Raw genomic sequence first — 226,806 nt, forward strand, 5'->3', positions numbered from 1 at the left:
CTGAGCATCGCGTTCGAAAAGGATCTCACCGATTTCCGCAGCTTCGCGATGAAGCTTGGCGCGCAGCAGGTGTATGACGCGGAAAACAACGCCAGCACCAAGATCTCGCTGATCGTGGTGGCGGGCCTGCTGAGCGTGCTGCTGGCGGTGCTGGCCTGGTTCGCGCTGCGGGTGATCATTCTGCGCCCGCTGGACGAGTCCATCGCGCAGCTGGAACACATCGCCGGCGGCGATCTGACCCATGAGATCCGCGGTGAGGGCGATACCGAGATGGGCCGCCTGGTGCGGGCGATGCAGCGCATGCAGCAGGCGCTGGCCAGTTCGGTCAGCAAAGTGCGTGACGCCAGCAGCCAGATCGACACCGGTTCACGCGAACTGGCGGCCGGCAACCTGCATCTGGCGCAGCGCACCGAAGAATCGGCCGCGTCGCTGGAAGAGACCGCCGCCAGCATGGAGCAGCTGACCTCGACGGTGAAAATGAACGCCGAGAACTGCGAACAGGCCAACCAACTGGCGCTGAGCGTGTCCGATATCGCCAACCAGGGCAGCGACGTGGTCAGCCAGGTGATGAGCAAGATGCAGGCGATCACCGACAGCTCGCGCCGCATCGCCGACATCATCAGCGTGATGGACGGCATCGCCTTCCAGACCAATATCCTGGCGCTGAACGCGGCGGTAGAGGCGGCGCGTGCCGGCGAACAGGGCCGCGGTTTCGCGGTGGTGGCCGGCGAAGTGCGCAATCTGGCGCAGCGCAGCGCCCAGTCGGCGAAAGAGATCAAAGGGTTGATCGAAGCGTCGCAAAACCGGGTGCAGGAAGGCGAGCAGATGGTGGAGTCGGCGGCGCAGACCATGAGCGGCATCACCGGCGAAGTGGGCCGGGTCACGGCGCTGATGCGTGAGATCTCGGCGGCGACGCGGGAACAAAGCAGCGGCATCGAACAGGTGAACCTGGCGGTGGCGCAGATGGATCAGGTGGCGCAGCAGAATGCGGCGCTGGTGGAAGAGTCGGCGGCGGCGACGCGCTCGCTGGAAGATCAGGCTCAGCTGCTGGCGCAGAGCATGGCGGCGTTCAAGCTGTAAGGCGATAAGGGTTCGGCGCGGCGCCGAACCCTTGCAAAGAACGCGTTACTCGTCCGGGTTTTCGGCGATGAAGCGTTCTGCGTCTTCTACCATCGACTTGGTGCCGACGAAGAATGGCGCGCGCTGGTGCAGTTTCACCGGCGTGATGTCCAGAATGCGGTTTTTGCCGTCGCTGGCCTTACCGCCGGCCTGTTCGGCCAGGAACGCCATCGGGTTGCATTCGTACAGCAGACGCAGCTTGCCTTGCGGGTGGCTGGCGGTGCTTGGGTAGATGTAGATGCCGCCTTTCAGCAGGTTGCGGTGGAAGTCCGCTACCAGAGAACCGATGTAGCGCGAGGTGTAAGGGCGCTGCGTCGCTTCATCCTGCTCCTGGCAGTATTTGATGTATTTCTTCACGCCGAGAGGGAACTTGATGTAGTTGCCTTCGTTGATGGAATACATGTTGCCGCTCGCCGGGAAGCGCACTTTCTCGTGGGAGAGGCAGAATACGCCCAGAGACGGGTCATAAGTAAAGGCGTGGACGCCGTAACCGGTGGTGTACACCAGCATGGTGGACGAACCGTAAACCACATAACCCGCTGCGACCTGGGCGCTGCCCGGCTGCAGGAAGTCTTCTTCGGTCACCGGCGTGCCGACCGGCGTGATGCGACGGTAGATAGAGAAAATCGTACCGACCGAGACGTTGACATCGATGTTGGACGAACCGTCCAACGGATCCATCAAAACGACATACTTGGCATTTTCAGCTCGCTCGCCGTCGAATATCACGATTTCATCTTCTTCTTCGGAAGCGATACCCGCAACTTCACCACGCGCTTTCAACGCCGCTTTCAGTTTTTCGTTCGCGTACAGGTCCAGTTTCATCTGAACTTCGCCCTGTACGTTGGACACCCCGCTGGTTCCCAGAATATCAACCAGGCCGGCCTTGTTGATGTCGCGGTGGATGATTTTGGCGCCCAGTTTAATTGCAGAAAGTAACGCGGTCAGCTCGCCGGTGGCGTGCGAGAAGTCGTGCTGTTTCTCGACGATAAATTCGCCTAACGTTTTCATGACACAATCCCTGAATCTACGGATGGATAGCGGCCTGTTAACAAACCGCCAACGTTTTCGCGTGCAGTGTAGCCCAAAGATGCGCGCCATTCATAGGCAAATCCATTTCTTCTGGACGATTCTGAGCGTTAGAATATGCCGACATTCGATGCACTCACATGAGAAACCTATGCGCATTCACATTCTTGGGATCTGTGGCACCTTTATGGGCGGGTTGGCGATGCTGGCGCGCTCACTGGGGCATGACGTCACCGGTTCGGACGCCAACGTCTATCCGCCGATGAGCACGCTGCTGGAGAACCAGGGGATCGATCTTATTCAGGGTTATGATCCAGCCCAGCTGGATCCGGCGCCGGATCTGGTGATCATCGGCAACGCCATGACGCGCGGCAACCCGTGCGTGGAGGCGGTGCTGGAGCGTGGCATTCCTTACGTTTCCGGCCCGCAGTGGCTGCACGACGCCGTATTGCGCGATCGCTGGGTACTGGCGGTTGCCGGCACCCACGGCAAAACCACCACCGCCGGCATGGCGACCTGGATCCTCGAGGCCTGCGGCTACCAGCCCGGCTTCGTTATCGGCGGCGTGCCCGGCAACTTCGACGTTTCGGCTCGCCTTGGCGGCAGCCCGTTCTTCGTGATCGAGGCCGACGAGTATGACTGCGCGTTCTTCGACAAGCGCTCCAAGTTCGTGCACTACAGCCCGCGCACGCTGATCATGAATAACCTGGAGTTCGATCACGCCGATATCTTCGACGATCTGAAAGCCATCCAGAAACAGTTCCACCACCTGGTGCGTCTGGTGCCGGGCAAAGGCAAGATCATCCTGCCGGACAACGACAGCCACCTGAAGCAGGTGATGGCGATGGGCTGCTGGAGCGAGCAGGAGCTGGTGGGGGAAGAGGGTACCTGGCGCGCGCAGAAGCTGACGCCGGACGCCAGCCATTACGCGGTGTTCCTCGACGGCGAACAGGTCGGCGAAGTGAACTGGGCGCTGGTGGGCGAGCACAACATGCATAACGGCCTGATGGCCATCGCCGCTACCCGCCATGTCGGCGTGCAGCCGGCGGACGCCTGCCGCGCGTTGGGCGATTTCATCAACGCCCGCCGCCGTCTGGAACTGCGTGGCGAAGCCAACGGCGTCACGGTTTACGACGACTTCGCACACCACCCGACGGCGATCCTCGCCACTCTGGCCGCGCTGCGCGGCAAGGTCGGCGGCACGGCGCGCATTCTGGCGGTGCTGGAACCGCGCTCCAACACCATGAAAATGGGCATCAGCAAAAACGATCTGGCGCCTTCGCTCGGCCGCGCCGACGAAGTGTTCCTGTTCCAGCCGCACCACATTCCGTGGCAGGTGGCGGAAGTGGCGGATGCCTGCGTGCAGCCGGCGCACTGGAGCGCGGATCTCGACACGCTGGTGGACATGGTGGTGAAAACCGCACAGCCGGGCGATCACATTCTGGTGATGAGCAACGGCGGCTTCGGCGGCATTCACGATCGCCTGCTGGACGCGCTGGCGAAAAAGCAGGAACCGAAAGTCACCTACTGATCGCTCAGCCGCATCAGACAATCCAAGGGCCGCATTCGCGGCCTTTTTTACGTCCATAAAAAAGCCCTCGCGAGCGAGGGCAACGGGGTTCGTCGGATAGGACGACGAGAGGGTCTCTGGGAAATCGGCGTTTGCGTCAGAACTCGGCAGTGGCAGTGACGAGGGTAATCAGCTCTGCAAAGCCGTTCCCAGAGTTGTTATTTGTAAATCTCGGCGGTGGCGTGGTAGTTGCCTTCATTACGCGCTTCGATCACGCGGTAGGCGGTCGCACCTTTCGCGTCGGCTTTTTCCGACAACGCCTGGCGAATGTCGGTCGGCGCGCCGTCGATGCCGCTGACGGTAATGGTGCCGATAGATTGCAGGTTGGCGGTCTGATCGTTAGTCACCAACTGGGCGGCAGAAGCGCCGAAGGAGATGACAGACAGCAGGCCGAGTGCAGCAACAGTAGTTTTCATGTTCATGATAGCGATCCTTGGTCATAACAGCCTGGAAGGGCTTGGCAGCGATTTTTATTCTTGAAGGCCGTTACGACAGCGTTTGATTCCAGAGATGTATTGCCCGTTGCCGGGTAATGCCGGTACTTATTTGTAGATTTCAGCGGTCGCGTGGAAGTTGCCGTCATTGCGGGCTTCGATCACGCGGTAAGCGGTTGCCCCTTTGGCGTCAGCTTTGTCGGACAGCGCCTGGCGAATGTCGGAAGGCGCTGCGGCAACGCCGCTCACGGTGATCACACCGGCCGGCTGCAGTTTTGCGGCCTGAGTTGCGTCAACAGATTGTGCTGCGAATGCACCAAATGAAAGCATGGACAGAACGCTCAGGGTTGCAACGGTAGTTTTAATTTTCATCATCTCACCTCATCGTATTCTTTTATCAGTTCCAACGAACTGTGATTCAGTTCACGAAAATGAGTATACAGCTAGTAACGCGAAAAATTAATAGTTAGCTAACAGTTGCTAGTGAAACTTTAACCTCATGATCCTTATTTTTTATAACCATAAGGAATAAAAAACGCTCATAAAACGATCTTTTGATGTTAAATTTATGTAATTTCAATGAGGTAAGTGCTTTTGACCAAAAGTGCGGAAGATCACAGTGGGTACTGCTGGTTACATAGAGATGTCATGGAAATGTGTTGCTGAGGGATAAAAAAGCAGTGTTAAACGCGGTTGAAGGCAGGGAAGGTAACGCGGGGGTTAAAGAAGCGCTAACAAAGTGCGGGCTACAGCCGCACTTTGTTAGCGCCAGGTTTCACAGCTCTTGCTCGAACACGCCCAGAATAGCTTCATGCAGTTTCTGAGCGGTAAAGCCGTTGGAGGGGGTGACGAAAATCGTATCGTCGCCGGCAATTGTGCCGAGGATGCCCTGGGATTTACCCAATGAGTCGAGCAGGCGAGCGATCAGCTGCGCGGCGCCCGGGCTGGTGTGGATCACCACGACGGCGTCGTTATGGTCGACGTCCAGCACCAGATTCTTCAATGGGCTGGTGGTGGTCGGCACGCCGAGTTCGGCAGGAAGGCAATACACCATTTCCATTTTGGCATTGCGCGTACGTACCGCGCCGAACTTGGTCAGCATGCGCGATACTTTGGATTGGTTAATGTTTTCGAAGCCTTCTTCTTGCAGCGCCAAAACGATCTCGCCTTGAGAACTGAATTTTTCTTCTTTCAATAACGCTTTGAACGTCTTGATCAGATCTTCCTGTTTTGCGGGATTACGCATTTTGCACCGTGGAATGTTGATAGTGGAAGTCATGATTATGCATATAGATGAATTTTTATGCAACAAAGGCCGACCCAAAGAAAATAAACATGACCGGGCGGCGAGGAAAGGACGGCATTTTAACAAAATCCGGCAGCGATGAATATGCCCTTTTGACGACGGAAAATCGGCCTGCGGTGGTAAATAAAATGTTATTAAAATGATGTTGTTCTGATGTTGCGTAAGGGTGTAATGTAACGGCCGGTTAACTTGCTCGTGAATAACCTCGCACTATTTTTGATTAATGTGCGCTATGCCCTTCATGCGTAAGCGATTTAATCTAAAATGGGCGCGACAGCGGCCGTTTTATTACACCTGCAGGCAAGAATTGGCTAATTTATTGTTTTTAAAGGTGTAATAACTTAAGGTCCGTAACCAACACATTCACGGCGCTTTATATATTTAAGATAATAAAGGAGTATAGGATGAAAGTTGCAGTTCTCGGTGCTGCTGGCGGTATCGGCCAGGCCCTCGCCCTTCTACTCAAAACCCAGCTTCCTTCAGGTTCTGAACTCTCTCTCTACGACATTGCCCCCGTTACCCCAGGCGTTGCCGTCGACTTAAGCCACATCCCAACCGCAGTTAAAATCAAAGGCTTCAGCGGCGAAGACGCGACCCCGGCTCTGCACGGTGCGGACGTGGTGCTGATTTCCGCCGGCGTGGCCCGTAAGCCTGGCATGGATCGCTCTGACCTGTTCAACGTTAACGCCGGCATCGTGCGTAACCTGATTGAGCAAGTGGCGAAAACCTGCCCGAAAGCCTGCATCGGTATCATCACCAACCCGGTTAACACCACGGTCGCCATCGCGGCGGAAGTGCTGAAAAAAGCCGGCGTTTACGACAAGAACAAACTGTTCGGCGTGACTTCGCTGGATATCATCCGTTCCAACACCTTCGTGGCCGAGCTGAAAGGTAAACAGCCGGAAGAGCTGAACGTGCCGGTCATCGGCGGCCACTCTGGCGTGACCATCCTGCCTCTGCTGTCGCAGATCCCAGGCGTGAGCTTCACCGATCAGGAAGTGGCGGATCTGACTAAACGCATTCAGAACGCCGGCACCGAAGTGGTGGAAGCCAAAGCCGGCGGCGGGTCTGCAACGCTGTCCATGGGCCAGGCGGCCGCACGTTTCGGTCTGTCTCTGGTGCGTGCGCTGCAGGGCGAGAAAGGCGTGGTGGAATGCGCTTACGTTGAAGGCGACGGCAAATACGCTCGCTTCTTCGCACAACCGCTGGTACTGGGCAAAAACGGCGTTGAAGAGCGCAAAGATATCGGCACCCTGAGCGCCTTCGAGCAGAAAGCGCTGAACGAGATGCTGGACGTGCTGCACAAAGATATCGAGCTGGGCGAGAAGTTCATCAATAACTGATCGTTGCCGATAGTCAGCCGATAAACGCCGCCGGACGCTGTTCCGGCGGTTTTTTTTGCCCCGCGTTCACGATTTGATGCGTGCCTTGCGATCCAGCAGGCAATCGCTGCGCGGATCGTAATAGCGGCTTGGCCAGATCTCCGAAGGGTGGATGCCTATCGCTTCGGCGATCAGCCACTCCCCCTTTGGCCACGGGCGCGACAGCGCGTTGGCCAGCGTTGATGAGCTTAATCCGGCCTTGCGCGACACTGCCGCCAGCGTGGTGCCCTGCTTGCGGAGCGCCGCGATGATATCTGCCGGATGCCAATCTGGGTTCCTTGAATTCATGTTTACATTCCTTTTCTGATTAGCCAAAGTTGCGTTAGTGGTATAACTAACGGGTCAAGGTTAGGCGTTTGCACAACGTGAATCGCTTATTCAGAAACCAGAATACCATTAAATTTCCAAAAAAATACCCAAGTAATTTCCAAAAATGACGTTGCCCACTATTGCCCAGAGATGATGGCCATGAAAAACGAGTGGTTTGCCGCCAAGGAACTGACAGGCATCGCAGGATTACCTTCCTCACCACAGGGAATTAATCTGATGGCCCGGCGCGAAGGCTGGATCAGCCGCAGGCGTAAAGGCGTGCAGGGAAAAGCGTTGGAGTACCATATCGACAGCCTGCCTTCAAACGTGCGTAACCTGCTGGTGCTGAAGGAGGACGGGGCGGTATATGACGTAGAGCGTCAGGATCCGTTGGCGGTCTGGATCGAGTATTACTACCATTTGACGGAGAGCGAGCGCGAGAAAATGGTGGCTTTCCTGATGCGGGAAGGGATCGGCGGCCTGTTGGCGCGCATCGACGAAGAGAGCAATAGCTAGGCAGGCCCGCGTACGCGGGCCTGATGGTTTTTAAGAAATATTAATTTCTTAAAAGTCGCGTTGCACCGCCAGATGGGCCAGGCCCTCCAGCGCCGTACGGTGCTCCGATGCCGGCAAGACCTGCAGCGCGGCGATCGCCTTGTCGGCTTCTTCTTCGGCGCGTTTGCGGGTGTACTCCAGCGAACCGCATTGTTGCATCGCCTGCAGTACCGGCTCCAACAGATGACGACCGTTACCTTGCTCAATCGCACCGCGGATCATGTCACGCTGCGCGTCGTCGCCGTTGTGCATCGCGTGCAGCAGCGGCAGGGTCGGTTTCCCTTCGTTCAGATCGTCGCCGGTGTTTTTGCCCAGGGTGCTGCCGTCGGCGCTGTAGTCGAGCAGATCGTCGATCAGCTGGAAAGCGGTGCCGAGGTAGCGGCCATAGTCTTGCAGCGCCTGCTCTTGTTCGGCGCTGGCACCGGACAGGATCGCCGACGATTGCGCCGCTGCCTCGAACAGGCGGGCGGTTTTGCTGTAGATCACCCGCATATAGCTTTCTTCGCTGATGTCGGGATCGTGCACGTTCATCAACTGCAGCACTTCGCCTTCGGCGATGACGTTGACCGCCTCCGACATCAGAGCCAGCACGCGCAGGGATTCCAGGCTGGTCATCATCTGGAAGGCGCGGGTATAGATAAAGTCGCCGACCAGCACGCTGGCGGCGTTGCCGAACGCCGCGTTGGCGGTGGCTTTGCCGCGGCGCATGTCCGATTCGTCGACGACGTCGTCATGCAGCAGCGTGGCGGTATGAATGAATTCGATCAGGGCGGCAACGGTGACGTGCTTGTTGCCTTCATAGCCCAACGCCCGCGCCGCCAGGACGGCGATCATCGGCCGGATGCGCTTACCGCCACCGCTGATAATGTAATAGCCAAGCTGATTGATGAGCGTGACATCGGAATTCAGCTGTTCGAGAATTGTTGCGTTCACGGCCGCCATATCTTGCGCGGTTAACTCGGTAATTTGATCTAGGTTCATTGTGTTTTTTTCAGCTGTGTTTCTCTTCACCGCGTTGAGATCGCTGCTCACATCGGTACATGGCGGTAACTGTCCCTATGATTGTACTTGAAAAACGGTTCAGATAAACGCCACGAAAGAAACTGCGCTTTTTTTCTTCTTTTTTCTCCTTCTGGTCTTATTCTGCTCTTGTCATGCGCTGCTTTTTTGCGTAGAATTCGCGCCCTATTGTGAATATTTATAGCGCGCTCTGAACTAACACAGTCGGGCACGCGGAAAGCGGAGTTTTATATGTACGCGGTTTTCCAAAGTGGTGGTAAACAACACCGAGTAAGCGAAGGTCAGACCGTTCGCTTGGAAAAGCTGGACATCGCAACTGGTGAAGCGGTTGAGTTTGACCAGATTCTGATGATCGCTAATGGCGAAGATATCAAAATCGGCGTTCCTTTCGTCGATGGCGGCAAGATCAAAGCTGAAGTCGTTGCTCACGGTCGTGGCGAGAAAATTAAGATTGTTAAGTTTCGTCGTCGTAAGCACCACCGTAAGCAGCAGGGCCACCGTCAGTGGTTCACTGACGTTAAAATCACCGGCATCAGCGCTTAAGTTAGGAGAGCGGATTAATGGCACACAAAAAGGCTGGCGGCTCGACTCGTAACGGTCGCGATTCAGAAGCTAAACGTCTGGGCGTAAAACGCTTTGGCGGCGAAGCAGTACTGGCAGGCAGCATCATCGTTCGTCAGCGCGGCACCAAATTCCACGCTGGTACCAACGTGGGTTGCGGCAAAGACCACACTCTGTTTGCTTTGAAAGACGGTAAAGTCAAATTCGAAGTTAAAGGCCCGAGCAATCGTAAATTCATCAGCATCGAAGCTGAATAATTTTTCGAGCCTTACGAAATAGATGTAAGCCCCGCAATTCGTTGCGGGGCTTTTTACATTTATGGGCTGCCTGGGGGTTGGCCTGTCAGCGTTGGCGAAGGTGATATGGATACGAAGCAGCAGGTCGGCGTTGGTATTTCCCTGGCGTTAACCACGGCGGTTTGCTGGGGTGCGTTGCCGATCGCGATGAAAGAAGTGTTGACGGTGATGGAGCCGTTTACCGTCGTTTGGTATCGCTTTACCATGGCCGCCATCGGTTTGGGCGCGATCCTCGCGGTGCGCGGCAAGCTGCCGCCGCTGACGATGTTCCGCCAGCCGCGCTGGCTGCTGCTGTTGGCGATCGCGACGGCGGGGCTGCTGGGCAACTTTGTGTTCTTCAGCTCCTCGCTGCAATACCTGAGCCCGACGGCGTCGCAGGTGATTGGCCAGCTGTCGCCGGTGGGCATGATGTTCGCCAGCGTGCTGATTTTAAAAGAACGCATGCGTATCACCCAGGTCATTGGCGCCCTGATGCTGATCGGCGGGCTGATGCTGTTTTTCAACGTCAGTCTGATAGAGATCTTCACCCGGCTGACGGACTACACGCTGGGCGTTATGCTGGGCGTGTGTGCGGCGATGGTTTGGGTGAGCTACGGCGTGGCGCAGAAGGTATTGCTGCGCCGGCTGGCTTCGCCGCAGATCCTGGTTATGTTGTACACTTTATGTGCGATAGCGTTGTTCCCTCTGGCCAAACCCGAGGTGATTTTCCAGCTTAGCGGCTGGCAATTGGCGTGCCTGCTGTTTTGCGGCGCCAACACGCTGATCGGCTATGGTGCGTTGGCAGAGGCGATGGCGCGCTGGCAGGCGGCGCAGGTGAGCGCGTTGGTGACGCTGACCCCGCTGTTTACCCTGCTGTTTTCAGATTTATTGGCGTTGGCCTGGCCCCAGGCATTCGCCGCGCCGACGTTGAATGTCGTCGGCTATGTTGGTGCGTTTGTGGTCGTGGCGGGCGCCATGTTTTCCGCAATTGGTCACCGGTGGTGGCCGCGACGGGCAGAACCCCCCCTGGTTGCTCCTTTGAAGCAGCCCGGTGAATGATTTACGGAGACGGTAAATGAAGTTTGTAGATGAAGCAGCGATTCTGGTCGTTGCAGGCGACGGCGGCAACGGATGCGTCAGCTTCCGCCGCGAAAAATATATCCCGAACGGTGGGCCTGACGGCGGTGACGGCGGCGACGGCGGCGACGTCTACCTGCTGGCGGACGAGAACCTCAACACCCTGATCGACTACCGTTTTGAGAAGTCTTTCCGCGCCGAGCGCGGCCAGAATGGCCAGAGCCGCGACTGTACAGGTAAACGCGGGAAAGACGTCATCATCAAGGTGCCGGTCGGCACGCGCGTGAAGGATCAGGGCACCGGCGAGATCCTCGGCGACATGACCCGCCACGAGCAAAAGCTGATGGTCGCCAAGGGCGGCTGGCATGGCTTGGGCAACACCCGTTTCAAATCTTCGGTCAACCGTGCACCGCGTCAGAAGACGCTGGGTACCGCTGGCGAAGCGCGCGACCTGTTGCTGGAACTGTTGCTGCTGGCCGATGTGGGCATGCTGGGCCTGCCGAACGCCGGCAAATCGACCTTCATCCGCGCGGTGTCCGCCGCCAAGCCGAAGGTGGCCGACTATCCGTTTACCACGCTGGTGCCGAGCCTGGGCGTGGTGCGTATGGACCACGAGCAGAGCTTTGTGGTCGCCGACATTCCGGGGCTGATCGAGGGCGCATCCGAAGGCGCGGGCCTGGGCATTCGCTTCCTGAAACACCTGGAGCGTTGCCGCGTGCTGCTGCACCTGGTGGACATCGCGCCGATCGACGAATCCGATCCGGTGGAAAACGCCAAAGTCATCATCAACGAGTTGAACCAATACAGCGAAAATCTGGCGCAGAAGCCACGCTGGCTGGTGTTCAACAAAATTGATGTGATTGGTGAGGAAGAAGCCGCCGAACGCGCCAAGGCGATTGTGGAAGGCATGGGCTGGGAAGGGAAGTACTACATGATCTCCGCCGCCAACCGCGAAGGCGTCAACGCGCTGTGCTGGGACGTAATGAACTTCATCAACACCCAGCCGAAAGCGATGGCGATCGAAGAAAGCGCGCCGGAAAAAGTCGAATTCATGTGGGATGACTACCACCGCGAGCAAATCGCGGAAGTGGAAGCCGAAGCAGAAGATGACTGGGATGACGACTGGGACGAAGACGACGACGAAGGCGTCGAAATCATTTACCAGAAGTAATTCGGTGATAAAGGGCTCAGCAACGCTGGGCCCTTGTTATTTGAGCGCCTTTTCCGGCAGCCAGCACTGGGCGTTCAGGCCGCGGGCATCGCGGCGGTTTTCCAGCGTCAAACGCCCCTGGTGCAACTGCACGATGCGGATCACGATATTCAAGCCCAGCCCGCTGCCGCCGTAGCGTTGATCCATGCGGCGAAACGCCTGCGTCAGCTCCCCGACCATCTCTTCCTTGATCCCCGGGCCATCGTCGATGACCTGCAGCAGATAGCCGCTGTCCTGCGGCGTTAACCGCACCTGTATCGCGCCGCCTTCCGGGCCGTAACGGTGGGCGTTTTCGACCAGGTTGCGCAGCAGCAGCCGCAGCAGCACCGGATCGCCGTTCACCGCAGCGGTGGCCGGCAATTGCCAGTCCAGCGTCTGCGCGCGTTGGGCGGTCATTTCGCCGAGTTCTTCCTGCAGCGGCTGAATCACATCGGCCACCCAATCGAAATGCTGGTAATGACCGCTGGCGAAGTCTTGCCCGGCGCGCGACAGCATCAGCAGTTGCTCAACGGTGTGCATCAGCTGATCGATGCGGGCGATCAGCGCCTGGCTGCCTTTGACGCCCTGTTTCTCCATCAGTTCCAGATGCAGGCGAATGCCGGCCAGCGGCGTGCGCAGCTCGTGGGCCGCATCGGCGGTGAACAGGCGCTCTTGCTGGATGGTGTTGTCCAGCCGCGAGAACAGCTGATTGAGCGCATTGGTGACTGCCACCATTTCCAGGCTGTCGCTGTTGATTGGCAGCGGCGTCAGGTTATCGGCAGAGCGCTTTTCCAGCCGCTGCTGCAATTGGTTGAGCGGGCGGGTGATCCAGCTGATGGCCCAGAATGACGCCAGCAGCGTGACGATCATCATGATCAGCGAAGGCGCCAGCAGCGACGCGATGGCCTCGGCTATCTCGGTATCGACGCGCTCGCTGCGCACTTTGGCGGACAAGGTTTCGTCCACCAGGAAGCTGATCTGTTCCTGGCTTTCGTGCCACAGCCAGAAGGCGCTGATGAGCTGCGTGACCAGCAGGATCAGCGCCAGCATCAGCAGCAGGCGGCGGCGCATGCTGATCATGAAGAAGGTTCCAGACGATAGCCGATGCCGCGCACGGTGCGGATGCGATCCTTGCCCAGCTTGCGGCGCAGGTTGTGGATATGCACTTCCAGCGTGTTGGAGCCCAAGTCGTCTTGCCAGGTGTAGAGATCCTGCTGCAGGAGTTCACGGTTGACCGTTTGGCCGGCACGCATGATAAGACGCGCCAGAATGGCGAACTCTTTCGGCGTAACCTCCACCGGCTGCTGCTGCAGGTAGACCTGCTGGCTGGAGAGGTTCAGCTGCAGGTCATCCACCTGCATCAGATTGTCGCTGTGGCCCTGGTAGCGCCGCAGGAGGGCGCGCACGCGTGCCTGCAGTTCAACCAGCGCGAAGGGTTTGACCAGGTAGTCGTCGGCGCCGGCGTCCAGCCCGTCGACGCGATCTTCCAGGGCGTCGCGGGCGGTCAGGATCAGCACCGGCAGATCGATCTGCTGGCGGCGCCACTGCCGCAGCAGCGCGGCGCCGTCCATGTCCGGCAGGCCGAGATCCAGGATCACCATGCTGTATTGGCTGGTGATGAGCAAGCTGTTGGCCTCCGCCGCCGTGGCGGCGCAGTCGCAGACGTAGCCTTCGCCGGTCAGCGCCAGCGCCAGCCCCTGTTGCAGCAGTTCATCATCCTCAACGACCAACAGCTTCATGACGATCCTCAGTTGTTTTGGTAAATATCCCGATACAGGCGGCTTTCGAAGCGTACCAGCGGTGCGCGGCGCTGTTTCTGATCTTCCGGCGGTACGGCGTAGCCGGAAAGATACTGCACGAAGGCCATGCGCTGGCCGCTGGCGGTGGTGATGAAGCCCGCCAGGTTGTACACGCCCTGCAGCGCGCCGGTCTTGGCCGACACTTTGCCGTCGACGCCGGCTTCGTGCAGGCCGCCGCGGTAGCGCAAGGTGCCGTCATAACCGGACAGCGGCAGCATCGAGATGAAGTTCAGCTCGTTGTCGTGCTGCGCGATGTACTGCAGCGCCTGCATCATGGTCGCCGGCGCCAGCAGGTTGTGGCGTGACAGGCCGGAACCGTCGGCGATGATGGTATTGCCCAGATCGATGCCGGCCTTCTGGCGCAGCACCTGCCGTACCGCATCGGAACCGGCTCGCCAGGTGCCCGGCACGCCGAAGCGTTCGTGGCCGATGGTGCGGAAGACGGTATCGGCGATCATATTGTCCGATTTCTTCAGCATGATCTTTAACAGATCGTGCAGCGGCGCTGACTGGGTTTGCGCGATCACCGTGCCGGTGATGCCAGGGCGCGTCTGGCGTTTCAAATGTCCGTCGATCTGGATGCCGGCCTGCGTCAGCTCGTCTTTCAGGATGGCGCCCGCGTAGCTGGCACCGTCCTGGATGGCGAAGGCCAACGGCAGCGGTTCGCTGCGCTGCGTCAGGCAGCCGGTCAGGGTAAAGCGGTTCAGCTCGCCCGGCACCACGTCCAGTTCGCAGTACTGCGCGTCAGCGGAGCCGCGTGCCAGGGTGCGCACCTGGCTAAACATATTGACCGGATAATAGGAGGCGACGCGGATAAACGCCATGTCGCCCGGGTTCGGCGCGCTGTAGAGCGAGACCGAGAAACAGTTGCGATCGACGATGGCGGCGGCCGGCGGCGCGCTGAAGCACTGCGTCAGATCGTTCCACGGCCAGCCGGGCGCCTTGTCATGGCTGGCGAAGACCGAGGTGTCGACCAGCACGTCGCCGCTGATTTGGCGCACGCCCTGCTTCTTCAGGACGGCCACCATATTGCGCAGGCTCTGGCGTTTGAAAGTCGGATCGCCGCTGAAGCGGGCAATCAGGTTGCCGCGCAGCACGCCGTCGCGAATATCGCCCTGGCTCTCCAGCGTGGTGGTGAAACGGTAATCGGGCCCGAGTTGCAATAGCGCAGCCAGCGCCGTCAGCACTTTTTGGGTACTGGCCGGCAGCGCCATCTGCTGAGAGTGGTAATCGATCGTCGGCGCGCTGGCGCCGATCTTCTGAACGACCAGGGCAAGGTTGGCCCCATCAGGCAGATATTGTGTGTACTCTTCAACCGGGGCCGCATTCGCATTCAGAACAAATGCGCAAGCCAATGCACTGACAATTCGTGAAAAACGCATAATCTCGGGATAACAGCTGGATAACGTGCCGTCATACTACGGTGCAATCAGGGAAAAAGTAAACGATGACCCTCAAGGAACTCTAGGCTAAAATGCGTATCAAAATGCAAAACCGATCTTGGCTTGGGCCCCGTTCCGAGTCAGGTTTCTTTTGTTTGTCGCCTGGAGGCGGGTGGCGGTATGCCAACCGTGTTTTCATACGAATACGTCAGGATGACGGTTATTTGAACAGGAAAGATTTAGAGGTATTTATACGATGAACCAAATTCCGATGACCTTGTTTGGCGCTGAAAAACTGCGCGAAGAGCTCGAATATCTGAAAAGCGTGCGCCGTCCGAAAATCATTGCGGACATCGCGGAAGCGCGCGAACACGGCGATTTGAAAGAGAATGCCGAGTACCACGCCGCCCGCGAACAGCAGGGTTTCTGCGAAGGTCGCATTCAGGAAATCGAAGCCAAGCTGTCCAATGCTCAGGTGATCGATATCACCAAGATGCCGAACACCGGCCGGGTGATCTTCGGCGCCACCGTATCGGTGATGAATCTGGACAGTGAAGAAGAAGTGACTTACCGCATCGTTGGCGACGATGAGGCCGATTTCAAGAAAAATCTGATTTCGGTAAACTCGCCGATGGCGCGCGGCCTGATCGGCAAAGAGCAAGACGATGTGGTGGTGATCAAAACCCCTGGCGGCGACGTCGAGTATGAGATCCTGAAGGTTGAGTATCTCTGATCGAGGCCGTTGGTCATTAATGCGCCAACGTTTTGTAAAGATAGGAAAAAGGCCGCAAGCGGCCTTTTATCTTGGTCAGGCGCATGGCACCTTTTCGTTAACCTGATGGTTATTAACGCGGTAGACTGATCTTGCGCTCTTTCGACGGGCGGTAAAGAATAAGCGTGCTGCCGATAACTTGCACATTGCAGGCGCCCGTTTCACGCACAATAGCGTCGGCGATCAGGGTTTTGGTTTCGCGATCTTCAGCGGCGATTTTCACCTTGATCAGCTCATGATGCTCCAGAGCCTGTTCAATTTCAGCCAGCACCCCTTCGGTAAGACCGTTATTGCCCAGCATCACCACCGGTTTTAACGGATGCGCCAGGCCTTTCAGGTGCTGTTTTTGTTTATTATTCAGATTCATTGTCTTTTTTGCTTAAGTTGGGATTGAAAACGGTACATTCTACCGCCATCTCATGTATATCACCAAATCGGTCTTCACCGGTGTGAGTCTACGTGAGCAGCGACCCTGACATAAGACTCTTTTTATGATAGTTGGAAAACGAGATGGCTAATAAAAAGCGTTCGGCTAGCTCCAGTCGCTGGTTACAAGAACACTTTAGCGATAAATATGTACAGCAGGCACAGAAAAAGGGACTGCGTTCCCGTGCCTGGTTTAAACTTGATGAAATACAGCAGAGCGACAAACTGTTCAAACCGGGCATGACCGTGGTTGACCTGGGTGCCGCACCGGGCGGCTGGTCGCAGTATGTGGTCACCCAAATCGGTGGTACCGGGCGCATCATCGCCTGTGATATTTTGCCAATGGATCCTATCGTTGGCGTCGATTTCCTTCAGGGCGATTTTCGTGATGAACTGGTGCTGAAGGCGCTGTTGGAACGAGTAGGCGAGAGTAAGGTTCAGGTGGTCATGTCCGATATGGCCCCGAATATGAGTGGCACCCCGGCGGTCGATATTCCAAGGTCGATGTATCTGGTGGAGTTGGCGCTGGATATGTGTCGTGATGTCCTCGCACCAGGCGGAAGTTTCCTGGTGAAGGTGTTCCAGGGAGATGGCTTTGACGAGTACCTACGGGAAATTCGCTCCCTGTTTACGAAGGTTAAGATTCGTAAGCCAGACGCTTCCCGCGCCCGTTCGCGCGAAGTGTACATTGTAGCGACAGGGCGCAAACTGTAGTACCCTAACGCTGTTTGTTAACACAGTTGTAAGATGAGGTTAATCCCTTGAGTGACATGGCGAAAAACCTAATTCTCTGGTTAGTCATCGCGGTAGTGTTGATGTCTGTATTCCAGAGCTTTGGGCCCAGCGAGTCGAATGGCCGTAGGGTGGATTACTCTACCTTCATGTCCGAACTGACCCAGGACCAGGTTCGCGAAGCGCGAATCAACGGACGTGAAATTAACGTTACCAAGAAAGACAGTAACAAATACACGACCTACATCCCTGTCAACGATCCTAAGTTGCTGGATACGTTGTTAACGAAGAATGTGAAAGTGGTCGGCGAGCCGCCTGAAGAGCCGAGCCTGCTGGCTTCTATCTTTATCTCCTGGTTCCCGATGCTGTTGCTGATCGGGGTCTGGATCTTCTTTATGCGGCAAATGCAGGGCGGCGGCGGCAAGGGCGCGATGTCCTTCGGCAAGAGCAAGGCCCGCATGCTGACGGAAGACCAGATCAAGACCACTTTCGCCGATGTCGCCGGTTGTGACGAAGCGAAAGAAGAGGTGAGCGAACTGGTGGAATACCTGCGCGAGCCGAGCCGTTTCCAGAAATTGGGCGGCAAGATCCCGAAAGGCGTGCTGATGGTTGGCCCGCCGGGGACCGGTAAAACGCTGCTGGCGAAAGCGATCGCCGGCGAAGCGAAGGTGCCGTTCTTCACCATTTCCGGTTCTGACTTCGTCGAAATGTTCGTCGGTGTGGGTGCATCCCGCGTGCGCGACATGTTCGAACAAGCGAAGAAAGCCGCGCCGTGCATCATCTTCATCGATGAAATCGACGCCGTCGGCCGCCAGCGTGGCGCCGGCCTGGGTGGCGGTCACGATGAGCGCGAGCAGACTCTGAACCAGATGCTGGTTGAGATGGACGGTTTCGAAGGCAACGAAGGCATCATCGTCATCGCGGCCACCAACCGTCCTGACGTGCTTGACCCTGCGCTGCTGCGTCCGGGCCGCTTCGACCGTCAGGTCGTGGTCGGGCTGCCGGATGTGCGTGGCCGTGAGCAGATCCTGAAGGTGCACATGCGCCGCGTGCCGTTGGCTGCCGACATCGACGCCTCCGTCATTGCGCGCGGAACGCCGGGCTTCTCCGGTGCCGACCTGGCTAACCTGGTCAACGAAGCGGCGCTGTTCGCTGCCCGCGGCAACAAGCGCGTGGTGTCGATGGTGGAGTTCGAGAAAGCCAAAGACAAGATCATGATGGGTGCGGAACGTCGCTCCATGGTGATGACCGAAGCGCAGAAAGAGTCGACCGCGTATCACGAAGCGGGCCACGCCATCATTGGCCGCCTGGTTCCTGAACACGATCCGGTACACAAGGTGACGATCATTCCTCGTGGCCGTGCGCTCGGCGTGACCTTCTTCCTGCCGGAAGGGGATGCGATCAGCGCCAGCCGTCAGAAGCTGGAGAGCCAAATCTCCACTCTGTATGGCGGCCGTCTGGCGGAAGAGATCATCTACGGGCCGGAAAAAGTCTCTACCGGTGCGTCGAACGACATCAAAGTGGCGACCTCCATCGCCCGCAACATGGTGACCCAATGGGGCTTCTCCGAGAAGCTGGGGCCGCTGCTGTATGCGGAAGAAGAGGGCGAAGTGTTCCTGGGCCGTTCCGTGGCCAAGGCGAAGCACATGTCGGATGAAACCGCGCGCATCATCGACCAGGAAGTGAAGTCGCTGATCGAGCGTAACTACACGCGTGCTCGCTCGCTGTTGATGGAAAACATGGACATCCTGCACTCGATGAAGGATGCGCTGATGAAGTACGAAACCATCGATGCGCCGCAGATCGACGATCTGATGAACCGCAAAGACGTGCGTCCGCCGGCGGGTTGGGACGATGCGAACAAAGGCAACAGCTCCGACAACGGCGGCACCCCGAAAGCCCCGACGCCGGTAGATGAGCCGCGTACCCCAACGCCGGGCAACACCATGTCCGAACAGCTCGACAAGTAACAGCGGCTGTGTAATAACATCAAACCCCGGTACGCCGGGGTTTTTTTTGCCCGGCGGGCAGTGAACCAGGCAACAGTAAGGTGGACCAACCATGCAGTTAACCGTGCGCGACATGACGCTCAACCTCTCCCATCCGCAGGTGATGGGTATCCTCAACGTGACGCCGGATTCGTTTTCCGACGGCGGCCGCCACAACACCCTGAACCAGGCGCTGCTGCACGCGCATGCGCTGATTTCGGCCGGTGCCACGATGATCGACATCGGCGGTGAATCGACCCGGCCGGGGGCGGCGGAGGTGAGTGAAGAGGAAGAATTGGAACGGGTCGTGCCGGTGGTGGAAGCGCTGGCGCAGCGCTTCGAAGTCTTCATCTCGGTCGATACCTCGAAAGCGGGCGTGATCCGCGAATCGGCGCACGCCGGCGCACACCTGATCAACGACATTCGCTCGCTGCAGGAGCCAGGTGCTCTCGCGGCGGCGGCGGAAAGCGGCCTGCCGGTTTGCCTGATGCACATGCAAGGGCAGCCGCGCACCATGCAGCAGGCGCCGCATTACGACGATCTGATCGCTGACGTTCAGGCGTTTTTCGAGCACCATATTCGGCGCTGCAACGAGGCGGGGATAACAAATCAGAAATTGCTGCTCGACCCAGGCTTCGGTTTCGGTAAAAATTTGGCGCACAACTATCAGCTTCTGGCCCGGTTGTCGGAGTTTCATCGTTTCGGTTTGCCGCTGCTGGTCGGCATGTCGCGCAAATCGATGATAGGACAACTGCTGAACGTGCCGCCGGATCAACGGGTTATCGGCAGCGTGGCCTGCGCGGTGATCGCAGCGATGCAGGGCGCGCAGATTGTCAGAGTGCATGACGTTAAAGAAACCGTCGAGGCGATGCGTGTCGTCGAGGCAACACTTTCAGCTAAGGGACAGTAGAGACATGAGCGAGCGCAAATATTTTGGCACCGACGGCATCCGTGGCAAGGTCGGGGACAGCCCCATCACGCCGGACTTCGTGCTGAAGCTGGGCTGGGCGGCGGGTAAAGTGCTGGCGCGTCACGGTTCGCGCAAAATCATCATCGGTAAGGACACGCGCATCTCCGGCTATATGCTGGAGTCCGCGCTGGAGGCCGGCCTGGCGGCCGCAGGATTGTCCGCCTCCTTCACCGGGCCGATGCCCACCCCGGCGGTGGCTTATCTGACGCGCACCTTCCGCGCCGAAGCCGGCATCGTCATCTCCGCGTCGCATAACCCGTTTTATGACAACGGCATCAAGTTCTTCTCGATCGACGGCGCCAAGCTGCCGGACAACGTCGAAGAAGCGATCGAAGCCGAGATGGAAAAGCCGCTGACCTGCGTGGAGTCCGCCGAGCTGGGTAAAGCCAGCCGCATCATCGACGCCGCCGGCCGCTACATCGAATTTTGCAAAGGCACCTTCCCGAGCGAGCTGAGCCTGAAGGGGCTGAAAATCGTGGTTGACTGCGCCAACGGGGCGACTTACCACATCGCGCCGAGCGTGCTGCGCGAGCTGGGCGCCACGGTGATCGCCATCGGCGTTGAGCCGGACGGCATGAACATCAACGAAAAATGCGGCGCTACCGACGTGCGTCAGCTGCAGGAGCGCGTACTCAAGGAAAAAGCGCACGTGGGCCTGGCGTTCGACGGCGACGGCGATCGCGTGATGATGGTGGACCATCTGGGCAACAAGGTGGACGGCGATCAGATCCTGTACATCATCGCCCGTGAAGGCCTGCGTCAGGGCCAGCTGCGCGGCGGCGCAGTCGGCACCCTGATGAGCAATATGGGACTGGAGCTGGCGCTGAAACAGCTGGGCATTCCGTTCGCTCGCGCCAAAGTGGGTGACCGTTACGTGCTGGAGAAGCTGCAGGAGCTGGGTTGGCGCATCGGTGCGGAAAACTCCGGCCATGTGATCCTGCTGGACAAAACCACCACCGGCGACGGCATCGTGGCCGGGCTGCAGGTGCTGACCGCCATGGTGCGCAACCACATGAGCCTGCATGACCTGTGCAGCGGCATGAAGCTGCTGCCGCAGATCCTGGTCAACGTGCGCTTCGCCGGCGATCACAACCCGCTGGAGTCCGACGCGGTGCGTAAAGTCACCGAGCAGGTGGAAGCCGAACTGGCCGGCCGCGGCCGGGTGCTGCTGCGCAAATCGGGCACCGAACCGCTGATCCGCGTGATGGTGGAAGGCGAGGACGAACAGCAGGTGACCGCGCTGGCGCATCGCATCGCCGACGCGGTGAAATCCGCTGGTTAAAACAGACAGTTAGCCGCCGGGCTCGGCAAAGCTGAGCCCGGAGAGGCGATTGTTGGCGTTTTTTTCCGCAAACGCGCCGGCGGCTGCAAATTGCCCTTGCGCGGGTTGGCGGCTTTGGTTAGTATTCACACCCGCTTCAGTAGGCAGTTTATAAAAACGCCTGCTTGATGAGTGTGAAGCATTTGGCATGCGGTGAGGCCGCAAGGATACGGGTACTACTATGTACGAAGCTCTTCTGGTAATTTTCCTGCTGATCTCAATCGGGCTGGTCGCTCTGATTATGCTGCAGCAAGGTAAAGGCGCTGATATGGGAGCCTCTTTCGGAGCAGGTGCATCAGGCACGTTGTTCGGTTCGAGTGGTTCCGGTAACTTTATGACCCGCATGACTGCTGTGCTGGCGACGCTGTTCTTCGTCATCAGCCTGATTCTGGGCAACCTCAGCAGCAACCAAAGCAAGAAAGGCAGCGAGTGGGAAAACCTGGGTCAGCCAGTGAAAACTGAGCAGACAACCGCGCCGGCAGCACCTGCCAAGCCGAGCAGCGATATCCCGCAGTAAGCCGCAACAAAGTTTGAAAACGGTGGTTGTGAACTCGAAAGAACAACGGCCGTTAGCAGTAAGAATCAGTACCGAGGTGGTGGAATTGGTAGACACGCTACCTTGAGGTGGTAGTGCCCTAACGGGCTTGTGGGTTCGAGTCCCATCCTCGGTACCAAATCCCAGAGATAACTTGCAATTTTGCGATTATCGGCGTAGTATTTGCCACGTTTTCGGACGCGGGGTGGAGCAGCCTGGTAGCTCGTCGGGCTCATAACCCGAAGGTCGTCGGTTCAAATCCGGCCCCCGCAACCACTTTCCTTTAAGTGTTTATTTTCAAATACACTTTTCGATTGAAACCCGCTTTTCTCGATCAACATTTGAAAATGACACTTGCTCGAAAGTTGTACCGAGGCCGCCTAGCGGCAAACAGGGTCCAGTTGCATAAAGCCCCGATTTTTCGGGGTTTTTTGTTATTTGGCAACAGAATCACTGGGCTATTTAGCCCTTTTTTTATGTCTTGGGGGTGGGCTTGTCCACATTAGAGCAACAGTTAACAGAGATGCTTTCGGCACCGGTAGAAGCGTTGGGCTTTGAGCTTGTAGGCATCGAATTCATTCGTGCGCGCCAATCGACGCTCCGCATCTATATTGATAGTGATAACGGCATCAATGTTGATGATTGCGCTGATGTCAGCCACCAGGTCAGCGCTGTATTGGACGTCGAAGATCCAATCACGGTCGCTTACAACTTGGAAGTCTCCTCTCCTGGCCTTGATCGCCCGATGTTCACCGCTGAGCACTATACGCGTTTCCTCGGTGAAGAAGTCAGCCTGGTCCTGCGCATGGCGGTACAAAACCGTCGCAAGTGGCAGGGTATTATCAAGTCTGTCGAAGGCGAGATGATCACGGTTACTGTGGAAGGGAAAGATGAAGTGTTCGCGCTGAGCAACATCCAGAAAGCGAACCTGGTACCCCACTTTTAAAGTTTGGAAGAGGCAACTAGGATGAACAAAGAGATTCTGGCTGTTGTTGAAGCAGTTTCCAATGAAAAATCCCTTCCGCGCGAGAAGATTTTCGAAGCGCTGGAAACTGCATTAGCCACCGCAACCAAGAAAAAATACGAGCAGGAAATCGACGTGCGCGTCAGCATTGACCGCAGAACCGGCGATTTCGATACCTTCCGCCGTTGGGTCGCCGTAGATGAAGTGACTCAGCCAACGCGTGAAATCACGCTGGAAGCCGCTCAGTTTGAAGACCCGAGCATCGAGCTCGGCGGCTACGTCGAAGATCAGATCGAGTCCGTGACCTTCGACCGTATCACCACCCAAACCGCCAAGCAGGTTATCGTGCAGAAAGTGCGCGAAGCCGAGCGTGCGATGGTGGTCGACGCTTTCCGTGAACACGAAGGTGAGATCGTCACCGGCGTGGTGAAGAAAGTGAACCGTGACAGCATCGCGCTGGATCTGGGCAACAACGCCGAAGCGGTGATTGGCCGTGAAGACATGCTGCCGCGCGAAAACTTCCGTCCGGGCGACCGCATTCGCGGCGTACTGTACGCCGTGCGTCCTGAAGCTCGCGGCGCGCAGCTGTTCGTCAGCCGTTCCAGCTCGGAAATGCTGAAAGAACTGTTCCGCATCGAAGTGCCGGAAATCGGCGAAGAAGTGATTGAAATTAAAGCGGCAGCCCGCGATCCTGGCTCCCGCGCGAAAATTGCAGTGAAAACCAACGACAAGCGCATCGACCCGGTCGGCGCCTGCGTAGGTATGCGCGGTGCGCGCGTTCAGGCCGTGTCGAGCGAGCTCGGCGGCGAACGCATCGACATCATCCTGTGGGATGATAACCCAGCGCAATTCGTCATCAACGCCATGGCGCCGGCCGACGTCGCGTCGATCGTGGTAGACGAAGATAACTGCACCATGGATATCGCCGTTGAAGCCAGCAACCTGGCGCAGGCGATCGGCCGTAACGGCCAAAACGTGCGTTTGGCTTCCCAGCTGCTGAAACAACACCGCGGCGACGATCGTTGGGAACTGAACGTGATGACGGCGGACGACCTGCAGGCCAAGCACCAGGCCGAGGCTCATGCCGCTATTGATACCTTCACCAAGTATCTTGATATCGACGAAGATTTCGCCACCGTACTGGTTGAAGAAGGCTTCTCCACGCTGGAAGAGCTGGCCTACGTGCCGATCAAAGAGCTGTTGGAAATCGACGGTCTGGATGAAGATACGGTTGAAGCATTGCGCGAACGCGCCAAAGCTGCATTGACCACGCTGGCCCTGGCACAAGAAGAAAGCCTGGGCGACAACAAACCGGCCGACGATTTGCTCAACCTGCCGGGTCTTGAGCGCAGCATGGCCTTTAAACTGGCCGCGCGTGGGGTTTGTACGCTGGAAGATCTTGCCGAGCAGGGTGTTGACGATCTGGCTGATATTGAAGGGCTTAGCGACGAGCAAGCCGGTGAGCTGATCATGGCTGCACGCAATATCTGTTGGTTTGGCGACAACGCGTAATAACTGTAGCAGGAAGGAACAGCATGACGACAGATGTAACCGTAAAATCGCTGGCAGCAGAGATTCAGACTCCGGTTGATCGCCTGGTACAGCAGTTTGCTGATGCAGGGATCAACAAGTCCGAGTCGGACTCTGTTACCCAGCAAGAAAAAGAAACATTGCTGGCGCACCTGAACCGTGAACACGGCAGCGCGCCGGGTAAACTCACTTTGCAGCGCAAAACGCGCAGCACCTTGAATATCCCGAGCACCGGCGGTAAAAGTAAATCGGTGCAAATTGAGGTCCGCAAGAAACGCACTTATGTAAATCGCGATACGCAGGAAGCCCAGTTGGCTGAAGCGGCAGAGCAGGCACAGCGTGAAGCGGAAGAGCAGGCACGGCGCGAAGCGGAAGAGCTCGCAAAACGCGAAGCGGAAGCGAAGCGCGCTGCCGAAGAGCAAGCCAAACGTGAGGCCGCGGAGATTGCTAAGCGTAATTCAGCGGAAAAAGAAAAAGTGACCAATCAACATACCGACGAAATGACCAAGCCAGCTCAGGCGGAAAAAGCACGCCGTGAAGCCGAAGCCGCTGAACTGAAACGCAAAGCGGAAGAGGAAGTGCGCCGCAAGGTTGAAGAGGAAGCCAAGCGCGTGGCGGAAGAAGCCCGTCGCATGGCCGAAGAGAACGGCGAGAAGTGGGCCCAGGCAGACGCGGCAAGCGCCGCGGTTGAAAGCGCCGACTATCACGTGACCACCTCTCAGCACGCCCGTGCCGCAGAAGACGAGAACGACGCCAAAGTTGAAGGCGATCGTCGCAGCCGCACCCGCGGCGGCAAAGCCACCAAGCAGAAGAAAGGCAACAAGCTGTCCGAGTCCAAAGCGGACCGCGAAGAAGCGCGTGCCGTTACCCGTGGCGGTAAAGGCAAACGCAAGCCTAGCGCTCTGCAGCAGGGCTTCAACAAGCCGGCGCAGGTGGTTAACCGTGACGTGGTGATCGGCGAAACCATCACCGTGGCCGAGCTGGCCAACAAGATGGCGGTAAAAGGTTCTCAGGTCATCAAAGTGATGATGAAGCTGGGCGCCATGGCCACCATCAACCAGGTTATCGATCAGGAAACCGCACAGCTGGTTGCCGAAGAGATGGGCCACAAAGTTATCCTGCGTCGTGAAAACGAGCTGGAAGAAGCGCTGATGAGCGACCGTGATACGGGCGCTGCGGCCGAGCCGCGCGCGCCGGTCGTGACCATCATGGGCCACGTTGACCACGGTAAAACCTCTCTGCTGGACTACATCCGCTCCACCAAAGTGGCGGCGGGCGAAGCCGGCGGCATTACCCAGCACATCGGTGCCTACCACGTAGAAACCGAGAACGGCATGATCACCTTCCTGGATACCCCGGGCCACGCCGCGTTTACCTCGATGCGTGCTCGCGGTGCTCAGGCGACTGACATCGTGGTTCTGGTGGTGGCGGCCGACGACGGCGTGATGCCACAGACCATCGAAGCTATCCAGCACGCGAAAGCGGCGCAGGTGCCGTTGGTGGTTGCGGTGAACAAAATCGACAAGCCGGAAGCCGATCCGGACCGCGTTAAGCAGGAACTGTCTCAGTACGGCGTTATGCCGGAAGAGTGGGGCGGCGAAGCGCAGTTCGTCCACGTGTCCGCGAAAGCCGGTACCGGTATCGACGAGCTGCTGCAGGCTATCCTGCTGCAGGCCGAAGTGCTGGAGCTGAAAGCGGTTCGCAGCGGCATGGCGAGCGGCGTGGTGATCGAGTCCTTCCTGGATAAAGGCCGTGGCCCTGTGGCTACCGTGCTGGTTCAGGAAGGTACGCTGAACAAGGGCGATATCGTCCTGTGCGGCTTCGAATACGGCCGTGTGCGTGCGATGCGCGACGAGCTGGGCCGTGAAGTGACCTCCGCCGGTCCGTCTATCCCTGTGGAAATCCTGGGTCTGTCCAGCGTGCCTGCAGCGGGTGACGAAGCGACCGTGGTGCGTGACGAGAAGAAAGCGCGTGAAGTGGCGCTGTACCGTCAGGGCAAGTTCCGCGAAGTCAAACTGGCGCGTCAGCAGAAGTCCAAGCTGGAAAACATGTTCGCCAACATGACCGACGGCGAAGTGTCCGAGCTGAACATCGTACTGAAGTCCGACGTACAGGGTTCTTGCGAAGCGATCAGCGACTCGCTGCTGAAACTCTCCACCGACGAAGTGAAGGTGAAGATTGTCGGCTCCGGCGTAGGTGGTATCACCGAAACCGACGCGACGCTGGCTGCGGCTTCCAACGCCATCATCCTGGGCTTCAACGTGCGTGCCGACGCTTCTGCGCGCCGCGTAATCGAAGCGGAAAGCCTGGATCTGCGTTACTACTCTGTGATCTATAACTTGATCGACGAAGTGAAGCAGGCGATGAGCGGTATGCTGGCGCCGGAATACAAGCAGCAGATCATCGGCCTGGCCGAAGTGCGCGACGTGTTCAAATCGCCTAAGTTCGGTGCTATCGCCGGCTGTATGGTTACCGAAGGGACCATCAAGCGTCACAACCCAATCCGCGTACTGCGCGACAACGTGGTTATCTATGAAGGCGAGCTGGAATCCCTGCGCCGCTTCAAAGATGACGTTAACGAAGTCCGTAACGGCATGGAATGTGGTATCGGCGTTAAGAACTATAACGACGTGCGCGTCGGCGACATGATCGAAGTGTTCGAAATCATTGAGATCCAACGCACCATCGCTTAACGATTGCACATCTGCTTATATCTGTTTACGGGGGGCCTTTGTGCCCCCCGATTTGTCTGGAGAATCCAAAATGGCAAAAGAATTCAGCCGCGGTCAACGCGTGGCGCAAGAGATGCAGAAAGAGATTGCGATCATTCTGCAGCGTGAAGTGAAAGATCCGCGCGTCGGCATGGCGACCGTTTCCGGCGTGGAAGTGTCCCGCGACCTGGCGTATGCCAAGGTTTACGTCACCTTCCTGAACGTGCTGACCGAGAACCACGATCCGGATCTGGTCACCAACGGCATTAAAGCGTTGCAGGACGCTTCCGGCTACATCCGCACCCTGCTGGGCAAAGCGATGCGCCTGCGCGTGGTGCCGGAGCTGACCTTCGCCTACGACAACTCCCTGGTGGAAGGCATGCGCATGTCCAACCTGGTGACCAACGTGGTGAAGAACGACGCCGAGCGCCGTTCCGCCTCAGGCGATGACAAGGAGGATTAATGAGTCGCCCTCGTCGCCGCGGCCGTGATATCCACGGCGTGCTGTTGCTGGACAAGCCGCAGGGCTTGTCATCCAACGATGCGCTGCAAAAAGTAAAACGCCTGTACAACGCCAACCGAGCGGGCCACACCGGCGCGCTCGATCCGTTGGCGACCGGCATGCTGCCTATCTGCCTGGGCGAAGCGACCAAGTTTTCGCAATACCTGCTCGACTCCGACAAGCGTTATCGGGTGATCGCCAAGCTGGGGCAGCGTACCGATACCTCCGACGCCGACGGCCAGATCGTGCAGGTGCGCCCGGTGAATTTTACCCAGGCGCAGCTCGACGCGGCGCTGGACACCTTCCGCGGCGATATCCAGCAGGTGCCGTCGATGTATTCGGCGCTGAAATACCAGGGCAAGAAACTCTACGAGTATGCGCGCCAGGGGATTGAAGTGCCGCGCGAAGCGCGCAGCATCACGGTGTACGAACTGCAGTTTATCCGCTGGGAAGGGGATGAGCTGGAGCTGGAGATCCACTGCTCGAAAGGCACCTACATCCGCACCATCACCGACGATCTCGGCGAGCTGCTGGGCTGCGGCGCGCACGTGATCTATCTGCGCCGCCTGCAGGTGGCGACTTATCCGATCGCGCGCATGGTGACGCTGGAACAGCTGAACGCTTTGCTGGCGCAGGCGCAGGAACAAGACATCGCGCCCGGCGAACTGCTCGATCCGCTGCTGATGCCGATGGACAGCCCGGTTGAGAACTATCCGGAAGTGAATTTGCTGCCGGTGGTGGCGGGCTACGTCAAGCAGGGGCAACCGGTGCAAGTGGCCGGCGCGCCGGCTTCCGGCCTGGTGCGTATCACCGAGGGTGAAGAGCGGAAATTCATCGGCGTTGGCGACATCGCCGAGGACGGTCGCGTGGCGCCGCGCCGCCTGGTGGTCGAGCATTTCGACTGACGGCGGGGCACTGCGTCGCCTTGCGATCGCACTGCGCTAAGAGTAGAATGGCGCAGCTTATGCATTGGGTTGCTGAATTAGAGATCGGCGCCTGTTTTTATTATCTATAATCTGGAGTATTACAATGTCTCTAAGTGTTGAAGCTAAAGCTCAAATCGTAGCTGATTTCGGTCGTGGTACTAACGACAGCGGTTCTACCGAAGTTCAGGTTGCCCTGCTGACTGCGCAGATCAACCATCTGCAAGGCCACTTCTCCGAGCACAAAAAAGATCACCACAGCCGTCGTGGTCTGCTGCGTATGGTTTCTCAGCGTCGTAAGCTGCTGGACTACCTGAAGCGTAAAGATGTAGCACGTTACACCAGCCTGATCGAGCGTCTGGGTCTGCGTCGCTAATCTAGCAAGTTTCAGTGGAAAGGGGCCTATTTTGGCCCCTTTCTTCTAGGAAGCATAAGCAAATCAGGTTAATGTATTACTGATGTTTCCAAACAGGTTCTTCCGTTACAGAGGTTCGCGCGGCTAATGAGAGGCTTTATCTCCTGCCTGAGATAAGGATTGTCATTAGTCGCGAGGATGTAGTGAGAAGGCAAATCGAGTCACAGGCGTGTCGAGTCGTCAATGCGATTGCGCGCCGCTAATCAAGGATATAATTTTGCTGACACCGATCATTCGCAAATTCCAGTATGGCCAGCATACCGTCACCATCGAAACCGGGATGATGGCTCGTCAAGCCACCGCTGCCGTTATGGTGAGCATGGATGACACCGCCGTCTTCGTTACCGTCGTTGGCCAGAAAAAAGCCAAGCCGGGCCAGAGCTTCTTCCCGCTGACCGTTAACTACCAAGAGCGTACTTACGCCGCCGGCCGTATCCCGGGCAGCTTCTTCCGTCGCGAAGGCCGTCCGAGCGAAGGCGAGACGCTGACTTCCCGTCTGATTGACCGTCCGATCCGCCCACTGTTCCCGGACAGCTTCCTGAACGAAGTTCAGGTGATCGCGACCGTGGTTTCCGTTAACCCGCAGGTGAACCCGGACATCGTTGCGATGATCGGTGCTTCCGCGGCCCTGAGCCTGTCCGGTATTCCGTTCAACGGCCCAATCGGCGCAGCGCGCGTGGGTTACATCAACGACCAGTACGTACTGAACCCAACGACTGACGAACTGAAAGAAAGCCGTCTGGATCTGGTGGTTGCCGGTACTGCGGGTGCGGTGCTGATGGTTGAATCCGAAGCGGACGTGCTGAGCGAAGACCAGATGCTGGGCGCCGTGGTGTTCGGCCACGACCAGCAGCAAGTGGTTATCGAAAACATCAACGCGCTGGTTGCCGAAGCCGGCAAGCCGAAGTGGGATTGGCAGGCGCCTGCGGTCAACGAAGCGCTGCACGCGCGCGTGGCCGAACTGGCCGAAGCTCGCCTGGGCGACGCTTACCACATCACCGAAAAACAAGAGCGCTACGCTCAGGTTGACGCGATCAAAGACAGCGTCGTTGAAACCCTGCTGGCGCAGGACGAGACTCTGGATGCCTCTGAAATTCAAGACATCCTGGGCAACGTCGAGAAAAACGTGGTGCGCAGCCGCGTACTGCGTGGCGAGCCGCGTATCGACGGCCGTGAAAAAGACATGATCCGTGGCCTGGACGTGCGCACCGGCGTACTGCCGCGCACCCACGGTTCCGCGCTGTTCACCCGTGGCGAAACTCAGGCGCTGGTTACCGCGACCCTGGGCACCGCGCGCGACGCACAGAACCTGGACGAGCTGATGGGCGAAAAGACCGACAGCTTCCTGTTCCACTACAACTTCCCTCCGTACTCCGTGGGCGAAACCGGCATGGTCGGTTCACCTAAGCGTCGTGAAATCGGTCACGGTCGCCTGGCGAAACGCGGCGTATTGGCTATGATGCCTAAACCAGAAGATTTCCCGTACACCGTTCGCGTGGTGTCTGAAATCACCGAATCCAACGGTTCTTCTTCCATGGCTTCCGTGTGCGGCGCGTCTCTGGCGCTGATGGACGCTGGCGTGCCAATCAAGGCTGCCGTTGCGGGTATCGCGATGGGCCTGGTGAAAGAAGCCGATAACTTTGTGGTTCTGTCCGACATTCTGGGTGACGAAGATCACCTGGGCGACATGGATTTCAAAGTGGCCGGTAGCCGCGACGGTATCACCGCGCTGCAGATGGACATCAAAATCGAAGGCATCACCCGCGAAATCATGCAGGTGGCTCTGAACCAGGCCAAGGGCGCGCGTCTGCACATCCTGGGCGTGATGGAACAGGCTATCAGCACCCCGCGCGGCGATATCTCCGAATTCGCACCGCGTATTCATACTATCCGCATCAACCCGGATAAAATCAAAGACGTGATCGGTAAGGGCGGTTCCGTTATCCGCGCACTGACCGAAGAGACTGGCACTACCATCGAAATCGAAGATGATGGTACAGTTAAAATCGCTGCGACCGACGGTGAGAAGGCGAAATTCGCTATCCGTCGTATCGAAGAGATCACGGCAGAGATCGAAGTGGGCCGTATCTATCAGGGTAAAGTGACCCGTATCGTTGATTTCGGCGCGTTCGTCGCTATCGGCGGTGGTAAAGAAGGTCTGGTACACATTTCTCAGATCGCCGACAAGCGCGTCGAGAAAGTGACCGACTATCTGCAGATGGGTCAGGAAGTGCCGGTTAAGGTGCTGGAAGTTGACCGTCAGGGCCGCGTGCGTCTGAGCATCAAAGAAGCGATGGCGCCGGAAGCGGGTTCACCTGCGCCTGAAGCAGAATAACTGTATAGATAGTTTTACAGCTCCCCACCATGGGGTTGGGAGCTGTTCGTATCGCGCGGGTAGGATGCCCGCGTTTTAGCAAACGGAGGACAGGACGTTCATCCAATGTTTGTCTTCGGGAGTGGGAAATGAAGCCTTTCTTGCGCTGGTGTTACGTTGCGACAGCACTCATGCTGGCAGGATGCAGCAACCATGATTGGCGTAAAGACGAAGTTTTGGCAATCCCGTTGCAGCCAACGTTGCAGCAGGAAGTGATCCTGGCGCGCATGGAACAAATTCTTGCCAGCCGGGCACTGACGGACGACGAACGCGCACAGCTTTTATATGAGCGCGGTGTGCTGTATGATAGCCTCGGGTTACGTGCATTAGCGCGCAATGATTTCTCGCAGGCGCTGGCGATACGTCCCGACATGCCGGAAGTTTTCAACTACCTGGGCATTTACTTAACGCAGGCAGGCAATTTTGATGCTGCCTATGAAGCGTTTGATTCTGTACTAGAGCTTGATCCAACTTACAATTACGCGCGTTTAAACCGGGGCATCGCACTGTATTATGGCGGCCGCTTCCCGTTGGCGCAGGATGATCTGCAGGCGTTTTATCAAGACGACCCAAACGATCCCTTCCGTTCGTTATGGCTGTATCTGGTGGAGCGAGAAATCGATCCCAAGAAGGCCGAGGTAGCGCTTCAGCAGCGCTATGACAAAGCGGACAGAGGGCAATGGGGATGGAATATTGTCGAATTCTACCTGGGCAAGATCAGCGAAAAAACGCTGATGGAACGCCTCAAGGCAGATGCAACGGATAACACTTCGCTCGCTGAGCATCTCAGTGAAACTGACTTCTATTTGGGTAAACACTACCTGAGTCTGGGGGACAAGGACACCGCTTCGGCGCTGTTCAAACTGACGGTGTCTAACAACGTTCACAACTTTGTTGAGCACCGCTATGCATTGTTGGAATTGGCGCTTTTGGGCCAAGAGCAAGACGACCTATCGGAATCGGACCAGCAATAGCTGACGAACACCTATCAGCCTGATGGACATTGGTTTTTAACCAAAGTTATCGCCTTCACGGGCGAGGGCTTTTTTGTTCGTTTTATAATCTAATTTGAGCCGGTTCACACTTTTCAATGAAAATGACTGAAAATTTTCTCGACGAGTTATGTAGACTGGCTGCCATTATTAATGAGGCACGTGTACATGACGACTGAGTTTGAAACCTCTTTTGCTGATCTGGGGCTGTCTGCTCCAATCATTTCCGCCCTGAACGATCTGGGCTATGAAAAACCATCTCCGATCCAGGCTGAGTGTATTCCTCACCTGTTGAACGGCCGCGACGTGCTGGGCATGGCACAGACCGGTAGTGGTAAAACTGCAGCGTTCTCGCTGCCGCTGCTGCACAACCTGCAGGCAGACCTGAAAGCACCTCAGATCCTGGTGCTGGCACCGACCCGCGAACTGGCGGTTCAGGTTGCTGAAGCGATGACCGATTTCTCCAAACACATGAACGGCGTCAACGTGGTAGCCCTGTACGGCGGCCAGCGTTACGACGTGCAGCTGCGCGCTCTGCGCCAGGGCCCGCAAATCGTTGTGGGTACCCCAGGCCGCCTGCTGGACCACCTGAAGCGCGGCACCCTGAACCTCTCTAACCTGAGCGGTCTGGTGCTGGATGAAGCCGACGAAATGCTGCGCATGGGCTTTATCGAAGACGTAGAAACCATCATGGCTGAGATCCCGGCTGAACATCAGACCGCGCTGTTCTCCGCCACCATGCCGGAAGCGATCCGTCGCATCACCCGCCGCTTCATGAAAGAGCCGCAGGAAGTGCGCATCCAGTCCAGCGTGACCACCCGTCCGGACATCAGCCAGAGCTACTGGTCGGTCTACGGCATGCGTAAAAACGAAGCGCTGGTGCGTTTCCTGGAAGCTGAAGATTTTGACGCGGCGATCATCTTCGTCCGTACCAAGAACGCGACCCTGGAAGTGGCCGAAGCGCTGGAGCGCAGCGGTTACAGCAGCGCCGCGCTGAACGGCGACATGAACCAGGCGCTGCGTGAGCAGACCCTGGAGCGTCTGAAAGACGGTCGTCTGGATATCCTGATCGCGACCGACGTTGCGGCCCGTGGCCTGGACGTTGAGCGCATCAGCCTGGTTGTCAACTATGACATCCCGATGGACTCCGAGTCTTACGTTCACCGTATCGGCCGTACCGGTCGTGCGGGCCGCGCCGGCCGCGCGCTGCTGTTCGTGGAAAACCGCGAACGCCGCCTGCTGCGCAACATTGAACGCACCATGAAGCTGACCATCCCGGAAGTGGAACTGCCGAACGCAGAACTGCTGGGTGAGCGTCGTCTGGCCAAGTTCGCCGCAAAAGTTCAGCAGCAGCTGGAAAGCAGCGATCTGGATCTGTACCGCGCACTGCTGACCAAACTGCAGCCGGAAGAAGAGCTGGATATGGAAACCCTGGCCGCAGCGCTGCTGAAAATGGCACAGGGCGAACGTCCGCTGATCCTGCCGCCGGATCCGGTCTTCAAGCCGCGTCAGCGTCGCGAGTTCAACGACCGTGACGATCGTCGCGGTGATCGTGGCGACCGTCGCGACAGCCGTGACGGCGACCGTCCGCGTCGCGAACGTCGTGACGTTGGCGAAATGCAGCTGTACCGCATCGAAGTGGGCCGTGACGATGGCGTAGAAGTCCGTCACATCGTTGGCGCTATCGCTAACGAAGGCGACATCAGCAGCCGTTACATCGGTAACATCAAGCTGTTCGCTTCCCACTCCACCATCGAGCTGCCAAAAGGCATGCCGGGCGAGATCCTGAATCACTTCACTCGCACCCGCATCCTGAACAAGCCGATGAACATGCAGCTGCTGGGCGATGCACAGCCGTTCGAACGTCGCGAGCGTCGTGACGGTGGCAACGGCGGCGAGCGTCGTGGCAACGGCAACGGTCGTCCGTTCAACGGCGAACGTCGCGAAGGCGGCCCACGTCGTTCCTTCGGCGAACGTCGTGAAGGCGGTAACGGCGGCGAGCGTCGTGGCGGTAACTTCAACCGTGACGGTAAGCCAGCGCCACGCCGTGATGACGCAGCACCTGCCGCACCACGTCGTCGTTTCGGCGACGCGTAATCGCTGATTCACTGTTCGCGGTGAAGCGCTCTGAAAAACCAGCCTGCGGGCTGGTTTTTTTATGCCTGAAAGTTGCCGTCAAACGCCCCTGAATGGCGTATCATTCATAAGGTTTTTTCTTATGGATGATATGCACGGGAGATGCCATGAGTTGGCAGCAGTTCAAATCTCAATACCTGGTGCGCTTTTGGGCACCGCTGCCGGCGGTGATCGCCGCCGGGATCCTTTCTACCTACTACTTCGGCATGACCGGCACCTTCTGGGCGGTGACCGGCGAATTCACGCGCTGGGGCGGCCATGTGCTGCAGTGGTTCGGCCTGCACCCTGAGCAGTGGGGCTATTTCAAGGTTATCGGCCTGCAGGGCACGCCGCTGGAGCGCATCGACGGGCGCATGATCATCGGTATGTTCGCCGGCTGCATCGCCGCCGCGCTGTGGGCCAACAACATCAAACTGCGCCAGCCGCAGCACCGCATTCGCATCGTGCAGGCGCTGCTGGGCGGCATTATCGCCGGCTTCGGCGCGCGCCTGGCGATGGGTTGCAACCTGGCGGCGTTTTTCACCGGTATTCCGCAGTTCTCGCTGCACGCCTGGTTCTTCGCGCTGGCGACCGCCGCGGGTTCGTACTTCGGCGCCAAATTCACGCTGCTGCCGATGTTCCGCATCCCGGTCAAATTGCAAAAGGTGAAGGCCGCCGCGCCGCTGACGCAGAAACCTGAGCAGGCGCGCCGCCGCTTCCGGTTGGGCATGGCGGTCTTCGGCCTGGCGGTGGCCTGGTCGCTGTGGACGCTGTTCGATGCGCCGAAGCTCGGTATCGCCATGCTGTTCGGCATCGGCTTCGGTCTGCTGATCGAACGCGCGCAGATCTGCTTTACCTCGGCGTTCCGCGATCTGTGGATCACCGGCCGCACCCACATGGCGAAAGCCATCATCATCGGCATGGCGGTGAGCGCCATCGGCATCTTCAGCTACGTGCAGCTCGGCGTGGCGCCGAAAATCATGTGGGCCGGCCCGAATGCGGTGCTGGGCGGCTTGCTGTTCGGCTTCGGCATCGTGCTGGCCGGCGGTTGCGAGACCGGCTGGATGTACCGCGCGGTGGAAGGGCAGGTGCACTACTGGTGGGTGGGGCTGGGCAACATCATCGGCGCTACGCTGCTGGCCTATTACTGGGACGATCTGGCGCCGGCGCTGGCGACCGACTACGACAAGATCAACCTGCTCGACACCTTCGGCCCGATCGGCGGCCTGCTGGTGACCTACCTGCTGCTGGCGCTGGCCTTCGCCGCCATGCTGTGGTGGGAGAAACGCTTTTTCCGCGCCCGGCCTGAGGCGCAGGTGGTGAATTTGAGGAGCATACCATGAAAGAGACGACGATAGTGCCGGACTACCGGCTGGACATGCTGGGCGAGCCTTGCCCGTACCCGGCGGTGGCGACGCTGGAGGCGATGCCGCAGCTGAAGCCGGGGGAAATCCTGGAGGTGATCAGCGATTGCCCGCAGTCGATCAACAACATCCCGCTTGATGCGCGCAACCACGGCTACAAGGTGCTGGATATCCAGCAGGACGGGCCGACCATCCGCTATCTGATCCAGCGTTAACGCCGAGGCGGTGGGGTTCCCCACCGCCTTTTCGCGTTTTATCCCTTCACGACGTCGCCTTTCACTCCGGCGACAATCTCGAACGAACGCAGCCGCGCCTGATGATCGAAGATCTGGCCGTTGACCATGATCTCGTCGGCATCGGTTTCACGCAGCAGCGTTTGCAGCCCGTGGCGCACGGTTTTTTCATCGCCGACGATCGACATCCGCAGCGCCTGCTCGACGCCGTATTGCTCACCGGCGGTCCACAGCGCGTGGATGTTATCCACCGGCGGCGGCAGCGGGCCGGGCGAACCGCGGCGCAGGTTGATGAACTGCTGCTGCATCGAGCTGAACAGGAAGCGCGCATCGCTATCGCTGTCGGCGGCGATCACGTTGACGCACACCATGGCGTGCGGCTGCGCCAGCTGTTTGGACGGTTTGAAGTTCTCGCGGTACAGCTGCAGCGCCTGGAACAGCATATCCGGGGCGAAGTGCGAGGCGAAGGCGAACGGCAGGCCGAGCTGCGCCGCCAGCTGCGCGCTATAGAGGCTGGAGCCGAGCAGCCAGAGCGGCACGTGCAGCCCCTGGCCCGGCACCGCCTGCACCGGCTGGCCGGGCTGCGCGTCGCAGAAGTAGTTTTGCAGCTCCTGCACGTCGCGCGGGAAGGTATCCACATCGCCGGACAGGTGGCGACGCAACGCCATCATGGTGCGCTGATCGGTGCCGGGCGCGCGGCCCAGGCCCAGATCGATGCGGCCAGGGTAGAGCGACTCCAGCGTGCCGAACTGTTCGGCGATCACCAGCGGCGCATGGTTCGGCAGCATCACGCCGCCGGAGCCGAGGCGAATGCTTTGGGTGCCGGCGGCCAAATAGCCCAGCAGCACCGAAGTGGCGGCGCTGCCGATGCCGGTCATGTTGTGGTGCTCGGCCAGCCAGTAGCGCCGGTAACCCCAGCGTTCGGCGTGCTGCGCCAGATCCAGCGAACAGTGGAAAGCGTCGCGCGCTTTGGCCCCTTGCGGGATTGGCGATAAATCCAGTACCGACAGCGGTACGGCAGTGTTTTCAGTCATGACATCGTCCATCAGAGAGTGGATCGCTTAAAGGGCGATTGCAGGAGTCTGCATACCAAAAAGCCGAAAGTGATGCTTTTTAGTGTTAAAAGCATAATCCAATTTATAGTTATAAAAGAGGAGATATGTGCTTGTGATATCCTCATGAGAGCAATGGTGTTTTTTGGAGCAATTTGAGATATGGAAATGATGATCCCCGCCCGCCGCTTACCGTTCCGGGAGCCGATATAATGAAAAAAAAGACGTTGTTTACCCTGTTGCTGATGATGGTGGCGATCGCATTGGCGATCCTGTTCCGCGCGCATAATCAGGATCTGTTACTGCAGGGTGAAGTAGACGCCCCCGAAGTGATCGTCGCTTCCAAAGCGAAAGGCCGGGTGGTTGAACGCCTGATCGAACGCGGCGACGACGTGAAAAGCGGCCAGCTGATTATTCAGCTCGACAGCCCCGAACTGATGGCGCAGCTGCGTTCCGCGCAGGCGACGCGCGACGAAGCCAAGGCGCAGCTCGATCAGTCGCTGCACGGCACCCGTGAAGAGAGCATCCGCAACCTGCGAGCCAACCTGGCGCAGGCCGAGGCGCAGTACCGCAACGCGCAAAACGACTACAACCGCAACCTGAGCGTGTCCGGCAAGGGTTATATCTCGAAGTCCGAGCTGGACGCTTCGCGCCGGTCGCGCGATACCGCCTTCCAGCAGGTGCAGGCGGCCAAGGCCAACCTGGACGAAGGTATCAACGGCGACCGCGTCGAGCTGCGGCAACAATACGCGGCGGCGCTGCGGGCGGCGGAAGAGAACCTGCTGCAGATCCAGGCGCAGAGCGACGATCTGCAGGTGAAAGCGCCGGTAGACGGCGAAGTGGGGCCGATCCCGGCCGAAGTGGGCGAATTGCTGAACGCCGGCAGCCCGCTGGTGACGCTGATCCGGGTGCCGGACGCCTACTTCGTGTTTAACCTGCGCGAAGACATCCTGGCCCACGTGCGCAAAGGCGACAAGGTCAAGCTGCGGGTGCCGGCGCTGAAGGACAAAATGATCGACACCGAGGTGCGCTACATCGCGCCGCTGGGGGATTACGCCACCAAACGCGCCACCCGCGCCACCGGCGACTTCGACCTGAAAACCTTCGAAGTGCGCCTGTATCCGTCACAGCCGGTGGACGGCCTGCGTCCGGGGATGAGCACCTTATGGCAATGGAAAGAGTAAGGGCCGGCTGGCGCTGCTTCAGTCACGCGTTCGACAAAGAGTGTCGCGTCGCCTTTCGCAGCCCGGTGGTGCACTGGCTGAGCTGGATCTTTCCGCTGATCCTGTTTGGGCTGATCAGCAGCAACTTCTCCGAAGGCACGCTGCTCGATCTGCCGGTCTCAGTGGTGGACAGCGATCACAGCCCGCTGTCCAAGTCGCTGACGCGGCGGCTGGACGCCGGGTCACACGCCCACGTCGAGGCCTACGGCGGCGGGCTGCCGGAGTCGCTGAACCGCCTGCGCAGCGCGCAGGATTACGCGTTGCTGTACATCCCGCCGGACTTTGAGGCCAACGCGCTGTCGGGCAAGCAGCCGAGCGTGGTGATGTACTACAACGCGTTGTTCTACGGCGCCGGGCTGTACTCCACCCAGGACTTCGGCGGCCTGATGAATGAAATCAACGCCAGCACCCGCAGCATCATCGCCACCGAGATGGGCAAATCGCTGCCGCCGCTGGCGGACGTAACGCTCTCTTACGGCAGCCTGTTCAACGCCAGCGGCAGCTATATCTATTATCAGCAGTTTGCCGCCACCATTCACCTGCTGCAGCTGTTCGTGGTGACCTGCATGATCTACGTGCTGGCGCGCAGCAAATCGCTGCTGCAGGCCAAGCCGTTCAGCCTGGCGCTGCTCGGCAAGCTGGCGCCTTACACGCTGTGTTTCACCACCCTGCTGATGGTGGAGATCGCGGCGCTGGTGGGCATCTTTGACGCCCGCGTCAGCGGCAACCCGCTGTTTATGCTGATGATCGGCCTGTTTTACGTGATGGCGGCGCAGAGCATCGGCCTGTTGCTGTACACCTTTACCGGCAGCACCATCACCGCGTACAGCCTGATCGGTATTTTGGTCAGTATCGCGATGACCTTCTCCGGCATGGCGGTGCCTGAGCTGTCGATGCCGCTGCCGGCGCGCATCATTTCCAACATCGAACCGCTGACCCACGCGCTGTACGCGATGTTCGACGTGTTCCTGCGGCAGGTGCACGCCAGCGCCATCTTCAGCGTGTGTGCGCTGCTGGCGGTCTACCCGCTGGTGGCCGCGCTGCTGGTGCGTAATCGCCTGCCGGCGCGGCTGGAAAAAGAGGGGAACGCTGGATGAAGCTCTATTGGCAAACCTTCGTTAAGGTGCTGCTCGGCATGCTCGAGCGGCCGGTGTGGCTGATGCTGATCCTGTCGCTGTGCATCATGAGCATGGTGTACGCCAACCGCACGGTGTGGGATCTGCCGGTGGGGGTGGTCGATCAGGACCACAGCACCGCCAGCCGGAAGCTGATCCGTCAGCTGGACGCCACCTCCAAGATAGCGATTGAAACCTACGACAGCCTGGAACAGGCGCAGCGCGATCTCGGCTGGCGCAAGCTGTTTGCGGTGATCATCATGCCGGTGGATCTGGAGAAGAAGATCCTCAGCGGGCAGAACATCGTGGTGCCGGTGTACGGCGACGCCACCAACCGCCTGGCCAACGGCCAGATCCAACAGGACGTGGTGGCGGCCTACCAGCAGCTGTTGACGGAGTACAACAACGGGCTGCTGCTGCGCAGCGGCTTCAGCGAACGGCAGGCGCAGATACTGTTGACGCCGATACTGGGACAAACGCTGGACGTGTTTAACCCCGGCATCAGCTTCGCGGCGATCATCTTCCCGGGCCTGCTGGTGATGCTGTTACAGCACTCGCTATTGATCGCCTGTATCCGCGTCAATATCGCCATGAAGAGCATGCCCGGCGGCAAGGCGCCGCTGGCGGCGCACCTCGGTGGGCTGACGGCGCTGCTGCCGATCTGGCTGTTCCTGTCTATCGTGCTGTTCGTGCTGTGGCCGTGGGTATTGGGCTATCGGCAGACGGCGAACATCGCCGAACTGCTGCTGCTGACCTTCCCGTTCCTGCTGGCGGTACTGGGGCTGGGCAAGCTGGTGACCGAGTGCCTACGCAGCGTCGAAATGATCTACCTGACGCTGGCGTTCATCACCACGCCGATCTTCTACCTGTCCGGCACCATCTGGCCGTTGCAGTCGATGCCGGCCTGGGTGCGCGCCATCTCGTACAGCATTCCCTCCACCTGGGGCACCAAGGCGATCGCCGGCGTCAACCAGATGGGGCTGTCGCTGAACGAAGTGTGGGGCGACGTGATGATGATGCTGGTGCTCGGCGTGGTCTACACCCTGCTGGGCTTCGGCGTCGGCTTCTTGCGCAACAGCGTGGCGCTGCGCGGGATGTTCAGGAGGCGGCGGGCGTAGGGGATGTATAGATTCATTTCCCGGTGACCACAAGAGTTAATTAATCCCATGGTTTGTTGCGTTATCCCCGCCGTTGGCGGGGATAACGCAACCTGGCACTCTCCTTTCGGCCCTGCATAAACCTCATCCGCTAACGGCACTCAGCAACATCACCTTGATATTCGATCTGGCTCGCCGAAAATAGCGCCCCCTCAATCAAGCCTGTTTGTAAGGTAGTGTTATGTTCTCTTTTTGATAAGGACATTCCTAATTCTTTCAAACTTATCATCCCTAAAAAATAAGCATTCGACTATTTAGCCAAAAGTGATATTTGCCGGAATAGAACATTGCGTATCCAACTTTAATTGTTATATTTCTATCTCGCGCAGAATGATTAGATTCTCTTAATTATTGATGCGTGTGATGAACTCCTCGGGATTTACGATATGAGCATGCGGAAATCATTAAGCATCGCGTAATTCAAATGATTACTCGCTCATAGCCATGAGATTGGTCTGTAAACGGGATGTTTCAGATAGGTGCCGTTATGTAATAAATATGAAGGATCATGACTTATGACGAGTAAAGTAAGCGTTCAAACGGTGTTGTTTGAATATCATGGGCAAAAATATAAGCTTTTCCTGGCATGGAATAAAAAACACGTTGGGTGTAACGAACTAAATCCGTTGTATTTTTTAGATGCCAACCGACAGTTTGATACCATGATTAAGGAGGATTATCACGGTGATGATATTTCCCCCGTACTTTATATAGGAATAGGCTATCAGGAAGGGATAGATATTAAGGCGGCTCGCACATTTGACTATACGGTAAGCGATGGCAGCGAGCGCTTCAAAGACGGGGGCGGGGCGGAGCAGTTCTATCGGTTTATTCAGGATGTCGTCAAACCCTGGGTCGAATGTCGTTTTAAGATCAATAAGCAAATGCAAACGCTGGCGGGGCATTCGTTCGGCGGGCATTTCACTTTATATGTGGCGTTTAATCATAATACGGCTTTTCAGCGCTATGTTGCCGCCAGCCCTTCCCTCTGGTGGGCGAATGGCGCGGTGCTGCCCGAAGGCGACGTTAAGCTTGCCGCAAGCATTGATTGGTTATCGCTGTTACTAGGCAGCCGCGAAGAGCGGGCGGAGCCAGACAGTACCGATCTTGAGAGGGAAATCTTCCAGCGTATTGAGGATAACCCAAGGTTGAATATCAGGAATCTGGCGTCTCAGTTAGTGAAAGAAGGCGGGCGCTGCAGCTTCGAGTTTCTTCCCGGGCGAAAACACCCGGCGGTCGTAAAAGATTATGCACGCTTAGCGAATTTCGTTGCGAGCCAAAAACCACTGCCAACCGGGCTGTGACAGGAGAGGTTAAATGGATTTTAAAGTGACGAGAGGGTTGCTGCTTTTGGCTGGATTATTTTTCTCTATCACGGTGGTAGCAAAGCCTATTCAAACCGACGAGACCACATCATTGATTAACCAGCGGTTGTCTTACATGAAAGACGTTGCCGGGTATAAGGCAAACAACCATCTGGCCATTGAGGATTTGCCTCAGGAGGCCAACGTGTTGGCCAATTCAGTCCGCGAGGCAGAAACATTGGGATTGGATGGCAAGACGGTGGCTCCCTTTATACAGGCGCAAATGGATGCCGCCAAGGCGATTCAATATCGTTACCGGGCAGACTGGTTGTCGGCACCGGAAAACGGCTGGCAGCCGGAACCGCTGGATAGCGTAAGAGCGAAAATCAGCCGTTTGAATACCCAAATTTTGACCAGCGTCAGCAATAAATTAAAGAAAGGCGAGCGTTTTAACGACAGGTTTGCCTTTATGAAGTCCCTTGAGCAAACCCACCTGGAAGTCGGCGATAAAGAGCGCCTGTGGCAGTCCTTAAAACAAATTGCGTTGAAAAGGTAATCGCCGCCGGCGCAGGCACTGAATACGCCTGATGAGTGATCTCGGGCGTATTTTCCTCGCTGGCGGCCAGCCGGATGATCGTGTCGAAGGGCCGCTCAGGCGAGGAAAAGAATAGCGGTGGCCTCCATCACCCCACCAACTCCAACCCCGCCACGCGGCGCCAGTAGCCGTTGCAGTCGGCGTGATTGGTCAAGGCCAGCGGCTGCTCGCCGCGTTCGTTGGCGCGGAAGGCATCGATTTGCGCCAGCGTCTCGGCGCCCTGCGGCGACAGCCGCACGATGTCCACCAGCCCCTGCATGCTCGGCAGCTCGTTGCCGAGGTTATAGCAGTAGCCGCTCATGGTCTGAATGCCGTTGAGCACGAACACCTGCTGTTGCTCCTGCGAACGCATCATACGGCCCTGCGGATACTTGATGCAGCAGGTTTCGCATTCGTCCTTGCCGCGATTTTCCGAGCGGGCGGTGAAGCAGCGCGCCGAGTAGGCCAGCGGCAGGTGGCCGTAGCTCAACACCTCCACCTCGAAATCGTGGCGGAAGCCCAGCTCGTCGCACTGCGTCAGCAGGTTGGTCAGCCAGTCGCGCGACAGCTCGACCGGCATGCACCAGCGCATCATGCCCTGGCGGCGAAGCAGGCGCAGGGTATAGGCGTTGTAGCAGTTCAGCGCATGGCCGGCGACGAACGGCAGACCGCGCTCCGCCGCCATGTTCACCGCGCCCAGATCGTTGGCTTCAAACAGGAACTCGCCGTTTTCCACATAGCGTTTCAGCTCATTCAGCTCGGACGGCGCCTGCAGCAGCGCCAGCGTGGAGATCACCACCTGCTTGCCGCTGCGGGCGATTTCGCGCGCCAGCGCCAGCCAATCGCCGACCTTCATCTCGCGCCGCTTGGTGCAGACGCTCTCGCCGAGGTAAATGATGTCGGCGCTGCTCTCCGCCGCCTGTTGATAGAACGCCGCGATGTCGTTTTTCGACCAGTAGTAGAGTACCGGCCCCAGTGCGTATTTCATGTTTCCTCCGGCTACTGCCATTTGCGGTGATAGGCGCCCAGCGTGGTCTGGGTGCCCTCGGACATCGCGCCCAGCGTCTCCATCCAGGCGGCGTCGGCGCGGTAGGCGGCCGGATCGGCCTGGCAACGGTCGATCGCCTGGCGCCAGACGCGCGCCACCTGGCTGACGTAAGCCGGGCTGCGCTGGCGGCCTTCGATCTTCACCGAGGCGATGTTGGCGGCCAGCAGCTCCGGCAGCAGCTCCAGCGTATTGAGGCTGGTGGGCTCTTCCAGCGCGTGGTAGCGCACGTCGTCCACCAGATAGCGGCCCTTGCACAGCGTCGGGTAACCGGCGTTTTCATGATCCTGATAGCGGTCGATCAGCACGTCGTTCAGGCGCGACTCCATGCCCTGCGGGGTTTGCTGCCAGCGCACGAAACGCGCCGGCGAACAGGCGCCGACGGTGTTCGGCGACTCGCCGGTCAGGTAGGAAGAGAGGTAGCAACGCCCCTCGGCCATGATGCACAGGCTGCCGAAGGCGAACACTTCCAGCGGCACCGGGCTGGTGCGCGCCAGCTGTTTCACCTGATGCATCGACAGCACGCGCGGCAGCACCACCCGGCCCACCTCGAAGTTGCGCTGGTAGAAACGGATCGCCTCTTCGTTGGTGGCGGAGGCCTGCACCGAAACGTGGCGCTCCAGCTGCGGGTAGCGCTGGGCGGCGTATTCCAGCATCGCCAGATCCGCCAGAATCAGCGCGTCGGCGCCCAGTTGGGCCGCCATATCCACCGCGCGCTGCCAGCGGGCGTAGCCGTCGGGATGGGCGAAGGTGTTGATGGCGATATGCAGCTTGCGGCCGTGGCGATGCACGTAATCGACCGCTTCCTGCAGCTTTTTCTCGGTGAAGTTGAGGCCGGCGAAGTGGCGCGCGTTGGTATCGTCTTTCAGGCCGATGTAAACGGCGTCGGCGCCGTTATCCACCGCGGCCTTCAGGGCCGGCAGGTTGCCGGCGGGACAAAGCAGCTCCATAGATTTATCCTGGCTTAGCCGTGCGCCCGGCCGGGCGCACGCTGTCTTTAAAGGTTGCCGACGGCGGTGTTCCGCCGGCAAACGCGAATCGGGGAGGCCATTTTAGGCAAAGGGGCGCACACAGGTTTTGATTTGGGGCAGCTTATGGCGTATTGATAAACATGGCGGTGAAATGCACTATTTGTTGATATAGACCGCTGAAGCCGCGCGCCAGTGTGGCAAAATAGCGGTAGTCCGTATTGAAAGGAGTGGATGACCGTGTTGGAACAACTACGAGCACGCCTTGTGCGCCAGGGGCCGTCGCTGCTGCGCATCCCGCTGAAATTCACGCCGTTCGCCCTGCAGCGCCAGCTGCTGCAACAGGTGCTGAGCTGGCAGTTCCGCCAGGCGTTGGCGGATGGCGATCTGGAATTTCTCGAATCGCGCTGGTTGAAGATCGAAGTTCGCGATCTGGCGCTACAATGGTTTATGACGGTAGAAAACGACAAACTGGTGGTCAGCCAGCACGCCGAAGCGGACGTCAGCTTCAGCGGCGACGCCAACGATCTGATCCTGATCGCGGCGCGCAAGCAAGATCCGGATACGCTGTTCTTTCAGCGTCGGCTGCAGATTGAAGGGGATACCGAATTGGGCCTGTATGTGAAAAATTTGATGGACGCCATCGAGCTGGAAAGCATGCCCGCGCCGCTGCGCATGGGGCTGTTGCAGTTGGCTGATTTTGTCGAAGCAGGGTTGCAGGAGGGCACGGCGTCGGCTTCCCGTGTGGCGGTATCATGCTGATCCGCGTAGAGATCCCGGTAGACGCGGCGGGCATCGATGCCTTGCTGCGCCGCGCCTTTGGCCGCGACGACGAAGCCGATCTGGTGCAGCAGCTGCGCGAAGACGGCCTGCTGACGCTGGGCGTGGTCGCCACTGACGACGAAGGCGGGGTAGTGGGTTACGCCGCGTTCAGCCCGGTGGACGTGGCCGGCGAAGACCGCCAATGGGTGGCGCTGGCGCCGCTGGCGGTAGACGAAAGCCTGCGCCGCCAGGGGCTGGCTGAAAAGCTGGTGTACGAAGGCTTGGATTCGCTGAACGAATTCAGCTACGCCGCGGTGGTGGTGCTGGGCGATCCGGCCTACTACGGCCGCTTCGGCTTTAAACCGGCCGCCGCCTATGGCCTGCACTGCCGCTGGCCGGACACGGAAAGCGCATTCCAGGTGTATCCGCTGGCGGAAGACGCCCTGAATGGCGTCAGCGGCGAAGTGGCTTTTTCGGCGCCGTTTAATCGCTTTTAACGACCGGCAATAGATACTCCAACGACAGCGGCGGGTGATTCACCAGCCGCTCTTTTTGTATTTTGCTCAGCTGTTTGACGCGGTATTCCAGCTTCAGCGCCGTTGAGCGATCCCCCACCTGGCAGTGAAACGCCAATGTCAGTTCCCCTTTACCGCGCAGCGCCTTGGCGCCTTTGCCGGCCTGATGCTGCGCCAGGCGGCGCGCCACGTCGGTGGTGATGCCGGTATACAGCATGCCGCTCGGTAAACGCAGCATATAGAGGTGCCAGAGAGTGGGGGAAGTGTCGGTCATCGTACGCCGTTTTGGTGGCCAGGGTCGGCGTATGATGGCATGTTCGCCATCACAATCCCATCCCCGGCCGCCGGTGCCTTACCGCTTTACCCCTTTTTTCCCGCCAGCTCGAAGCGCGGCGAGACGATACCGTACAGCGTCCAGCCGAGGAAGGTGGCGATGGCGCCCCACATCATCGCTTCCTCACCGGAGCTGTAGAGCGCATAGAAGCTGTACAGCGCGCCGATGCCGGCGATGATATTGGCGATGCGGGCCTTGTTGTCCGGCACCTTCGCCACTTTCTGAATAATGACCAGCGCCGCCATCGACAGGATGTAAGGGATGATGTTGGTCACCACCGCCAGGTTCACCAGCACGTTGAACTGCTTGTTCAGCGACGGGCTGATGGTCATCAGCGACAGGCCGCTCTGGATGACGACGATGGTCAGCATGCCTTTAACCGGCGCGTCGGCCTTGCTCAGCTTGGAGAAGATTTTCGGGAAGAAGCCGCTGTCGGCGGAGGATTTGAACACCTGAGCGATGGTGAACTGCCAGCCGAGCAGCGAGCCGACGCAGGACATGACCATCAACGCCATGATGATCTTGCCGACCGTCGGATTGAACATGTGCGAGAACGCCAGCCCAAACGGGGCGGTGGAGTTGGCCAGATCCATATTCGGCACGATGCCGGCGATCACGTTGGTCGAAACGATATAGATCACCGCCGCGCTGAGGGTGCCGCCCAGTACGGCGATCGGCACGTTGCGCTCCGGGTTTTCCACCACGTCGGTGTTGGCACAGGCGGATTCCAGCCCCAGGAACGCCCACAGGGTCATTGAGATCGAGGCGCCGATGGCTTCGAAGGTCGGCACCTGATGCGGGTTCCAGGCGGCGACGTAGGCGCTGCCGCTGAACCAGTACCAGCCGACAACCGAGATGCCCACCACCGGGATGATCACGCCCCAGACGGTGATACCGCTGATTTTGCCGGTGATGCGCGCACCGCCGAAGTTGGCGACGGTCGCAAGCCACAGCACGCCGATGGTGGCGATACAGATCCCGAGCGGGCTGAGCGTAGCGCCAAACAGCTCGGTGCCGTAGCCGACGGCGGAAATGGCGATGGCGATGTTGGCGATCAGCAGCGAAACGCCGTAGGTGTAGTTCGCCATAAAGTTGCCTGATTTGCCGAAGGCGTATTCGGCGTAGCCGCCCATGCCGCCGGATTTACGGCTGAACATGCCGCATTTGGCGAACGCGTAGGCCAGTGCCATCGAGCCGACGGCGGTCACCAGCCAGGAAACGATCGAAATCGTGCCCACTTCGGCCAGCTTGGTCGGCAGCATAATTATGCCGGAACCCATCATATTCACGGCGGTCAGGATCGTTAATTGTACGACCCCCATTTTATTATTGGACTTACTCATGATCATTTTCTCTTTTAGGATGCGATCCGGGCGGCGAAAATAATCGCCGCCCCGTAAGGTGATTAATTTTTCATGACGTAGCCGTAAGCGCGGTTCCAGCCGTCCTCATCCTGTTGGATATAAACGCCCTGCAATTCCGGCGCGAATCCTGGCAATAAGTTGATGCCTTCTTCCAATGCCAGGAAATAACGCTGCGCGGCGCCGCCCCAAATTTCACCGGGCACGACGCACAGCACGCCCGGCGGATAAGGCAGGGCGCCTTCGGCGGCGATGCGGCCCTCGGCTTTAGCCAGCGAGACCAATTCCACATTGCCGCGTACGAACTCGGTATTGGCGTCCTGCGGATTCATCACCACGCGCGGGAAATAACTTTTGCGGAACATCTCTTTTTGCAGCTCTTTAACGTCGTAGCTGACGTAAAGGTCGTGCATTTCCTGGCACAGCTGGCGGATGGTGTAGTTTTTGTAGCGCTGCTGGTGGTTTTTATAGACCGCAGGCAGCACCTCGCTGAGCAGGGAGTTCTGCTCGATGTGCTTCTCGAAGCGGGCGATCAGGGCCACCAGATGCTGCATCTTGGCGATGTCTTCCGCCGGCGTCAGCAGGAACAGGATCGAGTTGAGATCGCATTTTTCCGGCACGATGCCGTTTTCGCGCAGGTAGTTGGCCAGAATGGTCGCCGGAATGCCGAACTCGCTGTAGCTGCCGGTGGCGGTATCGATGCCCGGCGTGGTGAGTAGCAGTTTGCACGGATCGACGAAGTACTGCGATTCGGCATAGCCCTCAAAGGCGTGCCATTTTTCGCCGGGCACGAAGTTGAAGAAGCGCAGATCGTTGGCCATCGCCGCGGTGTCATAGGCCTGCCACGGTTTGCCGTCGATCTGATCCGGTACGAACGGTTTGATCATCGTGCAGGTGTCCAGCAGCATTTTGCGCGCTTCGATCCCCACGCGCACACACTCCTGCCACAGGCGCTGGCCGCTTTTGCCCTCGTGCATCTTGGCATTGACGTCCAGCGCGGCGAACAGCGGATAGAACGGGCTGGTGGAGGCGTGCAGCATAAAGGCGTTGTTGAAGCGCTTGTGGTTGCAGTAGCGGCTCTGGCCCTTGATGTGCTTATCTTTTTTGTGGATCTGCGAGGTCTGCGAGAAACCGGCCTGCTGTTTGTGCACCGACTGGGTGACGATGATGCCGGGATCGTTTTCGTTCAGCTCCAGCAGCAGCGGCGAGCAGTCTTTCATCATCGGAATGAACTGCTCATAGCCTACCCAGGCGGAGTCGAACAGGATGTAATCGCACAGGTGGCCAATCTTGTCGACCACCTGGCGGGCGTTGTAGATGGTGCCGTCGTAGGTGCCGAGCTGGATGATCGCCAGGCGGAACGGGCGGGCTTCGTTGGCGCGTTCCGGCGCCACTTCGCGGATCTGTTGGCGCAGGTAGCGTTCGTCGAAGCAGTGCGCGTCGATACCGCCAATAAAGCCGAACGGGTTACGGGCGGTTTCCAGATAAACCGGCGTAGCGCCGGCCTGGATCAACGCGCCGTGGTGGTTGGATTTATGGTTGTTGCGGTCGAACAGCACCAGATCGCCGCGCGTCAGCAGGGCGTTGGTCGCCACCTTGTTCGAGGCCGAGGTGCCGTTGAGCACGAAGTAGGTCTTGTCGGCGTTGAACACCTTGGCGGCGTGCTGCTGCGCGGCGCAAGGCGCGCCTTCGTGGATCAACAGATCGCCCAGTTTGACGTCGGCGTTGCACATGTCGGAGCGAAAAAGCGTTTCGCCGTAGAAGTCGAAGAACTGGCGGCCCGCCGGGTGTTTGCGGAAGAACTCGCCGCCCTGGTGGCCGGGGCAGGCGAAGGTGGCGTTGCCCATTTCTACGTATTGCGTCAGCGTGTTGAAGAACGGTGGCAGCAGCTCGCTCTCATATTTGGCGGCGGCGGCCTCCAGCTGTTTGCCGTAGAACTGGGTATTCTTGCCGCACAGCTCAAACACGCCGTGCAGCGCCGGCAATACGGCGTTATCCAGCTCTTCTTCGCAGCACACGGCGACGAACAGCGGAATGTTCAGGCCGTGCTCTTCGATGCGCGCCACCATGCCTTGCGCGACGTCCTCCACCGACAGCACGATGGCGGCGACGTCATTGAAATCGCTGTGATGCACATCGACGATGTCGCGTTCAGTTTCAAAGCAGCCGAGGGTTTGGGTGTTGGCGGCAATTTTTAATTTTTTCATTTTTCTCATTCTTCAAGCAAAGGCAGTCCGCCGGCAAATAATTCCATTTGCCGTTAACGCCTTCACGAAAATAAAGGTGTGCGAGAACCCAGTGATGCCGAAAGGCATTAACTGTGTTCGCTGTTTTATTTAGCTTGGATGCGCTTGGCCGAAATTAAAAATGAATTGCGTGTCCTTCCCGGTTAGCGAGAAAGAGATATTATCACCGGCGTGCGGAGAATAAATAAAAACGCAATAGCACTCTTATCAACGGCGTAAGAGCGAGGGGGGAGGGTTATCTGTAGTTGAAGAATGCGAAGCTAAAGCAGCTGCGATGAGCCATCATCATAATATGGGTTGTGCGCCTGATATGCGCCATTTTTCGGTTATTGTTTTCCATTTTCTAATCCACCTTGCTGAGTGAAAAGATGGCGCTATTTTAACGCAAGTCGGGCTAAAATTTGTGATTAAAGTCACATAAATGCCGGTGTTTATAAATAACTATTCACCTGTTATGCAATACGCTGCATAAACAGCGTTCAGGCGGGCCAACGGGCATGTAAACGAATTGCTAATCGGTGCCGGGCGGGCGCGCTAAATTTGCGTGTCGTCAGGATAGGAAAAATAAAATCGCGCGATTAACCGGTTGCATAACGATCAAATAAATCCGTCTTGTATTTTTTATGTTATAAATCCGCTTCGGGCTTAAATTAATAAAAATGCATTTATTGTGTTTTTATATTCACTTTGGGATTTTGATGATTATCGTTATTTGTGACTCGCCTCAACAACGCAGGGTAAGATGAAGGGAGTGAACAGGGAGGCGAGCAACCTTGAATACCCCAGAACAACGGCAGCAGATTGCGGATTTCATTGGCAAACAACACGTCTTGACGCTGTGCGCCGGCGACGGCCTCGACATGTGGTGCGCCAACTGTTTTTACGTGTTCGACGCCGCGACGATGGCGCTGTGGCTGATGACCGAACCGCACACCCGCCACGGCGGGCTGATGCTGAACAACGGCCGGGTGGTTGGCACCATCGCGCCGAAGCCGAAAAGCATCGCGCTGATCCGCGGCGTGCAGTATCGCGCCGAGGCGGTGCTGCTGAGCGGCGAAGAAGCCGAGGCGGCGCGCGCGCGTTACTGCAAGCGCTTCCCGATCGCCAGGGCGATGAAGGCCTCGGTTTGGCGGTTGGATCTGCACGAGGTGAAGATGACTGACAACACCCTCGGCTTCGGCAAGAAGCTGCACTGGGCGCGGTCTATACTTTAAGTCGACGTATTGATTACAACGGGAGATTGCATGGCGCGAGCACTGTTAGTCGGCGCAACCGGGTTGGTGGGGCGCGAGTTGCTGCAGCGGTTGCAAAGCGATCCGCAGATAACGGCCATCGTGGCGCCGACGCGCACGCCGCTGCCGCCGCACGGCAAGCTGACCAACCCGGTCGGCGATGCGTTGTTCGAGCTGCTGAGTAGCCTGCAGCAGCCGGTCGATCTGGTGTTCTGCTGTCTGGGCACCACCCGCCGGGCGGCGGGCAGCGCCGATGCCTTCCGCTACGTCGATTATCAACTGGTGGTGGAGAGCGCGCTGACCGGCCGCCGCTTGGGGGCGCAGCACTGTCTGGTGGTGAGCGCGCTGGGCGCCAACGCGGATTCCACCTTCCTGTATAACCGCACCAAAGGCGAGATGGAGCAGGCGCTGCGCGAACAGCACTGGCCGCGCCTGACGCTGGTGCGGCCTTCCATGCTGGTGGGGGATCGCCCCGCGCCGCGCCTGATGGAGCGCCTCACGCTGCCGCTGTTCAGGCTGCTGCCCGGCAAATGGCGCGCCGTCTCCGCCAAAGACGTGGCGCAAACGCTGCTGCAGCAGGCGTTCACGCCGGGCGAAGGGGTCAGGGTGCTGGAGTCGGATCGGCTGCACTGCTACCGAGGCTGACGCTGAGGTGATCGAACGCCAGCTCCAGCCCGGCGGGCAGTTCGTTGTCCAGCAGCCACAGATCGAGATGATGGCTGATGTGCGTCAGCAGCGTGCGTTTGGGCTGCAGCAACCGCTGCGTCTCCTGCGCGCGGGTCAGGTCATTGTGGTTGCGCGGCGCCTGCGGCTGAGGCGGCAGGCTGCAATCGAGCACCAGCAGATCCAGCGCCACGTTTTGCAGATAGTCGGCGGTGGTCGGCGGCAGGCCGACGGTGTCAGTCAGGTAGGCCAGCGAAGCGCCCGCCGCCTGGATCAGATAGCCGTGGGTCAGTTTGGAGTGTTGCAGCGGCAGCGGGGTGATGCGCATGCCGCCCAGCTCGACGGTGGCAAAGGGCGCCAGCGGCGGCTGAAACGCCAGAATGCCGGGGTGTTTGAACAGGTCGTCGCAGCCCTGTTCATCCGGCGGGCCATACACCGGAATGGAATTTCCGCACCCCCAACGCAAAGGAAATAACCCCTGGACGTGATCCATGTGGTAATGTGTCAGTAAAAAACGTTGAATTTGCCCCGCCGAAAATCGCCGCTCCAAAGCCGGCAATCCCGCATCCAATAAGGTCGTTTCCCCCTGATAGTTAAGCATGGCGCTGCACGCTCGCCGCCGAAATGCCGGCTCGCGCCGCGCCCGTTGGCAGATAGGGCAGTCGCAGCCGAACACCGGCACCTGCTGCGCGCCGCCGGTGCCGAGAAAGGTCAGTTGCATCGCTCCCCTCCGTTAAAGGTACTTCTGGGCAAAGCGGTTGATGTCGCGAAAATCCGCCAGCCGCGCCTGCAGCGTGGCATGATCCCAGTGCCACCACTGGCTGCGTTCGATGCGTTCTATCAGCGCGTCGTCAAAGCGCATGCCGATCTTCTTGGCCGCCACGCCGGCGACGATGCTGTAAGGCTCCACGTCCTTGGTGACCACCGCCGCGCTGCCGATCACCGCGCCGTTACCGACGCTGACGCCCGGCATCAGGATGGCGTTATGGCCGATCCACACGTCGTGGCCGACGGTGACGTGGTGCTCGCGCCGCCAGTCGAAGAACGCCGCGTCGTCTTCCCCCAGCCCGTATTCGGAGGCGCGGTAGGTAAAGTGGTGCTGCGCGATGCGCTGGTAGGTTGGGTGGTTGCCGGGATTGATGCGCGCATAGGAGGCGATGGAGACGAACTTGCCGATGGTGGCGTAAAAGATCTGGTTGTGCCCGGCGGTGTAGGAGTAGTCCCCCATCTCCACCTCTTCCAGGATCGCATCGTCGGCCAGATGCACATACTGGCCGAGCCGGGTGCGGTTAAGGGTCACGTTGTCGCCGATTTTCGGCTGGGCAAAGTCGTTCATGGCGTCGCGTCCTGAGCTTGTCGGGTAGGGGTGGGCAGAAGCGCCAGCAGCGCCGCCAGGGTGTCGTCGAGTGGGCCATCGTTGTGCAGCACCCGGCAGCCGGCGGGCAGACTCTGCTGATATTCCGCCGCTCGCGCCAGCCGCTGCTCGATCTGTTCGGCGCTTTCTCGCCCGCGATCCTGCAGGCGTCGGCGCAGGATCGCGGCGCTGACCTGCAGGCACACCGGCAGCAGCTGCGCACCATAGCGCTGCTGCGCCTGCGGCAGGTGGGCGCGCGAACCGTTGACCGCCACGTCGATCCCCTGCAGCAGCCAAAGATCCACCTCGATCCCGAACGCGTAGTGCTGCTGATGCGCCTGCCAGTCGAGCGCGAACAGCCCCTTGGCGCGGCGGCGCAGAAATTCCGGTTCGCTCAGCGCGATGTGATTCTCGCAGCCGGCGTCCGCCGGCCGGGTGATGTAACGGTGCGCCACCAGCGGCGCGCGGTCGGCGTCGGCCCGCAGTGCGGCCAGCAGGCTGTCCTTGCCTGCGCCGGAAGGCCCCATCAGGTAGATGAGCCGCGCCATCAGAACACCTGCCTGCCCTGGCGCCACACGTTCTGCACATAAACGTGCTCGCCGTGCGGCCGCGCCAGCACCAGATCCGCCCGCAGCCCTTCGGCGAGGGTGCCGCGATCCTGCAGATCCAGCGCCCGCGCCGGGTTGCGGGTGATCATGCGCACCGCCTGGGGCAGATCGTAGGCGTTGCGTTCGTCCGCCGCGAGGCGAAACGCCGCATCCAGCAGGCTGGCCGGGTAATAATCGGAAGAGAGAATATCCAGCACCCCCAGCGCCGCCAGATGGTGCGCCGCCACGTTGCCGGAGTGGGAACCGCCGCGCACGATGTTCGGCGCGCCCATCAGCACCTGCAGGCCCTGCTGGTGCGAGGCGCGGGCGGCCGCCTCGGTGGTGGGGAACTCGGCGATGGCACTGCCCAGCGCGCAGGATTCGGCCACGTGCGCGGCGGTGGCGTCGTCATGGCTGGCCAGCGAGATGCGGCGCGCGCGACAGTGGGCGGCGATCGCCTCGCGGTTCGGCGCGGCCCAGCGGGCGGACAGAGCGACCTGCTGCTCCTCGTACTCGCTCATCTGCTGGTCGTTGAGGTGGTATTTGCCCTGATAGTATTCGCGGTATTTTTCGCGCGAGGCGAACTGGCGCTGGCCCGGTGAATGGTCCATCAGCGACACCAGCGACACGCCCGGCTTGTCCATCAGCTGTTCGAACAGCGGCAGGGTGCTCTCGTGCGGCAGCTCGCAGCGCAGGTGCAGCCGGTGCTCGGCGCGGTTCACCCCGGCGCGCTGGCTGTGGATCACCGCGTCGATCATCTTCTGCAGGTTTTCCAGCCGGTGGCCGCCGTCGCGCACGTCGCCGATCGCCACCGCGTCCAGCACCGTGGTGATGCCGTTAGCCACCATCAGCGCATCGTGGCTGCTCATCGCCGAATGGGCCGGCCAGTCGACGTTCGGGCGCGGGGTGAAGAACTTGTCCAGGTTGTCGGTATGCAGCTCGATCAGCCCCGGCAGCAGCCAGCCGCCGTCGCCGTCCAGCGCCTGCGGCAGCCGGCTCGGGCCGTCGGCGAAGCTGCGGATCACGCCGTCCTGCATCTCCAGCGAGCCTTGCACCACCTGGTCATCCAGCACCAGCTTAACGTTATTGACGATCATCAGAGGGCCTCCAGCGCCTGCGGCGCCTGCATGTCATAAAGCCGGTCGGCGACCTGTTGGCGGACGCCTTCATCGTGGAAAATGCCGACGATCGCCGCGCCGCGCGCCTTGGCGCGTTCGATAAGCTGCACCACCGCCGCGCTGTTGCGGCTGTCGAGCGAGGCGGTCGGTTCGTCCAGCAACAGAATGGGGTAATCGACGATAAAGCCGCGCGCGATGTTCACCCGCTGCTGTTCGCCGCCGGAGAAGGTGGACGGCGCCAGCGGCCACAGGCGCTGCGGCACGTTGAGCGCAGTGAGCAGCGCCTCGGCGCGTTCACGGCACTCGGCGCGCTCGACGCCCTGTTCCAGCAGCGGCTGCATCACCACCTCCAGCGCGCTGATGCGTGGGATCACCCGCAGGAACTGGCTGACCCAGCCCAGCGTATGGCGGCGCACCGCCAGAATCTGGCGCGCATCGGCGCTGACCATGTCCAGCCAGTCGCCCTGGTGGTTGATCCAGATATGGCCGCTGTCCGGCAGGTAGTTGGCGTACAGCGAGCGCAGCAGGGTGGATTTGCCGCTGCCGGAGTGGCCGTGCAGCACCACGCATTCGCCGCCGTGGACCGTCAGGTTGGCGTCGTGCAGCACCGGCAGGCGGGTGCCGTACTGCTGGTGCAGCACAAAGGTTTTACTGAGATGTTCAACTCGGATTTGCACAGTCATCTGTTATCGCCTTGGGTTACGACAGCACCGAAGAAACCAGCAGCTGGGTGTAAGGATGGTGCGGATCGTCCAGCACCCGGTCGGTCAGGCCGCTCTCCACCACTTCGCCCTGTTTCATCACCAGCAGACGGTGGGCCAGCAGCCGCGCCACGCCGAGATCGTGGGTGACGATCACCGCCGCCAGCTGCATCTCCACCACCAGGTTGCGCAGCAGATCGAGCAGGCGCGCCTGCACCGACACGTCCAGCCCGCCGGTCGGCTCATCCATAAACACCAGCTTGGGGTGGGTGACCAGGTTGCGGGCGATCTGCAGCCGCTGCTGCATGCCGCCGGAGAAGGTGGTCGGCAGATCGTCGAGGCGCGACAGCGGGATTTCGACGTCTTCCAGCCACTGGCCGGCCTGGCGGCGAATGTCGCCATAGTGGCGCTGGCCGATGGCCATCAGCCGCTCGCCGATGTTGCCGCCGGCGGAGACCTGCGGCCGCAGCCCGTCGAGCGGGTGCTGGTGCACCACGCCCCAGTCGGTGCGCAGCAGGCGGCGGCGATCGCTCTCCGCCATGGCATACAGATCCTGTTCCTGGCCCGCCTGTGGGCGGTAAAGGATCTGCCCGTGCTGCGGCGCCAGCCGCGCCGAGATCGATTTCAGCAGCGTGGTTTTGCCGGAGCCGGATTCGCCGACGATGCCCAGCACTTCACCGGGGTAGATGTCGAACGACACGTCGCTGAAGCCCTTGCCGGGGGCGTACAGGTGGGTGAGCCGGTTCACCGACAGCAGCGGGGTGGTGCTCAAAGGGGTGGAAGTCATCAGTGCTGCGCCTCTTGCGAAGATTGCGCCAGCTGCTGCCGGCAGTAGTCGGTGTCCGAACAGACGAACATGCGGTTGCCCCGATCGTCGAGCACCACCTCGTCCAGGTAGCTGTGGCGCGAGCCGCACAGCGCGCAGGGTTCGTCCCACTGCTGCACGCTGAACGGATGGTCGTCGAAGTCCAGGCTCTCCACCTTGGTGAACGGCGGCAGGGCGTAGATGCGTTTCTCGCGTCCGGCGCCGAACAGCTGCAGCGCCGGCATCATGTGCATTTTCGGGTTGTCGAATTTTGGGATCGGCGACGGATCCATCACGTAGCGATCGTTGACCTTCACCGGATAGGCGTAGGTGGTGGCGATATGGCCGTAGCGCGCGATGTCTTCATACAGCTTCACCTGCATCACGCCGTACTCCTCCAGCGCGTGCATCTTGCGGGTCTCGGTTTCGCGCGGTTCGATAAAGCGCAGCGGCTCCGGGATCGGCACCTGATAGATCAGGATCTGGTCTTCGCGCAGCGCCGTTTCCGGAATGCGGTGACGGGTTTGGATCAGCGTAGCCTCCGGCGTGCGTTCGGTGGTGGCCACCCCGGCGACGCGCTGGAAGAAGCGGCGGATCGACACCGCGTTGGTGGTGTCGTCGGCGCCCTGGTCGATCACCTTCAGCACGTCGGCGCGGCCGATAACGCTGGCGGTGAGCTGAATGCCGCCGGTGCCCCAGCCGTAGGGCATCGGCATCTCGCGGCCGCCGAACGGCACCTGATAGCCGGGGATCGCCACCGCCTTCAGGATAGCGCGGCGGATCATGCGCTTGGTCTGCTCGTCCAGATAGCCGAGGTTATAGCCGGTCAATACTTCACTCATCGCGGGCCTCCTGACGCTCGCTGTATTCCTGTCGCAGCCGCTTGAGCAGCTCCAGTTCGGCCTGGAAGTCGACGTAGTGCGGCAGCTTGAGATGGGAGACGAAGCCGGCGGCCTCGACGTTGTCGGCGTGGGCCAGCACGAACTCTTCGTCCTGCGCCGGGCCGGCGACGCCTTCGCCGTAGTCGGGGCTCTGCAATGCGCGGTCCACCAGCGCCATCGCCATCGCCTTGCGTTCGGCGCGGCCGAACACCAGCCCGTAACCGCGGGTGAAGTGCGGCGGGTGGTCCTTTGGATCGACGAAGCCGTTGACCATTTCGCACTCGGTCAGCAGGATTTCGCCGATATCGATGGCGAAGCCGAGCTCTTCAGGCACGATCTCCACCGAAACGTGGCCGGTGCGGATCTCGCCGGCGAACGGGTGGTTGCGGCCGTAGCCGCGCTGGGTGGCGTAGCCGAGCGCCAGCAGAAAACCTTCATCGCCGCGCACCAGCTGCTGCAGGCGCGCCGAGCGCGAGCAGGGGTAAACCGGCGGGTTGCGGGTAATGTCGTCCGGCGCGCTGCCGTCGTCCTGTTCCTCCCGCGCCAGCTGCTGGCGACACAATAGATCGAACACGTGGCTGCAGTTGTCCGGCAGCGGTTCGTCGGCCTGCGGCGCACGTGGCGCTTCGCCCTCCGCCAGCAGCGCGAAGTCCAGCAGCCGGTGGGTGTAGTCGTAGGTTGGCCCCAGCACCTGCCCGCCGGGCAAGTCCTTGTAAACCGCCGAGATGCGCCGCTCCAGCCGCATGTTTTCGCTGGCCAGCGGCTCGCTGACCGCCAGGCGCGGCAGGGTGGTGCGGTAGGCGCGCAGCAGGAAGATCGCCTCCACCAAATCGCCGCTGGCCTGTTTGATGGCCAGCGCCGCCAGCTCGCGATCGTAGATGCCGCCTTCGGTCATCACCCGATCCACCGCCAGCCCCAGCTGCTGTTCGATGTGTTCCGCGCCGATCGCCGGCAGCGCGTCGTCGCCGCGCCGCAGCTGTTCCTGCAGCTGATGGGCGGCCTCAATGGCTTTTTCGCCCCCTTTTACCGCTACGTACATCAGCACACCTCCACGCGGGTGGTCCGCGGGATCGCCAGCAGGCGATCGCCGCAGGTCAGCAAAATATCCAGCCCCAGCGGGAAGCGCTGCGGACGGTTGACCAAGTAATCGAGCAGCGCCGGCGGCAGGCGCGGCGCAATCAGGCGTTGGCTCTCGATGCCGGGGCCGGTCAGGCGCAGCGCGGCGCCGTTCTCCAGCTCAGCAAGCTGCACCACCACCGTGGCGCCGCATTCCGGCGAGATTTCCGTGCCTTGCGGTAAGGCCTGCAGATCGGCGGCCTGCAGCTGCTCATCGAACAGGGCAAAACAGACCTCCTGCGCCGCGGTGGCCAGCGGCGCGCCGCTGTGAAAACGAATGTTTGTTAGCACTTGCTCACTTTTAAGCGCCGCGCACAGCTGCAGCGGCGTTTCCTGATCGGCCAACGTCAGCAGCGCGGCGGTGCTGGCGGCGTTCAGCGGCGCCCAGGCCGGGCCGGCCGGCAGCGTCACCCGGTGGCCCGGTTCGCTCAAGGCTTTAAGAATCAAACGAAAAGCGTGCTGCGATTGGTCTATCGGTTGTTCAAAACCGGTCAATAAACTCATGGCTTAATCCCCTCGCACCAGCGTAAAGAAGTCCACCCGGCTGGCGGCGATCGCCCGGGCGCGCAGCTGGCGCTGTTCGTGCTGCAGCGCGGCCAGCGGCGCGATCAGCTGTTGTTGCAGGCGTTCGCCGTGCTCCGGCTGTTGCAGCAGCGCATCGGCCAGCGCGCACAGCTCGGCGTGCGCCTTGTCGCGCCCGGCGATATAGCTGTAGCCGTAGCCGCCGTTGTCCAGCTGCACCACCGCGCGGGTGACCGTCATGTCCCCCAATACGAAGCGGCGGCCGGTGGCGCCCATGCGCCCCTGCAGCTGGGCCAGACCGATCTCCGGCGCGCGGATGCTGCGGTAACCCGGGCTGAGGTTCAGCGCCTGCCAGTGGCTGCGCAGCTGCTCGGGCCGGCTGTGCGCCAGCACCGACATCCAGCGTTGTCTCGACTCTAAGGCTTGCATTCAGTGCTCCATCGTCAGTTCAATCATGTCGGCGCGGGCCAGGCTGACGGAGTATTCCGCCACGTCTTCGCCGCCGCTGCGGACGTTAAGGGTGCGCACGCACAGCAGCGGCGCGTGGGTGGCGATCTCCAGCAGCCGGCTCTCTTTGGCCTGCGCGCGGCGCGCGCTGATGCGCGTCTGGCGGCGGGTCAGCGGCTGCTGCAGGTGCTGTTCGATAAACTGGTGCAGCGAACCGCTGTGGAACTGCTGCAGCGCCGGCCACCAGTCCAGATCGGGCAGATAGTGGTCGATGACGCTCATCGGCACGCCGTTGACCCGGCGCAGGGTGCGCAGGTGGATCACCATTTCGCCTTCTTCACGCGAGAGTGCGCTGGCAACATGCCCATTGCACGGGCGCAAGACAGCGAGTAAGCGCTCACTGGTGGGATGGCTGCCCTGCTCGAACAGGTTCTGGCTGAAGCGGGTATTGGCGTGCAGCGGGTAGTCGTAAGGCCGCATCAGCACCAGAATGCCGACGCCGTGGCGGCGCTGCAGCCAGCCGCGCTCCACCAGCTGATCCACCGCGCGGCGCAGGGTGTGGCGATTGACCTGATAACGCTCGGCCAGCTGCTGTTCCGAAGGCAGGTAGTCGCCGCAGCGGTATTGCGTGCGCAGCTCCTGTTCCAGCTGTGCGGCGATCTGCTGATAGCGCGTGGGGTAAGTGGTCGGATGTCTAGATAACTCCATCATAATAAAAACCTCGTCATACCGATGGCTGTGCGATGAAGGCGGAAGCGGTGCGTTTCATCGTGCGTCTACCCTGTGGTTTTCAAGTTGGCATCATGGTGCCGGGCGCAGATGACAATCGCGTTACGCGTCGGTGGCGAACAGATGAACTATTTAGGACAGCCCGGGCGTGCACGGGCGGCGACGGCGCGCTATGCTGGCGCCTCTGTTGACTGACTCTGGCCGCTACTATGCCGCAACCTCTGAACGCCCCTGAACCCGCCCCACGCGCCTGGCCGCTGTGGAAACCGATCCTGTTTCTGCTGGTGGTGGCCGTCGGCCTCTACTACGTCAAATGGCAGCCTTACTACGGCAAGGCGTTCGTGGCGGCGGACAGCCACTCGATCGGCAAATCGATCTTGGCCGACGGCGCCGCGAGCCCCTGGCTGGCAGCCTGGCAGTATGCGCTGGTCTACTTCACCGCGGTATGGAAGGCGGCGCTGCTCGGGGTGCTGTTAGGTTCGCTGGTGCAGGTGCTGATCCCGCGCGACTGGCTGGCGCGCACGCTCGGCCACCGACGTTTTTCCGGCACCGTGCTGGGGGCGCTGATCGCGCTGCCGGGCATGATGTGCACCTGCTGCGCCGCGCCGGTTGCCGCCGGCATGCGCCGCCAGTCGGTGTCCAGCGGCGCCGCGCTGGCCTTTTGGCTCGCCAACCCGGTATTGAACCCGGCGACGCTGGTGTTCATGGGGTTTGTGCTCGGTTGGCCGTTCGCCGCCATCCGCCTGGTGGCGGGCGTGGTGATGGTGCTGGGTATCGCCTGGCTGGTGCAGCGCGTGACCGCCAACGATCCGCAGCCCGCCGCGCCGCAGCCGCCGGTGATGACGGCGCAGAGCGACGAGCGGCCGTTCCTCGCCCGCTGGGGTAAAGCGCTGTGGGCGCTGTTTTGGTCAACCATTCCGATCTACGTGCTGGCGGTGCTGGCGCTGGGGGCGGCGCGGGTCTGGCTGTTCCCGCACGCCGACGGCGCCGTCGACAATAGCCTGCTGTGGATAATCGCGCTGGCGATCGTCGGCTGCCTGTTCGTTATCCCCACCGCGGCGGAAATCCCGATCGTACAGACCATGATGCTGGCAGGCATGGGCACAGGCCCGGCGCTGGCGCTGCTGATGACCCTGCCGGCGGTCAGCCTGCCTTCGCTGCTGATGCTCAACAAAGCCTTCTCCGCCCGGGCGCTGTGCCTGACGGCGGCGCTGGTGGTGCTGTGCGGCGCGGTGACCGGCGTGGTGGGGATGGGGTTGGTGTAACTTACCGCTGCTGCTGAGTGGTTCGGTGCTGTCTCAAGGAGGAGACGGCAATGGCCACGTTTAACAACCGGTAAAGCAGATCAATGGAGTCAGTGAGTTAATGCTTCTCCTGTCGGATATCATGACATGATATCGAATGTACTATTGTGAATTTAAATTCACTATAGTAAATTTGCGTGGACTAATTTTGTGTGTAAATACACCCAGTAATGACCACGGTAAGGTAGAAGAATGTTAAAAATCAGAATGTCACGTCCATCTGAAGCGTCAGAAATTATACAAATCTGGAAAAATTCTGTAGATGCTACGCACGACTTTCTCACTGCGCACGATCGACAAGAGATCGAAAAAGAGGTTGTCGGTTTTTTTTCTGAAACCCCCGTGTGGGTTGCCGCCGATCGGGAAGACCATCCGCTGGGATTTATGTTTTTACACGATGGTCATCTGGAGGCGCTTTTTGTCGATGCTGCAGCTCGCGGACGTGGCGTCGGAAAGCAGTTGATATCACATGCGCTGGCGCTTCATCCTGATTTAAGCGTCGATGTGAATGAACAAAACCAACAGGCCGTCGGGTTTTATCAACATATGGGCTTTGAAGTTTCAGGGCGTTCCGAGTTGGATAATCAAGGCAGGGCCTATCCCCTATTGCACCTAAGCCGATCGGCGGGAGTGTAGCCGTCGTGGCAGTGGCGCCTTATTGATTTTTTTGGCTAAAAGCAACGACGTATGCACAACCCTGCTCACTGTCGGGATTGCTCATTTGGTACTCGCTGGCAAAGGTCAGGGCAAAACAGTCGCCGGCGCGTAAATGATGGGTTTGATTATTGACCCGAAAATCAAGGCTGCCACTCAACACCCACAGCGTTTGGCCGGAAAGATGCTCACTGGCGGAAGCGGGTATCGTAAGTTGACCCAGAGCAGGAATTTCAACTTTGATAAGTTCGGGACATGCGCCCGCTGGGGACAGAGACCAGCGGGTAATGCCCGATTTTTCATCTGTCCAATGCTGCTGCTGATGAGCAAAGAGCACCAGTGAGTTCTGGTGTTGCTCAAGCTCTGCGAAAAGTTTTGATAGCGTGATATTCATCGCGTTGGCTAAACGGCCGAGGATCGTGGCGCTGGGACTGGAGGCCCCTCGTTCAACCTTGCTGATCATGGCCTGACTGACGCCCGACCGTTGGGCAAGCTCTGCTACCGTCCAGTTGCGTGCCTTTCTATGTTTAAGCAATAAACGCGCAATGTCGCTGTCTACTATCTGATTTTTAGATGTTTTATCCATTCTCACCCTCACTTTCGCCAGCCTGATTATGCCATTACCGCAATGAGGCTGAAATCACTGATTTTGCAAGTTTAAAAAATCAGTCGCCCTCTCAGTCAATCATAACCTCTGTAGAACCTACGGCATCATTAGAGCAAGGTTTGCAACCCTAACATCCGCTCTTGGCACAGAGCCGCCTGTCAGATGACTCTATGCTGCCGATGCGTCAGGTCGAGTTTGGATGAATACCTATCGATATGTGTGTTGCGGGCTCAACGCAACCTATGCACCACCTGGTTGCTGCTGCCGCGCCAAATCAGCGCCGGGTCTTTCAAATCCTGCACGAACTTGCCGTCGATCAGCACGTTGATTCTGTCCACCACCTGCATTTGCTGCGCGTCCAGCTCCGCCAGCCGGTAGCCGGTCCACAGCCAGATATCCTTGCCGGGGCATTCGGCGCGCACCCGTTTCACCAACTGCAATATGCTCGGCACGTTGGCCGGGTGCAGCGGATCGCCGCCGGAGAGCGACAGCCCCTGGCGCGGCACGCGCGTATCGTTCAGATCGGCGATGATGCGGTCTTCCAGCGCCGGGGTAAACGGCTGGCCGGAGTTGAGCCGCCAGGTGCTTTTGTTGTAGCAGCCGGGGCATTGGTGCACGCAGCCGGCGACAAACAGCGTGCAGCGGGTGCCGGGGCCGTTGACCACATCGATTGGGTAATACTGGTGATAATTCATGTGAGGTCTGCCCATCAGGCTATTTTACTGGCCATTTTGCCTCCGGGCAGTGCTCCCAATCCTCACGTACTGCGTGTACGCTGCGGTTGGTGCGCGCTGGCCGAAGGCAAACCGGCTGCGACAATCACGCCTGATGAACAGGCTTCTGCATAGGCTGCGTGGCGTTTCTCAGCCGAGCTGCCCGTTGCCGAGGTGTTTCACCCGGCGTTTCACCTCTTCCTGCTTGCCGGCGTTGAACGGCCGGGCATCGGGGCTACCGAGGTAGCCGCACACCCGGCGGGTGACCGAGACTTTGGCCGAGTCGTGGTTGCCGCATTTCGGGCAGGTGAAGCCTTTGCTGGTGCAGGAGAATTCACCGGTGAAGCCGCATTCGTAGCACTCGTCGATCGGCGTGTTGGTGCCGTAGTAAGGCACCCGGCTGTAGCTGTAGTCCCACACGTCTTCCAGCGCCTTCAGGTTGTGCTGCAGGTTCGGGTACTCGCCGTAGCAGATGAAGCCGCCGCTGGCCAACGGCGGGTAGGGCGCTTCGAAGTCCAGCTTGTCGTACGGATTGACCTTCTTCTCCACGTCGAGGTGGAAGCTGTTGGTGTAATAGCCCTTGTCGGTGACGCCCGGCACCACGCCGAAATCGGCGGTGTCCAGCCGGCAGAAGCGATCGCACAGGTTCTCGCTCGGCGTGCTGTAGAGGCTGAAGCCGTAGCCGGTCTCGTCTTTCCAGGCGTCGACGGCGGCGCGCAGGCGCGCGACGATCGCCACCGCTTTGGCGCGCAGCGCTTCGTCGTCATACACGTGGTTTTCGCCGCCGAACAGCGCGTTGATGGTCTCGTGCAGGCCGATGTAGCCCAGCGAAATCGAGGCGCGGCCGTTCTTGAAGATATCGGCGATGTTGTCGTCGGCCTTGAGCCGCACGCCGCAGGCGCCTTCCATGTACAAGATTGGTGCCACCCGCGCCTTGATGCCTTCCAGCCGGGCGATGCGCGTCATCAGGGCCTTTTTCGCCAGCTGCAGGCGCTGATCCAGCAGCGTCCAGAAGCGCGACTCATCGCCCATCGCCTCCAGCGCGATGCGCGGCAGGTTGAGGCTGATGACGCCGATGTTGTTGCGGCCGTCGTGCACCAGTTCGCCGTCCTGCTCGTAGGTGCCGAGGAAGCTGCGGCAGCCCATCGGCGTTTTGAACGAGCCGGTGACCTTCACCACCTGATCGTAGTTGAGGATATCCGGGTACATGCGCTTGCTGGCGCACTCCAGCGCCAGCTGCTTGATGTCGTAGTTCGGATCGCCGTACTGGTGGTTGAGGCCGTCGCGGATGGCGAACACCAGCTTGGGGAACACGGCGGTCTTGCGGTTTTTGCCCAGCCCGGCGATGCGGTTTTTCAGGATCGAGCGCTGGATCAGGCGCGACTCCCAGCTGGTGCCAAGGCCGAAGCCGAAGGTGACGAACGGCGTCTGGCCGTTGGCGGTGTGCAGGGTGTTGACCTCGTACTCCAGCGACTGGAAGGCGTCGTAACACTCTTTCTCGGTGCGCGCCATGGCATAGCCTTTGGCGTCCGGGATCTGCCATTCTTCCGCCACCTGCAGGTGTTTGCGGAAGCTCTCGTCGACGAACGGCGCCAGAATTTCATCGATGCGGTTGATGGTGGTGCCGCCATAAATATGGCTGGCGACCTGGGCGATGATCTGCGCGGTCACGGCGGTGGCGGTGGAGATCGACTTCGGCGGCTCGATTTCGGCGTTGCCCATCTTGAAGCCGTTGGTCAGCATGCCTTTCAGATCGATCAGCATGCAGTTGAACATCGGGAAGAACGGCGAGTAGTCGAGATCGTGATAGTGAATTTCGCCGCGTTCATGGGCCAGCACCACGTCGCGTGGCAGGATGTGCTGCTTGGCGTAGTGTTTGGCGACGATGCCCGCCAGCAGGTCGCGCTGGGTGGGGATCACCTTGCTGTCCTTGTTGGCGTTTTCGTTCAGCAGCGCGCGGTTGCTCTGCTCGACCAGGCCGCGAATTTCCTGGTTCAGGCGGCCGCGCAGCTCGCGCGCCACGTCGCGATCGTGGCGGTATTCGATATAGGCGCGCGCCAGCTGTTTGTACTCGCCGGCCATCAGCTGGTTTTCCACCGCCTGCTGGATCTCGTGGATATCGACGCGCGGCTGCTGCTCCATGCGCTGAGCGACCACGCGGGCGACGGTGGCGCAGTAGTTGGCGTCGACCACGCCCACCGCCAGCGCGGCGCGCTCGATGGCCTGCGCGATGCGCGCTTCGTCAAAAGGTACCTGGCAACCGTCCCGCTTAATCACTACTGGTTTCACGTTGTACTCCTTGTTCCCCGAGGGAGCGTTCATACCCGCCTGGCGTGGCGAGCAACCGTCAAATTTCGCTTATCCACAGGGCAAAGCCGCAGCGCGCAAGGGCTGTGGCGGCGTGTGGATGATTTTGTGGATAACTACTATATATAGGTGTTCGCAATTCTTAATGCACTATATATAGATATTGGCGAGATTCTTTTGATGTAGAACAAGGAAAACGGAAGAGCGTGCGCAAGCTGAACAGTCGTCAATCGTTCACTGGCCGATCGCGAAAATGCGCCAGCAGAAAATCGACCCAGACGCGCACCCGCGGCGGCAGATCCGCCGAAGCGTAATAGAGCCACAGCTGTACCGGGCGCGGCCAGCATTCCGCCAGCACCGGCCGCAGCGTGCCCTGTTCGAAGTGTTTGTCGAGATACCAGCGCGCCAGGTTGACGATGCCCAGCCCGGCCAGCGCCGCATCCAGCAACATCTCCGGGCGGCTGACCACCAGCCGGCCGTTCAGATCCAGCGCCAGGGTTTCACCCTGATGGCGCAGCTGCCATTTGACGTGGCGGCCGTTGGCCGGGTTGCGGTGCAGCAGGCAGTCGTGCCGCAGCAGATCGTGCGGCGTTTGCGGTTCACCGCGCCGCGCCAGATAGTCGGGCGACGCCGCCAGCACCATATGCATCGGGTAGAGCGGGCGGGCCACCAGCCGGCTGTCGGGATCGACCCGGCTGCCGATGCCGACGTCGAAGCCTTCGCCCACCAGATTCACCACCCGGGCGTCCAGCGACAGATCGAGATCGATCTGCGGGTAGCGCGCCAGAAATTGCGGGATCAACGGCATCAGCATCTGGCGGCCGAAGCCGGGGATCATTGTGACGCGCACCACCCCGGCCGGCGCCTGCCGTTCGCCGCCGGCGCTTTCCAGCGTCGCCGCCAATGCCTGCCACAGCGGCGCCACCTGCGCCAGCAGCGCTTTGCCCTCGTCGGTCAGCAGCACGTTGTGGGTGTTGCGCTGAAACAGCCGCAGCGCCAGCTTCTCTTCCAGCGCGCGGATATTTTTGCTGACCGCCGCCGGCGTGACGCCCAGCTGGCGGGCGGCGGCGGAGAAATTTTGCGCCTGCGCGGCGGCGAGGAAGGCCGGCAGCAGGCGGTGCACGTCAAAGGGCAGCGACATAGTGGTTGATACTTTCGGTTGAAATTGAAGTGACCTTGAACAGCCTACACCCGAAGCGGCAGAAATGGAAAAATGCCTCATCTTCTTTACGTTCAAGGAATCCTTTATGTCACGCATTTTAGTGTTAACCGCCCACCGCACCCCCGACGAGTCGCGCATCAACCAGGCGCTGATCGAGGCCGTGCGCCCGCTGCCTAACGTGACCGTGCACGAGCTGATCCGCGCTTACCCGGATTACCGAATCGACGTGGCGCGCGAACAGGAGCTGCTGGAAAGCCACGATGCGGTGGTGATGATGTTCCCGTTTTTCTGGTACAGCTCGCCGGCGATCCTGCGCGAATGGCAGGACGCGGTATTAACTTATGGTTTCGCCTACGGCAGCGAGGGCACCAAACTGCACGGCAAGCCGCTGCAGTTGGTGGTGAGCACCGGCGGCAACGCGCAGGCCTACACGCCGGCAGGCTACAACCGCTATCCGGTGCAGGATCTGCTGCTGCCGTTCCACGCGCTGGCTAACCTGACCGGCATGGATTATCTGCCGCCGCACTTGGTGCAGGGCGTGAGCGACATGAGCGATGAGCAGTTGGCGCAAGCCGCCGCCGGGGTGGTGGCGCTGATGGGGACATTGTAGGGCGCAGCGCTCGCCGCGCCCTGCGGGGTCAGTCTTCGAGCAGCCACCACACCGCTTCGAACGGCCGCAGCGTCAGCGCCTGCGGCTGATCCGCCGAGTCGCTGTAGTTGCTCATCAGCGGGCGCCATTGCGCGGAGGCTTCCACGCCTTCTGCCGCCCAGGCCAGCGGTTCGCGGCTCAGGTTGGCCACCACCAGCAGGCGCTGGCCGTTCCAGCTGCGCTGATAGCACCACAGCGCCGGGTGATCCGGCGCCAGATCCTGATAGTCGCCGTGGGTCAGCAGCGGATACTGCTTGCGCAGGATGATCAGCTGGCGGTAGGCGTAAAACACCGAGTCGAGATCGGCCAGCGCCGCGTCGGCGTTGATCTGCGGGTAGTTCTCGGCGCAGCCGATCCACGGCGTGCCGGTGGTGAAACCGGCGTGCGGCGCGGCGCTCCACTGCATCGGCGTGCGGCCGTTGTCGCGCGATTTGTCCGCCAGGATCGCCAGCAGTTCGGCGTCGCTGCGGCCCTGGGCGCTCAGTTCGGCGTACATGTTCAGGCTTTCCACGTCGCGGTACTGCTCGATGGCGCGGAAGCCGGGGTTGGTCATGCCGATCTCTTCACCCTGGTAGATATAAGGCGTGCCCTGCATGCCGTGCAGCACCATCGCCAGCATTTTGGCGGCCGGCACCCGCAGTGCGCCTTCATCGCCGAAGCGCGACGCGATGCGCGGCTGATCGTGGTTACACCAGAACAGCGCGTTCCAGGCGCGGTTATGCATCCCTTGCTGCCAGTGGCGGAAGATCTGCTTTAACTCCACGTAATCCGGCGCCGCCCGCGTCCATTTTTCGCCGTTGGCGTAGTCCACTTTCAGGTGGTGGAAGTTGAAGGTCATCGACAGCTCTTCGCCGCTCTGCGCCGCGTACTGCTGGCAATGCTCAAGCGTGGTGGAAGACATCTCACCCACCGTCATCAGGCCGCGCGGCTGAAACACCTCGCGGCTCATCTCCTGCAGGAATTCGTGGATGCGTGGGCCGTCGGTATAGAAGCGTCGGCCGTCGCCCTGGCTGTCGGACGGGAAATCCTGCTGTTTGGACACCAGATTGATCACGTCGAGGCGCAGGCCATCGACGCCTTTGTCCGCCCAGAACTGACACACTTTCTTCAGCTCTTCGCGCACCGGTGGGTGTTCCCAGTTGAGATCAGCCTGCTCGGCGGCGAACAGGTGCAGGTAGTACTGGCCGCTGTCGGCGTGCCATTGCCAGGCGTTGCCGCCGAACTTGGAGCGCCAGTTGTTCGGCGGCGTATCGCCTTCGCCGTCGCGCCAGACGTAGAACTGACGATACGGGCTGTGGCGATCCTGCGCGGCCTTGAACCACGGGTGCTCGGTCGAGGTGTGGTTGAACACCATATCCATCACGATGCGGATGCCGCGCCGGTGGGCGGCGGCGACCAGCTGCTCGAAGTCCGCCATGCTGCCGTAAGCCGGATCGATGGCGCAGTAGTCCGCCACGTCATAGCCGTTGTCCACCTGCGGCGATACGTAGACCGGCGTCAGCCAGATGGCGTCGACGCCCAGCTCCTGCAGATAGTCCAGCCGCCGCGTCACGCCGGCCAAATCGCCGTAGCCGTTGCCGGTGCTGTCCTGAAAACTCTTCGGATAAATTTGGTAGATGACGCCGTTCTGCCACCAGGGGGTTGGGTTGCTCATAGTTCAATACCTTTGAATCGTGACAACGGGCCTGTACCCTTCATCTTTCAAACCGCAGCGTTGTTGGCTGCTGGCGCTGCACCCCAGTCACTTACTTGAGTAAGCTCCTGGGGATTTGCACCCTTGCCGCCTAGCTGCAGCTCGAAAGCTATAGGGTATTTCCAGCCCCTACATTCATTTTGCGTCAATTAAACCGGCAGCTCGCCGCGGGCGGCCTTGCGTTTGTAGACCATGATGGTCAGCACCAGCGGGATGACGATCGCCACCAGAATCGCCAGCGAGTAAATCAGCCAGAACTGCGGCTTGATAGACAGGATGCCCGGCAGGCCGCCGACGCCGATGCCGTTGGCCATCACGCCGTCCAGGCCGCAGATAAGGCCTGCGATCGCGGAGCCGATCATCGCGCACAGCATCGGGAAGCGGTATTTGAGGTTGATGCCGTACATCGCCGGTTCGGTCACGCCGAGGTAGGCGGAGATCGCCGCCGGCACCGAAATTTCACGCTCGTTGGCCTTGCGGCTGATGATGATGATGCCGAGCACCGCCGAGGCCTGCGCGATGTTGGACAGCGCAATCAGCGGCCATACCGGGGTGCCGCCCATGCTCTGGATCATCTGCATGTCGATGGCCAGCGTGGTCTGGTGCACGCCGGTGATCACCAGCGGTGCATACAGGAAGCCGAACAGCGCGGCGCCCACCGGGGCGAAGCTGCCGGTCATCACCGCTTTCACCGCCCAGGCGACGCCGTCGCCGATCATGCGGCCGAACGGCCCGATCAGCGCGTGCGCCAGGAACACCGCCAGCAGCAGCGAAACCACCGGCACCACCACCAGATAGAGATAGTCGGGGACGATCTTTTTCAGCCGGGTTTCGATCCAGCCCAGCGCCATGCCTGCCAGGATCGACGGGATCACCTGCGCCTGATAGCCGACTTTCTGGATCACGAACCAGCCGAAGTTCCACACTTCCGGCGTTTGCTGGCCGAGCAGGTAGGAGTTCATTAACTGCGGCGACACCAGAGTGACGCCCAGCACGATACCGAGCACCGGCGTGCCGCCCATCTTTTTCACCGTCGACCAGCAGATGGCCACCGGCAGGAACATGAAGATCGCTTCACCCAGCAGCCACAGGAAGTCGTAAACGGTTTTCCACGCCGGGTGCATCTGCGCCAGCGTTTGGCCGCCGGACATCGGGATGTCGCCGATCACGTTGCGGAAGCCGAGGATCAGACCGCCGCTGATCAGCGCCGGCAGCAGCGGGAAGAAGATCTCGGCGAAGTGAGAGATGGTGCGCTCGGTCCAGGTCATGTTCTGGCGCGCGGCGACCTTGGCCTGTTCTTTGTCGGCTTCGTTGACGCCGGTGCTGGCGATCAGCGCCTGATAGTAGTCGCCGACGTCGGTGCCGATCACCACCTGGAACTGCCCGGCGTTGGTGAAGCACCCTTTGACCATCGGCAGCTCTTCGATTTCTTTGGGGCTGGCCTTGCTGGGGTCATTGAGGACGAAACGCAGCCGGGTAATGCAATGGCTGACGGTGGCGATGTTCTCGCGGCCGCCGACCAAAACAATCAGGCGATCAATATCCTGCTGTTTTACTTTGCTCATTATGGGATACCTGCAGAGGTGTTGACTGAGTAATGATCAAAGCTTAGCCACTCGGCTTTTTGAATGAAATGGGAACGTTCCCGGTTTGGGGCGAGGATCACAAAATGACAAAAAATGGTCAACTTCTAAGCAGATCGTCAGGAAAGTTTGCTGGGCACCACCAGGCGGCGGATCCCCTGTTCGCCGCTGAGCTGCGCCAGCAGCTGCTGCGCCGCCAGCAGGCCGGCGCTGCCGTAGCCGAACTCGACCGACAGGGTATCGGGGAACAGGAAGCTGAGCAGCGGGGTGTTGCCGATGGCGCACACCTGAATGGCGTGCGCCGGCTGCTGCTGCAGGTATTTGATCGCCCCCAGGGCTATGCTGTCGGAGGCGCAGATCAGCGCGCTGGTGTGCGAGTCGATCACCTCGGCGGCGTGCTGGAAACCGCTCTGGTAGCTCAGCTCGCCCAGCGTGGCGCGCGGCGTGAGCTTGAGGCGTTCACAGGCGTCGAGGTAGGCCTGATAGCGGCGCTGGCCGGTGGTGGCATCGCTGAGCTGCACCCCCAGATAGCCGATATGCCGGTGCCCTTGCCGGTGCAGGCGATCCATCAGCAGGTTCACCGCGCCGGCGTCGTCGTAGCAGACGGACGAGAAGCCGTCGTATTCACGCACCATCACCACCATTTTTTCCTGCCACGGTTTGAGCATCGCCGCGGTCAGGCCGGTGAAGCCGAACAGGATCACCCCGTCGACGTTGCGCTGGCGCAGCACGTGCAGGTGCTCCTGCACCAGGCGGGTTTCGAACTGGCTCTCCATCACGATCGGGTCGAAGCCCTGCTGATACAGCAGCGGCAGCATGGTGCGCACCGCCTGGTTTTCCGACGGCGAATCGAGACGGGAAACGATGATGCCTACTACCTTGTCGCTCTGGCCGCGCATGGCGCGCGCCGACTTGGAGGGGGTAAACCCCTGCTGACGGATCACCGCTTCCACCCGTTCGCGGGTTTGCGGGCTCACGCTGCCTTCATTGTTCAGCACGCGTGAGACGGTGGATTTGCCTACGCCGCTCAGGCGTGCGATGTCCTTGATGGTCAGCCGGTTTTGCATGGTTTACTTGTCGTTTAGGTTGTAAGGCGTAAATTGACGGCCAATAATGAATGCCCGTCAGCATAGCTCATTTTCCGACGCGGATCTTGATGCAAAACGGGATTGTGACATTGCGATGAACGGCCGCTCCTGCCGCTCTGTTTTTCCCTTTACCGGAGGTTATTCCCCATATGGACCCCGACCCGACTGCTTTAGACACTCACTCGGTTCTCCGGTAAAACCTCTCCGCCTGGCGCTGCTGTTTTACCGGTGAAGTACATCACGGTAACCGGTGGCGCGCGCTTCGTCGTTCGCTCCTGCTGCTGAAAAAAAGAATAAGGATCTGCATTGGCAGAGGCTTTTTGGCGTGCCCGCCATCCGCCCGGCCGATGACGATCCCCGTTTACCCGCTGCCGTGAGGCACCGGGCGACGAGGTGCGAACCATGAAACTGAAAAAACTCCCCCGTCAGCTGCTGGGCCTGTTCGCCCGCGGCCTTCCGCGCCGTTTGGTGCGCCGCGACAGCCTGCTGGACAGCGTCAGCGGCGCTGCGCGCGATATGCCGGCCGGCCTGGCGCAGCAGCGGCTGGAATGCGCCGCCGCAGAGACGATGCAGCTGTTTGAGCGTTTCCACAGCCACCCGGAAGGCATCACCGCCCATGAGGCGGAGCAGGTGCGCCAGCGCTGCGGCGAGAACGTCATCGACGATCAGCAGAAAGAGGCCTGGTGGCAGCACCTCTGGCACTGCTACCGCAACCCGTTCAACCTGCTGCTGACCGCGCTCGGCATGATTTCTTATGCCACCGAGGATCTCACCGGCGCCTTGGTGATCGCGCTGATGGTGGTGATCTCCACGCTGCTGAACTTCATCCAGGAGGCGCGCTCCAACCGGGCGGCCGACGCGCTGAAGGCCATGGTGAGCAACACCGCCACGGTGATCCGCAGCGATGCGCTCACCGGCAGGAGCGAGCACGTAGAGCTGCCGATCGCGCAGCTGGTGCCGGGCGATATCATCAAGCTGGCGGCCGGCGACATGATCCCGGCGGATCTGCGCGTGCTGTCGGCCAAGGATCTGTTCATCAGCCAGGCGGCGCTGACCGGCGAATCGCTGCCGGTGGAAAAATCCGCGGCGCCGCAGGCGTTGGCGGCCGATCCGCTCGACTGCCAGAACCTGTGCTTCATGGGCACCAATGTGGTCAGCGGCACCGCGCTGGCGATGGTGATCGGCACCGGCGGCAACACCTATTTCGGCCAGCTGGCGCAGCGCGTCACCAGCCAGGATGAGCAGCCGAACGCCTTCCAGAGCGGCATCAGCAAGGTCAGCTGGCTGCTGATCCGCTTTATGCTGGTGATGACGCCGATCGTGCTGCTGATCAACGGCTACACCAAGGGCGACTGGTGGGAGGCGGCGCTGTTCGCGCTGTCGGTGGCGGTCGGGCTGACGCCGGAAATGCTGCCGATGATCGTCACCTCGACGCTGGCCAAAGGGGCGGTGAAACTGTCGCGCCAGAAGGTGATCGTCAAACGCCTGGACGCCATCCAGAACTTCGGCGCCATGGACATTTTGTGCACCGACAAGACCGGCACCCTGACCCAAGACAAGATCGTACTGGAGCGCCATACCGACGTGTTCGGCGCCAGCAGCGAGCGGGTGCTGCGCTACGCCTGGCTGAACAGCTTCTACCAGACCGGGCTGAAAAACCTGCTCGACGTAGCGGTGCTGAGCTGCGCGGAGCAAAATCAGCAGCCGGAAGCGCTGCAGCACTACCGCAAGGTGGATGAAATCCCGTTCGACTTCGTGCGCCGCCGCATGTCGGTGGTGGTGGCCAAAGACAATGAGTATCACGAGCTGGTGTGCAAGGGCGCGCTGGAAGAGATGCTGGCGATTTGCAGCCACGTGCGCCACGAAGACGAGGTGATCCCGCTCAGCGAGGCGCTGCTGGCGCGCATTCGCCGCATCACCGACGATCTCAACCAACAGGGGCTGCGGGTGGTGGCGGTGGCCAACAAGATCCTGCCGGCACAAACCCACGAATACGGCGTGGCGGACGAATCAGACCTGATCCTCGAAGGTTACGTCGCCTTCCTCGATCCGCCGAAGGAGAGCACCGCGCCGGCGCTGGCGGCGCTGAAACAGAACGGCGTCACGGTGAAGATCCTCACCGGCGACAACGAGCTGGTGGCCGCCAAAGTGTGCCGGGACGTCGGGCTGGCGGCCGAGCACCTGCTGCGCGGCAGCGAGATCGAGCAGATGGACGACGAGCAGCTGGCGCAGGCGGCGGCGCGCACCACGGTGTTCGCCAAGCTGACGCCGCTGCACAAAGAGCGCATCGTCAAACTGCTGCGCCGCCAGGGGCACGTGGTGGGCTTTATGGGCGACGGCATCAACGACGCGCCGGCGCTGCGCGCGGCCGATATCGGTATCTCCGTCGATTCGGCGGTGGACATCGCCAAGGAAGCGGCGGACATCATCCTGCTGGAAAAAAGCCTGATGGTGCTGGAGCAGGGGGTGATCGAAGGGCGCCGTACCTTCGCCAACATGCTGAAATACATCAAGATGACCGCCAGCTCCAACTTCGGTAACGTGTTCAGCGTGCTGATCGCCAGCGCCTTCCTGCCGTTCCTGCCGATGTTGCCGCTGCACCTGTTGATTCAGAACCTGATGTACGATATCTCGCAGATCGCCATCCCGTTCGATAACGTCGACGACGATCAGATCACCCAGCCGCAGCGCTGGAACTCCGCCGATCTGGGGCGGTTTATGGTGTTCTTCGGGCCGATCAGCTCGATCTTCGACGTGCTGACCTTCTGCCTGATGTGGTGGGTATTCAAGGCCAACACGCCGGAAATGCAGACGCTGTTCCAGTCCGGCTGGTTCGTGGAAGGGCTGCTGTCGCAAACGCTGATTGTGCACATGATCCGCACGCGCAAAATTCCGTTTATCCAGAGCCGCCCGTCCTGGCCGCTGTGCATCATGACGCTGGCGGTGATCGCCACCGGCATCGGCCTGGTGTTCTCGCCGCTGGCCGGCTTCCTGCAACTGCAGGCGCTGCCTCTCGGCTACTTCCCGTGGCTGGTGCTGATCCTCGCCGGTTACATGGTGCTGACCCAGTGCGTGAAAGGCTGGTTCGTGCGCCGCTACGGCTGGCAATAACCCGTTCGCCCCCTCCGGCCGGGAGGGGGCAACTGTGATCCCGTCCGCTTTTTCACCGTAACGGTTGGACATCTGTTCTGTGCTAAGTCTTTATCTACAGCGTTGGCTGTTTTCCCCTGCGCCTTTCAAACCAACGCGTTGTTGTTTATCGCCTAGCGGTGGTTTGAAATTCATTGGGGATATTTTGTTTTTTTCCTCTGAGGAATTTCCGATGCACAGACCTTTCCGTTATACGCTACTGGCTTCATCGTTATGGTTTTCTTGCGGCGCGCTGGCGCAGCCGGCCGGCGATCTGCCGCTGATGCCCTGGCCGCAGCAGGTGGAAGTGACGCAACCGGCGGGCAAGCTGGTTTTGGATCACCGTTTGTCCCTGACGCTGCAGGGTGACGACTTGGGCGACGCGCTGCCGCGCTGGCGCCGGCGCATCGAACTGCAGACCGGCTGGACGCTGGCGCCGATGGAAGAAGCGAACGGCGCGGCGATCAAGGTGGTGATCAAGGACCGGGTGGCGGCGCAGCCGCTGCCGGGCAGCGACGAAAGTTACCGGCTGGCGGTCACGCCGCAGGGCGCCACGCTGACCGCCAACACTCGCTTCGGCGCGCTGCGCGGCATGGAGACCCTGCTGCAGCTGCTGCAGACCGACGGGCAAAACACCTTCCTGCCGCTGGTGGATATCCGCGATGTGCCGCGCTTCCCGTGGCGCGGCGTCTTGTTGGATTCGGCGCGCCATTTCCTGCCGCTGCCGGACATTATCCGCCAGCTCGACGGCATGGCGGCGGCCAAGCTTAACGTGTTCCACTGGCACCTGACCGACGATCAGGGCTGGCGCTTTGCCTCCGAGCATTATCCCAAACTGCAACAGCAGGCCAGCGACGGCCAGTTCTACACCCGCGAGCAGATGCGGCAGGTGGTGGCTTATGCCACGGCGCGCGGCATTCGCGTGGTGCCGGAGATCGACATGCCGGGGCACGCCTCCAGCATCGCGGTGGCCTATCCCGACCTGATGAGCGCGCCGGGGCCATATCGCATGGAGCGCGAGTGGGGCGTGCATAAGCCGACGCTCGATCCGACCCGCGACGAGGTGTACCAGTTTGTCGACACGATCGTCGGCGAGCTGGCGGCGATCTTCCCCGATCCTTATCTGCACATCGGCGGCGACGAGGTGGACGCCAGCCAGTGGCGGGCGTCGCCGTCGATTCAGGCGTTTATGCAGAAGAACGGGCTGGCGGATACCCATGCGCTGCAGGCCTACTTCAACCAGAAGCTGGAAAAGATCCTCGAGAAACACCAGCGGCAGATGGTCGGCTGGGATGAGATCTACCATCCGTCGCTGCCGCGCTCGATCGTCATTCAGTCCTGGCAGGGGCAAGACTCGCTGGGCACCAGCGCGCAGGACGGCTATCAGGGCATTCTTTCCACCGGTTTCTACCTCGATCAGCCGCAAAGCACTGCCTATCACTACCGCAATGAAATTCTGCCGCAGCCGCTGGGGGTCGAGACGGCGGTGCAACCCGGCGAACAGGCGCAAAGCTGGCGTTTCAGCATGCCGCGCCTGAAGGGCAGCGCGGTGGAGGGCAGCTTCACGCTGATCGAGGGCAAGCAGGGCTGGCGCGGCTTTATCGATTTCAACGGCAAATCGCGCCGCGCGGTGCACGACATCGTCTGGCGCACGCCGCAGCAGGTGACGTTCCGCGTCGATACCTGGATGGGCGACACGCGGCCGGTGTTCACGCTGCAGCAGGACAAGCTCAGCGGCTATACGCTGGTCGGCAACGTGCGTTACCCCACCCGCGGCGACAAGCTGGCGGCGGTGCCGGCGGGCAAGATGCCGGTGGTGCCGGACGAGAAAGGGCAGGCCAACATTCTCGGCGGCGAAGCGGCGCTATGGGCGGAAAACGTGCGCGCGCCGCTGCTCGATCTCAAGCTGTGGCCGCGCGCCTTCGCGGTGGCGGAGCGGCTGTGGTCGGCGCAGGACGTCACCGACGAAAGCAACATGTACCGGCGGCTGGCGGCGATCGACGCCTGGTCGGTGGTGTCGGTCGGCCTGCAGCAGCACGCGGAAACGGCGCGCGAATTCACCCGGCTGAGCAACAGCGTGCAGATCCTGCCGCTGCAGATCCTGGCCGAGGCGGTGGAGCCGGCGCAGTATTACACCCGCCAGCACCTGAAGTTCCAGGCCGGCAACTATCACCAGTTCGAACCGCTGAACCGCTTTGCCGATGCGCTGCCGCCGGAGAGCAGCGCGGTGCGCGACATGCATGCCCAGGTCGCGGCCTTGCTGAAGGATAAGCGCGATAAGGCGGCGGCGCAGGCGCTGCGCGAACGGCTGCAGCGCTGGCAGGCGAACGGCGCGGCATTGCAGACGGCGATCGCGGGCAACCGCACGCTGCGCGATCTGGCGCCGGTGGCGCAGGACGTCGGCGCCTTGGCCTCGCTGGGCTTAACGCTGCTGGATCGCCACCAGCAGGGCAAACCGCTGAGCCGGGCCGAGGCCGAGCAAGCGCAGCGCCGGCTGGATGCGGCGGCGCAGACGCGCGACGAAGTGGTGATTGCGGCGGTGTACCCGCTGGAGGCGCTGCTGCGCGGGCTTAAAACGGAGTGAGGGTGACGGGGCTCGACGAGCTGAGCCCCGGTCTTGTTACGCCCGTAGCGACAGCGGCGCATACCCGATGGCGTGCTGCAGGTAATTCAGCAGCAGCTGGCGGGTGAAGCGCGGCTCATCGATACCGCTGCCCTGCAGGAAGCGTTGCAGGTTGCTGCAGTCCCACCGATAGGTGTCTTGATAGAGTTCCACCGTCGATAGCTCGTCCACCATAGGATCCTTGAACAGGCTGAGCAGCGGGTACAGCGGCGCGTCGCTGTCGTTTTCCCATTGGGCCCGCCACTGTGCGAAGGGCAGAGGGCGAAAGCGATAACCGAACTCGCGCTCCAGCAGGCTGAAAAATTCACGCAGCGTCAGATTATTGTCACCTTGATGGATCAGGTTGAATTTCTGCCCCAGCGCCTGCGGGTTGCGAGAGACGTGGGCGATGGCCCGGGTCATGTAATCCACCGTGGTTAACCCTTCGCGCATCTCCCGTAAATCCGGTACCGTGCCGCTGCTGATGCAGGTTTTCACCAGCCGCCCCCACCATTGGTAATCGGCGTTGACGCCGGTGCGGCTGTGGCAGGTGGCGTAGCCCAGGCGGAAGGTCATCAGCGGCAGGCCCTGCTTCGCCGCCAGATCGGCGATTTTCTCCATCACCCATTTGCTGCGCACGTAGCCGATATCGCGGCTGACCGCCGGCAGGTTTTGGTCGATATCGTCGTTTTCCCGCATCACCCGTTTGCCGGTGTGCAGATGCCCCCAGCTGTAAACGGAGATGGTCGACAGCAACATCAGCGGCTTGGTGCGGCTATGCGCCGCGAAGCGAATGATTTCCCGCAGGCCCTGCACGTTGTCGCGCTTCATGTAGGCGTAAGGCTGGATAAAATTCACCGCGCTGGCCGAATGGTAAACCAGGTCGATATCTCGGCTTAACGCCCTGTAGGCCGCAGGCGTCAGCGAAAAGTCGTGTTCCGCGACGTTGCCAGGCACCATATGAATGCGCGCGTGCTGGCTGGCGTTCAGCGCGATCCGGTAGCGCTGCAGCACCGCCTCCAGCCGCTGTCTCGGCGGCAGTTTGGCGCCGTCGCGCACCAGACAGTACAGCTCGGCATCGGTGGTGCGTAGCAAATCGGCCAACAGATGTGCGCCGACGAAGCCGGTGGCGCCGGTCAGCAAAATGGCACGCGGTGCGCTGATTTGCCGCGTATCGAACGTCGGATCGATGACGAGATCCGGCGGCAAATACACATCATCCTGCAAGGTGCGCGCTTCGCCTTGCCGCTGTGTCGGTTGCCGGTCTTTGCGTTGTGCCAGCGCCTGCGCCAGGGCACCCAGAGTGGGATATTCATAGATGTCGTGCACCGAGGTCTCGACGGCAAACGCCTTGGCCAGTACCGCCATCAGCTTGGCTGCCAACAGCGAATGGCCGCCCAGCGAGAAAAAATCATCGTCGGTTGCGGGCCGTTCCACCTTCAGCAATGAGCGCCATAGATCGGCGACGATGCGCTGGTCGGCGGTCAGCGGCTGCGCAACGCCGGCGCTGACCGGTTGGTAATGCGCCAACAGAGCCGCTTTGTCTATCTTGCCGTTGTTGTTCAGCGGCATGTGTTGCAGTAAACGATAATCGGCGGGCAGAAATGCGCTGGGGAGCGTTTCTTTCAGTTTCTGTCGGACGCGTGCGATCACGCTTTCGCCGTCACTCTCCGCGATCAGAAACGCCACGATTTTCTTGCCCAGCGGATCATCTGCCATCGCCACGGCGGCCACCGCTTTACGAACGCCCGCAACCTGCAACATGGCGTTTTCGATTTCACCCAGTTCAATACGATTGCCGCGGATTTTGACCTGATCGTCGATACGGCCCAGATATTGAATGCGGCCATCCGCCAGCCAACGAGCCCGATCGCCGCTGCGATACAGACGTAACCCGGCGAAGTGAGGCGGGGTGATGAAGCGTTCGGCCGTCAATGCCGGATTGTTCAGGTAGCCGCGTGCCAGGCAACGACCGCTGATATACAGCTCGCCGGGGCGATCGCCGATCACGGGCTGCAGTCGGTCATCGAGGATGAATATTTCGGTATCGCCGATGGGCCGCCCAATGCTGGCGGGCGGATTTTGCGTGGCGCAAGCCACCCGGTTGCAGGTGACGAATATGGTGGCTTCTGTCGGGCCGTAGTAATCGATCAAGGGATAATCGATGCCGCGCAGATCGACCGGATGAAGTTTTTCCCCCGAGCTGAACAGATACCGCAGCGCCAGATTGGCCGGCTGCGGCGCGCCGACCACGTCGGCGACCAGCACTGCGGGCAGGCTGGCGTGAGTGATACCCTGTTCGGCAAAATAGACCAGCAGCACTTCCGGCTGCAGGCGAGCGTCTTCCGGCGGCAGATACAATGTGCCGCCGCTGGTCAGAGGCGACCAGATCTCCCATTGCGCGACGTCGAAACTCAAGCCGGCGATCAGCGTAGAACGACTTTCGGCATCCATAGCGAATTGCTTGTTATGCCAGAGAATTAAATTCAGCAGCGACTGATGTTCGATCAGCACACCTTTCGGTTTGCCGGTGGTGCCTGAAGTGAAAATGAGATAAACGATGGCATCGGGAGGCGGAGAGATTAACGTTATATTTTCCTGTGGCGAAATTGATATATTATCAATATAAATAACGTCTTCGCTGAAATTATCTTCCGATAACGCAATTGTCGCGTTGCTGGCGAGTATTAAAGGGGAACCGCTTTGCGTAACGATATCCTGTATTCTTTTTTCCGGGTAACGCGCATCGATGGGAATATAGCCTGCGCCGGCTTTGACGATCGCCAACATACCGATCAGCATTTCCGGCGTGCGCAGCGTGACGAGCGGCACATAGCTGCCGGGCGCCACGCCCCGTCGTAGCAACAGCGCGCACAGTGCGCTGCTGGCTTCATCCAATTGACGGTAGGTCAGGTGTTTATTATTGCCGACGACGGCAAGTTTTTCCGGATAACGGGAAACTTGTTGGATAAAATAATCCAATACGCTAGGTGCCATGGTTATCTCCTGTCATTATTCACGGGGTGAACGAAATGAAACAGCAATGACCCGGCCGGGTGAAAAACAATTATAGGCGTATTTTTATTGTGGGATTGTAAATGTGAGCGATATTACGCTATCGCTATAAATTAATTGAATTAATAAAATTCTTATCAATAAAAACGGCCAGTCTGCACTGGCCGTGATTCGCGTGAGCGTCGATTAACGACGCACGGCGATGGCTTCGATTTCGATCTTCACGTCTTTCGGCAGACGCGCCACTTCCACGCAGGAGCGGGCCGGGAACGGCGCGCTGTGCTCGGTGAAGAAGGCTTCGTACGCGGCGTTGACGGTGGCGAAGTCGTTCAGGTCTTTCACGAACACCGTGGTTTTCACGATGTCGGCAACGATCAGGCCGGCGGCTTCGACGATCGCTTTGACGTTTTCCAGCGACTGGCGCGCCTGAGCGGCCACGTCGTCGGCAACGGCGCCGGTTTTCGGATCGACCGGGATCTGGCCGGAAGTGATGATCATGCTGCCCAGATCAACGCCCTGCACGTAAGGACCAATGGCTGCCGGGGCGAGTTCAGTGCTGATGTTACGTGACATGTTTTCTCCTGATAGACCCGTTGTCTTTCACGCCGCCGCGCGGTCGGCCGCAGCTTGAAATTCGATGGGTAGCAACGTGGGTAGAGTTATTTTCAGGCATCCATTATAGGGAGTGACGCGCAGATTAACAGCGCCGCTCCCGCTAAAAGGGCAGAATTCAGTCGGCCTGCAACACCACCTGATGCTCGAACTCTTTCTCGCAGTAGCGGCACTTCAGGTGCACTTCGCCGTCGCGCGGTTTCACGCTGAAGCTCGACGCCACCGGCTCGCTGCGGCTGATGCAGTTGCTGTTCGGGCAGGTCAGCACGCCGTCGATGTGATCCGGCAGGCTGAGGGTCAGTTTGCGCACCACTTCATAGTTATCGATGCGGTTTACCGTGGCCTTCGGCGCGTACATCGCCAGCTGGTTGGCCTGCTGCTCGGTCAGGAAGGTGTTTTCGATCTTGATCAGATCCTTGCGGCCCAGCTCGTTGGAGGGCAGGTTCAGGCCGATGGTGATGCGCTGGTCGGTGGCGGTCAGCTTGAACAGCGTCAGCAGTTTGAAACCGATCTGCGCCGGAATGTGGTCGATCACCGTGCCGCATTTGATCGCTTCGACCTGCAGTTTGTTGTCGTGAGTCATGGCGGTTCCCCCTTAAAGAGCCAAATCTGCGTTAAGCACCAGCGCCAGCAGCGCCTGGCGGGCGAAGATGCCGTTGCCCGCCTGCTGGAAGTAGTAAGCGTACGGCGTTTTATCCACGTCGGTGGCGATCTCGTCGATGCGCGGCAGCGGGTGCAGCACCTTGAGGTTGGCGCGCGCGCCGGCCAGATCCGCGGCGCGCAGGACGAACTGCGCCTTCACGTTGGCGTACTCGGAAGGATCGAGGCGCTCTTTCTGTACCCGGGTCATGTAGAGAATATCCAGCTCCGGCACCACTTCTTCAATGCTGCTGTGCAGGCTGTACTCGATGCCTTTCTCTTCCAGCATTTTCAGGATGTAGGCCGGCATCGCCAGCGCGTCCGGGGCGATGAAGTAGAAGCGGTTGCCTTCGAACTTGGCCAGCGCCTGGGTGAGCGAGTGCACGGTGCGGCCGTACTTCAGGTCGCCGACCATGGCGATGCTGAGGTTGCTCAGGCGGCCCTGGGTTTCCTGGATGGTGAACAGATCCAGCAGGGTCTGGGTCGGGTGCTGGTTGGCGCCGTCGCCGGCGTTGAGCACCGGTACGTTGCCGGAGAATTCAGCGGCCATGCGCGCCGCGCCTTCCTGCGGGTGGCGCATCACGATGGCGTCCACGTAGGTGCTGATCACCGAGATGGTGTCGGCCAGGGTTTCGCCTTTCTTGCCGAGCGAGGTGTTGCTGCCGTCGGCGAAGCCCACCACCGAGGCGCCGAGGCGGTGCATCGAGGTTTCGAACGACAGGCGGGTACGGGTCGAGGCTTCGAAGAAGCAGCTGGCGATCACCTTGTGTTTCAACAGTTCCGGCTGCGGGTTGGCTTTCAGACCGGCGGCGGTGCGCAGCACCAGCTCCAGATCCTCGCGGCTGAGATCGTTAATAGAGATGATGTGTTTGTGATACAGCGGGTTGGCCATTTTTCACTCCTCCTCGACGCGTGCCCGTGGCGCGGGACTTTGGGATATTCTCAAGGCAAAAAAAAGCCCCTCAATGAGGGGCTTGAAACGATCGGTTTAGCAACAGGAGAAACAACGGCAGCTGGCCGCCGATAGGCAGTCGGTTTTGTCGATTGTGGCTAACAAAACAAACGTCGTTTTTCATGCTTTCTCCTGGCAAATTGTGGCGCATTATACTCGCGCTTTTCTCTACTGCAAGCGCTAAAACGCCGTTTTTTGCCGCCCCGCAATCGATTGGCCGGCGATGGCCGCCCGCCGGCTATTTGCTGACGCGATCGTAGTAGACCATGTCGGCGTTCAGCCCCTGCTGGTAGCCTTTGACGTTGTCGCGCAGCACCACTTCGGTTTTGGCCTGATCGATAAACACGTAAGGCGAACTGCGCTGCAGCTCCTGCTGCATGGCGGTGTACAGCGCGCGGCGCTTGGCCGGATCGGCTTCGGCCAGCGCCGCCAGCGTCTGCTGGTTCAACTGCGGGATCTGCCAGCCGTTCAGTCCGGCTACCGTGCTGCTTTTGCCGTCGTTATAGGCGAAGGCGCTGGCGTTGGAGTGGGCGTCGAAGTAATCCGGGATCCACAGGCGGATCGCCGCCTGATGCTGCCTGGCGCGCACGCGGGAGTAAACCTGGCTGCCCGCCGCCGGCAGCAGCTCTACCTTCACGCCGGCGGCGGCGAAGCTGCCCTGCAGCGCCTGCGCGATGGTGATGAACGGCGGCTTGTTCTCTACGTCGAGCGTAAAGGCGGCGTGGGTGATGCCCGCCTTGGCCAGGATGGCTTTCGCCTTGGCCGGATCGTAGCTGAACGGGTTGGTCTCCAGCGCGCCCGGCAGCCCGACCGGCAGGAAGCTCTGGTGCACGAAGTATTGGCCCTTCAGCAGATCCTTCGTGATGCCCTGGTAATCCACCAGGTAGCGCGCCGCTTCCCAGAACGCCGGGTTGTTCAGCAGCGGATTGGTGCCGTTGCCGGTGTTGAATACCAGGTAGTTTTGCTCGGCGGACGGGATCTCCAGCACCTTGACGCCCGGCTGGTTTTTCAGCGTGTCGGTCTGATCGGCGCCCAGTTCGCGGGCGATATCGGCGTCGCCCTGCTGGATCAGCAGGCGGCGGGTGGCCGGATCCGGCACGTTTTTAATGATGATATTTTTCAGCTGCGGCTTGTCGCCCGGCGTGGTGGGATTGGCATCCAGCACGATCGCCTGATGTGGCTGATAGACGCGCATCTTGAACGGGCCGCTGCCGGCGGAGTGCATTTTCAGCCAGGCGTTGCCGAAGTCGCCGTCTTTGACGTTGGCCAGCGCCGCCTTGCTGTCGACGATTGAGGCGATCGGCGTCGAGAGGATATTCAGCGCCACCGCCGGGCTGACGTCCGCCGTCCAGCGCAGCTGCACGGTATGTTCGTCAATCTTCTTCAGCTGCGCGTCGATGTTGTCCGGCTGCCAGCCGAGCACGTTGAGGATGAACGCCGGCGACTTGTTCATCTTGACCGCGCGGCTGTAGGAGAAGATCACGTCGTCGGCGGTCAGCGGGTTGCCGGAGGCGAACGCCGCCTGCGGCCGCAGTTTCACCGTCAGCGTTTTGGCCGCCGCATCGCTCTGCCAGCTTTCCGCCAGCACCGGCGCCACCTTGGCCGGATCGTCGCGATCCGCCTGCACCAGCCGCTGATACAGGCTGGGCACCGTCTGGATGCTGGAGAGTTCGTTGGCTTCCGCCGGATCGAGGCTGACGATGTCATCCAGCGATTGCACCACCACCAGCGTATTCGGCGGCGTGGCGGCTAACGCGGCGGCGGGTAGGGCGGCGAGCAGGAACAGCGGCAAGAGTTTGGCTTTCATCGGTGTGTATCCCCTGAAGGCGCCGCCAGGCGGCGCTGAGAACGGTTTGTTATCGTTGGTTTTCACGGCGCGAGCGCCGTCGGCCTGTCACGGTAGAACCTTTGCCCGCGGCGGGCAAAGGTCAATCCGCTATTTGATATTCCAGGAATATATTAGCCGCCCTGGCCGGGGGCGCCAGGGCGGAGGGGAGGACTGTCAGAGGGTTTCGCTCAGCGTGGCGACCAGCACCGCCTTGATGGTGTGCAGCCGGTTTTCCGCCTGATCGAACACCACGCTGTGCGCCGATTCGAACACTTCGTCGGTCACTTCCATGCCGCCGTGCAGATCGTACTGCTGCGCCATCTGCTTGCCGAGCGTGGTTTGATCGTCGTGGAACGCCGGCAGACAGTGCAGGAACTTCACGTTCGGGTTGCCGGTCAGCTTCAGCATCGCCATGTTGACCTGATACGGCCGCAGCAGCGCGATACGCTCCTGCCAGGTCTCTTTCGGTTCGCCCATCGACACCCACACGTCGGTGTAGAGGAAGTCGGCGTCTTGCACCCCTTCGGCGATGTCTTCGGTCAGGGTGAGTTTCGCGCCGGTTTGCTGCGCCAGCGCCTGGCATTCGGCCACCAGCTCCGGCTGCGGCCAGCAGGCCTTCGGCGCCACCAGCCGCAGATCCATGCCCGCCAGCGCGGCGGCTTCCAGCAGCGTGTTGCCCATGTTGTTGCGCGCGTCGCCGATGTACGCCAGTTTCACTTCACTCAGCGCCTTGCCCGGCAGGTGCTCCTGCACGGTGAGCAGATCCGCCAGCAGTTGGGTGGGGTGGAACTCGTCGGTCAGGCCGTTCCATACTGGCACGCCGGCGTATTCCGCCAGGGTTTCCACCAGCGCCTGGCCGTAGCCGCGATACTGAATACCGTCATACAGGCGGCCCAGCACCCGGGCGGTGTCTTTCATCGACTCTTTATGGCCGATCTGGCTGCCGCTCGGGCCGAGGTAAGTGACCTGGGCGCCTTGATCGAATGCGGCAACTTCGAAAGAGCATCGCGTGCGGGTCGAGTCTTTTTCGAAGATGAGCGCAATGTTTTTGCCCTGCAGCCGGCGCTGTTCCTGACCCTGCTTCTTGGCCTGCTTCAGATCGGCCGAAAGCCGCAGCAGCGCCTGCAGCTCGGCGGGGGTGAAATCCATTAACCTCAGAAAGTGACGTTGGTAGAACGCATTGCCGGTGCTCATAGTCCGATTCCCTGATTGTGCAATTGAATTAAAATTCACTTTATATGTATGAATATTCAATTTCAACCCCAGCGAGGAAATCTTTCACGTTTATCGTGGAAGCAATGTCGGCGGTGTGTGAAAATAGAAGGAATGAAGGCCATTTGACTTGAGGATATAGGCATGGCAAACCGCGAATTGCTGGAAGAACAACGTGAAGAGACCCGCCTGATCATCGAAGAACTGCTGGAAGACGGCAGCGATCCGGACGCGCTCTACACCATCGAGCACCATCTGTCCGCCGAGAAATTTGAGGTTCTGGAGCAGGCCGCCGTTGAAGCCTTCAAGCTGGGCTACGAAGTGACCGACGCCGAAGAGCTGGAAGTGGAAGACGGCTCGATGGTGATGTGCTGCGACGTGATCAGCGAAGTCGGCCTGAACGCCGAGCTGATCGACGCTCAGGTCGAGCAGCTGGTGGCGCTGGCGGAACGCTGCGGCGTCAATTACGACGGCTGGGGCACCTACTTCGAAGATCCGAACGGTGAAGACGGTGAGGATGACGAAGACGGCGACTACATCGACGAAGACGACGACGGCAAACGCCACTGATTAACCCCGCTTATTCACATGGGCCGGTTTTCGCCGGCCCCTGATATCCCCGTCGTCTTTCAAGCTGCAGCGTTGTTGGCTGCACTCCCTCACCCCAGTCACTTACCTAAGTAAGCTCCTGGGGATGAGTGAGCTGGCCGCCTAGCTGCAACTTGAAATACATAGGGCAATGACGCCATGACATACCAATCCCTGTTAGCCCCGATTTTAAGCTTCCTGCACTGTGAAACGCCCGACGCCTGGATCGACGCCGCGCGCCGTCCGGAAAACCTGCAGCTGTTGCTGACCGACCACCTGGTGTGCGAGCTGAAGGCCGCGCAGACCGGCATGTGGCTGATCCGCCGCTACGTGGCGGACAAAGAGAGCGGCGACGCGCTGTTGGCGCTGCTGCGCCCTTACGAGGCGTTTCTGCACGAGGCGCAGGGCGCGCCGGACACGCTGTTTCGTCAGGGCCAGTTCACCCGCAAGATCTTGCCGAAAAACGGCTCGGCCTACGGCCAGGATCTGGCGGATCGCATGGTGCTGTTGATCAAGGAAGAGCTGCATCACTTCTCGCAGGTGCTGGAGATCATGCAGGCGCGTGGGATCCCGTATCGCAAGATCACCGCCAGCCGCTACGCCAAGGGCATGATCCGCGAGATCCGCACCCACGATCCGGCGACGCTGATCGACAAACTGATCTGCGGCGCCTACATCGAAGCGCGATCCTGCGAACGCTTCGCCAAACTGGCGCCGCACCTGGACGACGAGCTGAACCGCTTTTACGTCTCGCTGCTGCGATCCGAAGCGCGTCACTATCAGGACTACCTGACGCTGGCGGAACAGATCGCCGGCGGCGACATCAGCGAACGGGTGGCGCATTTCGGCCGTCTCGAAGCTGAGCTGATCCTGTCGCCGGACAGCGAGCTGCGCTTCCACAGCAGCGTGCCCGCCGCCGCCTGACGTTGAGGCGCGCCCTTACTGCGGCGCGCCCAGCAACAGGTCCACTGCCTTTTCCGCCAGCATGATGGTCGGCGCATTGGTGTTGCCGCTGGTGAGCTGCGGCATCACCGAGCAGTCGATCACCCGCAGCCGTTCAAAACCGTGCACCCGCAGCTGCGGATCGGTCACCGCGTCCTGCGGCGACGGCCCCATACGGCAGCTGCCCACCGGGTGATACACCGTCTTGCAGAAGTTGCGCACGAACTCTTCCAGCTGCGCCTCGTCGCGCGTCCACTCCGGCTGCGGCATCAGCAGATCTTTGATCAGCGGCTTCAGCGCCGCAGTTTGCAGGAAGCCCAGGCCGAACTTCACCGCGCGCACGCTGCCGGCCAGATCGTCCGGGTGGCCGAGGTAGTTGGCGTGCAGCTTGACCGGATCGCGCGGGTTGCTGCTGCGCAGCAGCACTTCGCCGCGCGCCTTCGGCTGCAGGTAGCCGACCTTGAGCGTGAAGCCGTGAATGTTCGGCAGCGGCTCGCCGGGCACGTCGTCCCAGCTGTCCAGCAGCGGCAGGAAGTGGATTTGCACGTCCGGCCGGCCGTCGCCCTGGCTGTCGGTGAAGGCGGCGCCTTCCAGCACGTTGGACGAGAGCACGCCGCTGCGAAACGCCAGCCACTGCGCGCCGTGGCTCAGCGCCTGCAGGCCGCGATCGGCGCCGAACAGGCTGATCGGCTCGCGGGTGCTGACGTTGATCGACATGTGCAGGTGGTCGTGGAAGTTTTTACCCACCGGCAGATCCGCCCGCACCTCGATGCCTAGCTGTTGCAGGTGGTCGCGCGGGCCGATGCCGGAGAGCATCAGCAGCTTCGGCGAACCGACCGCGCCGGCGCTGACGATCACCTCTTTGGTGGCGCGCGCGGTGACTTCCGCGCCGCCGTTCTGGCTGTAGACCACGCCGGTGGCGACGTTGCCCTCGAAGGTCAGCCGGTGCGCCAGGGCGTTCAGTTTCACCACCAGCCGCCGTTCGTCGCGCACCGCCTTCAGGTAGGTGCGGGCAGTGCTGGCGCGTTCGCCATTGTGGGTGGTGGTTTGGTAGAAACCGACGCCGTGCTGGCTGTCGCCGTTGAAGTCGTTGCGGTAGGGCAGGTTCAGCTCCTGGCCGGCGCGGATAAACGCCATGCTGAGCGGGTGGCGGTAGCGGTTTTCGCTGACCGGCAGCAGCCCGTCGGTGCCGTGGTAGTCGTCCGACAGGCTTTCGTTGGCCTCGGCGCGTTTGAAGTAGGGCAGCACCTCGCGGTAGCTCCAGCCGGTGCAGCCGTAGCGTTCGGCCCAGTCGTCGTAGTCCTGCGGCTGGCCGCGCAGGTAGATCATGCCGTTGACCGAGCTGCTGCCGCCCAGCACCTTGCCCTGTGCGATCTGCATGCGGCGGTTGTTGGCGTGCGGTTCCGGTTCCGTCTCGTAGGGCCAGCTCTTTTTGGCGATGATCTTGGCCACCCCGGCCGGCATCTTGATGAACAGGTTATTGTCGTCGCCGCCGGCTTCCAGCAGCAGCACCCGCGCCTGGGTGCGGCGGATAAGCTGCGCCGCCAGCACGCAGCCGGCGGAACCGGCGCCGACGATGATGTAATCAAAGGTATTTTCCGACATGACAGCTCTCCGTGCGCGATTGGGATACTGGCAGAGTAACGCGGGGGGAAAAGCGGTCAATTTGCGATCGTTAATTTATTAACGAACTTCACATTAAATTTACATCGTGGTTTTTAACGTCAGTTTATCTGCTTGAAAAACGGCGTTATAGCGAGTTTTACTGATTGATTGCGATATTAATAAAATGGCGCAGCAAGCTACGCCATGATAGAGAGGCGGGGGACGATTACAGCGTTTTCAGCATGGTGACTTCGCAATCGACGTGGCCGGTGGCGCCCATCGCGTGGTCGATGTGTTCGAAGCCCAGGTGTTCGTACAGCGCAACGGCCTGCGTCAGGCTGGCGGTGGTCTCGAGGTAACAACAGCGGAAGCCGTGCTGGCGGGCGAAATCCAGCGCCTGCAGCGCCAGGCGCTTCGCCAATCCCTTGCCGCGCAACACCGGCAGGAAATACATCTTCTGCAATTCGCAAATATCGTCTGCGCCGCCCTGCAGCGGCGCGATGCCGCCGCCGCCGGCGACCTGGCCATCCACCTCGATCACCCAGTAAGCGCTGCGCGGCAGGCTGTAGAGCTGATACAGGGCGTCCAGATTGGGATCGGAGACGGTATAGCCTTTATCCGCCGTCAGGCCGTGCTCGGCAGAGACTTCGCGAATGACGTGAGCAATGGCGGGATTGTCTTCCGCCGTGATGGGGCGCACCAGCAGGCGCGCTGGGGTTGCTGTTGTCATGTTTACACTCGCCATTGAAAGAGACCACGTTCGTTTTTCGTTTTTATCGCAGCACGAAACGCGCCGGGGGTTATTTCCCGGCGGCGTCCCTGCAGCAGTAATATCTTGTAATAACATCTAACCCGGCCCGGATGCAACGGCGATAAAAAAACAGCGGGGAAGACCCCGCTGTTTTTCAGGCGTTGGCGTGAGCCGGTGGATTACAGCGCGGCGATGGTCGCCTGCTGTTCCTGCAGCTTCACTTTGCCTTCTTTGCAGGCCGCCAGACGATCGCGCTCTTTGGCGACCACCGCTTCCGGCGCGCGCGCCACGAAGCCTTCGTTCGCCAGCTTGCCTTCGATCGAAGCGATTTCCGCATCCAGCTTGCCCATCTCTTTCGCCAGACGCGCGATCTCGGCGTCCTTGTCGATGAAACCGGCCATCGGGATCAGCAGCTCGGCGCCGTCCACCAGTTTGGTGACGGAGACCGGGCCTTTATCACCGGCCGGCAGCAGCGCGATGGATTCCAGGCGCGCCAGACGGGCGATAAAGCTTTGGTTCTCCTGCACGCGGCGCTGGGCGTCGGCGCTGCAGTTGCGCAGCAGCACGTCGAGCGCTTTGCTTGGCGCGATGTTCATCTCGGCGCGGATGTTGCGCACGGCGATGATGGTTTGCTTGATCCACTCCAGATCGTTCAGCGCCTGCTCGTCTTCCAGCGCGGCGTCGTAGGCCGGGAACGGCTGCAGCATGATGGTGTCTGCGGTCGTGCCGGTCAGCGGCTTCACGCGCTGCCAGATGGTTTCGGTGATGAACGGAATGATCGGGTGCGCCAGGCGCAGCAGCGCTTCCAGCACGGTGATCAGCGTGTGGCGAGTGCCGCGCTGTTCCGCTTCGCTGCCGTTGCTCACCACCGGCTTGGTCAGCTCCAGATACCAGTCGCAGAACTGGTTCCAGGTGAATTCGTACAGGATGTTGGCCGCCAGATCGAAGCGGTAGGTGTCCAGCGCTTCGCGGTAGGCTTTCACCGTGCGGTTGAATTCGGCCAGGATCCAGCGATCCGCCAGCGACAGCACCTTCTCGCCGCCGTTGAAGCCGCAGTCGTGCGCTTCGGTGTTCATCAGCACGAAGCGGCTGGCGTTCCACAGCTTGTTACAGAAGTTGCGGTAGCCTTCCAGGCGCTTCATGTCCCAGTTGATGTCGCGGCCGGTCGAGGCCAGCGCCGCCAGGGTGAAGCGCAGGGCGTCGGTGCCGTGCGGCTCGATGCCGTTCGGGAACTGCTTCTCGGTGCGCTTGCGGATTTTTTCCGCCAGCTGCGGCTGCATCATGTTGCCGGTGCGTTTTTCCAGCAGATCTTCCAGCGAGATGCCGTCGACCATGTCCAGCGGATCGATCACGTTGCCTTTCGACTTGGACATCTTCTGGCCTTCGTCGTCGCGGATCAGACCGGTCATGTAGACGGTCTTGAACGGCACCTGCGGCTTGCCGTTTTCATCCTTGATGAAGTGCATGGTCAGCATGATCATGCGCGCGATCCAGAAGAAGATGATGTCGAAGCCGCTGACCATCACGCTGGTCGGGTGGAAGGTTTTCAGCGCCTCGGTCTGCTCCGGCCAGCCCAGGGTGGAGAAGGTCCACAGGCCGGACGAGAACCAGGTGTCCAGCACGTCTTCGTCCTGGGTCAGCACCACGTCGGCGCCCAGGTTGTTCTCGCTGCGCACTTCTTCTTCGCTGCGGCCCACGTAGACTTTGCCGTTCACGTCATACCAGGCCGGGATGCGGTGGCCCCACCACAGCTGACGCGAGATGCACCAGTCCTGAATGTCACGCATCCAGCTGAAGTACATGTTTTCATACTGCTTCGGCACGAACTCGATTTGGCCCTGTTCGACCGCTTCCACCGCCACTTTGGCCAGCGGCGCGGTGCGCACGTACCATTGGTCGGTCAGCATCGGCTCGATCACCACGCCGCCGCGGTCGCCGTAAGGCACCGTCAGGTCGTGCGGTTTGATCTCGTCCAGCAGGCCCAGATTATCGAAGGCGGCAACCACCGCTTTACGCGCCGCGAAGCGCTCCAGGCCGCGGAACTCGGCCGGGATCTCGTTGCAGTAGTCGGTGCAGACTTCGCCCAGGGTGTTGAACACTTCCGCTTCCTGACGGATGTCGCCGTCGAAGGTCAGAATGTTGATCATCGGCAGGCCGTGGCGTTTGCCGACTTCGTAGTCGTTGAAATCGTGCGCCGGGGTGATTTTCACGCAGCCGGTGCCTTTTTCCATATCGGCGTGCTCGTCGCCGACGATGCGGATGCGGCGGCCGACTAGCGGCAGAATGATCTCTTTGCCGATCAGATCTTTATAGCGCGGATCTTCCGGGTTGACCGCCACGCCGGTATCGCCCAGCACGGTTTCCGGACGGGTGGTGGCGACCACCAGATAGTCTTTGCCCTCGGCGGTTTTCGCGCCGTCGGCCAGCGGGTAGCGCAGGTGCCACATGGAACCTTTGGACTCGCGGTTTTCCACTTCCAGATCGGAGATGGCGGTGCGCAGCTTCGGATCCCAGTTCACCAGGCGCTTACCGCGGTAGATCAGGTCTTCTTTGTGCAGACGGACAAACACTTCGCGCACCGCGTTCGACAGGCCTTCGTCCATGGTGAAGCGCTCGCGCTCCCAGTCCACGGAGTTGCCCAGACGGCGCATCTGGCGGGTGATGGTGCCGCCGGATTCCGCCTTCCACTGCCAGATCTTGTCGATGAACGCGTCACGGCCGTAGTCGTGGCGGGTTTTGCCTTCTTCCGCGGCGATCTTGCGCTCTACCACCATCTGAGTGGCGATGCCGGCGTGGTCGGTGCCCGCCTGCCACAGGGTGTTTTTACCCTGCATGCGCTGATAGCGAATCATGGTGTCCATGATGGTCTGCTGGAACGCGTGGCCCATGTGCAGGCTGCCGGTGACGTTCGGCGGCGGGATCATGATGCAGAAGCTTTCCTGGCTGGTGTCGCCGTTCGGCTTGAAGTAACCCTGATTCTCCCAATGATCGTACAGCTTCTGTTCGATCTGTTTTGGGTCGTATGCGGTGTCGAGCTGACTGTTTGTCTTTTCCATTCTTTATCGTATTCAGTGAGTTGGCGGCGTAGCCGTGGTCAAATGGAAGCCGACGCTGCGATAGGCCTTGTAACGGTCGCGCGCCAACTGTTTCAGAGTGTCTTCGTAAGGAACGAAGTCTACCACTTCATGGAAAGCGGTAGCAAAATCGGCAAACTGCGGCAGCAGGGCGATCAGCAGATCGCGCGGGGCGTTGCCGCGCTTGCCGGGCCAGCACAGTTCCACCGGTGCGCCGTAGTGCGGCCCTTCGCCGGCCAGGTTGTGCGGCACGAATTCATGCGGCTCGCGCTGCCACAGCGCTTCGTCCAGCCGCTGGGCCTGCTCCTGGCTCTCGCAGGCGATCAGCACCCGCTTGCCGGCACGCCAGCGTTCGGCGGCAACGGCGCAGGCCACGGCCTCATGGGCGCTGAGCGCGCCAGACGGTTCCGCGTTGTCGAGCAAATAAAACGTCGCCTGTTTCATTAAGGATCCACCGCTGCCGATAAAAAAAACAGGGCACAACATGTAGGTTGCGCCCTTTTAGGGAACGGAGCAGATAACTCTACCCCTTCGCTGCTGAGAGGATTATATACCCAATAGATTTCAAGTTGCAGCTAGGCGGCAAGTTCGTTCATCCCCAGGAGCTGACATCAAGTCAGTGACTGGGGTGAACGAATGCGGCCAACAACGCTGCAGCTTGAAAGATGAAGGGTATTTAATCGTCGCCGTTCAGGCCTGCACGGTTGAGCAGGAACTGCGACAGCAGCGCCACCGGGCGGCCGGTCGCGCCCTTGGCTTTACCGGAGCGCCAGGCGGTGCCGGCGATATCCAGGTGCGCCCAGGTGTACTTGCGGGTGAAGCGCGACAGGAAGCAGGCGGCGGTGATGGCGCCGCCAGGGCGGCCACCGATGTTCGCCATGTCGGCGAAGTTGGAGTCCAGCTGCTCGTAGTACTCGTCGGCCATCGGCAGGCGCCAGGCGCGGTCGCCGGCTTGCTCGGAAGCGCCCAGCAGCTCGTGCGCCAGCGGGTTGTGGTTCGACATCAGGCCGGTGATGTGGTGGCCCAAGGCGATCACGCAGGCGCCGGTCAGGGTGGCGATGTCGATCACCAGCTCCGGCTCGAAGCGCTCGACGTAGGTCAGGGTGTCGCATAGCACCAGACGGCCTTCGGCGTCGGTGTTGAGCACCTCGACGGTCTGGCCGGACATGGTGGTCAGCACGTCGCCCGGACGGTACGCCCGGCCGCCCGGCATGTTTTCACAGCCGGCCAGCACGCCGATCACGTTCAGCGGCAGGTTCAACTCCGCCACCACGCGCATCACGCCGTACACGGTCGCCGCGCCGCACATGTCGTATTTCATCTCGTCCATGCCGTCGGCCGGTTTGATCGAGATGCCGCCGGAGTCGAAGGTCAGCCCTTTACCGACCAGCACGATCGGCTTAGCGTCCGGATTTGGGTTGCCCTTATATTCCATCACCGACATCAATGATTCGTTCTGCGAACCGGCGCCGACCGCCAGATAGGCGTTCATGCCCAGCTCTTTCATCTGCTGTTCGCCGATGACGCGGGTGGTGATGTTGGTGCTGAAGGCGTCCGCCAGCTGACGGGCCTGCGAGGCCAGGTAGCCGGCGTTACAGATGTTCGGCGGCATGTTGCCGAGATCTTTGGCCGCCTTGATGCCGGAAGCCACCGCCAGGCCGTGCTGGATAGCGCGCTCGCCGCTGGTGAGCTCACGGCGGGTCGGCACGTTGAACACCATTTTGCGCAGCGGGCGACGCGGCTCCACCTTGTTGCTTTTCAGCTGATCGAAGGTGTAGAGCGTCTCTTTGGCGGTTTCCACCGCCTGACGCACTTTCCAGTAGGTGTTGCGGCCTTTCACGTGCAGCTCGGTCAGGAAGCAGACCGCTTCCATCGAGCCGGTGTCGTTGAGGGTATTGATGGTTTTCTGGATCACCTGCTTGTATTGGCGCTCATCGAGCTCGCGCTCTTTGCCGCAGCCGATCAGCAGGATGCGCTCGGAGAGAATGTTGGGCACATGGTGCAGTAGCAGCGTCTGCCCGACCTTGCCTTCCAGTTCGCCACGGCGCAGCAATGCGCTGATATAACCATCACTGATTTTGTCGAGTTGTTCTGCGATAGGGGACAGGCGGCGCGGTTCGAAAACGCCGACTACAATACAGGCACTGCGCTGTTTTTCCGGGCTACCGCTTTTTACACTGAACTCCATGCACTCTCCTGAATCTTAAAGACAAAGGCGGACGCTACGGCTAGAATAACCGACTCCGTAACGATCTCCTGCCATTTGAGTTAACGGATTATGTTAACCTGAACGGCATAAATTGCTCTGTTTTGGCGACTATAAGCAAGTTCCTATAGGACACCCAAACGGCTTGATGTTGTAATACTATTTTAGCTGTGAAGGTTGCCATATGATGAGAATAAATGGCGGATTAACGATGAAATTATCGATTTTCCTGCAAAAAGACAAGTTTTCACAGGCGTAATAAGCGTGATCATCATAAGATATCTGGTACGGGAAACGCTCAAGAGCCAAATCGCCATCCTGTTCATCCTGCTTCTGATCTTCTTTTGTCAGAACCTGGTCAGGGTGTTGGGCGACGCGGTGGACGGCAATATCCCGACAAACTTAGTACTCTCCCTGCTCGCGTTGGGCGTGCCGAAAATGGCGCAGCTCATCCTGCCTTTGAGCCTGTTTCTCGGCTTGCTGATGACGCTTGGGCGGTTGTATACCGAGAGCGAAATCACCGTTATGCACGCCTGCGGGCTGGGCAAACGCACCCTGATTATCGCCGCCATGATCCTGGCGCTGCTCACCTCTGCGGTCGCAGCGGTGAACGTGTTTTGGGCTGGCCCCTGGGCCTCGCGTTATCAGGACGTGGTGGTGAATGAAGCCAAGGCCAACCCGAGCATCGCCGGGCTGGCGGAAGGGCAGTTCAAACCCTCGCAGGACGGCAACGCGGTGCTGTTTATCGGCAACGTGAAGGGCAGCACCTTCAACGACGTGTTCCTGGCGCAGCTGCGGCCGAACGGCAACCAACGCCCGTCGGTGGTGGTGGCCGAGCACGGCAACATCGTGCAGCAGAAAGACGGCTCGCAGGTGGTGACGCTCGACAAGGGCACCCGCTTTGAAGGCACCGCGCTGCTGCGTGACTTCCGCATTACCGACTTCACCGACTACAAGGCGGTGATTGGCCACCGTACCGTGGTGGCGGACAACACCGAATCCGAACAGATGTCGATGCAGACGCTGTGGGAATCCGACGATCCTGACGCGCGCGCCGAGCTGCACTGGCGCCTGACGCTGGTGGTGTCGGTGGCGCTGATGGCGCTGCTGGTGGTGCCGCTCAGCGTGGTAAACCCGCGCCAGGGCCGCGTGCTGAGCATGCTGCCGGCCATCCTGCTGTATCTGATCTTCTTCCTGCTGCAGACCTCGCTGCGCTCCAACGCCGGCAAGGGCAAGCTGGATCCGATGCTGTGGCTGTGGCTGGTTAACGGCGTTTACTTGGCGATCGCGCTGGCGCTGAACCTGTGGGATACCGTGCCGATGCGCAAGCTGCGCGCACGCCTGAGAGGAGCGGCCTGATGTTTGGCGTATTAGACCGGTATATCGGTAAAACGATTTTCAACACCATCATCATGACGCTGTTCATGCTGGTGTCGCTGTCCGGCATCATCAAGTTTGTCGATCAGCTGCGCAAGGTCGGCCAGGGCGAGTACACCGCGCTGAGCGCCGGCATGTACACCCTGCTGAGCGTGCCGAAAGACATCGAGATCTTCTTCCCGATGGCGGCGCTGCTCGGCGCGCTGCTCGGCCTGGGCCAGCTGGCGACGCGCAGTGAACTGGTAGTGATGCAGGCTTCCGGCTTCACCCGCCTGCAGATCGCCGGCTCGGTGATGAAAACCGCCATTCCGCTGGTGCTGTTGACTATGGCGATCGGCGAATGGGTGGCGCCGCAGGGCGAGCAGATGGCGCGTAACTACCGCGCCCAGCAGATGTACGGCGGCTCGCTGCTCTCCACCAAGAGCGGGCTGTGGGCGAAGGACGGCAACGACTTCATCTACATCGAGCGCGTCTCCGGCGATAAAGAACTCTCCGGCGTGAACATCTACCACTTCAACGACCAGCGTCGCCTGGAAACGGTGCGCTATGCCGCTACCGCCAGCTTCGAGAACGGCCTGTGGCAGCTTTCGCAGGTGGACACCTCGGATCTGACCAACCCGAAACAGGTGACCGGTACCCAGACGCTGACCGGCGAATGGAAAACCAACCTGACCCCGGACAAGCTGGGCGTGGTGGCGCTGGATCCGGATTCGCTCTCCATCAGCGGGCTGCACAACTACGTGAAGTACCTGAAGCAGAGCGGCCAGGAATCCAACCGTTACCAGCTCAACATGTGGAGCAAAATCTTCTCGCCGCTGTCGGTGGCGGTGATGATGCTGATGGCGCTGTCGTTCATCTTCGGCCCGCTGCGCAGTGTGCCGATGGGTATCCGCGTGGTGACCGGCATCAGCTTCGGCTTCCTGTTCTACGTGCTGGATCAGATCTTCGGCCCGCTGAGCATGGTCTACAGCATGCCGCCGGTGCTGGGCGCGCTGCTGCCGAGCATGCTGTTCCTGCTGATCAGCGTGTATATGCTGCTCAAACGCAAGTAGCGTGGCGAGCGGTAGTGAAGAAAGGCGTGGCCGCGGGGCCGCGCTTTTTTGTTGAAGGGATCAGCCGACGCTCAGTAGCGCAATGCCGGCATCCTGATAGGCCTGCGCGTCTTCCGGCAGGCGATCCAGCACGAGAGTGTCGATCTGGGCAGGGGAGGCGAACTGCGCCAGCGAGGTGTTGCTCAGCTTGGAGTGATCGCATACCACGATCACCTGATTGGCATGTTCCACCATCGCGCGCTTAGTTTCGGCCAGCATGATGTCGGCCACGCAGGCGCCCTGTTTCAGCGACAATGCATTGGCGCCCATAAACGCCTTGTCGATGTTCAGCGTATCCAGCAGCGAACGGCCGTTGATGGCGACCGCGCAGTGATAACCCTTTTTGACGATGCCGCCCAGCAGGATGATCTGGATCGATTCGACGTCTTCCAGACTCTTGGCGATCATGAAATCGTTGGTGACCACGGTCAGGTTGCGGCGCTGGCGCAGATGGCGGGCGATCTGCAGGGTGGTGGTGCCGGTATCCAATACGATGATGTCGCCGTCTTCCACCAGGCCGGCGGCCAATTGACCGATTTGCTCCTTGGCACTGAGGTTCACCTCTTCACGCTGATCGGAGCCGACCTCGAAGCTGGCGCGGGTGCGCAGAATGGCGCCGCCGTGGGTGCGTGTCAGCATACCGGCGTCTTCCAGAATGCGCAGATCGGTGCGGATGGTGGCGCCGGAGACGTTAAAGCGCGAGCTCATTTCCCCTACGGAGAGCTTGCGCTTCTCCTTGAGAATGGCGAGAAGTTTTTCCTGGCGCTCTTCTGCGAACATGCTCACTCATTCACTCCTGACCGGCACAATGGATGTGCGGCTAATATACCCCGCGTATCGGCGGCAGGCAAAGCGCTTGCCGGCCGCCGCTGGTAATATTCCACCAGGCGTTATCCCACCAGGTGTTATCCGTGCAAGATGCGAAGGTTACGGTCCGCCGGTCCTTTTTGATATAGTCTACCCAGCGACGTATTGGGTAGGGGGCAGGCAGTTAATGGAATATGAAGAGAATATCAGTCACATTATCAGCAAGCATCTAGAAGCGGCATTAGGTGATTTCGGCGAGCTTATCTGGGCCTACGTGGTGTTATCCAAGAAAGATATGTCATGTATCTTTGGCGTCACCAATTATCCCGGTGAATGGGTAAAGCAATATAAAGAGCAAGGGCTGCAATATACCGATCCGGTAGTCATTACGGCGCTCAATCGCCTGACGCCTTTTGCCTGGGATGAGAATCTCATGGCCGGCGCCGGCTTCCGCTTTTCTGAGTTGTTCGAGCAAGCACGCGAATTCGGCGTAGCCGACGGCTATACCTTCGTGTTACATGATTTTAATAATAATCTGGTGACCCTTTCCTTTACCCTCGCAGCCGAGCGCAAGGCGGAAATCATGCAGATGCTGAACCAGCATAAAGGCGATATCTCGTTGCTGCTGGCATCGACCCATGAGATGTATTTAACGCTGACTTCACTGTCGGAAAAAAACACCGCACGCCAGGAAAAAAATGCCCGTTTTACAGAGAGAGAAAACGAGATCCTCTATTGGGCCAGCGTGGGGAAAACTTACCAGGAAATGGGCATAATCCTGGGGATCAAAACCTGCACCATCAAGTTTCATATGGGTAACATTGTCAAAAAGTTGGGGGTGGCGAATGCCCGGCATGCTATCCGTTTAGGGATGGAACTTCAGCTGATTAAACCGGTGGGGTAATTAGAACGCAGGCTCGTCGCTCAACGGCCAGGCGTTTAGCATGTGCTCGTCTTGCGTATTCAACTTTTTGAATATTCTGCTTTTTAATGTCTCCTGACTCTGACGATCAACGTGGCCCAACAGCAAATGAACGGGCTCGTTCTTTTCCGACATGCCTGTCTTCAGCAGCGTGACATTCCAGCCGGAGCTTTTGATGATATGCAACATCGGATGGCTGGAGACGGCCAGTATGCCGTCATAGCCGTGTTGCCGCGCATAGTTGATCAGGGACAAGAACAGCGCCAGAGTCACAGGAAACCGGCGGCCCAGCAGTGACTGGGTTCTTTCTTTATCGACGAAAAAGCGTGTGGACTCGATGAAATTCCCCTCTGGAATGACGACGTCATGAAAGAAAGAGGAAAATGCGCTGTTCAGCATATTCTTGTGTTTCATATCAATCATCCTGGTACCACAAACTATCATGTTGTCCTTTACGCCAAATATATAGTTTGTCTTATCATTATCAAACTCATCCAGCTCCTTGCCGTCTGAACAGTTCACGGCCCATTGCAGTCTATCTTTAAAGACGTTTTTTCTTAAAACATAAAGATCTGCTGATTTTTCGGTGCTCATTGATGCGTAGTTGGTGCTGTAAATATTAAACATAATGTTACCTTTGAATAAATTAAGAGAAATAACTTTATCCAGTAACATCAGAGAAGTTTCACTACGAGCATGCCGGTGCGTAAGAATGATAAGGCTTTTTAAGCGATCGGCGCTAACCTTATTATGCCGTGTGGCAAGGCAGTTTCAGGGCAATTGAACGGTGAACACAGCAAGTCGGCGAGATTGAACGCCCTGGCCGATAAGGCAGGAGTTGATTTCAATTTGCTATCATTGGCTGACAGACGTTGCCTGCCATGGCGAAATATTAACCAGTAATTTTATAATGAATGGCGTTATCATTATTTTAATATTGAATTGGTGATATTTTCTTACTGGAGATATGCCGATAAGGCATGACTTTGTCGGCCGACAGAGTAATAAGCGTGTAAAGGGCGGCTGGTGATGTCCCAGGACCTGAACTCCTGCAGCGGTTAAATTCTATCTTAAAAAATATCTGATAGAGATCACATTATTGTAATGACAGGAACGGTGCTATTTCGTGATGGTTCTGCGGGTATGTTGGGCTGCTGGGTGAAATGAGCTATGTGTGGTGGTCTTGATAGAACACCGTGGCGGCTGAGATACAGAGCGAAAAATAGTGCTGGCAGCCGATTTCCGCTATGTGAAATAATAACCCAACTGAACTGATGAAGGTCTAGTGGGGTACTATACTTTAGTCTAACTAGCTTCTAACTCCCTAAGGCGATACACTTTTCTAGTCAATTTTTGATGAAAAAAACATAAAAAAAACCTGACCTCGTAGGGTCAGGCTGCCAAGATCGGCCAACACCAGGGAAAATTTTCTTACACCATCTTAAAGCTATCAACTCAGCAGAGGCAAGTGTTCTCTGCTGGTTTTTAGCTTTGGGTTGCTGTTTTGTTACGTATGCACGCTATTTTCTGTTGGTTCCAGATAAAATCCCCTCTCAACAAATAACATCCCTCCCCTGACAACCCCGTTCCCATTGGCTTATTCCAGCCATGACTGCCATAAATGAAAAAATATTGTTCCTGCAATGTTACGTAAACTCATTTTTATTGGCTGACACATTGTTATGCAATTATTTTCAGCGTTGTCATTGCGGCTGGGGATTATTTGGCGCTGCCCGGTAGGGCGATTGAGGAAATGTAGGCGATGGCCGATAAGGTGTATGGCTATGGCGGTAAAGGCTCGTGAGCTGACAAAAAAGCGAATGAGGCCCGATGGCTTATAACAGCCATCGGGCCTTGTGCTATGTGGGAAGAAACATTACAGCGGTTGGCTGAACTCCACCCGCTCACCGTCCGGCCCGGCGATCATCAGATAGCGCACGCCGTTGGCGCCGCTGGGCTGTAGCGTCGGCCCTTCAATCACCGGATACCCCAGCTCCGCCAGCCAATGCTGCGTGGCCGCCAGATCGGTGACCCGCAAAGCGATATGATCGATACCATAGGCGCTGGCGGGGCGAATCAGCCCTTCGGCGGGCAGCTGGTATAACTCCAGCGTTAGCTCACCCAACTGCAAAAACTGTACGGTTACGGGGCCGTCGAGCGCCAGCGTTTGCCGGGGTTCGAAACCGAGTGAACGATAGAAGCCGGCGGCTCGTTCGATATTGGCGCAGCGCAGGCCGACGTGCATCAACCCGTTAATCCGGTGTGCCATATCAAATCCCCTTGCGCGCGCAGTAGAAGCCATAGAAGGCGACGTAGGTGAAGCAGACCAGCGGTACGGCGAAGGCGATCTGCATATCGCCGCCGTTGAGATCGGAGATGATGCCCATGAGTAACGGCACCACCGCGCCGCCGATGATCGACATCACCACGATCGAACCGGCCACCTGAGTTTCTTCGCCCAGCCCTTTGATCGTCAGGCCAAAGTTGGTTGGCCAGCACAGCGCCATGCAGAAGTTGACGCCCATGATCGCCACTACCGCCAGCAGGCTTTGGATGTTGACGGCCAGCAGCAACAGCAGCACGCATACCGAACAGAACACGCCGAGCAACCGCGCCGGGCTGAACTTTTTCATCAGCGCGGTGGTGACCACCTTGCCGGCCGAGTAACAGACCAGCGTGGCCAGCAGCCAGTAGGTGGCCGAATGCTCGGTTGCCCCCTGTTCAATCATTTGCACAAAACGAATGGTGAAACTCCACAGCCCTACCTGCGCGCCGACATACAGGAACTGCGACAGCACCCCCAATCGGAAGCGCGGCAGTGCCAGCAGGATCTTCAGCGATTGCATCAGCGGCTTGCCCGCTCCCTGGTGCGAGCGTTGGGTTTTGCAGGCGGGGAATTTCACCGCCACGAAGATCAGTGCCAACACGATCAGCACGCTGCCGATGATCAGATAAGGTGTGACCACCTGCGACACCATCTGGGTGCGTGCCGCTTCGGCCGCCGCCGGTGCCATCTGCAGCAGCTCGGCGTGGCTGGGATCGTTTTTGCCGAACACCAGCTGCTGGCCGATCAATACGCCAAAAATGATCCCCAGCGAGTTGAATATCTGCGAGAAGTTGATGCGCTGGGTGGAGGTTTCCAGCGGCCCCAGCAGGCTGGAGTAAGTATTGGCGGAGGTTTCCAGGAACGACAGCCCGGTGGCGATCACCCCCAGGCAGGCCAGGAAGGCACCGTAGGTCATGATCTGCGCTGCCGGGATAAACAGGAAGCAGCCGAGCGCGTACAGGCACAGGCCGATTACGATCGCCACCTTGTACGAGTAGCGTTTGATCACCGCTGCGGCGGGCAGCGCCATCACGAAGTAGCCGAGGAAGAAGATCGACTGCACCAGTGCGGTTTGGGTATCCGACAGATCGAACCCCTTTTTGAACTGGGCGATCAGAATATCGTTCAGGTTGCCGGCCATGCCCCACAGGGCGAACAGGCAGCAGACCAGCATCAGCTGCAGCCAGGGCGTAGCGGGCAGATAGGCGCTGCGGTCGATACTTTCGGCCGCGGCGTGCTGCGCGATGTCGCCCTTGTTAATCAGAGAGTCGCTCATTGCGGTGTTCCTTCATCCGGAGAAAAAGAGAACGAGCTAATAACGTCAAGCTGTTCGTAGAGGGGTTGCGCCTGGCGGTAGAGCTGTTCGAACAGCTCGAAGCAGCGCAGGTAGTGTTCGTGCTGGCGCGGATCGGGAGTAAATTCGCGCTCGATGCTGACGGTGCGGCTCACCCCCTGGGCAAAACTGCTGAACAGCCCGACGCCGACCCCGGCGACGATCGCGCAGCCGGTGGTGCCGTTCTCCTGATTGCGCGTCTGCAGCAGCGGCAGGTTATAGACCGAGGCTTTGATCTGCAGCCACAGCGGGCTGCGTGCGCCACCACCGGAGGCAATCATTGCCTCCGGCTCCTGTGCGTGGCGCCTGAGCTGCTGCAGATTACGCAGGGAGGCCAGCGCTACGCCTTCCAGCACCGCGCGGTAGAGATGCGGCTGCCCATGCTTGCGCTGCAGGCCGAAGAACTGCGCGCGCGAGTTGGTGTGTTCCGCCAGCCGCTCGCCGGTCAGGTAGGGCAGGAACAGCAGCCCTTCGGCACCCGGCGGCACCTCGGCCGCCATATCGAGCATCTGCTGATGGTTGAGTTGGCCGGCGCTTAGCGCCGAACGCGCCCAGCGCATAGCGTCGCCACCGGCATCGAGCAGGGTAAAACCGCCCCAGGCCGAGTTGGCCAGGTGCAGGTTGTTGACGCTGGCAGAGAGCAGCGGGTGCTCCGAGACCACGGTGAGCAGCGTGGAGGTGCCGGTGCTGTCGGAGGCGATGCCGGCCTGATAGACGCCGGAACCGAGCAGGGTAGCGGCCATATCCGCCGTGCCCGCTACCACCGGCACGCCCGACGGCAGACCGGTGGCGCTCGCCGCTGCGGACGTAATGTGGCCAATCACATCGCTGGAGAGGTGGATGGCGGGCAACTGATCGGCACGCAACCCGAACTGCCGCAGCGCCTCTGGCGACCACTGCAGCGTGGCGCTGTCCATCAGGTAATAGCAGGAGGCTTCGCTGTAGTCGGTGGCGCGCACGCCGCAGAGCCGGAAATTGACGTAATCCTTTGGCATCAACACCGTAGCGATGCGTTCCCACTGCGATGAGTGATGCTCGCGCAGCCAGGCCAGCTTGAACGCCGGCCAGGCGGCGGTGGGGGGATTGTTCAACAGTTCCAGCCAGGGCTGCGGCGGCTGTTGGTGGCTAAAGCTGGCTACCTGCTGCTGCGAGCGTTTGTCGTTCCACAGCATGGCGCGATCGACGACCAGCTCGCCGTCGGCATCGAGCAAGACCGTGCCGTGCATCTGCCCGCAGGCGCCGACGGCAGCGATACGCGGCCAGTATTCGGCGTAGCGCGCGTGCAGCTCCTGCGTACACTGGCAGACGCACTGCCACCACAGCGAAGGCGGTTGTTCCGACCAGCCGGCCTGCGGCGTGATCTGCTCGTACTCGCGCTGCGCGAAGCCAAGGATTTCCCCGGTGTTGGTGACCAGCCCGGCGCGGGTGCTGCCGGTGCCGATATCAAGGGTAAGAAGTAAATCTTTCATTGTTATCACTCCCGTGGCGGATGGCGCGGGCCACCCGCAGAAGCGTGCGCTGAGATCGCGCAAGATTAGTTATCGTTCAGTTCCGGGAACAGGCCTGGATCCTGTTCGAGCTGCTCCAGCACGCGCTGGGTAGCCGCCGCGCTCATGCCAAAGCGGCGTACGCCCAGCCGATACAACGCGCGCACCGTGTCCAGATCGCGAATGCCGCCGGCCCCTTTGATCTGGATGCGGCCACGCAACTGATTGGCGATGATCGCTACTTTCTCTACCGTAGCGCCGGTCGGTGCCCAGCCGGTGGAGGTTTTCACCCAAGCCATGCCGACCTCGACGGCGATGTCGCACACCCGACGGATCTGCTGCTCGTTCAGATAGTGCGTCTCCAGAATGACTTTGGCCGGCACCGGCGCGGCGGCCTCGACTACCCGGCGCAGATCTTCGCGCACATAGTCGTAATCCCCCGATAGCACCTTGCCGATGTTCACCACCATATCGACCTCGCGCGCGCCCTCGGCGATCAGCTGGCGCACCTCCTGCACCTTGAGATCGGTGGTCTGCCCACCGCCGGGAAAGCCGACCGGCCCGCCAATCATCACGTCCGCCTGGCCGTGCTCCGGCAGCAGGGTGCTGAGGAAACGCGTCCAGCACGGCAGCACGTGCACCGAGATGATGTGATAGCGGCTGGCCAGCGCGGCGCAGAGGCGCACGTCTTCCTCGGTATTGGTGGCCTGCACTGCGCTCAGATCGATCAATCTGGCCATGCTTCTGGTTGTTTCATTCATTGCGTTTATCCTTCTTTTATTTTCATTTGATTTTATTTATTCACCTTATTCTCTTTCATATGGCTTTAAAATCAGCATTTGGTGAAATTGTGATCGGATCTGCGGTTTTGCTGTGAGGGGCGTGAAAGTGCGGGAGGAAGATGCGGTAAACGCCGCAATAAGAGGGTAAACGGGGATTGTGACGCTTTTTTCAACATTTAACTCATTGAATGCCTGATAACTCTTGCGCACCGATCGCGGGAAGGTATAATGCACCCGTTTTCCGCATACTACTTCAGTGCCGAAGTGGCGAAATCGGTAGACGCAGTTGATTCAAAATCAACCGTAGAGATACGTGCCGGTTCGAGTCCGGCCTTCGGCACCATTAAGTACCGCGCGAACAAGAAGCCACCGAGAGGTGGTTTTTTTGTGCCTGGAATCTGCCTGCTGTAATTACCTACCCACTTGACTCTGTATTGACGTATTTCCCATTTCAGCAAAAACCGGATCTTCCTGATGCTTTCATAAGGCCTATCTGATTGACCTTAAAGGCTAAAATGGCGTTTCATTGAACCCTTTCGGATCAAGGAATTCCAGGATGGAGCCACAACAGGAAGGGATCACGCGGGCGTTAACGCCGGGCGAAGTCAATCTGGCGCGCTCGGTGTTTGGCAGCACCATTTTCTATCAGACCGTATTGGTTCACTGCGACAGCTATCTGCCGTTTGGGCTACAGAATCAGTACACGGCGATGAGCCCGAATGGGGAGTTGTACTTTCGTAGGTCACTTTATGAAAGAGATTATGCGAGCCAAGATCCTGAAGCTAAGCATCTTTTCATTCATGAGATGGCACACGTTTGGCAGCACCAGAAGGGCATATGGGTACGCACCCGTGGGCTTCTCAGTTGGGCGGTAAGTTATCAATATCGGCTTGATCAACCTTTGCTGCGCCACTACAGCATGGAACAGCAGGCATCGATAATTGCGGACTATTTCATTCTCAAGAGATATGGGCCGAAAATCTTCTTCCGCTTGCCAAACAGGAAACTCATCGGGATAGTGGACAGAAGGACATTGTCACAATTTCACCCCATCATCAGAAGCGCAGGGCTGCCACTATGAGAAAATATTTATTCCTTCTTCTTCCTCTTTTTATCTCGGGTTGCCCAACCGGTGACAAGTTTAATCTCTATCAAGTACAAAGTAAGATCGTAGACGGTAAAGTCTGCGTCTTTTTTAATGAGAACGATATCGTAAAAAATGAATCCATACTGAATATCGCCATCTGGAAGCAAGGGGGCGATACCTACGTATACGAAAAATCATATGCTTACAGCCCGATAACGTTGGAGGCCAACAAGTGTGTTCCAGGTATCGGTGAGTTTAGTTTTATCGCTGGTGAAGGATACACCGTGTTGGTCAGAACGCCGTTGAATTCATACAGAACCGAGTTTTCCTTATGGAAAAAAGGGGGGGGGGTCGTGTTGAAACCAAACTAAATTTAAGCGAGCTGGCATGGCGATGAGAATTAGCCACGCAGGAATTTTAGCTTTGTTGTCTTTCGGCTGCAGGCATATGGATTTTTTCAGGGGTAGAATCCACGCTGGTCACGAAAAAAATCCTGTAATTGGTAGGTAAGTCGGGGGGGGAGTTTTGTTTATTACAAGAATTTCATGGTGAGAAAGTGTTCTGTTTTGATTATTTCATTGTTTATCTCTGGAAGCATATAGAAGATGGATATAGATAATTACATCTACAAAAGTTATATGTAAATCGCCCTGTGAAAATTGACGTGGGTAAATATAATTCTGATATGAGTGTTTTTAACTTTTACCCTTGAAGGAAGGGATGGTATTGAAATTAAAACCTATCGTCATATCTATATGGTATAGTTCATGGTTTGGATGCATGGAAGTAGGGTTATGCAGGATCTGTATAAGTTGAGGTAATTTATATAATTTAATGTTTTATTAAAATATAAAGGAGTTTCATGATGGAGTTCATTAAAATTATGGCTGGTTTATTTTTGGAGTTGTTGGGGGGATTACAGTCCAGCGGAGAGCTGTCTCAATGGCAAGTTTTTTTCATTTTTCTTCTTTCTATGCTTTTACTTGTCTCTTTTTTTAGGGCTAAAAATATTCTAGGCTTTGTGAATGGGATAAAAAACAGTCGACTAAATGAACTAAAGAGTCTTTGTTATTTTTTAGATAAGGATAGCCTTGAGGCTAGAAGTATTAATAAAGAAATAGACAAAATAGTTAGATATCGTATGTGTGGAGTTAGTGATGTTGCCATACAAAACTTGATTTTTAAATTGTCAGAAAAAAACAGCGATATTATAGCACCATCTTTTTTTAAAAAATATCACATATGGATAGGATTTGAAAATGGGGTTTTGATTTTCAAGCAAGGCGCTGTGTTTTGGATTGATAGTGTTTTTTTCGCTTTTTTTGCATTTCAATATATTGCTCTTGCATTTTTGTTTTTATTCCTTTCAATCTATCTTGGCGATGCGTTAGCATTATGGAGGCATTTTTTACTTTACACGATGGCGATGATTCTTATTGTTATGTTTAGTTCGTTTTGGAAAATGGTGCCAACACGTAAAGAGTGTCGTCTTTTGAAATATGTGGTTAGCAAGCAATTCGAAGATACTTGTAACGATCCTGAACCCATGGGTAAAAAATTATAGCTATTGCGTATCATTAGTTATCGCATAGACAAGAATCCGTCTTAAGGTGTTGTTTTGTTACTAAAGTTTGATATGTGTAAATTTCTTCGGTGGTGGAATGTGACTTAGATTACCTTGAATGAGTATTATAGATGACATGTGTATGTGAAACACACATGTCATTTAAGATATATAGGAGGTGTTATTTTTTTATTATTTCTGACTTTTCCATCCTTTCTAATAAATAAGATATTAAACTCAGGATGTTTAAGCAGTCCAGCTCAGAGTAATTATTTGGAACTAAGGTATCTAGCGGCATATGTGCTGCAGGATTTCTGAATGACTCTATTACTCCTCGAGATAAAGACATTTGTCCATTTTGCATGCTCAAACCTGTCTTCGTAGAAGTATCACATATCTTTACAAGAGGATTTGCAGGAGAAAATGCTTGATTAACTAAGTCTGTACCGTCAACAGTTAAACCTGTTAGGCTGCGAATTATTTCGCAATATATCTTTGTTCCTTGATCTGCAGCTATACCATATTGCCTATTTGTATAAAATGTTTTGATTCGGTCTTTTACTTTCTCATTTAAATAACGCCAATGTAGCATCGGGTACTCAGGAACTATAGTGTGTAAGGCTTCGACAACGGGACTATATTTTTCAAGAGCATCCTCATCACCCAAAAAATCTAGAATCTTTGATGTTTGCTGCCTAATATCTTCTGGCATAGTACTCATCCATTGGGAAGTATCAATACCTGTAGATATTTCAAGTTCTTTTTCTTTCTTTTCTTTTCGTTTATTTCTCCAATCAATATTTACTTGACTAATAAGAGTTGATAGATATTCACGAAAAATAGCCATATCTTCATTATCCCAATCGATTGACTGTCGATTGGTTGATATTACATCGTCATTTAGGTTGTCAATGAAGTCTGCAGAAATCCACCCTGTCAAATATTGGAAAAAATGACTTGATGTACTATTGGAAAAAAACTCAGGGTTATTTACGAGCTTTCCTCTTGAGAATATTGATATGCCTCTTAGTCCGGAGTTCGGTCTTATCGGTGTTTTTGATGTGTATAGTTTCCCTTGAAGTTTTTCACTATAAATATTATCTTTTTTTATTAGTGAGGTTATATCCCACTCGAACTGTTTTTCGAATCCATTGTAGCGCCTATCATTGCTAACAGTTTCTATTCTATTGCTTTGATCTTTAAGTGTTATTTTGAATGTATCATCTACAATGAATATTTTTGACAAACTATTAGCAATTGCCTCAAGATCAAATGACGATTGACGTTTTAGTTTTGACAGTTTTATAATAGTGCCATTCGCTGCATTTGTATCTTGGTCAGCTAATTCTACTTTTGGGTTATATACTCCATCAGCAGCAAGTAAAGCATTCCAATCAAGAGTGAATCTGTTTCTCTTTCCATCTTTGACTGTATCGATAGTAATTTCTTTGGCAAGGCCAAAGAGCGCTAACTTGCCTAATCCTTTTTTGCCCGTGGCATAACGACCAAATCGAGGTGTTGGTTTATCCCCATCATGCCGACGCCTATTACGGCCAATAACTAAAAACCTCTGCTGAATATCGATGGAGCTCATTCCTGTGCCATCATCTTTCACAGTGATAAACTTATTGCTGCCTACTTCTAAGAATTCTAAAACTACATTTTCGGCATCTGCATCGTAAGCATTTGAAATTAACTCGGCAAGTGCAGGAGGGAGCGTTGAATACATTTTCACGCCAAGATGTTCGATTGTATGAGGATCAAACTTCATTTCATAATTAGACATATTATTATTCCTGCTCCTGTCTTTTTATAAATCTTAAGTGCTCTAATATTTTCTGTGCGTGAGCACAAATGAAAGCTGGTGGCAAAGCATTACCAATCATTAGTGCTGCAAATTCCCTACCTCTTTCTAGAGAAAAAGCATAGTTTTTGGGAAAGGTTTGAAGAATTGCGGCTTCTCTTAAAGTTATGGCTCGATCTTGTTCGGGATGTAGGAAACGACCTTTTGATGGATTGGTACAGCCTCCAGTTATAGTAGGGGACACTTTATCCCAGGACATTCTGCCATAAACATCTCTATATCCATCAGCATTTTTTAAGTGACAAGGCAGCCAAAAGTTTTTTGGGAGGTCCATTCGTGAACCGCCGTTCTTAGGAATATGTCTAATCATTTCTTTTATTTTATCTGTTCGATTAGGAATGAAATCATGGAGCAAATCGTCACCATTGCCTGGAATTGGCAAGTGGAAAATTGCATCTTTAACTGTCTTGGGTTTTATATTTTTATCAGGTTCAGAAATAATACCATGCTTGGATGCAAGCAAAATCATTCTCTTTCTTCTTTGCGGAACACCATAAACCGCAGTATCTTTAACTTGCAGCGTCTTTTCACCAATAAAATATCCTCGTTCATGTAGTTCATTGAGGACTTGAGTAATACGCGCGTCTTTAGCAAGAGCGGGCACATTTTCTATCATTACAGTTTTTGGCTCAAAAGCACGAACAAAGCGCATTAAATCAAAGATAAGATCATTGCGTAGATCTATGACAGATGTGCACTTATTGCGAGTTCTATGAGTAGAGAATCCTTGACAGGGAGGGCAACCAGCCAACAAGTCCAGCTCACCTGGTTGCAGGCTAAGTTCTCGCATAATCTCCTGAGGGTCTAATGTCCTTATGTCGGCTTCGTAGAGAACATGCTCAGGATGGTTAGCTCGGTAAGTTTTTGCCGCAACAGCTTCGAGCTCAACTCCTGCAAGGACTTTGAACCCTGCATCTCTTAAACCGCATGTTAAACCACCCGCACCGCAGAAGAGGTCAATCGCTGTAAAATTCATTAGTTGCATCCATAATAAAACCTTATGCTACGATTTTCTCATAGTACTAATCAAATTAAAAGTATGAATGGTGGTTTATCACGATATTTGTAGGTGCTTTACATTTCATCAAGAATATATAATGAAGGTAAGAGTATTTATAAAGTGCTTACTGTTTTATTGAGGGTTGGTTTTTAAACCTAGTTAAGATGCCCTTGGGGTTTTAGGTGATCTATATCAGTTCAATGATACATTAGTGTGTAAAGTTAGGAATCCTGTAATGAGGTTGTGAGATGATTTTTTCTTTATTTAGGGCTATAATCATGCTAAGTCAACGTGCTATATTATTCATAACTGCGAGCAAGATACGTAGTGCTTATGGAGGGTTATTGTCTTTTTTCATCATGTGATGAATTCTACATGTTTTATCGAGGGTTGAGATATAATTTTATGAAGCTACGAAAAGTGTAATCTTAATGTATTTTTCTATAGTGATAACCAGTAGTGTTATTTCCCCATGAAAATATTATCCCTATGATAAGCCAGGTGCTCTGTATCGGGATAATGATTTATAGGTACACGAATAATTTTACCTTCATATTTCTCGAAATTCTCCACATAGATACTACTTTTCAACTGCTTGATTTTATTTGACAGAATCAGTTTCAAGTCTTCATCGAAAGTAATTAGCCCACGGTCAAAAGCCTTATCGTGCAAACTGGAGAGGCACAATCCGTTACTCGGGTTAAGGCGCTGTTCGATCGAATGACTCCAAGGCAGAATATGGCTAGCAACGAGTAATGCCGGTTCTTCTAAACCAGTGACACAGCAGCGATACTCGTAAGCTTCCAACACATTTTTGCGGAACAGGTTTTGGTCTACACGTGTTTTGACTGTAGAGAACTTATCTCTGCCACTGAAATCTTTTGGCTCTTCATCAAACTCAGGTGTGGCTGGTTTCTCCAAGTGTTCCATTGCGGCTTGGCATTGCTGATTGAATAAATCCATATCTTGGCTCATTTCTTTCCACAGCTCGCGATCGGCATTGGAGGCCCCTTTCAAACCGCTACGGCCAGATTCGATAATGTATGGATCCAAGCTAGCGAGGTTAACGAGCTTCATGGCTAGTGCTGATGGCGTGCGTCCAATCAATTTTGCATAGTGGATTATTTCGGGATTTCTCGAATGAAGTTTGCCAAATGGTATTTGACTATACAGAGTAAAAGCGATCAGTAATTCTTCTCTAGTCCAAAGTTTTGCAGCAGCCATACATCAATACCCAGCAGTTAACTCATCGATTTACCGAATGCGTTAACTATGCCAGGTAGGGAAGTAAATGCCTACCTTGATGAATGTTTTTGTTGTGATATGTCAGTCAGATCTATTGGAAAAGCGTGGGTGGGAAGGGCGACGAGTGCAGGCATCGCCCTGATTGTCATTTACGTTAGCCGCAGGTTTCCATCTCCCGCAACGCTCGTCCATAAAGGTTACAAAGTGCAGGAACCAGATGCGCTGTAGCATTGAGATAGCGATTCATCTGCTCCCAGCCTTCGGTATCCAGCTGTGGGGGCTTTTGCAGCAAGTGGCCGAACAGCATCAGCCCGTGGCACAGCCCTTCAGCCTGCTCGGCAGAGAGTGCGGCCAGGTCTAAAAGTTCTGAAGGGTTAAAAGCGCTGAGATCGAGGTGGTTAAACAGTTGGCGGTAGAGGGTGAGGGTGCTTGCAACGGATTCTGTAGTGGGAACCTTTGTCATGGGTGCATCTCCGTATGTCATTGATTAATGACTATCACCAGAGACGCTAAACTCGGGTGGTAGCCCAGACGGGGTTAGCGTCACCGGGACATACGAACCGGCACTTCTTACGAAGCCCCCGCCTGAGCCACCATTATTTGGAGTGAACTAAAGCTACTGCATTATTACATAATACAGCGGTAGTATGTCAGATTCGGAACGCTAACTCCGGCTGCGGATTTTGCCGCAGCGGAAAACTATAACGTTATCAGTAAAAGGAAAAAATAAGCTGTATGGAATTACAGTTTATTTACTTTTAGGATTGGAATGTACCTCGCAATTCGGCATATCATCTTTGCGTTGAACTATCAGTCATCCATTCATGGATAATATTTCCTCATTAAGATTTATAAATAATGGAATATGATGAAAGCTAATTGTTTACAGGTCATTGCAGGATCGATATTGTTAAGCGCCTGCACTGGCGATCGTCTCGATCAGCGCTATGCGCCAGATATCCCTATCACCGCCCATACTAAAGCGAATGGCGATATCTGCATCTCTCCGTCATCAAAGGAAAACGAAAGGCCAGATACGCTCTATCTCAGTGGTGATGCTGATGAGAAATTTATTGAGGTGAGGAATCAGGATCTTAAAAAGGGTATTTGCGTTACGCAGAACGATTACCCGTTTCAGGAAAATCATACCTACAGCATGAGGCTAAATTTTGTGCCGATTGAGAAGCGCAGAAACCTGCAGGATGTTTCCGGCAGGGCCTTTATTGCTCACTTCAAAGTGACAAAGCTCAATGGCGCTTACGAAATTGAAAATATCACACAGGGCAGCAGATAACGTAGGGACAAAATGAAACGGATCTTCCCCCTCACATTCCCCTTCCTGCTCGCCGGTTGTCCGTCGATAGGTGATCGTATCCCCGTAGACTACCCCGCAACCGCCAGCCTGCGTGAGGGCAAAGTATGCATCACCGTTCAGCCGCAGGGAGACGAAAAGCTCGCGGGTATTTCGATATACCGATTGGATGAGGCGCAGAACCGCACATTCAAATTCTTCGATCCGCTGCGGGATGTTGCCCCCAATCAGTGCGTCCCTGATGAAGGCTACGTATTTACGCCGGGGCAGCAGTACCATTTCTCCGTGAAGCTGGTCTCGCAGAAGAAACAACAGGCAGGTGAGTTTCCCTCTGCACGTGAGTTCGTCGCTGAATTTGCCCTACAGCAAGCAGCAACAGAGCTGCGTCTAGTGTCCCTCCCTCCACCCCGTTAGCACCATATGCCCATAAAGGAGCCCACCCACAGGCTCCAATATCCAACCTCTTGCTTACCCCAACCCCCCAATCCTTCCCCGAATCTCCTCCTCCGGCAGATCCACACCAATAAATACCAAGGTACTCCGACGTTCCTCACCAGGCAGCCATTCCCGATCCCAGTCGGCGTTATATAGGCGCTGTACGCCCTGGAACAGCAGGCGGCGCGGCTCGTCTTCGATAGACAGAATGCCTTTGTAGCGCAGTAGGTTGTCGGCGTATTCCAGCAGCAGGCCTTCCATCACGTCGGAGATTTGCATCAGCGGCAGCGGGCGCTCCAGCGTCACGACAATTGAGCGGATGTCGCTCTGCGGCTGCGGGATACGGCGGAACAGCGGGGCGGGCGGCGTCAGGTTGAGCTTGTCGTTCAGCGTAAAGCCTTCGATGTCGAACAGCACGCTCAGATCGATGTCGCCGTGTGTCACCTTGTAGACCGGCGCGCGGGCGTTCATCCGCTGCAGCCGCTGGATCAGCGCCGCGCAGTCCGGCGCCACGTCGGTTTTGGTCAGCAGGATGCGGTCGGCGTAGCCCACCTGCGCCTGAGCGATACTGAACTGGCTCAGCTGCTGGTCGGCGTGCGCCGCGTCCACCAGGGTGATGATGCCGTCCAGCAGGAAGCGCTCGCACAGGATCTCGTGCGAGAAAAAGGTCTGGGTAATCGGGCCGGGATCGGCCATGCCGGTGCATTCGATGATCAGCCGATCGAACGCCAGCTGGCCGCTGTCGACGCCGTCCAGCAGATCCAGCAGCGCGTCCGCCAGTTCGTTGGATTTACTGCAGCAGATGCAGCCGTTGCTTAACGTGGTGATGCGGCTGGCGCGATCGCCGATCAACGCATCGTCGATCGGCACTTCGCCGAACTCGTTCTCGATGACCGCGATTTTATAGCCGTGTTCGGCGTTCAGGATGTGGCGCAGCAGGGTGGTTTTGCCGGCGCCCAAAAAGCCGGTCAGGATGGTGACTGCAATGGGTTTCATACGGGTCCTTGTGACTGCGGGTTAACAGCAGCGCATGCCGCCTTTGCCGTCGCCGCCGTAGCGCGCTTGCTGGCGCTCGCGGAAAAATTCTTTATAGGTCATCACCGGCTTGTCCGGGTGGTTGTCTTTCATGTGCTGGACGTAGGTATCGTAGTCAGGCACGCCCACCAACATGCGCGCCGCCTGCCCGAGGTACTTCCCCGCCTGGCCGAGATTTCCGAACATAAGCCTTCTCCAACTTTACCCTGCATCACTACAGCGCTTGCTTAAGCCTGATATTAGGGGAAGCCGGGGGATGAGGTTCCCGCAGGGATGCCCCACCTCCGGGTCGCCCCGGGTATCTCGATTGCATCGCGCCGCACGCCTGGCATCTTGCGATACGTAGGCCGTGCGGCTTTGGGTACTACTTAACGTTTATTATGCAGGGTATCCGTTAAATCACATCAATGCTGGGTCGAAACTTTGACCTCCCCCTCAGTTACGCCGTCGGCGGGCGCGGCCTGCGGCACCGGCACGTAAGGCGTTTCCTGGTCGGTGCGTTTCGGGTTCTTGTGCGCTGCCATCGCGGTTTTCACCCCATAGAAGATGATGCTGTACACCACCAGCAGGAACAGAATGCTCAGCCCGGCGTTGGTGTAGTTGTTCACCACGATGTGGTTCATGTTGGCGATCTGCTGTGCGCTCAGCTCGGCGCCGCCTTCGGCGATCTTGCGCTTGTACTCGCCGGCCAGGAAGAAGAAGCCTTCCAGCTGCGGGTTGTCGCTGAACAGCTTCAGCCCCAGCGCGTAGGTGGTGCAGATCAGCAGCCACACCGCCGGCAGCACGGTCACCCAGATGTATTGGGTGCGCTTCATCTTAATCAGCACCACGGTGCCCAGCACCAGCGCCACGGCGGCCAGCATCTGGTTGGAGATGCCGAATAGCGGCCACAGGCTCTTCACGCCGCCGAGCGGATCCACCACGCCCTGATACAGCAGGTAGCCCCACAGCCCGACGCAGCCGGCGGTACCGACGATGCCGGCCACCAGCGAGTCGGTTTTCTTCAGGAACGGCACGAAGTTGCCCAGCAGATCCTGCAGCATGAAGCGGCCGGAGCGGGTGCCGGCGTCCAGCGCGGTCAGGATGAACAGCGCCTCGAACAGAATGCCGAAGTGGTACCAGAAGCCCATGTTGGCGCCCGGAATGATCTGGTGGAACACGTGGGCGATGCCCACCGCCAGCGTTGGCGCGCCGCCGGCGCGGTTCAGCACCGAAGGTTCGCCGATGTCGGTCGCAGTCTGCAGGATCTGCTCCGGGCTGATGACGAAGCCCCAGGAGCTGACCGCCGCCGCCGCGTGCACGGTCACGTCCTTCAGCGAAGCCATGATCATCGGCGCGTCTTCGGTGCCTAAGCGGTGCAGATCCGGCATGGTGATGCCCAGCGCCGCCGGCGGGGTGTTCATGGCGAAGTACAGGCCCGGCTCGATGATAGAAGCCGCCACCAGCGCCATGATGGCGACGAAGGACTCCATCAGCATCGCGCCGTAGCCGATAAAGCGCGCGTCGGTCTCATTGGCCAACAGCTTCGGCGTGGTGCCGGAGGCGATCAGCGCATGGAAGCCGGAGACCGCGCCGCAGGCGATGGTGATGAACAGGAACGGGAACAGGGTACCTTTCCACACCGGGCCGGTGCCGTCGACGAACTGGGTGACCGCCGGCATTTTCAGCTCAGGGTTGAGGATCACGATGCCGATCGCCAGCCCGACGATCACGCCGATTTTCAGGAAGGTGGCCAGGTAGTCGCGCGGTGCCAGGATCAGCCACACCGGCAGCAGGGCGGAGACGAACGCGTAGCCGATCAGCGTGAAGGTGATGGTGGTGTCTTTAAAGGTCAGCGCCGGGCCCCAGTACGGGTCGTGCGCCACCACGCCGCCGAACCAGATGGCGGCCACCAGCAGCACGATGCCGATGATTGACACTTCACCCACGCGGCCGGGGCGCAGGTAGCGCATGTAGATGCCCATAAACAGCGCGATTGGCACGGTGGAGCAGACGGTGAACACGCCCCACGGGCTTTCCGCCAGCGCTTTCACCACGATCAGCGCCAGCACCGCCAGGATGATGATCATGATCAGGAAGCAGCCGAACAGCGCGATGGTGCCCGGTATCGGCCCCATCTCTTTTTTGATGATCTCACCGAGCGAGGCGCCGTTGCGGCGCGAGGAGATGAACAGCACCATAAAGTCCTGCACCGCCCCCGCCAGCACCACGCCGCCCAGCAGCCACAGCGTGCCGGGCAGGTAGCCGACCTGCGCGGCCAGCACCGGCCCCACCAGTGGCCCGGCGCCGGCGATGGCGGCGAAGTGGTGGCCGAACAGCACGTTCTTGTTGGTCGGCACGTAGTTCAGGCCGTCGTTGTTGACCACCGCCGGGGTGGCGCGGCCGGCGTCCAGCTTCATCACCTTGGTGGCGATGTACAGGCTGTAGTAGCGGTAGGCCACCAGATACACCGCCACCGAAGCGACGACGATCCACAGCGCGCTGATGTGTTCGCCGCGGCGCAGCGCCACCACGCCGAGGCAGGCTGCGCCGAGTATCCCCAGCAGCATCCACGGAATGTGCTTTAAAATCCCCTCTCGTTTCATGAGGTATCCTTAATTCCAGTCTGCAAAATATGAATGAACTCATCCGCTTGTAAGAGATGTCAGAGTGGCGCGGTGAGCCGTAGCGTCTTTCCCGAGGTAAGACGGGTTTAGGAACAGCTCATCATCGCCGGGGATAAGGGGGGAAGACAGGCGTATTTCGGTCAGTGGTCAGATCCGCCGGGTGAACGGTTGGATTGGCGGGGTGAGCGGTTGGCGGCTTGAACCAGAGAGAGTCGGCCGCCGGCGGGCGGCAGCCTGTCTCCTCAAACCGTCTGCATGGCCTGCAGCAGGTGGATAAACGCGGCGCTGAGCGGCGGCGTGGCCGGCTCATGGCGGGTAAAGACGTAAAAGCGCGCGCTGATGTCGATCTCGTGCGTCGGGATTTTCTGCAGGTGCAGCTGCGGGGCGTAGTGTGCGACCACCCGATCGCTCAGCAGTGCGATATAGCCTTGCTGCCTGACCAGGCACCAGGTCGCCAGAAAGGAGTCGGTCTCGACGATCTGGCCGTGCGGCGTATAGCGTTCGGCGATCTCGCGGATGGCGGCATGCCCCACCGAGCAGGAGCGCGGCACCACCCATTTGGCCTCGGCCGGCGGCTGCCCGGCTGCGGTAAGATCGCCTCCCTGATAGAGCGAGAAGCGCTCGCTCTTCAGCGCCTGCATGGCCAGATCGGCGCCGCCCGCCGCGCCGTTCAGGCTGCTGACCGCCAAATCCAGCTCGCAGTTTCGCAGCCGGGCCAGCAGGCCCTCCGGGCCGTCTTCCACCACCGTCACCCGGGTATGCGGGTAGCGGCGGTTGAAGCCTTCGAGCACCTGAGGCAGGTAGCACAGCAGCGGATCGACGCTCATCCCCACCCGCAGGCGCTTCTCGCCGTCAGCGCTCAGGCCGCGCAGTTCGTCAAACGCGTTGAGCAACTGATTGGTGGCGGCGTCTATCCGCCGGTAAAACAGCTCACCGACTGCCGTCAGGCGCACGCCGCGGTTGCTGCGCTCCAGCAGCCGCGCGCCGATGGTCATTTCCAGCTCTTTCAGCACCCGGCTGAGCGTCGGCTGCGAGATGGCCAGCTTTTTCGCGGCCTCGTGCAAGCTTCCACAGTGGACAATGTCTTTGAACATCGTCAGATGCGCCAGCTTTGGCATGGTTTTCATGGTTGATCTCCCTGGAAGTGAAAGGCATCAGCCGGAGCCGGCGATGCGGCTGTAATAGGCCTGTTTCATCATGCTGTCGTTCAGCAATTTATTGATGGTCTGGTCGAGCACCGGCGTGGTGACGGAGGCCGGCATCAAGGTGGCGGTGATCTCCACGTCGTCGTCGCCGAAGGGTTCGATATCCAGATGCGAGATAAAGCAGTTTTCCCCCTGCAGCACCTGTTTGAATTTGGCCAGCGCCTCACGCTGCTCATGCTCGAAGGCAATGACGCAAATCTGGTAGGTAGACTCGCCGTTAAGGTCATTAAAGGGCTGTTTGTTGACCATATTGACCAAGGGGCGCAACAGGGTGTTGGCGGCGAGCACGAACAGCGTGGCGGCCAGCGCATCGCCGTACAGGCCGCAGCCGGCGCAGGCGCCGACCGCCGCGGAGCCCCAGAGCGTGGCGGCGGTGTTCAGGCCGCGGATGTTCATCCCTTCCTTCATGATGGCCCCGGCGCCGAGAAAGCCGACGCCGGAGACCACGTAGGAGATGACGCGCACCGCGCCGCCGCTGCCGTCGATGGTCATGGCCAGATGGACGAAGATCGCCGCGCTGGTGGCCACCAGCGTGTTGGTGCGCAGCCCGGCGGTGCGCTGGCGGAACTGTCTTTCGTAGCCGATGGCGGCGCCCAGGACGGACGCGGTCAGCAGCGTCAGCAGTGTATGAATGAAATGCATGATAATAACTCGATGTATTATCCGCTTATCATGAGCCACCCGTGGTGGGGTAACTCTTGATAAACAGGTAGTTAAGTTGGCGGGGTTCCGCCCCGCCAGTCCAAGGCGGCGCTCAGTGCGCGGCGGCGATCTGCCGGCTGAGCGTCTCGCTGATTTTGTCCGTCAGCGGCTGCATCCCCTCGCGGGTGCGCGCCTCGCGGCGCTGCGTGATGTGATAGCAGCCGTCGAGGGTGCCGGCGCCCAGCAGGAGGATGCGGTCAGACATCATCACCGCCTCCTCTACGCTGTGGGTAACCAGCACGATGGAGCGGGTTTTGATCTGGCGCGTGCTCCAGATACGCAGTAGATCGCTGCGCAGGTGTTCGCCGGTATAGACGTCCAGCGCGGAAAACGGCTCGTCCAGCAACAGCAGCATCGGTTCTACCGCCAGCGCGCGCGCGAAGCCGACCCGCTGGCGCATGCCGCCGGAAAGCTCGCGCGGGTAGGCGTCGCGGTAGGGCACGAGCCCGACCAGATCGAGCATTTTCAGCGTCTGGGCTTCGACCACCTGCGGCGGCAGATCCTGCGCCTGCAGCCCGAAGGCGATATTTTGGTAGACGTTCAGCCACGGGAAAATGGCGAAGGTCTGGAACACCATGTTGATCTGCGGATTCGGCCCCGAGACTTTTTTATCCCCCAGCATCACGGTGCCCAGATCCGGCGCGATCAGGCCGGAAAGCATGCGCAGCAGGGTGGATTTGCCCGAGCCGGACTGCCCCAAAATGCTGACGACCTCGTTGTCGTAAAGGCGCAAATTGATTTCATTCAGCACCAGACGTTTTTCTTTACCGGTAGGTTGAACGCTTTTGCTGACGTTATTGACCGTCAGCAGCGTGGTTTTTTTTACCATCATGATCCGTCTCCACCCAATTAAAAATATGAGCATGGAAAAAGGGCCGATATTTATCGCCGGGCAGGCGTAAAGTAAATGCGGGTGCAAATAAGCCTGACCGTTATCGGACTGTTAATACGCTTATGCTGGAGGGGTTAACCCATCGGGCGTGCCGGTGCGGCATGCGCGGAGGCCAGAGGCTGAAGGATAGAGCGAAGGGATGCTATAACTGACTCATATCCTGACACTTTCAGGATGCAATGGGATGGCTATTGCTCCTGTGACCTCAGCGATTCCAACAATAAAATAAACAACCAACTGTCGCCGTCCATATCATTCTCCCGTTATTTTTCGTGTGGCCATAATACGCGTGCCATAGCCTGTTATTCAATGTGGTTACGCCGAATTATGGCGGCAAAATGTAATTTAATATGAATGCGGGAAAGATTTTCTTTATTCATTAAACGGGGCGTAAACAGAAAGTACCAGAATGAATATAGGCATCATTTTATGGAAATATAAACCTGAATTAAACGAGAGAATAAGGGGCGGGCGAAAGTTAACTCATGAACCGGCCGGAGAGCGTCCTCCGGCCGGGATGGGGATCAGAACTGATACATGATGCCGGTTTCGACGATGTCATCGGCGCCGGCGCCGACGGCGTTCTGCCGTTGCAGCAGGTTGAGTTTGTACTCCACGTAGGTCGACATGTTGGCGTTGAAGCTGTAATTCAGCGCCAGATCCAGGTATTTGACCAGATCGGCATCGCCGATGCCGGGCAGGTTGCGACCGCGCGTTTGCAGGTAGGCCAGCGAGGGCGTGACGCCGGAATCGAAGTGATACTGCGCGACCGCCTCAATAGCGTCCGCGCGGGGGGCGAAGCCGGCGTAGCGATCGCCGTCGACGTAGGTCATGTTCTCGGTGCGCGCGTAGCTTGCCGCCAGGTAGAGGTTGTCCTGGTCGTATTTCAGCCCTAGGGTCCAGGCCCGGGCGCGATCGCCGTCAGCCAGGCCGAAGCGCTGTTGCGCCAGCGTGCGCGCAGAGTTGGCGTAGGCGCCGCCAACGTTGAGCCCCACGCCGGTGTCGTAGGTGGCGGAAAAGGCGTAGCCATCGCCGTTTTGCGTCTGGATATCCTTCGCCCGGTGAGCGTCGTCCCCCCGATTCTTCCCCTGATATTGCAGGCCGAGATCCAGGCCGTCGACCAGACCGCCCAGGCTGCGGTTGTGGTAGGTCAGCAGGCCGTTGGCGCGGCCGGTCATAAAGTTGTCGGCTGCTTCGTAGCTGTCGTTGCCGAATTCAGGCAGCACGTCCGTCCAGCCGGCCACGTCATACAGCAGACCGTAGTTGCGGCCGTAATCCAGGCTGCCCCAGTGCCCGAACGTCAATCCGGCGAAGCCCAGGCGGGTATAGCTGTCGCCCGGCCCGGCGCTTTCCGGCTGATCGAGCCCTGCCTGATATTCCCACTGCCCATATCCCGTCAGCGCGTCGCCGATCTGCGTCTCGCCTTTGAAACCGAAGCGGGTATAGGAGCGGTCGCCGTTATTGTCGGCGTCGCTGCTGAAGTAATGCACGCCGTTCAGCTGGCCGTACAGATCCAGTTTATTGCCGTCTTTATTGACGATTTCCGCGCCGCTGGCGGCGGCCGGCAGCAGGATGAGCAGCGTCATCAGCACGCTTTTATGGTTCATTTCAGTTCCCCAAGTGGATGAAAACAGGGCCGTTAACCGGCCGATTGCGCTTGCGCGATTTTTTTGTACAGGCAGCTGCGGATCCGATCGGTGAGGTGCCGCAGGCTTTCCCGGTTGCGCGCCGCACGCGGGATATTGACGCTGAATTCGTCGTCGATCCGTTTGCTGGCCGCGTCCAGGATCAGCACCCGATCGGACATCAGCACCGCTTCTTCGACGTCGTGCGTCACCATCACCATGGCGCGCGTGCGCAGCCGGTTGTCTCCCCACAGCGCCAGCAGGTCGCCCCGCAGTTTTTGCGCGGTAAAGATATCGAGGGCGGAGAAGGGTTCGTCCAGCAGCAAGAGGTCGGGCTCTACCGCCAACGCCCGGGCGAAGCCCACCCGTTGACGCATGCCGCCCGAAAGCTCGCGCGGCCAGGCGTGCTCATAGCCGGTCAGGCCCACCAGGCGCAGCAGCGCTCCCAGCCGCTCGGCGATCGTCTGCGGCGGCAGCCGTTGCGCCAGCAGCCCGAAGGCGATGTTGTCGTACACCGTCAGCCAGGGATAGAGCGCGTAGGACTGAAACACCATGCCGACGTTGGCGCTCGGGCCGTCGACCGGTTTGCCCGCCAGCGTGAGCGTGCCGCTGTCCGGTGGGATCAGCCCGGCCAGCATGCGCAGCAGCGTGGACTTGCCCGAGCCGGATTGCCCCAGAATGGTGACGAACTCGCCGGCGTGTACGGTCAGCGATACGTCGCGCAACACGGGTTTGGGGCGTTTGTTTTCGCCGATAAACGTCTTGTTCAGCCGGCGGGCGCTGATAATTACCTCTTGAGTCACCATGTGGTTCCCCCTTGATCAGTCATATTTGAATTTGGTTTCCGCGATGCGATACAGCGGTTGCCAGACGAAGATGATGCACAGCGCCACCAGCGCGCACATGGCGGCGCAGCCCAGCGCGGACTCCGGGTTCTTGCCGGCGTCGGTGACCACGGAAATGAACGCGCCCAGCCCGGTGGCGCTGAGGGTGGTGCTGCCCCACTGGATCACCTCGGCGGCGATGGCGCTGTTCCAGGCGCCGCCGGCGGCGGAGATGATGCCCGTCACGATGTAGGGGAAAATTGCCGGCAGCATGTAGTAGCGCCACCAGCGGAAGCGGCGCAGCCCGAAGGTTTCGCTGACTTCGGTGATCTGGGTTGGAATGGCGGAAACGCCGGCGATCACGTTAAACAACACGTACCACTGGGTGCCCAGCATGATCATCGGGATGGCCCACCAGCCAAGATCCTGATGATAAATGGCGATGAAGGCGGCGATCAGTGGGTAGAAAATGTTGGGCGGAATGGCCGCCAGGATCTGGATGATCGGCTGGAAGATCTTCACCAGCCGCGGATTCATGCCGATCCACACCCCCAACGGCGTGAAGATCGCCACGCTGAGCAGCATGGCCGCGGCCACGCGCGCGGTGGTGAGCAGCATCCATTCCGGCAGCATGGCGAAGTACTGTTTGGGGAAGTATTCCCACAGCCGGTAACCGAACCAGACGCAGGCCAGCACCACGCCGAGATACCACAGGCTGCGCCACAGCCAGTTCCCCTTGGCGGCGAGCCTGAACAGGCGGTGCAGGCCGAGGGCGTACCACAGCCGCGGCAGCTTGAACAGCCACAGGTCAGCCAGCGCGCGCAGCGTGCGGCCGAGTGCCGCGCCGACGTGCGAGAAGGCCAGGCTGTTGTAGAACCACGGATTGCCGAGCGGCCGGCTGGCGGTGACGTCTTCGTATTTGAAGCGCGCGGTATAGCGCACCAGCGGGCGGAAAACCAGCTGATCGAGCAGCACGATGTTGGCGGCCAGCGCGACGATCGCATACAGGATCGCCGGCACGTTCTGCTGCGCCAGCGCTTCGGCGATGTAGGAACCGACGCCGGGCAGTTCGACCGAGCGATCGCCGACCGGAATGGCCTCGGAGGCCACCAGGGCGAACCAGGCGGCGGATTGCGACACCATGGCGTTCCACAGCAGGCCCGGCACCGAATAGATGAACTCCAGCCGCCAGAAGCGTTGCCACGGGTTGTAATTGAAGCTGCGTGCGGCTTCATCCAGCTCCTTGGGCACGATGCGCAGCGTCTGATACAGCGTCAGCATCATGTTCCAGGCCTGGCCGGTAAACACCGCGAAGATGGCGGTGCACTCCAGCCCCATCACGCTGTGCGGGTAGAGGTTGAGAAAATACACGGTCGTGAAGGTCAGGAACCCCACCAGCGGCACCGACTCCATAAAGTTGACGAAGGGCAGGATCACCCGGCGCAGCGGCGTATAGCGCGCGGCCAGCACGGCGAATACCACAGAAAACAGCAGCGACCAGGCCATGCCGAGGAGAAAGCGCATGCTGGTTCTGAGCGAATAATAAAGCAGGTTCCAGGCATCAAGACTGATGGCAGAGACGTTTTGTTCATTGAAGTCACCGTGCATGTCACCCCAGGCACGAATAAAAAAGGCAATGAAAAAAACACCGATGGCGATAACGATAAAGTCGTTTAAATAAGACTTTCTGAAAATAGATGTACCCCGGTTATTTTGCATAACGCAATACCTTATTTTTCCCATAAGAAATCCGTCGGCGCTCGGGGAATATGCCCGGCGACACCAGATAAATACCGCCGTAGCGGTTGAGACAGACGTTGTTTTCGCAGCGGGGCGATGGGTGGGCCGGCAGAGCGGGAAAGGCCGTCAGAAGGGGAGCGGATGCCGCATTCTGTGTCTTTCAGAATGCAACGCGGATGGCATTACTGAAAGACGCCCAATAGCATTAGCGTAAAACTAAAACTTTCATCGCCCATGGGGCCCTCCTCGGTTTAAATATGGCAGGGAGAGGGTAATGTGTTTCACTAATAAAAAGCAATTGGCGGAATAGGGTTTTTACGGTTGATATGTAACAGGATGAATATTCATTTTTTAATCGCTATATCCGGAAAATGAAATAACGCATGGTGATGGCAATAAAGGCGGTAAAAATAAATCGCGGCGAAATAAAACGGCGCGCCTGAAGGGGGCGCGCCGCCGTAAATCAATAAACCTGCCTGCCGTTGATGCCGGCGGGGAAAATGCCGGTGGCGAACAGATGCCCGTTGGCCTGGATCTGATCGTCGGGCAGCATCTCCAGCGGGAACTCGGCCGCCAGGCAGCTGAGAAAGGCGTTGCGATCGTCCGTGGTGGTAAAGCCGATCAGATCGTAGAACAGCAGCGAGGCGATCAGCTGGCGATGTTCCGGGATGCGCCGCAGCAGCGCCGCCGACGGGAACGGCAGGTGGAAGAAGAACGCGCAGGCGTTCAGCAGCCCTTGCTCCTTCAGCGCCTGGGCGCAGGGCAGCAGCTGGTAGTCGTCGATGCAGACGATGTCGCCGGGGCACAGGTGCTCGCAGGCGATATCGGCAAAACGGCGGTTCAGCTGCCGGTAGGCGCGGTAGTTTTCCGGCGTGAAGTGCGCCTTCTCCGGCTGGTTGTGGAACACCGGCCACAGGCCGTCGTGGTAATAGCCCTGATAGTGACGGCGAAACTCCTCGATCGACAGCGGAAAGGTCACCTGATCGTAACCGGTGCCTTGACGGCAACTGATCGGGCGCTGCGCGAAATTCTGCACGTCGCCGTTCCAGCCGAGCCACAGCCCCGGTTCGGCGTCGGCCGCCAGCGTCTGGCCGGCGCAGGCCAGATCCTTACCGTCGCACTGCTTGTTGGAAATCAGCACCAAACGAGACATGGGGGCCTCCTTATCAGTGAAGGGCGCGCAGGGCGTGCGCCGCACCGTCGGCGCGCCAGGGGGCTTGCAAAGCGGGCAGCGTGACGCGCAGGCCGCGCAAGGCCGGATGCGCCAGGCAGCAGCGCGTCAGCCAGCTGCCCAGCCCGATGCCGCGGTATTCGGCGCTGACGAACAGTTCACTCACCGAGGCGAAGGTGGCGTAATCGGTCACCATGCGGGCGAAACCGAGCAGGTGGCGCTTGCGGTACAGCCCAAAGCACAGGCCGTGGTGCACCAGGCGCTCGGCCGCCGCCCGATCCGGCAGGCTGAGGAAACGCTGGATCGCCTCGATATCCAACAGCTGCCGATCGGTGCTGATATGAAAAACGCCTTTGCGCCAGCAGAGCAGCGGCTGTACGGGCGCCCGTTGCGATTGCATGTTCATGATTATCCTTAGGTTAATGAACCGGGTGGTTACAGCATCCAGCCGAGTTCGGCGGCGGTGACCTGTTCCTCGAAGCGGCGCAGTTCGGCGCTTTTGCAGGTGTGCCACAGGGTGCAAAACGCCGGGCCGAGCAGCTCACGCAGCGGATCGCTGTGGCGGAACAGCGCCAGCGCCTCCTGCTGGCCGAGCGGCAAGGGCGCGGCGTTGTCGCTCTCGCAGCCGTTGGCGGCGGGCGGCAGCGGCAGCGGGTTTTCCAGCCCGTGCAGCAGGCCGCCGAGCATCACCGCCAGCGCCAGATAGGGGTTAGCGTCGGCGCCGGCCAGGCGGTATTCGATGCGCTGGTTGGCACTGTCGGCGCAGGGCAGGCGCAGCGCCACCGTGCGGTTGTTGTGGCCCCAGGAGGCGCGCAGCGGCACGTGCATGCCAGGGCGGAAGCGGCGAAACGCGTTGATGTTGGGCGCCAGGATCGCCATCGACGCCGGCATCAGCGCCAGCATGCCTGCCATCGCCTGCTGCATGTTGTCGCTCAGTTCGCCCGGCGCGCCGGTCAGCAGGTTCTCGCCGTGCTCGTCCTGCAAACTGATATGGAAATGCAGCCCGCTGCCGGCGGCGTGGGCGCAGGGCTTGGCCATAAAGCAGGCGTGCTGGTGATGTTGCTCGGCAATCTGCCGCGTCAGGCGTTTCAGCGCCATGATCTGGTCGCAGGCTTCCAGCACGCGCCGGCTGTGATGCAGATTCAGCTCGTACTGGCCGGAGGCGGCTTCGGCCACCACGCCGGTCAACGGCAGGTTTTGCAGGCGGGCGTGCCGTTCGATGTCGCTCAGCAGCGCATGGTGGCGCTCGGGCGCATCCACCGCGAAGCTCTGCGTTGGGCAGGTTTCCGCCTCGGCGGGGTGCTGCGGATCCTGCAGGTAGAACTCCAGTTCGGCCGCCACCACCGGGAAGCAGTTACGCTCGTGCAGGCGCTTCAGCACCCGTTGCAGCACCACGCGCGGCTCCAGCTCGCAGGCGCCGCCGTCGGCGTTTTGCATCGTCAGCAGCAGCTGGGCGTGGCGTTCGGGATCGCGCGCGCAGGGGCGCAGCGTGCCGGGCACCGGCAGGCACAAGCGGTCCGGCTCGCCCGCCCGTTGCCCCAGCCCGCTTTCTTCAATCACTCGGCCGTGCAGATCCAGGGCGTAGATCGACAGCGGAAAGTAGCAGCCTTTCTCCAGCCCAAAGGCTTCGGCGATCGGCAGTCGCTTGCCGCGCAGCTGGCCGTTCAGATCGTGCAGATAAATATCCAGCTGTTCGGTCTGCGGATAGCGCTGCAGGTAGTGTTCCAGCTCTTTGTGGAAGGCGCGCGTTGGCGAAGCGGGCAGCTCCGCCAACAGCGGATTGAAGCCGATGATATTAGAATGCATGGCGCGCTCCAGAACGGCGACCGATCACGGCCAGAGGCAGGGATAAACGCATGGGACAACTCTCTTGTAAGGCCATAGCGGCGATGTGAGAAGGGTATCTGCGGCGGCAAAAACTGTCTGTAAAAACGCCGTAACGTTAACGGGGCGCGGAATAAAAATGCCGTAAAGAGTACGGCGGCGTTGGCGGGTTGGCCGCGCCGGCACGGTCTATACTGGCGAGACGGGCCGTTGAAGGAGAGATAACGATGAAGAGAATAGGGCTGCTTATCGCCGCGCTGGCCGCGTTCAACGCCACCGCGTCTTCCCCACAGGCGTGGGCCGAGAGCGAAAGGGCGATGCGCGCCGCCTGCCTGAAAGCCAGCGGGCTAAAAAACGCCAAGGTAGAAGGGGCGATCGTTCACTACGGTGATGACGTCGGCTATTCGGCGCTGTTTATCGGCGGGCGCTACCCGCAGCCGTTTATGAAAAACAAGCCGGGCAGGGAGCTGTGCTTATATCAGCGCGCCACGCAGAAGGCGGCGGTGCAGGCGGTGGAGGGAGATTAGACCGACTTCAGGAGATAGCTCAGGAGACACATGATGATTAAGAGTGCTCCTTGTAGCATTAATAGTCTGAAATCATTACGGATCCAACTTTGTAGCCTTGGTGATGAAGCAGTTCGAACGAAGTCGTAGGTTTTGGGGCTTAACCAAACGTTGCGAGTCAGTTTTAATTTCCGGTTGTTCAAAATCCAACGAAACCACTGGGCTTTTAGTGAAACACCGATGAAGTTAAGGTTGTCCGCTATCACGACAAAAAGTGGAACAGGGTGTTTACTCACCACATAGTGTTGATAAAAGAGATCAAACTCTTTTTTATGAAGTCGATAGTAAATAAATTGGATAATAGCGATAAGAAGGCAAAGAAAGAATAGTAATACCACTAAGAGTTTTATCTCTTTTATGAAAGGCTCAATATAATTGATCATTTTTATACGTTGATTTTGATGAGATAAATAAAAATACAGCCCACGGTGGTAATAATGGCCTCTACGAGCAAAAGTATAAAATCCATCGCCAGCCACTTCTGTAGCTCAGGAGAGGCGGTTTTTTGCACGAAATCGTAGGTTTTCGCATCGAGCCAAACTTGATCCTTTATTTTTATTTTTTTCCTTTTCAGAATCCAAAGAAACCACTGTGCTTTCAATGAGGTTCCAAGCATGCCGAGGCTATCGGCAAAGGCGACGTAGGGCGGAATAAAATGTCCGCTGTCGGCGTAACGTTGATAGAAAGCGTCAAACTCTTTTTTATGGCGACGGTAGCCAATGAATTGGATGAAGGCGCTTAAAACCAGCAGCGTTAAGCATAATATGACAAGGGTTTTCATTGAGTAGCCTGAATCATGACATTCTCGCTATCAACATAAAGATCAATGCCATGATGAAGAGCACGCCTTCCAGCGCCAAAAACGTGCCGTTGTTTTTCATCCAGGTCTGCAAGCGTTCAGATGATGAAAGACGAACAAATTCATAGGTTTTGGCGGGAAGATATTGGTTTTTCTTCACCTTGATTTTCTTCCCGCAAAGGATCCATCTGAACCATTGGGCTTTGATGGAAGTACCTAAAGAGCCAAGGCCATCGGCAATCGCGACGTGAGCAGGGACAAAGTGGCCCTGTTGGGTATAGCGTTGATAAAAAACATCGAACTCACGTTTATAGCGACGAGAGTAAATATATTGAGCCAGCCAACAAACTAAGAGCAGCGCGGCTGCAATAAGTGATGCTGTTTTCATAAGCCACCGGCTAAGGTTCAAGGGGCGTTATGCCTTGCTTAAAAAAGCAAAGATACACATCAACGCCAAACACCCCATTTTCAGCACGCTTAAGATGAAGTCTTTTCGAAGCCAGTTTTTGAGGCGTTGAGATGTGTTTTCATTCACGAATTCGTAGGTTTTTGGGCTCAGAAAAACGTTTTTCCCTATCTTTATTTTTCTGCCATTCAATATCCAACGGAACCATTGCGCTTTGATAGATACACCGAGCAAACCAAGGTTATCCGCGAAGATGACAAATGGAGGCAGGGGGTGGGTGCTTTGCACATAGCGTTGATAGAATTTAGAAAATTCGTCTTTATAGCGCCGATAGTAAAAGTACTGAACCAGGGCACTAATCAATGTCAGAGTGAAGAACAGAACGATAGCGATTTTCATTATTCACCAAAAATGAAACCAGTAATGCTGTCGGCGGCTGCACCGCCACCCCAACTGCCAGCTGCGCCACCCAGAGCAGCGCCTGCTATACCACAAGCTAAAATACCGGTACCAAATGTGGAGGCGCCTAAGACGATACTACAAGCTGTCATTGCTAACATCGCACCACCTTCACCCCCCAAAATCCCCGCCGCAGTACTTGCCGCAAAATGACTGTACCCCTTCACCGCGATCTTGGCGCACTCCTGTTCGCGGCCGGTGGTGCAAGCATTGTAGACGTCGTTGGTGGTATTCAGCCCGCTCAATCCGATGCCGATCCAGCCGCCGGCTTTCATAAACTTGGCCGCACGGCTGGCGCTGTCGACGTAGTTTGAATAGCCCTTGATGGCACCGACGCCAGCGGTACTCCATTCATGCACCAGCGATTTACTGGAGAGCCCCAGCGCGTGTTTGATTTGCGCATACTCTTTCATATTGAGTTGAGCACGAGTAAGGCGATTCAGTAACGGTTTTAATGTACCGAACAGCCGCGCTCGTTCCACCTGAAACTGAGTGCCAATCAAAGCGCCACTCGTGCGGAACTGATTTTGGTAGGTTTTTTCAATTTCGACCAGGATATTTTTGATCTGACTGAAGTAGCGTTCTCCGGCATCCGAAGCCAGCCCGATGACCGTTTCCCCATAGCTGGTGAAGGCGGCGATAGCGGCGTAATTGCGGTGCAAGAAGGCAGAGAAATCGCTGTCACCGGCTTTCACCGCTTTGCTGGTGCGGCTCTTGGCCTGCATCAGGGCGGCGATCTGCGTAGATTGATGATGATTGCGCGGATCGGCGACGATCAGTATTTGCCCCGGTTGAACCAGAGGCGTATCGGCATTGAGCTGCATAAAAAAGCGTGCCGCTTCGGATGGCTTGCCACCGAACAGGTAGTTGGCGTGGAAGGCGAGCGGGCCTGCTTGTTGGGCGATGCAATAGCCCGGTGCGATGTTGCTGGACTTCTGTTCCATGTCGAAAAGCCTCCTTATTTTTAGGAAACTTAACATTTTCTACAGGGTGGTAACAGGTTCTGGCTCACGCTCTCGATCGGAGAATCATCTGAAAATGCTGGTGCCGCTTTACCCGCCACTCCCCGCCATTTCCCGTTCGATCACCGTCGCCAGCGCCTGCGCGGCGGAAGAGAGTTGGTGCTGCGCCAGGCGGATCAGGCCCACGCGCCGTTCGATGATCGGGCCGATCAGCGGCACGCAGACCGCCCCCAGCTCATCCATCTGTTTCTCGCACAGCGCCGGCACCGCGCTGGCGCCGAGGCCGTTGGCCACCATGCGCCCGACCGTCACCAGCTGGTGGCTTTCAAACGCCACCTCCAGCGTTCGCCCGCTGCGGGCCAGCTCCTGCTCCAGCAGCAGCCGCACCGCCGATGGCCGCTGCAGGGTGATGAAATCCAGCGTCAGCAGCTCCTTCCAGCTCACCTGCGCCTTGCGCGCCAGCGCCGAATCCTTCGGCACCACCGCCAGAAAGCGATCGCGGCACAGCGGGGTGAAGTGCAGGGTGTCGCTCGGCTCCGGTTCAAAGGCGATGCCCATCTCCACCCGCCCTTCGCGGATCATTTCAAACACCTGCTCGTTGATGACGTCGTGCACCGCCACGTTGATGCCGGCGTAGCGATCGCGAAACGCCTTGAGGATCGGCGGCAGCGGGTTGCCGGCGAACGACGGCATGGCGGCGATCGCCACCTTGCCCATCTGCAGGGTGAAGCGCTGGCGCATTGCCTCTTCCGCGTTATCCCAATCCGCCAGCAGCTGGCGCGCCATCGGGAAGAAGGTTTCGCCCTCCGGCGTCAGCGTCACCCGGCGGGTGGTGCGCAGCAGCAGCGGCCCGCCCAGCGCGTCTTCCAGCCCACGGATCGCCAGGCTGAGCGCCGGCTGAGAAATATTCAGCCGCTCGCTGGCCTGGGCGAAGTTCAGAGTGTGAGCTACCGCTAAAAACGCGCGTAACTGTTTGATGCTCATTTTCATTTTGGCTGGCGTTAACTCTTTGTTAATTGTCGGTTAACGACTGATTAATAAAAATTCTAAATGAATGCGGCATAAAAACAAAATTAACAAATCATTTTTGTGACCTGAAGATGCCCTCACGCAAGCCAGGGCATTTCGCCCTGCGCCGCAACATGCAGGGGCAACGATATGGCAGGGCTCGACAAACGCGTCGGCAGCTACCAGGAAGCGCTGGCAGGCCTGACGGACAACATGACGGTGCTGGCGGGCGGCTTTGGCCTGTGCGGCATCCCGGAAAACCTGATCGAAGAGATCCGCCGGCGCGGCGTGCGCGGGTTGACGGTGGTCTCCAACAACTGCGGCGTCGACGGGTTCGGCCTCGGGCGGCTGCTGGAAACCCAGCAGATCCGCAAGGTGGTGGGATCTTACGTCGGCGAAAACGCGCTGTTCGAGCAGCAGGCGCTCAGCGGCGAGCTGGAGGTGGATCTCACGCCGCAGGGCACGCTGGCGGAGAAGATCCGCGCCGGCGGCGCCGGTATCCCGGCGTTCTTCACCGCCACCGGTTACGGCACGCCGATCGCCGAAGGCAAAGAGGTGCGCGAGTTCAACGGCCGCCCTTACATCATGGAAACCGCCATCACCGGCGATTTCGCCATCGTTAAAGGCTGGAAGGCCGATCACTTCGGCAACGTCATCTACCGCCACACCGCACAGAACTTCAATCCACTGATGGCGACCGCCGGGCGCATCACGGTGGTGGAAGTGGAAGAGATCGTCGCGCCGGGCGAGCTGGATCCGGCGGCGATCCACACCCCCGGCATCTACGTCGATCGGCTGATCCAGGGCACCTTCGAGAAGCGTATCGAACAACGCACCCTGCGGGCATAAGGAGAATTCGCATGCTTACCCGTGAACAAATGGCGCAGCGCGTGGCGCAAGAGCTGCGGGACGGTTACTACGTCAACCTGGGCATCGGCATCCCGACGCTGGTGGCCAACTACGTGCCGGCGGGCATGGACGTGATGCTGCAGTCGGAAAACGGCCTGCTGGGGATGGGCGAGTTCCCGACCGAGCAGCAGCTGGACGCCGACATGATCAACGCCGGCAAGCAGACGGTCACCGCGCGCCTCGGCGCGTCGATCTTCGATTCGGCGCAGTCGTTCGCCATGATCCGCGGTGGCCACGTCGATCTGACCGTGCTGGGGGCGTTTGAAGTGGACGTCGAGGGCAACATCGCCTCGTGGATGATCCCCGGCAAGATGGTCAAGGGCATGGGCGGCGCGATGGATCTGGTGGCGGGGGCGGAGAACATCATCGTGGTGATGACCCACGCCTCGAAGGGCGGCGAGTCCAAGCTGCTGCCGCGCTGCACGCTGCCGCTGACCGGCGCCAACTGCATCCGCAAGGTATTGACCGATCTGGCCTATCTGGAAATTGAAGACGGCGCCTTCGTGCTGCGCGAACGCGCGCCGGGCGTCAGCGTGGCGGAGATTGTCGCCAAAACCGCCGGCCGGCTGATCGTGCCGGAGCAAGTGCCGGAAATGCGTTTCTGAATCGGGAGGTGAATGTGCAACAACGTGAAGTGGTGATCGTGGCGGCGACGCGCACGCCGGTCGGCAGTTTTCACGGCGCGTTGGCGCCGTTGACGGCGGTGGAACTGGGCACGGCGGCGGTGCAGGGGCTGCTGGCGCAAAGCGGCGTGGCGCCGCAGCAGATCGATGAAGTGATCCTTGGCCAGGTGCTGACCGCCGGCTGCGGGCAGAACCCGGCGCGCCAGACCGCGCTGAACGCCGGGCTGCCCGTTACAACGCCGGCGCTGACCATCAACAAGGTGTGCGGCTCCGGTTTGAAGGCGGTGCATCTGGCGGTGCAGGCGATCCGCAGCGGCGACGGCGAGGCGGTGATTGCCGGCGGCCAGGAGAGCATGAGCCAGTCGCCTTACCTGATGGCCGGCGCGCGCGCCGGCCTGCGCCTCGGTCACGCGCAGATGGTGGACAGCGTGATCCACGATGGCCTGTGGGATGCCTTCAACGACTACCACATGGGCATCACCGCCGAGAACCTGGCGGAGAAATACGCTATCAGCCGCGCCGAGCAGGACAGCTTTGCGCTGCGCTCGCAGCAGAAGGCGCAGGCGGCGCAGCAGGCCGGGCGTTTCGCGCAGGAGATCACGCCGGTGACGGTGCCGAAGCCGAAGGGTGAGGCGTTGCTTGTTAAGCACGACGAACAGCCGCGCGACACCAGCCTGGAGGCGCTGGCGCGGCTGCGCCCGGCGTTTCGCAAGGAAGGCACGGTGACCGCCGGCAACGCCTCGTCGCTCAACGACGGTGCCGCCGTGGTGCTGCTGATGAGCGCGGAAAAAGCCGCCGCACTGCGCTTGCCGGTGCTGGCGCGCATCGCCGGTTACGCGTCGTCGGGCGTCGATCCGGCGATCATGGGCATCGGCCCGGCGCCGGCCGCGCGCCGCTGCCTGGAGAAAGCCGGCTGGCGGCTGGAGGAGGTCGATCTGATCGAAGCTAACGAAGCCTTTGCCGCGCAGGCGCTGGCGGTGGGCAAAGAACTGGGCTGGGAGGTGGAGCGGGTCAACGTCAACGGCGGAGCGATCGCGCTGGGGCATCCGATCGGCGCGTCCGGCTGCCGCATTTTGGTGTCGCTGTTGTACGAAATGCAGCGCCGCGGGGTGAACAAGGGGCTGGCGATGCTGTGCATCGGCGGCGGGCAGGGCGTGGCGCTGGCGGTAGAGCGCCCGTAAACAACCGAGGAGGGCACGATGCAGTCATCTGACTATGCGGTACTGGGCGCCGGATTGATGGGGGTGGGCATCGCCACCCACTTTATTCGCCACGGCCATGAGGTGCTGCTGTATGACCCGGATCCGCAGCGCCGGGTGGAGGCGCCGGCGGTGGCGAGCGGCATTCTGGCCGAGCTGAGCGACGTCGGGCAGTTTGATAACGCTGAGCGCGATGCGGCGCTGGCGCGCCTGCGCGTGACCGGCGATCTGAACGACGTGGCGCGCGCCCGGCTGCTTATCGAGGCGATCCCGGAACGGCTCGAGCTGAAGCACGCGCTGTATGAGCAGTTGGAAGGGCTGATCGCCGACGACGCGGTGATTGCCAGCAACACCAGCGGCCTGCCGCCGGACGAGCTGGCGGCGCGCATGACCCACCCGCAGCGCCTGCTGATCGCCCACTTCTGGCACCCGCCGCACCTGATCCCGCTGGTGGAGATCGTGCCCGGCCGCGCCACCGATCCGCGCCATCTGGCGGCGGTGCAGGCGCTGCTCGGCGGGATGGCGCTGGAGGCGGTGCTGCTGGAGCGCGCCGCGCCGGGGTTTGTCGGCAACCGGCTGCAGTTTGCGGTGCTGCGCGAGGCGCTGCACATCGTCCACAGCGGCATCGCCAGCGCCGAGGTGGTGGATCAGGTGATGCGCGCCTCGCTGGGGCGGCGCTACGCCATGGTCGGCCCGCTGGAGGCCGCTGACATGACCGGGCTGCCGACGGTGGCGGACATCGCCCGCCACCTGTTCCCTGAACTGGCGACCGGCGACGAGATGATGGCGTTGGTGGAACAGCGGCTGCAGCGCGGCGATACCGGCCAGCGCAGCGGCCGGGGATTTTATCTTTGGGATGACGCACGCAGGGAACGCATTCAACGGCGACGGGCGCATCAGCTGCGCTTTGCGCTGAAACCGTAATTTCGCACTCCGTACCTGACAATAACAACGATACTGAGGTGACCGATGAGCGTTTTGATTGCCCTGGCAGCACTGGGATTACTGATGCTGGCCGCCTACCGCGGCTACAGCGTGATTTTGTTCGCCCCGATCGCCGCGCTGGGCGCGGTGCTGTTGACCGATCCCGGCGCGGTGGCGCCGACTTTCACCGGGCTGTTTATGGAGAAGATGGTCGGCTTCGTGAAGCTCTACTTCCCGGTGTTCCTGCTGGGGGCGGTGTTCGGCAAGCTGATCGAGCTGTCCGGCTTCTCCCGTTCGATCGTCGCGGCGGCGATCCGCATTCTCGGCCGGCGTCACGCCATTCCGGTGATCGTGCTGGTGTGCGCGCTGCTGACCTACGGCGGGGTGTCGCTGTTCGTGGTGGCGTTCGCGGTCTATCCGTTCGCCGCCGAGCTGTTCCGCCAGAGCGGTATCCCCAAGCGGCTGATCCCGGCCACCGTGGCGCTCGGCGCCTTCTCCTTCACCATGGACGCCTTGCCGGGCACGCCGCAGATCCAAAACATCATCCCGACCAGCTTCTTCGGCACCAATGCCTGGGCCGCGCCGTGGCTGGGGCTGATCGGCTCGCTGTTCATCATCGCGGTCGGTCTGCTGTATCTTGAACGCCAGCGGCGCAAGGCGCAGCTGAAGGGAGAAGGGTACGGCTCCGATCTGCTGAACGAGCCGGAAACCCCGGACGACATCAACCTGCCGAACCCGCTGATCGCCATCCTGCCGCTGATTTTGGTCGGGGTATTCAACCTTGGCTTCACCCATTGGATCCCGCAGTGGTACGGCGCCAGCCACGAGCTGACGCTGCCGGGGCTGGCCAAGCCGATCACCACCGACGTGGCGAAGATCACCGCCATCTGGGCGGTGGAAGCGGCGCTGGTGTCGGGTATTCTGCTGGTGGTGGTGTTCGGCTTTCGCAATATTCGCGGCCGGCTGGCGGAAGGCAGCAAGACGGCGGTCGGCGGCGCGATCCTGGCGGCGATGAACACCGCCTCCGAATACGGCTTCGGTGCGGTGATCGCCGCGCTGCCGGGCTTTTTGGTGCTGTCGCAGGCGCTGTCGGCGATCCCCAACCCGCTGCTGAACGAAGCGATCAGCGTCACCCTGTTGGCCGGCATCACCGGATCGGCTTCCGGCGGTATGAGCATCGCGCTGGCGGCGATGTCCGACAGCTTTATCGCCGCCGCCCATGCGGCACAGATTCCGCTGGAGGTGCTGCACCGGGTGGCCTCGATGGCCAGCGGCGGCATGGACACCTTGCCGCACAACGGTGCGGTGATCACCCTGCTGGCGATCACCGGCCTCAGCCACCGGCAGGCCTATGGCGGCATCTTCGCCATCACCCTGATCAAGAGCGCCGCGGTGCTGTTCGTGATCGGCGTGTTCTACCTGACCGGCTTTGTTTAAAGGAGCGATACCATGAGTGTACAAGGCAAAACCGCGCTGGTGACCGGCTCGACCAGTGGCATCGGCCTCGGGATAGCGTCCGTGTTGGCCGCCGCCGGCGCGCGCGTGATCCTCAACGGCTTCGGCGACGTGGAGCAGGCACAAGCGCAGGTCGCGCGGCTGGGCGCCGCGCCGGGGTATCACGGCGCCGATCTCGGCGATACGGCCCAGATAGCGGACATGATGCAGTATGCCGAACGCGAGTTCGGCGGCGTGGACATTCTGGTGAACAACGCCGGCATTCAGCACGTGGCGCCGCTGGATCAGTTCCCGGTGGAGAAATGGAACGCCATCCTCGCCATCAACCTGTCGGCGGTATTCCACACCTGCCGATTGGCGCTGCCGGGGATGCGTGAGCGCCACTGGGGGCGTATCATCAACGTGGCGTCGGTGCACGGGCTGGTGGCGTCGAAAGACAAGTCGGCCTATGTGGCAGCCAAGCACGGCGTGGTGGGGCTGACCAAGACGCTGGCGCTGGAGACCGCGCGCACGCCCGTCACCTGCAACGCCATTTGCCCCGGCTGGGTGCTGACGCCGCTGGTGCAGCAGCAGATCGACAAACGCATTGCCGCCGGGACCGACCCGCAGCGGGCGCGCGATGAGCTGTTGGCGGAGAAGCAGCCTTCGCAAGAGTTCGTTACGCCAGAGCAGCTCGGCGAGCTGGCGCTGTTCCTGTGCAGCGATGCGGCGGCGCAGGTGCGCGGCGCCGCCTGGAACATGGACGGCGGTTGGCTGGCACAGTAGTGAATTCTCTCTCGGAGCGCGCAACGCGCTCCGTCGTTATTTCCCGCCATCAGTTAATTCCCCTGCGTGACGGTTTACCTGCGGCAATAATATTTATTTGTTATTTGCTATTTTTATTCCCGGATAATCACGCCGGTTTATTTTGGGTGAAACGTGCGGATTGGTTTATTTTGTGCTGCGGTTATTACATTATTTTTCTTCGCGTTACAGATGAACACGTTTTTGCTGAAATTAAATCCAACCTGAAATAATGACAGGTTATGGCGTGAATTTTTATATCTTGCGTGCGCTGTTCACATCGGTTAATTATTTCTGCGTGGCTTAAGACCACCGTGTTTATAACAATAATTTTTTCGGGCAGGGGTAATAATGAGAAAAAATACAACGCCAATATTCATTGGCGGCGTCTTGCTGTCGGCGTTATCCGCCGGCGCACAGGCCGAGATCACCATTCTGGATAAAAACCCGCAGAGCAATGTGTTGCTGGCGCCGCTCAGTGTAAAGGTGGGCGGCAGCATTCGCCCCGAGTGGATCTTCAATAACGGCCCGGAGCCGGGCTATGACAAAAACGGCCACGACGGCGGCACGCGTTTTCGCTTCAGCGGCGACTATGCGCTGACGCAGGATACCTCGATCATCGGCTATTACGAGTGGGGTGTCGATCTGGCGCACGCGCTCAGCTGGGACGGGCACTATAACGAAGACGGCAAGCGCGACTATCAGCGCCAGCTGTACGCCGGTTTTAAAGACGATCGTTACGGCACCCTGACCTACGGCCATCAATACGGCATCTATTATTCGGTGGTCGGCATCAAAAGCGACGTCTGGGATAACGATGGCCATGCGGGCGGCACCGGCATCGGTATTTCCGGCGACTACGACGGCGGCAATAAACCGAAAAACAGCATCAAGTACACCAATGATTTCGGGCCGGTAACGCTGTACGCCAACTATTTATTGCCGGAAGACGATCTGCATACCGCGGATAACCTGATTTATCGCCGTAAGGGCGGGGGCGGGTTGGGCTTCGATTACAAGGTGACGAAGGATTTCACCTTCAGCGCGGCCTACAGTTATACCGACGCGAAGATCAAAGACAATCTGTACAGCGAAAAGGATTATCACCAGCAGCTGTCCGGCACCGCGTTGACCTGGCAGCCGAACAACTGGTACATCGTCGGCACCGCCAGCTATTACAAAGATTATGTGCCGAGCACCCGCCAGCGCACGCTGTCGCACTTCTTCGCCGGTGACGGCTACGGGCTGGAAGGCTTTGTCGGTTACACCTTCAATATCGACAAGCCGTTCCTCAAATCCGTCCAGCCTTACGTGGCGGCGGACTCGCTGCGGCTGAAGGGGGACGAGGCGTATCACGCCAACCACGTTTACCTCGGCGCGGGCACCACCATCGGTTACGGCCTGTCGGTGTATGTGGAGCGCACGCTGGCCAACAGCAGCGACAACGAGCCGGACTCCACCTGGATTACGGTGTTCTACGACTTCTGATTTTCACCTGCTCCAAGCCGGCGCCTGCGCCGGCTTTTTCACATGCTGATCGCCCCGCCCAGGGTCTCTCCAGAGGCGTTGCGCTCCGCCAGGTAGCGCGCCGGCGGTTTGCCTACCGCCTTTCTGAACATGGTGACGAAGCCGCTGGCGCTCTCGTAGCCCAGATCCAGCGCCACCGTCTGTACGCTCTCGCCCTGCGTCAGGCGCTGCAGCGCCAGCATCACGTGCAGCTGGCGCCGCCAGTGGCCGAAACTCATGCCCATCTGCTGTTGCAAGGTGCGGCTGAGGGAGCGCTCGCTCATGCCGATGCGCTGCGCCCACTGCCCGAGGGTGGATTTGTCCGCCGGGCTGCTCAGCATGCCTTCGGTCAACTGCCGAATGCGTGCGTCGTCGGACACCGGCAGATGCAGGTTCTCGATCGGCGCGGCCGCCAGCTGGTCCAGCAATACCGCCGTCAGGCGCCCCTCGGCGCCCTGTTCGTCGTAGAGCGGCTCGAAGGTGCTGGCCTGCAGCAGCAGCTCGCGCAGCAGCGGCGAGACCGACAGCGTGCAGCAGTTCTGCGGCAGACCGGCGGCGGCATGTTGATCGACGAACAGGCAGTAGGCCTCGGTGGAGCCGGCGCCCTGAGCGTTGTGCAACACGTTGCCCGGCATCCACAGCGCGCACTGCGGCGGCACCAGCCACAGCCCGTTTTCCACTTCGCAGCGGATCATGCCGCGTACCGTGTAGATCAGCTGCGCCTTCTGATGGCGGTGCGGCTCGACTTCCCAGTCCTGCTCGAGGGTCGAACCTTGCAGGGCAAACAGCGGGCGCGGCACCTGATCGATATCCAGACAGTGGCGGGGGATCTGTACTTTCATGAGAACAATTCTCAATTTGGCGGAATTGAAAAGTATTATGTCCTGATTGCGCAATGTGGTCTAGCGCCGGTGCCGATAAAGTAAGCGCCAGTCCTAAACCATTTCCTGAGGAAACTGATTATGTCATTGGATACCGCCGATTTTCCGCTGGTATGGATGCGCCAAAACGGGCGCGATACCCAGGCCGAACTGGCCGAATTCAGCGCGCTGCTGGCGCGCGCCGAACCCTTTGTCCTGATGACCGACCGCAGCGTCGGCGATGAAGAACAAGAACATGACCGCGATGCCCGCACCCAGGTCGCGCTGTGGAAGCGCGATAACCGCGAGGCGCTGAAGCTGTGGGTGAAAGGCATGATCATGCTGGAGCCGGATGACGCCAAACGCACGGCGGCGGAAGAATTCGCCGAATACGGCGCCAAGTTCTGGGGCTATCCGGTGCTGGTGGCCGCCGATGAAGCCGCAGGGCGGGTATTGGCGCAGACGTTATTGTTAAAATAAGGGGAATACCATGCACCAGCAACAGGTGATTGAACAGCTGCTGGCCTGGATCGAGCAGAGCCTGGATCAGCCGCTGACGCTGGACGACATTGCTGCCAAGTCCGGCTACTCCAAGTGGCATTTGCAGCGGATGTTCAAGCAACATACCGGCCATATTCTCGGCACTTACGCCCGCCGCAGAAGGCTGACCGCCGCCGCGCGCGAACTGCGCCTGACCGGCACCAGCGTGGCCTGCATCGCCGATACTTACCAGTTCGATTCGCAGCAGACCTTCACCCGTTGCTTCCGCAAACAGTTCGGTCTGCCGCCGGCCAGCTATCGCCGCAGCCAGGATTGGTCGAGCTACGGCCTGCAGCCGCCGCTGCGGCTGACCGAAACGCCGTTGCCGCAGGCCGACATCGTGACGCTGCCCGCCATGCAGCTGGTGGGCAACACCCAGCGCCGCAGCTTTACGCTGGGGCAGCTGGCGGCCTCCAAGTGCGAGCTGCGCCGCCACGCCTGGCGGCAGCTGCTGCAGCCGCAGGCGCTGCCGGAGGTGGTATACGGCCTCACCAGTCTGGAGGTCGACAGGCAACGCCGGGGTAATCCGCGCATGGCCTATACCGCCGCTCTGCCGGACGAAGGGGCGATGGGGGAGCGGGTGATTATCGAACAGGGGGAGTATGCCCGTTTCACCTATCAAGGGCAGGCGGAAGGGTTACAAAACTTTATCGTGCGGCTGTACGACACCGCGATGCCGCAGATGAACGCCGTCCGCCGGCCGGGGCAGGATATTGAGCGTTTCTACCCGGCGCAGGAGGGCAGCTGCCCGCTCGGCGGCGCGGCGATCCGCTGCGAATATCTGATCCCTATTCGGCGGGTGGAAGCGTTGGCCGCCGCCGGTTAGGCGGCGGTTCTCGCAAAAAATCGCCTTCGTGGCGCGTCAGGTTACAAAAAATTGCGATATTACATCGGTAATGGTTCACACTTTGATTGATGTGCACATATAATGCGCATCCGGTCAAATCCCCCCTGGTTTTTCAGGCCGCAGCGCCGTTGGCTGCCGGCTGAAATGCAATGGGGTAAAGTGGCCGTAGAAACCGATACCCATAATCGCCAGTGGCCTTGACCAACACGAAGATGAAAATGAGCATTCGCGCGTTATTAACCCTGTTTACGGCACTGGTTGCATTCAGCCAGGCTGCCTTCGCCGTCGTCTACCCGCTGCCGCCAAAAGACAGCCGTTTGGTGGGCGAGAATATCCAAATCACCGTACCGGAAGACAGCAAACTGCCGCTGGAAAGCTTCGCCGCCCAGTATCAGATGGGGCTGAGCAACATGCTGGAGGCCAACCCGGGCGTGGATCCGTTCCTGCCGAAGGCCGGCAGCACCCTGACCATCCCGCAGCAGCTGATCCTGCCGGACGCGCCGCGTGAAGGCATCATCATCAACAGCGCCGAGATGCGTCTGTACTACTACCCGAAAGGATCTAACACCGTGGTGGTGCTGCCGATCGGTATCGGCCAGCTGGGTAAAGACACCCCGCTGAACTGGACCACTACCGTACAGCGCAAGAAAGACGGCCCGACCTGGACGCCGACCGCCAAGATGCGCGCCGAATATGCGGCCGACGGTGAAATCCTGCCTGCGGTGTTCCCGGCCGGCCCGGATAACCCGATGGGGCTGTATGCGCTGTATGTTGGCCGCCTGTATGCCATTCACGGCACCAACGCCAACTTCGGCATCGGCCTGCGCGTGAGCCACGGCTGCGTGCGTCTGCGTGCCGACGACATCAAGTACCTGTTCGAGAAAGTGCCGGTCGGCACCCGCGTGCAGTTCATCAACGAACCGATGAAAGCCACCGTCGAGCCGGACGGCTCGCGCTACGTGGAAGTGCACAACCCGCTGTCGGCCAACGAAGAGCAGCTGCAATCGAAAGATCCGGTGCCGCTGACCATTTCCGCGCCGGTCGGCAAAGTGCTGATGGACGCCGGCGTCAACCAGAGCGAAGTGGACGCGGCGATCAAGGCCCGTTCCGGTATGCCGGTGAAAGTGAACTGATTGCCTCGGGCTTCAGTGAACGCGATAAAAAGACGCCTGCGGGCGTCTTTTTTTATGGCTGTTGAATCTTTATCTCTGCCGAGAGGGTTAATTTATTTTTTTCCCACCATCGTCTGTAAAGCGAAAAGCGCCGACTCATATTGCTCTTTATTGACCCGTTCAAGGTACCTGTTATCAATCGCGTCGGCGATTGGGCGGCTGGCTTCGAACAGCGCCTGTCCCGCAGGCGTCAGGTAAATAAATCGGCGGCGCTTGTCCTGCTCGCCTGCTTCACGCTTTAACAGACCTTTCCCTTCCATTCGGCTGAGTAATTCAGCCAGCGCGGCTTTACTGCTGATTGCCGCCTCCATTAACTCGACTTGCTCAATACCCGGAGTTTCTGAAACGGTGGCCAGAATGGAATATTGCTGTTTACTGAGTTCAGGGAGCGATTTCTGCCATTGAGAACTATGATCCTGAAGCAACTCGCGGATGAGATGGAAAAAAGTATTGGCCAGCGTTCTGTTCATACGTTTATTCCTTAAGAGGAAAAAAGCGAGCAATAATATCAATATAACAAAACTGACCGCTGAGAGATACTTGCCCTGGCAGGTCGTTCGTTTACGAACGGTTACATCTTGCCCGCTTGTTTTATCCCGATCCCAGGGCTAGATTTGACATATTGTTCGTATACGAACTTTGTCGAGGTAGGCATGAGATTAACGATCGCGATGACGGGTGCTACCGGGGCACCGCTCGGTACGGCGCTTCTCCAGGCCCTGAAAGATATCGAAGGTATAGAGACGCATTTGATCTTGAGCCGGTGGGCCAAAAAGACCATTGAGCTTGAAACAAAGCACAGCCTACGTGACGTGATGGCGATGGCTGATGTCACACACAGTGCGGCCGACCAGGCCGCCACGATCTCCTCGGGTTCATTTCGCATGGATGGCATGATCATTATTCCCTGCAGCATGAAAACGTTGGCGGGAATTCGCGCGGGTTATGCTGAGGGGCTTATTGGCCGAGCGGCGGATGTCATGATTAAAGAAGGGCGGAAGCTGGTGTTGGTTCCAAGGGAAACGCCGCTGAGCGCCATCCATCTGGAAAATATGCTGGCGCTCTCGAAGCTGGGCGTTTCATTGGTCCCCCCGATGCCCGCTTATTATAACCATCCCACTCATATTGATGACGTCACCGATCATATTGTCGCACGGGTTCTGGACCAGTTTGGCCTTGATTACAGCCGGGCAAAACGCTGGGCTGGATTAAAAAAAGAGGTTTACAGTCAGGAGGGTTAAATATGGCTTATGACGATCTTCGAAGTTATTTGGCGGCATTGGATAAGGCCGGGCAATTACTCGACATTGCCGAGGAGGTGCAGGCGGAGCCGGATATCGCCGCGGCGGCCAACGCCACCGGAAGAATCGGTGAGGGCGCCCCCGCCATTGCATTCAGGAACATTAAAGGCTTTGAACATGCGCATGTGGTGATGAACACCCTCGGCTCATGGCAGAATCACGCCATCGCGCTGGGCCTGGCGCCGACCACGCCGGTGAAACAGCAAATCGATGAGTATATTCGCCGCTGGGATCATTTCCCTGTCTCTGCAGAGCGCCGCGATAATCCGCCCTGGGCGCAGAATGAGGTCAACGGCGAGGAGATTAATCTGTTTGAAATCCTGCCGTTGTTTCGCCTAAACGACGGCGACGGCGGTTTTTATCTGGATAAGGCCTGCGTCGTTTCCCGTGATCCTGAAGATCCCGCTCATTTCGGCAAGCAAAACGTCGGCATTTACCGTATGGAGGTGAAGGGCAAACGCAAGCTGGGTTTGCAACCGGTGCCGATGCACGACATCGCGCTGCATCTGCGTAAAGCCGAAGAGCGCGGAGAGGATCTGCCGATTGCCATTACGCTGGGCAACGATCCCATCATTACGCTGATGGGGGCGACGCCGTTGAAATACGATCAGTCGGAGTATGAGATGGCCGGCGCCCTGCGCGAAAGCCCCTATCCGATAGCGACGGCCCCTTTGACCGGCTTCGATGTGCCGTGGGGGTCTGAAGTGATCATCGAAGGGGTGATTGAAGGCCGCAAGCGCGAGATTGAAGGCCCGTTCGGCGAATTTACGGGCCATTATTCCGGCGGCCGCAACATGACGGTGGTGCGTATCGATAAGGTTTCTTACCGAACGCGGCCGATTTTTGAATCCCTGTATCTGGGCATGCCCTGGACAGAAATCGACTATCTGATGGGGCCGGCCACCTGCGTGCCGTTGTATCAGCAGCTGAAAGCCGAGTTTCCGGAAGTGCAGGCGGTCAATGCGATGTATACCCACGGGCTGCTCGTCATCATTTCCACCAAAAAGCGTTACGGCGGCTTCGCGCGCGCGGTGGGGATGCGGGCAATGACCACGCCGCACGGATTGGGCTATGTGAAAATGGTGATCATGGTCGATGAGGATGTCGACCCCTTCAATCTGCCGCAGGTCATGTGGGCGCTGTCCGCCAAGGTCAATCCGGCCGGCGATCTGGTGCAATTGCCGAACATGTCCGTGCTGGAACTGGATCCCGGCTCCAGCCCCGCGGGGATTACCGACAAGTTGATCATCGACGCGACAACGCCGGTGGCTCCGGATGCGCGTGGCCACTACAGTCAGCCGGTCAAGGATTTACCTGAGACCGCCCTGTGGGTGGATAAATTAACCGCCATGTTGGCTAACCGTCCTTAAGGAGCTCCTATGATTTGTCCTCGTTGTGCCGATAAACAGATAGACGTCATGGCGCATTCACCGGTCAAGGGCGTATGGACGGTATACCAGTGCCAGCACTGTCTTTATACCTGGCGGAATACCGAACCCGCCCGCAGAACGGAACGGGAGCATTATCCGCCTGAGTTTCGCATGACTCAGCAGGATATCGATAATGCGCCGGAAGTGCCGGCCATTCCTCCTCTTTTGACGAAATGAACCCAAAGACGGGCAAGAGCCCGTCTTTTGATGGAAATCGCTATGATGAATAACGAAGACGTCGTTTTGCTCGATGCCGCCTGGCAGCCTTGCGGAACGATGCCGAAAAATCAGGTGCACACGCATCATACGCCGCTGCATTTGGCCTTTTCATGCTATCTCTTTACCCCAGAGGGCAACGTGCTGGCCACAAGACGTGCGTTGAGTAAAACCGCCTGGCCGGGGGTTTGGACCAATTCCTTTTGCGGCCATCCCCTGCCGCAAGAGGCGCTGGCACAGGCGGTGATGCGCCGTGCCCAGGTTGAACTGGGCACGGAGGTGGAGCAGATAATGTTGCTGAGCGAAGCTTTCAGCTATCAGGCTACCGATGCGTCCGGCGTAATGGAAAATGAAGTTTGCCCGGTATTTGCCGCGCAAATAAAAGGCGCGCTCCATCGCAATCCGGATGAGGTCGCGGATTATGCCTGGGTCGAGCTCAATCATTTAATGGCGGCGGTAAAATTAACGCCTTTTGGTTTCAGCCCGTGGATGGTTTCGCAATTGAATACCGACGCGATAGCCGCAGGTTTGAAAGAATATCGGGATGCGATAATGGTCAAGCGTTCAGCGGGCGGCGTAGGGCGGCAATAAAATAAATAGCCACCGCGGGGGTGACTATCTATTCGTGCTTACAGGCTGCCGCCGACCGAGGTCGAGGTGGAGCCGATAGTTTCGCGGAAATGTTTTGCGTAGTCCGCCACTTCCTGCTGCGTATGGGTCAGGCCATACAGCCCCAGCCCCACACCGCCTGCGACGCCGCCGATGATGGTACCGACCAGTTGGCCGACGGCGCCGGCAATAAAGCCGCCGGCCCCTGCGGATTTGCCTGCAATCAGCGCGCCGGTCATGGCGCCGTCCAGCAACCCATCCCAGGCCGCGTTCAGATCGCCACCGCTAACGTACTGCTCTTCATATTGACTAAGTACTTTCATATACAATCCTTATAAATAAAAGGGTGACTTAGTGGGGTTAATTAATACCGAGAATAACGCTGTGGCGCTATTCCACTTTAAAAATATAACAGCTGATAATCTGTTGGCAATAATATATCCAATGAGGAATATTGTTTGGTTATATATGCGACTATTTATTTTCTGTCGATATTTTTATGACAGGGGTTGAGAATATTCTTGGTTAAAAAAGGCGATATCACTGGAAACCTCATCATGCCCTTATTGCGGACGGGCTGAGGCGATTTCTTCTTGTCGTTGCCGTGGGCCCGCCGTGGCTGTCACTATTTTCACATTTCAGGCTCTGCTACCCGTTAGGCGAGTGCGTCCGCCCTGTGATTATTCCATTAAAAACTATAGCTAATTAATGGGTTATATCTCCGTGCTCGCCTCCCGTCATTGAAAGAATTCTCGCAAAACATCCACACTGTGAAAATAAGATCACACAAGCGTAACAAAAGGTAAACAAACCCCTCCTATATTGGCTGCTTCGCTTTTGGGAGGGAGTGTCATGCGTAACTGGAACGAACCGAAAAAGAATAAAGCGCACATCGAGCTGATCCCGATGATCGACGTGATGATGTTTTTATTGGTGTTTTTCGTCTTGATCAGCCTGAACGTCATTCCGGCGCTCGGGCTGAAAACGCAGCTGCCGTCTGCCGGCAGCGCGCAGCAGCTGAAACCGCAGAAAAAAGCGATCGTCACGCTGGGGGCCGACGAGCAGCTGCAGCTGGATGGCCAGCCGATTGCGCTCGACGCGTTGGTCAACACGCTGAAGCAACAGCAGCAGGCCAACCAGACCACCACCATCATCGTCAACAGCGACAAGGGCGTGGCGGTCGAGCGGCTGGTGGCGGTCATGGACAACCTGCGCCAGGGCGGTTTCCTCTCCGTCTCCATCGCGACACGGAAGCTGTGACATGTATCTGCTCTATCGCTCACGTCATCTTTTCAGCTGGCTGCCGGCGCTGATTGTCGCCGGTTGCCTGCTGTTCGCCAGCCAGCAGGCGGCGCTGAAGATCCAGCCGCGCTACGACGAAACCGCCATCGAACTGGCGCTGGTGGAGCCTGAACCGGCGCCGGAACCCCAACCGGAAACGCCGCCGGAACCCCAGCCCGAACCGCCGCCGCCCGAGCCGGAGCCGATCCCCGAACCGGTGGTGCCGGCGCCGGAACCGATCGTGGAAGCCAAGCCGGTGCCGAAACCGCAGCCGAAGCCCAAACCCAAACCGGTGAAGGAGAAAGCCAAACCGGTAGAGAAGCCTAAAGCGACGCCGGCGCCTGCCGCCCCGCGCGCGCTGGTGAGCAAACCGGCGGCGCAGCCCGCACCGGCCGCCCCGGCGGCGCCGAAGGTGAACGCGCAGGCGATTGAAAACGGCTATCTGCTGGCCTTGCGCCGCGAGCTGGAACAGCGCAAGCGCTACCCGAGCGGGCGCCAGGCCTCGCTCGAGCGCCCGCAGGGCAACGTCGAAGTGTGGCTGGAGGTCGATCGCAGCGGGCGGGTGCTCTCTTCCGGCATCGCCAACAAAGCTGCCAGCATGCTGCTGAACCGCGCGGCGATGAGCAGCCTGCAAAGCATCAGTTCAGTGAAGCCGTTCCCGAGCGAGGCGTTCGCCGGGCAAACAACCAAAAGATTTACCGCAACGTTCAATTATCAGGCGCCTTAGCGCAAGGGTTAATCGTTTGATTTTTATGGGATGCACACAATGAAATCGTTTAATCGTTCTGGGATCTATCTGGCGGTGATGTCGGCGATGCTGCCGGGCGCCGCGCTGGCGGCCGACGCCACCGATGTCGGCACCATCAGCGTCAAGGGGCAGTCGCTCGGCGGCGGCATGATGGTGCAGGATGACAGCGCCAAGGCGCGCTCCACCGTCACCAAAGAGGCGATGGACAAAATGCCGTCGGCGGCCAACGCCATCGACAAGCTGAAATACACGCCGGGCCTGAACGTCAACAGCAACGACGCCAGCGGCCTGAGCGGCGTGGACTACACCATGCGCGGCATGAACTCGGATCAGATCGGCCTGTCGATGGACGGCATTCCGATCAACGACTCCGGCAACTACGCGGTATACCCGAACCTGCTCGGCGATGCGGAAAACCTGGAGGAGGTGTTCGTCACCCAGGGGTCTTCCGAAGCGGACGGCCCGCACATCGGCTCCAGCGGCGGGAACATCGGCCTGGTGACGCGCCGCCCGGCGAAAGACTTCGGCGGTTTCGTCAAGCAGACGCTGGGCAGCAACAGCCTGAGCAAAACCTTCGCCCGCCTAGACACCGGCGAGTACAACGGCTTCAGTAACTGGCTCTCCTATTCGCACACCGAAGCGAAGAAGTGGCGCGGCGAAGGGCGACTGTACTCCGACAAGTTCGAGATGAACTCGCTGTATGAAGACGGCAACGGCAACAGCAGCAATCTGGTGATGAAGTACAACCGCCAGAACAACACCAACTACAACACCCTGAGCAAGGCGCAGTTCCAAAACGACGGCCGTGACACCGACTACGTCACCACGCCGGAGTACAACAACAAAGGACAGTTGAACAAGTATTACAAGATTGAACGCAACCCGTTCGAAAACTTCACGCTGTCGTTCACCCAGAAGCTGCAGCTGCGCGATAACCTGTCGCTGACCCTGCAGCCGTATTACTACTGGGGCAACGGCGGCAGCTTCAACGGCCAGACGGCGTCGGTGTTGTCCAACACCTCCAGCAAGGCCGGGCAGTACGATCTCAGCAACCTGAAATCCAACACCTACTACCGCCCGTCGTGGACCCAAACCTGGCGGCCGGGCATCACCACCAAGCTGAAGTGGGACATCAACGAGCAGCACAGCCTGGACGTCGGCTACTGGTATGAGCGCGCACGTCAGCTGCAGACTCAGCCGTTCATCAGCATCAAGGGCGACGGCAACCCGTCGCAGATTTGGGGCCAGCCGGGCGGATCCGATCAGGTGAAGGACGCCAACGGCAACACCGTTCAGGGGCGCAACCAGTACACCATCACTCCGGCGCAGAAGGTGTGGCTGCAGGACACCTGGTTCGCCACGCCGGACTGGACCTTCGTCGGCGGCCTGGCCTATCAGTACGTGGAGCGCAAAGGGGACAACCGCGGCAGCCTGTACAACGTGCCGGAGAAGCGCAAAGCCACCTATCATGAATTCCTGCCGAACTTCAGCGCCAGCTATAAGGTGAATCAGGAAAACCAGGTGTTCTACAACCTGACGCGCAACATGCGCACACCGCCAAACTACGTGCTGTACAACGTCGGCGACTCGCTCAGCACCAAGCCGGAACTGAGCTGGAACCACGAACTGGGTTGGCGTTTCCAGCAGGAAGACATGCTGCTGAGCGCCACGCTGTTTTACATGCGCTACAGCGATCGCCAAATCTCCACCACCAACTCGGCCGGCGACTACGAGATGATGAACATCGGCAACGTGGAGAACAAAGGGCTGGAGCTGGAGTGGAGCGGCCAACTGCCGCATAACTTCAACTACTACACCTCTTATACCTACACCGAGTCGAAGCAGAAGAGCGACATTGTCAGCAACGGCGGGCTGCCGCTGCCGACCTCCGGCAAAGAGGTGCCGAACGTGCCGAAAAATCTGCTGAACATGACGCTGGGTTATGACGACGGGCTGTATTACGGCAGCGTCAGCGGCAAGTACGTCAGTTCGTTCTACGGCGATCTGACCAACGACGAGAAGATCGGCGGCCGCACGGTGTTCGATCTGGCGGCGGGGGTGCATCTGCCGGTGGACAAGAAAATCGTCAAAAGCGCTGCGCTGCGCTTTGGCATCAGCAACCTGTTTGACAAGGAATACCTGACCTCGGTGCGCACCACCACCTTCAACGCGGCACCTTACGGCGGCGTGAAAGCCAGCACGCCGTATTACAACGTCGGCGAAGAACGCACCTTCAGCGTCTCGCTGGAAGCCACCTTTTAACTGAATACCCCGCCGCCTGCCGGGCGGCGGGAAAGAGGAGCCCTGTATGGACGCCAATCTGTTGCACGACATTATTTTCTACGTGATGTACGCCGCGCTGGCGATCGCGCTGGTGATCATCATCGAACGCACGCTGTACTTCGCCTATACCCAGCGCCAGGCGCGCCGGCTGGAGCAGGCGCTGACGCCGGACGTACGCCGCGCCGCCGATCTGCCGGACGAGCTGACCCAGCGTAACAGCCTGCCGATGGCGGTGATCGCGCCGGTATTGGCGCAGAAGCACCGCGCCGGCGACCGCGAGGCGATCGGCGATCTGATCGACGCCCAGTACCTGCTGAGCAAGCCACCGATGGCGCGCGGCCTGTGGCTGCTGGAAACCGTGGTCACCGCCGCGCCGCTGCTGGGGCTGCTGGGCACGGTGATGGGGATCATCGAAACCTTCAAGGCGCTGGCCGCCTCGGGGGTGTCCGAGCCGAGCCTGGTGTCGGCCGGGATGGGCACCGCGCTGTACGCCACCGGCCTCGGCATCGCCATCGCGCTGCTGTGCCTGGTGGCCAACAACTTCCTGCAGAGCCGCATGGAGCGCATCAACGAACTGCTGAAGGTGCTGTTGATCCGCGCCGGCCAACCGGCCAGCCGCCCGGAGAGCGGCAGCGGCGAACAATGGGTTGACAGCGGAGCGCCGCGCTATGCCTAATGGCCATCCAGTACGGCGGCCGTTCGGCCGCCTTTATACGGCATTGTGGGGCGGTTGTTTGTTGATGTTGAGCCAGAGCGCTGCGGCGCGTTTTGCGATTCCCGGCTACGAGCTGGTGTACACCGCGCCGGTGGAAACCGCGCTGCAGGCCGACGACCTGCGCAACACCGCCGAGGTGTGGCGCGAGATGTTCGACGCGGCGAAAACCCGCATCGATTTGGGGCAGTTCTACGTGGCGAATCAGGACGGTTCGCTGCTGGATGGCGTGCTGCAGCACCTGAAGGCGGCCGGCGAACGCGGGGTGAAAATCCGCTTTTTGGTGGAAGATAAGGGCATTCGCATTTCTACCGCTGAGACGCTGGAACAGCTGAAGGCGATCCCCAATCTGGAGCTGCGCATCATTCCTTACCAGAAGCTGAGCGGCGGCATCCTGCACGCCAAGTATCTGCTGGTGGACGGCGAGCAGGCGTTCGTCGGCAGCCAGAACTTCGACTGGCGCGCGCTGGAGCATATTCACGAAACCGGGCTGCGCATCAGCGACGCCAAGGTGGTGGGGCAGATCCAGGCGATCTTCGAGCAAGATTGGCAGGCGCAGGCGCTGCTGGCGCAGGATAAACCGGTGCCGCCGCTGCCCGATTCGCCGATGACGGCGCCGACGCAGGGCAACTATCTGGTGGCCAGCCCGCGCGCCTACAACCCGGCGGGGGTGATTGACTCGCAGGCCGAGCTGCCGCGCTTGCTGGCCGGCGCCAAGCGGCGGGTGCGGGTGCAGGTGATGGATTACGCGCCGCTGTCGTTCGGCCCCGAACGCAGCCGCCCCTTCTACGCGGTGATCGACAACGCGCTGCGCAGCGCGGCGGCGCGCGGGGTGCAGATCGAGCTGATGGTGGCCAACTGGAACACCAAAAAGCCGGATATCGCCTGGCTGAAGAGCCTGGCGCTGGTGCCGAACGTGCAGATCAAAGTGGTGACCATACCACCGGCCAGCAGCGGCTTCATTCCGTTTGCCCGCGTGATCCACAGCAAGCTGATGACCATCGACGATGAGATTGCCTGGGTGGGCACCAGCAACTGGACCGGCGGCTATCTGGACAACTCGCGCAATCTGGAGCTGGTGATGCACAGTGCGGCGATGAGCGGGCGGTTGGACCAGCTGTACCAACAGCTGTGGAACAGCGTCTACGCCGAACCGTTGCGGCTGGATTACGACTACCCGACGCCCAAACCGGGCGGCGAATCCTGATAGGCAGGGCGCGGTTAACCCCGCGCCCTGTGTTTTTACCGCCGCCAGCCGGCCTTCCCCAGCGCCGTCACCAGCTGCTCGGCGCTCAACCCTTCCGCCCGGTGGCCGTTGCCGCTGACGGTATTGGCCGCCAGCAACGCATTCACGATCGCTTCCTCCACCGCTTCCGCTGCTGCGGCGAACAGCGCCGAAATGTAGTCGTTGTTCACCATGCGCAGCGGCGTGGTGAAGGCGCCTTTATCGGCGTAGTCGGCGGGCGGCAGGCCGTCATTGCCGGTGGCGAAGGCGATGAAAATGTCGCCGCTCGAGTCCTCGGTGCCGCCGCCGGTGCGGGCGATGCCGATGCTGGCGCGCTGCGCCAGCCGCGCACACTGGTGCGGCAACAGCGGCGCGTCGGTCGCCAGCGCCACCACGATGGAGCCCATGCCGGGATGCGGCAACTGCGGCGTGAACGGCGAGGGGAGATGCCCCAGATGCCGGCCTACCGGGTAACCGCCGACCAGCAATGATTCGCGCTTGCCGTGGTTGGCCTGCACGATGGCGCCCACCGTCCAGCCGCCCTGATCGGCGGGCAAGCGGCGCGACGCGGTGCCGCTGCCGCCTTTGAATTCATGGCAGATCATGCCGCTGCCGCCGCCGACCGCGCCTTCCTGCGGCAAGCCGCCCCGGGCCGCCTGCTGCGCCTGGCGCACGTGCTCGGCCTTGACGTGAAAGCCGTTGATGTCGTTGAGCAGGCCGTCGAAGGTTTCCATCACCACCGGCATATTCCAATACACCGCGTTGTCGCCCGCGGGCAGCGTTTCACGCTCCAGCGCGATCAACGCATCGCGCACCACGCCCACGCTGTGGGTGTTGGTGAAGGCGATCGGGCTGGTCAGCAGGCCCGCTTCGCGCACCCATTCCAGGCCAGTGGCGTCGCCGTTGCCGTTCAGCACGTGCACGCCGGCAAAGCAGGGGGCGTGGCGGGCGGAGCCGGGGCGCGGTTCGATCACCGTCACGCCGGTGCGCACGCTGCGCCCGTCCGCCAAATCGGCATGAATGCTGGCATGGCCAACGCGCACGCCGGGCACGTCGGTGATGGCGTTCAGCGGGCCGGGCGTGCCCTGTCCGATGATGATGCCCAGATCCTGAGCGCGCTGCGTCATGGTTATTCTCCTTCTATTGAGGGGGCGGCGAGGGGCGCCGTCTGGCGGCCGCGCAGATGGTTCAGCGCCAGCCCGAAGCCGATAATGCCGGCAATGATAATAAAGTCTTTCAGGCTGCTGGCGATCAAAATCGTCCACAGCACGTACAGGCAGCACAGCAGCGCCACCACCACCGGCAGCGGCCACAGCGGCATCAGGTACGGGTGGTGGAAGTGGCGGCGACGGCGGCTGATCAGCGCCGCCACCGCCATGATGATATACACCAGCAGCAGCAGGATCACGGTGAACGAGGTCAGCGATTCGAGATCGGAGCAAAACGCCAGCAGCGCCGACGGCACGCCGAACAGCAGGGTGGCGATCCAGGGAGTGCCGAAGCGCGGGTGGATGATTTTCAGCGCCCGGTTAAACGTCGGCAGCCAGAAGCCGTCGCGCCCGCTGGCGAACATCATGCGGCTGAACTGCGCCACGATGGCGATGATGGCGTTGAACACCGACAGATAAATCGCGCCGCTTACCACCCGCGCCAGCGTCGGGCCGCCGAGCTGGGTGACCACATAGCCGACCGGATCGGCCTGTTTGGCCATCTCGGTCAGCGACGGCGAGCCGATCAGCAGGGCGGTGAACGGCACCAGTTCCACCAGCACCACGATGACCAGCGTCAGCATGATCGCGATCGCCATCGGTCTGCCCTGTTCGCGCATGTCTTCCGCCATGTACACCGCCGCGCCGTAGCCGTTGTAGGAGAACAGCGCGACCCCGACCATGGCGACGATCAGCGGCAGCGACACCGGCGCCAGGCTGCCCTGCGCGTCCAGCATCACCGGCGCGGTGAGGATCTCCGTGCTCTGATGCGGGTGGCTGAAGCCGAGCCAGGCGATCAGCGCCAGCACCGCCACTTCCACCACCAGAAAGGCGCCGGTCAGCAGGGCGTTGGCTTTGATGTTGAAAATGGCGCAGATGCCGCCGACCAGCACGGTGAGCATGCCGGCGGTCGAGGCGTCGAACTGGGTGCCCAGCGCGGTGTTCAGGTAGGGCACCGCGCCGGTGGCCAGCACCGCCGGCACGAACAGTGAGGCGCTGAGGATAAACAGGTAGGTCTGCAACCCGCACAGGGTACCGAACAGGCGCTTGATGATGCTGTACTCACCGCCGGCGCTGGGGTGTGCGGCGCCGAGCTCGGCATAGCACAGCGCGATGGCGGCGGCGACGCAGGCGGCGATCAGAAACGACAGAAAGGCGCCGCTGCCGGCGCTGGCGATCGCCAGCGGGGCGATGACGAAGATGGAGCTGGCCGGCGTCACGCCGGACGCGGTGATCATCACCACGTCGAGGACGCTGAGATTGCCTTTGAAGGTGTGTTCAGGGGCGGACTCTTTCATGGGATAACGACTCCATTAACGTGTGAGTGAATTATTGTTTTGCTGCACAGGCTGTACGCAGGAATCAAATGGAGCGCGCGGAAATGCCGGGGAGCGTTGCTCCCCGGAAGTTTATTGTTCTTATGTGTTACCCCTGTCCCGACGGGAAGCTGAAGCTGGCGCGCCGGGCATCGCCGGAGGCCGGCCAGCGCTGGGTCACGGTCTTGCGTTTGGTGTAGAACCTGACGGCGTCCGGGCCGTAGGCGTGCAGATCGCCGAACAGCGAGCGCTTCCAGCCGCCGAACGAGTGGTAGGCCACCGGCACCGGCAGCGCCACGTTGATCCCCACCATGCCGACCTGAATGCGGCTAGAGAAGTAGCGCGCCGCTTCGCCGTCGCGGGTGAACAGACAGGTGCCGTTGCCGTATTCGTGGGCGTCGATCAAGGCCATCGCCTCCGGTAGCGACGCCGCGCGCACCACGCCGAGCACCGGGCCGAAGATCTCCTCCTGATAGATGCGCATGCCGGGCGTCACGCGATCGAACAGCGTCGGGCCGAGGAAATACCCTTGGCTGGGGCGGCCGTCTGCGCCGATCACGCTCAGCTCGCGGCCGTCCACCAGCAGCTCGGCGCCTTCGGCTACGCCCTGATCGATATAGCCTTTTACCTTCTGATAATGCTGTTGGGTCACCAGCGGCCCCATGTCGTTGCGGTTGTCGCTGCCGGGGCCGACGCGCATGGCGGCCATCTGTTGCCGCAACCCGGCGATCAGCGCTTCGGCGGTGCCGTTGCCCACCGCCACCACCAGCGGGATGGCCATGCAACGCTGGCCGCAGGAGCCGAAGGCGGCGCCCATCAGCGCGCCGACCGCGCCGGGGATATCGGCGTCAGGCAGCACCACCGCGTGGTTCTTGGCGCCGCCCAACGCCTGCACCCGTTTGTTCTGCCCACAGCCGGTGTGATAGATGTGTTCTGCCACCGGCGTCGAACCGACGAAGCTGATCGCTTTGACGCGCCCGTCATGCAGCAGCGTCTCCACCGCTTCGCGATCGCCGTTGACCACGTTGAGCACCCCCGGCGGCAGCCCGGCTTCCGCCGCCAGCCGTGCGATATACAGCGCGGCGGAAGGCACGCGCTCGGAAGGCTTCAGCACGAAAGTGTTGCCGCACGCCACCGCCATCGGCCACATCCACAGCGGCACCATCGCCGGGAAGTTGAACGGCGTGATGCCCGCCACCACCCCCAACGGTTGAAACTCGCTCCAGCTGTCGATGCCCGGGCCGGCCTCTTTGCTGTGTTCGCCCTTCAGCAGTTCCGGCACATAGCCGGCATATTCGATATTCTCGATGCCGCGCTGCAGTTCGCCCAGGGCGTCGCTGAGCACCTTGCCGTGCTCGGCGGTGATCAGTTGGCAGATGGCGTCGGCGTGCTGCTCCAGCAGATCCTTGAGCTTCATCATGATGCGCGCGCGCTTCAGCGGCGGGGTGTCGCGCCAGGCGGGATAGGCCTGTTCGGCGGCGGCGATGGCGCGCTCCACCGTGGCGCGGTCGGCCAGCTGCACCTCCTGCGCCGATTGGCCGGTGGCCGGGTCGTAAACCGGCTGGCTGCGTTCGCCGCCGGCGGCGGGCTCGCCGTTGATCCAATGGGTAATGGTCATGGTTCTCTCCTTATTCGGTGGCGTTGAGGGCGTCGCCCACGGCGTTGATCAGCGCATCGATCTGCGCTTCGCTGCTGATGAACGGCGGCGCCAGCTGCAGGGTGTCGCCGCCGTAGCGCACGTAAAATCCGCTTTCCCAGCAGCGCATCGCCGCCTCGAAGGGGCGCCGCGCCGGTTCGCCCGGCCGCGCCGCCAGCGTAATGCCGGCCGCCAGGCCGATGTTGCGAATGTCGGCGACGTGTTTGGCTCCTTGCAGGCTGTGTACCGCGCGCTCGAAGTAGGGCGCCAGCGCCTGTACGCGCTCCACCATCTGTTCGCGCTGCAGGATGTCCAGCGTCGCCAGCGCGACCGCGCAGCTGACCGGGTGGGCGGAGTAGGTGTAGCCGTGCGGGAATTCGAGCTGGTAGTCCGGCTCGCCACCGTTCATGAAGGTGTGGTAGATCTCCGGCCGCACCACCACCGCGCCCATCGGCTGCGCGCCGTTGGTCACCTGTTTGGCGATGTTCATGATGTCCGGCGTGACGCCGAACGCCTCGGCGCCGGTCATCGCGCCGCAGCGGCCGAAGGCGGTGATCACTTCGTCGAAGATCAGCAGGATGTCATGCTGGGTACAGATTTCGCGCAGGCGCTGCAGGTAGCCGACCGGCGGCACGATCACCCCGGCGGAGCCGGAGAAGGGTTCGACGATCACCGCGGCGATCGTTGAGGCGTCGCGCAGCGCGATGATGCGGTTGAGCTCTTCCGCCAGCTCTGCCCCCTGTTGCGGCATGCCGCGCGAAAAGGCGTTGCCGGCCAGCAGGGTGTGCGGCAGGTGGTCCGCTTCGGCGCCGGCGCCGAACGTCTTGCGGTTGCCGGCGATGCCGCCGACCGAGATACCGCCGAAGTTAACGCCGTGATAGCCCTTTTCCCGGCCGATAAAGCAGGTTTTGCCCGCCTGGCCTTTGGCGCGCCAGTAAGCGCGCGCCATTTTCAGCGAGGTGTCCGCCGCTTCCGATCCGGAGCCGGTGAAGAACACGTAATCCAGCCCCGCCGGCGTCAGTGCCTTGATCTTGTTGGCCAGTTCGAACGACAGCGGGTGGCCGAACTGAAACGCCGGCGAGTAATCCAGCGTCGCCAGCTGGCGCTGGGCGGCGTCGGTGATTTCCTGCCGGCCGTGCCCCAATCCGCAACACCATAACCCGGACAGGCCGTCGAAAATCTTTCTGCCGTCATGGCTGGTGTAATACGCCCCCGCGGCTTGAGTAATGATGCGCGGCTGCGCTTTAAAATTACGGTTACCGGTAAAAGGCATCCAATGGGCCTCTAACCCTTCGGCATCGAGACTATTTAGCGGGTGATTTTCAGCGGCCATGTTTTCCTCCGAACAGGAAAATAAGAGCGATTAATGAAATAAATCGAGTTGTTAACGAATTGTTGTGCGAAATTGACTATGTACCGCTTGTTCTCTACTGTGAATAATCATATGTCGAAACTTACTTAAGGTTTTATGCAAGTAAAAAAGCGCGCGCTGTTAGGGCAATTGTCGGATATGGATCTGCGTTTGCTGCGGGTATTCAAGGCCGTGGTCGACTGCGGCGGCATGAGCGCCGCCGAACTGGAGCTGAATATCAGCCTGTCGACCATCAGCAAGCACATCAAGGATCTGGAGCAGCGGCTGGGCCTGACGCTGTGCCAGCGCGGGCGCGAGGGCTTTGCGGTCACCGACGAGGGGCTGCTTATCTACCAGGAAACGGTCAACCTGCTGGCGGCCACCGAGGCGTTCCGGCGCGGGGTAGACGAGGTGCACCAGCGCATGGGCGGGCAGCTGCACGTGGCGATATTCGATCATACGGTCAGCAATCCGCAGGCGCAGATCGGCCGGGCCATCGCATTATTCAGCGAGCGTGCGCCGGAGGTTTCTTTGCAAATGTACGTGGAGCCGATTAATACCATTGAACGCGGCGTCATTGACGGACAATTTCAGGTTGGCGTTATTCCCATGCACCGCAGCGCGGAAAGTTTATCTTATCATTCGTTATTCAGTGAGAGGATGTTCTTATATTGCGGCGCGCAGCATGAATTATTTTCCGCCCCCCATGAAACATTAAATTGGGATCTGCTGCACAATTATGCCTTCGCCGGATTAGGCTACCATTCGCCGAATATGGAACTGAGCCTGCAGCAACATTTGCATCGCAAGGCGACGGGGTTCGCGCAGGAGTCGATCGCCACGCTGATCCTGTCCGGCAAATACGTCGGCTTTTTGCCGGATCACTACGCGGCGTTTTTCGTGGCGCAGAATATGATGCGGGCGATCAAACCGGCGCTGTTCCGCTATCACTGCGAATACTCCAGCGTGCTGCGCCGCTCGCCGGTGCCGCAGCGGGTGGTGAAGCTGTTCCATGAGTGCCTGCTGGCGGCCCACGGAATGGAATGAGGATTATTCTCTGAACGCGATGCCGCGCCAAAAATCCTCGACCAGTTGTTCAATGCGATCTGGGGTTTCCCGGGTATTTGAGGAGACAATCGCATCGACAATTTTATGGCTTTGCAGCGACAATAATTGAGCGGCAGTAATGCCGTGTGAACTTTGTTGCAGAAGTGCGGCAATATCGAGACCAAGCAGAAATGCACCCATTCTCTCCAGATCCGCGTCCAGGTCATCCTCTTCAAGCGGGGCGTCCCAAATGCGTTCTTCTTCAATGTTGCCATATTCGCTAATGATGGTGAAAAGGTCGATGGCGTCCTTCCCGTTCCCATGTCCGCGGGCTTGCCAGGCGAAAATTTTTAGCATGGCTAATCCCGGTAAAGAGCAAAACGGCAGTTCAGCACCGTTAAACAAGCGCACGACGACCGTATGCTCAAAGGCTTCCCGGAAGCCGTCGACATTCATGACTATCGCTCGGTCGGGAGGCCAGGCGATTTTATTCTCTTCCGCTACGCCGCCGAACGGAATGATATCCAAGTGGTTTTCCGCCCAGATCAAATGGTGCGGGTTGCCTTTTGTGGTTGTTGCGCCTTCGGCGATGAAAGCCGCCTGCAGTTCCGTAAACGACGACCAATCATCGACAAAGATGGCGATATCAATGTCGCTGGTTCTGCGCCCGGGCCTTCGGCCATGGATATGGTGTATTAGCACTTCGCGTGCCGTTGCGCCCGCAACGAAGAAAGCCACATTTTGCTGCGCGCAAACGGTGACAATTTGCGTGAGCAGCTTTTCAGTCTCTGAAGAGAGCGCTATCTGTAAGACCAAGGTATTTGTCATTTATCATCCTGGCGACTTCGAGATTACGGCTATCTCGGCTGGCGAGTAATTCAGCGATGCTGAGCATGGCCTGAGAACGTAGGGTGAGTTTCAGCGTCTCACCCCAGAATGCACCGGTCATTTGCAGCCCGCCATGTTGCTGAGGAAGCATACCCAGCTCTTTTCTACGTTGCTGCAATGGGGTGTGGGTAAACAGCATCAAGGTCTCGGGGTAAAGATAACCTTCGGTTAGCAGCGCCGCGGCCGCTTCTCCTCCCCAAATCTCGTTTGGCTTCAACGTCAGGTCTTGCCAGTTTGTTGGCGCGACCAGATTGAGCCTTTTTAACTTTGGTCGGATCATGACTGCATATTCACGCAGCCAAAGTGCTGTCAGCGATTCAGGTGACAATAATCTGCGTCCGCTTTTCGATTTGCGGTAATAGCGCTGACTTTCCAGATACTCGAACGCCTTACTGACCATCCCCAGTGAGATGCCCGCAGCGGCGGAGAGCTCGCGATAGGTTGCATTGATCGCCTGTTCGTCGTTTAACAACACCAGCAGTAGTTTTAGTGTTCCTTCACTGATCCTGGCTGCACTATTATCACTATTAGTGAGGGATTTAACCGGCTTTTTGCCGGAAATACGCAGAAACAGCCCTTTAGTAACGATGCTGGCATTACCGGCGGCATCAATGAAATTGAGACGCAGTTCTTCACAAATCTCGGCTTGAGCGGCGGTCAGGTGAGGGCAGATAAGCAGACGTTGGTCTGTTGCATCGTCGTGCCATGCTTTTTTCAGCAAAAAGAGATTTTCTTTCCGGTGGATCGATTTTATCTCTATCTTGAAGTCAAAGGTTTGATCGCGTCCGACAGTCAGGATTGCCAGACCGTCGTAGTCCTCATTGTTCGAAGAGCGTTTCACCGTCAGGTGCAGGTTGGTCGGCAAATTTTCGCTTACTGCGGTCAAAAGCGCATCTTCGGTTTCTGGTTTAGACATTTGTTCATACTCTCCTTTTGTTCATGAGTCGTGAACAAATTAATACTATGAACAAAAGTGGTGTGCTGCAAGTGATTACTCGACAGGTGAGGAAGGATGATTACCGAATTGGCCAAGAATGAACAGGGACGAGATTTTGCCGTTGGCGATCTGCACGGCTGCCTGGATGAGTTACGTGTGCTGCTTGAGCATGTCGGGTTCGACACACGCCGTGATCGTCTGGTCGCCGTGGGTGACTTAATCGATCGTGGCACGAACAGTTTGGGGTGTCTGACATTACTTGAGCAGCCCTGGTTTTTTTCTGTGTTGGGCAATCATGAGAAAGTGCTGCTTGATTATAGGCAAGCGACCGAGAGCCAGCGGCAAAGTGAGATCGCTCAGAGATGGAAGATGATGGGCGGGGATTGGTTTTTTGAACTGGACGATGCGATGCGGTACCGCTGCCAGCAGTTAGCCATGATGCTCCCTTGGGTGATTAAACTCACCGTCGCTCAAGTCGATTATTGCGTGATTCATGCTGAGGTGCCTCCTGAAATAGATTGCCTCGAAACGTTCCTTACAGGGTTGCAATCTGGAGACCCGGTGAGTACGCATAGCTGTCTTTTTGGGCGCCGGCGTAACCGTGCCAAGTACGATGGGCCAATAATGAATGTCGGTTATGTACTGTGCGGGCATACGCCAGGTGAAGGTGCGCGCCAATTGGGCAATATGTGCAACCTGGATTATGGCGCGTTTGATATCGCCAACCGTGGGGCGCTTTGCCTGCTCGAACTGGGAACACACCGCCGCTATTTGTTGAGAAAAGACGGTATTGTCGAGCAGGCATTTGATGCTGCTTAAAGTCGCTTACTGCTCTTTCTTCTTGCCGAAGATTTTGATCAGCGCGCCGACCAGGATGCCGACCGCGATGCCGGCGAAGATCCAGCCGATGATGCCCATTTCCTTAACTCCTGCTAGTGCGTTGATCTGATTATACCCGTCATACTTGAAACTGCATCTGTGTTGGCTGCGAGTGCGTACGCCAGTCACTGACTTGAGTAAGCTCCTGGCGAGCCACCTCTTGCCGCCGGGATGCCGCTCCAACTATTTAGTTAGGGTAGATATCATCATTCGACGCGAAACGCCTCTTCGATCATCCGTTGCCGCTGTGCCGGCGCATAGTCGATCCAGGAATTCTTGCTGTTGGATTTCTCCAGCGCCACCGCCAGTTCCTGGCCGGAAATCGGCAAATCGTCCTGCCAGAACGGCGCGATGGCGTGGCGGGTGATGAAATCGGTCAGGTAGCTCTCCGGGCTGCCCTGCCAGTGCGGGTACAGGCGCGCGGCCAGCTCGGCCATCAGCGCGCGTTGCTGCGGCTGTTCGCTGCTTTCCAACAGGGCAAGGAACGGCAGCAGCAGGCGGCCGCAGACCTGGCCGTGGTGGTAGTCGCGCAGCGCGCCGATCTCGCCGGCGATGCCGTGGATCACCCCCAGCCCGGCGGCGCTCAGCGTCAGCCCCCCAAGGTACGAAGCTTGCATAATCGCTTCGCGCGCCGCGTCGCTGCGGTTGAGCGCCGGCCAGGCCGCAAGGAAGTGGCGGATGCCGCTCAGCGACATGTCGCGCGTCATGGCGCCGGCGGTTTTCGACAGATAGGCCTCGAACAGGTGGGTGAAGGCGTCGATGGCGCAGTAGGCCAGCACCTTGTCCGGCGCGTCGGCCAGCAGCTGGGGATCGAGAATGGCGGTGTGCGGCACGAAGTTATTGTGGCGCAGCGAGGCCTTCACTTTGCTGACCTGGGTGTCGGTGATCACCGCGTTCTGCGTCACCTCGCTGCCGGTGCCGGCGGTGGTAGGAATGGCGATCAGCGGCAGGGTGGCGCCGCTGATTTTGCTGTCGCCCACTTTTTCCATATAGCGCAGCGTCGGCAGCGGATGCTCCACCAGTGCGGAGAACGCCTTGGCGGCATCCAGCACGCTGCCGCCGCCGATGGCCACCACGCGCCGTGCCTGGCCGCGCCAGCGCGCCACCCAGGCGTCTATTTCCTGCGGCGACGCCTCGTGGCTGACGATCTCGGTGCCGATGAGCAGCGGCGTCAGCGATTCGCGCAGGCCGGCGTACACCGGGCCGTTGAGAAAAGATCGGCAGCTGAACAGCAGCGTCGGCTGCGGATCGGCAAGCAGCAGCGGCGGCAGTTGCTGGATGCTGCCGTGGCCGAACCAGGTCTGGCGGTTGGCGATGATGTGGCTGACGGACATGAGGTCTCCTTGACGGCGTTGCAGGGCGCGATGCCACAGCATAAGCCAGCGGGCGCGGAGCGGCCACCGCTTTCCCCGCTGCGGCAACTTGTGAGTTGTTTAACATGTAAACGATCGTGTTCTTGCATTTCGGCGCGCCGGATGCTTTTTTTAACAGTACTGGCCGCCATGCGGCTAACCCCATCCGAAATCGGTAGATTGTTAATGTATTAATAATGGCGAGGCGGGTATGGATATTCAGGTTGAACGCTTGTCTGCGGTGATCGATGCGGTGGCCAGCCCGCGCTTTTATCCCAGCCTGTTGAATTGGCTGGAAGGGTTTTTCGCCTTCGACAACGCCATCGTCTATGCCTTCGAACGCGGCCGGCCGCCGCGCTGCCTGATCAAAACCGAGCGGGAAAACAGCGATGCGGTTAACCAGATCTACCAACAGGGCGCCTATCTGCAGGATCCGTTTTACCGCGCGCTGAACGACGGCGGTGAAGGCGAGGTGCTCACGCTGCGCCAGCTGGCGCCCTGCGGGTTTTATCACAGTGACTATTACCGTAATTTTTATCGCAAGACCGGCTGGCACGATGAGGCCGGCGTGCTGCTGCAGCTGACGCCGGAGCGCGGGCTGGGGGTGTTCTTCGGCTCGGCGTGCCGCACGGTGGCGGTGCGCTACCCGCAGCGGGCGGATCTGCGCAGCGCGCTGACGCTGGTGAAAAGCGTGGCGCGGCTGCATGGCGAAGTGGTGGCGGCACCGGCCGAGGCTGACACGGGGAACGACGATGGCGCGCAGGCGCGTTATCTGCTGACGCCGCGCGAGCGCGAGATCGTCGATCTGATCCTCGCCGGCTGCGGTTCGCAGCAGATTGCCGACCGGCTGTTCATCAGCCTCGGCACGGTAAAAAATCACCGCAAGAACATCTACGGCAAGCTGAACATCGGCTCGCAGGCCGAACTGTTCAGCCTGTTGCTGACCGCCCCGCAGCGCCGCAGCGCGTGAATGTTAATTTTTTGTAGCGAATGTCCCTAAGGGGACATAGCGGCACGGCTGCCGCCTCCCGATAATCCGATGTCATGGCATAGGCAATCGGGAGTGCGGCAGTGAACAACGAAATCGAGTCCTTAACCTACTACGCGGCGACCAAAAAATACGATCTGCGCTTCCCGACGCTGGAAGAGGATCTGGACGTCGACGTGGTGATCATCGGCGGCGGCTTCTCCGGCATCAACACCGCGCTGGAGCTGGCGGAGAAGGGCATCACCAACATCGCCATTCTCGAAGGCCGCTATCTGGGCTACGGCGGCACTGGGCGCAACGGCGGCCAGGTGATGGCCGGCATCGGCCACGATCTGGAGAAGATCAAGCGCCACGTTGGCCCGGCCGGGCTGGAAACCATCTTCAAAATCAGCAATCTCGGCGCCGGCATTATCCGCGAGCGCATCAAGAAATATGACATCGACGCCGACTTCTGCTTCGGCTACGGCTATCTCGGCAGCAACGCGCGCCAGGAGAAGACCCTGCGCGGCTGGCTGAAGGAGTTCAAGGCGGTAGCGCCGCAGGAGGAGATTGAGCTCTACACCGGGGCGGAGGTGAAGCAGGTGGTGGGCTCCGACGCTTACACCTGCGCGCTGAAACACATGGGCGGCGGCCACGTGCATTCGCTCAACCTGCTGCTGGGCGAGGCCAAGGCGCTGAGCGGCTACGGGGTGAAAATCTTCGAGAACAGCAGCGTGCTCAACGTGGAGTACGGGCCGCGCATCACGGTGCGCACCGCCATGGGCTCGGTGCGCGCCAACAAGATGCTGTGGGCCTGCAACGGCTTCCTCAACGGCATGGAGCCGCAGATCTACCGCAAGACCATCAATACCTACGCCTTCCAGCTGGCCACCGAGCCGCTGTCTGACGATCTGATCCGCCAGATCAGCCCGATCCGCGGCGCCTACAGCGACATCCGCCCGGTGATCGACTATTACCGGGTGACCAACGAAAACCGGCTGCTGTTCGGCAGCGCCACCCGCTTGCTCGAATATTTCCCGTCGGATCTCAAGGCCTGGAACCGCAACCTGATGCTGAAGGTGTTCCCGTACCTGAAAGACGTGAAGATCGATCTGGCCTGGGGTGGCCCGCTGTGCTGCAGCGCCAACCTGTTCCCGCAGATCGGCACGCTGCCGGATCGCGACAATGTGTTTTACGTACAGGGCTACTCCGGCTTCGGCGTAACGCCGAGCCACATCGTGTGCAAGGTGCTGGCGGAGGGCATGAGCGAAGGATCCGATCGTTACGATCTGATGAGCTCGATCCCGCACGTCAACATCTTCGGCAAGGACAAGCTGCGGCGGGTGATGACCACCGCCGGTAAGGTTTGGCACCAGACATCCGGCTACTGGAAAGGCCGCCGTTAACCCTCAGAGGAGAATCTCATGAAACCGTTACTGCTTAAACAACCGCTGCCGGAACTGCTGGAGATCGGCAGCGTCAGCAACCTGGGCGCCACGGTGATCGCCGGCACGCCAAACGTCGGCGTGGCCAGCATCTTCGGCGAACCGACCGACAACCTGAACTGCGGCGTGTTCAGCTGCACCCGCGGCAGCTTCGTGATGGAGTATCCGTTCGCCGAGCACGCCACGGTGTGGGAAGGCAGCGCGACCCTGACCAACGAACGCACCGGCGAATCGGTGCAGTATCAGGCCGGCGATTCCTGGTTCGTCGAGAAGGGTACCCCGGTGCGCTGGGACATCACCTCGGATCGCTTCGTCAAACACTACCTCGCCATCGTCGAAGGCTGACGCCGTCATGCCCCCCTCGGCCCGCTGAGGGGGAGCGCCTTAGCCTAACGCCCGCGCAATAAAATCGGTCATCCGCTTGAGGATCTGATCCTTATTGGTTTCGTTAAAGCTCTCGTGCCGCCCGCCCGCATTGATCATCCGTTCGAAATCGTCGCCACGCAGTCGGTCGAGCGCGGTTTGCGTTTCGCTCATCAGCACCAGCCGATCGTCGTCGCCGTGGATCCACAGCGTGGGCAGCGCGCCGAAGCCCGGCCCGGCGTTGATGGCGGCGAGGATCCGCTGCATGGCGCGCAGGGTGGGGCGCTTGAACGGCCCGTGCCACACCAGCGGATCTTCCTGATAGGCCGCGCCGACCGCCGGATCGCGCGCCAGGGTGGCGGTATCCAGCGGCGCGTCGGGGATCGTCGGCAGTTCGGCCAGATCGGAGATCGCCGTTCTGTCGCCAAGCAGCGGGCCGGACAGCACCAGCGCACGCACCTCCTCGCCGTAGCGCTGCACGTAGCGGGTGGCGATCATGCCGCCCATCGAGTGGCCGATCACCACCAGCGGCAAGGTGGGGTATCGCTGCCGGAAATGGCTGACCACGCGCTGCACGTCGTCGACCACGGCGTCATAATCTTCGATCAGCACGCGTTCGCCCTGCGACAGGCCGTGGCCGAGGTGGTCGGGGCCAAACACCCGCGCGCCCTGTGCCTGCAGCGTGCGCGCCACGTATTGGTAACGGCCGAGGTGCTCGCCGTAGCCGTGTATCAGCAGCGCCAGATAGCGCGGCTGGTCGTTTCCCCAGTCGTGCACGGCGATGTCGCCGTGACGGCCTTTGATAAAGCTGACGGTTTGTTCGGGCATCTTATTGTTCTCATGGTGGGTAGGGTTGCCCTTCAGCGTAGCGGCTGGCGGCGAGGTTGTCAGGGGCGCCGGGTGCGGCGCCCGCAAAGAGGGGATTACAGGCCGAACTGGCGCGCCAGCTCGTCGAGCGCTTCGCGCTGGAAGCGGTTGAAGGCGTCGCGCGGCTGCTGTTGCTGGATAAACGCTAGCAGCGGATCCTGCACTTCAGTGCGCACGCCGCTCAGTTGTTCCATCACCGCCAGCCCGCAGAACGGTACGTAGGACTCGGCGTAGCCGCCTTCATGCACCATCACCAGCTTGCCGCCGCACAGCCGGTCGGCGGCGTTCTGCACCAGCGCGGTCATGGCGCGGAAGCTGTCGCTGTGCAGCTGCATGCGCGCCAGCGGATCGAGGGCGTTGGCGTCGTAGCCGCAGGCGACGATGATCAGCTCCGGCTCGAATTTTTCCAGCGCCGGGATGATGATGCGCCGCATAGCGTGCAGGTAGCCGTCGTCGCCGGCGCCGGCCAGCATCGGCACGTTAACGTTGCAGCCCGCCCCGTCGCCTTCGCCGCGATCCCGTTCGCCGGAATAGCCCGCCGGGAAGCAGCCGTCCTGATGCAGCGACAGCGTCAGCACGTCGCCGCGCTGCCAATAGATGTGCTGGGTGCCGTTACCGTGGTGCACGTCCCAGTCGAGCACCGCCACCTTGCCGAGGCCATGGCGGGCCTTGGCGCGCTCGATGGCGATGGGAATATTGGCCAGGAAGCAGAAGCCCATCGATTGATCCGGCAGGCAGTGGTGGCCCGGCGGGCGCGACAGCGCATAGGCGTTATCCAGCTCGCCCTGCAGCACCGCCTCCACCGCCGCGCAGGCCAGCCCGGCGGAGAGCTTGGCGATTTCATAGCTGCCCGGCCCCAGCGGCGCTTCCTCTCCCAGCAGGCCGCCGCCGCTGTCGCTCACCTGTTTGAAACGCTGCAGGTAGTGGGCGGGGTGAATGCGCAGCAGGTCTTCTTCCGTCGCCGGTTCGGCGCTCAGCAGGGTGAGCTGGCGCGACAGGCCGGACACGTCCATCAGGTTCTTCATGCGCCGTTTGGTTTCCGGCGACTCGGCGTGGCCGGCGCCCGAAGGCGGTTGCACCCAGCCGCCGACCGGCAGGGTGGTGGCGTGCAGGCCGGTGCTGTGCCAGAAACAGCGTTCATCAAACAAGAAACCGGTTGTTCTTTTCACCTTTCTCCTCCTGTTATACGGCGCGGTGCGCGCGGTGAAGCCAGCGAAATCAACAGCAGCGACAGCAGCGCGCAGCCCAGCGCGCCGAACAGCAAAGCGTTGAAACCGCCGAAAGATTCGATCAGAGAGCCGGCCAGCGTCGGGCCGATGGCCATACCGCCGCCGATCACCAGGTTGATGCCGTTCATCAGCTTGCCGTCGTTATCCAACCCGGCGACCCGCGCCAGAATGAACGGCAACACGAAGGTCCAGGTGAACTTGAACAATAGAGCGGCCAGGGCGAAGCGCAGCAGCAGGGGCTGGCCCGTCAGCAGCGCCACGCTGGCCAGCAGCAGGGCGTACCCCAGCACGATCAGGCGTCCGCCGCCGAAGCGCGCGCCGATCAGCGCCGCGGCCCCCGCGCCGACGATGCCGAGCAAGGTGGCGACGGCCAGCACCTGGCCGCTGTGGGCCGGCGACAGCCCGGCGCCGGCGGCGATGCCGCCGATAAAGGTCCAGACCGCGCTCAGGCTGATGTAAAAGGTCAGCACCGCCAGCACGGCGCACAGCTTGCGCGCCAGCGAGGCGGCGGGGCCGCTGCGGGCGGCGCGGGCGGCGGTGAAACCGTTGGGGAATGCCGGGATGAGCGGCAGGCAGCACAGCATGATGGCCGCCAGAATCAGGTAGACCGCCATCAGGCCGAAGTGCGCGAACAGCGGCGGTAGCACCAGCAGCCCGACCGCGCCCAGCACCAGTTGGCCGAGCACCCAGAAGGCATAGACTCGGCTGGGATTGGCGGTGCCGGCGGCGCAGGTGATGCACAGGATCATCAGGGTGCCGCCCGCCAGCGAGGCGATAAAGCGCAGCGGCAGCAGCAGGGTAAAGTCCTGCACCAGCGCCGAAGCCAGGTTGCCGACGATAAACACCAGCGCCGACAGCGTAGCGACCCGCCGCCAGTTGATGCGCCCGATCCACCACCACGCCGGCAGCGTGGCCAGGCTCATGGCGCCGAGTTCGGTGGAGAACAGGTGGCCGATCTGCGCCGGGCCGAGCTGCCATTGTGCGGCGAGCTGGGCGGCCACGGCGGGGGCGGTCATCAGAATGCCCGGCGCGATGGCGGCGAAGACGATAATGGCGGTCAGCAGCCGCGGCGGGCAGGGGAGCGCCGCGCCGACGGCGGGCGCGGAAACCGAATCACTGGACATAAACCTTTTCCCCAAGCGTTGAGTGACGATGAAATATCCCGCCCGGCCCGATTGCGGGCAGGGGGAGGCCGCGCCATAAATGGCGAATACGTTTTGGCGTTATTTTCCGGCCGTCGGCAGCGGCGGCCGTTATCGGGCGTTAACCGTGGGCGAGAAAGCCGCCGGCGACCAGTTCGGTGCGGTTCACCACGTCGGTTTTGGCGAAAATATTGCGCATATGGGTTTTCACCGTGGACAGCGAAATGCCCAGCTTCAGGGCGATGCGCTTATTGCTGGCGCCTTCGCGCACCATGTTGACGATCTCTTGCTCTTTGGCGGTCAGCAGCTGCGCCTCGCCGTCGGGCAACAAATCGCGCGTCGCCAGCTCGATCAGCGGCAGCACCGCGCGCAGGCGGCCGCGCTCCACTTCGGTAAACGGCGTATCGCGGATCAGCGATACCCCGGCGACGATGCGCTTGCGCTGGCGGATGAAGATCTCCGTCATGTCGCGCATGTCGTTCGGCAGCATAAAGTCGTGGTAATAGCGGCGGTTGCCGGCGATCGCCGCCGGGCTCATGCCGACCATGGTGATGTCCTGGCGATGGAAATTGGCCGGCTGCAGCGGATCTATCTGCTGGAAGTGGTTCAGATACTGCTGATGCGTTTTATCGGGCATGCCGTGCAGGATGTAGTGATCCGGCCGCAGGTCGCGATCGACCAGATAAAACACCCCGGCGGACACCGGGATCAGGTGCGTGATGGTCGCCAAACAACTGTTGATAAAGGCATCGGATGCGGTGCTGTGCATGATTCGTGTTCCTCCCTTTATCATTCAATCTGGAGAAGGTTGGCGGTCAATATATGAACGATACAAGCATAGTTGTAGCAATTTGGCAACACAATAAAAACATATTAACAACGTGAGGCCGATTGCAATAAAACACATAAATAACAAGATGACACTGCGTTAATCAGGGCTTTTCAGTTCGGATTTATCGCGATTTTCATTAATAGGTTAATGAAATAATTCACCGCTTTTCCCGCTGAATTTACAGCGCTTTTCAATGTTTGTCCGGGTGCAGCCCTCGCCGCCCTGCGCGTGCTACAACCGGCACGACTGGAGCCGTTCCTCGTTCTTAAGAACGATAGCCAGGCTTTTCCGCCGCTTCCTACACTGCGAATTGAAGATAGCGCCAGGCGGCGCCAAACGTATAAGACGAAAAAATGATGACCTTTCTCGGGCTGAGGCGTCGGGTTGTTCAGTCCGCATGACCATACGGGGAACGAACGATGCAGAAAAAAACGTTGGCGGTGGCGTTGAGCGGCGCCTTATCGGGCCTGGCGCAGGGGGCGGACGCCGATCGCCCCAATGTGCTGATCATTCTGGTGGACGACATGGGCTACTCCGACATCAGCCCGTTCGGCGGCGAGATACCGACGCCCAACCTGCAGGCGCTGGCCGAACGGGGCGTGCGCATGAGCCAGTACTACACCTCGCCGATGTCGGCGCCGGCGCGGTCGATGCTGATGACCGGCAACACCAACCAGCAGGCCGGCATGGGCGGCATGTGGTGGTATGAGAGCACCGCCGCGCAGCCGGGCTATGAAATGCGGCTGACCGACCGCGTGACCACATTGCCGGAGCGTTTTCGCGACGCGGGTTACGCCACCATGATGGCGGGCAAATGGCACCTGGGCTATGTCGACGGCGCCAAACCGACCGATCGCGGCTTCGAGCGCGCCTTCGCCTTTATGGGGGGCGGCACCAGCCATTTCGACGATGCGAAACCGCTGGGCACCGTGGAGGCGTTCCATACCTTCTACACCCTGAACGGCAAACGCGTGTCGTTGCCCAAAGATTTCTATTCCAGCAAGGCCTATGCCGATCAGCTGGAACAGTGGATCCGCGATACGCCGCAGAGCAAACCCGTCTTCGCCTATCTGGCGTTTACCGCGCCGCACGATCCGCTGCAGGCGCCGGATGACTGGATCGCCAAATTCGACGGCAAATACGACGCCGGTTACCAGCAGGCCTATCAGCAGCGCATTCAGCGCCTGAAGGCGCTGGGGTTGATTTCCGACCGCACGCCGATGCCGACGCTGGCGCTGGATAAGGCCTGGAATGCGCTGACGCCCGAGCAGCAAAAATATGAAGCCAAGACCATGCAGGTGTACGCGGCGATGATCGCTTACATGGACGATCAGGTCGGCGCGGTGCTGAACACCCTCAAGCAGACCGGCCGTGACCAAAATACGGTGATCGTGTTCGCCACCGACAACGGCGCCAACCCCGCCAGCGGCTTCTACTACGGCTCGAAGCCGGAGTATTGGCGGCAGTTCGACAACAGCTACGCCAACCTCGGCCGCAAGGGATCGTTCATTTCCTACGGGCCGCACTGGGCCAACGTCAGCAACGCGCCGTACGCCAACTACCACAAAACCACCAGCGCGCAGGGCGGCATCAATACCGATTTCATCATCTCCGCGCCGCGGCTAAAGGGGCGTGGCGGCATCGACCGCACGCCGATGGCGGTGTATGACATCGCCCCGACGCTGTATGACTATGCCGGCATCGACGCCAACAAACCGCTGAAGGCCAAACCGACGCTGCCGATGGTCGGCGTCAGCTTCAAGCGCTATTTCAGCGGCGAGGCCGACGGCGTGCCGCGCGCGACCTACGGCGTGGAGCTGCATAACCAGGCCGCCTATGTGGACGGCGTCTGGAAGCTGCGGCGGTTGGTGAAGGCCGGGCCGACGGCGCAGATGGCGCCGTGGGGGCTGTTCAATCTGCATGACGATCCGCTGGAGACGCGCGATCTGGCCGCCGCCGACCCGGAGCGGGTCAAACGGCTGAGCGAGGCGTATCGCCGTTTTGCGCAGCAGAGCATGGTTATTGAAGCCAAAGGTGCAGCGATCGACTATCTCGGCGTCGACGCCAACACCGGCGACTACATCGGCCTGGATCCGCAGACCCACAAACCGTTGCCGCAGGCGGCGCCATGAACCTGGCCCAGCTGCGCGCGCAGCAGATCCCGGTAGAGAGCGAACCGCGCGCGGCGGCGCCTTTTCATTTGCTGGTGAAACCGATCGGCGCCGGCTGCAACCTGGGCTGCCGCTACTGCTACTACCCGCAGCGCCAGCAGGAGCGGATGCGCAAGATGGACGACGACCTGCTGGCGGAATTTATCCGGGGCTATATCGCCGCCCAGCCGCGTTACAGCCGCGAGATCAACTTCGTCTGGCAGGGCGGTGAGCCGCTGCTGGCGGGGATCGGTTTTTACAAGCGGGCGCTGGCGTTGCAACGCCGCTACGCGCCACCGGGCGTGCGGATCAGCAACAGCCTGCAGACCAACGGTACCCTGCTGAACGACGCCTGGTGCCGGCTGTTCCGGCAGCATCACTTTATCCTCGGCGTCAGCCTGGACGGCGACCGCGAGGTGCAGGACGCCCACCGGCCGGACAAGCGCGGCGGCGCCAGCTATGACGCGGCGCTGCGCGGCATTGCGCTGTTGCAGCGCCATCAGATCGACTTCAACCTGCTGATGGTGGTGCACGACGGCGTCGCGGATCGCGCCGAGGCGATCTACGATCATGCGGTGGCGATCGGGGCGCGCTATCTGCAGTTCCAGCCGCTGATGCTGGAAGGGGACGCGCCCACCGCCGGCTATGGGTTGAGCGCCGCCAACTGGGGGCGCTTCATGCTAGCGGTATACCGCCGCTGGCGTAGCCGCGGGCACGTCGGCCAGGTCTTCGTGATGAACATCGAGCAGGTCTACGCGCAGTATTTCACCCACGTTAGCCCCAGCTGCGTACACGCCGAACGCTGCGGCGGCAATCTGGTGATGGAGCCGGACGGGCGGCTTTACGCCTGCGATCATCTGATCAACGCGCAGCACCTGCTCGGCCATGCCGATCGCCACACGCCGCTCGCCACCCTGTCGGCAAGGGCGGCGGAGATGCCGTTCGGTAAAAACAAGAGCCTGCGCCGCGAGTGCCAACGCTGCAGCGTGAAAAGCGTCTGCCAGGGCGGCTGCCCGGCGCATGTGGGCGAAGATCGCTACAACCGGCTGTGCGCCGGCTATTACGCCTTCTTTTCCGCGCTGCTGGCGCCGCTGCGCGCCTACCCGCGCAGCCCGCAGGGGGCGATGCAGTGGCGCGCCGCCGTGAGCGCGGCCGCAGGTTGAAAGCGTCTCGTCCTTAAGGACGATAGTCAGCATTTTCCTTTCCTCTCTATAGTGAGATTACCGCCGCTGGCGGTGAAAAACCTGCAAGCACCTGCATGCATCAGGCCAAAACTATAAGAGGAAATAACCATGAACCTGTCGTCGCGGTTGCACGCCCACCTGGCTCGAGGCAAGGTCGGCTTTCCCACCACCCTGGCCAGTTCGGTCGGGGTGATCATGGCCAGCCCGGTGATCCTGACGGTCACCAGCGGCTTCGGCATCGGCGGCGACACCTTCGCGCTGGCGATGCTGATCGCCTTCATCATGATGCAGGCGCAGCTCACCACCTTCTCCGAAGCGGCGGCGCTGCTGCCAACCTCCGGTTCGGTTTACGACTACATCTCCTGCGGCATGGGGCGCTTTTTCGCCATCACCGGCGCGCTGTCGGCCTACCTGATCGTGCACATCTTCGCCGGCACCGCCGAGACCATTCTCTCCGGCATCATGGCGCTGGTGAACTTCGAGCACCTCAACACCCTGATGGAAAGCCACAACGCCTCCTGGATGGTCGGCGTCGGGCTGGTAATCGTGTTCGGCCTGCTCAACGCGTTCGGCATCGAGGCCTTCGGCAAGGCGGAGATCGTGCTGACCTTCGCCATGTGGAGCACGCTGGTGATTTTCGGCATCGTCGGGCTGCTGTCGCCGCATGCGGTGCCGCTCGAGGGCTGGTTCGGCAGCACGCTGAGCCTGAACGATCCCTTCGCGGTGTTCAGCCTGATAGGCATGGCGATGTTCATGTTCGTCGGCTGTGAGCTGGTGACGCCGATGGCGCCGGAGATCAAACGCTGCGATCGGGTGATCCCGCGCGCGATGGCGCTGGGGCTGTGCGGCGTGGCGGTGTGCATGGCGCTGTATGGCGCGGCGCTCAGCCACCAGGTGGAAAACGTGGTGATCGACGCCGCCAGCGGCACACGCCTGCTGGAAACGCCGATGGCCATCCCGGCGTTCGCCGGCCAGGTGATGGGCCAGTTCGGCAAATATTGGCTGGGCGTCGGCCTGCTGCTGGCGGGTGCCGCGACCATCAACACGCTGATGGCGGCGGTGCCGCGCATTCTGTACGGCATGGCGCTGGACGGCGCGCTGCCGCGCATGTTCGCTTATCTGCACCCGCGCTTTAAAACGCCGGTGGTCGGCATTCTGGTAGCGGTATTGATCCCCTGCGTACACGCCTTCGCCATTCAGGGCAACCTCGACAGGATCATTCCGCTGGTGCTGGCGGCGGTGTGCGCCTGGGGCGTCGCCTACCTGCTGGTGACCTGCTCGGTGGTGATCCTGCGCGTACGCCGCCCCGATCTGCCGCGCGCCTATAAATCGCCGTGGTTCCCGCTGCCGCAGATCGTTTCCAGCGTTGGCATCGTGCTGGCCATCGTTTACATCACGCCGCCGGGAATGAACCCGAGCGATATCTACATTCCCTTCGGCTGGATGATCGGTCTGACCGCCGCCTATGCGCTGTTCTGGACGCTGTGCGTGCAAAAAGTGAATCCGTTCAAGCCGGTGCCGGTCGAGCAGGTGCTGGAGAACGCGTTCGCCAAGGGTGAAAACGAGGAGGCGCAGTTTGATCGGCTTACTTCCCTCACTTAATCGCGCCTGGCGGCGAGCGCCGTCGGGCTATCGGCCGGGCGCCGCGCTGGATCGTCTGGCGCGCAACCTGGAACCCTACGCGTGCGAACGCCTGGCGCCGGGCCTGCTGCGGCTGACGCTGCCGCAGGGGCCGCAGATCGAGGTCAGCGAACAGGTGCAGGGGCTGTTTATGGCGCATATCGTCAGCCACCGCTTTCGGTTGCAGGGCCCGTGCGCGATGCAGCTTCCGCTGACGCTGGACGTGGTGACCGGCGGCTGGCTGCGGCGGCGCGGGGTGCGTTATCTGCTGCGCCAGCGCCATGCGGCCGCGCAGCGGGTGCTGGACGGCCTGCAGCGCTACCCGCAGATCGGCGAGACGCTGGCGCAGCTGGATTTTCGCCGCGTGCGGCTGACGGTGAACGACGAGCGATGGCAGGTGGAGATTGAGCATTTCGCCGCGTCGGAGGTGGTCAGCCGTTTGCCGGCCGGCCGCCGCTATCTGCGGCTGGATGCCGAACAGCGGCGGCTGCTGTTGAGCAGCCTGCTGATGATTGGCCAACTGATGGAGAAGCTGAATCATGAATAGAGTGGTTGTGATTACCGGCGGCGGCACCGGCGTCGGCGCCGCCTGCGCCCGTCTGCTGGCGGCGCAGGGCGATCGGGTGTTCATCATCGGCCGCCGCCCGGAACCGCTGGCGGCGCTGGCGCAAGAGATCGGCGCACAGGCGCTGGTGGGCGATGCCGCCAGCGGCGAGAGCTGGAACCACGCGCTGCTGCCGGCCATTCTGCGCGAAGCCGGGCGCATCGACTGCCTGATCGGCAGCGCCGGCGGCATGGGCTTCAAGCGCATCACCGAGATGACCGACGCGCAGTGGCAAGGGGCGATGGACAGCAACCTCAACAGCGCTTTCGCCAGCGCGCGCGCCTGCCTGCCGGAGCTGATTAAAAGCGGCGGCAACCTGCTGTTCGTGGCCTCGATCGCCTCGCTGGCCGCCGGGCCGGAGGTCTGCGGCTACGTCACCGCCAAGCACGCGCTGATCGGGCTGATGCGCTCCATCGCCCGCGACTATGGCCCGCTGGGCGTGCGTGCCAACGCGGTGTGCCCGGGCTGGGTGACCACGCCGATGGCGGACGAAGAGATGCAACTGCTGATGGACGCCCATCAGATTTCGCTGGAGCAGGCTTACCAGATGGTCTGCCGCGACGTGCCGCTGCGCCGCCCGGCCAGCGCCGAGGAGATCGCCCGCGTGTGCCGTTTCCTGTGTTCCAGCGAGGCTTCAATCATTACCGGCGCGGCGCTGGTGGCCGACGGCGGCTCCACCATCGTCGATGTGCCGACCCTGGCTTTCACTTCCCTGTAAGGAGCATTTCCATGAGTTCAGAAGCGGTATTCATTCAGGTTGGCGCGCTGGCGGAAGGCTTTGCGCCGCACAGCAATACGCTGGAACGGCAGCACGGGCTGGCGGGCACCACGCTGACGCTGCGCTTTAGCGACGGCGCGACGCAGCGTTGCCGGTTTACCGACGAGCAGACGCTGGAGTGGAGCGAACGGCGCAGCGTCGCCTATCGCGCCACCAGCATTCGCCCCGGCGTGCTGTTCATCGATTTTCTCGATCCTGCCCGCGCCAACGCCAGCATTACGCTGGTATGCGACCGCAATCAGGGCAACTTCACTGCGGTATACGGCCAGCTGCCGGACGAAGCGCAGGCGCGGCTCGACGCCTTCAGCCGGGTGGAGCAGGGGCTGCCGCTGACCGCGGTCGAGGCCGAATTCCGCTTCGGCACGCTGGATGACGCCGACGTGGCGCCACCGGGCTTTACCGATGAGCTGATCGGCATGCGCAACATGTACACCTACAGCCCGACCGAACGGTACGAGCACATCTACCTGAACGACAACTTCTACGCCTGGCAGTGTCTGGACGGGGTGGAGAAAGGGCTGGCGGACGTCGATCGCTGCCACTACGTGAAGGTGGCAGAGCAGCTTTATCTGTTCGTCTGGCGCGAGAAGATCATCCCGACGCTGGGCGTGGTGATGATCGATCTGCAGGGCATGCGCACCGACGGCAAGATCCTCGGTTATCAGGGCAGCGATTTCAGCGCGCTGAGCAACTTTGCGGTCGGCGCCCATGCGCAGGTGCTGAACACCACGCGCCACCCGCGAGGATAGGGTGATGAGCGCAACCTATGCGGCCGACGCCTTCGCGGGGCAGGCGGTGCTGGTGACCGGCGGCGCTCAGGGCATTGGGCTGGCGATCGTCAGCGCCTTTGCCCGCCTGGGCGCCGAGGTGACGATCGCGGACGTGCAGCTGCCGCAGGCGCAGGCGGCGGCGCAGGCGCTGCGGGACGAAGGGCTGAGCGTGCAGGCGCTGGCTTGCGATCTGGCCGAACCGGGGCAGATCGCCGAGCTGGTGACGGCGGTAGGTGAGCGGCATCAACGGCTGGACGTGGTGATCCACAACGCCGCTTACTTTCCGCTGACGCCGTTCGCCGCCATCGACGCGGCCCTGCTGCAACGCACGCTGAGCGTCAATCTGATGGCGCCGTTCTTTCTGGCGCAGGCGGCGCTGCCGTGGATGCGCCGCCGGGGCGGCGGCTGCCTTCTGGTGACCTCGTCGGTGACCGGTCCGCGGGTGGCCTACCCGGGGCTGGCGCACTACGCGGCCTCCAAGGCCGGGGTGAACGGGTTTATTCGCGCGGCGGCGCTGGAGCTGGCGGCGGAGAACATTCGCGTCAACGGCGTGGAGCCGGGGATGATCCGCACGCCGGCGATGGCCAACCTGGGCGACGCGCAGGTAAATCAGGCGATCGCCGCCTCGGTGCCGCTCGGGCGGCTGGGGGAACCGGAAGACATCGCCGCGGCGATGGTGTTTCTCGCCTCGTCGGCGGCGGCCTACATCACCGGCCAGACGCTGGTGGTGGACGGCGGCGCGCTGCTGCCGGAAACGAATTCTCTGCTTACCTGACGCTGCAGCGTTGTTGGCTGCAACGTCAATTAATTTGAGAATTCCGGTTGGTTAAATCACTGCTTGGCGGGATGCGCGGTGACGTTGGCGGGCAGGCTGTCACCCAGCGTGATCAGCTCGTCCAGCAGCGTCATCAGCTGGTCCATTTTCTGCCGCGAGAAAGCGGCTTCAATCTCGGCGTAGCCCTGTTCCACCTGGTGGCGCGCCACTTCATACAGATCCTGGCCCTGCTGGGTCAGCGACACGTACAGCTTGCGCTGATCGTTGACCGGCTTCAGGCGGAAGATCAGCTTGTCACGCTCCATGCGCGACAGAATGCCGGTCAGGCTGGGGCGCAGAATGCAGGTTTCCGCCGCCAGCTCGTGGAATTCGATCGAGCGGCTGTTGGCCAGCACGCGGATGATGCGCCACTGCTGTTCGGTCAGATTGTGGCTTTTCAGGATCGGGCGGAAGAACCCCATGGCGGTTTCACGCGCCTGCAGCAGGGCGATGGTTAACGATTCATGCATAAGTTTGGCCTTAGCTATCAAGGTGTTCGTTGTTACGGCGCTCGTTATGGGGGCGCCTGCCCCGCAAAGCCCGATTTTGTTAATAACTTAATAGTAGCCAAAGTTACCCGTAGGGATAAAGCAAAAATGCAGGGCGCAGCGAAAAATGGCGCGAAAAATGATTAATGCATTGAATAATCACGCTAATGTTCGTTATTTGTGAATATTTTGTTATCACGATCACAAATCACTCCAAGCGCGTTGCGTAAAAGCTGCACAGCGTATAAAAGTAATCATTAATATATTAATGAATGCCGGTTGTCATGTTTTGCCATTGGAGGAGTTCGCATGAAAGGCACCGTATTTTCCGTTGCGCTGAATCACCGCAGCCAACTGGACGCCTGGGATCAGGCGTTTCACCAGTCGCCGTATCAGACCCCGCCCAAAACCCCGGTCTGGTTTATCAAACCGCGCAACACCCACCTCGCCAACGGCGGGGCGATCCCGTTTCCGGCCGGTGAAACCGTGCACAGCGGCGGCACGCTGGCGGTGATCATCGGCGATACCGCGCGCAAGGTGCCGGTGGCGCAGGTGGGCCGTTATCTGGCCGGCTACGCGTTGGCCAACGACGTCAGCCTACCGGAGAGCAGCTTCTATCGCCCGGCGATCAAGGCTAAATGCCGCGACGGGTTCTGCCCGTTGGGGGAGATCGGCCAGCTGGCGAATGCCGATCGGCTGGAGATCGTCACCGAGATCAACGGCGTGGAGCAGGATCGTTGGTCCACCGCCGATCTAGTGCGCTCGGTGCCGGAGCTGATCGCCGCCATCAGCGACTTTATCACCCTGCAGCCGGGCGATGCGGTGCTGATCGGCACCCCGCACCAGCGGGTGGCGATCAAACCGGGGGATGAGGTGACGGTGCGCGCCGCCGGCCTGCCCACGCTGACCAACCGCGTCACCCAGGCAGGAGCCGCATCATGAAACATGCCCGTATTCGCCATCATGGCCAGATCTTCAACGTGCAGGTGGACGAGCAGCTGCGCGTCACGCTGCCGAACGGCGAGGTGCTGCAGGAGCGCGAAGTGGAATGGCTGCCGCCGGCGCAGGGCACGGTGTTCGCCCTGGGGCTGAACTATGCCGACCACGCCAGCGAGCTGGAATTCAAGGCGCCGGAAGAGCCGCTGGTGTTCCTCAAGGCACCGAACACCCTGACCGGTCACCGCCAGGTGTCGGTGCGCCCGGCCGGCGTGGAGTACATGCATTACGAAGCCGAGCTGGTGGCGGTGATCGGCAAGACCGCGCGCAACGTCAGCCGCGAGCACGCCATGGAGTATGTGGCGGGCTACACCCTGTGCAACGACTACGCCATTCGCGATTACCTGGAAAACTACTACCGGCCGAATCTGCGGGTGAAGAGCCGCGACACCCTGACGCCGATCGGGCCTTACATCGTCGATCGCGACGACGTCGCCGATCCGCACCGGCTGGCGCTCAGCACTTACGTCAACGGCGAGCTGCGCCAGCGCGGCAGCACCGCCGACATGATTTTCGACATTCCGTTCCTGGTCGCCTACCTGAGCGAATTCATGACGCTGCAGCCGGGCGACATGATCGCCACCGGCACGCCGAAAGGGCTGGCCGACGTGCAGCCGGGCGACGAAGTGGTGGTGGAAATCGAGGGCATCGGCCGTCTGGTTAACCACATTATCAGTGAAAAAGATTACGAGGAGAGCCTGCGATGAAAACCATCAACCACTGGATCAACGGCAAGAACGTCGCCAGCAAAGAGTACTTCACCACCACCAACCCGGCGAACGGCGAGGTGCTGGCGGAGGTGGCCTCCGGCGGCCAGCTGGAGATAGACCAGGCGGTGGCGGCGGCGAAAGAGGCGTTCCCCAAGTGGGCCAACACGCCGATGAAAGAGCGCGCGCGCCTGATGCGTCGCCTGGGCGAGCTGATCGATCAGAACGTGCCGCAGATCGCCGAACTGGAAACTGCCGACACCGGCCTGCCGATCCACCAGACCAAAAACGTGCTGATCCCGCGCGCTTCGCACAACTTCGAGTTCTTCGCCGAGGTGTGCCAGCAGATGAACGGCAAGACTTACCCGGTGGACGACAAGATGCTCAACTACACGCTGGTGCAGCCGGTGGGGGTGTGCGCGCTGGTGTCGCCGTGGAACGTGCCGTTCATGACCGCGACCTGGAAAACCGCGCCTTGCCTGGCGCTGGGCAACACCGCGGTGCTGAAGATGTCCGAACTGTCGCCGCTGACCGCCGATCGCCTGGGCGAGCTGGCGCTGGAGGCCGGCATTCCGGCCGGGGTGCTGAACGTGGTACAGGGCTACGGCGCCACCGCCGGCGACGCGCTGGTGCGCCATAAAGACGTGCGCGCGGTCTCCTTCACCGGCGGCACCGCCACCGGCCGCCGCATCATCGAAAGCGCCGGGCTGAAAAAATTCTCCATGGAACTGGGCGGCAAGTCGCCGGTGCTGATCTTTGAAGACGCCGACATCGAGCGGGCGCTCGACGCCGCGCTGTTCACCATCTTCTCGATCAACGGCGAACGCTGCACCGCCGGTTCGCGCATCTTCATTCAGGAGAGCATCTACCCGGAATTCGTCAAACGTTTCGCCGAGCGCGCCAACCGCCTGCGCGTGGGCGATCCGCAAGATCCCAATACCCAGGTGGGGGCGCTGATCAGCCCGCAGCACTGGGAAAAAGTCTCCGGCTATATCCGCCTCGGGGTGGAAGAAGGGGCGACCCTGCTGGCCGGCGGCCCGGACAAACCGGCCGGCTTGAGCCACGGCAACTTCCTGCGCCCGACGGTGCTGGCGGATGTCGACAACCGGATGCGCGTGGCGCAGGAGGAGATCTTCGGGCCGGTGGCCTGCCTGTTGCCGTTCAAATCAGAAGAAGACGGCCTGCGCATGGCCAACGACGTGGAGTACGGCCTGGCGTCGTACATCTGGACGCAGGATGTGAGCAAGGTTCTGCGCCTGGCCCGCGGCATTGAAGCGGGCATGGTTTTCGTCAACACCCAAAACGTACGCGATCTGCGCCAACCGTTCGGCGGCGTGAAAGCCTCCGGCACCGGCCGCGAAGGCGGCGAATACAGCTTCGAAGTGTTCGCCGAAATGAAGAACGTGTGCATTTCCATGGGCGACCACCCGATCCCGAAATGGGGCGTTTGAGCCTCAGGCCACAATAATAACGAAAGAGATGAGAACAATGACGACAAAACTGACCACTGATGCTGTCCCTGCTCCCGACGTCGTGCGCTGTGCCTACATGGAAATTCAGGTCACGAACCTTAAAGCCGCACGCGAATTTTACGTCGATATCCTCGGCCTGGTCGTGACCGCCGAAGATGACAAAACCCTCTACCTGCGTTCGATGGAAGAGTTTATTCACCATAACCTGGTGCTGCGCGAAGGCCCGGTCGCCGCCGTGGCGGCGTTTGCTTTCCGCGTGCGCACGCCGGAAGACGTCGATCGCGCCGAAGCGTATTTCAAGGCGCTTGGCTGCCGTACCGAGCGGCGGGTGAACGGGTTCGCCAAAGGCATCGGCGATGCGGTGCGGGTAGAGGATCCGCTCGGTTTCCCGTATGAGTTTTTCTACGACGTGCAGCACGTCGAGCGCCTGGCCTGGCGCTACGATCTGTATACGCCGGGCGCGCTGGTGCGCCTCGACCACTTTAACCAAATCACCCCTGACGTGCCGCGCGCCGTGGAATACATCCAGGGGCTGGGCTTCCGCGTAACGGAAGACATCCGCGATGAAGACGGCGTGGTTTACGCCGCCTGGATGCGCCGCAAGGCGACGGTGCACGATACCGCGATGACCGGCGGCGCCGGGCCGCGCATGCACCACATCGCCTTCGCCACCCATGAAAAGCACAATATTTTGGCCATCTGCGACAAGCTCGGCGCGCTGCGCAAATCCGATTTGATCGAACGCGGCCCCGGCCGGCACGGCGTCTCCAACGCGTTCTACCTCTACCTGCGCGATCCCGATGGCCACCGCGTGGAAATCTACACGCAGGATTACTACACCGGCGATCCGGACAACCCGACCGTGACCTGGGACGTGCATGACAACCAGCGCCGCGACTGGTGGGGCAATCCGGTTGTGCCGAGCTGGTATACCGAAGGATCGCTGGTGCTGGATCTCGATGGGCAGCCACAGCCGGTCATCGAGCGCAGTGCGCCCAGCGAAATGGCCGTCACCATCGGCGCAGACGGTTTTTCCTATACCCGTGAGGGCGATACGGAAAAAGGTTTCAAGCTTGGCAATACGCTGTAAATGCCGCTGCGCGGGCCGCGCCCGCGCATATTTGCCGTCTGGAGAACGCTATGCCCCATTTTTACGCTGAATGTACCGACAACATCCGCCGCGAGGCGGATTTGCCCACCCTGTTCGCCAAGGTCAACGAGGCGCTGGCGGCGACCGGCATTTTTCCGCTGGCCGGCGTGCGCAGCCGCGCCATCTGGCTCGACACCTGGCAGATGGCCGACGGCAAGCAGGACTACGCCTTCGTGCACATGACGCTGAAGATCGGCCACGGCCGCAGCCTGGAAAGCCGGCAGCAGGTGGGCGAGATGCTGTTTGCGCTGATCAAGGAACACTTCGCCGCGCTGATGGCGCAGCGTTACCTGGCGCTCTCTTTCACCATGGAAGAGCTGGATCCGGTGCTGAATTACAAACAGAACAATGTCCACGCGCTGTTCAACAAGGCGTGAATAAGGGGTCGTAAATGCTGGATAAAGAGCAGGTTAACCGCGCCGTACAGCGCCTGCATCAGGCGGAAAAGAGTCGTGAACAGATCCGCGCGCTGTCGCTCGATCATCCCGAGATCACCATCGAAGACGCCTATGCCATTCAACGCCAGTGGGTGGAGCTGAAGATCGCCGAGGGGCGTACGCTCAAAGGCCACAAGATCGGTCTGACCTCGCGCGCTATGCAGGTGAGCTCGCAGATCACCGAGCCGGACTACGGCGCGCTGCTGGACGACATGTTCTTCAACGACGGCAGCGACATTCCTATCGATCGCTTTATCGTGCCGCGGGTGGAGGTGGAGCTGGCGTTCGTGCTGGCCAAGCCGCTGCGCGGGCCGAACTGCACGCTGTTCGACGTCTACAACGCCACCGACTACGTCATTCCCGCGCTGGAGATCATCGACGCGCGCAGCCACAACGTCGATCCCGAGACTCAACGGCCGCGCAAGGTGTTCGACACCATCTCCGACAACGCCGCCAACGCCGGGGTGGTGATGGGCGGGCGGCCGATCAAGCCGGATGCGCTGGATCTGCGCTGGATCTCCGCGCTGCTGTACCGCAACGGCGTGATTGAAGAATCCGGCGTGGCGGCGGCGGTGCTCAACCACCCGGCCAACGGCGTGGCCTGGCTGGCCAACAAGCTGGCGCCGTATGAGGTGGAGCTGGAAGCGGGGCAGGTGATCCTCGGCGGCTCCTTCACCCGGCCGGTGCCGGCGCGGCGCGGTGATACCTTCCACGTCGACTACGGCCCGATGGGCTGCATCAGCTGCCGCTTCGTCTAAAAAGCAGGCTCGGCGAACCGGGCCGACTAAACCGGGCGGGGGCCATGCGCTACGCCCGCTTGTCAGGGAGAATGCGATGTTAACCAACCACTTCAAGCGTGCGCTGCAGGAAAAACGCCCGCAGATCGGGCTGTGGCTCGGGCTGTGCAGCAGCTACAGCGCCGAGCTGCTGGCCGGCGCCGGTTTCGACTGGCTGCTGATCGACGGCGAACATGCGCCCAACAACGTGCAAACGGTGCTGGGGCAGCTGCAGGCGGTCGCGCCTTACCCGAGCCAGCCGGTGGTGCGGCCACCGTGGAACGACGCGGTGATCATCAAGCAGCTGCTGGACGTCGGCGCGCAAACCTTACTTATCCCGATGATTCAAAACGCCGAACAGGCGCGCGACGCGGTGCGCGCTACGCGCTATCCGCCGCACGGCGTGCGCGGCGTCGGCAGCGCCCTGGCGCGCGCTTCGCGCTGGAACCGGGTGCCCGATTACCTGCAGCAGGCCGATGAGCAGATGTGCGTGCTGGTGCAGATTGAAACCCGCGAAGCGGTGAAAAACCTCGACGCCATTTTGCAGGTGGAAGGGGTGGACGGCGTGTTTATCGGCCCGGCGGATCTCAGCGCCGACATGGGCTTTGCCGGTAATCCGCAGCACCCGGAGGTGCAGCGCACCATCGACGACGCCATCGCGCGCATCCGCGCCGCCGGCAAGGCGCCGGGCATTTTGATGGCCAACAAGGCACTGGCGCAGCGCTATCTGGAGGCCGGCGCGCTGTTCGTTGCGGTGGGGGTGGACACCACCCTGCTGGCACGGGCGGCGGAAGCCCTGGCGGACGAATTCAAACGGGGCGGGGCGCAAGCGCCTTCATCGGGAGTCTACTGAACCATGAACCACGTCGATTCGCTGCAGCCGGCCAACCCGGCGCAGCAACATAAAGCGTTAACCGCCGCCGAGCAATCGGTGATTAAAAAGTTGTTTCGGCGCCTGATCATTTTCCTGTTCGTGTTGTTTGTTTTCTCTTTCCTCGATCGTATCAACATCGGCTTCGCCGGGCTGACGATGGGCAAAGATCTCGGCCTCAGCTCGACCATGTTCGGGCTGGCGGCGACGTTGTTCTATGTCACCTACGTGATCTTCGGTATTCCGAGCAACATGATGCTGAGCAGGGTCGGCGCGCGGCGCTGGATCGCCACCATCATGGTGCTGTGGGGCATCGCCTCCACCTGCACCATGTTCGCCACCGGGCCGACCAGCCTGTACGTGCTGCGCATGATCGTCGGCATCACCGAGGCCGGTTTCCTGCCGGGCATTCTGGTGTACCTCACCTACTGGTTCCCGGCGTTCTACCGCGCCCGCGCCAACGCGCTGTTCATGATCGCCATGCCGGTGACCATGGCGATCGGTTCGCTGGTCTCCGGCTATATCCTGGCGCTGGACGGGGTGATGAACCTGAAGGGCTGGCAGTGGCTGTTCCTGCTGGAAGGCATTCCGTCGGTGCTGCTGGGCGTGGTGGTGTGGTTCTACCTCGACGATACGCCGGCCAAGGCCAAGTGGCTGACCGACGAGGAGAAAGCCAGCCTGCAGGCGATGATGGAAGCCGATAAGCTGCAGCTGGTGCAGCCCAACGGGCCGAGCAGCCACCGCGCGCTGCAACAGCGCAGCCTGTGGCGCGAGATCTGCACGCCGATCGTGCTGATGTATACGCTGGCCTATTTCTGCCTGACCAACACCCTGAGCGCGATCAACATCTGGACGCCGCAGATCCTGCAAAGCTTCAACCAGGGCAGCAGCAACGTGACGATCGGCATTTTGGCGGCGATCCCGCAGATCTGCACCATCGCCGGCATGGTGTGGTGGAGCAAACGATCCGACAGGCTGCAGGAGCGCAAGCACCACACCGCGCTGCCGTACCTGTTCGCCGCCGCCGGCTGGCTGCTGGCGTCCGCCACCGATCACAGCCTGATCCAGTTGCTCGGGATCGTGATGGCCTCGGTCGGCTCCTTTACCGCCATGGCGATCTTCTGGACCACGCCGGATCAGTCGATCAGTCTGGAAGCGCGCGCGGTGGGGATCGCGGTGATCAACGCCACCGGCAACATCGGATCGGCGCTCAGCCCGCTGTTGATCGGCTGGTTCAAGGATCTGACCGGCAGCTTTAACTCCGGGCTGTATTTCGTCTCGGCGCTGTTGATCGTCGGCGCCGTGCTGGTGTGGCGCATTCCGATGAAGGATTCGCGCCCGAGAGCGACGCCTTGATGCGCAAGTGGGCATGATTGCAGGAGGTCATGAGGTGCGGAAAAGTACCGGCTTTATCGCCAACATCGATATTTGCAAAGAGTATGACGCGCGCTACGCCGCCGACGAGGTGCACTACGAAACCTTCGCCGGGCTGGCGGCGTTCTTCGGCCGCGACATGCAGGTGCATTGGCACGACTGCTTCTTCCAGGTGCATTTCCTGGAGACCGGCAAGATAGAGCTGCAGCTTGATGATCAGCACTATTCGGTGCAGGCGCCGCTGTTCATCCTCACGCCGCCGTCGGTGCCGCATGCGTTCTTCACCGAACCGGACAGCGACGGCCATGTGCTGACGGTGCGCCAGGAGCTGATTTGGCCGCTGTTGGAGCGCCTGTATCCCGGCAGCAACCTGGCGCTGGACATGCCGGGCATCTGCCTGTCGCTGGCCGACGCGCCGCAGGAGCTGACGGCGCTCAGCCACTACTGGGCGCTGATCCGCCGCGAGTTCGGGCAGAACCTGGCCGGGCGCGAACAGACGCTGGCGCTGCTGGCGCAGGCGGTGTTCACGCTGCTGCTGCGCAACACCGCGCTGGAAGACAGCGCCAACAGCGGCGTGCGTGGCGAACTGCAGCTGTTTCAGCGGTTCAACAAGATGGTGGACGAGCGTTTTCGCGAGCACCTGCCGGTGCCGGAGTATGCGCAGGCGTTGGGGGTGACCGAATCGCGGCTCAACGACCTGTGCCGGCGCTTCGCCAACCGGCCGCCCAAGCGGCTGATCTTCGATCGGCTGCTGCGCGAGGCCAAACGCATGCTGCTGTTCAGCGCCTGTACGGTGCATGAAACCGCCTACAGCCTCGGCTTCAAGGATCCGGCCTATTTCGCCCGTTTTTTCAATCGGCTGGAAGGCTGTTCCCCCTCGACCTACCGCGCGGCGCAACACGCCCTTTCGTAACCGCGATCACAGTTTGCCGCGAAAGCGGCAAACTGACCTGAAAAGTACCGGCGATTGCCGCAAAAGTCTCTTCTCGAAATCGGCTTTGGCAGCTTCAATTAAGCAACCAAAATAAAGCATTATTTTAACAAATGGCCGGTTCCACGGCCTGAAAAATGCCGATGACGAGGAAGACCCGATGAAACCAGAAGACTTTCGTGCCGACAGCAAACGCCCGTTCACCGGCGCCGAATACCTGAAAAGTTTGCAGGACAGCCGCGAAATCTATATTTACGGCGAGCGCGTGAAAGACGTAACCACGCACCCGGCGTTCCGCAACGCGGCGGCATCAGTCGGCCAACTGTACGACGCGCTGCACGATCCGGCCAGCCAGGATCGCCTGTGCTGGAATACCGACACCGGCAACGGTGGCTATACCCACAAATTCTTCCGCTACGCCCGCAGCCCGGAAGAGATGCGCCAGCAGCGCGATGCCATCGCCGACTGGTCGCGCCAAAGCTACGGCTGGATGGGGCGTACGCCGGACTACAAGGCGGCCTTCGGCTGCGCGCTGGGCGCTTATCCGGAGTTCTACGGCCAGTTCGCCGACAACGCGCGCCACTGGTACAAACGCATTCAGGAAACCGGGCTCTATTTCAACCACGCCATCGTCAACCCGCCGATCGACCGCCACAAGCCGGTCAACGAGGTGAAGGACGTCTACATTCAGGTGGAGAAAGAGACCGACGCCGGCATCATCGTCAGCGGCGCCAAAGTGGTGGCCACCAACTCGGCGTTGACCCACTACAACTTCATCGGCTTCGGTTCGGCGCAGGTGATGGGCGATAACCCGGACTTCGCGCTGATGTTCGTGGCGCCGATGGACGCCGAAGGGGTGAAGCTGATTTCGCGCGCCTCCTACGAGCTGGTGGCCGGCGCCACCGGATCGCCGTTCGACTACCCGCTCACCAGCCGCTTCGATGAGAACGACGCGATCTTGATCATGGATCATGTGCTGATCCCGTGGGAAAACGTGCTGATCTACCGCGATTTCGATCGCTGCCGCCGCTGGAGCACCCAGGGCGGTTTCGCCCGGCTGTTCCCGCTGCAGGCCTGCGTGCGCCTGGCGGTGAAGATGGACTTTATCACCGCGCTGCTGCAAAAGAGCCTCTCGTGTACCGGCGTGCTGGAGTTCCGCGGCGTGCAGGCCGATCTGGGCGAAGTGGTGGCCTGGCGCAACCTGTTCTGGTCGCTGAGCGACGCGATGTGTGCCGAAGCCACAAAATGGGAAAACGGCGCCTACCTGCCGGATTCCGCCGCGCTGCAGACCTACCGCGTGATGGCGCCGATGGCCTATACCAAGGTGAAACACATCATCGAGAAGAACGTCACCAGCGGCCTGATCTACCTGCCGTCCAGCGTGCGCGACATGAACAACCCGGAGATCGACAAGTACCTGGCGCGCTACGTGCGTGGATCGGACGGCATGGATCACGTCGAACGCATCAAGATCCTCAAGCTGATGTGGGATGCGATCGGCAGCGAATTCGGCGGCCGCCACGAGCTGTATGAGATCAACTACGCCGGCAGCCAGGATGAGATCCGCCTGCAGTGCCTGCGCCACGCGCAGGGATCCGGCAACATGGATCGCATGATGCAGATGGTCGACAAGTGCCTGGCTGATTACGATCAGCACGGCTGGAAGGTGCCGCACCTGCGGAACAATGACGATATTAATCAGTTGGATAATCTGCTGAAGTAATTCAGGAGGAGGTGGTATGTCTCAGGAAAATGAACAGCGCCTGCGCTTTCGCGACGCCATGGCCAGCCTGTCGGCGGCGGTGAATATCGTCACCACCGACGGCCCGGCGGGGCGCTGCGGCATCACCGCCACGGCGGTGTGCTCGGTAACCGATACGCCGCCGACGCTTCTGGTGTGCATCAACCGCAACAGCGCGATGAACCCGGTGTTTCAGGAAAACCGCAGGCTGTGCGTCAACGTGCTCAACCACGAGCAGGAGCTGATGGCGCGCCACTTCGCCGGCATGACCGGCGTCAGCATGGAAGATCGTTTCCGGCTGGAAGAGTGGCAGCTCGGTGCGCTGGGGCAGCCGGTGCTGCGCAATACCCTGGCCAGCCTGGAAGGGGAGATCGAGCAGATCCAGAGCATCGGCACCCACCAGATGTACCTGGTGCAGATCAAGCAGATCGCGCTGAGTGAAGCCGGCAACGGGCTGATCTACTTCAAGCGCAATTTCCATTCGGTGATCCACCCGATGGCGGTGCCGGCCTGAGGCGTTGGGGCGCAGCCTGCTGCGCCCCGCGTTTCAACTCTTGTTAGCCGCCAGATCGCTCACCAGGCGGTTGACCGGATCGCTCATGTTGGTGAATTTGCTCAGCTCCGAGCGGGTCACCACCACGAACACCCCGACGTTTTTCGCCGGGATCATCGCCATGTAGGTAATGAACCCGCCGCCGCCGCCGGTCTTCTGAATGATGCCCGGCAGCCCGTCCTTCGGCGCCATATACACCCAACCCAACCCCAGCGCATCCGCTTGCCCCGGCACGTCCATACCCTTCAGCGACACCAGATCGTGACGCTGGAAGTACATGGTTTGCTCGCTGGCGGCGGTGGCTTTGCGCGGACCGCTGGCGCTGGAGGAGAGGAATTGTTGCATCCAGCGCTGCATGTCGCGCGGGGTGGAGTAGACGCCGCCGCTGCCGGCCGCGGCGGTGGTGTCGCGGCAGGCGCTCGGGCCGGCCGCCGCCACCATCAGGCGCGAGCACTGCTCGGGGCTCGGCGTCAGCGTGGTGTCGACCATGCCGAGCGGCGCGGTGATTTTCTCTTTCAGCAGCGCGTTGTAGGGCTTGCCCGCAGCGCGCGACAGCGCGTCGGCCAGCAGGTCATACGCCAGGTTGGAGTAGGCGGCGCGTACGCCCGGCGGTACCGTGACGTTGGCATGGGCCAGCCACTGCCAGCGCTGAGCCTTGGTCGGCCAGGTGAACACCGGCGTTTTCGGCGGCTTCTTGCCCGGCTGCTCGCGCGGCAGCGAGCTGGTGTGCGTCGCCAGGTTCAGCAGGGTGATCGGCTGCCCGGCGTTGTAAGCCGGCACATAGGCGCCTTTGGGGGCGTACTTGCGCAGCGGGTCGGTCAGTTTGACCTGGCCTGCCGCCGCCATTTTCACCATCACTTCGCTGGTCATCAGCTTGGTGATCGAAGCGATGCGGATCAGCGAATCCGGGCGCGGGCGCAGGTTGTTGCCGGGTTTGGTATCGCCAAAGCTGCGGTTAACCACCTGATTGCCGTCGATCACCACCAGCGCCATGCCGGTGGCGCCGCTGTTGTAGAAAATATGTTCGGCATACTGGTCGACGATTTGCGAAGCCAGCTGCGGAGGCGCGGCCTGCACGGCCAGCGGCGCGGCGCACAGGCCCAGCGCCAGCAATAAAGCGGAGACAGAGTTCTTCAACGGTCGTTATCCATTTAACAATGCAGCGGGGAAAGGGCTTATCCGTCGCCCAGTGTAATGCGCCCGGGCCCCGGCTGCATGTAGAAAAAAGAGCGGTGGCGATAAAATTTTTTCACCGCCGGCGAGCTACTGCGCGCGGGCGAAAATGGCGATCACTTCATCGAGGTGCGTCTTCATCGCCTTGCGGGCGCCGCGCACGTCGCGCGCTTCGATCGCCGCCAGGATCGCCCGGTGTTCCAGTTCGGAACGGTGCGGCATGTCGTCCGGCGTATAGTGGCGTTGCAGCACGCGGAACATGCTGCCGTAACGGTGGCCGAGCAGATGGCCGATGATGAACGCATAGGCCGGGTTGCCGCTGGCCTGGGCGATGCGGATGTGGAACAGCCGATCGCCGGGGTGGGTGGCGGAACCGGCGCGGTTATCGCGGCAGTTCTGCTCGTAGGCGGCGCGGATGCCCGCCAGCTCTTCGTCGGTGGCGTGGCGCGCGGCCAGCGCGGCGGTCTCCGGTTCGATCAGCAGACGGGTTTGCAGCAGAGAAAACGGCGGCAGCTCGGCGTTGAAATCCAGCTCGATGTTCAGTTCGTCGTCGATCTCCGCCCACTGGTTGCGGCCGGCCTGGGTCATCACCGGCTCCTGCGACGGCGCCAGCGGCGTTGGCGAGCGCACGATCACCCCGTTACCGACCTTGACGTCCACCAGGCCGATCACTTCCAGCGCGATAAGCGCCTCGCGCACCGACGCGCGGCTGACCTGCAACTGCTGGGCGAGATCGCGCTCCGAGGGCAGGCGGCTGCCCGGCGGAAATTCGTTATTTTCGATAAGACGTTTGAGCTGGTCAGCTATCTGTCTGTAAATCCTTGGGTTTTCCAGTCGGGTAATCGGCATTTTTGACCTTTGACGATTCGGCGTTCAGTGATTTGGCGCACAATTATGCGACAAGGCGCTTGAGTAATCGTTATTCAAGTGTAAAAAAATGGTTAATTGAAATGCGGTTTCAAGGCTGTTTTATTAACTTCTTCCCCCAACGATAACGCGTAAAGCGTCTTTTGTCATGTTAGAGGCCTGACCTTTAACCGCCTTTAGTGGCCTGACCATTAGACCTTTAGGCCGAGGAGTCAAGATGGATTTAACCGGGAAACGCGTACTGATCACCGCCGCCGGGCAAGGGATCGGTTTTACCACCGCCAGGCTGTTCGCCGCCGCCGGCGCTGAAGTGATCGCCAGCGACATCAACCTCGAGCGCCTGCAGGGCTCTGCCGGGATCCGCGCGCTGACGCTAAACGTCACCGATCCGGCCGCCATCGCGGCGGCGGCGGAAGCGATCGGCCCGATCGACGTGCTGTTCAACTGCGCCGGCGTGGTGCACAGCGGATCGATCCTCGATTGCACCGAAGATCAGTGGGCGTTCGCGCTCGATCTCAACGTCACCGCGATGTTCCGCATGATCCGCGCTTTCCTGCCGGGCATGTTGGCGCGCGGCAAAGGCTCGATCATCAACATGTCCTCGGTGGCCTCGAGCGTGAAAGGGGTGCCGAACCGCTTCGCTTACAGCGCCAGCAAGGCGGCGGTGATCGGCCTGACGCGCTCGGTGGCGGCGGACTACGTCACGCAGGGCATCCGCTGCAACGCCATCTGCCCCGGCACGGTGGAGTCGCCGTCGCTGCGCCAGCGCATTGCCGAGCAGGCGCGCGAGCAGGGGCGCAGCGAGCAAGAGGTGTATCAGGCGTTCGTCGCCCGTCAGCCGATCGGGCGCATCGGCACCACCGAGGAAATCGCCCAATTGGCGCTGTATCTGGCCTCTGACGCCAGTTCATACACCACCGGCACGGTGCAGATCATCGACGGCGGCTGGAGCAACTGAGCCGCCATTTTTGAGAGAGGAAGGCATGAAACTTTTACGTTATGGGCAACCTGGGCAAGAGCGCCCCGGCATGTTGGATGCGCAAGGCCGCCTGCGTGATTTGTCGCAGCATATCGCCGACGTGGGGGGCGCCGCGTTATTGCCGGCGTCGCTCGCCAAACTGCGTGCGCTGGACAGCACCACGCTGCCGCTGGTCGAAGGGCAGCCGCGCCTCGGCGCTTGCGTCGGTGGCATCGGCAAGTTTATCTGCATTGGCCTGAACTACGCCGATCACGCGGCGGAGACCGGTGCCGCCATTCCTGAGGAACCGGTGGTGTTCAACAAATGGACCAGCGCGGTGGTCGGCCCCCACGATCGGGTGGAGATCCCGCGCGGCTCGCAGAAAACCGACTGGGAAGTAGAGCTGGGCGTGGTGATCGGCCAGGGCGGACGCTACATCAGCGAAGCAGACGCGATGCGCCACGTCGCTGGCTACTGCGTGATCAACGACGTCTCAGAACGCGAATATCAAATTGAGCGCGGCGGCACCTGGGACAAGGGCAAAGGCTGCGACACCTTCGGGCCGATCGGCCCCTGGCTGGTGACCGCCGACGAGATCGCCGATCCGCACAGCCTGAACCTGTGGCTGGAGGTGGACGGCAAGCGCTATCAGGACGGCAACACCAGCACCATGATCTTCCGCATTCCGCAGATCGTCAGCTACCTCAGCCGCTTCATGAGCCTGCAGCCGGGCGATGTGATCTCCACCGGCACGCCGCCGGGCGTCGGGATGGGGCAGAAACCGCAGCCTATCTATCTGCGGGCGGGCCAGACGATGCGTCTGGGCATCGAAGGGCTGGGCGAACAGCGCCAGCAAACCGTACAGGCCTAACCGGGAGCGCCGCCATGACCACCATTACCGCACTGCGGGTTGAAGACATTCGTTTCCCCACGTCGCTGGGGCTGGACGGATCCGACGCCATGAATCCGGATCCCGACTATTCCGCCGCCTACGTGATCCTGGAGACCGATCGCGCGGATCTCAGCGGCCACGGGCTGACGTTCACCATCGGCCGCGGCAACGAGATCTGCTGCGCGGCGATCCGCGCGCTGGAACACCAGATCGTCGGCGAGCGGCTGGAGGATATCGCCGCCGACATGGGCGCCTTCTGGCGGCGCTTCACCAGCGACAGCCAGCTGCGCTGGATCGGGCCGGACAAGGGGGCCATTCACCTGGCGACCGGCGCGGTGGTCAACGCGGTGTGGGATCTGTGGGCCAAATCGGTCGGCAAGCCGGTGTGGCGGCTGGTGGCGGAGATGACGCCGGAAGAGCTGGTGCGCTGCATCGACTTCCGTTACATCACCGACTGCATCACGCCGCAGGAGGCGCTGGCGCTGCTGAAACAGCGGGCCGAGGGCAAAGAGCAGCGCCTGGCGCGGCTGCTGCAGGAAGGCTATCCCTGCTACACCACCTCCGCCGGCTGGCTGGGGTATCCGGACGACAAGCTGCGCCGCCTGTGCCAGGAAGCGGTCGACGCCGGTTTCTCCTACCTGAAGCTGAAGGTCGGGCGCGATCTGGAAGACGACATCCGCCGGGTGCGCATCGCCCGCGAGGTGATCGGCCCGGATCGCCGGCTGATGATCGACGCCAACCAGGTGTGGGAGGTGGACGAAGCCATTCCGTGGGTGAAGCATCTGGCGTTCGCCAAACCCTGGTTTATCGAAGAACCGACCAGCCCGGACGACGTGGAAGGGCACCGCCGCATCCGCGAAGGGGTGGCGCCGGTCAAGGTGGCCACCGGTGAGATGTGCCAGAACCGCATCATGTTCAAGCAATTCATCATGCGCGGCGCGGTAGACGTGGTGCAGATCGACGCCTGCCGCCTTGGCGGCGTCAACGAAGTGCTGGCGGTGATGCTGATGGCGGCCAAATACCAGCTGCCGGTCTGCCCGCACGCCGGCGGCGTCGGGCTGTGCGAGTACGTGCAGCACCTGTCGATGATCGACTACCTGTGCATTGCCGGCACCCACGAAGGCCGGGTGATCGAGTATGTCGATCATTTGCATGAACACTTTGTCGATCCCTGCGTGATCAAAGGCGCGGCCTACATGCCGCCGAGCCGTCCCGGCTATTCGATCGAGATGCATCCGTCGTCGATCGCGCAGTATCGGTTCCGCGGGTGAGGCGGGAGGATCGCATGCCGCGCATCGACGCTCACCAGCACTACTGGCGCTATCACCCCCAGCACTACCCGTGGATCGACGAGCGAATGAGCGTGCTGCGGCAGGATTTCGATCCGCCCCGGCTGCGGCCGCTGTTGCAGGAACAGGGTTTCGACGGCGCGCTGGCGGTGCAGGCGCGCCCCAGCGAGGAAGAGACGCTGGCCCTGCTGGCGCTGGCTGAGCAGGGCGAGGGCATATGCGGCGTGGTGGGCTGGCTGGACATCGCCGCGCCGCAGCTGGCGCAGCGTCTGGAGGCCTTGCGGCCTTACAGCGCGCTGCGCGGGGTGCGTCATCAGGTGCAGGACGAAGCGGATCCGGCGGCCTGGCTGGCGCGGCCGGAGGTGGAACGCGGCATGCAAACGCTGCAGCGCGCCGGGTATGTGTACGAGATCCTGGTGACGCACCGGCATCTGGCGGCCGCGGCGGCGTTCGCCGCCTGCCACGATGAACACTGGCTGGTGTTGGATCATCTCGGCAAGCCGGACATCGCGCGCGGCGCGCGGCACTGGGCGCAGCAAATCCGGCCGCTGGCGGCGCTGCCGCACGTGGTCTGCAAGCTGTCGGGGCTGATCACCGAGGCGCCGGGTGGCCGGTGGCGGGCGGAAGAACTGCTGCCGTTCTTCGACGCTGCGCTGGAGGCGTTCGGCCCGCAGCGGCTGATGTTCGGCTCCGACTGGCCGGTGTGCCTGCTGGCCGGCGACTACCGCCAGGTGGTGCAGCTGTGCGAACGGGCGCTGTCGACGCTGGGGGCCGCCGAGCAGGCGGCGATTTGGGGCGACACCGCCTGGCGAATTTACGGTTTAACGGAGTCTGGTTATGGATCTGTATCTGCAAGATAAGGTGGTGCTGGTCACCGGCGGCGGTGCCGGCATCGGCGCGGCGATTGCTCATGTGCTGGCCGAAGAAGGCGCGATCCCGGTGCTGGTCACCAACGCCGCGCCGGAGGCGGCGCTGCTGGCCGATTTGCAGCGGCTGCAGCCGCGCACCGAGGTGATCCTCACCGAACTGTGCGACGAGGCGGCCTGCCGCCGCGCGGTAAGCCAGACGCTGGCGGCCTTCGGCCGCATCGACGGGCTGGTGAATAACGCCGGGGTCAACGACGGCGTCGGGCTGGAGGCGGGGCGCGAAGCGTTCGTCGGCTCGCTGGAAAAGAACCTGGTGCATTACTACCTGATGGCGCACCTGTGCCAGGCGGCGCTGCAGGAGAGCCGGGGCGCCATCGTCAACATCGCCTCCAAGACCGCGCTCAGCGGCCAGGGTGGCACCAGCGGCTATACCGCCGCCAAGGGCGCGGTGCTGGCGCTGACGCGCGAATGGGCGGTGTCGCTGCGCCATGACGGCGTGCGGGTGAACGCGGTGGTGCCGGCGGAGGTGATCACCCCGCAGTACCAGCGCTGGCTCAACACCTTCGCCGAGCCGCAGCGGCAGATGGCGAAAATCACCGCGCGCATTCCGCTCGGGCAGCGCATGACCACGCCGCAAGAGATCGCCAACACCGTGGCGTTCCTGTTGTCGTCGCGGTCGTCGCATACCACCGGGCAATGGCTGTCGGTGGACGGTGGTTACCTGCATCTCGATCGGGCGCTGACGTGAGCGGCGCGGCGGCAGGGCGGCGCCGTTTCTGCCAGGCGCTCGATCTGATTGACTCACCGGCGCTGATTGCGGAGTACCAGCAGCATCATCAGCGCATCTGGCCGGGCATCGCCGCGCATTTGCGCGAGCACGGCATTCTGGACATGGAGATTTACCGGTTGGGCACCCGGCTGTTCATGATCGTGGAGGTCAGCGCCGATTTCGACGCCGTGCGTTTTGACGCCGCCAGCCTGAACAACCCCGAAGTACAGCGATGGGAAGCGCTGATGTGGCACTACCAGGCCGCCACCCCCTGGACGCCGCAGGGCGAAAAATGGGTGGAAATGGCGCGGATATTTTCTCTGCAACAGCAATAACGCCAACATCATCATCGCCAGACGATACGAGGGTATCACCATGCTTGCTGAAAAAAGTGCGGCCTCCGCGCAGCCGGGCGTCGCCGTGACCGCCAATCTGCGCTGGGCCTTTATCCTGGTCACCAGCCTGTTCTTCATGTGGGGGCTGTCCTATGGCCTGCTGGACGTATTAAACAAACATTTTCAGGAGACGTTGCACGTTACCAAGGCGCAGTCGGGGCTGTTGCAGGCGGCCTATTTCGGCGCCTATTTCCTGGTGGCGCTGCCCGCCGGATACTTTATGGACCGCAAGGGCTATAAGGCGGGCATTCTGGTCGGGCTGTGTTTGTATGCGCTGGGGGCGCTGCTGTTCGTGCCGGCGGCGTCGGCCAACAGCTTCGGCGTGTTCCTGTTCGCGCTGTTCGTTATCGCCAGCGGTTTGGGCTGCCTGGAAACGGCCGCCAACCCGTACGCCACGGTGCTGGGCGACGCGCAGGGCGCCGAACGGCGGCTCAACCTGGCCCAGTCGTTCAACGGCCTCGGGCAGTTTATCGGCCCGTTGATCGGCGGCACGCTGTTCTTCTCCGCCAGCCAGTCCGCCGGCGGCGGCGATCAGAGCGCGGTGAAGATGACCTATGTGGCGATCGCCGTGCTGGTGCTGCTGATCGCGCTGTTGTTCAGCCGCACCCGGCTGCCGGCGATCCGCGAAGAGGAAAAACCGGTGCACGGCGTGATAGCGCAGGGATTGTGGCAGCATCCGCATTTCGTCGGCGGGGTTATCACGCAGTTCTTCTACGTGGCGGCGCAGGTGGGCGTAGGGGCGTTCTTCATCAACTACGCCACCGAACACTGGCGCGAGGTGTCTAACCAGAGCGCCTCTTACCTGCTGTCAATCGCCATGATCTGCTTTATGGTTGGGCGCTTCTTCAGCACCTGGTTGATGGGGCGAGTCAAACCGGCGACGCTGCTGGCGGCCTATGCGCTGATCAACATCGCGCTGTGCGGCGTGGTGATGCTGAGCGTTGACGGCGTGTCGGTGATGGCGCTGATCGCGGTATTCTTCTTTATGTCGATCATGTTCCCGACCATTTTCGCCCTGGGGGTGAAAAACCTGGGTAAACACACCAAGCGCGCCAGCTCCTTTATGATCATAGCGATCGTCGGCGGCGCCATCATGCCGTACTTTATGGGGGCGCTGGCCGATCGTTACAGCACCGCGCTCTCTTATCTGCTGCCGCTGCTGTGCTTCGCGGTGGTGCTGGTTTACGGCCTGCGGCAGCGCCGCGCCTGATTTAACCCGGCGGCGAATCGGCATTCGCCGCCGTTGTCAGCGCCTGTGGGCGGGTTCGCATCAGGATCGCCAACGCCAGCAGCAGCACGATGCCGGACAGCACGCCGTTTAGCGTCAAGCCTCCGGCATCCACCACCAGCCCGCCCGCCAGTGAACCGCAGGAAATCGCCAGATTAAACAGCGCGATATACAGCGAAGAGGCGACCTCGACCGCGTCGGGGGCTGCCTTGAGCATCCACGCCATTAGCGAAACGGAAACGCCGCCGTAGGCGATGCCCCACAGCAGGAGGAAGGCGCTGCCGCTCAGCGGCGCGTGGCCCAGCAGCGGCAGCAGCAGGACGGCGAGCGCCAGCCCGAGGGCGATCAGCGCCAGGGTGCGGCGCAGCCGTTTGGCGGCGGCCTGGCCGGCGATGAAATTCCCGACGATACCGGCGGCGCCGTAGGCGAACAGCAGCGGCCCCACCCAGCGGCCCTCGATGCCGGCGACCGTCTGCAGCAGCGGGCGGACAAAGGTGTAAGCCATAAAGTGGCCGGCGACCAGCAGAAACGTCAGCAGCAGCCCGAGGATCAGCCGGCGATTCGCGCGCTGCGCGGTGAATAAGCGCCAGTTCACCGCCTGCGTGACCGGTAGCGGCGGCAGCACGCACAGCAGCAGGAGCAGGGTCAGCGCCGCCAGGACGGCGACGGCCAGAAACGCCATGCGCCAGCCCAGCGCTTCGCCGAGGAATACCCCGAGCGGCACGCCGAACACCGAGGCCGCCGCTACGCCGCCGAAGATGACGGACAGCGCCAATCCGACGGAGGCCGGCGGCACCAGACGTTCCGCCAACCCACCCGCGATGGCCCAGATGCCGCCGATGCAAAAGCCCAGCAGGATGCGCGCAGCAAACAGCAGCGCCATGGAGGTGGCGGCGGCGGCCAGCAGGTTGGCGGCGATCAGCAGCAGCAGAAAGGCGATCAGCAGGCTGCGGCGATCCGTGCGCCGGGCACCCAGCACCACCAGCGGGGCGAACAGTGCGGCAAACAGGGCGGGCAGGGAAATCAGCAGCCCGGCGCGGCCTATCGATGCGTTCAAGGTGCTGACGATCGGAGTCAGCAGCCCGACGGGCAGCATTTCTGCCGTGACGACGGTAAAGGTGGACAGGGCGATAGCGAAAGTCGCCAGCCAGGGTTTTGCGCCGCCGCCGGCGTGTAAGACACTCATAATGACTCTCCCAACAGATGAAGAGCCTCAGTGTATCCGCGCCAAAATGGCTGATAAACTGGCCTGAATGCGCAACATTGGGGATAAATCGTGGCCAATTTACCGTCTATGCCGTTGGATAATCTGACCGACCTGCTGGTGTTCATTCGCGTCGCCGACGCCCGCAGCTTCACGCTGGCGGCCGAGAGACTGGGCATTTCCCGATCGGCGGCGGGCAAATGCGTGAACCGATTGGAGGAACGATTGGCCACCCGGCTGCTGCAGCGCACCACGCGCAGCGTCAGCCTGACCGAAGACGGCGCGGTGTTTTACGAGTATGCGCAGCGCATCCTGTCGCAGGCCGAAGAGGCGGAAACGGCGCTGAATACGCGGCGGCAAACGCCGCGCGGGCGGCTGCGGCTGGATCTGCCGGTCTCGTTGGGGCGATTGCATATCCTGCCGATTCTGCGGGAGTTTTTGGCGCAGTGGCCGGAGGTGGACGCCGACGTCAGCTTCTCCGATGAGTACAGCGATCTGGTGCGCGACGGCATCGACGTGGCTGTCCGCGTCGGCGGCAGCGACGATAGCCGGCTGGTGCGGCGGGTGCTCGCGCCGCATCGCCTGATCACCTGCGCGGCGCCGGATTATCTGGCGCGGCACGGTACGCCTGCAAAACCGGAAGCGTTGGGCGAGCACGAGACGCTGGTCTTCAGCCATCAGGGGCTGCCGGCGCCCTGGCGCTATTTGGTCAACGGCCAACTGTACGAACAGCCGGTGCGTGGCCGGATGCGTTTCAACAACGTCGAAGCCTTGCGGGATGCGGCCGTCGCCGGAGCCGGCCTTTGCCAGGTGGGGGCGTTTCTGGTCGGCGAGCAGATTGCGGCCGGCACGCTGGTGCCGGTGCTGGAGCGCTATTGTCGCCCGGGGCCGCCGATCTGCGCCGTCTATCCCAGCCGACGCCATCTCTCCCCCAAGGTGAAGCTGTTCCTGGCGGCGATCGAACGGCGCTGGCAGGGCAGGGCGATTTGGGAAGTCGATTAGCGAACCTGTTACTCCTGCGGCTGCAGCAGGGCGGGCTGGACGTTTTGCGCCAGCTGGATATTGTTGCGGCCGCTGTGCTTCGCCAGATAGAGCGCGGCGTCGGCCGCGCCGATCGCCGACTCGACGTCCAGCTTTTCCAGCGCGGAGATGCCGGCGCTGAGCGTCAGCGTGCCGCTGTGCTGCGGGCTGGCGCCGTGTGGGATGTTCAGTTCCGCCACCCGTTGGCGCACCCGCTCGGCCAGCTGCGCCGCATAGCCTTCGTGCACGTTGGTCAGCAGCACCAAAAACTCTTCCCCGCCGTAGCGCACCACGATGTCGCGCGAACGTACCGCATCGCGGATGGCGATCGCCACCTGCACCAGCGCCCGGTCGCCCATCGCGTGGCCGTAGCTGTCGTTGTAGACCTTGAAGTGGTCGATATCCAGCAGCAGCACGTAGTGGCGGCCGGTTTGCGGTTCCAGCAGCATGTTGATCTTATTCTCCAGCCCGCGACGGTTATAAAGACCGGTCAGGGGATCGAGCATGCTTAAATTATTGAATTTGTCCCGTTCGTTATACAGGTTGGCCACCAGCGCGTGGGTAAAGATTTCACTGCGTTTCAACATCAGGTGGTGGATGGAGAAAGCGATAATAGGTAATAGCGTGGTGAATAATATCCGCAGGGTATTATGCATACCGTCTAAAGCCAGGATCACCATTGCGGAAGGCACGGCGTGTAAACAAAAGGCGGTAAAGTTATCCGTCAGAGAAATAGCGCTGATAAAAAAGATGCTGAACAAACTAATTAATAAAAAATCTTGGTTATTCGGTAGGCAATATTGACTTTTAACGTAAATATGGGCGGCCCAAAGCAGGCCGAGCACGCTGGCGAACAGGTTGAGTTTACACAGGTATTTCCGCGGCGTTTGCAGGGAGAATAGCGCCGCCGCCAGACAAAATAGCGGTATACATAATAAAGGTAGGGTAAATGAGGGCGTATCCCTAAAAGGGAACAATAACGTAAATACGGAAGAGGCGGCATTCATCACCAGAAAAAGAAATAATGCCAGGCGCTGCTTGCTGTTCAGTAATTCCTGATAAGAACGGGCGTTCATACGGAGGTCACTCTTTGCAAAGTCGTTCTGTCGAATAATTAAGGTTGAGAAGCATTCCCTCGGCGCGAAATATCCACGGAAGTTGCATGGTTGATGATTGTGATTATTATCATGCAAACAGGACTAGGAATTTTCTTATGTCAAATTATCATTTTTTCATGCTGGTGTCATCTGGGTTTGGTCACCGCAGTGAAAATGATGCGGCGGCCAAAAAAGTGTTATATGATATTGGTTATCATTATCACTTAAAGGGGGGTTATCATGCTCACCGCCATGATTGCCGCGTGTGGACTGTGGGGCGTCAGCTGGTGCCTCGGCGATCGCCTGGCCAGCGCCTGGGGCGTTTTGCTGCCGTGCGCGCTGATGCCGCTGCTGGCCTTGATCGATCTGAATATGATGCAGCTGCGCACCCTGATTGTGATAGCGATGCTGGCGACGCTGGTGATGCTGTTCAACAGCCGGCTGCGTCACTATCTGCTGCTGCCTTCCTGCATGGCGCTGGCGGGCGGCCTGGCGGCAATCAGCCTCAACTTCAGCTTCGCGTAAACGCCGGAAACGGCAAAACCACGCTTAGGCGTGTTTATCATCAATGCGTTGGGATTTTTTCGAGGGAACTACCGGAGAGATCATCAATTGGTGCGAAGAGAGGGACTTGAACCCTCACGTCCGTAAGGACACTAACACCTGAAGCTAGCGCGTCTACCAATTCCGCCACCTTCGCACAGTCGATGTTGTTGCTTTGATTTATATTACGTCGCCAGCTTGGTGCGAAGAGAGGGACTTGAACCCTCACGTCCGTAAGAACACTAACACCTGAAGCTAGCGCGTCTACCAATTCCGCCACCTTCGCATCGATGCTGAGTGCAATATAAATCATGTGGTTATTTGGTGCGAAGAGAGGGACTTGAACCCTCACGTCCGTAAGGACACTAACACCTGAAGCTAGCGCGTCTACCAATTCCGCCACCTTCGCGTACCAGAAACATTACCGGAGTAACGTTACCACGGAGGCGAATTCTAGAGATTTTGGCGGGCACGTCAACAGTTATTTCCCCGCTTTGCGGGCGTTTGCTGGAAAAACAGCCATATCGCCGCTTTTCTGCTGGTCAAACAGCCAAATCAGCCAATCAATCAACACCCTGACCCGTGGCGCCAGGAAACGGCCGGGCGGATACATGATGTAAATCGGCATCGGCGGAGGCGGCGTGTCCGCCAACACTTCCACCAGTTCGCCCCGTTCCAGCCAGGGAGCAAGTGAATAGCGCGCCGCCTGAATCAACCCCATGCCGGCACGCGCGCCGGCGATGTAAGCGTCGGCGCCGCTGACGCTCAGCCGGGCAGGGAGTTCGCGCAGTTCCACCTTGTCGCCACGGCAGAATTCCAGCGGATAATCGCGGTTGCTGGCCAGGGAAAAATACCCTACCGCGCGGTGCGGCGCCAGGCTATCGATGTCGAGCGGCGTGCCGCTGGCCTGCAGGTAAGCGGGGGAAGCGCAGGTGATCTGCGGCAGCTGGGCGATGCGCCGCGCCACCAGGCTGTCGTCTTCGGTTTCCCAGGCGCGCAGCACGCAGTCTACGCCTTCGCGCAACAGATCGACGTGGGTGTCGTTGGCACCCAGCGCCAGCGTGATGTCGGGATAGCGCCGGTAAAAGTCGCCCAGCGCCGGAATGACGATCTGGCGCGCCAGCGAATGGGGCATGTCGATACGCACCTTGCCGGATGGCTGCAGCTTATGGTGGCTGAACAGCGTGTCCGCTTCCTCAAGCGCCCCCAGCAGCTGTACGCAGCGTTGATAGTAAAGGCTGCCTTCGCTGGTCACCTGTACCTGGCGGGTGGTGCGGATCAGCAGGCGCACGCCCAGCCGCTGCTCCAGCCGTTTCAGCGCGTTGCTGACCGTGGCGCGCGGCAGCTGCAGGCGCTCGGCCGCCCGGCTGAAGCTGCCCAGTTCGACGATGCGGGTAAAAATGCGCATGGCTTGAACCTGATCCATGTCCACTCCGGATTGTTGGTGATTTTTGAACAGTGATGTGCGATCTGCATTATTTATCTTTGTAGCGTAAACAACCAGACTTTGCTGCGTTATCCGTTCATCGCATGAGGGCTGCACAATGCAACAACGTAAACTGGGTTCCCACGGTCCCGTCGTCTCCGCCCTGGGGCTGGGATGCATGGGCATGAGCGACTTCTACTCCACCGGCGCCGATCGGCAGGAGGCCATCGCCACGCTGCACCGGGCGCTGGAGCTGGGCGTCACGCTGCTCGACACCGCCGACATGTATGGTCCGCACACCAACGAAGAGTTGGTGGGGGAAGCGATCAAGGGCAAACGGCAACAGGTGTTCCTGGCTACCAAGTTCGGCATCCTGCGCGATCCGGCGGATCCTTCGGCGCGCGGCGTCAGCAGCCGGCCCGAGTATATCCGGCGCTCGGTGGAAGGCAGCCTGCGGCGCTTGGGCGTAGAGGAGATCGATCTTTATTATCAGCATCGGGTCGATCCGCAGGTGCCGATCGAAGACGTCGTGGGCACGATGGCGGATCTGATCCGCGAAGGCAAGATCCGCCATATCGGCCTGAGCGAGGCGTCGGTCGCCACGCTGGAGCGGGCGCACAAGGTGCATCCGATCACGGCGTTGCAGACCGAGTATTCGCTGTGGACGCGCGATGCTGAACAGGGCGTGCTGGCCGCCTGTGAGCGACTGGGGATCGGCTTTGTGCCTTACAGCCCGTTAGGGCGCGGTTTCCTTACCGGCGCTATCCGGCGGCCGGAGGATCTGGCCGAGGACGATTTCCGCCGCGGCAATCCGCGCTTCCAGGGCGAAAACTTCGCCCGCAACCTGGCGCTGGTGGAGAAGGTGGGTGAGCTGGCGGCGCAGAAGGACGTCAAGCCTTCACAGCTGGCGCTGGCCTGGGTGTTGGCGCAGGGCGAGCACATCGTGCCGATCCCCGGCACCAAACGCCGTCGCTATCTGGAAGAGAACGTCGCGGCGGCGGAGATAACGCTGAGCGCGGCCGAACTGGCGGCGATCGAAGCGGTGTTTCCGCTGAGTGCAGCGGCCGGCGATCGCTACGGCGCCGAGTCGATGGCCTATATCAACGGCTAAAAAAAAGCGCGGCCTCAGGCCGCGCTCTGTCGTTTTCCGCCAACGGCGAATTATTTCTTCTTCGGCGCGCGCGGTGGGCGGCCGACGGTGGCCTGATACACCTTGAAGCGGCCGTTCTGCGCCAGCACTTCGTGGCTGCCGAAGGTGGCGTCCAGAATGTCCGGGTACGGCAGGAAGGCGTTGGCGACGATGCGCAGTTGGCCGCCGATCGGCAGGTGTTTCACCGCGCCGCGGATCAGGGTTTCAGCGGCGGTCAGGCTGGTCTGCAGCCCGTCGTGGAACGGCGGGTTGGAGATGATCATGTCGAAACGGCCGGTGATGTCGGAGTAAACGTTGCTGACGATCACTTCGCCTTCGATGCCGTTGGCGGCCAGCGTCGCGCGGCTGGATTCCACCGCGGCGGCGTTGACGTCGCTGAGGGTCAGTTTCACCTTCGGCGACAGCTTGGCCATCACCGAGGCCATCACGCCGGCGCCGCAGCCGATGTCCAGCACCTTGCCTTTCATGTGTTTTTCCAGCGTCGACAGCAGCAGCGAGCTGCCGACGTCCAGGCCGTCGCGGCTGAACACGCCCGGCAGCGTTTTCACTTCCAGATCGTGCAGCTGATAGCTGTCCCACCAGTCGTTCAGGTCGAATTCGGTCTGCGCGTCCAGACGGCCGTGATACAGGCCGCAGCGGCGCGCGCTGTCGATTTTCACCAGCGCAACGTGGCCTTCCAGCGTTGGCTCGGCGCTGCGCACGCCGCTGCGGTTTTCACCGACCACGAACACGTCTACGCCCACCGGCAGCAGCGCCAGGATGTTGCACAGCTGGAATTGCGCTTCCTGCTTGCTCTTCGGCCAGTAGTAAACCAGCGTATCGCAGTCGGCGACGAAAGCGGGATCGATGGTCAAACCGAACTGCACGTTATCGCCCATCGTCCGGTTCAGTAACTGCCAGTGATGGTATTGCTGAGTGTGGACGCGCACGTCCGCGGCCTCGAATTGGGCCGGCAGGCTGTCCTGCAGGTCGCCGGCAAACAGCACGCGGCGTTCGATAAATTCATCACTGTGGCGCAGCATGACTTCACTGGCGGGGGTTAATGCAGACATCGGATATTGGCTCCTGGAAATGAGACCGGGGATTATAGAGCTTTGTGGCGATATGTTCGACGGGTTTGTTGGCGCGGGCTGCGCGGGTTTGTTAGCATAGCGCGGCGCATGGCAGGCATGGCGCACCACAACGGGTAGGAATCGGCATGGCATCAAAACGCGACTGGCTGTTACAACAACTGGGTATTACGCAGTGGACATTGCGCCGCCCGAGCGTGTTGCAGGGCGAAGTGGCGGTCAGCCTGCCGCCCGAGGCGCGCCTGCTGGTGGTGGCGCAGACGCTGCCCGCGTCCGACGATCCGCTGTTTTGCGACGTGCTGCTCAGCCTGGGGCTGACGCCGGCGCAAACCTACAGCCTGACGCCGGAACAGGCGGCGATGCTGCCTGAAGAGACCGCATGCAACAGTTGGCGGCTGGGCGTGGCGGAACCGCTTGCGGTCGCCGGCGCGCAGCTATACAGCCCGGCGCTGGCCGAGCTTTCCCAAGACGCGGGGGCCAAACGCGCCCTCTGGCAGCAGATTTGTCATCATGAACACGATTTCTACCCTGACGGCGGCCGACCTGGCCACGGCCTTCACCATTGAGCAAGCCAGCCACGCTTTCCCCTGGACGGAAACCACCTTCGCCAGCAATCAGGGCGATCGCTACCTTAACCTGAAGCTGAACGCCGATGGGGAAATGGCGGGATTCGCCATCACGCAGATCGTGCTGGACGAAGCCACGCTGTTCAACATCGCCATTCATCCGCGGTGGCAGCGCCGGGGCTTTGGCCGCCTGCTGCTCAACGCGGTGATCGAACAGCTGGAGAGCCGTGGCGTGGTGACGCTGTGGCTGGAGGTGCGCGCCTCCAACCAGGCGGCGATCGCACTGTATGAAGATCTCGGTTTCAACGAGGTCACCGTGCGCCGCAATTATTACCCGAGCGCCCACGGCCGCGAAGACGCGATCGTGATGGCGCTGCCGCTGGCGTAATCCGCCCGGCCGGTAAAAGCATTGATTGTCACCGGTTGGCAAATCGGCGAAAATGCCCGGCTGTTATCTTTTATTCACCGCTTTGCCCGGCGCCGCGATCGGCGCGTTCTGATGATGTCGCAGGGCGGACTAACCGTAGAACCTGAAAACCATGTCTCCTAGTGAATTTGCCCGCGAAGTCTCCAAAAGAAGAACTTTCGCCATCATCTCGCACCCCGATGCCGGTAAAACCACCATTACCGAAAAAGTGCTGCTATTCGGACAGGCGATCCAGACCGCCGGTACGGTAAAAGGCCGTGGCTCCAGCCAGCACGCCAAATCCGACTGGATGGAAATGGAAAAGCAGCGTGGGATCTCGATCACCACCTCCGTGATGCAGTTCCCGTACCGCGACAGCCTGGTTAACCTGCTGGATACCCCGGGGCACGAAGACTTCTCCGAAGATACTTACCGTACCCTGACCGCCGTCGACTGCTGTCTGATGGTGATCGACGCCGCCAAGGGCGTTGAGGATCGTACCCGTAAGCTGATGGAAGTCACCCGTCTGCGCGACACGCCGATCCTGACCTTCATGAACAAACTGGACCGCGACATCCGCGATCCGATGGAAGTGATGGATGAAGTCGAGCGCGAACTGAAGATCGCCTGCTCGCCTATCACCTGGCCGATCGGCTGCGGCAAGCTGTTCAAGGGCGTTTACCACCTGTACAAGGATGAAACCTACCTGTATCAGACCGGTAAAGGCCACACCATCCAGGAAGTGCGCATCGTCAAAGGCCTGGACAACCCGGAGCTGGATGCGGCGGTGGGCGAAGATCTGGCGGCTCAGCTGCGCGATGAGCTGGAGCTGGTGCAGGGCGCTTCCCACGAGTTCGATCAGGAGGCTTTCCTGAGCGGCGAGCTGACCCCGGTGTTCTTCGGTACCGCACTCGGTAACTTCGGCGTGGATCACATGCTGGACGGTCTGGTTGCCTGGGCGCCGGCGCCGATGCCGCGCAAAACCGACACCCGCGAAGTGACGGCGGCGGAAGAGAAATTCACCGGCTTCGTCTTCAAGATCCAGGCCAACATGGATCCGAAACACCGCGACCGCGTGGCCTTTATGCGCGTGGTTTCCGGCCGCTACGAGAAGGGCATGAAGCTGCGCCAGGTGCGTACCGGCAAAGACGTAGTGATCTCCGACGCGCTGACCTTTATGGCCGGCGACCGTTCGCACGTGGAAGAAGCCTACCCGGGCGACATCATCGGCCTGCACAACCACGGCACCATTCAGATCGGCGATACCTTCACCCAGGGTGAAGACATGAAGTTCACCGGTATTCCGAACTTCGCGCCGGAGCTGTTCCGCCGCATTCGCCTGCGCGACCCGCTGAAGCAGAAACAGCTGCTGAAGGGGCTGGTGCAGCTGTCCGAAGAGGGCGCGGTACAGGTGTTCCGTCCGATCGCCAACAACGATCTGATCGTCGGCGCGGTCGGTGTGCTGCAGTTCGACGTGGTGGTGGCGCGTTTGAAGAGCGAGTACAACGTGGAAGCGCTGTACGAATCGGTCAACGTGTCGACCGCGCGCTGGGTCGAGTGCGACGACGTGAAGAAGTTCGAAGAGTTCAAGCGCAAGAACGAGATCAACCTGGCGCTGGATGGCGGGGACAACCTGTCCTACATCGCGCCGACCATGGTGAACCTCAACCTGACGCAGGAACGCTATCCTGACGTGACCTTCCGCAAAACCCGCGAACACTGATCGCTCGGCAGGGCGCCCAGTGCGCCCTGCACGCTTCTCCTATCCTCACTGCGCTAATTAATAAATCTTCCTCATATTTTATCCTGCGAACCGCTATCGCCAGGCGATGTTCGTTTGGCCTGCGTTTTCCGTCTGATGGTCTATCTTTAACGAGATGTCCGCACATTGCTTGAGAGTAAATCACTGTAATACGCTATTTGTTTGGTGAGTTATTCTGGTGTGTTGCCGATAGGAGACAGTAAGTATCTTTAAATATCAATGAGATAGCTATATTTCAGTTTTGTGTAACTTAGCCTGTCGCCAATAGACGACAGTTTTTTGGCTAAAAATTCGACTTCTGAATTTTTTTCTTTGATTTTTAAGGTGTTTTTTGAGTTGGCACGGCCGTTGCAATACTCCTGTCGTGAACGCTTAATCGTATAGCGATGATGAAGTATTTACCGAGAAGGCCGCGTGAAGGTGGCCGCAGGGTTCCGGCGCTCTGGCGTCGAGAGCCCCCAACAAAAGGAAGAGATCGATGAAAAAGACCAAATTTGCACACTCGCTGATGGCTGTCGTATTGGGTTCTGTTTTGGTAAGCGGCAGTGCGCTGGCCGAAGACAGCCTGCTCAACAAGGCGTCTAACGCCGCGGATAGTGCCGGTGCCAAAATCGATAGCTCCATGAAAAAAGTTGACGGTTACATGGATGACAGCGCGATAACGGCTAAAGTTAAAAGTGCGTTGGTGGAAGATAAGACTATCAAAAGCTCCGACATTTCGGTGAAAACCGAAAAAGGCACCGTGATCCTGAGTGGGTTCGTCGGCAGCCAGGCGCAGGCGGAGCATGCGGTCGCGGTCGCCGGCAAGGTGGAAGGCGTCAAGACCGTCAGCGACAAGCTGCATGTGAAAGATGAAGCCAACCAGTCGATCAAATCGTATGCCGGTGACACCGCCACCACCAGCGAGCTGAAAGCCAAGCTGTTGGCCGATGACATCGTGCCGTCGCGCAATGTGAAAGTGGAAACCACCGATGGCGTGGTGCAGCTGTCCGGTGAGGTGAAAACGCAGGCGCAGTCTGAGCGTGCGGAAAGCATCGCCAAGGCTATCGACGGCGTGAAAAGCGTGAAAAACGACCTGGTGGTCAAGCAGTAATTCCGCCAGGCGCCCGTAACAAGCAACAACAAGCCGCATCTGTCGGGCCGTGAAGGCGGCCCGGCATGTAACACCAAAAAAAGAAACTGATTTGCCGTCGACGTCCCGTTGTCGGGGTGGTAGATGGCAGCGAATTTTTTCACAATGGTAAGGAGAAGCTTATGTTTCGTTGGGGCATTATCTTTTTAGTCATCGCGCTTATCGCTGCGGCGCTGGGGTTCGGTTCGTTGGCGGGCACCGCTGCCTGGGCGGCTAAAATCGTGTTCGTTGTCGGCATCATCCTGTTCCTGGTCAGCCTGTTCACCGGCCGCCGTCGCCCTTAGCCGGCGGGCATTTTCCCGTAAACTGTAACAAAGCTTAACTCCTTTTCTCACGTCGGGGAGGGCCGGCCATGAACAGCGACATCATCGTCGGGCGCTGGAAACAGCTGAAAGGCCAGGTATGGCAGGCGTGGGCAGAATGGTCAGGCAGCGATTATGCCTGGCTGGCCGGCAGCAACGATTTCCTCGCCGGCGTACTGCAAGAGGATTACGGAAGAGAGCGAGACGCGGTATCCTCGGAGAAAACGTCTCACTGAGGATGCCAAGTTGGGATACAGAATACCCATCACGCTCGGCAATATAGAACCGCTGGCGTCTAAACCCTTTCGGCCAGGCAAGATGGCGCTGGTCTGCGAAGGCGGCGGCCAGCGCGGCATTTTCACCGCCGGCGTGCTGGACGAGTTTCAGCGCGCGGGCTTTAACCCTTTCGATCTGCTGATCGGCACGTCGGCCGGCGCCCAGAATCTGTCCGCCTATATCTGCGGGCAGGTGGGCTACGCGCGTCGGGTAATCACCCGCTACACCACCTCGGCCCAGTTCTTCAATCCGCTGCGCTTCGTGCGCGGCGGGCATCTGATCGATCTCGATTGGCTGGTCGATACGGCGGCGGCGCAGATGCCGTTGGCGATGGACGTGGCGGAACAGCACTTTACCGACGGGCGCGAGTTCCTGCTGTGCGCCTGCCGCAGCGATGACTTTGAGCCGACCTACCTGCCGGCGCAGCGCGAACGCTGGCTGCCGGCCATCAAGGCGTCCAGCGCCATTCCCGGTTTTTATCGCCAGGGCGTGGAGCTGGACGGCGTCAGCTATCAGGACGGCGGCATCAGCGATGCGATCCCGGTGGAAGAGGCCTATCGTCGCGGCGCTGACACCATCGTGGTGATCCGCACCGTGCCCTCGCAGATGTACTACACCCCGCAGTGGATGAAGCGCATGGAGCACTGGCTGAGCGACAGCAGCCTGCAGCAGATGGTGCGCATCCTGCAGCATCACGAGCAAAGCTATCACCGCATCCAGCGCTTTATCGAGAAGCCGCCGGGCAAGCTGCGCATCTTCGAAATCTTTCCGCCGAAGCCGCTGGCCAGCAATGCGCTGGGCAGCCGACTGGGGTCGCTCAATCAGGATTATCACCTGGGGCGCCGCTGCGGCCGTTACTTCCTGGCCACCGTCGGCCAGTGGATGGCGCAGCCGGAGCCGGACGGCATGAAGGTGAAAAAAGCGCTGTCGCGCCGCCTGATCCAGCCGGAGAACGTCAGAATGCCTTCGCCGATCGTGACCGATATCGTCATGCCGTCCGAGCTGGGCGCGCAGCCGGAGGCCGCGGTAGCGGCGCCGAAGATCATTCTGCCGGGTGATTTGCCGCCGGGTGAAGGGGGGGCGCTGTGAGTTACGCCTTTACCGATACTCACTGCCATTTCGATTTTCCGCCCTTTACCGGGCATGAGGCCGAGAGCCTGACGCGGGCGGCAAGCGCCGGCGTGCAGCGCATCATCGTCCCGACGGTCACCGCCGATCGCTTTGCCCGGGTGCTGCGGCTGGCGCAAGATCACGCGCCGCTGTTCGCCGCGCTGGGGCTGCACCCGTTGTATATCGCGCAGCATCATGAGCCGCAGTTGGAGCAGCTGGCAACGCTGCTGGCCGAACGGCCGCGCAAGCTGGTGGCAGTGGGGGAGATCGGGCTCGATCTGTATATGGACAACCCGCAGTTCGAGCGCCAGCAAAGCGTGCTGCTGGCCCAGCTGAGGCTGGCGAAACAGCATGACCTGCCGGTGATCCTCCATTCGCGCCGCACCCACGATCAGCTGGCCGCGGCGCTGCGGCGCATGCAGTTGCCGCGTCGCGGCGTGGTGCACGGCTTCGCCGGCAGCCTGTCGCAGGCGCAGGCCTTTATCCGCCTCGGCTATTACATCGGCGTGGGCGGCACCATCACCTATGAGCGGGCGCAAAAAACGCGCGGCGTGATGGCGCAGTTGCCGCTCGAGGCGCTGCTGCTGGAGACCGATGCGCCGGACATGCCGCTGGCCGGCTATCAGGGGCAGCCGAATCGCCCCGAACGCGCCGCCGAGGTGTTTCAAACGCTGTGCGAGCTGCGGCCGGAACCGGCCGACGAGATTGCCGCCCACCTGCAACGCAATACTCAGGCACTGTTCGCCATGCCGGATTGATGGGTTTATAACGTGACTTGCGTCACGTTATAAGATTTTCATTTGCGTCTCGTTGTATACATTTGTGACATAAATCGGTGCGAGGGTGACCTCGCTCAGTATAATCCCCCCCGAAACACTCCAATAGCAGACCTCTCTTCATGAGCAGGGATGTACTTTATTTTTTGCAACAGGGAAACTTTGCATGCAACTCATCATGAGTCTGGTCGGTATGGCGGTGCTGATCGCCATTGCGGTGCTGCTCTCCAGCAACCGCCGGGCCATTAAACTGCGCACCGTCGTGTGGGCGTTCATCATCCAGATCGGCATCGGCGCGCTGGTGCTGTACGTGCCGCTGGGCCGCAGCATCCTCGGCAGTATGTCTAACGGCGTGGCAAACGTTATCGCCTACGGCAATCAGGGCATTTCGTTCATCTTCGGCGGGCTGGTGTCCGACAAGATGTTCGAGGTGTTCGGCGGCGGCGGCTTCGTGTTCGCGCTGCGTGTTCTGCCGGTGATCGTGTTCTTCTCCTCGCTGATTGCGGTGCTGTACTACCTCGGCATCATGCAGTTGGTGATCCGCGTGCTGGGCGGCGGCCTGCACAAGCTGCTGGGCACCTCGCGCACCGAATCGCTGTCGGCGACCGCCAACATTTTCGTTGGCCAGACCGAAGCGCCGCTGGTGGTGCGCCCGTATATCGCCACCATGAGCCAGTCAGAGCTGTTCGCCGTGATGTGCGGCGGCCTGGCCTCGGTAGCCGGTTCGGTGCTGGCAGGGTACGCGCAGATGGGCGTGCCGCTGGAATACCTGATCGCCGCGTCCTTCATGGCCGCGCCGGGCGGGCTGCTGTTCGCCAAGCTGATGGTGCCGGAAACCGAGCAGACCCACGATAAAGACGATGCGATGAAGCTGATCGCCGAAGAAGATCGTCCGGCCAACGTGATCGACGCGGCGGCTTCCGGCGCGGCTTCCGGCATGCAGCTGGCGCTGAACGTCGGTGCGATGCTGCTGGCGTTTATCGCGCTGATCGCCTTGCTTAACGGCATTCTCGGCGGTATCGGCGGCTGGTTCGATTATCCGCAGCTGTCGCTTGAACTGATCCTCGGCTGGGTGTTCTCGCCGATCGCCTTCCTGATCGGCGTGCCGTGGAGCGAGGCGATGACCGCCGGTTCGTTTATCGGCCAGAAGATCATCGTCAACGAGTTCGTCGCCTACATGAACTTCGGCGCCTATCTGCGTCCGGACGACGTGGTGGCTGCGGAAGGCCTGCAGGTGCTGTCGGCCCATACCAAGGCGATCATCTCCTTCGCGCTGTGCGGCTTCGCCAACCTCTCCTCGGTGGCGATCCTGCTGGGCGGTCTGGGCAGCATGGCGCCCAACCGTCGCCACGACATCGCGCGTTTCGGTCTGAAGGCCGTGGCGGCGGGCACGCTGTCCAACCTGATGAGCGCCACCATCGCCGGTTTCTTCCTGGCGCTGTAAGCCATCCCGGAGCCCGCGACGGCGCGACCGATCGCGGGACTCCGCCTATACTCTAAGCAACGCGGGTGCTTGCCGCACCCGCGATCTTCAGCCGCTTCTTTAGCGAATTTGTGAACGATATCGCGTTATTTTGTGATGCTATTCACATATAATTCCGGTCTGTTACAGTGCTATTTCATATAGTGTGACGATGAACGCGAATCGCCCTTGGCATTCGTGTTCAAATAGCTATTACTGGCCGGCCGCAAGGCGGGTGGCCATGTGCGGTGAGAAGGATCTCAGTTGCCGCCGAGGGAATGCCGTTCCCCTGCGCTATCTTCATGGAACCAAGTCCGCTCGCCAACACCCAGGTACTCAGTTGGAGAGTTTTATGACCGAATTAACCGCAGCAGCGCAACGTGCGCTGAACCTGATGGATTTAACCACGCTGAATGATGATGACACCGACGAGAAAGTAATCGCCCTCTGTCGTCAGGCCAACAGCCCGGCCGGCCACACGGCGGCCATCTGCATCTACCCGCGTTTTATCCCGGTAGCGCGCAAGGCGCTGCGTGAGCAAGGCACGCCGGATATCCGTATCGCCACCGTGACTAACTTCCCGCATGGCAACGACGATATCGACATCGCGCTGGCGGAAACCCGCGCGGCCATCGCCTATGGCGCGGATGAAGTGGACGTGGTGTTCCCTTACCGCGCGCTGATCGCCGGCAACGAACAGGTCGGCTTCGAGCTGGTGAAACAGTGCAAGCAGGCTTGTCAGGCGGCCAACGTGCTGCTGAAAGTGATCATCGAAACCGGTGAGCTGAAGCAGGCCGACCTGATCCGCAAGGCGTCCGAAATCGCCATCAAGGCCGGGGCGGACTTTATCAAGACCTCCACCGGCAAGGTGCCGGTCAACGCCACGCTGGAAAGCGCCGAGCTGATGATGTCGGTGATCCGCGATCTGGGCGTGGCGAAGACGGTGGGCTTCAAGCCGGCCGGCGGCGTGCGCACCGCAGAGGATGCGCTGCATTATCTGCAACTTGCCGATCGTATTCTGGGCGAAGGCTGGGCCGATGCGCGGCATTTCCGCTTTGGAGCTTCCAGCCTGCTGGCCAGCTTGCTGACCGCGCTGGGCCACCAGACCCAGACCGTCGGCGGCGGCTACTGATCGATTTCGTTGGCGGGCGCCAGGCGCGCCCGTCTGCACCGACTCTCGGCGACACAGGGGGATGCTTTGTTCCTGGCTCAAGAAATTATTCGTAAAAAACGCGACGGCCAGCCGTTAAGCGAAGCGGAAATCCGCTTTTTCATCAACGGCATTCGCGACAACGTGGTGTCGGAAGGGCAGATCGCCGCGCTGGCGATGACCATTTATTTCCATGACATGAGCATGCCGGAGCGCGTGGCGCTTACCATGGCGATGCGCGATTCCGGTACCGTGCTGGATTGGAAGAGTCTGGCGCTGAACGGCCCGATCGTCGACAAGCATTCGACCGGCGGCGTGGGCGACGTGACCTCGCTGATGCTCGGCCCGATGGTGGCGGCCTGCGGCGGCTATGTGCCGATGATCTCCGGCCGCGGCCTGGGGCATACCGGCGGCACGCTGGACAAGCTGGAAGCCATTCCGGGCTTCAATATTTTCCCGGACGATAACGCCTTCCGCAAAATCATTCAGGACGTCGGCGTGGCGATCATCGGCCAGACCAGCTCGCTGGCGCCGGCGGACAAACGTTTCTACGCCACCCGCGACATTACCGCTACCGTGGATTCGATTCCGCTGATCACCGCCTCCATTCTGGCCAAGAAGCTGGCGGAAGGGCTGGATGCGCTGGTGATGGACGTGAAGGTCGGCTCCGGTGCCTTTATGCCGACCTATGCGCTGTCGCAAGACTTGGCGCAGGCGATCGTCGGCGTGGCCAACGGCGCGGGCTGCAAGACCACCGCGCTGCTGACCGACATGAACCAGGTGCTGGCCTCCAGCGCCGGCAACGCGGTGGAAGTGCGCGAAGCGGTGCGCTTCCTGACCGGCGAATACCGCAACCCGCGCCTGCTGGAAGTGACGCTGGCGCTGTGCGTGGAAATGCTGCTGTCCGGCGGCCTGGCGCAAGACGAGGCCGACGCGCGCGCCAAACTGCAGGCGGTGCTGGACAACGGCAAGGCGGCGGAGGTGTTTGGCCGCATGGTGGCGGCGCAGCAGGGGCCGATAGACTTCGTCGAACGCTACGATAGCTATCTGCCGGCGGCAACGCTGAGCAAGCCGGTGTATGCTGAAAAGCCGGGCATCATCAGCGCCATGGATACCCGCGCGCTGGGCATGGCGGTGGTTTCGCTGGGCGGCGGCCGTCGCCGGGCGAGCGACGCCATCGACTACAGCGTTGGGCTGACCGAAGTGGCGCGCCTGGGTGATAAAGTGGATGCCCAGCAGCCGTTGGCGATGATCCACGCCAACGATGAAGAGAGCTGGCAGCAGGCGGCCGATGCGGTGCGCAGCGCAATGACGCTGAGCGACAAGGCGCCGGAAGCGACGCCGGTGGTGTATAAGCGCATCACGGAATAACCCAAGAATCAGGAACGGCCGCGGCTTTTTCGCGGCCGTCCAAAGCGTGAGAACACGCAGGAGAGCACAGATGAAACGCACATTTATTATGGTATTGGACTCCTTCGGCATCGGCGCCAGCGAAGACGCCGAACGTTTTGGCGACCAGGGTTCCGACACCCTGGGCCACATCGCCGAGGTTTGCGCGCGCGGTGAGGCCAACGTGGGCCGCCAGGGGCCGCTGACGCTGCCTAACCTGAGCCGTCTGGGCCTCGGTAAAGCGGCGGAAGAGTCCACCGGCAACTTCCCGCAGGGGCTGGACCGCAACGCCGACATCATCGGCGCTTACGCTTACGCCAGCGAGCTCTCTTCCGGTAAAGACACGCCGTCGGGCCACTGGGAAATCGCCGGTGTGCCGGTGCTGTTCGACTGGGGCTACTTCACGGACGAGCACAACAGCTTCCCGCAGGCACTGCTGGACAAGCTGGTCGAGCGCGCCAAGCTGCCGGGTTACCTGGGCAACTGTCACTCGTCCGGCACCGTGATCCTCGATCAGCTGGGCGAAGAGCACATGAAAACCGGCAAGCCGATTTTCTACACCTCCGCCGACTCGGTGTTCCAGATCGCCTGCCATGAAGAAACCTTCGGCCTGGATCGCCTGTATGAGCTGTGCGAAATCGCGCGTGAAGAGTTGACCGAAGGCGGCTACAACATCGGCCGCGTGATCGCGCGTCCGTTCGTCGGCGATAAGCCGGGCCACTTCCAGCGCACCGGCAACCGTCACGATCTGGCGGTAGAGCCGCCGGCGCCGACCGTGCTGAAAAAGCTGGTGGATGAGAAGGGCGGCGAAGTGGTGTCGATCGGTAAAATCGCCGACATCTACGCCAACGTCGGCATCACCAAGAAGGTGAAGGCGACCGGCATCGACGCGCTGTTCGACGCGACCCTGATCGAAATGGAAAAGGCCGGCGACAACACCATCGTGTTCACCAACTTCGTGGACTTTGACTCCTCCTATGGCCACCGCCGCGACGTGGCGGGCTACGCTGCCGCGCTGGAGCTGTTCGACCGCCGCCTGCCGGAGCTGCTGAAGCTGGTGAAAGACGAAGACATCATCATCTTCACCGCCGACCACGGCTGCGACCCGACCTGGCCGGGCACCGACCACACCCGCGAACACATCCCGGTGCTGGTTTACGGCCCGAAAGTGAAGCCGGGCTCGCTGGGCCACCGCGAGACCTTTGCCGACATCGGCCAGACCGTCGCCAATTATTTTGGCCTGTCGCCGATGGATTACGGTAAGAGCATGTTCTAAGCCCTGTCTTTCAAGCCGCAGCGTTGTTAGCTTCACGCGTGAACCCCAGTCACTTACTCAAGTAAGCTCCTGGGGATTCACCCGCTAGCTGCCTGGCTGCAACTCGACATTCAAGGCTTAGATGTTTGACGTTTTTATTAAATAAGATTTCTAAAGGAAGAAAATTATGGCTACGCCGCACATTAATGCTGAGATGGGTGATTTCGCTGACGTAGTACTGATGCCGGGCGATCCGCTGCGTGCAAAATACATCGCCGAAACCTTCCTGGAAGGCGCGGTGGAAGTGAACAACGTGCGCGGCATGTTGGGCTTCACCGGCACCTACAAAGGCCGCCGCATCTCCGTAATGGGCCACGGCATGGGCATCCCGTCCTGCTCCATCTATGCGCGCGAGCTGATCGCCGAATTCGGCGTGAAGAAGATCATTCGCGTGGGCTCCTGCGGCGCGGTGCGTGACGATATCAAACTGCGTGACGTGGTGATCGGCATGGGCGCGTGCACCGACTCCAAGGTGAACCGTCTGCGCTTCAAGGACAACGACTACGCGGCGATCGCCGACTTCGACATGGTGCGCAACGCGGTCGACGCGGCGGCGGCGCAGGGCATCCCGGCGCGCGTGGGCAACATCTTCTCCGCCGATCTGTTCTACACGCCGGATCCGGACATGTTCCAGGTGATGAAGAAGTACGGCATCCTGGGCGTGGAAATGGAAGCGGCCGGCATCTACGGCGTGGCGGCGGAGCTGTACGAAGAGTTCGGCTGCAAGGCGCTGACCATCTGCACCGTGTCCGATCACATCCTGCGTCACGAAGCGACCACGGCGGCGGAACGCCAGACCACCTTTAACGAAATGATCGTTATCGCGCTGGAATCCGTGCTGCTGGGCGACAAAGCGTAATACCCCGGCGGGCGTCATCATGACGCCCGCCCGTCAATCTATTCATTCCGCTTGGCCAGTTTTGGCTAACGCTTTACCTTTCAATTGGTTGTGGATCCCGTTGTTACGGACAATCTATTCACCGAAAGGACAAGAAAACGGCGCGAGCGCATTCAGCGCCTGGCCTGAGTTACCCCTTCTTCGGCGCTTCCTGTTTTTTCTCCGGCGCATCCTCTTCGTCGTCTTCCACCGTATTGCCTTCTGCCAACGGCGTGTTGGCGGTCAACAGGTACGGTGACTGCTGCCAGCGGCTGCGGCGGTGTTGCAGCAGGGTGCGCGCCAGAATGATGCCGATCGCCAGCGCCAGCAGGATCATCAGGCGCAGCAGGTTGGTGGTGTTGTCCACCTGCTTGGATTCGGTCGCCAACACGTGGGTGTCGAGGGTGATGCGGATAAAGCCGATCGGGCCGTCTTTGCCCTGAATGGATTCGACCAACTGGTGGTTGAAGTAGCTGCCGGCGCGTTTGCCGTCGAGCGACAGGCGATCGCGTATACTTATCTGTTCCCCGGCGTGGGAGACCAGCGTGCCGTCCAGCTGATACACGCTGACGTCGAGAATGCGGCTGTGATCGGTGAGCTGCTTGAGGATGGCGTCGATGCGCGGGGTGTTGCCGTCGTCGTCCAGCAGCGGCGCCAGGCTGTAGGCGACCTGTTTGGTCAGCGTCTGCGCCAGTTCTTCAACCTGCTCGGATCGCGCCATTTGGTGACTCAGGCTAAAATAAGAGGCGCCCTGCATCAGCAGCACCAGCAAAGCCAGGCAAATCAGGATAATAGCGGTGCGGTGCAGGCGAAATTTCAGTTTAGCGCGAGCCATGCAGGTTCCTTGGGCATCGGGGACACTTTATGTTGCCAGAACCGCTGGCGATAGGATAGCTTGATGCGTCGTTTTATCATGCAGCGTTTTTGTCCATTCAGGAGTCAATGATGTCAAACAGTCTGACCTATTGCGATCTTCCGGCGGAGATCTCTCAATGGCCGGGTCTTCCCCTTTCGCTCAGCGGCGACGAAGTGATGCCGCTGGACTACCGGGCAGGCAATACCGGGTGGCTGTTATACGGCAGGAAGCTGGACAAGGCGCGCATTACGCAATTCCAACGCAAGCTCGGCGCGGCGATGGTGATCGTCACCGCCTGGGGCGTGGACGACTATCAGGTGGTGCGGTTGGCGGGCACGTTAACGCCGCGCGCCAAGCTGCTGGCGGCGGAGAGCGGGCTGGACGTGGCGCCGCTCGGCAAGATCCCACACCTGCGCACGCCGGGGCTGCTGGTGATGGACATGGATTCGACGGCGATCGAGATCGAGTGCATCGACGAGATCGCCAAGCTGGCGGGCGTCGGCGAGCAGGTGGCGGAAGTCACCGAACGCGCGATGCGCGGCGAGCTGGACTTTACCGCCAGCCTGCGCCAGCGCGTCGGCACGCTGAAAGGGGCCGACGCCAACATCCTCAAGCAGGTGCGCGACGAGCTGCCGCTGATGCCGGGGCTGACCAGCCTGGTGGGCAAGCTGCAGGCGATGGGCTGGCATGTGGCGATCGCCTCCGGCGGCTTCACCTACTATGCCGAATACCTGCGCAACCGGCTGCGGCTGGTGGCGGCAGCGGCCAATGAGCTGGAGATCCGCGACGGCAAGCTGACCGGCGAAGTGCTGGGGCCGGTGGTGGACGCACAGTTCAAAGCCGACACGCTGCTGCGGCTGGCGGAGAAGCTTGAGATCCCGCTGGCGCAGACCGTGGCCATCGGCGACGGCGCCAACGATTTGAAAATGATGCAGGCGGCGGGGTTGGGCATCGCCTACCACGCCAAACCGAAAGTGTATGAAAAAGCGCAGGTGGCGATCCGGCATGCGGATCTGATGGGCGTGCTGTGTATTCTCACCGGCAGCCTGAAACACGAAGTGCGATAACGAAAGATTGAGGTAAGACGTGGCAAAAGCGGCAAAACGGGCATTTGTGTGCAATGAGTGCGGGGCGGACTATCCGCGTTGGCAGGGGCAGTGCAGCGCCTGTCATGCCTGGAACACCATCACGGAAGTGCGTTTGGCCGCGTCGCCCGCAGCGGCGCGCAACGATCGCCTCAGCGGTTATGCCGGCGACGCCGGCGTCAGCAAGGTACAGAAGCTGTCGGAAATCAGCCTTGAGGCGCTGCCGCGCTTCACCACCGGCTTTCTCGAGTTCGACCGCGTGCTGGGCGGCGGCGTGGTGCCCGGCAGCGCCATTCTGATCGGCGGCAACCCCGGCGCCGGCAAGAGCACCCTGTTGCTGCAGGTGCTGTGCAAACTGTCCGAACAGATGAAAACCCTGTACGTCACCGGCGAGGAGTCGCTGCAGCAGGTGGCGATGCGCGCTCACCGTCTGGGGCTGCCGACCGGCGGCCTGAACATGCTGTCGGAAACCAGCATCGAGCAGATCTGCCTGATCGCCGAGCAGGAGCAGCCGAAGCTGATGGTGATCGACTCGATTCAGGTGATGCACATGGCGGACATTCAGTCTTCGCCGGGCAGCGTGGCGCAGGTGCGGGAAACCGCCGCCTATCTGACGCGCTTCGCCAAGACGCGCGGCGTGGCGATCGTCATGGTCGGCCACGTCACCAAAGACGGCTCGCTGGCCGGGCCGAAAGTGCTGGAACACTGTATCGACTGTTCGGTGCTGCTGGATGGCGACGCCGATTCCCGCTTCCGCACTCTGCGCAGCCACAAGAACCGCTTCGGCGCGGTCAACGAGCTGGGCGTGTTTGCCATGACCGAACAGGGGCTGCGCGAAGTCAGCAACCCTTCGGCGATCTTCCTTAGCCGCGGCGACGAAGTCACCTCCGGCAGCTCGGTGATGGTGGTGTGGGAAGGTACACGGCCGCTGCTGGTGGAGATTCAGGCGCTGGTGGATCACTCGATGATGTCCAACCCGCGCCGCGTGGCGGTGGGCCTGGAGCAGAACCGGTTGGCGATCCTGCTGGCGGTGCTGCACCGGCACGGCGGGCTGCAGATGTCGGATCAGGACGTGTTCGTCAACGTGGTCGGCGGGGTAAAGGTCAGCGAGACCAGCGCCGATCTGGCGCTGCTGATGTCGCTGGTTTCGAGCCTGCGCGATCGGCCGCTGCCGAACGATCTGGTGGTGTTCGGCGAAGTGGGGTTGGCGGGGGAGATTCGCCCGGTGCCGAGCGGCCAGGAGCGCATCTCCGAAGCGGCCAAGCACGGTTTCAAGCGTGCCATCGTGCCGCACGGCAACATGCCGAAGAAGCCGCCGGCCAACATGCAGGTGTTCGGGGTCAAGAAGCTGGCGGACGCGCTGGACGTGCTGGAAGAGTTTTATTAATGTCGCCGACGGCGAGAAAGATATGCTATTTTGTTTAGCATACTAAACGGAGGTGGCCATGCCGCAATTTGATTACCTGAAGACGTCCATTAAGCAAAAGGGCTGTACTTTGCAGCAGGTGGCGGATGCCAGCGGCATGACCAAAGGCTATCTCAGCCAGCTGTTGAACGACAAGATCAAAAGCCCGAGCGCGCAAAAGCTCGAGGCGCTGCACCGTTTTCTCGGGCTGGAGTTCCCGCGTAAAGAGGTTAAAGTCGGCGTGGTGTTTGGTAAATTTTACCCGCTGCACACCGGCCACATCTACCTGATCCAGCGCGCCTGCAGCCAGGTGGACGAGCTGCACGTTATCTTGTGCCATGACGAGCCGCGCGATCGCGAGCTGTTCGAGAACAGTTCGATGTCGCAACAGCCGACGGTCAGCGATCGCCTGCGCTGGCTGCTGCAGACCTTCAAGTACCAGAAAAACATCCATATCCACTCGTTCGACGAACAGGGCATCGAACCCTATCCGCACGGCTGGAACGTGTGGAGCGACGGCATGAAGGCCTTTATGGAACAGAAGGGCATCGTGCCGAGCTTCATCTATTCCAGCGAAGCGCAGGATGCGCCGCGCTACCGCGAGCATCTGGGCATCGAAACCATCTTGGTCGACCCCGAGCGTTCGTTCATGAACATCAGCGGCAATCAGATCCGCCAGGATCCGTTCCGCTATTGGGATTACATCCCGACCGAGGTGAAGCCGTTCTTCGTGCGCACCGTAGCGATCCTCGGCGGCGAATCGAGCGGCAAGTCGACGTTGGTCAACAAGTTGGCCAACATCTTCAACACCACCAGCGCCTGGGAATATGGCCGCGATTACGTGTTTTCGCACCTGGGCGGCGACGAGATGGCGCTGCAGTATTCCGACTACGACAAAATTGCCCTCGGGCAGGCGCAATACGTGGATTTCGCGGTCAAGTACGCCAACAAGGTGGCGTTTATCGATACCGATTTCGTGACTACGCAGGCGTTTTGCAAAAAGTACGAAGGGCGTGAACACCCCTTCGTGCAGGCGCTGATCGACGAATACCGTTTCGATCTGGTGATCCTGCTGGAAAACAACACGCCGTGGGTGGCGGACGGCCTGCGCAGCCTCGGCAGCACCGCCGATCGCCTGGCGTTCCAGCGCCTGCTGGAGGAGATGCTGCGCGCTAACAACATCGAGTACGTGCACGTTGAGTCCAGCGATTACGAAGAGCGTTTTCTGCGCTGCGTCGAGCTGGTGCAACAGCTGCTGGCGGCGGACGCCGGCCGGTTGAGCCCGCCCGCCCATCGTCACGCGGCAGGCTGAGTAAAATTAGCGTAATGTGCGATCGATGCGGCAGAAACGCCACCCAGGCGCACATTTAACGGCTTGTTTAAACATGGTTCATTCGACAGCGACTAAGTTAAGATTTTCTTTACAATAACGCTTAGAAGAAGACATGTCTTATCGCTTACTCGCTCTCTGGTTGGTCTGCTATGCCGCAGCCTGGACGCTGCTGACTGTTCATCTCGATCCTACCCTGCCTTACGACGCCGTCGAGGCGCTCAACTGGGGCCTCAACGGCGAGTGGGGCTCACCGAAAAATCCGTGGCTGGTCGGTGCGGCGATGCATCCGGCGATCTGGCTGTCGTGGCTGCCGCTGAACGTTTACTGGTATGGCGGGCACTTCATCGCCATCGCCATCGGCATGTTGGGCGTCTGGCTGTTGGCGCGGCGCCTGAGCGGCAGCACCTCGCTGGCCTGGATGGCGCTGCTGACGCTCAACCTGTCCGGCATCATCAATTTCGACATTATTCCCTACAACGACAACTACCTGTTGGTGATGCTGTGGCCGTGGATGGCGCTGTTCTTCCATATGGCGATCTCGCGTTCGGCCAACTGGTGGCCGGCCTTCGCGTTGGTGGCCGGTCTGGCGATGATGGCGAAATACTCGACCTTCGCCTTCGTCTATTTCGTGGCGCTGTCGACGCTGTTCGTACCGCAGGTCCGTCGCTGCTATCGGCAGCCGCAGTTCTATCTGGCGGTGGCGATCTGGCTGGCGTTGGTGTTGCCGAACGTGTTCTGGCTCTGGAACCACGACTTTGCCGCCTTCAAATGGGTGGATTCGCAGATCAAGATGCAGCTCAACCTCGACATGCTGCAGTCGCTGCTGCTGGTGTTCTATCCGTCGCTGGTGCTGTGGGCGATCCTGCGGCGCAGCGGGGCGGTGCTGGCCTGGCCATCGGCGTTGCCGATGCGAGTGCTGTTGTGGATCTATCTGTTGCCGCTCGGCATTATCACTTTCTGGTTCTCCTTCAACGTCGGCGGCCGGTTGACCGAGTGGCTGCAGCCGTTCTTTATGCTGGCGCCCGCGCTGCTGGTCGGCTGCGTGCGTCAGCCGCCGGTGCGTTCACTGCGCGCGGCGACCCTCGGGCTGATGTGCGCAGCGCTGGCGGTCTATTTGGGTTATGCCGCAGTGATGCTGGGCAACGTGCGCAACGCCGGCCAGAAAATGGTGGGTATCAAGGCGTTCAGCGCCGGTGTGGAGCGGCAGTGGCAGGAGCGGTATGGCGTCGATCTACGCTACGTTGGCGGCGAATACCTGTCGCAGTGGATGACGGTGTACGCCGGTTCCCGGCCGCAGACCATTACGCGCTGGTCCAATCATACGCGCCCGAATATCTACAACGTCAACATCAGCTATCCGCAGATTGCGCAGCACGGCGTCGCCCTGTTCGGCCGGTTGGGCGAAGACTGCGCGCACAGCGACTTCGGCGGTGAGTTGGCCCACTGGCCGAAGATGCGCCTCGATTGGCAGCAGACGCTGACGTTCCGCGCCGATCCGCATGTCGACGAGCAGACGCTGTGCGTCGGCTTCGTTCGTCCGCAGTAACGGCGGCGCAGGGCGCCGCCGCGATTCAGACTTAGTAAGCGATAACCAGCTTGCCTTGCATATGGCCGCCGAGCAACTGTCGATGCGCGGCGGTCAGCGTGTCTACCGACAGCCCGTGCAGGGTTTCGCTCAGCGTGGTGCTCAGCTTGCCTTCGTCCAGCAACTGCGCCATCTGCTGCAGGATCTTGCCTTGCTGCGCGATGTCCGGGGTGGTGAACATGCTGCGGGTGAACATGAATTCCCAGTGCAGCGCGGCGCTTTTCAGCTTCAGCGCGTTTTGATCCAACGGCTGCGCGTTCTCGACGATGGTGCAGATATGGCCCAGCGGCGCGACCAGCTCGGCCATCACCGGCCAGTGGCCGTCGGTATCGTTCAGGCACAGGATGTAATCCACCTGCTCGATGCCGTGCTGAGCCAGGTTGCCTTTCAGATCGCGGTAGTCCACCACCAGATCGGCGCCGCGTTCACGGCACCAGGCGGCGGATTCCGGCCTTGAGGCGGTGGCGATCACTTTCACCTTGCTGCGCAATGCGGCCAGCGGAATGGCCAGCGAGCCGACTCCGCCGGCGCCGCCGATGATCAACAGCGTCTTGTGCTCCGGCGCATTCTGAATGTTCAGGTGTTCGAACAGCGCCTCCCAGGCGGTGAGGGCGGTGAGCGGCAGGGCGGCGGACTCGGCCCAGTTCAGGCTGCGCGGCTTGTGCGCGGCGATGCGTGAGTCGATCAGCTGGTGGCTGCTGTTGCTGCCGGGGCGGGTGATGTCGCCGGCGTACCAGACTTCATCGCCGGGCTTGAAGCCGCTGACGCCGCTGCCCACGCCCACCACGATGCCGCTGGCGTCCCAGCCGAGAATGCGCGGCTGCTGCAGGCCGCTTTTCTGCAGACCGGCGTGCACTTTGGTGTCCACCGGGTTGACCGACACGGCTTTCACCTCCACCAGCAGATCGTACTGGCCGGGAACCGGCATCTCCGGTGAAATTTCGATGAAACCGGCGGGGTTCTGCGGGTCTACGGCAATGGCTTTTATCGACATGATTGTACTCCTTTCAAATGATGCCCCCAGTGTAGACCCGCGGCAGTGGGGTGATAAGATGGACAATATCTAACTGAGTGTTCGTTTAAGGTGAACAATGGAATTCAAACAGCTGCAGGACATGGCGCTGTTCGCGCTGGTGGCGGAGTGCGGCAGCTTCACCGCCGCCGCACAGCGCGTGGGATTGCCGAAATCCAGCGTCAGCCAGCGCATCAGCCAGCTCGAACAGACGCTGGGGCTGCGCTTGCTCAACCGCACCACGCGCCAGCTGAACCTGACCTTCGCCGGTGAGCGTTATCTGGAACATTGTCAGGCGATGATGTCCGCCGCCGAACGCGCCGATCTGGCGCTGCAGCGGCTGCGCGATAACCCGAGCGGCCGCCTGCGCATCTCGACGCCCGCCGGGCTGGGGGCGACCCTGGTGGCGCGGCTGGCGGCGGATTTTCAGCGCCAGTACCCGGACGTTTCGCTGGAGGTGTCGGTGTCCGATGCCATGGTGGATCTGGTACAGGAAGGCTTCGATGCCGCGTTGCGCACCGGCAAACCGCAGGATTCTTCGCTGATCGGTCGCCGTCTCGGGTATGCGCCGCGCTATCTGTTGGCGGCGCCGTCCTATCTGGCGCAGCATCCGCCGATCGAACACCCGCAGCAGCTGCAACAGCATCGCTGCATTGCCCACCGCGCCTGGACGGCCTGGAACCTGCGCTGTGGCGACGACTACTACCGTTGGCAGCTGCCGCTGGCGCACACCACCGACAACCTGCTGTATGCGCGTGAATGCGCTATCACCGGTGCGGGGATCACGCTGTTGCCGGCGTTTCTCAGCCGCGAGGTGGTGGCGCAGAAGCTGTTGGTGGAAGTCTTGCCGGCGTGGCGCGCGGAGGGTAATGAGCTGTATCTGGTCTACCCGAGCCGCAAGCTGAATTCCCCAGCGCTGGCCTGTTTTATCGATGTGGTGCTGCAGCACCCGGCGTTTGACGACTACGCGCGCGAGCTGGCGCGGGAATAAAAAAAGGCGCCGCATGCGGCGCCTGGGGGATTACTTGGCGATCTTCTTGTACTTGATGCGGTGCGGCTCGAGCGCGTCGGCGCCCAGCGTACGCTTCTTGTACTCTTCGTACTCGGTGAAGTTGCCTTCGAAGAATTCCACCTTGCCCTCGTCCTGGTAGTCCAGGATGTGGGTGGCGATACGGTCGAGGAACCAACGGTCGTGCGAGATCACCATGGCGCAGCCAGGGAATTCCAGCAGGGCGTTTTCCAACGCGCGCAGGGTTTCGATATCCAGGTCGTTGGTCGGTTCATCGAGCAGCAGCACGTTGCCGCCAACCTGCAGCAGCTTGGCCAGGTGCAGACGGCCACGCTCACCGCCGGACAGCTCGCCCACGCGTTTGCCCTGATCGACGCCCTTGAAGTTGAAGCGGCCGACATAGGCGCGGCTCGGCATCTCGGTGTTGCCGATGCGCATGATGTCCTGCCCGCCGGAGACTTCTTCCCACACGGTTTTCGAGCCGTCCATGCTGTCGCGGAACTGATCGACGGACGCCAGCTTGACGGTATCACCCAGCACGATGCTGCCGGAGTCAGGCTGTTCCTGACCGGACATCATGCGGAACAGCGTGGATTTACCCGCGCCGTTCGGGCCGATGATGCCGACGATTGCCCCTTTCGGCACAGAGAACGACAGGTCGTCGATCAGCAGGCGGTCGCCGTAGGACTTGCGCAGGTTGCTGACTTCGACCACTTTATCGCCCAGGCGTGCGCCAGGTGGAATGAACAGTTCGTTGGTTTCGTTGCGTTTCTGGTATTCGGTGTTGTTCAGCTCTTCGAAGCGGGCCAAACGGGCCTTGCCTTTGGACTGACGTCCTTTGGCACCCTGACGCACCCACTCCAGCTCTTTCTCGATCGACTTGCGACGAGCGGCTTCGGCGGAGGCTTCCTGCGCCAGACGCGCGTCTTTCTGCTCCAGCCAGGAAGAGTAGTTGCCTTCCCATGGAATGCCCTCGCCGCGGTCCAGTTCGAGGATCCAGCCGGCCACGTTATCCAGGAAGTAACGGTCGTGGGTGATTGCCACCACGGTGCCTTCGAAATCGTGCAGGAAGCGTTCCAGCCAGGCCACGGACTCGGCGTCCAGGTGGTTGGTCGGTTCGTCCAGCAGCAGCATGTCCGGTTTTTCGAGCAGCAGGCGGCACAGCGCTACGCGGCGACGCTCACCCCCGGACAGGTGGGCGATTTTGGCGTCCCAGTCCGGCAGGCGCAGCGCATCGGCGGCGCGTTCCAGTTGGGCGTTGAGGTTGTGACCGTCGTGCGCCTGAATGATCTCTTCCAGGCGGCCCTGTTCGGCGGCCAGCTTGTCGAAGTCTGCGCCTTCTTCCGCGTACAGCGCGTACACTTCGTCCAGGCGTTTCAGCGCGCCGACCACTTCTGCCAGCGCTTCTTCCACCGATTCACGCACGGTGTGTTCGAGGTTAAGCTGCGGCTCCTGCGGCAGGTAACCGATCTTGATGCCCGGCTGCGGGCGCGCTTC

219 protein-coding genes and 6 tRNA genes (2 of these 225 cut by a window edge) are annotated in these 226,806 nt (G+C 60.2%); 125 read left to right on the plus strand and 100 right to left on the minus strand.

Going from position 1 to position 226,806, the window contains the following annotated elements; translation table 11 throughout:
• Positions 1–1,080: the 3' portion of a methyl-accepting chemotaxis protein gene (locus tag ACUXAC_RS13920; protein WP_084826940.1), read on the plus strand. It extends 474 nt beyond the left edge of the window; only the last 1,080 of its 1,554 coding nucleotides appear in the window; its start codon lies beyond the left edge, outside the window; its stop codon occupies positions 1,078–1,080.
• Positions 1,081–1,125: 45 nt separating this feature from the next.
• Here the strand turns inward: ACUXAC_RS13920 and fbp are convergent, their stop codons facing one another.
• The gene (gene fbp, locus ACUXAC_RS13925) at positions 1,126–2,130 is read right to left on the minus strand and encodes a class 1 fructose-bisphosphatase (protein ID WP_004933587.1); all 1,005 of its coding nucleotides are present in this window, start codon (positions 2,128–2,130) and stop codon (positions 1,126–1,128) included.
• A 169-nt stretch (positions 2,131–2,299) separates the two neighbouring features.
• Between fbp and mpl the strand changes: the two genes are divergently transcribed.
• On the plus strand, positions 2,300–3,679 hold the full coding sequence (gene mpl, locus ACUXAC_RS13930) for a UDP-N-acetylmuramate:L-alanyl-gamma-D-glutamyl-meso-diaminopimelate ligase (RefSeq protein ID WP_033636810.1): 1,380 nt from the start codon (positions 2,300–2,302) through the stop codon (positions 3,677–3,679).
• Positions 3,680–3,876: 197 nt separating this feature from the next.
• Here mpl and yhcN (ACUXAC_RS13935) read toward each other — a convergent pair whose 3' ends face one another.
• The 3 genes from yhcN (ACUXAC_RS13935) to argR form a co-directional block, all read right to left on the minus strand.
• Complete coding sequence (gene yhcN, locus ACUXAC_RS13935; RefSeq protein ID WP_004933578.1) at positions 3,877–4,140, minus strand: peroxide/acid stress response protein YhcN; 264 nt, start codon at positions 4,138–4,140, stop codon at positions 3,877–3,879.
• A gap of 120 nt (positions 4,141–4,260) precedes the next feature.
• Positions 4,261–4,524, minus strand: coding sequence for a peroxide/acid stress response protein YhcN (yhcN, locus tag ACUXAC_RS13940; RefSeq protein ID WP_038879766.1), 264 nt, complete (start codon positions 4,522–4,524; stop codon positions 4,261–4,263).
• Between the two features lie 403 nt (positions 4,525–4,927).
• Positions 4,928–5,398, minus strand: a complete 471-nt coding sequence (argR, locus tag ACUXAC_RS13945) for a transcriptional regulator ArgR (RefSeq protein ID WP_004933572.1) — start codon at positions 5,396–5,398, stop codon at positions 4,928–4,930.
• 464 nt (positions 5,399–5,862) lie between these two features.
• Between argR and mdh the strand changes: the two genes are divergently transcribed.
• Positions 5,863–6,801, plus strand: coding sequence for a malate dehydrogenase (gene mdh / locus ACUXAC_RS13950; protein ID WP_004933569.1), 939 nt, complete (start codon positions 5,863–5,865; stop codon positions 6,799–6,801).
• 66 nt (positions 6,802–6,867) lie between these two features.
• Here mdh and ACUXAC_RS13955 read toward each other — a convergent pair whose 3' ends face one another.
• Positions 6,868–7,128, minus strand: a complete 261-nt coding sequence (locus ACUXAC_RS13955; RefSeq protein WP_038879152.1) for a helix-turn-helix domain-containing protein — start codon at positions 7,126–7,128, stop codon at positions 6,868–6,870.
• Positions 7,129–7,308: 180 nt separating this feature from the next.
• On the opposite strand from ACUXAC_RS13955, the gene ACUXAC_RS13960 reads away from it, so the two are divergent.
• Positions 7,309–7,665 (plus strand): DNA-binding protein, encoded by a 357-nt coding sequence (locus tag ACUXAC_RS13960; RefSeq protein ID WP_038879765.1) that lies wholly within the window; start codon positions 7,309–7,311, stop codon positions 7,663–7,665.
• A gap of 48 nt (positions 7,666–7,713) precedes the next feature.
• On the opposite strand, the gene ispB is transcribed toward ACUXAC_RS13960, so the two are convergent.
• Positions 7,714–8,685, minus strand: a complete 972-nt coding sequence (gene ispB / locus ACUXAC_RS13965) for an octaprenyl diphosphate synthase (RefSeq protein ID WP_047729263.1) — start codon at positions 8,683–8,685, stop codon at positions 7,714–7,716.
• 270 nt (positions 8,686–8,955) lie between these two features.
• On the opposite strand from ispB, the gene rplU reads away from it, so the two are divergent.
• From rplU to cgtA, 4 genes are all read left to right on the plus strand, one after another.
• The gene (rplU, locus tag ACUXAC_RS13970) at positions 8,956–9,267 is read left to right on the plus strand and encodes a 50S ribosomal protein L21 (RefSeq protein WP_004933561.1); all 312 of its coding nucleotides are present in this window, start codon (positions 8,956–8,958) and stop codon (positions 9,265–9,267) included.
• 17 nt (positions 9,268–9,284) lie between these two features.
• Complete coding sequence (gene rpmA, locus ACUXAC_RS13975) at positions 9,285–9,542, plus strand: 50S ribosomal protein L27 (RefSeq protein ID WP_004933559.1); 258 nt, start codon at positions 9,285–9,287, stop codon at positions 9,540–9,542.
• A gap of 105 nt (positions 9,543–9,647) precedes the next feature.
• Complete coding sequence (locus ACUXAC_RS13980; RefSeq protein ID WP_055311901.1) at positions 9,648–10,619, plus strand: DMT family transporter; 972 nt, start codon at positions 9,648–9,650, stop codon at positions 10,617–10,619.
• A 16-nt stretch (positions 10,620–10,635) separates the two neighbouring features.
• Complete coding sequence (cgtA, locus tag ACUXAC_RS13985; RefSeq protein WP_004933553.1) at positions 10,636–11,808, plus strand: Obg family GTPase CgtA; 1,173 nt, start codon at positions 10,636–10,638, stop codon at positions 11,806–11,808.
• A gap of 36 nt (positions 11,809–11,844) precedes the next feature.
• Here the strand turns inward: cgtA and pmrB are convergent, their stop codons facing one another.
• Genes pmrB through dacB form a run of 3 tightly spaced genes read right to left on the minus strand, consistent with a single transcriptional unit; the run spans position 11,845 to position 15,007 of the window.
• Positions 11,845–12,906 (minus strand): two-component system sensor histidine kinase PmrB, encoded by a 1,062-nt coding sequence (pmrB, locus tag ACUXAC_RS13990; RefSeq protein ID WP_087763017.1) that lies wholly within the window; start codon positions 12,904–12,906, stop codon positions 11,845–11,847.
• Complete coding sequence (gene pmrA, locus ACUXAC_RS13995; protein WP_019453348.1) at positions 12,903–13,565, minus strand: two-component system response regulator PmrA; 663 nt, start codon at positions 13,563–13,565, stop codon at positions 12,903–12,905. Before pmrA ends, pmrB begins: the two co-directional genes overlap by 4 nt.
• Before the next feature lie 8 nt (positions 13,566–13,573).
• Entirely contained in the window at positions 13,574–15,007 is a 1,434-nt protein-coding gene (gene dacB, locus ACUXAC_RS14000; RefSeq protein WP_048232490.1) for a serine-type D-Ala-D-Ala carboxypeptidase, read from the minus strand.
• A 256-nt stretch (positions 15,008–15,263) separates the two neighbouring features.
• Here dacB and greA point away from each other — a divergent pair, with 256 nt between their 5' ends.
• Complete coding sequence (greA, locus tag ACUXAC_RS14005) at positions 15,264–15,740, plus strand: transcription elongation factor GreA (protein WP_004933539.1); 477 nt, start codon at positions 15,264–15,266, stop codon at positions 15,738–15,740.
• A 112-nt stretch (positions 15,741–15,852) separates the two neighbouring features.
• Here the strand turns inward: greA and yhbY are convergent, their stop codons facing one another.
• On the minus strand, positions 15,853–16,146 hold the full coding sequence (gene yhbY / locus ACUXAC_RS14010) for a ribosome assembly RNA-binding protein YhbY (RefSeq protein ID WP_004933536.1): 294 nt from the start codon (positions 16,144–16,146) through the stop codon (positions 15,853–15,855).
• Between the two features lie 143 nt (positions 16,147–16,289).
• Between yhbY and rlmE the strand changes: the two genes are divergently transcribed.
• The 19 genes from rlmE (at position 16,290) to yedF (ending at position 35,856) form a co-directional block, all read left to right on the plus strand.
• The gene (gene rlmE / locus ACUXAC_RS14015; RefSeq protein ID WP_004933533.1) at positions 16,290–16,919 is read left to right on the plus strand and encodes a 23S rRNA (uridine(2552)-2'-O)-methyltransferase RlmE; all 630 of its coding nucleotides are present in this window, start codon (positions 16,290–16,292) and stop codon (positions 16,917–16,919) included.
• Between the two features lie 56 nt (positions 16,920–16,975).
• The gene (ftsH, locus tag ACUXAC_RS14020) at positions 16,976–18,907 is read left to right on the plus strand and encodes an ATP-dependent zinc metalloprotease FtsH (protein ID WP_004933529.1); all 1,932 of its coding nucleotides are present in this window, start codon (positions 16,976–16,978) and stop codon (positions 18,905–18,907) included.
• A gap of 91 nt (positions 18,908–18,998) precedes the next feature.
• Positions 18,999–19,835, plus strand: a complete 837-nt coding sequence (gene folP, locus ACUXAC_RS14025) for a dihydropteroate synthase (protein WP_033648673.1) — start codon at positions 18,999–19,001, stop codon at positions 19,833–19,835.
• Positions 19,836–19,839: 4 nt separating this feature from the next.
• A complete protein-coding gene (gene glmM / locus ACUXAC_RS14030) occupies positions 19,840–21,177 on the plus strand; it encodes a phosphoglucosamine mutase (RefSeq protein ID WP_038879137.1) in 1,338 nt (445 codons plus the stop codon).
• Positions 21,178–21,397: 220 nt separating this feature from the next.
• Positions 21,398–21,733, plus strand: coding sequence for a preprotein translocase subunit SecG (gene secG, locus ACUXAC_RS14035; RefSeq protein WP_004933519.1), 336 nt, complete (start codon positions 21,398–21,400; stop codon positions 21,731–21,733).
• Between the two features lie 70 nt (positions 21,734–21,803).
• Positions 21,804–21,890, plus strand: a tRNA-Leu gene (locus ACUXAC_RS14040).
• A 60-nt stretch (positions 21,891–21,950) separates the two neighbouring features.
• Positions 21,951–22,027, plus strand: a tRNA-Met gene (locus tag ACUXAC_RS14045).
• 217 nt (positions 22,028–22,244) lie between these two features.
• Entirely contained in the window at positions 22,245–22,697 is a 453-nt protein-coding gene (gene rimP / locus ACUXAC_RS14050) for a ribosome maturation factor RimP (RefSeq protein WP_028127574.1), read from the plus strand.
• 21 nt (positions 22,698–22,718) lie between these two features.
• On the plus strand, positions 22,719–24,227 hold the full coding sequence (nusA, locus tag ACUXAC_RS14055; protein ID WP_019453340.1) for a transcription termination factor NusA: 1,509 nt from the start codon (positions 22,719–22,721) through the stop codon (positions 24,225–24,227).
• A 23-nt stretch (positions 24,228–24,250) separates the two neighbouring features.
• Positions 24,251–26,938, plus strand: coding sequence for a translation initiation factor IF-2 (gene infB / locus ACUXAC_RS14060; protein ID WP_004933511.1), 2,688 nt, complete (start codon positions 24,251–24,253; stop codon positions 26,936–26,938).
• A 70-nt stretch (positions 26,939–27,008) separates the two neighbouring features.
• On the plus strand, positions 27,009–27,419 hold the full coding sequence (rbfA, locus tag ACUXAC_RS14065) for a 30S ribosome-binding factor RbfA (protein WP_004933508.1): 411 nt from the start codon (positions 27,009–27,011) through the stop codon (positions 27,417–27,419).
• Entirely contained in the window at positions 27,419–28,363 is a 945-nt protein-coding gene (gene truB / locus ACUXAC_RS14070; RefSeq protein WP_147839671.1) for a tRNA pseudouridine(55) synthase TruB, read from the plus strand. Before rbfA ends, truB begins: the two co-directional genes overlap by 1 nt.
• A gap of 124 nt (positions 28,364–28,487) precedes the next feature.
• Positions 28,488–28,757 (plus strand): 30S ribosomal protein S15, encoded by a 270-nt coding sequence (gene rpsO, locus ACUXAC_RS14075; protein ID WP_004933502.1) that lies wholly within the window; start codon positions 28,488–28,490, stop codon positions 28,755–28,757.
• A gap of 256 nt (positions 28,758–29,013) precedes the next feature.
• Positions 29,014–31,131 (plus strand): polyribonucleotide nucleotidyltransferase, encoded by a 2,118-nt coding sequence (gene pnp, locus ACUXAC_RS14080; RefSeq protein WP_047729246.1) that lies wholly within the window; start codon positions 29,014–29,016, stop codon positions 31,129–31,131.
• A 128-nt stretch (positions 31,132–31,259) separates the two neighbouring features.
• Complete coding sequence (gene nlpI, locus ACUXAC_RS14085; RefSeq protein ID WP_004933495.1) at positions 31,260–32,144, plus strand: lipoprotein NlpI; 885 nt, start codon at positions 31,260–31,262, stop codon at positions 32,142–32,144.
• A gap of 122 nt (positions 32,145–32,266) precedes the next feature.
• Positions 32,267–32,341: a protein YrbN gene (gene yrbN, locus ACUXAC_RS14090; RefSeq protein ID WP_223182019.1), complete on the plus strand. Its 75-nt coding sequence runs from the start codon at positions 32,267–32,269 to the stop codon at positions 32,339–32,341.
• Positions 32,331–34,259: a DEAD/DEAH family ATP-dependent RNA helicase gene (locus ACUXAC_RS14095; protein ID WP_387442835.1), complete on the plus strand. Its 1,929-nt coding sequence runs from the start codon at positions 32,331–32,333 to the stop codon at positions 34,257–34,259. The genes yrbN and ACUXAC_RS14095 overlap by 11 nt, the downstream gene beginning before the upstream one ends.
• 146 nt (positions 34,260–34,405) lie before the next feature.
• On the plus strand, positions 34,406–35,620 hold the full coding sequence (gene yedE / locus ACUXAC_RS14100) for a selenium metabolism membrane protein YedE/FdhT (RefSeq protein WP_387442838.1): 1,215 nt from the start codon (positions 34,406–34,408) through the stop codon (positions 35,618–35,620).
• The gene (gene yedF, locus ACUXAC_RS14105; protein ID WP_004933486.1) at positions 35,617–35,856 is read left to right on the plus strand and encodes a sulfurtransferase-like selenium metabolism protein YedF; all 240 of its coding nucleotides are present in this window, start codon (positions 35,617–35,619) and stop codon (positions 35,854–35,856) included. Before yedE ends, yedF begins: the two co-directional genes overlap by 4 nt.
• A gap of 38 nt (positions 35,857–35,894) precedes the next feature.
• On the opposite strand, the gene ACUXAC_RS14110 is transcribed toward yedF, so the two are convergent.
• The gene (locus ACUXAC_RS14110; protein WP_049288409.1) at positions 35,895–36,908 is read right to left on the minus strand and encodes a luciferase-like monooxygenase; all 1,014 of its coding nucleotides are present in this window, start codon (positions 36,906–36,908) and stop codon (positions 35,895–35,897) included.
• Positions 36,909–37,138: 230 nt separating this feature from the next.
• Between ACUXAC_RS14110 and ACUXAC_RS14115 the strand changes: the two genes are divergently transcribed.
• The 5 genes from ACUXAC_RS14115 (at position 37,139) to ACUXAC_RS14135 (ending at position 42,281) form a co-directional block, all read left to right on the plus strand.
• Positions 37,139–38,110, plus strand: a complete 972-nt coding sequence (locus ACUXAC_RS14115; protein WP_060440881.1) for an HlyD family secretion protein — start codon at positions 37,139–37,141, stop codon at positions 38,108–38,110.
• Complete coding sequence (locus ACUXAC_RS14120) at positions 38,092–39,246, plus strand: ABC transporter permease (protein ID WP_049201576.1); 1,155 nt, start codon at positions 38,092–38,094, stop codon at positions 39,244–39,246. The genes ACUXAC_RS14115 and ACUXAC_RS14120 overlap by 19 nt, the downstream gene beginning before the upstream one ends.
• Positions 39,243–40,382, plus strand: a complete 1,140-nt coding sequence (locus ACUXAC_RS14125; protein WP_060440880.1) for an ABC transporter permease — start codon at positions 39,243–39,245, stop codon at positions 40,380–40,382. The genes ACUXAC_RS14120 and ACUXAC_RS14125 overlap by 4 nt, the downstream gene beginning before the upstream one ends.
• Before the next feature lie 554 nt (positions 40,383–40,936).
• The gene (locus tag ACUXAC_RS14130) at positions 40,937–41,725 is read left to right on the plus strand and encodes an alpha/beta hydrolase (RefSeq protein WP_387442845.1); all 789 of its coding nucleotides are present in this window, start codon (positions 40,937–40,939) and stop codon (positions 41,723–41,725) included.
• Between the two features lie 13 nt (positions 41,726–41,738).
• Complete coding sequence (locus tag ACUXAC_RS14135; protein ID WP_060440878.1) at positions 41,739–42,281, plus strand: chorismate mutase; 543 nt, start codon at positions 41,739–41,741, stop codon at positions 42,279–42,281.
• 127 nt (positions 42,282–42,408) lie between these two features.
• Here ACUXAC_RS14135 and ACUXAC_RS14140 read toward each other — a convergent pair whose 3' ends face one another.
• Complete coding sequence (locus ACUXAC_RS14140) at positions 42,409–43,287, minus strand: U32 family peptidase (RefSeq protein ID WP_342121454.1); 879 nt, start codon at positions 43,285–43,287, stop codon at positions 42,409–42,411.
• Positions 43,288–43,298: 11 nt separating this feature from the next.
• Positions 43,299–44,294 carry a ubiquinone anaerobic biosynthesis protein UbiU gene (ubiU, locus tag ACUXAC_RS14145; RefSeq protein ID WP_015376422.1) on the minus strand — a complete coding sequence of 332 codons (996 nt, stop codon included), beginning with the start codon at positions 44,292–44,294 and terminating at the stop codon, positions 43,299–43,301.
• A gap of 258 nt (positions 44,295–44,552) precedes the next feature.
• On the opposite strand from ubiU, the gene ubiT reads away from it, so the two are divergent.
• Both ubiT and ACUXAC_RS14155 read left to right on the plus strand, forming a co-directional pair.
• Positions 44,553–45,074: a ubiquinone anaerobic biosynthesis accessory factor UbiT gene (gene ubiT, locus ACUXAC_RS14150; protein ID WP_039567957.1), complete on the plus strand. Its 522-nt coding sequence runs from the start codon at positions 44,553–44,555 to the stop codon at positions 45,072–45,074.
• Entirely contained in the window at positions 45,068–45,571 is a 504-nt protein-coding gene (locus ACUXAC_RS14155; protein WP_048321240.1) for a GNAT family N-acetyltransferase, read from the plus strand. The genes ubiT and ACUXAC_RS14155 overlap by 7 nt, the downstream gene beginning before the upstream one ends.
• Here ACUXAC_RS14155 and ACUXAC_RS14160 read toward each other — a convergent pair.
• The 4 genes from ACUXAC_RS14160 to speFL form a co-directional block, all read right to left on the minus strand.
• Positions 45,558–45,863: a GIY-YIG nuclease family protein gene (locus tag ACUXAC_RS14160; protein ID WP_147419254.1), complete on the minus strand. Its 306-nt coding sequence runs from the start codon at positions 45,861–45,863 to the stop codon at positions 45,558–45,560. The genes ACUXAC_RS14155 and ACUXAC_RS14160 overlap by 14 nt on opposite strands.
• 86 nt (positions 45,864–45,949) lie before the next feature.
• Positions 45,950–47,266, minus strand: a complete 1,317-nt coding sequence (gene potE / locus ACUXAC_RS14165) for a putrescine-ornithine antiporter (protein ID WP_060419691.1) — start codon at positions 47,264–47,266, stop codon at positions 45,950–45,952.
• Between the two features lie 62 nt (positions 47,267–47,328).
• Positions 47,329–49,491, minus strand: coding sequence for an ornithine decarboxylase SpeF (gene speF / locus ACUXAC_RS14170; RefSeq protein ID WP_016929309.1), 2,163 nt, complete (start codon positions 49,489–49,491; stop codon positions 47,329–47,331).
• A 274-nt stretch (positions 49,492–49,765) separates the two neighbouring features.
• On the minus strand, positions 49,766–49,870 hold the full coding sequence (gene speFL, locus ACUXAC_RS14175; RefSeq protein ID WP_004933443.1) for a leader peptide SpeFL: 105 nt from the start codon (positions 49,868–49,870) through the stop codon (positions 49,766–49,768).
• Between the two features lie 433 nt (positions 49,871–50,303).
• Here speFL and ACUXAC_RS14180 point away from each other — a divergent pair, with 433 nt between their 5' ends.
• Positions 50,304–50,744 (plus strand): YhbP family protein, encoded by a 441-nt coding sequence (locus ACUXAC_RS14180; protein WP_015376428.1) that lies wholly within the window; start codon positions 50,304–50,306, stop codon positions 50,742–50,744.
• Between the two features lie 30 nt (positions 50,745–50,774).
• Positions 50,775–51,407, plus strand: a complete 633-nt coding sequence (locus ACUXAC_RS14185; RefSeq protein ID WP_049198715.1) for an NAD(P)H-binding protein — start codon at positions 50,775–50,777, stop codon at positions 51,405–51,407.
• Here the strand turns inward: ACUXAC_RS14185 and phnP are convergent.
• Genes phnP through phnF form a run of 11 tightly spaced genes read right to left on the minus strand, consistent with a single transcriptional unit; the run spans position 51,364 to position 59,667 of the window.
• Positions 51,364–52,146 (minus strand): phosphonate metabolism protein PhnP, encoded by a 783-nt coding sequence (gene phnP, locus ACUXAC_RS14190; protein ID WP_197795625.1) that lies wholly within the window; start codon positions 52,144–52,146, stop codon positions 51,364–51,366. The genes ACUXAC_RS14185 and phnP overlap by 44 nt on opposite strands.
• 12 nt (positions 52,147–52,158) lie before the next feature.
• On the minus strand, positions 52,159–52,761 hold the full coding sequence (locus ACUXAC_RS14195; protein WP_015376431.1) for a DapH/DapD/GlmU-related protein: 603 nt from the start codon (positions 52,759–52,761) through the stop codon (positions 52,159–52,161).
• Positions 52,758–53,327: a ribose 1,5-bisphosphokinase gene (gene phnN / locus ACUXAC_RS14200; protein ID WP_261126908.1), complete on the minus strand. Its 570-nt coding sequence runs from the start codon at positions 53,325–53,327 to the stop codon at positions 52,758–52,760. The genes ACUXAC_RS14195 and phnN overlap by 4 nt, the downstream gene beginning before the upstream one ends.
• On the minus strand, positions 53,327–54,463 hold the full coding sequence (gene phnM / locus ACUXAC_RS14205; protein WP_015376433.1) for an alpha-D-ribose 1-methylphosphonate 5-triphosphate diphosphatase: 1,137 nt from the start codon (positions 54,461–54,463) through the stop codon (positions 53,327–53,329). The genes phnN and phnM overlap by 1 nt, the downstream gene beginning before the upstream one ends.
• Positions 54,463–55,167, minus strand: coding sequence for a phosphonate C-P lyase system protein PhnL (gene phnL, locus ACUXAC_RS14210; RefSeq protein WP_387442863.1), 705 nt, complete (start codon positions 55,165–55,167; stop codon positions 54,463–54,465). Before phnL ends, phnM begins: the two co-directional genes overlap by 1 nt.
• Positions 55,168–55,183: 16 nt before the next feature.
• Positions 55,184–55,972, minus strand: coding sequence for a phosphonate C-P lyase system protein PhnK (phnK, locus tag ACUXAC_RS14215; RefSeq protein ID WP_060434012.1), 789 nt, complete (start codon positions 55,970–55,972; stop codon positions 55,184–55,186).
• Positions 55,972–56,832 carry an alpha-D-ribose 1-methylphosphonate 5-phosphate C-P-lyase PhnJ gene (locus ACUXAC_RS14220; protein ID WP_016929301.1) on the minus strand — a complete coding sequence of 287 codons (861 nt, stop codon included), beginning with the start codon at positions 56,830–56,832 and terminating at the stop codon, positions 55,972–55,974. Before ACUXAC_RS14220 ends, phnK begins: the two co-directional genes overlap by 1 nt.
• Entirely contained in the window at positions 56,825–57,910 is a 1,086-nt protein-coding gene (locus ACUXAC_RS14225; RefSeq protein WP_141971265.1) for a carbon-phosphorus lyase complex subunit PhnI, read from the minus strand. The genes ACUXAC_RS14220 and ACUXAC_RS14225 overlap by 8 nt, the downstream gene beginning before the upstream one ends.
• Complete coding sequence (gene phnH, locus ACUXAC_RS14230) at positions 57,910–58,491, minus strand: phosphonate C-P lyase system protein PhnH (RefSeq protein WP_141971263.1); 582 nt, start codon at positions 58,489–58,491, stop codon at positions 57,910–57,912. Before phnH ends, ACUXAC_RS14225 begins: the two co-directional genes overlap by 1 nt.
• Before the next feature lie 3 nt (positions 58,492–58,494).
• Positions 58,495–58,938, minus strand: a complete 444-nt coding sequence (gene phnG, locus ACUXAC_RS14235) for a phosphonate C-P lyase system protein PhnG (RefSeq protein ID WP_019453314.1) — start codon at positions 58,936–58,938, stop codon at positions 58,495–58,497.
• Entirely contained in the window at positions 58,939–59,667 is a 729-nt protein-coding gene (gene phnF / locus ACUXAC_RS14240; RefSeq protein ID WP_015376439.1) for a phosphonate metabolism transcriptional regulator PhnF, read from the minus strand.
• Between the two features lie 227 nt (positions 59,668–59,894).
• Here phnF and ACUXAC_RS14245 point away from each other — a divergent pair, with 227 nt between their 5' ends.
• Complete coding sequence (locus ACUXAC_RS14245; protein ID WP_387442871.1) at positions 59,895–60,950, plus strand: permease; 1,056 nt, start codon at positions 59,895–59,897, stop codon at positions 60,948–60,950.
• Between the two features lie 231 nt (positions 60,951–61,181).
• Positions 61,182–61,625: an acetyltransferase gene (locus ACUXAC_RS14250; protein WP_060448237.1), complete on the plus strand. Its 444-nt coding sequence runs from the start codon at positions 61,182–61,184 to the stop codon at positions 61,623–61,625.
• Positions 61,626–61,644: 19 nt separating this feature from the next.
• Here the strand turns inward: ACUXAC_RS14250 and ACUXAC_RS14255 are convergent, their stop codons facing one another.
• From ACUXAC_RS14255 to ACUXAC_RS14270, 4 genes are all read right to left on the minus strand, one after another.
• Positions 61,645–62,229, minus strand: a complete 585-nt coding sequence (locus ACUXAC_RS14255) for a helix-turn-helix domain-containing protein (protein ID WP_025305101.1) — start codon at positions 62,227–62,229, stop codon at positions 61,645–61,647.
• Between the two features lie 251 nt (positions 62,230–62,480).
• Positions 62,481–62,945 carry an anaerobic ribonucleoside-triphosphate reductase-activating protein gene (gene nrdG / locus ACUXAC_RS14260; RefSeq protein WP_041037638.1) on the minus strand — a complete coding sequence of 155 codons (465 nt, stop codon included), beginning with the start codon at positions 62,943–62,945 and terminating at the stop codon, positions 62,481–62,483.
• A gap of 168 nt (positions 62,946–63,113) precedes the next feature.
• Positions 63,114–65,252 carry an anaerobic ribonucleoside-triphosphate reductase gene (gene nrdD / locus ACUXAC_RS14265; protein ID WP_225529146.1) on the minus strand — a complete coding sequence of 713 codons (2,139 nt, stop codon included), beginning with the start codon at positions 65,250–65,252 and terminating at the stop codon, positions 63,114–63,116.
• Between the two features lie 244 nt (positions 65,253–65,496).
• A complete protein-coding gene (locus tag ACUXAC_RS14270; protein WP_387442878.1) occupies positions 65,497–66,411 on the minus strand; it encodes a LysR family transcriptional regulator in 915 nt (304 codons plus the stop codon).
• Between the two features lie 106 nt (positions 66,412–66,517).
• On the opposite strand from ACUXAC_RS14270, the gene ACUXAC_RS14275 reads away from it, so the two are divergent.
• Positions 66,518–67,042 (plus strand): NAD(P)H-dependent oxidoreductase, encoded by a 525-nt coding sequence (locus tag ACUXAC_RS14275; protein ID WP_033652976.1) that lies wholly within the window; start codon positions 66,518–66,520, stop codon positions 67,040–67,042.
• A gap of 28 nt (positions 67,043–67,070) precedes the next feature.
• Here the strand turns inward: ACUXAC_RS14275 and treC are convergent, their stop codons facing one another.
• From treC to treR, 3 genes are all read right to left on the minus strand, one after another.
• Complete coding sequence (treC, locus tag ACUXAC_RS14280) at positions 67,071–68,735, minus strand: alpha,alpha-phosphotrehalase (RefSeq protein WP_387442881.1); 1,665 nt, start codon at positions 68,733–68,735, stop codon at positions 67,071–67,073.
• A gap of 188 nt (positions 68,736–68,923) precedes the next feature.
• A complete protein-coding gene (gene treB / locus ACUXAC_RS14285; RefSeq protein WP_019453304.1) occupies positions 68,924–70,339 on the minus strand; it encodes a PTS trehalose transporter subunit IIBC in 1,416 nt (471 codons plus the stop codon).
• Positions 70,340–70,476: 137 nt separating this feature from the next.
• Positions 70,477–71,424: a trehalose operon repressor TreR gene (gene treR / locus ACUXAC_RS14290; RefSeq protein ID WP_038879034.1), complete on the minus strand. Its 948-nt coding sequence runs from the start codon at positions 71,422–71,424 to the stop codon at positions 70,477–70,479.
• A gap of 423 nt (positions 71,425–71,847) precedes the next feature.
• On the opposite strand from treR, the gene mgtA reads away from it, so the two are divergent.
• Together mgtA and ACUXAC_RS14300 are read left to right on the plus strand one after the other, a co-directional pair.
• Positions 71,848–74,556, plus strand: coding sequence for a magnesium-translocating P-type ATPase (gene mgtA, locus ACUXAC_RS14295; RefSeq protein ID WP_387442886.1), 2,709 nt, complete (start codon positions 71,848–71,850; stop codon positions 74,554–74,556).
• A 211-nt stretch (positions 74,557–74,767) separates the two neighbouring features.
• Positions 74,768–77,158 carry a beta-N-acetylhexosaminidase gene (locus ACUXAC_RS14300; protein ID WP_387442888.1) on the plus strand — a complete coding sequence of 797 codons (2,391 nt, stop codon included), beginning with the start codon at positions 74,768–74,770 and terminating at the stop codon, positions 77,156–77,158.
• A gap of 36 nt (positions 77,159–77,194) precedes the next feature.
• On the opposite strand, the gene ACUXAC_RS14305 is transcribed toward ACUXAC_RS14300, so the two are convergent.
• From ACUXAC_RS14305 to argF, 6 genes are all read right to left on the minus strand, one after another.
• The gene (locus ACUXAC_RS14305; protein WP_387442890.1) at positions 77,195–80,173 is read right to left on the minus strand and encodes a non-ribosomal peptide synthetase; all 2,979 of its coding nucleotides are present in this window, start codon (positions 80,171–80,173) and stop codon (positions 77,195–77,197) included.
• 204 nt (positions 80,174–80,377) lie between these two features.
• Positions 80,378–80,764: a 2-iminobutanoate/2-iminopropanoate deaminase gene (gene ridA, locus ACUXAC_RS14310; protein ID WP_004933379.1), complete on the minus strand. Its 387-nt coding sequence runs from the start codon at positions 80,762–80,764 to the stop codon at positions 80,378–80,380.
• A 157-nt stretch (positions 80,765–80,921) separates the two neighbouring features.
• The gene (pyrI, locus tag ACUXAC_RS14315; RefSeq protein WP_038879023.1) at positions 80,922–81,386 is read right to left on the minus strand and encodes an aspartate carbamoyltransferase regulatory subunit; all 465 of its coding nucleotides are present in this window, start codon (positions 81,384–81,386) and stop codon (positions 80,922–80,924) included.
• 12 nt (positions 81,387–81,398) lie between these two features.
• Positions 81,399–82,334, minus strand: a complete 936-nt coding sequence (gene pyrB / locus ACUXAC_RS14320) for an aspartate carbamoyltransferase (protein ID WP_038879020.1) — start codon at positions 82,332–82,334, stop codon at positions 81,399–81,401.
• A 298-nt stretch (positions 82,335–82,632) separates the two neighbouring features.
• On the minus strand, positions 82,633–84,201 hold the full coding sequence (locus ACUXAC_RS14325) for an ABC transporter substrate-binding protein (RefSeq protein WP_197806371.1): 1,569 nt from the start codon (positions 84,199–84,201) through the stop codon (positions 82,633–82,635).
• Positions 84,202–84,396: 195 nt separating this feature from the next.
• Positions 84,397–85,416: an ornithine carbamoyltransferase gene (argF, locus tag ACUXAC_RS14330; RefSeq protein WP_048321256.1), complete on the minus strand. Its 1,020-nt coding sequence runs from the start codon at positions 85,414–85,416 to the stop codon at positions 84,397–84,399.
• Between the two features lie 162 nt (positions 85,417–85,578).
• Between argF and rraB the strand changes: the two genes are divergently transcribed.
• Complete coding sequence (rraB, locus tag ACUXAC_RS14335; protein WP_025305115.1) at positions 85,579–86,004, plus strand: ribonuclease E inhibitor RraB; 426 nt, start codon at positions 85,579–85,581, stop codon at positions 86,002–86,004.
• 177 nt (positions 86,005–86,181) lie between these two features.
• A complete protein-coding gene (gene miaE / locus ACUXAC_RS14340; protein ID WP_454266726.1) occupies positions 86,182–86,946 on the plus strand; it encodes a tRNA isopentenyl-2-thiomethyl-A-37 hydroxylase MiaE in 765 nt (254 codons plus the stop codon).
• Between the two features lie 15 nt (positions 86,947–86,961).
• Here miaE and ACUXAC_RS14345 read toward each other — a convergent pair whose 3' ends face one another.
• From ACUXAC_RS14345 to pepA, 5 genes are all read right to left on the minus strand, one after another.
• Positions 86,962–88,569: a GMC family oxidoreductase gene (locus ACUXAC_RS14345; RefSeq protein WP_225529138.1), complete on the minus strand. Its 1,608-nt coding sequence runs from the start codon at positions 88,567–88,569 to the stop codon at positions 86,962–86,964.
• Positions 88,570–88,795: 226 nt separating this feature from the next.
• A complete protein-coding gene (locus ACUXAC_RS14350) occupies positions 88,796–89,299 on the minus strand; it encodes a GNAT family N-acetyltransferase (protein ID WP_004933360.1) in 504 nt (167 codons plus the stop codon).
• Between the two features lie 200 nt (positions 89,300–89,499).
• Positions 89,500–92,376, minus strand: a complete 2,877-nt coding sequence (locus tag ACUXAC_RS14355) for a valine--tRNA ligase (protein ID WP_055315506.1) — start codon at positions 92,374–92,376, stop codon at positions 89,500–89,502.
• A 12-nt stretch (positions 92,377–92,388) separates the two neighbouring features.
• A complete protein-coding gene (locus ACUXAC_RS14360) occupies positions 92,389–92,838 on the minus strand; it encodes a DNA polymerase III subunit chi (protein WP_019453292.1) in 450 nt (149 codons plus the stop codon).
• Between the two features lie 232 nt (positions 92,839–93,070).
• Positions 93,071–94,582 (minus strand): leucyl aminopeptidase, encoded by a 1,512-nt coding sequence (pepA, locus tag ACUXAC_RS14365; RefSeq protein ID WP_004933352.1) that lies wholly within the window; start codon positions 94,580–94,582, stop codon positions 93,071–93,073.
• Positions 94,583–94,864: 282 nt separating this feature from the next.
• Here pepA and lptF point away from each other — a divergent pair, with 282 nt between their 5' ends.
• Together lptF and lptG are read left to right on the plus strand one after the other, a co-directional pair.
• A complete protein-coding gene (gene lptF / locus ACUXAC_RS14370; protein ID WP_141971221.1) occupies positions 94,865–95,959 on the plus strand; it encodes an LPS export ABC transporter permease LptF in 1,095 nt (364 codons plus the stop codon).
• Positions 95,959–97,029 carry an LPS export ABC transporter permease LptG gene (lptG, locus tag ACUXAC_RS14375; protein WP_019453290.1) on the plus strand — a complete coding sequence of 357 codons (1,071 nt, stop codon included), beginning with the start codon at positions 95,959–95,961 and terminating at the stop codon, positions 97,027–97,029. Before lptF ends, lptG begins: the two co-directional genes overlap by 1 nt.
• Positions 97,030–97,089: 60 nt before the next feature.
• Here the strand turns inward: lptG and ACUXAC_RS14380 are convergent, their stop codons facing one another.
• Complete coding sequence (locus ACUXAC_RS14380; protein ID WP_086580906.1) at positions 97,090–97,848, minus strand: DeoR/GlpR family DNA-binding transcription regulator; 759 nt, start codon at positions 97,846–97,848, stop codon at positions 97,090–97,092.
• A gap of 214 nt (positions 97,849–98,062) precedes the next feature.
• Between ACUXAC_RS14380 and ACUXAC_RS14385 the strand changes: the two genes are divergently transcribed.
• A complete protein-coding gene (locus ACUXAC_RS14385) occupies positions 98,063–98,779 on the plus strand; it encodes a helix-turn-helix transcriptional regulator (RefSeq protein WP_060422019.1) in 717 nt (238 codons plus the stop codon).
• Here ACUXAC_RS14385 and ACUXAC_RS14390 read toward each other — a convergent pair whose 3' ends face one another.
• From ACUXAC_RS14390 to deoC (ACUXAC_RS14410), 5 genes are all read right to left on the minus strand, one after another.
• A complete protein-coding gene (locus tag ACUXAC_RS14390; protein ID WP_070913710.1) occupies positions 98,780–99,424 on the minus strand; it encodes an acyl-homoserine-lactone synthase in 645 nt (214 codons plus the stop codon).
• Between the two features lie 1,249 nt (positions 99,425–100,673).
• On the minus strand, positions 100,674–101,066 hold the full coding sequence (locus tag ACUXAC_RS14395; protein WP_308343360.1) for a VOC family protein: 393 nt from the start codon (positions 101,064–101,066) through the stop codon (positions 100,674–100,676).
• Between the two features lies 1 nt (position 101,067).
• On the minus strand, positions 101,068–102,399 hold the full coding sequence (gene fucP, locus ACUXAC_RS14400) for an L-fucose:H+ symporter permease (protein WP_308343359.1): 1,332 nt from the start codon (positions 102,397–102,399) through the stop codon (positions 101,068–101,070).
• Complete coding sequence (locus tag ACUXAC_RS14405) at positions 102,396–103,925, minus strand: xylulokinase (RefSeq protein WP_308343358.1); 1,530 nt, start codon at positions 103,923–103,925, stop codon at positions 102,396–102,398. The genes fucP (ACUXAC_RS14400) and ACUXAC_RS14405 overlap by 4 nt, the downstream gene beginning before the upstream one ends.
• 65 nt (positions 103,926–103,990) lie before the next feature.
• Entirely contained in the window at positions 103,991–104,704 is a 714-nt protein-coding gene (gene deoC / locus ACUXAC_RS14410) for a deoxyribose-phosphate aldolase (protein WP_373275280.1), read from the minus strand.
• A 279-nt stretch (positions 104,705–104,983) separates the two neighbouring features.
• On the opposite strand from deoC (ACUXAC_RS14410), the gene ACUXAC_RS14415 reads away from it, so the two are divergent.
• From ACUXAC_RS14415 to ACUXAC_RS14430, 4 genes are all read left to right on the plus strand, one after another.
• Positions 104,984–105,068: transfer RNA gene (locus ACUXAC_RS14415), tRNA-Leu, on the plus strand.
• Between the two features lie 213 nt (positions 105,069–105,281).
• On the plus strand, positions 105,282–105,806 hold the full coding sequence (locus ACUXAC_RS14420) for a type IV secretion protein Rhs (protein ID WP_342121434.1): 525 nt from the start codon (positions 105,282–105,284) through the stop codon (positions 105,804–105,806).
• Positions 105,803–106,183: a putative T6SS immunity periplasmic lipoprotein gene (locus tag ACUXAC_RS14425; RefSeq protein ID WP_454266727.1), complete on the plus strand. Its 381-nt coding sequence runs from the start codon at positions 105,803–105,805 to the stop codon at positions 106,181–106,183. Before ACUXAC_RS14420 ends, ACUXAC_RS14425 begins: the two co-directional genes overlap by 4 nt.
• 491 nt (positions 106,184–106,674) lie before the next feature.
• Positions 106,675–107,376 (plus strand): hypothetical protein, encoded by a 702-nt coding sequence (locus ACUXAC_RS14430; protein ID WP_454266728.1) that lies wholly within the window; start codon positions 106,675–106,677, stop codon positions 107,374–107,376.
• Between the two features lie 181 nt (positions 107,377–107,557).
• Here ACUXAC_RS14430 and ACUXAC_RS14435 read toward each other — a convergent pair whose 3' ends face one another.
• From ACUXAC_RS14435 to ACUXAC_RS14450, 4 genes are all read right to left on the minus strand, one after another.
• Complete coding sequence (locus ACUXAC_RS14435) at positions 107,558–109,162, minus strand: TIGR02391 family protein (protein WP_454266729.1); 1,605 nt, start codon at positions 109,160–109,162, stop codon at positions 107,558–107,560.
• A gap of 4 nt (positions 109,163–109,166) precedes the next feature.
• A complete protein-coding gene (locus tag ACUXAC_RS14440) occupies positions 109,167–110,216 on the minus strand; it encodes a DNA cytosine methyltransferase (protein WP_454266730.1) in 1,050 nt (349 codons plus the stop codon).
• A gap of 486 nt (positions 110,217–110,702) precedes the next feature.
• Positions 110,703–111,464 carry an HNH endonuclease gene (locus tag ACUXAC_RS14445; RefSeq protein ID WP_454266731.1) on the minus strand — a complete coding sequence of 254 codons (762 nt, stop codon included), beginning with the start codon at positions 111,462–111,464 and terminating at the stop codon, positions 110,703–110,705.
• 175 nt (positions 111,465–111,639) lie between these two features.
• Positions 111,640–111,948: a hypothetical protein gene (locus ACUXAC_RS14450; RefSeq protein WP_454266732.1), complete on the minus strand. Its 309-nt coding sequence runs from the start codon at positions 111,946–111,948 to the stop codon at positions 111,640–111,642.
• Positions 111,949–112,353: 405 nt separating this feature from the next.
• Here ACUXAC_RS14450 and ACUXAC_RS14455 point away from each other — a divergent pair, with 405 nt between their 5' ends.
• Positions 112,354–112,779, plus strand: coding sequence for a putative T6SS immunity periplasmic lipoprotein (locus ACUXAC_RS14455; RefSeq protein WP_454266780.1), 426 nt, complete (start codon positions 112,354–112,356; stop codon positions 112,777–112,779).
• A gap of 12 nt (positions 112,780–112,791) precedes the next feature.
• Positions 112,792–113,211 carry a putative T6SS immunity periplasmic lipoprotein gene (locus tag ACUXAC_RS14460; protein ID WP_089186797.1) on the plus strand — a complete coding sequence of 140 codons (420 nt, stop codon included), beginning with the start codon at positions 112,792–112,794 and terminating at the stop codon, positions 113,209–113,211.
• A 54-nt stretch (positions 113,212–113,265) separates the two neighbouring features.
• Here ACUXAC_RS14460 and yjiA read toward each other — a convergent pair whose 3' ends face one another.
• The 12 genes from yjiA to ACUXAC_RS14520 all read right to left on the minus strand — a co-directional run bounded on the left by yjiA (position 113,266) and on the right by ACUXAC_RS14520 (position 126,838).
• On the minus strand, positions 113,266–114,228 hold the full coding sequence (gene yjiA / locus ACUXAC_RS14465; RefSeq protein WP_454266733.1) for a GTPase: 963 nt from the start codon (positions 114,226–114,228) through the stop codon (positions 113,266–113,268).
• A gap of 21 nt (positions 114,229–114,249) precedes the next feature.
• Positions 114,250–114,453, minus strand: a complete 204-nt coding sequence (locus ACUXAC_RS14470; protein ID WP_004953088.1) for a YbdD/YjiX family protein — start codon at positions 114,451–114,453, stop codon at positions 114,250–114,252.
• 218 nt (positions 114,454–114,671) lie between these two features.
• Complete coding sequence (locus tag ACUXAC_RS14475) at positions 114,672–116,852, minus strand: carbon starvation CstA family protein (RefSeq protein ID WP_033648584.1); 2,181 nt, start codon at positions 116,850–116,852, stop codon at positions 114,672–114,674.
• A 263-nt stretch (positions 116,853–117,115) separates the two neighbouring features.
• Positions 117,116–118,000: a LysR family transcriptional regulator gene (locus ACUXAC_RS14480; protein ID WP_038878288.1), complete on the minus strand. Its 885-nt coding sequence runs from the start codon at positions 117,998–118,000 to the stop codon at positions 117,116–117,118.
• Between the two features lie 27 nt (positions 118,001–118,027).
• Positions 118,028–118,720, minus strand: coding sequence for an MgtC/SapB family protein (locus tag ACUXAC_RS14485; protein ID WP_047569513.1), 693 nt, complete (start codon positions 118,718–118,720; stop codon positions 118,028–118,030).
• Between the two features lie 112 nt (positions 118,721–118,832).
• Entirely contained in the window at positions 118,833–119,612 is a 780-nt protein-coding gene (locus ACUXAC_RS14490; RefSeq protein ID WP_201965317.1) for an ABC transporter ATP-binding protein, read from the minus strand.
• A 584-nt stretch (positions 119,613–120,196) separates the two neighbouring features.
• The gene (locus ACUXAC_RS14495; protein WP_197783637.1) at positions 120,197–121,279 is read right to left on the minus strand and encodes a porin; all 1,083 of its coding nucleotides are present in this window, start codon (positions 121,277–121,279) and stop codon (positions 120,197–120,199) included.
• Positions 121,280–121,311: 32 nt separating this feature from the next.
• On the minus strand, positions 121,312–122,103 hold the full coding sequence (locus ACUXAC_RS14500) for an ABC transporter ATP-binding protein (RefSeq protein WP_454266734.1): 792 nt from the start codon (positions 122,101–122,103) through the stop codon (positions 121,312–121,314).
• 15 nt (positions 122,104–122,118) lie between these two features.
• Positions 122,119–123,729, minus strand: coding sequence for an ABC transporter permease (locus tag ACUXAC_RS14505; protein ID WP_225529120.1), 1,611 nt, complete (start codon positions 123,727–123,729; stop codon positions 122,119–122,121).
• Positions 123,730–124,324: 595 nt separating this feature from the next.
• Complete coding sequence (locus ACUXAC_RS14510) at positions 124,325–125,014, minus strand: trehalose-6-phosphate synthase (protein WP_087762978.1); 690 nt, start codon at positions 125,012–125,014, stop codon at positions 124,325–124,327.
• 13 nt (positions 125,015–125,027) lie between these two features.
• Complete coding sequence (locus ACUXAC_RS14515; protein WP_308379298.1) at positions 125,028–125,438, minus strand: GNAT family N-acetyltransferase; 411 nt, start codon at positions 125,436–125,438, stop codon at positions 125,028–125,030.
• A 29-nt stretch (positions 125,439–125,467) separates the two neighbouring features.
• Positions 125,468–126,838: a glutamine synthetase family protein gene (locus tag ACUXAC_RS14520; RefSeq protein WP_060457160.1), complete on the minus strand. Its 1,371-nt coding sequence runs from the start codon at positions 126,836–126,838 to the stop codon at positions 125,468–125,470.
• Between the two features lie 245 nt (positions 126,839–127,083).
• Between ACUXAC_RS14520 and ACUXAC_RS14525 the strand changes: the two genes are divergently transcribed.
• A complete protein-coding gene (locus tag ACUXAC_RS14525) occupies positions 127,084–127,383 on the plus strand; it encodes a hypothetical protein (RefSeq protein ID WP_454266735.1) in 300 nt (99 codons plus the stop codon).
• 424 nt (positions 127,384–127,807) lie between these two features.
• Here ACUXAC_RS14525 and ACUXAC_RS14530 read toward each other — a convergent pair whose 3' ends face one another.
• The 5 genes from ACUXAC_RS14530 to ACUXAC_RS14550 all read right to left on the minus strand — a co-directional run bounded on the left by ACUXAC_RS14530 (position 127,808) and on the right by ACUXAC_RS14550 (position 131,038).
• Positions 127,808–128,203 (minus strand): hypothetical protein, encoded by a 396-nt coding sequence (locus ACUXAC_RS14530; protein WP_454266736.1) that lies wholly within the window; start codon positions 128,201–128,203, stop codon positions 127,808–127,810.
• Positions 128,204–128,216: 13 nt separating this feature from the next.
• The gene (locus ACUXAC_RS14535; RefSeq protein ID WP_454266737.1) at positions 128,217–128,609 is read right to left on the minus strand and encodes a hypothetical protein; all 393 of its coding nucleotides are present in this window, start codon (positions 128,607–128,609) and stop codon (positions 128,217–128,219) included.
• 27 nt (positions 128,610–128,636) lie between these two features.
• Positions 128,637–129,026, minus strand: a complete 390-nt coding sequence (locus ACUXAC_RS14540) for a hypothetical protein (RefSeq protein ID WP_387442960.1) — start codon at positions 129,024–129,026, stop codon at positions 128,637–128,639.
• A complete protein-coding gene (locus ACUXAC_RS14545) occupies positions 129,026–130,030 on the minus strand; it encodes a hypothetical protein (RefSeq protein WP_454266738.1) in 1,005 nt (334 codons plus the stop codon). The genes ACUXAC_RS14540 and ACUXAC_RS14545 overlap by 1 nt, the downstream gene beginning before the upstream one ends.
• Positions 130,031–130,138: 108 nt before the next feature.
• Positions 130,139–131,038: a LysR family transcriptional regulator gene (locus ACUXAC_RS14550; RefSeq protein WP_038878327.1), complete on the minus strand. Its 900-nt coding sequence runs from the start codon at positions 131,036–131,038 to the stop codon at positions 130,139–130,141.
• Positions 131,039–131,206: 168 nt separating this feature from the next.
• Here ACUXAC_RS14550 and ACUXAC_RS14555 point away from each other — a divergent pair, with 168 nt between their 5' ends.
• From ACUXAC_RS14555 to ACUXAC_RS14590, 8 genes are all read left to right on the plus strand, one after another.
• Positions 131,207–131,905 carry a CoA transferase subunit A gene (locus ACUXAC_RS14555; protein ID WP_049212496.1) on the plus strand — a complete coding sequence of 233 codons (699 nt, stop codon included), beginning with the start codon at positions 131,207–131,209 and terminating at the stop codon, positions 131,903–131,905.
• Between the two features lie 11 nt (positions 131,906–131,916).
• Positions 131,917–132,570, plus strand: coding sequence for a CoA transferase subunit B (locus ACUXAC_RS14560; RefSeq protein ID WP_019453268.1), 654 nt, complete (start codon positions 131,917–131,919; stop codon positions 132,568–132,570).
• A 14-nt stretch (positions 132,571–132,584) separates the two neighbouring features.
• Positions 132,585–133,769, plus strand: a complete 1,185-nt coding sequence (locus ACUXAC_RS14565) for an acetyl-CoA C-acetyltransferase (protein WP_454266739.1) — start codon at positions 132,585–132,587, stop codon at positions 133,767–133,769.
• Between the two features lie 18 nt (positions 133,770–133,787).
• Positions 133,788–134,711, plus strand: a complete 924-nt coding sequence (locus tag ACUXAC_RS14570; RefSeq protein WP_454266740.1) for a 3-hydroxyacyl-CoA dehydrogenase family protein — start codon at positions 133,788–133,790, stop codon at positions 134,709–134,711.
• A gap of 45 nt (positions 134,712–134,756) precedes the next feature.
• Entirely contained in the window at positions 134,757–136,148 is a 1,392-nt protein-coding gene (locus tag ACUXAC_RS14575) for a GntP family permease (RefSeq protein ID WP_387442971.1), read from the plus strand.
• Positions 136,149–136,160: 12 nt separating this feature from the next.
• Entirely contained in the window at positions 136,161–136,931 is a 771-nt protein-coding gene (locus tag ACUXAC_RS14580) for a 3-hydroxybutyrate dehydrogenase (protein WP_387442974.1), read from the plus strand.
• Complete coding sequence (locus ACUXAC_RS14585; protein WP_142109216.1) at positions 136,916–137,182, plus strand: hypothetical protein; 267 nt, start codon at positions 136,916–136,918, stop codon at positions 137,180–137,182. Before ACUXAC_RS14580 ends, ACUXAC_RS14585 begins: the two co-directional genes overlap by 16 nt.
• 118 nt (positions 137,183–137,300) lie before the next feature.
• Positions 137,301–138,437 (plus strand): porin, encoded by a 1,137-nt coding sequence (locus ACUXAC_RS14590; protein ID WP_171402908.1) that lies wholly within the window; start codon positions 137,301–137,303, stop codon positions 138,435–138,437.
• Positions 138,438–138,475: 38 nt separating this feature from the next.
• On the opposite strand, the gene ACUXAC_RS14595 is transcribed toward ACUXAC_RS14590, so the two are convergent.
• Complete coding sequence (locus ACUXAC_RS14595) at positions 138,476–139,297, minus strand: AraC family transcriptional regulator (protein WP_454266741.1); 822 nt, start codon at positions 139,295–139,297, stop codon at positions 138,476–138,478.
• A 120-nt stretch (positions 139,298–139,417) separates the two neighbouring features.
• On the opposite strand from ACUXAC_RS14595, the gene ACUXAC_RS14600 reads away from it, so the two are divergent.
• From ACUXAC_RS14600 to ACUXAC_RS14610, 3 genes are all read left to right on the plus strand, one after another.
• Positions 139,418–139,795 (plus strand): hypothetical protein, encoded by a 378-nt coding sequence (locus ACUXAC_RS14600; RefSeq protein WP_060422149.1) that lies wholly within the window; start codon positions 139,418–139,420, stop codon positions 139,793–139,795.
• 10 nt (positions 139,796–139,805) lie between these two features.
• Positions 139,806–140,681: a helix-turn-helix domain-containing protein gene (locus ACUXAC_RS14605; RefSeq protein ID WP_060422155.1), complete on the plus strand. Its 876-nt coding sequence runs from the start codon at positions 139,806–139,808 to the stop codon at positions 140,679–140,681.
• Positions 140,682–140,914: 233 nt separating this feature from the next.
• Positions 140,915–141,835, plus strand: coding sequence for a L,D-transpeptidase family protein (locus tag ACUXAC_RS14610; protein ID WP_038878352.1), 921 nt, complete (start codon positions 140,915–140,917; stop codon positions 141,833–141,835).
• A 92-nt stretch (positions 141,836–141,927) separates the two neighbouring features.
• Here the strand turns inward: ACUXAC_RS14610 and ACUXAC_RS14615 are convergent, their stop codons facing one another.
• Positions 141,928–142,344, minus strand: coding sequence for a MarR family winged helix-turn-helix transcriptional regulator (locus ACUXAC_RS14615; RefSeq protein WP_060422158.1), 417 nt, complete (start codon positions 142,342–142,344; stop codon positions 141,928–141,930).
• 183 nt (positions 142,345–142,527) lie between these two features.
• Here ACUXAC_RS14615 and ACUXAC_RS14620 point away from each other — a divergent pair, with 183 nt between their 5' ends.
• Genes ACUXAC_RS14620 through idi form a run of 4 tightly spaced genes read left to right on the plus strand, consistent with a single transcriptional unit; the run spans position 142,528 to position 145,412 of the window.
• Positions 142,528–143,115: a non-oxidative hydroxyarylic acid decarboxylases subunit B gene (locus ACUXAC_RS14620; RefSeq protein WP_147839701.1), complete on the plus strand. Its 588-nt coding sequence runs from the start codon at positions 142,528–142,530 to the stop codon at positions 143,113–143,115.
• A 2-nt stretch (positions 143,116–143,117) separates the two neighbouring features.
• A complete protein-coding gene (locus tag ACUXAC_RS14625; RefSeq protein WP_454266742.1) occupies positions 143,118–144,545 on the plus strand; it encodes a non-oxidative hydroxyarylic acid decarboxylases subunit C in 1,428 nt (475 codons plus the stop codon).
• Positions 144,546–144,554: 9 nt separating this feature from the next.
• A complete protein-coding gene (locus tag ACUXAC_RS14630; protein ID WP_072265380.1) occupies positions 144,555–144,782 on the plus strand; it encodes a non-oxidative hydroxyarylic acid decarboxylases subunit D in 228 nt (75 codons plus the stop codon).
• 42 nt (positions 144,783–144,824) lie between these two features.
• Positions 144,825–145,412, plus strand: a complete 588-nt coding sequence (idi, locus tag ACUXAC_RS14635) for an isopentenyl-diphosphate Delta-isomerase (RefSeq protein WP_060440927.1) — start codon at positions 144,825–144,827, stop codon at positions 145,410–145,412.
• Between the two features lie 38 nt (positions 145,413–145,450).
• Here idi and ACUXAC_RS14640 read toward each other — a convergent pair whose 3' ends face one another.
• Complete coding sequence (locus ACUXAC_RS14640; protein ID WP_004933246.1) at positions 145,451–145,753, minus strand: DUF5862 family protein; 303 nt, start codon at positions 145,751–145,753, stop codon at positions 145,451–145,453.
• A gap of 529 nt (positions 145,754–146,282) precedes the next feature.
• Here ACUXAC_RS14640 and ACUXAC_RS14645 point away from each other — a divergent pair.
• From ACUXAC_RS14645 to ACUXAC_RS14665, 5 genes are read left to right on the plus strand one after another with little or no spacing between them, the layout of a single operon-like run.
• Complete coding sequence (locus tag ACUXAC_RS14645; RefSeq protein WP_038878355.1) at positions 146,283–146,690, plus strand: ExbD/TolR family protein; 408 nt, start codon at positions 146,283–146,285, stop codon at positions 146,688–146,690.
• A gap of 1 nt (position 146,691) precedes the next feature.
• The gene (locus ACUXAC_RS14650) at positions 146,692–147,438 is read left to right on the plus strand and encodes an energy transducer TonB family protein (RefSeq protein WP_070915062.1); all 747 of its coding nucleotides are present in this window, start codon (positions 146,692–146,694) and stop codon (positions 147,436–147,438) included.
• Between the two features lie 39 nt (positions 147,439–147,477).
• Positions 147,478–149,721 carry a TonB-dependent receptor family protein gene (locus tag ACUXAC_RS14655; protein ID WP_064291107.1) on the plus strand — a complete coding sequence of 748 codons (2,244 nt, stop codon included), beginning with the start codon at positions 147,478–147,480 and terminating at the stop codon, positions 149,719–149,721.
• Between the two features lie 46 nt (positions 149,722–149,767).
• The gene (locus tag ACUXAC_RS14660) at positions 149,768–150,418 is read left to right on the plus strand and encodes a MotA/TolQ/ExbB proton channel family protein (protein ID WP_019454931.1); all 651 of its coding nucleotides are present in this window, start codon (positions 149,768–149,770) and stop codon (positions 150,416–150,418) included.
• Positions 150,411–151,661, plus strand: a complete 1,251-nt coding sequence (locus ACUXAC_RS14665; RefSeq protein ID WP_343181177.1) for a phospholipase D-like domain-containing protein — start codon at positions 150,411–150,413, stop codon at positions 151,659–151,661. The genes ACUXAC_RS14660 and ACUXAC_RS14665 overlap by 8 nt, the downstream gene beginning before the upstream one ends.
• A 35-nt stretch (positions 151,662–151,696) precedes the next feature.
• Here the strand turns inward: ACUXAC_RS14665 and ACUXAC_RS14670 are convergent, their stop codons facing one another.
• The 4 genes from ACUXAC_RS14670 to ACUXAC_RS14685 all read right to left on the minus strand — a co-directional run bounded on the left by ACUXAC_RS14670 (position 151,697) and on the right by ACUXAC_RS14685 (position 157,172).
• A complete protein-coding gene (locus tag ACUXAC_RS14670; RefSeq protein WP_343181178.1) occupies positions 151,697–152,806 on the minus strand; it encodes a DmpA family aminopeptidase in 1,110 nt (369 codons plus the stop codon).
• 2 nt (positions 152,807–152,808) lie between these two features.
• A complete protein-coding gene (locus ACUXAC_RS14675; protein ID WP_060440827.1) occupies positions 152,809–154,185 on the minus strand; it encodes an APC family permease in 1,377 nt (458 codons plus the stop codon).
• A 127-nt stretch (positions 154,186–154,312) separates the two neighbouring features.
• Complete coding sequence (locus tag ACUXAC_RS14680) at positions 154,313–155,821, minus strand: CoA-acylating methylmalonate-semialdehyde dehydrogenase (protein WP_070915054.1); 1,509 nt, start codon at positions 155,819–155,821, stop codon at positions 154,313–154,315.
• Positions 155,822–155,831: 10 nt separating this feature from the next.
• Positions 155,832–157,172 carry an aspartate aminotransferase family protein gene (locus tag ACUXAC_RS14685; protein ID WP_047729079.1) on the minus strand — a complete coding sequence of 447 codons (1,341 nt, stop codon included), beginning with the start codon at positions 157,170–157,172 and terminating at the stop codon, positions 155,832–155,834.
• A gap of 135 nt (positions 157,173–157,307) precedes the next feature.
• Here ACUXAC_RS14685 and ACUXAC_RS14690 point away from each other — a divergent pair, with 135 nt between their 5' ends.
• A complete protein-coding gene (locus tag ACUXAC_RS14690; RefSeq protein WP_060440825.1) occupies positions 157,308–158,237 on the plus strand; it encodes a LysR family transcriptional regulator in 930 nt (309 codons plus the stop codon).
• A 3-nt stretch (positions 158,238–158,240) separates the two neighbouring features.
• Here the strand turns inward: ACUXAC_RS14690 and ACUXAC_RS14695 are convergent, their stop codons facing one another.
• Both ACUXAC_RS14695 and ACUXAC_RS14700 read right to left on the minus strand, forming a co-directional pair.
• Positions 158,241–159,065 carry a nucleotidyl transferase AbiEii/AbiGii toxin family protein gene (locus tag ACUXAC_RS14695; protein WP_060440824.1) on the minus strand — a complete coding sequence of 275 codons (825 nt, stop codon included), beginning with the start codon at positions 159,063–159,065 and terminating at the stop codon, positions 158,241–158,243.
• Positions 159,019–160,041 carry a type IV toxin-antitoxin system AbiEi family antitoxin gene (locus tag ACUXAC_RS14700; protein WP_060440823.1) on the minus strand — a complete coding sequence of 341 codons (1,023 nt, stop codon included), beginning with the start codon at positions 160,039–160,041 and terminating at the stop codon, positions 159,019–159,021. The genes ACUXAC_RS14695 and ACUXAC_RS14700 overlap by 47 nt, the downstream gene beginning before the upstream one ends.
• 96 nt (positions 160,042–160,137) lie before the next feature.
• Here ACUXAC_RS14700 and ACUXAC_RS14705 point away from each other — a divergent pair, with 96 nt between their 5' ends.
• A complete protein-coding gene (locus tag ACUXAC_RS14705; protein WP_087762965.1) occupies positions 160,138–160,881 on the plus strand; it encodes a metallophosphoesterase in 744 nt (247 codons plus the stop codon).
• A 266-nt stretch (positions 160,882–161,147) separates the two neighbouring features.
• Here ACUXAC_RS14705 and ACUXAC_RS14710 read toward each other — a convergent pair whose 3' ends face one another.
• Positions 161,148–162,275 carry an iron-containing alcohol dehydrogenase gene (locus ACUXAC_RS14710; protein WP_100396019.1) on the minus strand — a complete coding sequence of 376 codons (1,128 nt, stop codon included), beginning with the start codon at positions 162,273–162,275 and terminating at the stop codon, positions 161,148–161,150.
• A 229-nt stretch (positions 162,276–162,504) separates the two neighbouring features.
• Between ACUXAC_RS14710 and ACUXAC_RS14715 the strand changes: the two genes are divergently transcribed.
• The 3 genes from ACUXAC_RS14715 (at position 162,505) to ACUXAC_RS14725 (ending at position 165,050) form a co-directional block, all read left to right on the plus strand.
• Positions 162,505–163,263: a helix-turn-helix transcriptional regulator gene (locus ACUXAC_RS14715; protein WP_038878388.1), complete on the plus strand. Its 759-nt coding sequence runs from the start codon at positions 162,505–162,507 to the stop codon at positions 163,261–163,263.
• Between the two features lie 101 nt (positions 163,264–163,364).
• The gene (locus ACUXAC_RS14720; protein WP_089186814.1) at positions 163,365–164,666 is read left to right on the plus strand and encodes an NAD(P)/FAD-dependent oxidoreductase; all 1,302 of its coding nucleotides are present in this window, start codon (positions 163,365–163,367) and stop codon (positions 164,664–164,666) included.
• A gap of 18 nt (positions 164,667–164,684) precedes the next feature.
• On the plus strand, positions 164,685–165,050 hold the full coding sequence (locus tag ACUXAC_RS14725; RefSeq protein ID WP_015376517.1) for a cupin domain-containing protein: 366 nt from the start codon (positions 164,685–164,687) through the stop codon (positions 165,048–165,050).
• Positions 165,051–165,089: 39 nt separating this feature from the next.
• Here the strand turns inward: ACUXAC_RS14725 and ACUXAC_RS14730 are convergent, their stop codons facing one another.
• The 4 genes from ACUXAC_RS14730 to ACUXAC_RS14745 form a co-directional block, all read right to left on the minus strand.
• Entirely contained in the window at positions 165,090–165,896 is an 807-nt protein-coding gene (locus tag ACUXAC_RS14730) for an alpha/beta hydrolase (protein ID WP_149570987.1), read from the minus strand.
• A gap of 95 nt (positions 165,897–165,991) precedes the next feature.
• On the minus strand, positions 165,992–167,104 hold the full coding sequence (locus ACUXAC_RS14735; RefSeq protein WP_102985494.1) for a class II histone deacetylase: 1,113 nt from the start codon (positions 167,102–167,104) through the stop codon (positions 165,992–165,994).
• Positions 167,101–168,288 carry an MFS transporter gene (locus tag ACUXAC_RS14740; protein ID WP_049235384.1) on the minus strand — a complete coding sequence of 396 codons (1,188 nt, stop codon included), beginning with the start codon at positions 168,286–168,288 and terminating at the stop codon, positions 167,101–167,103. Before ACUXAC_RS14740 ends, ACUXAC_RS14735 begins: the two co-directional genes overlap by 4 nt.
• Before the next feature lie 139 nt (positions 168,289–168,427).
• The gene (locus ACUXAC_RS14745; protein WP_038878402.1) at positions 168,428–169,075 is read right to left on the minus strand and encodes a helix-turn-helix transcriptional regulator; all 648 of its coding nucleotides are present in this window, start codon (positions 169,073–169,075) and stop codon (positions 168,428–168,430) included.
• 482 nt (positions 169,076–169,557) lie between these two features.
• Here ACUXAC_RS14745 and ACUXAC_RS14750 point away from each other — a divergent pair, with 482 nt between their 5' ends.
• The 7 genes from ACUXAC_RS14750 (at position 169,558) to ACUXAC_RS14780 (ending at position 177,019) form a co-directional block, all read left to right on the plus strand.
• A complete protein-coding gene (locus tag ACUXAC_RS14750) occupies positions 169,558–171,270 on the plus strand; it encodes an arylsulfatase (protein WP_454266743.1) in 1,713 nt (570 codons plus the stop codon).
• Complete coding sequence (locus ACUXAC_RS14755) at positions 171,267–172,451, plus strand: anaerobic sulfatase maturase (protein WP_319856758.1); 1,185 nt, start codon at positions 171,267–171,269, stop codon at positions 172,449–172,451. Before ACUXAC_RS14750 ends, ACUXAC_RS14755 begins: the two co-directional genes overlap by 4 nt.
• 129 nt (positions 172,452–172,580) lie before the next feature.
• Positions 172,581–174,074, plus strand: coding sequence for an APC family permease (locus tag ACUXAC_RS14760; RefSeq protein ID WP_033648536.1), 1,494 nt, complete (start codon positions 172,581–172,583; stop codon positions 174,072–174,074).
• Positions 174,049–174,639: a DUF3156 family protein gene (locus ACUXAC_RS14765; RefSeq protein WP_454266744.1), complete on the plus strand. Its 591-nt coding sequence runs from the start codon at positions 174,049–174,051 to the stop codon at positions 174,637–174,639. Before ACUXAC_RS14760 ends, ACUXAC_RS14765 begins: the two co-directional genes overlap by 26 nt.
• On the plus strand, positions 174,632–175,414 hold the full coding sequence (locus ACUXAC_RS14770; protein WP_033648535.1) for an SDR family NAD(P)-dependent oxidoreductase: 783 nt from the start codon (positions 174,632–174,634) through the stop codon (positions 175,412–175,414). Before ACUXAC_RS14765 ends, ACUXAC_RS14770 begins: the two co-directional genes overlap by 8 nt.
• Before the next feature lie 11 nt (positions 175,415–175,425).
• The gene (locus ACUXAC_RS14775; protein WP_454266745.1) at positions 175,426–176,223 is read left to right on the plus strand and encodes a MoaF C-terminal domain-containing protein; all 798 of its coding nucleotides are present in this window, start codon (positions 175,426–175,428) and stop codon (positions 176,221–176,223) included.
• A gap of 4 nt (positions 176,224–176,227) precedes the next feature.
• Positions 176,228–177,019 (plus strand): SDR family oxidoreductase, encoded by a 792-nt coding sequence (locus ACUXAC_RS14780; RefSeq protein ID WP_454266746.1) that lies wholly within the window; start codon positions 176,228–176,230, stop codon positions 177,017–177,019.
• Positions 177,020–177,075: 56 nt separating this feature from the next.
• Here the strand turns inward: ACUXAC_RS14780 and hpaR are convergent, their stop codons facing one another.
• Entirely contained in the window at positions 177,076–177,528 is a 453-nt protein-coding gene (hpaR, locus tag ACUXAC_RS14785) for a homoprotocatechuate degradation operon regulator HpaR (protein WP_004933183.1), read from the minus strand.
• Positions 177,529–177,855: 327 nt separating this feature from the next.
• On the opposite strand from hpaR, the gene ACUXAC_RS14790 reads away from it, so the two are divergent.
• The 11 genes from ACUXAC_RS14790 (at position 177,856) to hpaC (ending at position 188,515) form a co-directional block, all read left to right on the plus strand.
• The gene (locus ACUXAC_RS14790; protein ID WP_454266747.1) at positions 177,856–178,488 is read left to right on the plus strand and encodes a fumarylacetoacetate hydrolase family protein; all 633 of its coding nucleotides are present in this window, start codon (positions 177,856–177,858) and stop codon (positions 178,486–178,488) included.
• Positions 178,485–179,249 (plus strand): fumarylacetoacetate hydrolase family protein, encoded by a 765-nt coding sequence (locus ACUXAC_RS14795; protein WP_049202355.1) that lies wholly within the window; start codon positions 178,485–178,487, stop codon positions 179,247–179,249. Before ACUXAC_RS14790 ends, ACUXAC_RS14795 begins: the two co-directional genes overlap by 4 nt.
• Positions 179,246–180,700: a 5-carboxymethyl-2-hydroxymuconate semialdehyde dehydrogenase gene (hpaE, locus tag ACUXAC_RS14800; protein WP_033636981.1), complete on the plus strand. Its 1,455-nt coding sequence runs from the start codon at positions 179,246–179,248 to the stop codon at positions 180,698–180,700. The genes ACUXAC_RS14795 and hpaE overlap by 4 nt, the downstream gene beginning before the upstream one ends.
• 37 nt (positions 180,701–180,737) lie before the next feature.
• On the plus strand, positions 180,738–181,811 hold the full coding sequence (gene hpaD / locus ACUXAC_RS14805) for a 3,4-dihydroxyphenylacetate 2,3-dioxygenase (protein WP_087762955.1): 1,074 nt from the start codon (positions 180,738–180,740) through the stop codon (positions 181,809–181,811).
• A 50-nt stretch (positions 181,812–181,861) separates the two neighbouring features.
• Positions 181,862–182,248 (plus strand): 5-carboxymethyl-2-hydroxymuconate Delta-isomerase, encoded by a 387-nt coding sequence (locus tag ACUXAC_RS14810; RefSeq protein ID WP_004933172.1) that lies wholly within the window; start codon positions 181,862–181,864, stop codon positions 182,246–182,248.
• Positions 182,249–182,262: 14 nt separating this feature from the next.
• Positions 182,263–183,066 (plus strand): 2-oxo-hept-4-ene-1,7-dioate hydratase, encoded by an 804-nt coding sequence (hpaH, locus tag ACUXAC_RS14815; RefSeq protein WP_004933170.1) that lies wholly within the window; start codon positions 182,263–182,265, stop codon positions 183,064–183,066.
• A 76-nt stretch (positions 183,067–183,142) separates the two neighbouring features.
• Positions 183,143–183,937 carry a 4-hydroxy-2-oxoheptanedioate aldolase gene (gene hpaI, locus ACUXAC_RS14820; RefSeq protein WP_060440813.1) on the plus strand — a complete coding sequence of 265 codons (795 nt, stop codon included), beginning with the start codon at positions 183,143–183,145 and terminating at the stop codon, positions 183,935–183,937.
• Positions 183,938–183,940: 3 nt separating this feature from the next.
• Positions 183,941–185,311 carry a 4-hydroxyphenylacetate permease gene (gene hpaX / locus ACUXAC_RS14825; protein WP_038878424.1) on the plus strand — a complete coding sequence of 457 codons (1,371 nt, stop codon included), beginning with the start codon at positions 183,941–183,943 and terminating at the stop codon, positions 185,309–185,311.
• A gap of 34 nt (positions 185,312–185,345) precedes the next feature.
• Positions 185,346–186,242 (plus strand): 4-hydroxyphenylacetate catabolism regulatory protein HpaA, encoded by an 897-nt coding sequence (gene hpaA / locus ACUXAC_RS14830; RefSeq protein ID WP_038878427.1) that lies wholly within the window; start codon positions 185,346–185,348, stop codon positions 186,240–186,242.
• A gap of 178 nt (positions 186,243–186,420) precedes the next feature.
• Entirely contained in the window at positions 186,421–187,983 is a 1,563-nt protein-coding gene (gene hpaB, locus ACUXAC_RS14835; RefSeq protein ID WP_019454961.1) for a 4-hydroxyphenylacetate 3-monooxygenase, oxygenase component, read from the plus strand.
• A 16-nt stretch (positions 187,984–187,999) separates the two neighbouring features.
• A complete protein-coding gene (gene hpaC / locus ACUXAC_RS14840) occupies positions 188,000–188,515 on the plus strand; it encodes a 4-hydroxyphenylacetate 3-monooxygenase, reductase component (protein ID WP_033636989.1) in 516 nt (171 codons plus the stop codon).
• Positions 188,516–188,548: 33 nt separating this feature from the next.
• On the opposite strand, the gene ampH is transcribed toward hpaC, so the two are convergent.
• Together ampH and ACUXAC_RS14850 are read right to left on the minus strand one after the other, a co-directional pair.
• Positions 188,549–189,691 carry a D-alanyl-D-alanine-carboxypeptidase/endopeptidase AmpH gene (gene ampH / locus ACUXAC_RS14845; RefSeq protein WP_060422247.1) on the minus strand — a complete coding sequence of 381 codons (1,143 nt, stop codon included), beginning with the start codon at positions 189,689–189,691 and terminating at the stop codon, positions 188,549–188,551.
• 126 nt (positions 189,692–189,817) lie between these two features.
• Complete coding sequence (locus ACUXAC_RS14850; RefSeq protein ID WP_089186825.1) at positions 189,818–190,576, minus strand: FadR/GntR family transcriptional regulator; 759 nt, start codon at positions 190,574–190,576, stop codon at positions 189,818–189,820.
• A gap of 235 nt (positions 190,577–190,811) precedes the next feature.
• Here ACUXAC_RS14850 and ACUXAC_RS14855 point away from each other — a divergent pair, with 235 nt between their 5' ends.
• From ACUXAC_RS14855 to fucP (ACUXAC_RS14885), 7 genes are read left to right on the plus strand one after another with little or no spacing between them, the layout of a single operon-like run.
• Positions 190,812–191,552, plus strand: coding sequence for an SDR family oxidoreductase (locus ACUXAC_RS14855; protein WP_102985482.1), 741 nt, complete (start codon positions 190,812–190,814; stop codon positions 191,550–191,552).
• A 25-nt stretch (positions 191,553–191,577) separates the two neighbouring features.
• The gene (locus ACUXAC_RS14860) at positions 191,578–192,423 is read left to right on the plus strand and encodes a fumarylacetoacetate hydrolase family protein (RefSeq protein WP_147839714.1); all 846 of its coding nucleotides are present in this window, start codon (positions 191,578–191,580) and stop codon (positions 192,421–192,423) included.
• 14 nt (positions 192,424–192,437) lie between these two features.
• Entirely contained in the window at positions 192,438–193,715 is a 1,278-nt protein-coding gene (locus ACUXAC_RS14865) for an L-fuconate dehydratase (RefSeq protein WP_060440810.1), read from the plus strand.
• A gap of 14 nt (positions 193,716–193,729) precedes the next feature.
• Positions 193,730–194,593 (plus strand): amidohydrolase family protein, encoded by an 864-nt coding sequence (locus ACUXAC_RS14870; protein WP_060422262.1) that lies wholly within the window; start codon positions 193,730–193,732, stop codon positions 194,591–194,593.
• On the plus strand, positions 194,571–195,347 hold the full coding sequence (locus ACUXAC_RS14875) for an L-fucose dehydrogenase (RefSeq protein ID WP_087762950.1): 777 nt from the start codon (positions 194,571–194,573) through the stop codon (positions 195,345–195,347). The genes ACUXAC_RS14870 and ACUXAC_RS14875 overlap by 23 nt, the downstream gene beginning before the upstream one ends.
• Entirely contained in the window at positions 195,344–195,703 is a 360-nt protein-coding gene (locus ACUXAC_RS14880; protein ID WP_087762949.1) for an L-rhamnose mutarotase, read from the plus strand. The genes ACUXAC_RS14875 and ACUXAC_RS14880 overlap by 4 nt, the downstream gene beginning before the upstream one ends.
• A 40-nt stretch (positions 195,704–195,743) precedes the next feature.
• Positions 195,744–196,973 carry an L-fucose:H+ symporter permease gene (gene fucP / locus ACUXAC_RS14885; protein WP_454266748.1) on the plus strand — a complete coding sequence of 410 codons (1,230 nt, stop codon included), beginning with the start codon at positions 195,744–195,746 and terminating at the stop codon, positions 196,971–196,973.
• A 1-nt stretch (position 196,974) separates the two neighbouring features.
• Here the strand turns inward: fucP (ACUXAC_RS14885) and ACUXAC_RS14890 are convergent, their stop codons facing one another.
• Positions 196,975–198,177, minus strand: coding sequence for an MFS transporter (locus ACUXAC_RS14890; RefSeq protein WP_454266749.1), 1,203 nt, complete (start codon positions 198,175–198,177; stop codon positions 196,975–196,977).
• A 108-nt stretch (positions 198,178–198,285) separates the two neighbouring features.
• Between ACUXAC_RS14890 and ACUXAC_RS14895 the strand changes: the two genes are divergently transcribed.
• Positions 198,286–199,197 carry a LysR substrate-binding domain-containing protein gene (locus ACUXAC_RS14895; RefSeq protein WP_197783750.1) on the plus strand — a complete coding sequence of 304 codons (912 nt, stop codon included), beginning with the start codon at positions 198,286–198,288 and terminating at the stop codon, positions 199,195–199,197.
• 8 nt (positions 199,198–199,205) lie between these two features.
• Here the strand turns inward: ACUXAC_RS14895 and ACUXAC_RS14900 are convergent, their stop codons facing one another.
• On the minus strand, positions 199,206–200,291 hold the full coding sequence (locus tag ACUXAC_RS14900; protein WP_060440803.1) for a GGDEF domain-containing protein: 1,086 nt from the start codon (positions 200,289–200,291) through the stop codon (positions 199,206–199,208).
• 261 nt (positions 200,292–200,552) lie between these two features.
• Here ACUXAC_RS14900 and ACUXAC_RS14905 point away from each other — a divergent pair, with 261 nt between their 5' ends.
• A complete protein-coding gene (locus ACUXAC_RS14905) occupies positions 200,553–200,837 on the plus strand; it encodes a DUF1435 domain-containing protein (protein WP_048233751.1) in 285 nt (94 codons plus the stop codon).
• An 88-nt stretch (positions 200,838–200,925) separates the two neighbouring features.
• On the opposite strand, the gene ACUXAC_RS14910 is transcribed toward ACUXAC_RS14905, so the two are convergent.
• From ACUXAC_RS14910 to ACUXAC_RS14925, 4 genes are all read right to left on the minus strand, one after another.
• Positions 200,926–201,012 (minus strand) — tRNA-Leu (locus tag ACUXAC_RS14910).
• 42 nt (positions 201,013–201,054) lie between these two features.
• Positions 201,055–201,141: transfer RNA gene (locus ACUXAC_RS14915), tRNA-Leu, on the minus strand.
• Between the two features lie 36 nt (positions 201,142–201,177).
• Positions 201,178–201,264: transfer RNA gene (locus ACUXAC_RS14920), tRNA-Leu, on the minus strand.
• Between the two features lie 72 nt (positions 201,265–201,336).
• Positions 201,337–202,281, minus strand: coding sequence for a LysR substrate-binding domain-containing protein (locus ACUXAC_RS14925; RefSeq protein ID WP_454266750.1), 945 nt, complete (start codon positions 202,279–202,281; stop codon positions 201,337–201,339).
• Between the two features lie 118 nt (positions 202,282–202,399).
• Between ACUXAC_RS14925 and ACUXAC_RS14930 the strand changes: the two genes are divergently transcribed.
• A complete protein-coding gene (locus ACUXAC_RS14930) occupies positions 202,400–203,392 on the plus strand; it encodes an aldo/keto reductase (protein WP_087762946.1) in 993 nt (330 codons plus the stop codon).
• A gap of 50 nt (positions 203,393–203,442) precedes the next feature.
• Here ACUXAC_RS14930 and rsmC read toward each other — a convergent pair whose 3' ends face one another.
• Positions 203,443–204,483 (minus strand): 16S rRNA (guanine(1207)-N(2))-methyltransferase RsmC, encoded by a 1,041-nt coding sequence (rsmC, locus tag ACUXAC_RS14935; RefSeq protein ID WP_454266751.1) that lies wholly within the window; start codon positions 204,481–204,483, stop codon positions 203,443–203,445.
• Positions 204,484–204,629: 146 nt separating this feature from the next.
• On the opposite strand from rsmC, the gene ACUXAC_RS14940 reads away from it, so the two are divergent.
• From ACUXAC_RS14940 to deoD, 13 genes are all read left to right on the plus strand, one after another.
• Entirely contained in the window at positions 204,630–205,067 is a 438-nt protein-coding gene (locus ACUXAC_RS14940; protein ID WP_060440801.1) for a DNA polymerase III subunit psi, read from the plus strand.
• Positions 205,012–205,455 carry a ribosomal protein S18-alanine N-acetyltransferase gene (gene rimI / locus ACUXAC_RS14945; protein ID WP_060422302.1) on the plus strand — a complete coding sequence of 148 codons (444 nt, stop codon included), beginning with the start codon at positions 205,012–205,014 and terminating at the stop codon, positions 205,453–205,455. The genes ACUXAC_RS14940 and rimI overlap by 56 nt, the downstream gene beginning before the upstream one ends.
• Before the next feature lie 151 nt (positions 205,456–205,606).
• Positions 205,607–207,196, plus strand: a complete 1,590-nt coding sequence (gene prfC, locus ACUXAC_RS14950; RefSeq protein WP_038878480.1) for a peptide chain release factor 3 — start codon at positions 205,607–205,609, stop codon at positions 207,194–207,196.
• Positions 207,197–207,713: 517 nt separating this feature from the next.
• Positions 207,714–208,328, plus strand: coding sequence for a molecular chaperone OsmY (osmY, locus tag ACUXAC_RS14955; RefSeq protein WP_038878482.1), 615 nt, complete (start codon positions 207,714–207,716; stop codon positions 208,326–208,328).
• A 161-nt stretch (positions 208,329–208,489) separates the two neighbouring features.
• Positions 208,490–208,651 carry a DUF1328 domain-containing protein gene (locus tag ACUXAC_RS14960; RefSeq protein WP_004857650.1) on the plus strand — a complete coding sequence of 54 codons (162 nt, stop codon included), beginning with the start codon at positions 208,490–208,492 and terminating at the stop codon, positions 208,649–208,651.
• Positions 208,652–208,719: 68 nt separating this feature from the next.
• Positions 208,720–208,905 carry a CsbD family protein gene (locus ACUXAC_RS14965; protein ID WP_060422311.1) on the plus strand — a complete coding sequence of 62 codons (186 nt, stop codon included), beginning with the start codon at positions 208,720–208,722 and terminating at the stop codon, positions 208,903–208,905.
• 10 nt (positions 208,906–208,915) lie between these two features.
• Positions 208,916–210,034 carry a patatin-like phospholipase family protein gene (locus ACUXAC_RS14970; protein WP_060422316.1) on the plus strand — a complete coding sequence of 373 codons (1,119 nt, stop codon included), beginning with the start codon at positions 208,916–208,918 and terminating at the stop codon, positions 210,032–210,034.
• A complete protein-coding gene (locus ACUXAC_RS14975) occupies positions 210,031–210,813 on the plus strand; it encodes a TatD family hydrolase (protein ID WP_060422321.1) in 783 nt (260 codons plus the stop codon). Before ACUXAC_RS14970 ends, ACUXAC_RS14975 begins: the two co-directional genes overlap by 4 nt.
• Positions 210,814–210,997: 184 nt before the next feature.
• Positions 210,998–212,275, plus strand: a complete 1,278-nt coding sequence (locus tag ACUXAC_RS14980) for a NupC/NupG family nucleoside CNT transporter (protein ID WP_038881921.1) — start codon at positions 210,998–211,000, stop codon at positions 212,273–212,275.
• A 370-nt stretch (positions 212,276–212,645) separates the two neighbouring features.
• Positions 212,646–213,425 (plus strand): deoxyribose-phosphate aldolase, encoded by a 780-nt coding sequence (deoC, locus tag ACUXAC_RS14985; protein WP_454266752.1) that lies wholly within the window; start codon positions 212,646–212,648, stop codon positions 213,423–213,425.
• Between the two features lie 66 nt (positions 213,426–213,491).
• Entirely contained in the window at positions 213,492–214,814 is a 1,323-nt protein-coding gene (deoA, locus tag ACUXAC_RS14990; protein WP_019454991.1) for a thymidine phosphorylase, read from the plus strand.
• Positions 214,815–214,884: 70 nt separating this feature from the next.
• The gene (gene deoB, locus ACUXAC_RS14995; RefSeq protein ID WP_049198074.1) at positions 214,885–216,108 is read left to right on the plus strand and encodes a phosphopentomutase; all 1,224 of its coding nucleotides are present in this window, start codon (positions 214,885–214,887) and stop codon (positions 216,106–216,108) included.
• A gap of 166 nt (positions 216,109–216,274) precedes the next feature.
• Positions 216,275–217,006 (plus strand): purine-nucleoside phosphorylase, encoded by a 732-nt coding sequence (gene deoD, locus ACUXAC_RS15000; protein ID WP_004933059.1) that lies wholly within the window; start codon positions 216,275–216,277, stop codon positions 217,004–217,006.
• A 169-nt stretch (positions 217,007–217,175) separates the two neighbouring features.
• Here deoD and ACUXAC_RS15005 read toward each other — a convergent pair whose 3' ends face one another.
• On the minus strand, positions 217,176–217,859 hold the full coding sequence (locus tag ACUXAC_RS15005; RefSeq protein WP_049198076.1) for a YtjB family periplasmic protein: 684 nt from the start codon (positions 217,857–217,859) through the stop codon (positions 217,176–217,178).
• Positions 217,860–217,969: 110 nt separating this feature from the next.
• On the opposite strand from ACUXAC_RS15005, the gene serB reads away from it, so the two are divergent.
• The 4 genes from serB to ACUXAC_RS15025 all read left to right on the plus strand — a co-directional run bounded on the left by serB (position 217,970) and on the right by ACUXAC_RS15025 (position 223,249).
• A complete protein-coding gene (serB, locus tag ACUXAC_RS15010; RefSeq protein WP_016929162.1) occupies positions 217,970–218,947 on the plus strand; it encodes a phosphoserine phosphatase in 978 nt (325 codons plus the stop codon).
• A 19-nt stretch (positions 218,948–218,966) separates the two neighbouring features.
• Positions 218,967–220,352 carry a DNA repair protein RadA gene (gene radA / locus ACUXAC_RS15015; RefSeq protein WP_025159617.1) on the plus strand — a complete coding sequence of 462 codons (1,386 nt, stop codon included), beginning with the start codon at positions 218,967–218,969 and terminating at the stop codon, positions 220,350–220,352.
• A 58-nt stretch (positions 220,353–220,410) separates the two neighbouring features.
• Positions 220,411–221,682, plus strand: a complete 1,272-nt coding sequence (nadR, locus tag ACUXAC_RS15020; RefSeq protein WP_089186831.1) for a multifunctional transcriptional regulator/nicotinamide-nucleotide adenylyltransferase/ribosylnicotinamide kinase NadR — start codon at positions 220,411–220,413, stop codon at positions 221,680–221,682.
• Between the two features lie 133 nt (positions 221,683–221,815).
• Complete coding sequence (locus ACUXAC_RS15025) at positions 221,816–223,249, plus strand: glycosyltransferase family 39 protein (RefSeq protein WP_421115336.1); 1,434 nt, start codon at positions 221,816–221,818, stop codon at positions 223,247–223,249.
• Between the two features lie 31 nt (positions 223,250–223,280).
• On the opposite strand, the gene ACUXAC_RS15030 is transcribed toward ACUXAC_RS15025, so the two are convergent.
• A complete protein-coding gene (locus tag ACUXAC_RS15030; protein WP_060422335.1) occupies positions 223,281–224,282 on the minus strand; it encodes a zinc-binding alcohol dehydrogenase family protein in 1,002 nt (333 codons plus the stop codon).
• A gap of 97 nt (positions 224,283–224,379) precedes the next feature.
• On the opposite strand from ACUXAC_RS15030, the gene ACUXAC_RS15035 reads away from it, so the two are divergent.
• Positions 224,380–225,291, plus strand: coding sequence for a LysR family transcriptional regulator (locus tag ACUXAC_RS15035; protein WP_084826868.1), 912 nt, complete (start codon positions 224,380–224,382; stop codon positions 225,289–225,291).
• Positions 225,292–225,321: 30 nt separating this feature from the next.
• Here the strand turns inward: ACUXAC_RS15035 and ettA are convergent, their stop codons facing one another.
• A protein-coding gene (gene ettA, locus ACUXAC_RS15040; protein ID WP_025159620.1) for an energy-dependent translational throttle protein EttA crosses the window boundary here: on the minus strand, positions 225,322–226,806 show its 3' portion. It continues 183 nt past the right edge of the window; 1,485 of the gene's 1,668 nt are visible here — the last part of the coding sequence; its start codon lies off the right edge, out of view — the gene reads right to left on this strand; the stop codon is at positions 225,322–225,324.

It is taken from the genome of Serratia sp. 121840015-1, from assembly GCF_053627655.1.

Coding starts and splice junctions, on each gene's coding strand:
- fbp (WP_004933587.1), bottom strand. CDS start 2,130: ATGAAAACGTTAGGCGAATTTATCGTCGAGAAACAGCACGACTTCTCG.
- mpl (WP_033636810.1), top strand. CDS start 2,300: ATGCGCATTCACATTCTTGGGATCTGTGGCACCTTTATGGGCGGGTTG.
- yhcN (WP_004933578.1), bottom strand. CDS start 4,140: ATGAACATGAAAACTACTGTTGCTGCACTCGGCCTGCTGTCTGTCATC.
- yhcN (WP_038879766.1), bottom strand. CDS start 4,524: ATGAAAATTAAAACTACCGTTGCAACCCTGAGCGTTCTGTCCATGCTT.
- argR (WP_004933572.1), bottom strand. CDS start 5,398: ATGCGTAATCCCGCAAAACAGGAAGATCTGATCAAGACGTTCAAAGCG.
- mdh (WP_004933569.1), top strand. CDS start 5,863: ATGAAAGTTGCAGTTCTCGGTGCTGCTGGCGGTATCGGCCAGGCCCTC.
- ACUXAC_RS13955 (WP_038879152.1), bottom strand. CDS start 7,128: ATGAATTCAAGGAACCCAGATTGGCATCCGGCAGATATCATCGCGGCG.
- ACUXAC_RS13960 (WP_038879765.1), top strand. CDS start 7,309: ATGAAAAACGAGTGGTTTGCCGCCAAGGAACTGACAGGCATCGCAGGA.
- ispB (WP_047729263.1), bottom strand. CDS start 8,685: ATGAACCTAGATCAAATTACCGAGTTAACCGCGCAAGATATGGCGGCC.
- rplU (WP_004933561.1), top strand. CDS start 8,956: ATGTACGCGGTTTTCCAAAGTGGTGGTAAACAACACCGAGTAAGCGAA.
- rpmA (WP_004933559.1), top strand. CDS start 9,285: ATGGCACACAAAAAGGCTGGCGGCTCGACTCGTAACGGTCGCGATTCA.
- ACUXAC_RS13980 (WP_055311901.1), top strand. CDS start 9,648: ATGGATACGAAGCAGCAGGTCGGCGTTGGTATTTCCCTGGCGTTAACC.
- cgtA (WP_004933553.1), top strand. CDS start 10,636: ATGAAGTTTGTAGATGAAGCAGCGATTCTGGTCGTTGCAGGCGACGGC.
- pmrB (WP_087763017.1), bottom strand. CDS start 12,906: ATGATCAGCATGCGCCGCCGCCTGCTGCTGATGCTGGCGCTGATCCTG.
- pmrA (WP_019453348.1), bottom strand. CDS start 13,565: ATGAAGCTGTTGGTCGTTGAGGATGATGAACTGCTGCAACAGGGGCTG.
- dacB (WP_048232490.1), bottom strand. CDS start 15,007: ATGCGTTTTTCACGAATTGTCAGTGCATTGGCTTGCGCATTTGTTCTG.
- greA (WP_004933539.1), top strand. CDS start 15,264: ATGAACCAAATTCCGATGACCTTGTTTGGCGCTGAAAAACTGCGCGAA.
- yhbY (WP_004933536.1), bottom strand. CDS start 16,146: ATGAATCTGAATAATAAACAAAAACAGCACCTGAAAGGCCTGGCGCAT.
- rlmE (WP_004933533.1), top strand. CDS start 16,290: ATGGCTAATAAAAAGCGTTCGGCTAGCTCCAGTCGCTGGTTACAAGAA.
- ftsH (WP_004933529.1), top strand. CDS start 16,976: ATGGCGAAAAACCTAATTCTCTGGTTAGTCATCGCGGTAGTGTTGATG.
- folP (WP_033648673.1), top strand. CDS start 18,999: ATGCAGTTAACCGTGCGCGACATGACGCTCAACCTCTCCCATCCGCAG.
- glmM (WP_038879137.1), top strand. CDS start 19,840: ATGAGCGAGCGCAAATATTTTGGCACCGACGGCATCCGTGGCAAGGTC.
- secG (WP_004933519.1), top strand. CDS start 21,398: ATGTACGAAGCTCTTCTGGTAATTTTCCTGCTGATCTCAATCGGGCTG.
- nusA (WP_019453340.1), top strand. CDS start 22,719: ATGAACAAAGAGATTCTGGCTGTTGTTGAAGCAGTTTCCAATGAAAAA.
- infB (WP_004933511.1), top strand. CDS start 24,251: ATGACGACAGATGTAACCGTAAAATCGCTGGCAGCAGAGATTCAGACT.
- rbfA (WP_004933508.1), top strand. CDS start 27,009: ATGGCAAAAGAATTCAGCCGCGGTCAACGCGTGGCGCAAGAGATGCAG.
- truB (WP_147839671.1), top strand. CDS start 27,419: ATGAGTCGCCCTCGTCGCCGCGGCCGTGATATCCACGGCGTGCTGTTG.
- rpsO (WP_004933502.1), top strand. CDS start 28,488: ATGTCTCTAAGTGTTGAAGCTAAAGCTCAAATCGTAGCTGATTTCGGT.
- nlpI (WP_004933495.1), top strand. CDS start 31,260: ATGAAGCCTTTCTTGCGCTGGTGTTACGTTGCGACAGCACTCATGCTG.
- ACUXAC_RS14095 (WP_387442835.1), top strand. CDS start 32,331: ATGACGACTGAGTTTGAAACCTCTTTTGCTGATCTGGGGCTGTCTGCT.
- yedE (WP_387442838.1), top strand. CDS start 34,406: ATGAGTTGGCAGCAGTTCAAATCTCAATACCTGGTGCGCTTTTGGGCA.
- yedF (WP_004933486.1), top strand. CDS start 35,617: ATGAAAGAGACGACGATAGTGCCGGACTACCGGCTGGACATGCTGGGC.
- ACUXAC_RS14110 (WP_049288409.1), bottom strand. CDS start 36,908: ATGACTGAAAACACTGCCGTACCGCTGTCGGTACTGGATTTATCGCCA.
- ACUXAC_RS14115 (WP_060440881.1), top strand. CDS start 37,139: ATGAAAAAAAAGACGTTGTTTACCCTGTTGCTGATGATGGTGGCGATC.
- ACUXAC_RS14120 (WP_049201576.1), top strand. CDS start 38,092: ATGGCAATGGAAAGAGTAAGGGCCGGCTGGCGCTGCTTCAGTCACGCG.
- ACUXAC_RS14125 (WP_060440880.1), top strand. CDS start 39,243: ATGAAGCTCTATTGGCAAACCTTCGTTAAGGTGCTGCTCGGCATGCTC.
- ACUXAC_RS14130 (WP_387442845.1), top strand. CDS start 40,937: ATGACGAGTAAAGTAAGCGTTCAAACGGTGTTGTTTGAATATCATGGG.
- ACUXAC_RS14135 (WP_060440878.1), top strand. CDS start 41,739: ATGGATTTTAAAGTGACGAGAGGGTTGCTGCTTTTGGCTGGATTATTT.
- ACUXAC_RS14140 (WP_342121454.1), bottom strand. CDS start 43,287: ATGAAATACGCACTGGGGCCGGTACTCTACTACTGGTCGAAAAACGAC.
- ubiU (WP_015376422.1), bottom strand. CDS start 44,294: ATGGAGCTGCTTTGTCCCGCCGGCAACCTGCCGGCCCTGAAGGCCGCG.
- ACUXAC_RS14155 (WP_048321240.1), top strand. CDS start 45,068: ATGCTGATCCGCGTAGAGATCCCGGTAGACGCGGCGGGCATCGATGCC.
- ACUXAC_RS14160 (WP_147419254.1), bottom strand. CDS start 45,863: ATGACCGACACTTCCCCCACTCTCTGGCACCTCTATATGCTGCGTTTA.
- potE (WP_060419691.1), bottom strand. CDS start 47,266: ATGAGTAAGTCCAATAATAAAATGGGGGTCGTACAATTAACGATCCTG.
- speF (WP_016929309.1), bottom strand. CDS start 49,491: ATGAAAAAATTAAAAATTGCCGCCAACACCCAAACCCTCGGCTGCTTT.
- speFL (WP_004933443.1), bottom strand. CDS start 49,870: ATGGAAAACAATAACCGAAAAATGGCGCATATCAGGCGCACAACCCAT.
- ACUXAC_RS14185 (WP_049198715.1), top strand. CDS start 50,775: ATGGCGCGAGCACTGTTAGTCGGCGCAACCGGGTTGGTGGGGCGCGAG.
- phnP (WP_197795625.1), bottom strand. CDS start 52,146: ATGCAACTGACCTTTCTCGGCACCGGCGGCGCGCAGCAGGTGCCGGTG.
- ACUXAC_RS14195 (WP_015376431.1), bottom strand. CDS start 52,761: ATGAACGACTTTGCCCAGCCGAAAATCGGCGACAACGTGACCCTTAAC.
- phnN (WP_261126908.1), bottom strand. CDS start 53,327: ATGGCGCGGCTCATCTACCTGATGGGGCCTTCCGGCGCAGGCAAGGAC.
- phnM (WP_015376433.1), bottom strand. CDS start 54,463: ATGATCGTCAATAACGTTAAGCTGGTGCTGGATGACCAGGTGGTGCAA.
- phnL (WP_387442863.1), bottom strand. CDS start 55,167: ATGACTGTGCAAATCCGAGTTGAACATCTCAGTAAAACCTTTGTGCTG.
- phnK (WP_060434012.1), bottom strand. CDS start 55,972: ATGACTTCCACCCCTTTGAGCACCACCCCGCTGCTGTCGGTGAACCGG.
- ACUXAC_RS14220 (WP_016929301.1), bottom strand. CDS start 56,832: ATGAGTGAAGTATTGACCGGCTATAACCTCGGCTATCTGGACGAGCAG.
- ACUXAC_RS14225 (WP_141971265.1), bottom strand. CDS start 57,910: ATGTACGTAGCGGTAAAAGGGGGCGAAAAAGCCATTGAGGCCGCCCAT.
- phnH (WP_141971263.1), bottom strand. CDS start 58,491: ATGAGTTTATTGACCGGTTTTGAACAACCGATAGACCAATCGCAGCAC.
- phnG (WP_019453314.1), bottom strand. CDS start 58,938: ATGCAAGCCTTAGAGTCGAGACAACGCTGGATGTCGGTGCTGGCGCAC.
- phnF (WP_015376439.1), bottom strand. CDS start 59,667: ATGATGGAGTTATCTAGACATCCGACCACTTACCCCACGCGCTATCAG.
- ACUXAC_RS14245 (WP_387442871.1), top strand. CDS start 59,895: ATGCCGCAACCTCTGAACGCCCCTGAACCCGCCCCACGCGCCTGGCCG.
- ACUXAC_RS14250 (WP_060448237.1), top strand. CDS start 61,182: ATGTTAAAAATCAGAATGTCACGTCCATCTGAAGCGTCAGAAATTATA.
- ACUXAC_RS14255 (WP_025305101.1), bottom strand. CDS start 62,229: ATGGATAAAACATCTAAAAATCAGATAGTAGACAGCGACATTGCGCGT.
- nrdG (WP_041037638.1), bottom strand. CDS start 62,945: ATGAATTATCACCAGTATTACCCAATCGATGTGGTCAACGGCCCCGGC.
- ACUXAC_RS14270 (WP_387442878.1), bottom strand. CDS start 66,411: ATGTCGCTGCCCTTTGACGTGCACCGCCTGCTGCCGGCCTTCCTCGCC.
- ACUXAC_RS14275 (WP_033652976.1), top strand. CDS start 66,518: ATGTCACGCATTTTAGTGTTAACCGCCCACCGCACCCCCGACGAGTCG.
- treC (WP_387442881.1), bottom strand. CDS start 68,735: ATGAGCAACCCAACCCCCTGGTGGCAGAACGGCGTCATCTACCAAATT.
- treB (WP_019453304.1), bottom strand. CDS start 70,339: ATGAGCAAAGTAAAACAGCAGGATATTGATCGCCTGATTGTTTTGGTC.
- treR (WP_038879034.1), bottom strand. CDS start 71,424: ATGCAAAACCGGCTGACCATCAAGGACATCGCACGCCTGAGCGGCGTA.
- mgtA (WP_387442886.1), top strand. CDS start 71,848: ATGAAACTGAAAAAACTCCCCCGTCAGCTGCTGGGCCTGTTCGCCCGC.
- ACUXAC_RS14300 (WP_387442888.1), top strand. CDS start 74,768: ATGCACAGACCTTTCCGTTATACGCTACTGGCTTCATCGTTATGGTTT.
- ACUXAC_RS14305 (WP_387442890.1), bottom strand. CDS start 80,173: ATGGCACCTAGCGTATTGGATTATTTTATCCAACAAGTTTCCCGTTAT.
- ridA (WP_004933379.1), bottom strand. CDS start 80,764: ATGTCACGTAACATCAGCACTGAACTCGCCCCGGCAGCCATTGGTCCT.
- pyrI (WP_038879023.1), bottom strand. CDS start 81,386: ATGACTCACGACAACAAACTGCAGGTCGAAGCGATCAAATGCGGCACG.
- pyrB (WP_038879020.1), bottom strand. CDS start 82,334: ATGGCCAACCCGCTGTATCACAAACACATCATCTCTATTAACGATCTC.
- ACUXAC_RS14325 (WP_197806371.1), bottom strand. CDS start 84,201: ATGAAAGCCAAACTCTTGCCGCTGTTCCTGCTCGCCGCCCTACCCGCC.
- argF (WP_048321256.1), bottom strand. CDS start 85,416: ATGAGCACCGGCAATGCGTTCTACCAACGTCACTTTCTGAGGTTAATG.
- rraB (WP_025305115.1), top strand. CDS start 85,579: ATGGCAAACCGCGAATTGCTGGAAGAACAACGTGAAGAGACCCGCCTG.
- miaE (WP_454266726.1), top strand. CDS start 86,182: ATGACATACCAATCCCTGTTAGCCCCGATTTTAAGCTTCCTGCACTGT.
- ACUXAC_RS14345 (WP_225529138.1), bottom strand. CDS start 88,569: ATGTCGGAAAATACCTTTGATTACATCATCGTCGGCGCCGGTTCCGCC.
- ACUXAC_RS14350 (WP_004933360.1), bottom strand. CDS start 89,299: ATGACAACAGCAACCCCAGCGCGCCTGCTGGTGCGCCCCATCACGGCG.
- ACUXAC_RS14355 (WP_055315506.1), bottom strand. CDS start 92,376: ATGGAAAAGACAAACAGTCAGCTCGACACCGCATACGACCCAAAACAG.
- ACUXAC_RS14360 (WP_019453292.1), bottom strand. CDS start 92,838: ATGAAACAGGCGACGTTTTATTTGCTCGACAACGCGGAACCGTCTGGC.
- pepA (WP_004933352.1), bottom strand. CDS start 94,582: ATGGAGTTCAGTGTAAAAAGCGGTAGCCCGGAAAAACAGCGCAGTGCC.
- lptG (WP_019453290.1), top strand. CDS start 95,959: ATGTTTGGCGTATTAGACCGGTATATCGGTAAAACGATTTTCAACACC.
- ACUXAC_RS14380 (WP_086580906.1), bottom strand. CDS start 97,848: ATGTTCGCAGAAGAGCGCCAGGAAAAACTTCTCGCCATTCTCAAGGAG.
- ACUXAC_RS14385 (WP_060422019.1), top strand. CDS start 98,063: ATGGAATATGAAGAGAATATCAGTCACATTATCAGCAAGCATCTAGAA.
- ACUXAC_RS14390 (WP_070913710.1), bottom strand. CDS start 99,424: ATGTTTAATATTTACAGCACCAACTACGCATCAATGAGCACCGAAAAA.
- ACUXAC_RS14395 (WP_308343360.1), bottom strand. CDS start 101,066: ATGGCACACCGGATTAACGGGTTGATGCACGTCGGCCTGCGCTGCGCC.
- fucP (WP_308343359.1), bottom strand. CDS start 102,399: ATGAGCGACTCTCTGATTAACAAGGGCGACATCGCGCAGCACGCCGCG.
- ACUXAC_RS14405 (WP_308343358.1), bottom strand. CDS start 103,925: ATGAAAGATTTACTTCTTACCCTTGATATCGGCACCGGCAGCACCCGC.
- deoC (WP_373275280.1), bottom strand. CDS start 104,704: ATGAATGAAACAACCAGAAGCATGGCCAGATTGATCGATCTGAGCGCA.
- ACUXAC_RS14420 (WP_342121434.1), top strand. CDS start 105,282: ATGGAGCCACAACAGGAAGGGATCACGCGGGCGTTAACGCCGGGCGAA.
- ACUXAC_RS14425 (WP_454266727.1), top strand. CDS start 105,803: ATGAGAAAATATTTATTCCTTCTTCTTCCTCTTTTTATCTCGGGTTGC.
- ACUXAC_RS14430 (WP_454266728.1), top strand. CDS start 106,675: ATGATGGAGTTCATTAAAATTATGGCTGGTTTATTTTTGGAGTTGTTG.
- ACUXAC_RS14435 (WP_454266729.1), bottom strand. CDS start 109,162: ATGTCTAATTATGAAATGAAGTTTGATCCTCATACAATCGAACATCTT.
- ACUXAC_RS14440 (WP_454266730.1), bottom strand. CDS start 110,216: ATGAATTTTACAGCGATTGACCTCTTCTGCGGTGCGGGTGGTTTAACA.
- ACUXAC_RS14445 (WP_454266731.1), bottom strand. CDS start 111,464: ATGGCTGCTGCAAAACTTTGGACTAGAGAAGAATTACTGATCGCTTTT.
- ACUXAC_RS14450 (WP_454266732.1), bottom strand. CDS start 111,948: ATGACAAAGGTTCCCACTACAGAATCCGTTGCAAGCACCCTCACCCTC.
- ACUXAC_RS14455 (WP_454266780.1), top strand. CDS start 112,354: ATGAAAGCTAATTGTTTACAGGTCATTGCAGGATCGATATTGTTAAGC.
- ACUXAC_RS14460 (WP_089186797.1), top strand. CDS start 112,792: ATGAAACGGATCTTCCCCCTCACATTCCCCTTCCTGCTCGCCGGTTGT.
- yjiA (WP_454266733.1), bottom strand. CDS start 114,228: ATGAAACCCATTGCAGTCACCATCCTGACCGGCTTTTTGGGCGCCGGC.
- ACUXAC_RS14470 (WP_004953088.1), bottom strand. CDS start 114,453: ATGTTCGGAAATCTCGGCCAGGCGGGGAAGTACCTCGGGCAGGCGGCG.
- ACUXAC_RS14475 (WP_033648584.1), bottom strand. CDS start 116,852: ATGAAACGAGAGGGGATTTTAAAGCACATTCCGTGGATGCTGCTGGGG.
- ACUXAC_RS14480 (WP_038878288.1), bottom strand. CDS start 118,000: ATGAAAACCATGCCAAAGCTGGCGCATCTGACGATGTTCAAAGACATT.
- ACUXAC_RS14485 (WP_047569513.1), bottom strand. CDS start 118,720: ATGCATTTCATTCATACACTGCTGACGCTGCTGACCGCGTCCGTCCTG.
- ACUXAC_RS14490 (WP_201965317.1), bottom strand. CDS start 119,612: ATGATGGTAAAAAAAACCACGCTGCTGACGGTCAATAACGTCAGCAAA.
- ACUXAC_RS14495 (WP_197783637.1), bottom strand. CDS start 121,279: ATGAACCATAAAAGCGTGCTGATGACGCTGCTCATCCTGCTGCCGGCC.
- ACUXAC_RS14500 (WP_454266734.1), bottom strand. CDS start 122,103: ATGGTGACTCAAGAGGTAATTATCAGCGCCCGCCGGCTGAACAAGACG.
- ACUXAC_RS14505 (WP_225529120.1), bottom strand. CDS start 123,729: ATGCACGGTGACTTCAATGAACAAAACGTCTCTGCCATCAGTCTTGAT.
- ACUXAC_RS14510 (WP_087762978.1), bottom strand. CDS start 125,014: ATGTCTCGTTTGGTGCTGATTTCCAACAAGCAGTGCGACGGTAAGGAT.
- ACUXAC_RS14515 (WP_308379298.1), bottom strand. CDS start 125,438: ATGAACATGCAATCGCAACGGGCGCCCGTACAGCCGCTGCTCTGCTGG.
- ACUXAC_RS14520 (WP_060457160.1), bottom strand. CDS start 126,838: ATGCATTCTAATATCATCGGCTTCAATCCGCTGTTGGCGGAGCTGCCC.
- ACUXAC_RS14525 (WP_454266735.1), top strand. CDS start 127,084: ATGAAGAGAATAGGGCTGCTTATCGCCGCGCTGGCCGCGTTCAACGCC.
- ACUXAC_RS14530 (WP_454266736.1), bottom strand. CDS start 128,203: ATGAAAACCCTTGTCATATTATGCTTAACGCTGCTGGTTTTAAGCGCC.
- ACUXAC_RS14535 (WP_454266737.1), bottom strand. CDS start 128,609: ATGAAAACAGCATCACTTATTGCAGCCGCGCTGCTCTTAGTTTGTTGG.
- ACUXAC_RS14540 (WP_387442960.1), bottom strand. CDS start 129,026: ATGAAAATCGCTATCGTTCTGTTCTTCACTCTGACATTGATTAGTGCC.
- ACUXAC_RS14545 (WP_454266738.1), bottom strand. CDS start 130,030: ATGGAACAGAAGTCCAGCAACATCGCACCGGGCTATTGCATCGCCCAA.
- ACUXAC_RS14550 (WP_038878327.1), bottom strand. CDS start 131,038: ATGAAAATGAGCATCAAACAGTTACGCGCGTTTTTAGCGGTAGCTCAC.
- ACUXAC_RS14555 (WP_049212496.1), top strand. CDS start 131,207: ATGGCAGGGCTCGACAAACGCGTCGGCAGCTACCAGGAAGCGCTGGCA.
- ACUXAC_RS14560 (WP_019453268.1), top strand. CDS start 131,917: ATGCTTACCCGTGAACAAATGGCGCAGCGCGTGGCGCAAGAGCTGCGG.
- ACUXAC_RS14570 (WP_454266740.1), top strand. CDS start 133,788: ATGCAGTCATCTGACTATGCGGTACTGGGCGCCGGATTGATGGGGGTG.
- ACUXAC_RS14575 (WP_387442971.1), top strand. CDS start 134,757: ATGAGCGTTTTGATTGCCCTGGCAGCACTGGGATTACTGATGCTGGCC.
- ACUXAC_RS14580 (WP_387442974.1), top strand. CDS start 136,161: ATGAGTGTACAAGGCAAAACCGCGCTGGTGACCGGCTCGACCAGTGGC.
- ACUXAC_RS14590 (WP_171402908.1), top strand. CDS start 137,301: ATGAGAAAAAATACAACGCCAATATTCATTGGCGGCGTCTTGCTGTCG.
- ACUXAC_RS14595 (WP_454266741.1), bottom strand. CDS start 139,297: ATGAAAGTACAGATCCCCCGCCACTGTCTGGATATCGATCAGGTGCCG.
- ACUXAC_RS14600 (WP_060422149.1), top strand. CDS start 139,418: ATGTCATTGGATACCGCCGATTTTCCGCTGGTATGGATGCGCCAAAAC.
- ACUXAC_RS14605 (WP_060422155.1), top strand. CDS start 139,806: ATGCACCAGCAACAGGTGATTGAACAGCTGCTGGCCTGGATCGAGCAG.
- ACUXAC_RS14610 (WP_038878352.1), top strand. CDS start 140,915: ATGAAAATGAGCATTCGCGCGTTATTAACCCTGTTTACGGCACTGGTT.
- ACUXAC_RS14615 (WP_060422158.1), bottom strand. CDS start 142,344: ATGAACAGAACGCTGGCCAATACTTTTTTCCATCTCATCCGCGAGTTG.
- ACUXAC_RS14620 (WP_147839701.1), top strand. CDS start 142,528: ATGAGATTAACGATCGCGATGACGGGTGCTACCGGGGCACCGCTCGGT.
- ACUXAC_RS14625 (WP_454266742.1), top strand. CDS start 143,118: ATGGCTTATGACGATCTTCGAAGTTATTTGGCGGCATTGGATAAGGCC.
- ACUXAC_RS14630 (WP_072265380.1), top strand. CDS start 144,555: ATGATTTGTCCTCGTTGTGCCGATAAACAGATAGACGTCATGGCGCAT.
- idi (WP_060440927.1), top strand. CDS start 144,825: ATGATGAATAACGAAGACGTCGTTTTGCTCGATGCCGCCTGGCAGCCT.
- ACUXAC_RS14640 (WP_004933246.1), bottom strand. CDS start 145,753: ATGAAAGTACTTAGTCAATATGAAGAGCAGTACGTTAGCGGTGGCGAT.
- ACUXAC_RS14645 (WP_038878355.1), top strand. CDS start 146,283: ATGCGTAACTGGAACGAACCGAAAAAGAATAAAGCGCACATCGAGCTG.
- ACUXAC_RS14650 (WP_070915062.1), top strand. CDS start 146,692: ATGTATCTGCTCTATCGCTCACGTCATCTTTTCAGCTGGCTGCCGGCG.
- ACUXAC_RS14655 (WP_064291107.1), top strand. CDS start 147,478: ATGAAATCGTTTAATCGTTCTGGGATCTATCTGGCGGTGATGTCGGCG.
- ACUXAC_RS14660 (WP_019454931.1), top strand. CDS start 149,768: ATGGACGCCAATCTGTTGCACGACATTATTTTCTACGTGATGTACGCC.
- ACUXAC_RS14665 (WP_343181177.1), top strand. CDS start 150,411: ATGCCTAATGGCCATCCAGTACGGCGGCCGTTCGGCCGCCTTTATACG.
- ACUXAC_RS14670 (WP_343181178.1), bottom strand. CDS start 152,806: ATGACGCAGCGCGCTCAGGATCTGGGCATCATCATCGGACAGGGCACG.
- ACUXAC_RS14675 (WP_060440827.1), bottom strand. CDS start 154,185: ATGAAAGAGTCCGCCCCTGAACACACCTTCAAAGGCAATCTCAGCGTC.
- ACUXAC_RS14680 (WP_070915054.1), bottom strand. CDS start 155,821: ATGACCATTACCCATTGGATCAACGGCGAGCCCGCCGCCGGCGGCGAA.
- ACUXAC_RS14685 (WP_047729079.1), bottom strand. CDS start 157,172: ATGGCCGCTGAAAATCACCCGCTAAATAGTCTCGATGCCGAAGGGTTA.
- ACUXAC_RS14690 (WP_060440825.1), top strand. CDS start 157,308: ATGCAAGTAAAAAAGCGCGCGCTGTTAGGGCAATTGTCGGATATGGAT.
- ACUXAC_RS14695 (WP_060440824.1), bottom strand. CDS start 159,065: ATGACAAATACCTTGGTCTTACAGATAGCGCTCTCTTCAGAGACTGAA.
- ACUXAC_RS14700 (WP_060440823.1), bottom strand. CDS start 160,041: ATGTCTAAACCAGAAACCGAAGATGCGCTTTTGACCGCAGTAAGCGAA.
- ACUXAC_RS14705 (WP_087762965.1), top strand. CDS start 160,138: ATGATTACCGAATTGGCCAAGAATGAACAGGGACGAGATTTTGCCGTT.
- ACUXAC_RS14710 (WP_100396019.1), bottom strand. CDS start 162,275: ATGTCCGTCAGCCACATCATCGCCAACCGCCAGACCTGGTTCGGCCAC.
- ACUXAC_RS14715 (WP_038878388.1), top strand. CDS start 162,505: ATGGATATTCAGGTTGAACGCTTGTCTGCGGTGATCGATGCGGTGGCC.
- ACUXAC_RS14725 (WP_015376517.1), top strand. CDS start 164,685: ATGAAACCGTTACTGCTTAAACAACCGCTGCCGGAACTGCTGGAGATC.
- ACUXAC_RS14730 (WP_149570987.1), bottom strand. CDS start 165,896: ATGCCCGAACAAACCGTCAGCTTTATCAAAGGCCGTCACGGCGACATC.
- ACUXAC_RS14740 (WP_049235384.1), bottom strand. CDS start 168,288: ATGTCCAGTGATTCGGTTTCCGCGCCCGCCGTCGGCGCGGCGCTCCCC.
- ACUXAC_RS14745 (WP_038878402.1), bottom strand. CDS start 169,075: ATGCACAGCACCGCATCCGATGCCTTTATCAACAGTTGTTTGGCGACC.
- ACUXAC_RS14750 (WP_454266743.1), top strand. CDS start 169,558: ATGCAGAAAAAAACGTTGGCGGTGGCGTTGAGCGGCGCCTTATCGGGC.
- ACUXAC_RS14755 (WP_319856758.1), top strand. CDS start 171,267: ATGAACCTGGCCCAGCTGCGCGCGCAGCAGATCCCGGTAGAGAGCGAA.
- ACUXAC_RS14760 (WP_033648536.1), top strand. CDS start 172,581: ATGAACCTGTCGTCGCGGTTGCACGCCCACCTGGCTCGAGGCAAGGTC.
- ACUXAC_RS14770 (WP_033648535.1), top strand. CDS start 174,632: ATGAATAGAGTGGTTGTGATTACCGGCGGCGGCACCGGCGTCGGCGCC.
- ACUXAC_RS14775 (WP_454266745.1), top strand. CDS start 175,426: ATGAGTTCAGAAGCGGTATTCATTCAGGTTGGCGCGCTGGCGGAAGGC.
- ACUXAC_RS14780 (WP_454266746.1), top strand. CDS start 176,228: ATGAGCGCAACCTATGCGGCCGACGCCTTCGCGGGGCAGGCGGTGCTG.
- hpaR (WP_004933183.1), bottom strand. CDS start 177,528: ATGCATGAATCGTTAACCATCGCCCTGCTGCAGGCGCGTGAAACCGCC.
- ACUXAC_RS14790 (WP_454266747.1), top strand. CDS start 177,856: ATGAAAGGCACCGTATTTTCCGTTGCGCTGAATCACCGCAGCCAACTG.
- ACUXAC_RS14795 (WP_049202355.1), top strand. CDS start 178,485: ATGAAACATGCCCGTATTCGCCATCATGGCCAGATCTTCAACGTGCAG.
- hpaE (WP_033636981.1), top strand. CDS start 179,246: ATGAAAACCATCAACCACTGGATCAACGGCAAGAACGTCGCCAGCAAA.
- hpaD (WP_087762955.1), top strand. CDS start 180,738: ATGACGACAAAACTGACCACTGATGCTGTCCCTGCTCCCGACGTCGTG.
- ACUXAC_RS14810 (WP_004933172.1), top strand. CDS start 181,862: ATGCCCCATTTTTACGCTGAATGTACCGACAACATCCGCCGCGAGGCG.
- hpaH (WP_004933170.1), top strand. CDS start 182,263: ATGCTGGATAAAGAGCAGGTTAACCGCGCCGTACAGCGCCTGCATCAG.
- hpaI (WP_060440813.1), top strand. CDS start 183,143: ATGTTAACCAACCACTTCAAGCGTGCGCTGCAGGAAAAACGCCCGCAG.
- hpaX (WP_038878424.1), top strand. CDS start 183,941: ATGAACCACGTCGATTCGCTGCAGCCGGCCAACCCGGCGCAGCAACAT.
- hpaB (WP_019454961.1), top strand. CDS start 186,421: ATGAAACCAGAAGACTTTCGTGCCGACAGCAAACGCCCGTTCACCGGC.
- hpaC (WP_033636989.1), top strand. CDS start 188,000: ATGTCTCAGGAAAATGAACAGCGCCTGCGCTTTCGCGACGCCATGGCC.
- ACUXAC_RS14850 (WP_089186825.1), bottom strand. CDS start 190,576: ATGCCGATTACCCGACTGGAAAACCCAAGGATTTACAGACAGATAGCT.
- ACUXAC_RS14855 (WP_102985482.1), top strand. CDS start 190,812: ATGGATTTAACCGGGAAACGCGTACTGATCACCGCCGCCGGGCAAGGG.
- ACUXAC_RS14860 (WP_147839714.1), top strand. CDS start 191,578: ATGAAACTTTTACGTTATGGGCAACCTGGGCAAGAGCGCCCCGGCATG.
- ACUXAC_RS14865 (WP_060440810.1), top strand. CDS start 192,438: ATGACCACCATTACCGCACTGCGGGTTGAAGACATTCGTTTCCCCACG.
- ACUXAC_RS14870 (WP_060422262.1), top strand. CDS start 193,730: ATGCCGCGCATCGACGCTCACCAGCACTACTGGCGCTATCACCCCCAG.
- ACUXAC_RS14875 (WP_087762950.1), top strand. CDS start 194,571: ATGGATCTGTATCTGCAAGATAAGGTGGTGCTGGTCACCGGCGGCGGT.
- fucP (WP_454266748.1), top strand. CDS start 195,744: ATGCTTGCTGAAAAAAGTGCGGCCTCCGCGCAGCCGGGCGTCGCCGTG.
- ACUXAC_RS14890 (WP_454266749.1), bottom strand. CDS start 198,177: ATGAGTGTCTTACACGCCGGCGGCGGCGCAAAACCCTGGCTGGCGACT.
- ACUXAC_RS14895 (WP_197783750.1), top strand. CDS start 198,286: ATGCCGTTGGATAATCTGACCGACCTGCTGGTGTTCATTCGCGTCGCC.
- ACUXAC_RS14900 (WP_060440803.1), bottom strand. CDS start 200,291: ATGAACGCCCGTTCTTATCAGGAATTACTGAACAGCAAGCAGCGCCTG.
- ACUXAC_RS14905 (WP_048233751.1), top strand. CDS start 200,553: ATGCTCACCGCCATGATTGCCGCGTGTGGACTGTGGGGCGTCAGCTGG.
- ACUXAC_RS14925 (WP_454266750.1), bottom strand. CDS start 202,281: ATGGATCAGGTTCAAGCCATGCGCATTTTTACCCGCATCGTCGAACTG.
- ACUXAC_RS14930 (WP_087762946.1), top strand. CDS start 202,400: ATGCAACAACGTAAACTGGGTTCCCACGGTCCCGTCGTCTCCGCCCTG.
- rsmC (WP_454266751.1), bottom strand. CDS start 204,483: ATGTCTGCATTAACCCCCGCCAGTGAAGTCATGCTGCGCCACAGTGAT.
- ACUXAC_RS14940 (WP_060440801.1), top strand. CDS start 204,630: ATGGCATCAAAACGCGACTGGCTGTTACAACAACTGGGTATTACGCAG.
- rimI (WP_060422302.1), top strand. CDS start 205,012: ATGAACACGATTTCTACCCTGACGGCGGCCGACCTGGCCACGGCCTTC.
- prfC (WP_038878480.1), top strand. CDS start 205,607: ATGTCTCCTAGTGAATTTGCCCGCGAAGTCTCCAAAAGAAGAACTTTC.
- osmY (WP_038878482.1), top strand. CDS start 207,714: ATGAAAAAGACCAAATTTGCACACTCGCTGATGGCTGTCGTATTGGGT.
- ACUXAC_RS14960 (WP_004857650.1), top strand. CDS start 208,490: ATGTTTCGTTGGGGCATTATCTTTTTAGTCATCGCGCTTATCGCTGCG.
- ACUXAC_RS14965 (WP_060422311.1), top strand. CDS start 208,720: ATGAACAGCGACATCATCGTCGGGCGCTGGAAACAGCTGAAAGGCCAG.
- ACUXAC_RS14980 (WP_038881921.1), top strand. CDS start 210,998: ATGCAACTCATCATGAGTCTGGTCGGTATGGCGGTGCTGATCGCCATT.
- deoC (WP_454266752.1), top strand. CDS start 212,646: ATGACCGAATTAACCGCAGCAGCGCAACGTGCGCTGAACCTGATGGAT.
- deoB (WP_049198074.1), top strand. CDS start 214,885: ATGAAACGCACATTTATTATGGTATTGGACTCCTTCGGCATCGGCGCC.
- deoD (WP_004933059.1), top strand. CDS start 216,275: ATGGCTACGCCGCACATTAATGCTGAGATGGGTGATTTCGCTGACGTA.
- ACUXAC_RS15005 (WP_049198076.1), bottom strand. CDS start 217,859: ATGGCTCGCGCTAAACTGAAATTTCGCCTGCACCGCACCGCTATTATC.
- serB (WP_016929162.1), top strand. CDS start 217,970: ATGTCAAACAGTCTGACCTATTGCGATCTTCCGGCGGAGATCTCTCAA.
- nadR (WP_089186831.1), top strand. CDS start 220,411: ATGCCGCAATTTGATTACCTGAAGACGTCCATTAAGCAAAAGGGCTGT.
- ACUXAC_RS15025 (WP_421115336.1), top strand. CDS start 221,816: ATGTCTTATCGCTTACTCGCTCTCTGGTTGGTCTGCTATGCCGCAGCC.
- ACUXAC_RS15030 (WP_060422335.1), bottom strand. CDS start 224,282: ATGTCGATAAAAGCCATTGCCGTAGACCCGCAGAACCCCGCCGGTTTC.
- ACUXAC_RS15035 (WP_084826868.1), top strand. CDS start 224,380: ATGGAATTCAAACAGCTGCAGGACATGGCGCTGTTCGCGCTGGTGGCG.